Annotated in this window: 217 protein-coding genes, 8 pseudogenes and 1 riboswitch (1 of these 226 only partly in view); of the genes and pseudogenes, 105 read left to right on the top strand and 120 right to left on the bottom strand. The window is 71.0% G+C overall.

Features of this window, described 5'->3' with window-relative positions; translation table 11 throughout:
* From kdpA to AB0D18_RS20350, 3 genes are all read right to left on the bottom strand, one after another.
* On the bottom strand, window positions 1-470 hold the beginning of the coding sequence (gene kdpA, locus AB0D18_RS20360) for a potassium-transporting ATPase subunit KdpA (RefSeq protein ID WP_362420088.1). 1195 nt of this gene lie to the left of the window's left edge; the window shows 470 of its 1665 coding nt (coding positions 1-470); it begins with the start codon at window positions 468-470; the stop codon falls past the left edge of the window.
* Window positions 471-477: 7 nt separating this feature from the next.
* On the bottom strand, window positions 478-567 hold the full coding sequence (kdpF, locus tag AB0D18_RS20355; protein WP_037647273.1) for a K(+)-transporting ATPase subunit F: 90 nt from the start codon (window positions 565-567) through the stop codon (window positions 478-480).
* Window positions 568-979: 412 nt separating this feature from the next.
* On the bottom strand, window positions 980-1609 hold the full coding sequence (locus AB0D18_RS20350) for a class I SAM-dependent methyltransferase (protein ID WP_362420084.1): 630 nt from the start codon (window positions 1607-1609) through the stop codon (window positions 980-982).
* A 106-nt stretch (window positions 1610-1715) separates the two neighbouring features.
* On the opposite strand from AB0D18_RS20350, the gene AB0D18_RS20345 reads away from it, so the two are divergent.
* The 4 genes and pseudogenes from AB0D18_RS20345 to AB0D18_RS20330 all read left to right on the top strand — a co-directional run bounded on the left by AB0D18_RS20345 (window position 1716) and on the right by AB0D18_RS20330 (window position 4329).
* A complete protein-coding gene (locus AB0D18_RS20345; RefSeq protein WP_362420081.1) occupies window positions 1716-2720 on the top strand; it encodes a GNAT family N-acetyltransferase in 1005 nt (334 codons plus the stop codon).
* A 147-nt stretch (window positions 2721-2867) separates the two neighbouring features.
* A pseudogene (locus AB0D18_RS20340) lies at window positions 2868-3188 on the top strand (class I SAM-dependent methyltransferase); the annotation flags it as partial.
* A complete protein-coding gene (locus AB0D18_RS20335; RefSeq protein WP_362420078.1) occupies window positions 3185-3529 on the top strand; it encodes a hypothetical protein in 345 nt (114 codons plus the stop codon). The pseudogene AB0D18_RS20340 and the gene AB0D18_RS20335, both read left to right, overlap by 4 nt.
* A 113-nt stretch (window positions 3530-3642) precedes the next feature.
* The gene (locus AB0D18_RS20330) at window positions 3643-4329 is read left to right on the top strand and encodes a GNAT family N-acetyltransferase (protein ID WP_362420075.1); all 687 of its coding nucleotides are present in this window, start codon (window positions 3643-3645) and stop codon (window positions 4327-4329) included.
* Window positions 4330-4341: 12 nt separating this feature from the next.
* Here the strand turns inward: AB0D18_RS20330 and AB0D18_RS20325 are convergent, their stop codons facing one another.
* Together AB0D18_RS20325 and AB0D18_RS20320 are read right to left on the bottom strand one after the other, a co-directional pair.
* Window positions 4342-4746 carry a VOC family protein gene (locus tag AB0D18_RS20325; protein ID WP_362420139.1) on the bottom strand — a complete coding sequence of 135 codons (405 nt, stop codon included), beginning with the start codon at window positions 4744-4746 and terminating at the stop codon, window positions 4342-4344.
* Between the two features lie 85 nt (window positions 4747-4831).
* Window positions 4832-6292, bottom strand: coding sequence for a glycosyltransferase 87 family protein (locus AB0D18_RS20320; RefSeq protein ID WP_362420073.1), 1461 nt, complete (start codon window positions 6290-6292; stop codon window positions 4832-4834).
* Window positions 6293-6856: 564 nt separating this feature from the next.
* Between AB0D18_RS20320 and AB0D18_RS20315 the strand changes: the two genes are divergently transcribed.
* Both AB0D18_RS20315 and AB0D18_RS20310 read left to right on the top strand, forming a co-directional pair.
* On the top strand, window positions 6857-7921 hold the full coding sequence (locus tag AB0D18_RS20315) for a molybdopterin-dependent oxidoreductase (RefSeq protein ID WP_362420135.1): 1065 nt from the start codon (window positions 6857-6859) through the stop codon (window positions 7919-7921).
* Window positions 7921-8385: a hypothetical protein gene (locus AB0D18_RS20310; protein ID WP_362420070.1), complete on the top strand. Its 465-nt coding sequence runs from the start codon at window positions 7921-7923 to the stop codon at window positions 8383-8385. Before AB0D18_RS20315 ends, AB0D18_RS20310 begins: the two co-directional genes overlap by 1 nt.
* A gap of 77 nt (window positions 8386-8462) precedes the next feature.
* Here AB0D18_RS20310 and AB0D18_RS20305 read toward each other — a convergent pair whose 3' ends face one another.
* From AB0D18_RS20305 to AB0D18_RS20295, 3 genes and pseudogenes are all read right to left on the bottom strand, one after another.
* The gene (locus AB0D18_RS20305) at window positions 8463-9104 is read right to left on the bottom strand and encodes a methyltransferase domain-containing protein (RefSeq protein ID WP_362420067.1); all 642 of its coding nucleotides are present in this window, start codon (window positions 9102-9104) and stop codon (window positions 8463-8465) included.
* Window positions 9101-9793 (bottom strand): TIGR04282 family arsenosugar biosynthesis glycosyltransferase, encoded by a 693-nt coding sequence (locus AB0D18_RS20300; protein WP_362420065.1) that lies wholly within the window; start codon window positions 9791-9793, stop codon window positions 9101-9103. The genes AB0D18_RS20305 and AB0D18_RS20300 overlap by 4 nt, the downstream gene beginning before the upstream one ends.
* 365 nt (window positions 9794-10158) lie before the next feature.
* Window positions 10159-10806: pseudogene (locus AB0D18_RS20295) on the bottom strand (glycosyltransferase family 2 protein); the annotation flags it as partial.
* Between the two features lie 196 nt (window positions 10807-11002).
* Here AB0D18_RS20295 and AB0D18_RS20290 point away from each other — a divergent pair.
* Together AB0D18_RS20290 and AB0D18_RS20285 are read left to right on the top strand one after the other, a co-directional pair.
* Window positions 11003-11896 (top strand): response regulator, encoded by an 894-nt coding sequence (locus AB0D18_RS20290; protein WP_362420062.1) that lies wholly within the window; start codon window positions 11003-11005, stop codon window positions 11894-11896.
* Window positions 11897-11901: 5 nt separating this feature from the next.
* Complete coding sequence (locus tag AB0D18_RS20285) at window positions 11902-13014, top strand: HAMP domain-containing sensor histidine kinase (protein WP_362420059.1); 1113 nt, start codon at window positions 11902-11904, stop codon at window positions 13012-13014.
* Window positions 13015-13442: 428 nt separating this feature from the next.
* Here the strand turns inward: AB0D18_RS20285 and AB0D18_RS20280 are convergent, their stop codons facing one another.
* The 6 genes from AB0D18_RS20280 to arsM form a co-directional block, all read right to left on the bottom strand.
* Entirely contained in the window at window positions 13443-14507 is a 1065-nt protein-coding gene (locus AB0D18_RS20280) for an NAD-dependent epimerase/dehydratase family protein (RefSeq protein WP_362420056.1), read from the bottom strand.
* Between the two features lie 53 nt (window positions 14508-14560).
* Window positions 14561-15220, bottom strand: coding sequence for a hypothetical protein (locus tag AB0D18_RS20275; protein ID WP_362420053.1), 660 nt, complete (start codon window positions 15218-15220; stop codon window positions 14561-14563).
* Window positions 15221-15244: 24 nt separating this feature from the next.
* On the bottom strand, window positions 15245-15865 hold the full coding sequence (locus AB0D18_RS20270; protein ID WP_362420050.1) for a 4'-phosphopantetheinyl transferase superfamily protein: 621 nt from the start codon (window positions 15863-15865) through the stop codon (window positions 15245-15247).
* Between the two features lie 606 nt (window positions 15866-16471).
* Window positions 16472-16912 (bottom strand): hypothetical protein, encoded by a 441-nt coding sequence (locus tag AB0D18_RS20265; RefSeq protein ID WP_362420048.1) that lies wholly within the window; start codon window positions 16910-16912, stop codon window positions 16472-16474.
* 41 nt (window positions 16913-16953) lie between these two features.
* On the bottom strand, window positions 16954-18456 hold the full coding sequence (locus tag AB0D18_RS20260) for a CoA transferase (protein WP_362420045.1): 1503 nt from the start codon (window positions 18454-18456) through the stop codon (window positions 16954-16956).
* Window positions 18457-18691: 235 nt separating this feature from the next.
* Window positions 18692-19462: an arsenite methyltransferase gene (gene arsM / locus AB0D18_RS20255; RefSeq protein ID WP_362420042.1), complete on the bottom strand. Its 771-nt coding sequence runs from the start codon at window positions 19460-19462 to the stop codon at window positions 18692-18694.
* A gap of 107 nt (window positions 19463-19569) precedes the next feature.
* Between arsM and AB0D18_RS20250 the strand changes: the two genes are divergently transcribed.
* The 6 genes from AB0D18_RS20250 to AB0D18_RS20225 all read left to right on the top strand — a co-directional run bounded on the left by AB0D18_RS20250 (window position 19570) and on the right by AB0D18_RS20225 (window position 24633).
* Window positions 19570-20061, top strand: a complete 492-nt coding sequence (locus AB0D18_RS20250) for a metalloregulator ArsR/SmtB family transcription factor (RefSeq protein ID WP_362420039.1) — start codon at window positions 19570-19572, stop codon at window positions 20059-20061.
* Between the two features lie 101 nt (window positions 20062-20162).
* Window positions 20163-21239 (top strand): ACR3 family arsenite efflux transporter, encoded by a 1077-nt coding sequence (arsB, locus tag AB0D18_RS20245; protein ID WP_362420132.1) that lies wholly within the window; start codon window positions 20163-20165, stop codon window positions 21237-21239.
* A 94-nt stretch (window positions 21240-21333) separates the two neighbouring features.
* A complete protein-coding gene (locus AB0D18_RS20240; protein WP_362420129.1) occupies window positions 21334-21687 on the top strand; it encodes an arsenate reductase ArsC in 354 nt (117 codons plus the stop codon).
* Window positions 21688-21821: 134 nt separating this feature from the next.
* The gene (locus tag AB0D18_RS20235; RefSeq protein ID WP_362420036.1) at window positions 21822-22730 is read left to right on the top strand and encodes an aminoglycoside phosphotransferase family protein; all 909 of its coding nucleotides are present in this window, start codon (window positions 21822-21824) and stop codon (window positions 22728-22730) included.
* Window positions 22731-22809: 79 nt separating this feature from the next.
* Window positions 22810-23061, top strand: coding sequence for a hypothetical protein (locus tag AB0D18_RS20230; protein ID WP_362420033.1), 252 nt, complete (start codon window positions 22810-22812; stop codon window positions 23059-23061).
* Between the two features lie 1167 nt (window positions 23062-24228).
* The gene (locus AB0D18_RS20225; RefSeq protein ID WP_362420030.1) at window positions 24229-24633 is read left to right on the top strand and encodes an SSI family serine proteinase inhibitor; all 405 of its coding nucleotides are present in this window, start codon (window positions 24229-24231) and stop codon (window positions 24631-24633) included.
* 16 nt (window positions 24634-24649) lie between these two features.
* On the opposite strand, the gene AB0D18_RS20220 is transcribed toward AB0D18_RS20225, so the two are convergent.
* The gene (locus tag AB0D18_RS20220) at window positions 24650-25495 is read right to left on the bottom strand and encodes an alpha/beta hydrolase family protein (RefSeq protein WP_362420027.1); all 846 of its coding nucleotides are present in this window, start codon (window positions 25493-25495) and stop codon (window positions 24650-24652) included.
* A gap of 104 nt (window positions 25496-25599) precedes the next feature.
* Between AB0D18_RS20220 and AB0D18_RS20215 the strand changes: the two genes are divergently transcribed.
* The gene (locus AB0D18_RS20215) at window positions 25600-26214 is read left to right on the top strand and encodes a GrpB family protein (protein ID WP_362420024.1); all 615 of its coding nucleotides are present in this window, start codon (window positions 25600-25602) and stop codon (window positions 26212-26214) included.
* Here the strand turns inward: AB0D18_RS20215 and AB0D18_RS20210 are convergent.
* From AB0D18_RS20210 to AB0D18_RS20145, 14 genes and pseudogenes are all read right to left on the bottom strand, one after another.
* Window positions 26205-27182 (bottom strand): DUF4344 domain-containing metallopeptidase, encoded by a 978-nt coding sequence (locus AB0D18_RS20210; RefSeq protein ID WP_362420021.1) that lies wholly within the window; start codon window positions 27180-27182, stop codon window positions 26205-26207. The genes AB0D18_RS20215 and AB0D18_RS20210 overlap by 10 nt on opposite strands.
* A gap of 40 nt (window positions 27183-27222) precedes the next feature.
* Window positions 27223-29271 (bottom strand): ABC transporter permease, encoded by a 2049-nt coding sequence (locus tag AB0D18_RS20205; RefSeq protein WP_362420018.1) that lies wholly within the window; start codon window positions 29269-29271, stop codon window positions 27223-27225.
* 109 nt (window positions 29272-29380) lie between these two features.
* Window positions 29381-30193 carry a molybdate ABC transporter substrate-binding protein gene (modA, locus tag AB0D18_RS20200; RefSeq protein WP_362420015.1) on the bottom strand — a complete coding sequence of 271 codons (813 nt, stop codon included), beginning with the start codon at window positions 30191-30193 and terminating at the stop codon, window positions 29381-29383.
* A gap of 44 nt (window positions 30194-30237) precedes the next feature.
* On the bottom strand, window positions 30238-30633 hold the full coding sequence (locus AB0D18_RS20195) for a helix-turn-helix transcriptional regulator (RefSeq protein WP_362420012.1): 396 nt from the start codon (window positions 30631-30633) through the stop codon (window positions 30238-30240).
* 105 nt (window positions 30634-30738) lie between these two features.
* Window positions 30739-31929 carry a 4-hydroxybenzoate 3-monooxygenase gene (locus tag AB0D18_RS20190; protein WP_362420009.1) on the bottom strand — a complete coding sequence of 397 codons (1191 nt, stop codon included), beginning with the start codon at window positions 31927-31929 and terminating at the stop codon, window positions 30739-30741.
* On the bottom strand, window positions 31926-32480 hold the full coding sequence (locus AB0D18_RS20185; protein ID WP_362420006.1) for a hypothetical protein: 555 nt from the start codon (window positions 32478-32480) through the stop codon (window positions 31926-31928). Before AB0D18_RS20185 ends, AB0D18_RS20190 begins: the two co-directional genes overlap by 4 nt.
* Window positions 32481-32769: 289 nt before the next feature.
* Window positions 32770-34038: a phospholipase D-like domain-containing protein gene (locus AB0D18_RS20180; RefSeq protein ID WP_362420003.1), complete on the bottom strand. Its 1269-nt coding sequence runs from the start codon at window positions 34036-34038 to the stop codon at window positions 32770-32772.
* Window positions 34039-34264: 226 nt separating this feature from the next.
* Window positions 34265-34759: a carboxymuconolactone decarboxylase family protein gene (locus AB0D18_RS20175; RefSeq protein WP_362420000.1), complete on the bottom strand. Its 495-nt coding sequence runs from the start codon at window positions 34757-34759 to the stop codon at window positions 34265-34267.
* Window positions 34750-35835 carry a dihydrodipicolinate reductase gene (locus AB0D18_RS20170; RefSeq protein WP_362419997.1) on the bottom strand — a complete coding sequence of 362 codons (1086 nt, stop codon included), beginning with the start codon at window positions 35833-35835 and terminating at the stop codon, window positions 34750-34752. Before AB0D18_RS20170 ends, AB0D18_RS20175 begins: the two co-directional genes overlap by 10 nt.
* A 128-nt stretch (window positions 35836-35963) precedes the next feature.
* Window positions 35964-36236: pseudogene (locus AB0D18_RS20165) on the bottom strand (NUDIX domain-containing protein).
* Complete coding sequence (locus AB0D18_RS20160; protein ID WP_362419994.1) at window positions 36236-36928, bottom strand: MOSC domain-containing protein; 693 nt, start codon at window positions 36926-36928, stop codon at window positions 36236-36238. The pseudogene AB0D18_RS20165 and the gene AB0D18_RS20160 overlap by 1 nt, the downstream one beginning before the upstream one ends.
* Window positions 36929-36964: 36 nt before the next feature.
* The gene (locus AB0D18_RS20155; RefSeq protein WP_362420126.1) at window positions 36965-37777 is read right to left on the bottom strand and encodes a class I SAM-dependent methyltransferase; all 813 of its coding nucleotides are present in this window, start codon (window positions 37775-37777) and stop codon (window positions 36965-36967) included.
* A gap of 68 nt (window positions 37778-37845) precedes the next feature.
* Window positions 37846-38163, bottom strand: coding sequence for a hypothetical protein (locus AB0D18_RS20150; RefSeq protein ID WP_362419991.1), 318 nt, complete (start codon window positions 38161-38163; stop codon window positions 37846-37848).
* 649 nt (window positions 38164-38812) lie between these two features.
* Window positions 38813-39304, bottom strand: a complete 492-nt coding sequence (locus AB0D18_RS20145) for a MarR family winged helix-turn-helix transcriptional regulator (RefSeq protein ID WP_362419988.1) — start codon at window positions 39302-39304, stop codon at window positions 38813-38815.
* Between the two features lie 152 nt (window positions 39305-39456).
* Here AB0D18_RS20145 and AB0D18_RS20140 point away from each other — a divergent pair, with 152 nt between their 5' ends.
* From AB0D18_RS20140 to AB0D18_RS20130, 3 genes are all read left to right on the top strand, one after another.
* The gene (locus tag AB0D18_RS20140) at window positions 39457-40014 is read left to right on the top strand and encodes a quercetin 2,3-dioxygenase (protein WP_362419985.1); all 558 of its coding nucleotides are present in this window, start codon (window positions 39457-39459) and stop codon (window positions 40012-40014) included.
* A complete protein-coding gene (locus AB0D18_RS20135) occupies window positions 40011-40970 on the top strand; it encodes an alpha/beta hydrolase (RefSeq protein ID WP_362419982.1) in 960 nt (319 codons plus the stop codon). Before AB0D18_RS20140 ends, AB0D18_RS20135 begins: the two co-directional genes overlap by 4 nt.
* Window positions 40971-41064: 94 nt before the next feature.
* The gene (locus tag AB0D18_RS20130; protein ID WP_362419979.1) at window positions 41065-42285 is read left to right on the top strand and encodes a beta-ketoacyl-[acyl-carrier-protein] synthase family protein; all 1221 of its coding nucleotides are present in this window, start codon (window positions 41065-41067) and stop codon (window positions 42283-42285) included.
* On the opposite strand, the gene AB0D18_RS20125 is transcribed toward AB0D18_RS20130, so the two are convergent.
* Window positions 42275-42712: a hypothetical protein gene (locus AB0D18_RS20125; RefSeq protein ID WP_362419977.1), complete on the bottom strand. Its 438-nt coding sequence runs from the start codon at window positions 42710-42712 to the stop codon at window positions 42275-42277. The genes AB0D18_RS20130 and AB0D18_RS20125 overlap by 11 nt on opposite strands.
* A 422-nt stretch (window positions 42713-43134) precedes the next feature.
* Here AB0D18_RS20125 and AB0D18_RS20120 point away from each other — a divergent pair, with 422 nt between their 5' ends.
* Both AB0D18_RS20120 and AB0D18_RS20115 read left to right on the top strand, forming a co-directional pair.
* On the top strand, window positions 43135-43602 hold the full coding sequence (locus tag AB0D18_RS20120; RefSeq protein ID WP_362419975.1) for a pyridoxamine 5'-phosphate oxidase family protein: 468 nt from the start codon (window positions 43135-43137) through the stop codon (window positions 43600-43602).
* Window positions 43599-44225 carry a hypothetical protein gene (locus AB0D18_RS20115; RefSeq protein WP_362419973.1) on the top strand — a complete coding sequence of 209 codons (627 nt, stop codon included), beginning with the start codon at window positions 43599-43601 and terminating at the stop codon, window positions 44223-44225. The genes AB0D18_RS20120 and AB0D18_RS20115 overlap by 4 nt, the downstream gene beginning before the upstream one ends.
* Before the next feature lie 37 nt (window positions 44226-44262).
* Here the strand turns inward: AB0D18_RS20115 and AB0D18_RS20110 are convergent, their stop codons facing one another.
* Window positions 44263-44850, bottom strand: a complete 588-nt coding sequence (locus AB0D18_RS20110; RefSeq protein ID WP_362419970.1) for an ABATE domain-containing protein — start codon at window positions 44848-44850, stop codon at window positions 44263-44265.
* Window positions 44851-44935: 85 nt separating this feature from the next.
* On the opposite strand from AB0D18_RS20110, the gene AB0D18_RS20105 reads away from it, so the two are divergent.
* Window positions 44936-46465 carry an alpha/beta fold hydrolase gene (locus tag AB0D18_RS20105; RefSeq protein WP_362419967.1) on the top strand — a complete coding sequence of 510 codons (1530 nt, stop codon included), beginning with the start codon at window positions 44936-44938 and terminating at the stop codon, window positions 46463-46465.
* Here AB0D18_RS20105 and AB0D18_RS20100 read toward each other — a convergent pair.
* The 4 genes from AB0D18_RS20100 to AB0D18_RS20085 all read right to left on the bottom strand — a co-directional run bounded on the left by AB0D18_RS20100 (window position 46449) and on the right by AB0D18_RS20085 (window position 50085).
* The gene (locus tag AB0D18_RS20100) at window positions 46449-46697 is read right to left on the bottom strand and encodes a hypothetical protein (protein ID WP_362419964.1); all 249 of its coding nucleotides are present in this window, start codon (window positions 46695-46697) and stop codon (window positions 46449-46451) included. The two genes, AB0D18_RS20105 and AB0D18_RS20100, sit on opposite strands and share 17 nt — an antisense overlap.
* Before the next feature lie 43 nt (window positions 46698-46740).
* Entirely contained in the window at window positions 46741-47718 is a 978-nt protein-coding gene (locus tag AB0D18_RS20095) for a MerR family transcriptional regulator (protein ID WP_362419961.1), read from the bottom strand.
* 140 nt (window positions 47719-47858) lie between these two features.
* Window positions 47859-48521, bottom strand: coding sequence for an ABC transporter ATP-binding protein (locus tag AB0D18_RS20090; RefSeq protein ID WP_362420123.1), 663 nt, complete (start codon window positions 48519-48521; stop codon window positions 47859-47861).
* Between the two features lie 124 nt (window positions 48522-48645).
* The gene (locus tag AB0D18_RS20085) at window positions 48646-50085 is read right to left on the bottom strand and encodes an ABC transporter permease (RefSeq protein ID WP_362419958.1); all 1440 of its coding nucleotides are present in this window, start codon (window positions 50083-50085) and stop codon (window positions 48646-48648) included.
* Window positions 50086-50272: 187 nt separating this feature from the next.
* Here AB0D18_RS20085 and AB0D18_RS20080 point away from each other — a divergent pair, with 187 nt between their 5' ends.
* From AB0D18_RS20080 to AB0D18_RS20070, 3 genes are all read left to right on the top strand, one after another.
* Window positions 50273-50935, top strand: a complete 663-nt coding sequence (locus AB0D18_RS20080; protein WP_362419955.1) for a response regulator transcription factor — start codon at window positions 50273-50275, stop codon at window positions 50933-50935.
* On the top strand, window positions 50932-52206 hold the full coding sequence (locus AB0D18_RS20075) for a HAMP domain-containing sensor histidine kinase (protein ID WP_362419952.1): 1275 nt from the start codon (window positions 50932-50934) through the stop codon (window positions 52204-52206). Before AB0D18_RS20080 ends, AB0D18_RS20075 begins: the two co-directional genes overlap by 4 nt.
* Window positions 52207-52298: 92 nt before the next feature.
* A complete protein-coding gene (locus tag AB0D18_RS20070; protein ID WP_362419949.1) occupies window positions 52299-53189 on the top strand; it encodes a serine protease in 891 nt (296 codons plus the stop codon).
* 37 nt (window positions 53190-53226) lie between these two features.
* On the opposite strand, the gene AB0D18_RS20065 is transcribed toward AB0D18_RS20070, so the two are convergent.
* Entirely contained in the window at window positions 53227-54732 is a 1506-nt protein-coding gene (locus tag AB0D18_RS20065; protein WP_362419946.1) for a DUF2079 domain-containing protein, read from the bottom strand.
* Window positions 54733-55139: 407 nt separating this feature from the next.
* Between AB0D18_RS20065 and AB0D18_RS20060 the strand changes: the two genes are divergently transcribed.
* Together AB0D18_RS20060 and AB0D18_RS20055 are read left to right on the top strand one after the other, a co-directional pair.
* A complete protein-coding gene (locus AB0D18_RS20060; protein ID WP_362419943.1) occupies window positions 55140-56372 on the top strand; it encodes a serine hydrolase domain-containing protein in 1233 nt (410 codons plus the stop codon).
* Window positions 56373-56675: 303 nt separating this feature from the next.
* Window positions 56676-57221 carry a DUF1062 domain-containing protein gene (locus tag AB0D18_RS20055; protein ID WP_362419940.1) on the top strand — a complete coding sequence of 182 codons (546 nt, stop codon included), beginning with the start codon at window positions 56676-56678 and terminating at the stop codon, window positions 57219-57221.
* A 154-nt stretch (window positions 57222-57375) separates the two neighbouring features.
* Here the strand turns inward: AB0D18_RS20055 and AB0D18_RS20050 are convergent, their stop codons facing one another.
* The 3 genes from AB0D18_RS20050 to AB0D18_RS20040 form a co-directional block, all read right to left on the bottom strand.
* The gene (locus AB0D18_RS20050) at window positions 57376-58620 is read right to left on the bottom strand and encodes a GNAT family N-acetyltransferase (protein ID WP_362419937.1); all 1245 of its coding nucleotides are present in this window, start codon (window positions 58618-58620) and stop codon (window positions 57376-57378) included.
* 210 nt (window positions 58621-58830) lie between these two features.
* Entirely contained in the window at window positions 58831-59709 is an 879-nt protein-coding gene (locus AB0D18_RS20045; RefSeq protein WP_362419935.1) for a serine hydrolase, read from the bottom strand.
* Between the two features lie 172 nt (window positions 59710-59881).
* Window positions 59882-60820 (bottom strand): LysR substrate-binding domain-containing protein, encoded by a 939-nt coding sequence (locus AB0D18_RS20040; RefSeq protein ID WP_362419932.1) that lies wholly within the window; start codon window positions 60818-60820, stop codon window positions 59882-59884.
* Between the two features lie 115 nt (window positions 60821-60935).
* Between AB0D18_RS20040 and AB0D18_RS20035 the strand changes: the two genes are divergently transcribed.
* Both AB0D18_RS20035 and AB0D18_RS20030 read left to right on the top strand, forming a co-directional pair.
* A complete protein-coding gene (locus AB0D18_RS20035; protein ID WP_362419929.1) occupies window positions 60936-62024 on the top strand; it encodes a PHB depolymerase family esterase in 1089 nt (362 codons plus the stop codon).
* Window positions 62021-63493, top strand: a complete 1473-nt coding sequence (locus AB0D18_RS20030) for a penicillin-binding protein 2 (RefSeq protein WP_362419926.1) — start codon at window positions 62021-62023, stop codon at window positions 63491-63493. The genes AB0D18_RS20035 and AB0D18_RS20030 overlap by 4 nt, the downstream gene beginning before the upstream one ends.
* Window positions 63494-63574: 81 nt before the next feature.
* Here the strand turns inward: AB0D18_RS20030 and AB0D18_RS20025 are convergent.
* A pseudogene (locus AB0D18_RS20025) lies at window positions 63575-63697 on the bottom strand (AraC family transcriptional regulator); the annotation flags it as partial.
* 226 nt (window positions 63698-63923) lie between these two features.
* Between AB0D18_RS20025 and AB0D18_RS20020 the strand changes: the two are divergent.
* A complete protein-coding gene (locus tag AB0D18_RS20020; RefSeq protein ID WP_362419923.1) occupies window positions 63924-64499 on the top strand; it encodes a TIGR03086 family metal-binding protein in 576 nt (191 codons plus the stop codon).
* A 100-nt stretch (window positions 64500-64599) separates the two neighbouring features.
* Here AB0D18_RS20020 and AB0D18_RS20015 read toward each other — a convergent pair whose 3' ends face one another.
* Window positions 64600-64983, bottom strand: coding sequence for a DUF5997 family protein (locus tag AB0D18_RS20015; protein ID WP_362419920.1), 384 nt, complete (start codon window positions 64981-64983; stop codon window positions 64600-64602).
* A gap of 59 nt (window positions 64984-65042) precedes the next feature.
* Between AB0D18_RS20015 and AB0D18_RS20010 the strand changes: the two genes are divergently transcribed.
* A complete protein-coding gene (locus AB0D18_RS20010; RefSeq protein ID WP_362419917.1) occupies window positions 65043-65885 on the top strand; it encodes a LysR substrate-binding domain-containing protein in 843 nt (280 codons plus the stop codon).
* A 751-nt stretch (window positions 65886-66636) separates the two neighbouring features.
* Here the strand turns inward: AB0D18_RS20010 and AB0D18_RS20005 are convergent.
* The 4 genes from AB0D18_RS20005 to AB0D18_RS19990 all read right to left on the bottom strand — a co-directional run bounded on the left by AB0D18_RS20005 (window position 66637) and on the right by AB0D18_RS19990 (window position 70879).
* Window positions 66637-67947, bottom strand: a complete 1311-nt coding sequence (locus AB0D18_RS20005; protein WP_362419914.1) for a damage-control phosphatase ARMT1 family protein — start codon at window positions 67945-67947, stop codon at window positions 66637-66639.
* A 60-nt stretch (window positions 67948-68007) separates the two neighbouring features.
* On the bottom strand, window positions 68008-69009 hold the full coding sequence (locus AB0D18_RS20000; protein WP_362419911.1) for a M56 family metallopeptidase: 1002 nt from the start codon (window positions 69007-69009) through the stop codon (window positions 68008-68010).
* Between the two features lie 3 nt (window positions 69010-69012).
* A complete protein-coding gene (locus AB0D18_RS19995; protein ID WP_362419908.1) occupies window positions 69013-69543 on the bottom strand; it encodes a BlaI/MecI/CopY family transcriptional regulator in 531 nt (176 codons plus the stop codon).
* Window positions 69544-69607: 64 nt separating this feature from the next.
* Window positions 69608-70879 carry an alpha/beta hydrolase gene (locus AB0D18_RS19990; protein ID WP_362419905.1) on the bottom strand — a complete coding sequence of 424 codons (1272 nt, stop codon included), beginning with the start codon at window positions 70877-70879 and terminating at the stop codon, window positions 69608-69610.
* Window positions 70880-71048: 169 nt separating this feature from the next.
* On the opposite strand from AB0D18_RS19990, the gene AB0D18_RS19985 reads away from it, so the two are divergent.
* Window positions 71049-72032, top strand: a complete 984-nt coding sequence (locus AB0D18_RS19985; RefSeq protein ID WP_362419902.1) for a winged helix-turn-helix domain-containing protein — start codon at window positions 71049-71051, stop codon at window positions 72030-72032.
* A gap of 276 nt (window positions 72033-72308) precedes the next feature.
* Here AB0D18_RS19985 and AB0D18_RS19980 read toward each other — a convergent pair whose 3' ends face one another.
* On the bottom strand, window positions 72309-73265 hold the full coding sequence (locus AB0D18_RS19980) for a TIGR03620 family F420-dependent LLM class oxidoreductase (protein ID WP_362419899.1): 957 nt from the start codon (window positions 73263-73265) through the stop codon (window positions 72309-72311).
* Window positions 73266-73326: 61 nt separating this feature from the next.
* Here AB0D18_RS19980 and AB0D18_RS19975 point away from each other — a divergent pair, with 61 nt between their 5' ends.
* Window positions 73327-73896 (top strand): helix-turn-helix domain-containing protein, encoded by a 570-nt coding sequence (locus tag AB0D18_RS19975; RefSeq protein ID WP_362419896.1) that lies wholly within the window; start codon window positions 73327-73329, stop codon window positions 73894-73896.
* Window positions 73897-73912: 16 nt separating this feature from the next.
* Here AB0D18_RS19975 and AB0D18_RS19970 read toward each other — a convergent pair whose 3' ends face one another.
* Window positions 73913-74269: a hypothetical protein gene (locus AB0D18_RS19970; RefSeq protein WP_362419893.1), complete on the bottom strand. Its 357-nt coding sequence runs from the start codon at window positions 74267-74269 to the stop codon at window positions 73913-73915.
* Between AB0D18_RS19970 and AB0D18_RS19965 the strand changes: the two genes are divergently transcribed.
* From AB0D18_RS19965 to AB0D18_RS19955, 3 genes are all read left to right on the top strand, one after another.
* Entirely contained in the window at window positions 74247-75011 is a 765-nt protein-coding gene (locus tag AB0D18_RS19965; protein WP_362419890.1) for an alpha/beta hydrolase, read from the top strand. The genes AB0D18_RS19970 and AB0D18_RS19965 overlap by 23 nt on opposite strands.
* A gap of 190 nt (window positions 75012-75201) precedes the next feature.
* On the top strand, window positions 75202-76503 hold the full coding sequence (locus AB0D18_RS19960; RefSeq protein ID WP_362419887.1) for a cytochrome P450: 1302 nt from the start codon (window positions 75202-75204) through the stop codon (window positions 76501-76503).
* A gap of 52 nt (window positions 76504-76555) precedes the next feature.
* Entirely contained in the window at window positions 76556-76753 is a 198-nt protein-coding gene (locus AB0D18_RS19955; RefSeq protein WP_362420120.1) for a ferredoxin, read from the top strand.
* 54 nt (window positions 76754-76807) lie between these two features.
* Here the strand turns inward: AB0D18_RS19955 and AB0D18_RS19950 are convergent, their stop codons facing one another.
* The gene (locus AB0D18_RS19950) at window positions 76808-77839 is read right to left on the bottom strand and encodes an alpha/beta hydrolase (protein ID WP_362419884.1); all 1032 of its coding nucleotides are present in this window, start codon (window positions 77837-77839) and stop codon (window positions 76808-76810) included.
* Window positions 77840-78091: 252 nt separating this feature from the next.
* Here AB0D18_RS19950 and AB0D18_RS19945 point away from each other — a divergent pair, with 252 nt between their 5' ends.
* Entirely contained in the window at window positions 78092-79078 is a 987-nt protein-coding gene (locus AB0D18_RS19945) for an aldo/keto reductase (protein WP_362419881.1), read from the top strand.
* Window positions 79079-79169: 91 nt separating this feature from the next.
* Here the strand turns inward: AB0D18_RS19945 and AB0D18_RS19940 are convergent, their stop codons facing one another.
* Complete coding sequence (locus AB0D18_RS19940; protein ID WP_362419878.1) at window positions 79170-79724, bottom strand: GNAT family N-acetyltransferase; 555 nt, start codon at window positions 79722-79724, stop codon at window positions 79170-79172.
* Window positions 79725-79803: 79 nt separating this feature from the next.
* Here AB0D18_RS19940 and AB0D18_RS19935 point away from each other — a divergent pair, with 79 nt between their 5' ends.
* Window positions 79804-80559, top strand: coding sequence for a 2-phosphosulfolactate phosphatase (locus tag AB0D18_RS19935; protein ID WP_362419875.1), 756 nt, complete (start codon window positions 79804-79806; stop codon window positions 80557-80559).
* Between the two features lie 115 nt (window positions 80560-80674).
* Here the strand turns inward: AB0D18_RS19935 and AB0D18_RS19930 are convergent.
* From AB0D18_RS19930 to AB0D18_RS19920, 3 genes and pseudogenes are all read right to left on the bottom strand, one after another.
* Window positions 80675-81217, bottom strand: a pseudogene (locus tag AB0D18_RS19930) (HAD domain-containing protein); the annotation flags it as partial.
* Between the two features lie 123 nt (window positions 81218-81340).
* Window positions 81341-81952 (bottom strand): DinB family protein, encoded by a 612-nt coding sequence (locus AB0D18_RS19925; protein ID WP_362419872.1) that lies wholly within the window; start codon window positions 81950-81952, stop codon window positions 81341-81343.
* 212 nt (window positions 81953-82164) lie between these two features.
* Window positions 82165-82770 (bottom strand): dihydrofolate reductase family protein, encoded by a 606-nt coding sequence (locus AB0D18_RS19920; RefSeq protein WP_362419869.1) that lies wholly within the window; start codon window positions 82768-82770, stop codon window positions 82165-82167.
* Window positions 82771-83045: 275 nt separating this feature from the next.
* Here AB0D18_RS19920 and AB0D18_RS19915 point away from each other — a divergent pair, with 275 nt between their 5' ends.
* The 3 genes from AB0D18_RS19915 to AB0D18_RS19905 all read left to right on the top strand — a co-directional run bounded on the left by AB0D18_RS19915 (window position 83046) and on the right by AB0D18_RS19905 (window position 86913).
* Window positions 83046-84143, top strand: a complete 1098-nt coding sequence (locus AB0D18_RS19915) for a barstar family protein (protein WP_362419866.1) — start codon at window positions 83046-83048, stop codon at window positions 84141-84143.
* A 728-nt stretch (window positions 84144-84871) separates the two neighbouring features.
* Entirely contained in the window at window positions 84872-85513 is a 642-nt protein-coding gene (locus tag AB0D18_RS19910) for a TetR/AcrR family transcriptional regulator (RefSeq protein ID WP_362419863.1), read from the top strand.
* Window positions 85510-86913, top strand: coding sequence for a phenylacetate--CoA ligase family protein (locus AB0D18_RS19905; protein ID WP_362419860.1), 1404 nt, complete (start codon window positions 85510-85512; stop codon window positions 86911-86913). Before AB0D18_RS19910 ends, AB0D18_RS19905 begins: the two co-directional genes overlap by 4 nt.
* A gap of 296 nt (window positions 86914-87209) precedes the next feature.
* Here AB0D18_RS19905 and AB0D18_RS19900 read toward each other — a convergent pair whose 3' ends face one another.
* Window positions 87210-87932 (bottom strand): SDR family oxidoreductase, encoded by a 723-nt coding sequence (locus AB0D18_RS19900; protein ID WP_362419857.1) that lies wholly within the window; start codon window positions 87930-87932, stop codon window positions 87210-87212.
* A gap of 82 nt (window positions 87933-88014) precedes the next feature.
* Between AB0D18_RS19900 and AB0D18_RS19895 the strand changes: the two genes are divergently transcribed.
* Window positions 88015-88584, top strand: coding sequence for a MarR family transcriptional regulator (locus AB0D18_RS19895; RefSeq protein ID WP_362420117.1), 570 nt, complete (start codon window positions 88015-88017; stop codon window positions 88582-88584).
* A gap of 294 nt (window positions 88585-88878) precedes the next feature.
* Here the strand turns inward: AB0D18_RS19895 and AB0D18_RS19890 are convergent, their stop codons facing one another.
* Window positions 88879-89325: a MerR family transcriptional regulator gene (locus tag AB0D18_RS19890; protein WP_362419854.1), complete on the bottom strand. Its 447-nt coding sequence runs from the start codon at window positions 89323-89325 to the stop codon at window positions 88879-88881.
* Window positions 89326-89378: 53 nt separating this feature from the next.
* On the opposite strand from AB0D18_RS19890, the gene AB0D18_RS19885 reads away from it, so the two are divergent.
* Window positions 89379-90341, top strand: coding sequence for an SDR family NAD(P)-dependent oxidoreductase (locus AB0D18_RS19885; RefSeq protein WP_362419851.1), 963 nt, complete (start codon window positions 89379-89381; stop codon window positions 90339-90341).
* Between the two features lie 293 nt (window positions 90342-90634).
* On the opposite strand, the pseudogene AB0D18_RS19880 reads toward AB0D18_RS19885, so the two are convergent.
* The 5 genes and pseudogenes from AB0D18_RS19880 to AB0D18_RS19860 form a co-directional block, all read right to left on the bottom strand.
* A pseudogene (locus tag AB0D18_RS19880) lies at window positions 90635-91072 on the bottom strand (phosphotransferase); the annotation flags it as partial.
* Window positions 91069-91839, bottom strand: coding sequence for an ATP-grasp domain-containing protein (locus tag AB0D18_RS19875; protein ID WP_362419848.1), 771 nt, complete (start codon window positions 91837-91839; stop codon window positions 91069-91071). The pseudogene AB0D18_RS19880 and the gene AB0D18_RS19875, both read right to left, overlap by 4 nt.
* Before the next feature lie 246 nt (window positions 91840-92085).
* A complete protein-coding gene (locus AB0D18_RS19870) occupies window positions 92086-93399 on the bottom strand; it encodes a ParB/RepB/Spo0J family partition protein (protein ID WP_362419845.1) in 1314 nt (437 codons plus the stop codon).
* Window positions 93396-94550, bottom strand: a complete 1155-nt coding sequence (locus AB0D18_RS19865) for a ParA family protein (protein WP_362419842.1) — start codon at window positions 94548-94550, stop codon at window positions 93396-93398. Before AB0D18_RS19865 ends, AB0D18_RS19870 begins: the two co-directional genes overlap by 4 nt.
* Window positions 94551-94711: 161 nt before the next feature.
* Window positions 94712-95344 (bottom strand): LysE/ArgO family amino acid transporter, encoded by a 633-nt coding sequence (locus AB0D18_RS19860; RefSeq protein WP_362419839.1) that lies wholly within the window; start codon window positions 95342-95344, stop codon window positions 94712-94714.
* A 69-nt stretch (window positions 95345-95413) separates the two neighbouring features.
* Here AB0D18_RS19860 and AB0D18_RS19855 point away from each other — a divergent pair, with 69 nt between their 5' ends.
* The gene (locus tag AB0D18_RS19855) at window positions 95414-96337 is read left to right on the top strand and encodes a LysR family transcriptional regulator ArgP (RefSeq protein ID WP_362420114.1); all 924 of its coding nucleotides are present in this window, start codon (window positions 95414-95416) and stop codon (window positions 96335-96337) included.
* A 61-nt stretch (window positions 96338-96398) separates the two neighbouring features.
* Here the strand turns inward: AB0D18_RS19855 and AB0D18_RS19850 are convergent, their stop codons facing one another.
* Both AB0D18_RS19850 and AB0D18_RS19845 read right to left on the bottom strand, forming a co-directional pair.
* The gene (locus tag AB0D18_RS19850; RefSeq protein ID WP_362419836.1) at window positions 96399-96830 is read right to left on the bottom strand and encodes a protein-tyrosine phosphatase family protein; all 432 of its coding nucleotides are present in this window, start codon (window positions 96828-96830) and stop codon (window positions 96399-96401) included.
* A 123-nt stretch (window positions 96831-96953) separates the two neighbouring features.
* Entirely contained in the window at window positions 96954-97445 is a 492-nt protein-coding gene (locus AB0D18_RS19845) for an ATP-binding protein (RefSeq protein WP_362419833.1), read from the bottom strand.
* A 738-nt stretch (window positions 97446-98183) separates the two neighbouring features.
* Here AB0D18_RS19845 and AB0D18_RS19840 point away from each other — a divergent pair.
* The 6 genes from AB0D18_RS19840 (at window position 98184) to AB0D18_RS19815 (ending at window position 104043) form a co-directional block, all read left to right on the top strand.
* Window positions 98184-98552 (top strand): MerR family transcriptional regulator, encoded by a 369-nt coding sequence (locus tag AB0D18_RS19840; RefSeq protein ID WP_362419830.1) that lies wholly within the window; start codon window positions 98184-98186, stop codon window positions 98550-98552.
* Between the two features lie 354 nt (window positions 98553-98906).
* A complete protein-coding gene (locus AB0D18_RS19835) occupies window positions 98907-99554 on the top strand; it encodes an ATP-grasp domain-containing protein (RefSeq protein ID WP_362419827.1) in 648 nt (215 codons plus the stop codon).
* An 890-nt stretch (window positions 99555-100444) separates the two neighbouring features.
* A complete protein-coding gene (locus AB0D18_RS19830; RefSeq protein WP_362419824.1) occupies window positions 100445-101482 on the top strand; it encodes a bifunctional DNA primase/polymerase in 1038 nt (345 codons plus the stop codon).
* Window positions 101479-103122: a phage/plasmid primase, P4 family gene (locus tag AB0D18_RS19825; protein ID WP_362419821.1), complete on the top strand. Its 1644-nt coding sequence runs from the start codon at window positions 101479-101481 to the stop codon at window positions 103120-103122. Before AB0D18_RS19830 ends, AB0D18_RS19825 begins: the two co-directional genes overlap by 4 nt.
* Before the next feature lie 157 nt (window positions 103123-103279).
* Window positions 103280-103663: a DUF6009 family protein gene (locus AB0D18_RS19820; RefSeq protein ID WP_189823634.1), complete on the top strand. Its 384-nt coding sequence runs from the start codon at window positions 103280-103282 to the stop codon at window positions 103661-103663.
* A gap of 95 nt (window positions 103664-103758) precedes the next feature.
* The gene (locus AB0D18_RS19815) at window positions 103759-104043 is read left to right on the top strand and encodes a hypothetical protein (RefSeq protein ID WP_362419818.1); all 285 of its coding nucleotides are present in this window, start codon (window positions 103759-103761) and stop codon (window positions 104041-104043) included.
* Window positions 104044-104143: 100 nt separating this feature from the next.
* On the opposite strand, the gene AB0D18_RS19810 is transcribed toward AB0D18_RS19815, so the two are convergent.
* On the bottom strand, window positions 104144-104788 hold the full coding sequence (locus tag AB0D18_RS19810) for a TetR/AcrR family transcriptional regulator (protein ID WP_362419815.1): 645 nt from the start codon (window positions 104786-104788) through the stop codon (window positions 104144-104146).
* Window positions 104789-104859: 71 nt separating this feature from the next.
* Between AB0D18_RS19810 and AB0D18_RS19805 the strand changes: the two genes are divergently transcribed.
* Window positions 104860-105648, top strand: a complete 789-nt coding sequence (locus AB0D18_RS19805) for an alpha/beta hydrolase (protein WP_362419812.1) — start codon at window positions 104860-104862, stop codon at window positions 105646-105648.
* On the opposite strand, the gene AB0D18_RS19800 is transcribed toward AB0D18_RS19805, so the two are convergent.
* Complete coding sequence (locus AB0D18_RS19800; RefSeq protein WP_362419810.1) at window positions 105635-105835, bottom strand: hypothetical protein; 201 nt, start codon at window positions 105833-105835, stop codon at window positions 105635-105637. The two genes, AB0D18_RS19805 and AB0D18_RS19800, sit on opposite strands and share 14 nt — an antisense overlap.
* A 121-nt stretch (window positions 105836-105956) precedes the next feature.
* Between AB0D18_RS19800 and AB0D18_RS19795 the strand changes: the two genes are divergently transcribed.
* Window positions 105957-106361, top strand: a complete 405-nt coding sequence (locus AB0D18_RS19795) for a DUF4440 domain-containing protein (protein ID WP_362419807.1) — start codon at window positions 105957-105959, stop codon at window positions 106359-106361.
* A 59-nt stretch (window positions 106362-106420) separates the two neighbouring features.
* Here the strand turns inward: AB0D18_RS19795 and AB0D18_RS19790 are convergent, their stop codons facing one another.
* The gene (locus tag AB0D18_RS19790) at window positions 106421-107617 is read right to left on the bottom strand and encodes a DUF1266 domain-containing protein (RefSeq protein ID WP_362419804.1); all 1197 of its coding nucleotides are present in this window, start codon (window positions 107615-107617) and stop codon (window positions 106421-106423) included.
* Window positions 107614-108867: a DUF1266 domain-containing protein gene (locus AB0D18_RS19785; RefSeq protein ID WP_362419801.1), complete on the bottom strand. Its 1254-nt coding sequence runs from the start codon at window positions 108865-108867 to the stop codon at window positions 107614-107616. Before AB0D18_RS19785 ends, AB0D18_RS19790 begins: the two co-directional genes overlap by 4 nt.
* Before the next feature lie 122 nt (window positions 108868-108989).
* Between AB0D18_RS19785 and AB0D18_RS19780 the strand changes: the two genes are divergently transcribed.
* Window positions 108990-109793: an N-acetyltransferase gene (locus tag AB0D18_RS19780; RefSeq protein ID WP_362419798.1), complete on the top strand. Its 804-nt coding sequence runs from the start codon at window positions 108990-108992 to the stop codon at window positions 109791-109793.
* A 136-nt stretch (window positions 109794-109929) separates the two neighbouring features.
* Here the strand turns inward: AB0D18_RS19780 and AB0D18_RS19775 are convergent, their stop codons facing one another.
* Window positions 109930-110712: a LysR substrate-binding domain-containing protein gene (locus AB0D18_RS19775; protein ID WP_362419795.1), complete on the bottom strand. Its 783-nt coding sequence runs from the start codon at window positions 110710-110712 to the stop codon at window positions 109930-109932.
* Between AB0D18_RS19775 and AB0D18_RS19770 the strand changes: the two are divergent.
* Window positions 110648-110977 (top strand): annotated as a pseudogene (locus AB0D18_RS19770) (fumarylacetoacetate hydrolase family protein); the annotation flags it as partial. The gene AB0D18_RS19775 and the pseudogene AB0D18_RS19770 sit on opposite strands and share 65 nt — an antisense overlap.
* Before the next feature lie 46 nt (window positions 110978-111023).
* Here the strand turns inward: AB0D18_RS19770 and AB0D18_RS19765 are convergent.
* The gene (locus AB0D18_RS19765) at window positions 111024-111602 is read right to left on the bottom strand and encodes a helix-turn-helix transcriptional regulator (RefSeq protein ID WP_362419792.1); all 579 of its coding nucleotides are present in this window, start codon (window positions 111600-111602) and stop codon (window positions 111024-111026) included.
* A gap of 47 nt (window positions 111603-111649) precedes the next feature.
* On the opposite strand from AB0D18_RS19765, the gene AB0D18_RS19760 reads away from it, so the two are divergent.
* On the top strand, window positions 111650-112645 hold the full coding sequence (locus tag AB0D18_RS19760) for a methyltransferase domain-containing protein (RefSeq protein WP_362419789.1): 996 nt from the start codon (window positions 111650-111652) through the stop codon (window positions 112643-112645).
* Window positions 112646-112702: 57 nt separating this feature from the next.
* On the opposite strand, the gene leuE is transcribed toward AB0D18_RS19760, so the two are convergent.
* Together leuE and AB0D18_RS19750 are read right to left on the bottom strand one after the other, a co-directional pair.
* Window positions 112703-113431 carry a leucine efflux protein LeuE gene (gene leuE / locus AB0D18_RS19755; RefSeq protein WP_362419786.1) on the bottom strand — a complete coding sequence of 243 codons (729 nt, stop codon included), beginning with the start codon at window positions 113429-113431 and terminating at the stop codon, window positions 112703-112705.
* 117 nt (window positions 113432-113548) lie between these two features.
* Entirely contained in the window at window positions 113549-114034 is a 486-nt protein-coding gene (locus AB0D18_RS19750) for a GNAT family N-acetyltransferase (RefSeq protein WP_362419783.1), read from the bottom strand.
* A 199-nt stretch (window positions 114035-114233) separates the two neighbouring features.
* On the opposite strand from AB0D18_RS19750, the gene AB0D18_RS19745 reads away from it, so the two are divergent.
* The 4 genes from AB0D18_RS19745 to AB0D18_RS19730 all read left to right on the top strand — a co-directional run bounded on the left by AB0D18_RS19745 (window position 114234) and on the right by AB0D18_RS19730 (window position 116410).
* Window positions 114234-114830, top strand: coding sequence for a GrpB family protein (locus AB0D18_RS19745; protein ID WP_362419780.1), 597 nt, complete (start codon window positions 114234-114236; stop codon window positions 114828-114830).
* A 55-nt stretch (window positions 114831-114885) separates the two neighbouring features.
* Entirely contained in the window at window positions 114886-115302 is a 417-nt protein-coding gene (locus AB0D18_RS19740; protein ID WP_362419777.1) for a MerR family transcriptional regulator, read from the top strand.
* Between the two features lie 14 nt (window positions 115303-115316).
* Window positions 115317-115649: a thioredoxin gene (trxA, locus tag AB0D18_RS19735; RefSeq protein WP_362419775.1), complete on the top strand. Its 333-nt coding sequence runs from the start codon at window positions 115317-115319 to the stop codon at window positions 115647-115649.
* Window positions 115650-115837: 188 nt separating this feature from the next.
* On the top strand, window positions 115838-116410 hold the full coding sequence (locus tag AB0D18_RS19730; protein WP_362419772.1) for a transcriptional regulator: 573 nt from the start codon (window positions 115838-115840) through the stop codon (window positions 116408-116410).
* A 95-nt stretch (window positions 116411-116505) separates the two neighbouring features.
* On the opposite strand, the gene AB0D18_RS19725 is transcribed toward AB0D18_RS19730, so the two are convergent.
* Entirely contained in the window at window positions 116506-117114 is a 609-nt protein-coding gene (locus AB0D18_RS19725; protein WP_362419769.1) for a TetR family transcriptional regulator, read from the bottom strand.
* An 81-nt stretch (window positions 117115-117195) separates the two neighbouring features.
* Here AB0D18_RS19725 and AB0D18_RS19720 point away from each other — a divergent pair, with 81 nt between their 5' ends.
* Window positions 117196-118176, top strand: coding sequence for an oxidoreductase (locus AB0D18_RS19720; protein ID WP_362419766.1), 981 nt, complete (start codon window positions 117196-117198; stop codon window positions 118174-118176).
* On the opposite strand, the gene AB0D18_RS19715 is transcribed toward AB0D18_RS19720, so the two are convergent.
* Window positions 118145-118843 (bottom strand): TetR/AcrR family transcriptional regulator, encoded by a 699-nt coding sequence (locus AB0D18_RS19715; protein ID WP_362419763.1) that lies wholly within the window; start codon window positions 118841-118843, stop codon window positions 118145-118147. The two genes, AB0D18_RS19720 and AB0D18_RS19715, sit on opposite strands and share 32 nt — an antisense overlap.
* 91 nt (window positions 118844-118934) lie before the next feature.
* Between AB0D18_RS19715 and AB0D18_RS19710 the strand changes: the two genes are divergently transcribed.
* Together AB0D18_RS19710 and AB0D18_RS19705 are read left to right on the top strand one after the other, a co-directional pair.
* Window positions 118935-119870: an MBL fold metallo-hydrolase gene (locus AB0D18_RS19710; RefSeq protein WP_362419760.1), complete on the top strand. Its 936-nt coding sequence runs from the start codon at window positions 118935-118937 to the stop codon at window positions 119868-119870.
* 79 nt (window positions 119871-119949) lie between these two features.
* Entirely contained in the window at window positions 119950-120609 is a 660-nt protein-coding gene (locus AB0D18_RS19705; protein WP_362419758.1) for an isochorismatase family protein, read from the top strand.
* Here AB0D18_RS19705 and AB0D18_RS19700 read toward each other — a convergent pair.
* From AB0D18_RS19700 to AB0D18_RS19690, 3 genes are all read right to left on the bottom strand, one after another.
* Entirely contained in the window at window positions 120599-121390 is a 792-nt protein-coding gene (locus AB0D18_RS19700) for an alpha-L-glutamate ligase (protein WP_362419755.1), read from the bottom strand. The two genes, AB0D18_RS19705 and AB0D18_RS19700, sit on opposite strands and share 11 nt — an antisense overlap.
* Complete coding sequence (locus tag AB0D18_RS19695; RefSeq protein WP_362419752.1) at window positions 121387-122310, bottom strand: hypothetical protein; 924 nt, start codon at window positions 122308-122310, stop codon at window positions 121387-121389. Before AB0D18_RS19695 ends, AB0D18_RS19700 begins: the two co-directional genes overlap by 4 nt.
* 182 nt (window positions 122311-122492) lie before the next feature.
* Window positions 122493-123254 (bottom strand): DUF4232 domain-containing protein, encoded by a 762-nt coding sequence (locus AB0D18_RS19690; protein ID WP_362419749.1) that lies wholly within the window; start codon window positions 123252-123254, stop codon window positions 122493-122495.
* A gap of 538 nt (window positions 123255-123792) precedes the next feature.
* Here AB0D18_RS19690 and AB0D18_RS19685 point away from each other — a divergent pair.
* From AB0D18_RS19685 to AB0D18_RS19660, 6 genes are all read left to right on the top strand, one after another.
* The gene (locus AB0D18_RS19685; protein ID WP_362420111.1) at window positions 123793-124563 is read left to right on the top strand and encodes an ABC transporter ATP-binding protein; all 771 of its coding nucleotides are present in this window, start codon (window positions 123793-123795) and stop codon (window positions 124561-124563) included.
* The gene (locus AB0D18_RS19680) at window positions 124560-127148 is read left to right on the top strand and encodes an FtsX-like permease family protein (RefSeq protein WP_362419746.1); all 2589 of its coding nucleotides are present in this window, start codon (window positions 124560-124562) and stop codon (window positions 127146-127148) included. Before AB0D18_RS19685 ends, AB0D18_RS19680 begins: the two co-directional genes overlap by 4 nt.
* Before the next feature lie 236 nt (window positions 127149-127384).
* Window positions 127385-128803 carry a hypothetical protein gene (locus tag AB0D18_RS19675; RefSeq protein ID WP_362419743.1) on the top strand — a complete coding sequence of 473 codons (1419 nt, stop codon included), beginning with the start codon at window positions 127385-127387 and terminating at the stop codon, window positions 128801-128803.
* Window positions 128804-129029: 226 nt separating this feature from the next.
* Window positions 129030-130241 carry a MoxR family ATPase gene (locus tag AB0D18_RS19670; RefSeq protein ID WP_362420108.1) on the top strand — a complete coding sequence of 404 codons (1212 nt, stop codon included), beginning with the start codon at window positions 129030-129032 and terminating at the stop codon, window positions 130239-130241.
* Complete coding sequence (locus AB0D18_RS19665) at window positions 130238-131596, top strand: VWA-like domain-containing protein (protein WP_362419740.1); 1359 nt, start codon at window positions 130238-130240, stop codon at window positions 131594-131596. The genes AB0D18_RS19670 and AB0D18_RS19665 overlap by 4 nt, the downstream gene beginning before the upstream one ends.
* Before the next feature lie 189 nt (window positions 131597-131785).
* Window positions 131786-133060: an APC family permease gene (locus AB0D18_RS19660; protein WP_362419737.1), complete on the top strand. Its 1275-nt coding sequence runs from the start codon at window positions 131786-131788 to the stop codon at window positions 133058-133060.
* Window positions 133061-133139: 79 nt separating this feature from the next.
* Here the strand turns inward: AB0D18_RS19660 and AB0D18_RS19655 are convergent, their stop codons facing one another.
* Window positions 133140-133835 carry a response regulator transcription factor gene (locus tag AB0D18_RS19655; RefSeq protein WP_362419734.1) on the bottom strand — a complete coding sequence of 232 codons (696 nt, stop codon included), beginning with the start codon at window positions 133833-133835 and terminating at the stop codon, window positions 133140-133142.
* Window positions 133832-135034 carry a histidine kinase gene (locus AB0D18_RS19650; RefSeq protein WP_362419731.1) on the bottom strand — a complete coding sequence of 401 codons (1203 nt, stop codon included), beginning with the start codon at window positions 135032-135034 and terminating at the stop codon, window positions 133832-133834. Before AB0D18_RS19650 ends, AB0D18_RS19655 begins: the two co-directional genes overlap by 4 nt.
* Window positions 135035-135260: 226 nt before the next feature.
* Here AB0D18_RS19650 and AB0D18_RS19645 point away from each other — a divergent pair, with 226 nt between their 5' ends.
* Window positions 135261-135626, top strand: a complete 366-nt coding sequence (locus AB0D18_RS19645) for a DUF6223 family protein (RefSeq protein ID WP_362419728.1) — start codon at window positions 135261-135263, stop codon at window positions 135624-135626.
* An 85-nt stretch (window positions 135627-135711) separates the two neighbouring features.
* Here the strand turns inward: AB0D18_RS19645 and AB0D18_RS19640 are convergent, their stop codons facing one another.
* The gene (locus AB0D18_RS19640) at window positions 135712-136245 is read right to left on the bottom strand and encodes a PadR family transcriptional regulator (RefSeq protein ID WP_362419725.1); all 534 of its coding nucleotides are present in this window, start codon (window positions 136243-136245) and stop codon (window positions 135712-135714) included.
* 133 nt (window positions 136246-136378) lie between these two features.
* Here AB0D18_RS19640 and AB0D18_RS19635 point away from each other — a divergent pair, with 133 nt between their 5' ends.
* Entirely contained in the window at window positions 136379-137167 is a 789-nt protein-coding gene (locus AB0D18_RS19635) for an alpha/beta hydrolase (protein WP_362419723.1), read from the top strand.
* Here the strand turns inward: AB0D18_RS19635 and AB0D18_RS19630 are convergent.
* From AB0D18_RS19630 to AB0D18_RS19620, 3 genes are all read right to left on the bottom strand, one after another.
* Window positions 137056-137976, bottom strand: coding sequence for a DUF3626 domain-containing protein (locus AB0D18_RS19630; protein ID WP_362419720.1), 921 nt, complete (start codon window positions 137974-137976; stop codon window positions 137056-137058). The two genes, AB0D18_RS19635 and AB0D18_RS19630, sit on opposite strands and share 112 nt — an antisense overlap.
* Before the next feature lie 72 nt (window positions 137977-138048).
* Window positions 138049-138897: an inositol monophosphatase family protein gene (locus AB0D18_RS19625; RefSeq protein ID WP_362419717.1), complete on the bottom strand. Its 849-nt coding sequence runs from the start codon at window positions 138895-138897 to the stop codon at window positions 138049-138051.
* 153 nt (window positions 138898-139050) lie between these two features.
* Entirely contained in the window at window positions 139051-139656 is a 606-nt protein-coding gene (locus AB0D18_RS19620; protein ID WP_362419714.1) for a TetR/AcrR family transcriptional regulator, read from the bottom strand.
* A gap of 167 nt (window positions 139657-139823) precedes the next feature.
* On the opposite strand from AB0D18_RS19620, the gene AB0D18_RS19615 reads away from it, so the two are divergent.
* Both AB0D18_RS19615 and AB0D18_RS19610 read left to right on the top strand, forming a co-directional pair.
* Window positions 139824-141263: an MFS transporter gene (locus AB0D18_RS19615; protein ID WP_362419711.1), complete on the top strand. Its 1440-nt coding sequence runs from the start codon at window positions 139824-139826 to the stop codon at window positions 141261-141263.
* Window positions 141264-141301: 38 nt separating this feature from the next.
* The gene (locus AB0D18_RS19610) at window positions 141302-141988 is read left to right on the top strand and encodes a DNA alkylation repair protein (protein WP_362419708.1); all 687 of its coding nucleotides are present in this window, start codon (window positions 141302-141304) and stop codon (window positions 141986-141988) included.
* A gap of 82 nt (window positions 141989-142070) precedes the next feature.
* Here the strand turns inward: AB0D18_RS19610 and AB0D18_RS19605 are convergent, their stop codons facing one another.
* The 11 genes from AB0D18_RS19605 to AB0D18_RS19555 form a co-directional block, all read right to left on the bottom strand.
* On the bottom strand, window positions 142071-143336 hold the full coding sequence (locus tag AB0D18_RS19605) for a cytochrome P450 (RefSeq protein WP_362419705.1): 1266 nt from the start codon (window positions 143334-143336) through the stop codon (window positions 142071-142073).
* Between the two features lie 2 nt (window positions 143337-143338).
* Window positions 143339-145474: a condensation domain-containing protein gene (locus AB0D18_RS19600; protein ID WP_362419702.1), complete on the bottom strand. Its 2136-nt coding sequence runs from the start codon at window positions 145472-145474 to the stop codon at window positions 143339-143341.
* Complete coding sequence (locus AB0D18_RS19595; RefSeq protein ID WP_362419699.1) at window positions 145471-146178, bottom strand: 4'-phosphopantetheinyl transferase superfamily protein; 708 nt, start codon at window positions 146176-146178, stop codon at window positions 145471-145473. The genes AB0D18_RS19600 and AB0D18_RS19595 overlap by 4 nt, the downstream gene beginning before the upstream one ends.
* Entirely contained in the window at window positions 146172-147596 is a 1425-nt protein-coding gene (locus AB0D18_RS19590; RefSeq protein ID WP_362419696.1) for an MATE family efflux transporter, read from the bottom strand. The genes AB0D18_RS19595 and AB0D18_RS19590 overlap by 7 nt, the downstream gene beginning before the upstream one ends.
* Window positions 147589-148746: an acyl-CoA dehydrogenase family protein gene (locus tag AB0D18_RS19585; protein ID WP_362419694.1), complete on the bottom strand. Its 1158-nt coding sequence runs from the start codon at window positions 148744-148746 to the stop codon at window positions 147589-147591. The genes AB0D18_RS19590 and AB0D18_RS19585 overlap by 8 nt, the downstream gene beginning before the upstream one ends.
* Complete coding sequence (locus AB0D18_RS19580; protein ID WP_362419691.1) at window positions 148743-149411, bottom strand: acyl-CoA dehydrogenase family protein; 669 nt, start codon at window positions 149409-149411, stop codon at window positions 148743-148745. The genes AB0D18_RS19585 and AB0D18_RS19580 overlap by 4 nt, the downstream gene beginning before the upstream one ends.
* On the bottom strand, window positions 149408-150358 hold the full coding sequence (locus tag AB0D18_RS19575) for a hypothetical protein (RefSeq protein WP_362419688.1): 951 nt from the start codon (window positions 150356-150358) through the stop codon (window positions 149408-149410). The genes AB0D18_RS19580 and AB0D18_RS19575 overlap by 4 nt, the downstream gene beginning before the upstream one ends.
* Window positions 150355-150639: an acyl carrier protein gene (locus tag AB0D18_RS19570; protein ID WP_362419685.1), complete on the bottom strand. Its 285-nt coding sequence runs from the start codon at window positions 150637-150639 to the stop codon at window positions 150355-150357. Before AB0D18_RS19570 ends, AB0D18_RS19575 begins: the two co-directional genes overlap by 4 nt.
* A 64-nt stretch (window positions 150640-150703) precedes the next feature.
* A complete protein-coding gene (gene lysA, locus AB0D18_RS19565) occupies window positions 150704-152074 on the bottom strand; it encodes a diaminopimelate decarboxylase (RefSeq protein WP_362419682.1) in 1371 nt (456 codons plus the stop codon).
* Window positions 152064-153488, bottom strand: a complete 1425-nt coding sequence (locus tag AB0D18_RS19560; protein ID WP_362419679.1) for a hypothetical protein — start codon at window positions 153486-153488, stop codon at window positions 152064-152066. Before AB0D18_RS19560 ends, lysA begins: the two co-directional genes overlap by 11 nt.
* Before the next feature lie 57 nt (window positions 153489-153545).
* Window positions 153546-154430 (bottom strand): 3-oxoacyl-[acyl-carrier-protein] synthase III C-terminal domain-containing protein, encoded by an 885-nt coding sequence (locus AB0D18_RS19555; protein WP_362419676.1) that lies wholly within the window; start codon window positions 154428-154430, stop codon window positions 153546-153548.
* A gap of 123 nt (window positions 154431-154553) precedes the next feature.
* Here AB0D18_RS19555 and AB0D18_RS19550 point away from each other — a divergent pair, with 123 nt between their 5' ends.
* Window positions 154554-154847, top strand: a complete 294-nt coding sequence (locus AB0D18_RS19550) for a phosphopantetheine-binding protein (protein WP_362419673.1) — start codon at window positions 154554-154556, stop codon at window positions 154845-154847.
* 40 nt (window positions 154848-154887) lie between these two features.
* On the opposite strand, the gene AB0D18_RS19545 is transcribed toward AB0D18_RS19550, so the two are convergent.
* Window positions 154888-156513: a class I adenylate-forming enzyme family protein gene (locus tag AB0D18_RS19545; protein WP_362419670.1), complete on the bottom strand. Its 1626-nt coding sequence runs from the start codon at window positions 156511-156513 to the stop codon at window positions 154888-154890.
* Between the two features lie 83 nt (window positions 156514-156596).
* Window positions 156597-157334: pseudogene (locus tag AB0D18_RS19540) on the bottom strand (SDR family NAD(P)-dependent oxidoreductase); the annotation flags it as partial.
* Between the two features lie 542 nt (window positions 157335-157876).
* Between AB0D18_RS19540 and AB0D18_RS19535 the strand changes: the two are divergent.
* Genes AB0D18_RS19535 through AB0D18_RS19520 form a run of 4 tightly spaced genes read left to right on the top strand, consistent with a single transcriptional unit; the run spans window position 157877 to window position 162535 of the window.
* Window positions 157877-158860 carry a glycosyltransferase family 4 protein gene (locus AB0D18_RS19535; protein WP_362419667.1) on the top strand — a complete coding sequence of 328 codons (984 nt, stop codon included), beginning with the start codon at window positions 157877-157879 and terminating at the stop codon, window positions 158858-158860.
* A gap of 41 nt (window positions 158861-158901) precedes the next feature.
* Complete coding sequence (locus AB0D18_RS19530; protein WP_362419664.1) at window positions 158902-160419, top strand: nucleotide sugar dehydrogenase; 1518 nt, start codon at window positions 158902-158904, stop codon at window positions 160417-160419.
* Window positions 160420-160457: 38 nt separating this feature from the next.
* A complete protein-coding gene (locus tag AB0D18_RS19525) occupies window positions 160458-161498 on the top strand; it encodes an NAD-dependent epimerase/dehydratase family protein (protein ID WP_362419661.1) in 1041 nt (346 codons plus the stop codon).
* Entirely contained in the window at window positions 161495-162535 is a 1041-nt protein-coding gene (locus AB0D18_RS19520) for a glycosyltransferase family 4 protein (protein ID WP_362419658.1), read from the top strand. Before AB0D18_RS19525 ends, AB0D18_RS19520 begins: the two co-directional genes overlap by 4 nt.
* A 36-nt stretch (window positions 162536-162571) precedes the next feature.
* Here AB0D18_RS19520 and AB0D18_RS19515 read toward each other — a convergent pair whose 3' ends face one another.
* Window positions 162572-162832, bottom strand: coding sequence for a hypothetical protein (locus tag AB0D18_RS19515; RefSeq protein ID WP_362419655.1), 261 nt, complete (start codon window positions 162830-162832; stop codon window positions 162572-162574).
* On the opposite strand from AB0D18_RS19515, the gene AB0D18_RS19510 reads away from it, so the two are divergent.
* The 4 genes from AB0D18_RS19510 (at window position 162809) to AB0D18_RS19495 (ending at window position 166330) form a co-directional block, all read left to right on the top strand.
* Window positions 162809-163162: a hypothetical protein gene (locus tag AB0D18_RS19510; RefSeq protein ID WP_362419652.1), complete on the top strand. Its 354-nt coding sequence runs from the start codon at window positions 162809-162811 to the stop codon at window positions 163160-163162. The genes AB0D18_RS19515 and AB0D18_RS19510 overlap by 24 nt on opposite strands.
* Window positions 163135-163278: riboswitch (cobalamin riboswitch) on the top strand. (Overlaps the previous gene by 28 nt.)
* A gap of 213 nt (window positions 163279-163491) precedes the next feature.
* Window positions 163492-164514, top strand: coding sequence for an iron ABC transporter permease (locus AB0D18_RS19505; protein WP_362420105.1), 1023 nt, complete (start codon window positions 163492-163494; stop codon window positions 164512-164514).
* Window positions 164514-165293, top strand: coding sequence for an ABC transporter ATP-binding protein (locus AB0D18_RS19500; protein WP_362419649.1), 780 nt, complete (start codon window positions 164514-164516; stop codon window positions 165291-165293). Before AB0D18_RS19505 ends, AB0D18_RS19500 begins: the two co-directional genes overlap by 1 nt.
* A 14-nt stretch (window positions 165294-165307) precedes the next feature.
* Entirely contained in the window at window positions 165308-166330 is a 1023-nt protein-coding gene (locus AB0D18_RS19495) for an ABC transporter substrate-binding protein (RefSeq protein ID WP_362419646.1), read from the top strand.
* A gap of 26 nt (window positions 166331-166356) precedes the next feature.
* On the opposite strand, the gene AB0D18_RS19490 is transcribed toward AB0D18_RS19495, so the two are convergent.
* Together AB0D18_RS19490 and AB0D18_RS19485 are read right to left on the bottom strand one after the other, a co-directional pair.
* Complete coding sequence (locus AB0D18_RS19490; RefSeq protein WP_362419643.1) at window positions 166357-166917, bottom strand: HPP family protein; 561 nt, start codon at window positions 166915-166917, stop codon at window positions 166357-166359.
* A 231-nt stretch (window positions 166918-167148) separates the two neighbouring features.
* Entirely contained in the window at window positions 167149-168405 is a 1257-nt protein-coding gene (locus tag AB0D18_RS19485) for an LCP family protein (protein ID WP_362419640.1), read from the bottom strand.
* 269 nt (window positions 168406-168674) lie between these two features.
* On the opposite strand from AB0D18_RS19485, the gene thpR reads away from it, so the two are divergent.
* Complete coding sequence (gene thpR, locus AB0D18_RS19480) at window positions 168675-169253, top strand: RNA 2',3'-cyclic phosphodiesterase (protein ID WP_362419637.1); 579 nt, start codon at window positions 168675-168677, stop codon at window positions 169251-169253.
* 70 nt (window positions 169254-169323) lie between these two features.
* Here thpR and AB0D18_RS19475 read toward each other — a convergent pair whose 3' ends face one another.
* The 3 genes from AB0D18_RS19475 to AB0D18_RS19465 all read right to left on the bottom strand — a co-directional run bounded on the left by AB0D18_RS19475 (window position 169324) and on the right by AB0D18_RS19465 (window position 171494).
* The gene (locus AB0D18_RS19475; RefSeq protein ID WP_362419634.1) at window positions 169324-170217 is read right to left on the bottom strand and encodes an alpha/beta hydrolase; all 894 of its coding nucleotides are present in this window, start codon (window positions 170215-170217) and stop codon (window positions 169324-169326) included.
* A gap of 111 nt (window positions 170218-170328) precedes the next feature.
* The gene (locus tag AB0D18_RS19470) at window positions 170329-170790 is read right to left on the bottom strand and encodes a VOC family protein (protein ID WP_362419631.1); all 462 of its coding nucleotides are present in this window, start codon (window positions 170788-170790) and stop codon (window positions 170329-170331) included.
* Window positions 170787-171494: a DinB family protein gene (locus AB0D18_RS19465; protein ID WP_362419628.1), complete on the bottom strand. Its 708-nt coding sequence runs from the start codon at window positions 171492-171494 to the stop codon at window positions 170787-170789. Before AB0D18_RS19465 ends, AB0D18_RS19470 begins: the two co-directional genes overlap by 4 nt.
* 62 nt (window positions 171495-171556) lie before the next feature.
* Between AB0D18_RS19465 and AB0D18_RS19460 the strand changes: the two genes are divergently transcribed.
* The gene (locus tag AB0D18_RS19460; protein ID WP_362419625.1) at window positions 171557-172558 is read left to right on the top strand and encodes a YafY family protein; all 1002 of its coding nucleotides are present in this window, start codon (window positions 171557-171559) and stop codon (window positions 172556-172558) included.
* Window positions 172559-172585: 27 nt separating this feature from the next.
* Here AB0D18_RS19460 and AB0D18_RS19455 read toward each other — a convergent pair whose 3' ends face one another.
* The gene (locus AB0D18_RS19455) at window positions 172586-172888 is read right to left on the bottom strand and encodes an antibiotic biosynthesis monooxygenase (RefSeq protein ID WP_362419621.1); all 303 of its coding nucleotides are present in this window, start codon (window positions 172886-172888) and stop codon (window positions 172586-172588) included.
* A gap of 86 nt (window positions 172889-172974) precedes the next feature.
* Between AB0D18_RS19455 and AB0D18_RS19450 the strand changes: the two genes are divergently transcribed.
* From AB0D18_RS19450 to AB0D18_RS19405, 10 genes are all read left to right on the top strand, one after another.
* The gene (locus AB0D18_RS19450) at window positions 172975-173559 is read left to right on the top strand and encodes a TetR/AcrR family transcriptional regulator (protein ID WP_362419618.1); all 585 of its coding nucleotides are present in this window, start codon (window positions 172975-172977) and stop codon (window positions 173557-173559) included.
* 155 nt (window positions 173560-173714) lie between these two features.
* The gene (locus AB0D18_RS19445) at window positions 173715-175214 is read left to right on the top strand and encodes an AMP-binding protein (protein WP_362419615.1); all 1500 of its coding nucleotides are present in this window, start codon (window positions 173715-173717) and stop codon (window positions 175212-175214) included.
* An 89-nt stretch (window positions 175215-175303) separates the two neighbouring features.
* Complete coding sequence (locus AB0D18_RS19440) at window positions 175304-176275, top strand: ATP-binding cassette domain-containing protein (protein ID WP_362419612.1); 972 nt, start codon at window positions 175304-175306, stop codon at window positions 176273-176275.
* Window positions 176272-177069 (top strand): ABC transporter permease, encoded by a 798-nt coding sequence (locus AB0D18_RS19435; RefSeq protein WP_362419609.1) that lies wholly within the window; start codon window positions 176272-176274, stop codon window positions 177067-177069. Before AB0D18_RS19440 ends, AB0D18_RS19435 begins: the two co-directional genes overlap by 4 nt.
* Before the next feature lie 38 nt (window positions 177070-177107).
* Window positions 177108-177980 (top strand): MerR family transcriptional regulator, encoded by an 873-nt coding sequence (locus tag AB0D18_RS19430; RefSeq protein ID WP_362419606.1) that lies wholly within the window; start codon window positions 177108-177110, stop codon window positions 177978-177980.
* 46 nt (window positions 177981-178026) lie between these two features.
* Window positions 178027-178860: a hypothetical protein gene (locus tag AB0D18_RS19425; RefSeq protein WP_362419603.1), complete on the top strand. Its 834-nt coding sequence runs from the start codon at window positions 178027-178029 to the stop codon at window positions 178858-178860.
* 96 nt (window positions 178861-178956) lie between these two features.
* Window positions 178957-179748 (top strand): SDR family NAD(P)-dependent oxidoreductase, encoded by a 792-nt coding sequence (locus AB0D18_RS19420; RefSeq protein WP_362419600.1) that lies wholly within the window; start codon window positions 178957-178959, stop codon window positions 179746-179748.
* 70 nt (window positions 179749-179818) lie between these two features.
* On the top strand, window positions 179819-180121 hold the full coding sequence (locus tag AB0D18_RS19415) for a helix-turn-helix transcriptional regulator (protein ID WP_362419597.1): 303 nt from the start codon (window positions 179819-179821) through the stop codon (window positions 180119-180121).
* Window positions 180118-181761: a helix-turn-helix transcriptional regulator gene (locus tag AB0D18_RS19410; protein WP_362419594.1), complete on the top strand. Its 1644-nt coding sequence runs from the start codon at window positions 180118-180120 to the stop codon at window positions 181759-181761. The genes AB0D18_RS19415 and AB0D18_RS19410 overlap by 4 nt, the downstream gene beginning before the upstream one ends.
* A gap of 150 nt (window positions 181762-181911) precedes the next feature.
* Complete coding sequence (locus AB0D18_RS19405) at window positions 181912-183072, top strand: AI-2E family transporter (protein ID WP_362419591.1); 1161 nt, start codon at window positions 181912-181914, stop codon at window positions 183070-183072.
* Window positions 183073-183079: 7 nt separating this feature from the next.
* Here AB0D18_RS19405 and AB0D18_RS19400 read toward each other — a convergent pair whose 3' ends face one another.
* Window positions 183080-183616 carry a peptidylprolyl isomerase gene (locus AB0D18_RS19400; RefSeq protein WP_362420101.1) on the bottom strand — a complete coding sequence of 179 codons (537 nt, stop codon included), beginning with the start codon at window positions 183614-183616 and terminating at the stop codon, window positions 183080-183082.
* A 388-nt stretch (window positions 183617-184004) separates the two neighbouring features.
* On the opposite strand from AB0D18_RS19400, the gene AB0D18_RS19395 reads away from it, so the two are divergent.
* Window positions 184005-185231, top strand: a complete 1227-nt coding sequence (locus tag AB0D18_RS19395; protein WP_362419588.1) for an agmatine deiminase family protein — start codon at window positions 184005-184007, stop codon at window positions 185229-185231.
* A gap of 59 nt (window positions 185232-185290) precedes the next feature.
* Here AB0D18_RS19395 and AB0D18_RS19390 read toward each other — a convergent pair whose 3' ends face one another.
* Window positions 185291-185776 (bottom strand): DUF2000 domain-containing protein, encoded by a 486-nt coding sequence (locus tag AB0D18_RS19390; RefSeq protein WP_362419585.1) that lies wholly within the window; start codon window positions 185774-185776, stop codon window positions 185291-185293.
* On the opposite strand from AB0D18_RS19390, the gene AB0D18_RS19385 reads away from it, so the two are divergent.
* Entirely contained in the window at window positions 185775-186710 is a 936-nt protein-coding gene (locus tag AB0D18_RS19385; protein WP_362419582.1) for an AraC family transcriptional regulator, read from the top strand. The genes AB0D18_RS19390 and AB0D18_RS19385 overlap by 2 nt on opposite strands.
* Here the strand turns inward: AB0D18_RS19385 and AB0D18_RS19380 are convergent.
* Complete coding sequence (locus AB0D18_RS19380; protein ID WP_362419580.1) at window positions 186592-187251, bottom strand: TetR/AcrR family transcriptional regulator; 660 nt, start codon at window positions 187249-187251, stop codon at window positions 186592-186594. The genes AB0D18_RS19385 and AB0D18_RS19380 overlap by 119 nt on opposite strands.
* A gap of 135 nt (window positions 187252-187386) precedes the next feature.
* Between AB0D18_RS19380 and AB0D18_RS19375 the strand changes: the two genes are divergently transcribed.
* From AB0D18_RS19375 to AB0D18_RS19360, 4 genes are read left to right on the top strand one after another with little or no spacing between them, the layout of a single operon-like run.
* Entirely contained in the window at window positions 187387-188019 is a 633-nt protein-coding gene (locus AB0D18_RS19375) for a 2Fe-2S iron-sulfur cluster-binding protein (RefSeq protein WP_362419577.1), read from the top strand.
* A complete protein-coding gene (locus AB0D18_RS19370; protein WP_362419574.1) occupies window positions 188016-189008 on the top strand; it encodes a xanthine dehydrogenase family protein subunit M in 993 nt (330 codons plus the stop codon). The genes AB0D18_RS19375 and AB0D18_RS19370 overlap by 4 nt, the downstream gene beginning before the upstream one ends.
* Window positions 189005-191143, top strand: a complete 2139-nt coding sequence (locus tag AB0D18_RS19365; protein WP_362419571.1) for a xanthine dehydrogenase family protein molybdopterin-binding subunit — start codon at window positions 189005-189007, stop codon at window positions 191141-191143. Before AB0D18_RS19370 ends, AB0D18_RS19365 begins: the two co-directional genes overlap by 4 nt.
* Entirely contained in the window at window positions 191136-192338 is a 1203-nt protein-coding gene (locus AB0D18_RS19360; RefSeq protein WP_362419568.1) for an XdhC/CoxI family protein, read from the top strand. Before AB0D18_RS19365 ends, AB0D18_RS19360 begins: the two co-directional genes overlap by 8 nt.
* 141 nt (window positions 192339-192479) lie before the next feature.
* Here AB0D18_RS19360 and AB0D18_RS19355 read toward each other — a convergent pair whose 3' ends face one another.
* Window positions 192480-192902 (bottom strand): DUF4345 domain-containing protein, encoded by a 423-nt coding sequence (locus AB0D18_RS19355; RefSeq protein WP_362419564.1) that lies wholly within the window; start codon window positions 192900-192902, stop codon window positions 192480-192482.
* A 99-nt stretch (window positions 192903-193001) separates the two neighbouring features.
* Between AB0D18_RS19355 and AB0D18_RS19350 the strand changes: the two genes are divergently transcribed.
* Both AB0D18_RS19350 and AB0D18_RS19345 read left to right on the top strand, forming a co-directional pair.
* A complete protein-coding gene (locus AB0D18_RS19350; protein ID WP_362419561.1) occupies window positions 193002-193652 on the top strand; it encodes a TetR/AcrR family transcriptional regulator in 651 nt (216 codons plus the stop codon).
* A 119-nt stretch (window positions 193653-193771) separates the two neighbouring features.
* Window positions 193772-195802, top strand: a complete 2031-nt coding sequence (locus AB0D18_RS19345; protein ID WP_362419558.1) for a transglycosylase domain-containing protein — start codon at window positions 193772-193774, stop codon at window positions 195800-195802.
* An 18-nt stretch (window positions 195803-195820) separates the two neighbouring features.
* Here the strand turns inward: AB0D18_RS19345 and AB0D18_RS19340 are convergent, their stop codons facing one another.
* From AB0D18_RS19340 to AB0D18_RS19280, 13 genes are all read right to left on the bottom strand, one after another.
* Window positions 195821-197026 carry an MFS transporter gene (locus AB0D18_RS19340; RefSeq protein ID WP_362419555.1) on the bottom strand — a complete coding sequence of 402 codons (1206 nt, stop codon included), beginning with the start codon at window positions 197024-197026 and terminating at the stop codon, window positions 195821-195823.
* 99 nt (window positions 197027-197125) lie between these two features.
* On the bottom strand, window positions 197126-198886 hold the full coding sequence (locus AB0D18_RS19335) for an MFS transporter (RefSeq protein WP_362419552.1): 1761 nt from the start codon (window positions 198884-198886) through the stop codon (window positions 197126-197128).
* Window positions 198887-199012: 126 nt separating this feature from the next.
* Entirely contained in the window at window positions 199013-199813 is an 801-nt protein-coding gene (locus AB0D18_RS19330; RefSeq protein ID WP_362419549.1) for an LLM class F420-dependent oxidoreductase, read from the bottom strand.
* A 103-nt stretch (window positions 199814-199916) separates the two neighbouring features.
* The gene (locus AB0D18_RS19325) at window positions 199917-201146 is read right to left on the bottom strand and encodes a serine hydrolase domain-containing protein (protein ID WP_362419546.1); all 1230 of its coding nucleotides are present in this window, start codon (window positions 201144-201146) and stop codon (window positions 199917-199919) included.
* A gap of 88 nt (window positions 201147-201234) precedes the next feature.
* Entirely contained in the window at window positions 201235-201954 is a 720-nt protein-coding gene (locus AB0D18_RS19320) for an HAD-IA family hydrolase (RefSeq protein ID WP_362419543.1), read from the bottom strand.
* The gene (locus tag AB0D18_RS19315; protein ID WP_362419540.1) at window positions 201951-202892 is read right to left on the bottom strand and encodes a TIM barrel protein; all 942 of its coding nucleotides are present in this window, start codon (window positions 202890-202892) and stop codon (window positions 201951-201953) included. Before AB0D18_RS19315 ends, AB0D18_RS19320 begins: the two co-directional genes overlap by 4 nt.
* On the bottom strand, window positions 202889-203659 hold the full coding sequence (locus tag AB0D18_RS19310) for an SDR family NAD(P)-dependent oxidoreductase (RefSeq protein WP_362419537.1): 771 nt from the start codon (window positions 203657-203659) through the stop codon (window positions 202889-202891). Before AB0D18_RS19310 ends, AB0D18_RS19315 begins: the two co-directional genes overlap by 4 nt.
* On the bottom strand, window positions 203659-204921 hold the full coding sequence (locus AB0D18_RS19305) for a medium chain dehydrogenase/reductase family protein (RefSeq protein WP_362419535.1): 1263 nt from the start codon (window positions 204919-204921) through the stop codon (window positions 203659-203661). The genes AB0D18_RS19310 and AB0D18_RS19305 overlap by 1 nt, the downstream gene beginning before the upstream one ends.
* A 290-nt stretch (window positions 204922-205211) precedes the next feature.
* Window positions 205212-206354 (bottom strand): ROK family protein, encoded by a 1143-nt coding sequence (locus tag AB0D18_RS19300; protein WP_362419532.1) that lies wholly within the window; start codon window positions 206352-206354, stop codon window positions 205212-205214.
* A gap of 46 nt (window positions 206355-206400) precedes the next feature.
* Window positions 206401-207351 (bottom strand): aldo/keto reductase, encoded by a 951-nt coding sequence (locus AB0D18_RS19295; protein ID WP_362419529.1) that lies wholly within the window; start codon window positions 207349-207351, stop codon window positions 206401-206403.
* Window positions 207352-207478: 127 nt separating this feature from the next.
* Window positions 207479-209152, bottom strand: a complete 1674-nt coding sequence (locus AB0D18_RS19290; protein ID WP_362419526.1) for an FAD-binding protein — start codon at window positions 209150-209152, stop codon at window positions 207479-207481.
* Window positions 209149-210327, bottom strand: a complete 1179-nt coding sequence (locus AB0D18_RS19285; protein ID WP_362419524.1) for an acyltransferase — start codon at window positions 210325-210327, stop codon at window positions 209149-209151. Before AB0D18_RS19285 ends, AB0D18_RS19290 begins: the two co-directional genes overlap by 4 nt.
* Window positions 210328-210502: 175 nt before the next feature.
* Entirely contained in the window at window positions 210503-211711 is a 1209-nt protein-coding gene (locus tag AB0D18_RS19280) for a sedoheptulose 7-phosphate cyclase (RefSeq protein WP_362419521.1), read from the bottom strand.
* A 295-nt stretch (window positions 211712-212006) separates the two neighbouring features.
* Here AB0D18_RS19280 and AB0D18_RS19275 point away from each other — a divergent pair, with 295 nt between their 5' ends.
* Both AB0D18_RS19275 and AB0D18_RS19270 read left to right on the top strand, forming a co-directional pair.
* Window positions 212007-216044 carry an acyltransferase domain-containing protein gene (locus AB0D18_RS19275; protein WP_362419518.1) on the top strand — a complete coding sequence of 1346 codons (4038 nt, stop codon included), beginning with the start codon at window positions 212007-212009 and terminating at the stop codon, window positions 216042-216044.
* A gap of 85 nt (window positions 216045-216129) precedes the next feature.
* Entirely contained in the window at window positions 216130-216831 is a 702-nt protein-coding gene (locus AB0D18_RS19270) for a TetR/AcrR family transcriptional regulator (protein WP_362419515.1), read from the top strand.
* Here AB0D18_RS19270 and AB0D18_RS19265 read toward each other — a convergent pair.
* Window positions 216780-217457: a response regulator transcription factor gene (locus AB0D18_RS19265; RefSeq protein ID WP_362420098.1), complete on the bottom strand. Its 678-nt coding sequence runs from the start codon at window positions 217455-217457 to the stop codon at window positions 216780-216782. The genes AB0D18_RS19270 and AB0D18_RS19265 overlap by 52 nt on opposite strands.
* Before the next feature lie 83 nt (window positions 217458-217540).
* Complete coding sequence (locus tag AB0D18_RS19260) at window positions 217541-218956, bottom strand: sensor histidine kinase (RefSeq protein ID WP_362419512.1); 1416 nt, start codon at window positions 218954-218956, stop codon at window positions 217541-217543.
* A 444-nt stretch (window positions 218957-219400) separates the two neighbouring features.
* On the opposite strand from AB0D18_RS19260, the gene AB0D18_RS19255 reads away from it, so the two are divergent.
* Both AB0D18_RS19255 and AB0D18_RS19250 read left to right on the top strand, forming a co-directional pair.
* Entirely contained in the window at window positions 219401-221611 is a 2211-nt protein-coding gene (locus AB0D18_RS19255; RefSeq protein ID WP_362419510.1) for an MMPL family transporter, read from the top strand.
* A 348-nt stretch (window positions 221612-221959) separates the two neighbouring features.
* A complete protein-coding gene (locus AB0D18_RS19250; RefSeq protein WP_362419507.1) occupies window positions 221960-222406 on the top strand; it encodes a TIGR03618 family F420-dependent PPOX class oxidoreductase in 447 nt (148 codons plus the stop codon).
* Between the two features lie 61 nt (window positions 222407-222467).
* On the opposite strand, the gene AB0D18_RS19245 is transcribed toward AB0D18_RS19250, so the two are convergent.
* The gene (locus tag AB0D18_RS19245; RefSeq protein WP_362419504.1) at window positions 222468-223106 is read right to left on the bottom strand and encodes a helix-turn-helix domain-containing protein; all 639 of its coding nucleotides are present in this window, start codon (window positions 223104-223106) and stop codon (window positions 222468-222470) included.
* A gap of 68 nt (window positions 223107-223174) precedes the next feature.
* Between AB0D18_RS19245 and AB0D18_RS19240 the strand changes: the two genes are divergently transcribed.
* Complete coding sequence (locus tag AB0D18_RS19240) at window positions 223175-223939, top strand: SDR family oxidoreductase (protein WP_362419501.1); 765 nt, start codon at window positions 223175-223177, stop codon at window positions 223937-223939.
* The last annotated feature ends 86 nt before the right edge of the window (window positions 223940-224025 follow it).

Raw genomic sequence — 224025 nt, 5'->3', positions numbered from 1 at the left:
GAGCGCGCGAAGCCCCGTACCAGAGCGGCGGCAACGGCCATCCCGACCGCGGCCGAGACGAAGTTCTGGACGGCCAGGCCGCCGGTCTGAACGACGTGGCCCATGGCCTGTTCGCCCGAGTACGACTGCCAGTTGGTGTTCGCGACGAAGGACGCGGCGGTGTTGAACGCCTGGTCCGGGTCGATGGACGAGAAGCCGAGCGACCCGGGCAGGGAACCCTGCACCCGCTGCATCAGATACAGGAAGAGGACGCTCACCAGGGAGAAGCCGAGGACGCCGCGCAGGTACGCGGGCCACCGCATCTCCGTACTGGGATTGGCACCTATCGCCTTGTAGATCCACTTCTCGACCCGCAGATGCTTGGGCGAGGAGTAGACACCGGCCATGTAGTCGCCGAGTGGGCGGTACGCCAGCGCGAGGGCGGCGACGAGTGCGAGGAGCTGGAGCACTCCGGCGAGGACGGAAGACATGTCGGGCTCAGAACCTCTCCGGGTACACAAGGGCGAGGATCAGATATCCCAGCAGGGAGACGGCCACGATCAGGCCGACGATGTTCTCGGCAGTCACAGCTTCGTCACCCCCCTGGCGACGAGTGCCACCAGCGCGAAAACCGCGAGTGTGGTGACGACGAAGGCCAGATCGGCCATCGCGAGCTCCTGAATGCAGTGGGTGGGTGGAGGCGGGTCTCACGACCCGGGCCGTACGACCCGAGCCGTACGTCCCAAGAGAAGAGAAACCCCTCTCAGCCACCCTTTGACCTGCGTTAACGCCCCCCTGACGCGCGCAGTGCCGCTCTTGACGCGTCTCGTACGGGGACGACACCTGGCCGAGATCCGGCGCCGGACATCCGGGGCCGGGCACGCCGGGCCGGGCACGCCGGGCCGAGGGCACGCGGGGCCAGGCGTGCCGGGCCGAGGGCACGCGGGGCCAGGCGTGCCGGGCCGAGGGCACGCGGGGCCAGGCGTCCCGGGCCGAGGCTCTAGGGGAGGCGCGCCAGCAAGTGGGCGTCGAGGAAGCCGCGCTCGGAAGCCGGGTCGTGGAGCAGCCGGGCGAAGGGGACCAGCCCGGCCCCGGCCAGCAGCTCGGCGAACCGGTCCACCGGCCAGCTGTAGGCGGGCGTCACCTTGTGGTCGAAGCGGACCGGCTCCGATGCGTCGGTCGCGAAGAACGAGACCAGGAGCAGACCCCCTGGCGCCAGGACACGTACCTGCTCGGCAAGCAGCGCGGGCAGTTCCCCGGGCGGGGTGTGGATCATCGAGTAGTGGGCCAGCACTCCGCCGAGCGTGCCGTCCTCGACCGGCAGGGCCTCCATGCGCGCCTCGTCGAACCGCAGCGCCGGATGGGCCCGCCGGGCGTGGTCGACCATGGCGGGGGAAAGGTCGAGGCCGAAGGCGTCCAGCCCGAGGTCGTGCAGCATGGCCGTCAGATGTCCGGGTCCGCACCCGACGTCGGCCGCCCGCGTGTTCCCCGTACCGCGCACCAGCTCGGCGAAGGTGCCGATCATGTTCCGCGCGAACGGCTGCGTCTCCAGCCCGTCGGCGAACAACGACGCATACAGCTCGACGACCCCGTCGTAGGCCACCCTGGTCTCATCCTGGTGCTCCCTCACGGGAAAGGACGCTAGCATCCGCGCGCGGTCGCGGCCTCTCCGGCCCCGTGCCGCGCTGCAAGAAACTCGCGTGCCAGGCAAGGCCGTTCACGGTTACGTTCGGTCCATGGAGCCGATGGATTCTGTACGAGTAAGGCGCATGCGGGAGAGCGACCTCCCGTCTGCGGAGCGTGCGTCGGCGGTGACGTTCCTGGAGGGTGACCGGAGCAGCAGGAGGGTTAACGAGCCGGAGCCGAGGCCCCGTTCGGCGGCGGAGTCCGCGGGGTGGATCGACCGGATGAGCCACTTCCTCGCCACGGACCCGGAGGGCTGCTGGGTGGCGGTGGACGGTCCGGGGAACGACGGTGAGGTGGGCGACGGCGGCGCGGGCGAGGGTGCGGATGGTGCGGGCGAGGGTGCGGGTGGCGCGGACGGCCCGAGCGAGGACCGGGTTGTCGGCTTCGCGCTCTCGCAGAACCACGGCGGCCTGTGGATCCTCCTGACGTACGGCGTACTGCCCGGCCTGCAGGGCAGGGGCATCGGGAAGCGGCTGATGGACGCCGTCCGGGCCCATGCCGGCGACCGGCAGGGCATGTTCATCTCGACGGTGCACCCCGGGGCGACCCGCCGCTACTGGCGGGCGGGATTTTCCCTGCAGCCCCTGATGAACCTGTCCGGCACCGTCGACCGTTCGACGCTTCCCGCCGTCACCGGGCTGCGGGAGGGCGGGGCCGACGACATCGGGTGGATGGACCGCGTCGACCAGGAAGTACGCGGAGCAGGGCGCGGCCCCGACCACCTCCACATGCAGAAGACGCTGCGGTTGATCGTCTCCTGTGGGGAGGACGGCCGACGCGGATACGTCTATACGGACGACAGCGGCCGGGCCCACCTGCTGGCCGCCCAACACCCGGACACCGCACAGAAGTTGCTCTGGGAAACGCTGGCGCAGGCTCCGTCGGGCTCCGCCCCCCAGGACCGCATCTTCGTCACCTCCACCATCAGCGCCTCCAACCACTGGGCCGTGGACGTCGGGCTCGCCGCCCGCCTGGACCTCGGCCAGGATGGCTATCTGGCCCTGCGCGGCATGGAGGCGCCGGCCCCGTACCTGCCGAGCGGGCGGTTCCTCTGACGCAGGAGACGCGGGAGGCGCCGGAGACGCGGGACGCGGGACGCGGCGGCATCGCAGGCGGAATTCCGCCACCCCCTCCTCGTCCAGGTCTACGACGCCGAAAGCACCTGGGGCCGCGACGACGACCTCTTCCTCGCTCTCGTCGACGAGGCGGCCCCGGCCGAAGCCGCGGGCCGCGCACGCGTGCTCGACCTCGGCTGCGGTACAGGCAGACTCACCGTCGCCCTCGCGGCGGCCGGGCACACGGTCACGGGTGTCGACCCGGCCCATGCATCACTCGCCGCAGCGCGCGCCAAGTCGGGTGCGGAGAAGGCGAGTTGGGTGGAGGGCACGACCTCGGGCCTGCCGGGCCCCGGCGCCGCCTACGACGTGGCGGTCATGACGGCCCATGTCGCCCAGTTCTTCGTCGAGGACGACGAGTGGGCCCGGACCCTCGCCGACCTGTCTGGACCGAAGGGACTGAAGTGACCGAGTTTCGCAATGGCGGCTGCACGGTGACCTTCACCCACCACTACGTCTTCCCGGCCCCGGAAGAGCAGCGACAGGACCAGCAGTCGGCGTCGGCCCCACCCCCGGCCCCACTCCCCCGGGAAGAACTGCTGAGCAGCGCCACACTCCGCTTCCGCACCGAAACCGAAATCCGCGACTCCCTGCATGCGGCGGGCTTCACCGTCGAGCAGATGTACGGCGGCTGGCGGCGGGAAGGGGTGGGCGCGGGGGACGGAGAGTTCATCGTGGTGGCCACGGCCGCCGCCACCACCGCCACGCCTGAGTCCCCGCCGCCCGCCTTCGCCCCGGTGGGCGGCTGAGCCCGCAACAGCCCGCAGCTGCCCGCAGCTGCCCGCAGCTGCCCGCCATGAACAGGGCCTTCGCCGGAAAAGCACTGGCGCCGAGTTCCGAACTCCCGCTATGAAGGGGCCCCATGAGCACTTCCACGCCTGCCGCGTCCGCCGCGCCGTCGACCGCTGCCGACCCCCGCACCTTCGTCCCCGCCACACTCGGTCTCGGCGACGCCCGCCTGCACCCGTGGAGCCTCAAGGACCTCGACTGCCCGACCCTGCTCGACGGGCTGTTCGCCGCTGCGGCGGACCCGCAGATAGCCCTCTGGAACCCGGCCCCCACGGCCGACCTCGAAGCCGCCACCAAGTGGATCGAAATCCGCGCCAATGCCTGGTCCGCAGGCACCATCGCCGCCTTCGCCCTCCTCGACGGCGACACGGACAGCGTGGGCTCAGACGCCGACGACACCGCCCCCACCTTCCTCGGCGCCCTCACGGTCCGCTGGACCGACCGCTCGGACGGCCTGGGGATGATCGGTTACTGGCTGCTCCCCGCCTCCCGCGGCCGGGGCCTGGCCACCAGGGCGACTCTCGCCGCCACCGACTGGGCCTTCCGCACCGCCGGCGTCCGGCGCCTCGAACTCGCCCACGCCGTCGAGAACGAGGCCTCCTGCCGGGTCGCCCAGCGCTGCGGTTTCCCCGCCGAGGGCACCCTCCGCGCCTCGTACCGCTTCGGCGACGGCCAGTACCACGACGAACACCTCCACGCCCGCCTGGCCACGGACCCGTCCCTGGCTCCGGCCCAGGCCCCGGCCACCCCCACGGCCTGATCCCCGAGCCGGTCAGGCCACGGGCTGGCCACGGTCTGGACGTTCTTCCCCGGTGTCGATGACGCAGAACCGATTTCCCTCCGTATCGGCCAGTACGACGAAGTCCGCGTCGTCCGGGTACGCGTCCCACGCGACGCGCTCCGCACCCAGTGCAATCAGGCGCTCGACCTCGGCCGTCTGTGCGGCCGCGTCACCCGCATAGAGGTCGAGGTGGATGCGCGGATGTTCCTGTACCGGTGTCTCGCTGCGGGCCAGTGCCAGCTGCGGTCCGGTGGCCGGGCCGGTCTTCTCCGGTACGAGGACCACCCAGTCGTCCTGCATTTCCTCACGCGGTACGTACCCCAGCGCGGCCGTCCAGAAGGCGGCTGCGCGCGGTACGTCCGCGACGCCCATCACTACGGATCCGATGCTCAGCATGGGACGATCCTGCCCGATGCTGAGCAGCATGACGGGCGCGGAGGTGTGCAGGCGCTCGACCAGGTCCGGGTTGGACGGCACACGCTCACACCCCGCCCTTCCTGCGGCGCCCCGCCCAGCCCACAAGCACCGCCGCGGCCGCGCACGCGTAGGCGGTCGTGCTCACCGTTCCCGGGGAGGCGAATGCCCGGCCTGCGACGTAGGCGGCCGCTCCTGCCGCGGCGACCGTCAGCCACTCCCAGCGTCCGCTCAGGGCCACCAGCGCGACGAGCAGCAGCGCGTACCAGGAGTAGCCCGGGGTGAGCAGGAGGAAGGCGGTGCCGGTCACGTACAGGGCACCGTTCCACGGCCGGTCGGGGTCGCCGCGCCACAGCACGTGGGCGGTCACCAGCAGCATGCCCAGCACCAGGGCGGGCACCGCCCACGTGTCGGGCAGCAGCAGACGCAGCAGGGCATAGCGGTTCCGGGACGCCGCGTCGCCGTACCCCTCCTCCTCGACGTAGCCGCTCAGGTAACCGAGTACCGAGGCGTGGGAGGCCAGGGCGTAGGGGAGGTAGGCGAGGAGGGTGACGGCGGCCACCGGCACCAGCACCGCCGCCGCGTCCCGTACCCGGCGTACTCCCGACAGCGCGCCCGGCAGGACGATGGCGGGCATCAGCTTCGTGGCGACGGCCGCGCCGAGCAGTGCGGCTCCGCCGAGTCGGTGACGAGATGCCACCAGTCCGAGGCCCAGGACGGTGAACAGCGCTCCCAGGACGTCGACATGGGCGTTGTTCACCGCCTCGACGGGGACGGCCGGGCACCAGGCCCAGTAGACGGCGGTACGTGGATCTCCCCAGCCGGAGGAGGTACGGGTACGGGTACGGGTACGGGTCAGGATGCGCAGGGCGGCGGCGGTGACTGCGACGGAGAGTGCGGCGCCCGCGATCTGGAAGACCTTGAGGCGGGAGCCGGGCGGGGAGAGCTGCTCGATGCCGTAGAAGTACGCCTCGGCGACCGGAGGGTAAATCGTGTGCACGGCGGGGCGGTTGAGGCGCGTGCAGTGGGTCTGGCCGTCCGGCGCGGGGATGCGCGCGCGGTCGGGGCCCGCGCAGCCGCTGCCGGTGGGGAAGAGCCAGTCGTCGCGGAGGTGGGCGAGCGCCGGGTCGGCCGGGGTGTGGTCGTACGGGGAGATGCCCGCCGCCTGCACCCGGCCGTCCCAGGCGTAGCGGTACGCGTCGGTGCTGGTGCGGGGCTGCGCGACCAGCCCGGTGGCGGCCACCGCGGCCGAGCCCACGAGGACGAGGACGACGGCCTGACGGACCGGGACCTTTCGCAGTGCCCACGCGGCGGCGCCGAAGAGCAGCCAGGAGGCCGCGTACCACCAGGACAGGCTCGCGGGGTCGGCGTGATAGCCGTCGTGGCCGACGGTGAGGGCCAGGGTGGTGGTGAGGGCCGCCAGCAGGACGGTCGCGAGCACGGTACGGGAGCGCGTGCCGCTCGGGCGGCCGGGGCGGGCGGAGGGTGGTCCGGTGGTGGAACTGTTCGGGGTACGGGGGCTGATCACACGGTTCAGCCTGGCAGCGGGGACGGCGCCGGGGCGTGCCGCCGCCCCCGACGTCCGCGATTCGTAAGGAGTCGCAGAGCCTGTGCGGGGCGGGATGGCGGTGTCATGGGGAACATGAACGCACCGTCGCTTCCCGCACGCCCGGGTCACCGAACCGCAGACGGACCGGCTTCCCCCCGGCGGGCCTTTACGTGGCGGCCATTCGCCCGGCGCCCATTCGTCCGGCGGACCTCGACCGGACGCACCTCCGTGTGGCGCACCACCGCCCGGTGGGCCGCCACATGGTGGGCCGCCACCCGGATGGCCTCCGCCTGGCGGGCCTTCGCCCGGCGGACCTCCGCCGGGCGCGCCCCTACCCAACGCCCCTCCGCCCAGCGGGCCTCCACCTGGCGGACCTTCGCATGGCGGCCCTCCGACCGGTCCCGTTCCGCCCGGCTCTCCCACTTGCGACCCTCCGTCCGGCTTCTCTCCGTCCGGCTCCCCTCCGCCCTCGCCCGCCGGTTTCCGCCCCGTTTTTCGGGGCGGCTGCACGACGCACGTACGGCCGTTTCCGTGGGGCGGCTGATGGGCGTCGCGGTCGCCGTCTGTTTCGCGACCGGTCTGGTCAGCCACTACCTCCAGCACCCGCCCGGTTGGGCGGTGGACATCGCTCCGAGCCGGCCCGTCTGGGGGTACCGGTTCAGCCAGGGGCTGCATGTGGCGAGCGGCATCGCTGCGATTCCGCTGCTGCTGGTGAAGCTGTGGGCGGTCTATCCCCGGCTGTTCGTGTGGCCGCCGGTGCGCTCCGTGCGGCACGCGCTGGAGCGGGCCTCGGTGGCGGTGCTGGTCGGGGCGGCGACGTTCCAGCTGTTCAGCGGGCTGCTGAACACGGTGCAGTGGTATCCGTGGCCGTTCTCCTTCGTACCCGTGCACTTCGCCGTGGCCTGGCTGCTGGTGGGTGCACTGGTGCTGCACCTGGCGGTCAAGTGGCCTGATATCAGGGCGCATTGGCGGCGCGGCGCAGAGGCGACCGCCGCCCTGTCCGCCGAGGGTGCCGGGCCCGACCGGCGGTCGCTCCTGCTGGGGCTCGCGGCGGCGGTCGGAGCGGTCACCGTGACCACGGTCGGCCAGTCCTTCACCCCGCTCAAGAGTCTCGACCTGCTCGCACCGCGCCACCCCGACCACGGCCCGCAGGACCTGCCGGTGAACCGGACGGCCGCCGCGGCGGGAGTCCTGCCCGCGGTGCGCGCCGTGGCCGACTGGCGGCTGGAGGTCGCCGGCCCCCGGCCCTTCCGGCTGAGCCTGGACGAGCTGCGCGCCCTGCCACAGACCGAGGTCGAGCTGCCGATCGCCTGCGTCGAGGGCTGGAGCAAGAACGCACGCTGGACAGGCGTACGCATCAAGGACCTGCTGGAGCGGGCCGGCGCGCCGCCCGGCGCCCGCCTGCGGGTGGAGTCACTGGAAGTGCGGGGCACCTACCGGGTCATGGAGATGGGCAGCGAGTACGCCCACGACCCGCTGACCCTCCTCGCGCTGGCACTCAACGGCCAGGTCCTGTCCGCCGATCACGGCTACCCGGCACGCATCATCGCGCCGAACCGGCCGGGCGTACTGCAGACCAAGTGGGTCGCCCGGCTGGAGGTGCGGTGATGCGCGCCGGCACCGGGTACGGGCGTATGGCGGCCGGGGCCGTGGGGGTGGCCCTGATGGGGATCGGAGCGGTGCTGGCCGTCGGCACGGGTGACGTCGTGGGCGTCGCGCTGTGGCTGGCCGGGGCGATCGTGGCGCACGACGGACTGATCGCGCCGGTGGTGCTGGGCGTGGGACTGCTGCTGGGGCTGCTCCTGGGAGGGCCGCGGGGAGAGCCGCTGCGAGGGCCACTGGGAGGACCGCGGCTGCGCGCGTACGGGGCGGTGCGCGGCGCCCTGATCGTGGCGGGGTGCCTGACCCTGGTCGCTTTGCCGGTGCTGTTGCGCCCCGGAGCCCCGGCCAACTCCTCGGTGCTGCCGTTGAATTACGTACGGGGATGGCTGATCGCCCTCGCAGCGGTGGCGGTTGCGACGGGCGTACTCGTCGGCGTACGAGCGCTCCTGAGGCATCGGCGGGATGGCTGAGCGGTCGCCGCTCGTGGGGGTGGCTGAACTCTCGCCCGTCCAGGCCTCCCCAGCGGTCGCCGTCCGCGGACCGACCGTCAACCGCAGTGCAGTTGGCGGAATCGGCGGTCCGTCGTCCGCCAGCGGTCTCCGGGCGTCCAGCCCGTCGCCCCGGCGTACCGGAGCAGGGCCCGGTCGCCGATCCTGGCCCAGGGGAACGACTCCCCCAGCGCCCCTCTGCCGTCGCCGACCCGTACCTCGACACGTTCGTCGAGGTCCTGGTCGGCCACTTCGACGATCAACGTGCCGCCTGGGCCGGTGAGTTCGGCGATCCGGGCCAGCAGGGCGGCGGGGTCGCCGCCGATGCCGATGTTGCCGTCCATCAGCAGGACGGTCTCCCAGCGCCCGCCGCCCGGCAGCGGGTCGAAGACGGAACGGCACAGTGCGGCCCCGCCGTTCCGTTCGGTGCGTGCGACCGCCTCCCGGCTTACGTCAAGACCGAGAGCGACCCGGCCCAGCGCGGCGAGGGCCACCACCAGGCGCCCCGGGCCGCAGCCGACGTCGAGCACCGTTCCCCGGCAGCGTGCCAGCACGGTGGTGTCGGCGCTGTCGGGCGGTGCGCACCAGCGCTCCACCTCCAGCGGCAGCAGCCAGCCGTCGTCGCGCCGCAGGAAGAGCGGCCCCTGACCGGAGATCAGGGCGTCCCGGTACGGTTCGGCCCGCCATGCCGGCACGCTCACGGGGTGTCCGCCGGGGTGCTGGCGTCCGTGGCGGCGCTGGCCTCCCTCGCAGCGCCGGCGTCCGTCACGCCTGCGGCGAGCTCCGCGTACAGGCGGCCGAAGCGGCTGCCGGGAATCATGGCGGCCACCGCGCGTGCGTCGGCCGCGGTGTCCACGTCCCGGAGCACGGGCAGGTCGCGCACACCGAGCCCCGCCTCACTCAGCCGGCGCCGCTGGACCTCACCGGTGTGCGGCACGGACATGGGAACTCCGCGCAGCAGCTCCGGGTCGGGCTCGGCGAGTCCGAGCGCCCAGAAGCCACCGTCGTCCGCAGGCCCGAACCACGCATCCGTACGGGTGAACTCGCTCCCCTGGGACAGAAGTTGGGGCGTCACCTGAGGAGTGTCCATGCCGATCAGCAGCGCGGGTCCGGTACACCCGGCGAAGGCGTCGGCCAGCCGGGCGTCGAGGCCGCCCGCGCACTGCGCTCTCACCTCGAAGCCGGACGGCAGCCAGGGCCCCGGGTTTCCGTCGAGGACCAGCACGCGGCGGCCGGCCGGGGTGTCACGTACCGCCTGGAGCGTGTCGGCGAGGGAGGCCTCGGCCAGCCGGGCCGCGTCGGAGGCGGTGAAGGGTGGGGTGAGCCGGGTCTTCACGCGGCCCGGCAGAGGCTCTTTGGCGATGACGAGGAGGGTGAGCGGACCGTTCATCGTGTCCCCTCCTGCCGGGGCGCGGCATCGGCCTGGCGTACGGGCTCAGAATCGGCCTCCCGTACGGGATCTGACTTGGCCTCGTGTACGGGCTCGGACTTGGCCTTGTGCAGAGCCGCTGCACCGGCCTCGCGTACGGGCTCGGAACCGGCCTCGCGCACAGCCGCTGCATCGGCCTCACACCCGACCGCAGCGTCGACTTCGCGTGCCGCAGCCGCCTCGGCCTGCCGTACCGCCGGGGCTTCGGCCTGCCGCACCGCCGGCGCCTCCGCCTCCCGTACGGCAACCGCCTCCGCCTCCCGCACCGGCGGGGCTTCGACCTCCCGTACCGCAGCCGCCTCCGCCTGCGCCTCCCGCACCGTCGCCGGCGCTTCTGCGAGGGCCTTGCGCATGTCCCGTACCGCGTGCCACGTGCCCCGCCACGTGCCCGTGACCTTCGATTTCCCGGCCCTCGGCAGGTACGGCACGTCTCGCTCCCGTACCCGCCAGCCCGCGTCCGCCGCCCGCACCACCATCTGGAGCGGGTATCCGCTGCGCCGGTCGGTGAGGCCCAGGGCCAGCAGTTCCTCGCGCCGTGCGGCACGCATCGGTCCCAGGTCGTGCACACGCAGTCCGGTCCTGCGGCGCAGCATCCGGGCGAGGGCGAGGTTTCCCGCGCGAGCGTGCGGCGGCCAGGCTCCGCGGCCCTGCGGGCGTCGCCGGCCGAGTACCAAGTCAGCTTCTCCCGAGGCCACTTGGGCGGCAAAGGGGGCCAGCAGCCCCGGGTCCAGCGAGGCGTCGCAGTCGCAGAAGCAGACGATGTCGGCGGTCGACGCGAGCAGTCCGGCGTGACAGGCGGCGCCGAAGCCCCGCCGGGTTTCGGTCACCACCGTGGCGCCGAGCGAGCGGGCGAGTTCCGCCGAGCCGTCGGTGGAGCCGTTGTCGACGACGATCGCGCGCCAGAGCGGCGGAATGCGTTCCAGCACCCAGGGCAGGGCTTCCGCTTCGTCCAGGCAGGGCAGTACGACGTCCACGGAGTCGGCGGGGGCCGCCACGGGCTCCGTGGGGGCCGGCCGCTCCGCCGCTGGGGGGTTCAAGTCGGTCACGGCACCCACCGTATGAACCCTGGGCGGGCGATCGGGGCTCCGAGACCTTACGAAACGCGGACGTCAGCCCCCTGCCCGGCTGCTCGGGCGCCGCCGCGGCAGACCGGAGTGCGAGGCTGAGGACATGCAGGAGCACATGCAGCACGCGCGGAGGATCCTGGTCGTGGACGACGACCCGACGGTGGCCGAGGTGGTCACCGGCTACCTGGAACGTGCAGGTTTCACGGTGGACCGGGCCGACGACGGCCCGGGGGCCCTCGGGGCGGCCGAGCGGCACTGGCCGGACCTGGTCGTCCTCGACCTGATGCTGCCCGGCATGGACGGTCTCCAGGTCTGCCGGAGGCTGCGGGCCCGCGGGCCCGTTCCGGTGATCATGCTGACCGCGCGCAGCGGTGAGGAGGAACGGATCCTCGGTCTGGAGGTCGGCGCGGACGACTACGTCACCAAGCCGTTCAGCCCGCGGGAGCTGGTACTGCGGGTCGAGTCGGTGCTGCGCAGGGCCGCCCACGCGCCGACACCGGGACCGCCGTTGCGGATCTCGGGTCTGGAGGTGGACCCGGTGGCGCGCCGCGCCACCAAGGACGGCCGCGAACTCGCCCTCACCCTCAGGGAGTTCGATCTGCTCGCCCACTTCCTCCGGCATCCGGGGCAGGTGTGGGGCCGGGAGCGGTTGATGCAGGAGGTGTGGGGGTGGGAGTTCGGTGACCTCTCCACAGTCACCGTCCATGTGCGGCGGCTGCGGAGCAAGGTGGAGGACGATCCGGCCCGGCCACGGCTCATCCAGACGGTCTGGGGCGCGGGATACCGCTTCGACCCGCTGCCCGGCGCACAGGGCCCGGACCTGCAAAACCCGAATCCGCGGGGCCCTGATCCGCAGGCCCAGGATCCGCAGGGCCCCGATCCGCAGGCCCAGGACCCGCAGGCCCAGGACCCGCAGGCCCAGGATCCGCAGGCCCAGGATCCGCAGGGCTCCGGCCCGCACGGCCCCGGCCCCGACCCACAGAGCAAGGAGGACTGACACCCGTGCACGACATCCTGCTCATCGCCCTCTACGCCTTCCTCGGCGCGGCCGCGGCCGGGCTGCTCGGCTCCTTCGTCCTGCATCTGCTGCGGCGCCGCTCGATCGCCGTCTCCCTCACCGTCGTCACCGCAGTGGCAGTCACCGCGATGCTCGCCGGGACCCTCGCCGTCGCCCAGGCGATGTTCCTGTCCGCCCACGACCTCTCCGTGGTCACCCTGGTCGTCGCAATGACGGCGGTGGTGTCCCTCCCCACCGCACTCCTGCTCGGCCGCCGACTCGTCGTACACACCCGCCAACTAGCCCTTGCTGCACGGGCGTTCGGCAACGGTGGCAGCTTCGTCGCACCCCCGGGCCCGTCCCCCGCCGAACTGGCCGCGCTCAGCGCTGAACTGGCCGCCACCAGTGAGCGCCTGGCCGCGTCCCGTCAGCGCGAACGCGCCCTGGAGGCGTCCAGACGTGAGCTGGTCGCCTGGATCTCGCACGATCTGCGCACTCCGCTGGCCGGGCTGCGCGCCATGTCGGAAGCGCTGGAGGACGGGGTCGTACAGGACACGGCCCGCTACCACCGTCAGATCCGCACCGAGGTGGACCGGCTGAACACGATGGTCGGCGACCTCTTCGAACTCTCCCGCATCCACGCCGGGGCGCTCGCCCTGGTGCGGGCCCGGATCTCGGTGTACGACCTGGTCGGGGACGTACTCGAAGGTGCGGACCCGCTCGCCAGGGAGCACCGGGTGCATCTGGTCGGGGACCGGGTCGACGCCGTCCCCGTCGAGGTGGACGGCAAGGAGATGACCAGGGTGCTCGCCAACCTCCTGGTCAACGCGATCCGTCACACCCCGGCCGACGGCACCGTGGCCGTGGCCGCCGAACGCCTCGCCGACACCGTGGTCCTCTCCGTCACCGACGGCTGCGGCGGCATCCCGCAGGAGGACCTGCCCCGGGTCTTCGACATGGGCTGGCGCGGCACGGCGGCACGGACCCCTCCGGCCGGGGCGGGACTCGGCCTGGCCATCGTGCGGGGCATCGTCGAGGCCCACTCGGGCCGGGCAGAAGTCCGCAACGTGACCGGCGGCTGCCGCTTCGAAGTCACTCTCCCGGCGGCGAGCACGTAACAGAAGAACGGACGGGGGCGGGGCGGGGGTGAAGGTGGGCCCAGGCCCGGGGGCGGAAGCGGGAGGGCCAGGCACAGACCACGCCGAGGGCACGCGCGAACCGAGGTTGGGCCGGGACGGAAACGGGAGCACAGGGCAGGGCAGGCGCAGCCCCGGCCGAGGGCGGACACGGCCCAAGCCGATGGCGGACTCAGCTCCCCCCGATAGCAGACGCGCACCGAGCCCAGGACACGCGCAGCCCCGCCCGGCGGCGGGCGCGCGCCAAGCCAATGGCACGCGCAACCCCTCCCCACGGCCGACGCAGGCCGAGCGCAGGCCCGGTCCTGGCCCCCCGTTCACGACCGGCTCCCGCCCCACGCCCCCGTTCACGACCGGGCCCCGCCCCACACCCCCCGCTCACGACCGAGCCCCCGCCCACACCCCCTCACTCACTCCCCCCGCAGTCCACTCACCGCGAAGCCCGCCATTCCCGTCGCGAAGTCCGTCTGCGGCCGCCAGCCCAGTTCCGCCCGTAGCCGTGCCGAGTCCGCCGTGATGTGGCGTACGTCGCCGAGCCTGAACTCCCCCGTGACAACGGGACGTTGGCGTTGACCCCCGTACGCCGCCGCCAAAGCCGTGGCCATCTCGCCGACCGTGTGCGGGTCGCCGCTGCCCACGTTGTACGCCGTGAGCGCGGCCGGCGCACGCTCGTCGAGCGACTCCAGGGCCAGGGCGTTGGCCGCGGCCACGTCCCGCACGTGGACGAAGTCCCGCCGCTGGCCGCCGTCCTCGAAGACCCGGGGTGCCTCGCCCCGGGCCAGTGCGGAGCGGAAGAGCGAGGCCACGCCCGCGTAGGGGGTGTTCCGGGGCATTCCGGGGCCGTACACGTTGTGGTAGCGCAGGGAAACGGCCCGGCCTCCGGTCGTACGCGCCCAGGCCGCCGCCAGGTGTTCCTGGGCCAGTTTGGTGGTGGCGTACACGTTGCGCGGATCGGCCGGCGCGTCCTCCGCCACAAGCCCCGGAACCAACTCCGCGCCACAGTCCGGGCATTGCGGCTCGAACCGCCCGGCCTCCAGCCGGTCCGCCGCGCGCGGCCCGGGGCGTACCGTGCCGTGCCGGGGGCAGTCGTAGCGCCCCTCCCCGTACACGACCATCGACCCGGCCAGCACCAGCCGGCCCACTCCGGCCCCGGCCATCTCGGCGAACAGCACCGCCGTCCCCAGGTCGTTGCAGCCCACGTAGGCGGGCGCGTCTGCGAAGTCCTTGCCGAGTCCCACCATCGCCGCCTGGTGGCACACCGCGTCCACTCCGCGCAGCGCCCGCCGCACGGCTTCCGCGTCCCGCACGTCCGCGTGCACCCACTCGGCCCCCGCCCGCACGGGCGGCACAGGCGCGTTGGGGTGGGCGGCCGGAAGGAGTGCGTCCAGCACCACCGGCTCGTGCCCGTCGGAGATCAGTCGTTCGACGATGTGCGAGCCGATGAAGCCCGCCCCGCCAGTCACAAGTACACGCATGGCACCGACGCTAGAGCCCATGGCCCCTTCCACCCACCGGGCACGCGCCCACGTCACCGCACCGTAAGAAGTGCGGTGCGCGGTGGCGGTACGGGGAGCCAGACCTCGGTCACCGTGGCCGTGCCGACGACGGGCCGGCCCTCGTGCATGGTGATCACGTCACCGCGCGCGAGGTGCGTCCAGTGCGCGGGAGTGAGGGGCGCCAGCCGTACCTCGCCGGTTTCCCCGGGGCCGAGGGACTCCGCCGATTCCACCCACAGCCTGGCGATACTCGTGGACCGCTCGCCGCCGGCGGTACGGAGGCCGATGTCCCACACGGGGACGAGCCGGCCGTCCCCGGCGAAGGCGCTCCGGCGGGTTCCGCCCTCTTCGGGCGTCAGCAGCGTCAGCGTCGCGCGGAAGATGCCGTGCTCGGTCTCGCGCGCCCGCCACCGGCACCAACGGCTGCTGCGGTCGAGCATCATCTGACGCGCGGCCTCGGCGAGAATCTCCCAGAAGGCGACGGGTACGGGCACAGGTCCGGGTCCGGGCCCGGGCCCGGGCCCGGGTACCGCGGGGCTGTCCCCCAGTTCAATGAGGAGGTACAGCGCCAGCTCCCACTCCCGGCAGCCGATCTCCTCGTGCACGTCTCCGACCGTGACACCGCCCGCGGACACGGCCTCGTCCGGCAGGAGGTCGGCGGCCCGCCTGAGGAGGGTGAACGCGTCGGTCACGGGTTCCACGGGCGGGTGTACGGGCTACTCGCCGTGCGCGTACGCCACCGCGGCGGCGTACCCCTGCGACACGGTGACGTCCGTCAGCCGCCAGCCGGGGACGTCGCCCGGCCGGAGGCCGGTGCCGACGTACGTGCCGTCGATCGGTACGGCGAGCCCCGTCCCGGTCCCCTTGAAGTACGCCTCCTTCCGGCACCAGCAGCGGCCGAACGCGGCCTGCCGGGCAGCGCTGTCCGCCCCGAGCGCGGCCAGCTCGGCACGCTCGCGGGGATGCAGGGTGGTGGCGACGTCGTCCGTCTGGGCGATGTCGGGGAGGAGTTCGACGTCGATCCCGACCGGAGTCGGGCCGAAGGCGAAGAGGACCAGGTCACCGCTGTGCGAGAGCGAGAAGTGGAGGTCCGACCCGGGGACGCAGGGGCGCCCGTGGGGCTCGGGGCAGAGCGGACAGAGCTCGCGGCCGAGAACGACGGCGGCCGGGTCCTGGCCGAGGTACGCACCGAGGAGCCGACGGAGGCCGATGTGGGCGGCGGTGTAGCGCTCCCGGTCAACGTCCCTGCGGAAGGCCGCACGACGCTGGCGTTCGGCGGCGTCGAACATGTCGCATGCGGCGGCGCCGGCCTCCACGTAGTACTCGGGAGCCGTCAACTGCCAGATCTCCGGGGCCCCTTGGGGTCGCGGAAGCACACCATCCGTAAGAGCGCCGGGCAGCAACGTGCGCGGAACCCGGGCCACACCCGGCACCGGAGCGTCCTGCAGGGGGTACCCCTTGCCCGAAGCGCTTGGGGAAGAGTCGGACATGAGGGCCTCTCGCAAGGTGATCGGGACGGGGGGCTTGGGGCCGAGGATTCGGGGTTTGGGGTTTGAGGTTTGGAATGGGGCTCGGGGCCCGGACCCAGGACTCGGGCTCGGACCCAGGGCTCGGGCTCGGCTCGGGACTCAGGCTCGGGCTCGGGACTCAGGAACGGGACTCAGGAACGGGACTCAGGAACGGGACTCAGGATCGGGACTCAGGCTCGGACCCGGGGCTCGGACCCGGGCTCAGGCCCGGACCCAGGCTCAGGCCCGGACCCAGGACTCGGGCCCGGACCCAGGACTCCGGACTCAGACCCGGAGCTCGGGACTCGGGACTCAGACCCGGAGCTCGGGACTCAGGCTCAGGGGCAAGGATTCAAGGGCAAGGACTCAGGGCGTCAGGAGAAGCGTCGTACCGGCATTCCGCGGTGCGCAGCGCGTCGTGCCCAGTGCAGCATTTCACGCTTCAGCCCGCGGAGATCGTCCGGGCGGGGGCGCCGGCCTCCCTGTCGGCCTGCCCCGCCTGGGCCTGCCCCGCCTGGGGCGAGGCGGCGGGCCGTACAGCCTGATGAACGCGTTCCGGACGGCGATCCGTCCCGCCTCGTGGAACGAGCCGTCGCGTGAGTCCACCTCGTGGATGCGCAGGTCCCTGAGGACCACCGCGACGGCCACGGAGACAGCCGTATCCGTATTCGCATCCGTATCCGCTTCCGGCACTTCGAGCTCCTCCCGCAGCCCCGCCTCCAGCGCCGCGAGGTACCCGGGCACCTCCGGCAGGTCCGGTACGCGGGCCTGGGTGCCGACCTCGAAGGCGAAGCCTTCCTCCCAGGGCTCGAAGTCCACCGTCACCGCCGCGAAGTCCCCCGGACAGCCTGCCTGGCGGGCGTACGTCGCCCGCACGCCCGGGAGCGAGTGGGGCGGGAATCTCCGTCGGCTCCCGCTCACAGCCACTCCGGTCGGTCCGTACCCCAACTGCCCACCGTGCGCGTCCAGTTGTCCGGCGACCCCTCGTAACTCACCGGAGGCAGTGCGTGTTCGAGCCTGCCGTACGGCGATTCGGTGATGCCCATCCACCGCCGGGGATCGTACTGACCGTCGCCCACGACGGGCTCCTCCGCCGCCGCCCGCAGCTCTCCGTGCATCAGCCAGGACGCCGTACCGACGAGCGAGTACCTCAAGTGACTTCCGTGTCCGGACTTCTCACGCTCCGTCAGTGCACGCAGTACGCCCGCCGCGATGAGGTACCCGGTGCCGTGGTCCAGGGCCTGCGCGGGCAGGGCCCCGGGCCGGTCGCCCTCCGCCGGGCCCTCGGACCCCTCGGGCCCCTCGGACTCGATCGCCGCGATGCCGGTGCCCACCTGTACGAGGCTGTCGAAGCCGCGCCGCCCGGCCCACGGGCCGGTCCATCCCCAGGCGCAGAGCTGGGCGACGATCACACCCGGGTGCCGTTCCAGCAGCTTGTCGGGGGCCAGCCCGAGGGGGTCCAGGGCACCGGGCCGGTACCCGGACAGGACCACGTCGGCCGAGGCCAGGAGCATCTCGAAGGTGCGCCGGTCGGTCTCGTCGGCAAGGTCGAGCAGGGTCGAGCGCTTGCCCATGCCGGTGTCGGCGTACGTGTCGGCGTCCTCCGGCAGGTGCGGCGAGTCGACACGCAGTACGTCCGCGCCGAGCAGCCCGAGAGTCCGCGCGGCCACCGGCCCGGCGAGGACCCGGGTCAGGTCCAGGACCCGTACCCCCTCGGCCGGAAGCAGCGCCTCCGCCAACCGCCCGGCGCTGCCGGAATCAGCACGCCGCGTCTCCACCAGAGGTACGTCCGAAGGTACGTCGCCGGGCGCGGCCGGAGGTACGTCCGAAGGTACGCCGCCGGGCGCGGCCGGAGCCGGCGCCAACGCCACCGCGAGCCCTCCCGCCCCGTACACCGTCTCCTGCACCTGCCCCGCGGAACGCTTCGCCAACTCCCCCGCCAACACCCCGGCCAGCTCCCGGTCGTCACGGGACCCGTCATCCGCAATGCCCAGTGCGGCGAGCAGCCGGGCCCGGTGGTGCGGGTAGTTGGCATGCGTGCGCACCCACCCGTCGGCGGTGCGCCAGAAACCTGACAGCGGCGCGAAGTTGACCGGGGCACGCCCGTCCATCCGCAGCACCCGCTCGCTGTGGAACGCGGTGGCGACGGCCCCTTCGGACACCCGTACCGCGGGCACCTCCCCGCCGTTGCGCGCCGCCGCCAGTTCCGCGGCGGCCAGCGAGCAGACGCCGACCGATGCCCGCGCCAACTCCCGTACCGGCAACCGGGCGGGCAGCACGTCGCCCGCGTCACGCACGTACGAAACCTTCTCGACGAGGCCGGGCGGCCCGCCGAGCACCGACCAGGCGTGGGCGGTCGCACCGTCGGAGGTGGAACCGGGGTCTCGGTCGCGGTCACGGTCGCGGTCGGTGATCGTCATCCTGTCAGGATGCAACATACGGGCCCTGCCGGAGCCCGCATGTGATCCAGTTATCACGCGCCTTCAGCACGTGCCCTGCCCCAGGCGCCGGTACTCCGGATGCGTCCCGACCGGCTCGAACTCGGCGGTCCTGTTCACTTGGCAGGACTCCACAGGGCCGTCGAGCCGATTTCCGGGCCGGTTACGGCAGTTGGGCCGGTTCGACCAGTTGGACCAATGGGACCAATTGCGGGAGTTACGGCCGTCCGGCGGGCTTGGTGGCGCGGATGATCGCGGAGTGCATGCCGTCGGCGACGGGGTGGGTGGGGGTGATCTCGATGCCGGTGAACCCGGCGGTTTCGAGGCCCTTGCGGTATTCGGCGAAGGAGAGGGCGCCGGCGATGCAGCCGACGTAGTCGCCGCGCTCCGCCCGCTGTTCGGGGGTCAGGACGTCGTCGGCGACGACGTCGGAGATGCCGATCCGGCCGCCGGGGGTGAGGACGCGGTAGGTCTCGGCGAAGACGGCGGGCTTGTCGGTGGAGAGGTTCACGACGCAGTTGGAGATGACGACGTCGATGGTGTTCGCGGGCAGCGGGACGGCCTCGATGGTGCCCTTGAGGAACTCGACGTTGGTGGCGCCGTCCTTCTTCTGGTTGGCGAGGGCGAGGGCGAGCATCTCCTCGGTCATGTCGAGGCCGTACGCCTTGCCGGTGGGGCCGACCCGGCGGGCGGAGAGGAGGACGTCGATGCCGCCGCCGGAACCGAGGTCCAGGACCTTCTCGCCTTCGTTGAGGGCGGCGACCGCGGTGGGGTTGCCGCAGCCGAGGGAGGCGGCGACGGCCTCGGCGGGCAGTTCGTCGCGCTCGGCGGCGGTGTAGAGGGTTCCGCCGAAGTTCTCGTCGACCTCGATCGCGGCCGGGCCGCAGCAGCCGGTGCCGCCTTCGGTGACCTGGAGTGCGGCGGCGGCATAGCGGCGGCGGACGGTTTCACGCAGGTCGGTGGGGTGCGTGGTGGGCTGCTCGGTCATGGCTTTGACTCCTCGATGACAGCGCTGCGGCAGGCCCTGGAACGGCCTGCATTGATGTTTCTCGATGCAAGCTTGCGCGCTGGATCGAAAAACGTCAACATAGAAGCATGTCGAATCAAGAATTGCCGGTGCTCGGCCAGGAGAGTGCGAGTGTCGTAGGTGCCGGGGGTGCCGGGGGTGTCGTAGGTGCTGGGGGTGCCGGGGGTGCCGGGGGTGCCGGGGGATGCTGTCCGGCCCTGCTGACCGCCCCCATGGCCGAGGACCGGGCCGTCGAGCTGGCGAAGGTGTTCAAGGCCCTGGGCGATCCTGTGCGGCTGCGGCTCCTGTCAATGATCGCCTCGCGCGAGGGCGGGGAGATCTGCGTCTGCGACCTCACCCCGGCCTTCGACCTGTCCCAGCCGACGATCTCCCACCATCTCAAGCTGTTGAAGCAGGCCGGGCTGATCGCCTCCGAGCGCCGTGGGACGTGGGTGTACTACCGACTGCTGCCCGAGACGACGGACGGGCTCGCGGCGGTCCTCACCCGCCCGGGAACAGCGACTGCGCCTGCCGCCGCAACCACAACTGCTTCCACCGAGCCGATCGGGGCCACGTCGTGAACAAGACCCCGCCTTCGACCCCGACCCCGGCTTCGACCCCGACCCCACCCCCAACGCCGACCTCGACCCCGACCGCGCCGGTCGCGGCCCGCCTCTCGTTCCTGGACCGGTTCCTCGCGGTGTGGATCCTGATCGCGATGGCCGCCGGTCTCGGCCTGGGCCGTCTCGTACCCGGCCTCGGGGACGCGCTGGCGAAGGTCACCGTCACCGGCGTCTCCCTGCCGATCGCACTGGGCCTGCTGGTGATGATGTATCCGGTGCTGGCCAAGGTCCGCTACGACCGGCTCGACTCCGTCACCCGCGACCGCCGCCTGCTGATCCCCTCCCTCGTCCTGAACTGGATCCTGGGCCCGGCCCTGATGTTCGCGCTCGCCTGGATCTTCCTGCCGGACCTGCCGGAGTACCGGACCGGGCTGATCATCGTCGGGCTCGCCCGCTGCATCGCGATGGTCATCATCTGGAACGACCTGGCGTGCGGCGACCGTGAGGCCGCCGCCGTCCTGGTCGCCCTCAACTCCGTGTTCCAGGTTCTCGCGTTCAGCCTGCTGGGCTGGTTCTACCTCTCCGTACTGCCGGGCTGGCTGGGGCTGGAGACCACCGGGCTGAACGTGTCGGTGTGGGAGATCGCCCGCAGCGTCCTGATCTTCCTCGGCATCCCCCTCGCCGCCGGATTCCTGACCCGCAAGCTGGGCGAGAAGGTCAAGGGGCGGGACTGGTACGAGGCGGAACTGATCCCGCGGATCGGCCCGTTCGCGCTCTACGGGCTGCTGTTCACGATCGTCGTGCTGTTCGCCCTGCAGGGCGACGCGATCACCTCGCAGCCGGTCGACGTGGTGCGGATCGCGTTGCCGCTGCTGGTGTACTTCGGCATGATGTGGGCCGGATCCATGGCGCTGGCCAAGGCAGTCGGCCTCAACTATCCGAAGGCCACGACACTCGCGTTCACCGCCGCGGGCAACAACTTCGAGCTCGCCATCGCGGTCGCCATCGCCACCTTCGGCGCCACGTCCGGGCAGGCGCTGGCGGGGGTCGTCGGCCCGCTCATCGAAGTGCCCGTACTGATCGGCCTGGTGTACGTCGCGCTGGCCGCCCGCCGCTGGTTCCCCCACTCCGAGCCCCACTCCCAGCCCCTTCCGGCCTCTGCGGCCGGAGCAGAGGAAGGCCCCACCCGTGTCTGACCCCGTACCCACGTCTGAACCCGTACCCGTACCCACACCCGTCATCAAGCCCTCCGTCCTGTTCGTGTGCGTCCACAACGCGGGCCGCTCCCAGATGGCCGCCGCCTTCCTCGGCCACCTCTCCCAGGGCCGCGTCGAAGTCCGCTCGGCAGGCTCGGCCCCGGCGGACTCGGTGAACCCGGCCGTGGTCGAGGCGATGAACGAGATCGGCATCGACCTCTCCGCCGAGACCCCGAAGGTCCTCACCGTGGAGGCGGTGCAGGCCTCGGACGTGGTCATCACCATGGGCTGCGGAGACGTCTGCCCCGTCTTCCCCGGCAAGCGGTACCTCGACTGGCAACTCGACGACCCGGCCGGACAGGGCGTCGAAGCGGTCCGCCCGATCCGGAACGCGATCGAAGCCCAGGTCCGCACACTGCTGATCGACCTCCTGCCCCGGGAGGCCTGAAGCCCCTCCATTCGTAGGACGCCTGGTCGCGGCCCAGTTCCCTCAGTGGCCGGAGTCGCCGACCATCCACTCCACGCCCGGGGCTGTCGAAAAGTCGCTGGCTCCTCGTTCCGTCCAGAGGCGAGACTTCCGACGTGACGCTTCACGAGAATGAGATTCCCGTCGACGAGACGCTGGTCCGGTCGCTGCTGAAGGCACAGCGCCCGGAGTGGGCGGACCTACCGTTGTCGCCGGCCGGCGCGGGCACGGACAACACCATGTACCGGCTGGGCGACGGCCTGCTCGTACGACTTCCACGAACCGCTGGAAACGGGCAATCCGTACGGAAGGAGCAGGACTGGCTACCCCGCCTGGCGCCCCTCCTCCCCCGTCCGATTCCCGATCCCGTCCACGCAGGGACGCCCACCGACGCCTTCCCCGTGGGCTGGTCGGTCTACCGCTGGATCGAAGGCGACGAAGCCGGCCCGCACACCGTCCGGGACTGGGCCGCCTTCGGAGCCGACCTCGCGGCGTTCGTGGGGGAGCTCCACCGCGTCGACCTCATGGGAGCAACTCGCGCAGACGGCCTCAGCTGGTACCGCGGAGGCAGCCTTGCGCCGTGCGACGAGTGGGTCGGCAAGAGTCTCGACGACTGCCGAACCACCGTGGGCTCCGAGCTCGACGTCGACACCCTGGAGCAGTTGTGGCGAGGCGCGCTCACACTCCCCGAGCCCTCCGGTCCTCACGTATGGCTCCACGGCGACCTCAAGCCGACCAACCTCCTGGTCCGGGAAGGCAAGCTCCACGCGGTCATCGACTTCGGAGGACTCTCGGTCGGCCTTCCCGACGCCGAGCACTCCACGCTCTGGGACCTGCCGCCGCAAGCACGGCAGGCCTACTGGGACACCTTGAACCTCGACGATTCAACCTGGACCCGCGCCCGCGCCTGGGCCATCGCGGTGGGCGTCAGCGGAATCGCCTACTACTGGCACACGTTCCCCGCCTTCGTCGCCGAATGCCGTACACGGCTCCAGGCAATTCTCACGGACGCCGCTGCGCGCTGAGTATGCGCTGAGTACGGCCGGCATGCCGGGGGCGCACACGTTCACCCGGCGCGCGAACCCCGAGGGTCCAGCCCCCCCGGTGATCCGCACGACCAAAACCGGCAAGGTCGCCACGGTCGCCGAACTCCGGGACTCCACCCCGGTCAGGGAGTTCCCCGGATGCCCGTCCACGACTGCCGGCCCGCACCTGTCACAGGGCGGTCCTGCTCAGCCACGCCTCGGCTGCCCGGGACACCTCGGCCGCGCGTCGGCGGGCGCTGCGGCTCCCCTCAAGGGTCTGCTGATCGGCGTCGAACAGTTCCTCGCTCTTCTCCCGCTCGCTATGGCGTGACGTCTTCGCCCTGGTTTTGCTGATCCGTTCGCGACGCGCCATGCCACTTCCCTCGGTTCCTGGGTCAGGCCGTGCTCCAGGCTGATCAGCCTGAAAGGCCGTACGTCCTTGAGGAAGCACGTACGGCCGACCGGGGATCAGCAGGTCCGGCGCACTCAACTGCCCGCGCCAGAACGCCAAGGCGCCGTGGCAGACATCGCCGTTGCTCATGTTCTTCTCAATTTCGACGCCTTCGAACCCTCGCCTTCGAACCCTCCACTTCAACCGGCCTCTGCGGCGTACGCCGGCTTCCACGGTGGACGCGTGGGGAAGAGCCCTCTGGTTGATCTGCCCCGACGCTGTCTTCTCGCCGAATCCCTATGGAAGGTCCCGGCCTCGGCCATTCCGCCGGGGGCCGCAACGGACAGATATTCGGTCGCGACGGCCGTCCCCGACGCAGCTTCGCCATGGGAGCCGCAGCGGCGTTCATGATGGCGGACCGCTGCAACAACCTTTGGACCGCCTACGGGGATGAAGGGGGTCTACGGCGACCCCATCAGCTCGGCCGGCCTGACCCGGTGGGACAGCGGGGGCAACCAGCTGTGGGCGTACTGGCCGCCCCAGGGCGTCGCCCAACGGAGACCCACTCCGACGCTACGCCCGCCCCACGGGCCGAGGCCGGAACCCCTACCTGCACGGCCGGTCCACAAAGCAGTGGTACGTGCTGGGTCTGTAGCCGGGGAGGTGTCCAGCAGAGGGGCGTTGCCCGCACGGCCGGCCGTTACGGCGGTGCGCGTGTGGAGAGGCCTCCGGCTGCACGCGAGTCGCTGCCGGTGGGCAACGGGGTGCGGTCCAGGGCTTGTTCCAGTCCCCGCAGGTCTGCGTCGTGCACGCCGCACTTGTACGCGACGGGCAGACGACTGTGAAGATGCCGGTGGATATGCGGAAATCGTCGCGTGGCGCGTCTTCTCCTTGCCGACGTCACTTCTGGGGCCGGCCCATTTCCCGTTCCGCGAAGTCTCGGAAGCTGCGTGGCGAGCCGCGCAAAACGAAGTCGGCCCGAGGGGCGGCAGCAGCGCACTCCGGCCGCTCACAGTAGCGAACCGACATGCGGCACTCCACGACATGCATTGCGTAGTGAATCCCCTACGCTGCGTACACATTCGTCTTCTGTGAGGGGAACTCGCAATGCACCGCCGCCGTCTTGGACTTGTCGCCGCCTCCCTGCTCGCCTTCGGTATCGCCGGGCCCGCCGTGCCGGTGCACGCGGCAGGAGGGGATCACCTCGTCGTCACTCTCACCCGCACCGACGGCGACGACGGAACGTACAAGATCCGCTGCCACCCAGCCCGCAGCCACGGCTACGAGGACCCGCAAGCCGTGTGTGACCAGCTGGACGATGCCACCGTCTGGGGCCGAGACCCCTTCGCGCCCGTCCCGCCCGACGCCGCGTGCACGATGATCTACGGCGGGCCGCAGCGCGCCCACGTCACCGGGCGGTGGGCGGGCAGGCCCGTGGACGCCGAGTTCGACCGGACGAACGGCTGCGAGATCGCCCGCTGGGACAGGTTCTCCAGGCTGTTGCAGGGCTGAGCCGAGTTGCGTACGGCTACGGGCGCGCGTCCCCTGCCCCGAGCAGCGCGTCGAGGAAGTCGCCGCGCGAAGTCCCGTCACCCGCGAACCAGATGCTCATCCGGTGGTCGGCAGCCGGGAGTACGAGCCTGGTGTACTGCGCGTCCGACCCGGTGAGCGCCTCGTCGACGGCCTCGGTGACCGCCGGCGGAATCACCTCGTCCACCGCCGGCGTCGCGAGTACCGCGCGCACGGCGGCGGGCAGGCCCCGGAAGGTGTCCAGGGCAGGGGACGTCCGCCAGCTCTCCGGCGTACGGATGATCCCGGTGAAGCCCGCACCGAACGGAACCGGCCACGCCTCGGCCGCGTACACCGCCGGCGCACCGAGCCCGATGGCCGCGACCCGGGGCCCGTAGTGCGCGGCCAAGTCGGCGACGGTCTGGCCGCTCATGCTGAAGCCGATCAGCAACAGGCGCCGGTCGGTGGGGAGTTGGGAGTCGACGACTGTACGGGCCTGCTCGAAGCGGCGCTCCAGGCTGAGCTCGCTGAGCCTGCCGGTGCTGGCACCGTGACCGGAGAAGTCGAAGGCGAGTCCGTGGTGCCCACGGGCCGCGAGGTGCGTAGCGAGGACGGTGGGGCTCTGCTTGTCGCCGTTGCCTGCACCGTGCAGGACCACGGCGGCGAGGGGCTCCGAGGGCGAGAGCGAGGGCGAGGGAAGGTGCCGGGCTGGCGGGACCGCCTCCGCGCAAGTGAGGGTTTCGCCGTCGCAGTCGATGGTGAAGTGCCGTACTGACACAGCAAGTTCGGCATCCCGCCGGACATCTGCGCCGGCCTGGCCCGCCTCGCGAAGATCGGTGCTCGGGGCGGTGCGCATCTCGGTCATACGGTCTCGCCCTCCGAGGGAGTGATCACGCTGCCCGGCACGGGCCAGATCGCACGATACCGGCCGCACGGGCGACCGCCAGCACTCTCCCTACACTTGGCCGGATGACCGAAACCCACCAGTCCGCGGACCTGCCCGTCGCCCCCGTGCTCGTCGACCACTCCCCCGACTGGCAGGCGCGGGGCCGGTCCTTCACCGGCGAACTGCTCGCCGCGCTCGCGCCTTTCGCCTCGTACGTCGAACACATCGGCAGCACCTCGATCCCAGGCATGGCGGCCAAGCCCGTCTTCGACCTCCAGGTGAGCGTCGCAGACCTTGAGGAGGCGGAGAAGGCGTTCGCCGAGCCCCTCTCCGCGCGGGGTTTCCAGCTCTCCCGGCACCGGCACGACCACGTACCGGCAGGTCTCGACGACGATCCACAGGAGTGGACGAAGCGTCTGTGGTCGCGGCGTGCGCATCCGGCGGGCCCGGACGTCAACCTCCACGTACGCCGCCTGGGGTCGCCCAACGAACGCCTCGCGCTGCTCTTCCGCGACTGGTTCCGCGCACACCCGGAGGCGGTCCCCGCGTACGCCCGCTTCAAGCAGGTGCTCGCGGGCGCGGTCGACGACACCGGGGTGTACGCCGACGTGAAGGACCCGGTCGTCGACCTCGTCGGCACGGTCGCGGAGCCGTGGGCGGCAGCCACGGGCTGGACGCCGCACGGCCGTCAGGGCTGACCGACGCGGTTGCTTCCGGGGTTGTCCAAGGCCTGGCTGCCAGAGATCCGGCTGCCCAGGGCCTGGCTGCCAAAGGTCCGGCTGCCCAGGGCCTCTTGGAGCGCGTTCGTCCACTTCGTACGTACCGCGCCCCACTCCCTCTCGCACCCTGCGGCACGGGCAGCGGGAAGGCCTCCCGTGCCCGCCGGGTCCCGGTGGCCGGCGCGTGTGGCTCCGTAGACGTAACACAGCTGGTTGACGGCGCGCTCGCGGTCCGGAGCGTGTTCGTCCGCCGTCGTTTCCTCGTCCTCCACGTACACCTCGGCGGACATCCGCCACGCCTCGGCCGCAGTACGCAGCTGCCGTTCGCCTGACTCCCCCTCGCGCAGCAGCATCAGCGCCGCGAACTGGTCCGCCAGGTCCTCCTCGTTGCCCGGCAGCTTGAGTCCGAGGACGTCGAGGAGGGCGTGGGCGGACTCGTGGAAGAGCGTTTCGAGGAGTACGGAGCGGACGTCGTCGGCGGTGGCCTGCCGGGGGCCGCCCTCCCGGAAGAGTTCGCGCGTCTCGGTGACCTCCTCGTAGCAGATCTCGATGCGCCGGGCCTCCGGATCGTACGAAGGCCCTTCCCCCGCACAGGACTTGACGAGGAGCGGGACCGGCGCCCGGTCACCCCAGTCCAGGAACCCGGCCAGAGCAGAAGCGGCCTCCTCCGCCGTCTTCCGCTTGCGCAGGAACGCGGCGTCCTGCTGATCGGCCGGCGCCGGATCCTCGTACCGTACGGTGACGACTTGGCGCGGTACGGAGACGGCCGGAGGTGATCCCGGGGCCTGGCACGCGGAGCCTGCGGCTGTCAGCAGTGCTACGGCCAGTGCTGTGCGTGCCGTGCGTGCCGTGCGTGCCGTGCGTGCCGTGCGTGCCGTGCGTGCCCGCGTCCCTGTCCGTACCCGTGTCTGTGTCTGTACCCGTGTCTGTGTCCGTGTCCGTGCCATCCCATGATCCTTGCCGATCGCGTGCCGACCTCTTCCCGCGCTACAGAGGTACGACAGTCGCTTCCGTCGCCTTGATGCTGGTCCACACCGGGGACCCGTCGGCGAGGCCGAGTTCGGCGGCGGCCTGCGGGGTGATTTCGGCGACGAGGTCGGGGGCGTGCGGCGAGGTGATGAGGACTCGGAGGCGGCTGCCGCTGGTGGTGATCTCCCGGACGGTGCCCGCCCAGATGTTGCGCGGGCTGCCGCCGGGTTTGTCGCGGTGCACGGAGACCGCTTCGGGGGCGATCACGGCGAGTGCGGGCGTGCCGGTGGGCAGGGGGTCGGCGATGACGAGGCTTCCGCCGTCCTGGAGTTGGAGCCCGTCCGGGGTGGCGGTGCCGGGCCAGGCGTTGCGGCCGAGCATGCGGGCGACCCAGGGGGAACGCGGGTGGCGGGTGACTTCGGCCGGTGCCGCGTCCTGCAGGGCCCGCCCGTCCTCGAGTACGAGAACCCGGTCGGCGAGCGAGACCGCTTCGACCGGGTCGTGGGTGACGATCAGGCAGACGCCGCCGAAGTCGGCGAGGTGGGTGCGCAGGGTGTGGCGCACCTGCCCACGGGTGGTCTGGTCGAGGGCGGCGAGGGGCTCGTCGAGGAGGAGCAGCCGGGGGCGGGCGGCCAACGCCCGTGCCAGGGCGACGCGTTGGGCCTGGCCGCCGGAGAGCTGGGAGGGTTTGCGGGCGGCCAGGTGGCCGACACCGAGGCGGTCGAGCCACTCCTGGGCGCTGCGGCGGGCCTCGGCCCTCGGGACCTTGTGGGCGCGCAGCCCGTAGGCGGTGTTGGCCAGTGCGCTGAGGTGCGGGAACAGCGCGCCGTCCTGGGGCACCCAGGCGACACCGCGCCGGTGCGGGGGCAGCGCGCTGACGTCGATGCCGCCGAGGCGGAGCTCGGCGTGGGCGCGGGGGGTGAGGCCGAGGAGGGCGCGCAGGAGGGTGGTCTTGCCCGCACCGTTGGGGCCGACGACGGCGATGGTGGTGCCGGGTTCCGCGTCGAGGGTGAGTTGGTTGAAGCCGGTGACGTCGGCGTGCAGCGGCCAGCTCTCCCGTACGGGATCAGGACTGGGGCAGGCTGAAGGAGCGGGGTGGGCGGCCTGGAGAGGCGCGGGATCCGGCTCCTCCGGCGCGGGATCCGGCTCCTCCGGCCGGTCCTGTGCCACCTTCGCGGCCGTGCTCGGGCCGCCCGTCCAGCGTCCCCGCAGCGCGATGAGTACGGCCATGGCGACGGCGAGCAGGAGCAGCGAGACCGAGGTGGCGGCTTCCGGGCTCTCCTGGAGCAGCAGATAGACCTGGAGGGGCAGGGTCTGGGTGGTGCCGGGCAGGTTCCCCGCGAAGGTGATGGTCGCGCCGAACTCTCCCAGCGCCCGTGCCCAGGTGAGCGCGGCGCCCGCCACGAGTCCCGGGGTGACCATCGGCAGGGTGACGGTGAAGAACACCCGCAGCGGCGACGCTCCCAGGGAGGCCGCCGTCTCCTCGTACCGGGGCCGCAGCCCGCCCAGCGCCCCTTCGAGGCTGATAATCAGGAACGGCATCGCGACGAACGTCGCCGCGACAACGGCCCCTGCGGTACTGAAGGGCAGCGTGATGCCGAACGTGTCCTCCAGCCACCCTCCGAGCAGTCCCCTGCGGCCGAAGGCGAGGAGGAGTGCGACACCGCCGACGGTGGGCGGCAGCACCATCGGCAGGAGCACGAGGGAGCGGACGAACGCCTTGCCGGGGAAGTCGACACGGGCCAGCAGCCATGCCAGCGGGACGCCGAGTACGACGGAGAGGCCCAGCGCCCAGGCGGAGACGACCAGCGAGAGGGTGAGCGCCTCGGTGGTCCCGGGGCTGGTCAGATGCGTGCCCAGTTCACCCCATGAGGTACGGGTGAGGATCCCGATCAGCGGCAGCAGCAGGAAGGCGACGGCCACGAGCGCGGGAACGGCCAGGGCGATCGGGGCGCGGGTGCCGGTGCGGGCGCCGACGCGGGGGCCTGTGCCGATGCGCGGGCCTGTGCCGGTGCGGGGGCCGGTGCCCGTGCGGGGGCCGGTCGTGCGGCTGCGGAGGTGTTTCATCGAGGATCCCTGAAGCTGGGGTCTGGAAGTGCCGTGCGGGCGGCCTCGGCGCAGGCGCACGGTGTGTACCTGCGCCCGGACGGGGCCGCCCGCACGAGTGTCTACCGGGTTACGGCTTCTGGAAGCCCGCGCCCCGCAGGAGCTTCTGCGCCTCCGGGGTGGACAGCCACTTCACGAACTCGGCCGCCGCGGCCGCGTTCTTGGACGTCTTGAGCGTGGCGGCAGGATAGGAGGCGACCGCGTTCTGCGCGTCCGGGATGTCGATGGCTTCGACCTTGTCGGTGGCCGTGGCGGCATCGGTCTTGTAGACGAGCCCCGCGTCGGCCTCGCCCAGTTCGACCTTGCTGAGCACCGCGCGCACGCTGGGCTCCTGCGAGACCGGCTTCACGACGATCTTCTGGGCGTCCAGGATCTTCTTGCTGTACCGGCCGACCGGCACCTCGGGCGCCGCGAGGACGACCTTCAGCTTGGTGTCGGCGAGGTCCTTGAGGCTGCCGACCTTCTCCGGGTTGCCCTTGCCCGTCGCGATGACGAGGCGGTTCTTGGCGATGACGGTCGGGGCGCCGGTGTCGGACTTCAGCCCGTCCATCGTCTTCGTGTCGGCGGTGACCAGGGCGTCCGCGGGCGAGCCCTGCTTGACCTGGCTCGCCAGTTCCTGCGATCCGGCGAAGGAGAACTTCACCTTCGTACCCGGGTGCGCCTTCTCGTACACGGCACCCGCCGCCTTGAAGACGTCGGTGAGGGAGGCTGCGGCCAGCACCGTCAGCCCGGCCTTCGGGGCTCCGCCGGCCGCTGCCGAGTCCTGGTCGGCCTTCTTGTCACTGTCACTGCCGCCGCCACACGCGGCCAGCGGAACGAGGAGGACCGCCGTGACGATCGCGGCTGCGGTACGGCGTCCGGTGAAATGGGGCGCGAGGGACATGGGGAGGGGGCTCCTTGGGCTAAGGCTTGGGTTAAGGGTTGGGTTCAGGTGCGGTCGATGTGCACGCTGGTCGACTTCACACGGGCGGTGGCCTGCATGCCGACCTCAAGACCCAGCTCCTCGACGGCCTCCCGGGTCAGGAGCGACACGAGCCGGTGCGGCCCGGCCTGGATCTCCACCTGGGCCGCCACGTCGCCGAGCTTCACCGCGGTGACGATGCCGGGGAACGCGTTGCGGGCCGAGGTATACGAGACGTCCTCCTCGCCGGCGGCGCTCTGGGCGACCTCGACGGAGAACGCGGCGAGGTCGCGGCCGTCGATGAGCCGGCGCCCGCCCTCGTCGCGATGGGTGGCCACCCGCCCGGCGTCCGCCCAGCGGCGGGCCGTGTCGGGACTGACGCCGAGCAGACGCGCGGCCTGACCGATGGTGTAGGACTGCATGTGCCGCAGAATAGGCGCTCTGAGGTGGCATTTACAAAGGTCTGATGCGAACCTCCATGGCAAATGCGACACCTGTTGGAGAAAAGCACGGACCCACGACGGGCGTCAGGGCATGCCCACGTAGTTCTCGGCGAATGCGGCTGCACACGTGCGGGAGTCGCGCAGCTGTCGCAGCCGGGCCAGACGCAGCTGCTGCTCGAAGTCGGCCCCGGCGCCGGTGCCCAGGTCGGTGTGCAGCAGCTGGAGCAGCCAGTGCGAGAACTCCTGCGCGCGCCAGACGGAAGGAAGCCGCAGGGCGGAGTACCGGTCCAGGAGATCCGTGTTCTTGCGGTGTACGGAGTCGATGATTCCGGCCGCGAGGGCCGCCGCGTCCGCCATCGCCAGGTTCATGCCCTTGGCTCCCGCCGGACTGACGACGTGGGCCGCGTCGCCCACCAGGTAGAGCTTTCCGTACTGCATGGGCGAGGTGACGCAGCTGCGCAGGTCCAGCACGTGCTTGTCGAGAATGGGCCCGGTGTTGAGGTGCCAGTCGCTGTCACGCAGGGCGAGGCGGTGGTGCAGCTGTTCCCAGACGCGTTCGTCGGGCCAGTTGTGCGGATCGTCCCCGGCGGGGCATTGCAGGTAGAAGCGGCTGATCTGCGGGGTGCGGAGCATGTGGCCTGCGAAGCCGTCCCGGTGCAGTCCGTAGATGATCTCGGTGGTGGCGGGCGGGGCCTCCGCCAGGACGGCCAGCCAGCCGGCCGGGTGGCGCAGCCGGTACGTCCGTGCGCGGCCGGGAGGCAGTGCGGCCCCGGAGATGCCGTGCTGGCCGTCGCACCCCGCGAGGTAGTCGCACTGGATCCGGGCCGTCTCGGCGGAACCGGTCGTGCAGAGGATCGCGGGCCCCGGTCCGTACAGCCGGCGCAGTGCCGTACAGGCGGTGTCGAAGTGGAGGGTGCCGCCCGCGCGCAGGAATGCCGCGACAAGGTCCCGGACGAGGAACTGCTGCGGGTACACGTAGTGGGCCTGTCCGCCGGTGAGCTCGCTGTAGGGCACGGAGAAGTACTCGCCCTGGTGCCGGAACTCGCATGCGGTGTGCCGCATCCCTTCGGCGAGCAGCCGGTCGGCGAGCCCGTGGCGCGTCAGCAGTTCCACCGTGGGGTGCGCGATCAGCCCCGCCCGTGCCCGCCGCTCGATGTGGGCCCGGCTGTGCCGTTCGAAAATGGCGCAGTCGACACCCGCTCCGAGCAGGAGGTTTCCCAGCAGCAGCCCGGCCGGTCCGGCTCCGATGATGCCGACGGTGACGCGTTCGCTCATCGTGCACCGCCGGTTCGCCGGCGAGAAGTCAGGGCGACGAGCTGGAAGGTCTCGCTCACCCAGGCGACCGGTGTGGCGCACAGATCGACCCGGGCGGTCACCTCGAGTACGGCAGCCCGGTCCGTTCCGGCCGCGGGCAGGGCCTCCCAGTGCAGTGTGTGCCGTCGCGGCCGCAGCCCGGCGAGGACGGTCCCCAAGGAGGTGTCCGTCGTACGCAGACAGTGGCGGGCCTCCAGGGGGAGCCGGTTGGTCACCACCACCGCCTGAGCATCCATCACCACCTCGTCGTGGCAGGTGAGGAACTGGATGCGCCGGTCCTGGGCGCGTTCAGTGCCCTGGGCGTGCAGCAGGGCGCGCAGGGAGTGGGCGACCGGGCCTTCGGAGCGTTCCAGGAGGCGGAGGCGGGGGGCGTACCCCAGCCAGCGGCCCAGGGTCGCCGTCACCCCGTCGGTGTCCACCAGGTGGCGGACCAGCCGCCACAGGTCAGGATCTCGCGCGAGGTCCTCCAGCGTGACGGGGGGAATCGCCCTGGAGGACGGCCGTAATTCCATCGGAGGTGTGCGCCTCCCTCGGACACGCAGGACACGCGAAACATGCAGGACGCGCGGGACGCGCTCGGCTGCGCGCTGCGCCGAAACCCAACACCCTTTCATCGTAAGCCCGTTCGGGGCAGCGAGACCGTCCTCACACCCATGCGAATGCCCCACGGCCCGGGGGGGGTGGGGCCGTGGGGCATTCAGGATGCTCAGCGGGCTGGGGGGATGCGCCTGCCGAGCTCGGGTCGACGTTCTTCTGCCCCGTGTCAGGGCGGGCATTCACGTCGTGGTCGAAAATTCGCTGCTACTTGCAGGCCGCCACGTTGTCCGCCGTGCCGGGCCTCGCTGCCGCCCCGGTGTCGTTGAAGTTGGTCACGAAGGCGTTGTAGAGGGCGTCGTCGTTGATGCGGACCATCGACTCGTCGTTGTCGCGCAGGGCCGGGCCGCTCCAGTTGTGGCTGCCGGTGAAGACGAGCTTCTCGCGGGCGCCCGCGTACATGCCGTCGATCATCAGGTTCTTGGAGTGCACGATGCGGTTCGGGGTGGGGTCCGGGGTGCCGGCGTCCCCGTCGTCGTCGTGCTGGTAGCAGCGAGTGGCGAGGCGGGTCTGGCCGTGCAGGGCGTTCCAGGTGCCGCTGTCGGTCTCGCTGTAGACGAGGTCGACGGTGCAGCCGGCGGCGGCCAGCGAGCGGAGCTTGTCCGCGACGCCCTGGCGGGTGATCTTGAGCATGGCGGCGCGGATCGCGGTGCGGTGGGTGCCTGCCGAGTCGGTCCAGGTGCAGGCGACGTTGTCGAGGGCGTTCACGACGGTGTCGGTGTCGTTGTCCGAGCCCGCGCGCGGGAAGAAGTAGACCTTGTACGCGCCCGCGTTGGCGGACGTGTACGTCCAGTTGGCGCGGTCCTGCTTGCCGAGCTTCCCGAAGTAGGCGGTGTACGCGGCGTAGAGCTCCGCGTTGCCCGCGACGCCGACGGCGCTGTTCCAGTAGCGGGAGTAGTTGGAGGGTGTGAGGTTGGAGGTCATCTGGAGGACGACCTGCTTGGCCGTGCCGCCGCCCAGGCTGCTGAAGAGCAGGAACTTGTTGTGGTTGATGCCCGCGCCGGCGGTCGGGCCGAGGCAGGAGCGGCCCTTGGTGCAGAGCTTCACGTACGACGGCTTCGTCATGTCCGTGCCGAGGGCCGTCCTGAGGGTGTCGTACGAGACGTCATTGACGCCCTCGGTACTGACCGTCGTCTCGTCGAGGACGACCTGGACGTTGATGCCGCGCGCGGTGTGCGCGGCGGCGAGTTCCTGGGCGAAGGTCTTGTCCCAGAAGTGGTAGAGCGCCATCTGGATCGTCGAGCCGTTGTCGGCGGCGGCGATCATCGCGCGCGCCCGGTCGCGGATCGCGTTCTGCTGGGCGACGTCGCCTGTGGGCCGGTTGAAGACGGGCCCCATCGGCGGAACCGCCGCATCCGCCGCACCGACCTCACCCGCCGCCCCGGCCTGCGGCACGGGACCGAGGACGAGACCGGCGGCTGCGACCGCGAGCGCGGTGGCGAAGGTGGCGAGGCGTCGGTGGAAACGAGAGTGCACGGGTGGTTCCCCCTGGAGGCCGGTGACTTGACCGAAGCGGCAAGCATGAGCATGCCATTTTCGGTACGTGAGCATAGGGGGTGCCCGCCTCCGGGGGGCTCGAATCGGCCATGCCCGTACGGCAATTGATCCTCGTACCGTACGGCGATTGATCCTCGTACCGTACGGCAATTGATCCTCGTACCGTACGGGCGTGACCGCCTCGGCACACCTCTCAATACACCTCTCAATGCCCCGGCAGTACGCACCTCGTGTCCAGCCCCAGTACGCGGTTGAGCCGGCCGAAGGCCAGCCAGGAGCCGAGGCTCATGGTCAGTTCGACGATCTCGGCCTGGCTGTAGTGCGCGGACATCCGGGCCCAGAAGTCCTCGTCCCCTTCGAGGCCGTGGTGGTCCAGGGCGTACCGCTCGGCGTACTCGGCGGCCAGTCTCGTACGGTCGTCGAGTACGCCGGGGGCATCGCCGGTGCGCCAGTTGGTCACCGCGTCGGCGAACCCCTCCTCGACCTTTTCGCCGTCCCGGTCGGTCCGCCAGTCCAGGCAGAACAGACACCCGTTGAGCTGCGCGATCCGCAGCCGCGCCGCCTCGAACTCGCGCAGGCCGAGGGTGGTGTGGGCGTAGACGGCGAGGGAGAAGTTCGCGGCGGCGGGGCCGATGCCGGGGACCATGTCGCCCCAGACGTACTCGATGGGGTTCTTGCCGTCGGGGATCTCTAGGTGCACGACTGGCTCCTTCCGAGTCGGCCCGCTGCCGGGCGCAGGGGGACGTCGAGGGCGTCGTAGAGGCCGGGTTCCGCTTCCGTCAGCCAGTCGATGGCGTTGACGAGGCGGCCGACGGCGGTGGCGTTGCCGCCCGCCGAGCGGTTCTCGTCCTCGTCGCTCGCCTCGACGGTGACCTCGATACGGGGCCTGCCCTCGACGATCACGCGATGTGCGCCGGTGCCGTCGGGCGGCGTGGGCCAGTCCGGGGCGCAGGACGGGTGGATGCGGGTGATGTGCTCGATGACCAGGCGGGGTACGCCGCCGACGATGCCCTGGACCTCGAAGCGGACCGCGCCCTGGGTGCCCGCCTCGAACTTGCCCATGGTGCGGGTGGTGACCGTGTCGTCGAGCGGCCGGCGCTCCAACGTCTCGCGGATGTCGTCCAGTTGGACGTCGAGGGCCCGTGCCAGCAGCCGTATCTGACCGCCCCACACCATCGTCGGCACGGTCGCCGTCAGCATCGGCGGCTGGTACTCCATGGGGTGCCCCATGCCGATGAGGTCACGGACGGACTCCGGCTGGTCGTACGTCGAGTAGTCGAAGATCTCCTGGCAGCGGATGGTGTCGACGGTGGAACCGAGGCCGCTGACGAGAAGCGGCAGGACGTCGTTGCCCCAGCCGGGGTCGACGCCGGAGACGAAGAGGGAGCCGCCGCCGTCCGCGATGGCTTCCAGGAGGGGCTCGCGGAGTTCGGGCGGGGCGCTCGGCGGGTCGTAGAGCGCGTAGAGGGCGGGGGTGACGACGACGGCTCCGGTACGGAGGGCCCGCGCGACGTCCGCATGGGCCTCGTCGGGACGGAGGTCGCCGGAGGCGGCGTAGACGACGGCGCGGGGGCGGGCGGCCAGGACGGTGTCGACGTCGTCGGTGGCACACACCCCCAACTCACCCTCCAGCCCTGCCAGTTGACCCGCATCGCGGCCGACCTTCCGCGGGTCGTGGACGAGTACGGCGGTGAGCTTCAGCGCCGGATGGGCCGCCACGGCACGGATGGCCGCGCGGCCGACGTTCCCGGTTCCCCAGACGACCGTGGAAATCATGCGGCGGAGGGTAGCGCGGAGGGCGCACGGTTCCCATAGCCGTGCACATGGCGGTTGTGGCGCAGCCGTGCACATGGCGGTTCTGGCGCGTTGCGGTTCCGGGCTCATTGCGGTTCCGGGCGCCTGCCTCAGTGCTGGATCAGACCGCCGGTCGGTACCGGGGGGGACGTGGCCGGTCGCCGGGGCGGTCAGCGCCAGGGCGAGGCCGACGTCAACCAGGGAGGACCGGCCGAGGTGACGGGGACGGCCCTTGTGTCCACGCCCAGCAGGCGCTCGACCACGGCGTCCAGGCCGGTCTCCTCGGCGACCTCCCTGACCACCGCGTCGAAGGGGTCCTCGGCGTCCTCGACCCCGCCGCCCGGCAGCGTCCAGCCGCGAGTCGCAGTTCCGTCCGGGGAGATTACCCGCCGCCGGTGAGTCGTCCCGGCTCCCCCGGGCGATCGCTTGCCCCCGTACGCCTGCGGACCAGGTCCATGTCCTCCCCCGGCAGCGCGTCGGCGGCCAACAGCCTTGGCAGCAGCTCCGGTTCGCGGGTCAGCGCGCGGAAGGCGAGTGCGACGGTCACTCCGTGGCCGGGGCGGTGCACGATCTCGACCGGGTCGCCGGCCCGGATGTCCCCCGGCTCGACCACGCGGAGGTACGCGCCGGGGCGCGCGGCCCCGGTGAACAGCCCGAGCCAGCCGTCGCGCTCCAGCCGGCCCTGGAAGGTCGCGCACGGGATCCGCGGGCACGACACCTCCAGGACGACGTCCGGCCCGATGCGCCAACGCTCGCCGATCAGGGCCCCGTTGACGTCCAGGCCGACGGTCGTGAGGTTCTCCCCGAAGACGCCGTTCGGCAGTGGCCTGCCCAGCTCGGCCTCCCACCCGTCGAGGTCCTCCCGGGCATGGGCGTAGACGGCCTGGTCGGCGCCGCCGTGGTTCTTCACGTCGTAGACCCGGTCACCGGCGAGACCGACCTCACCGGTGCCTTTGGGCCCGGGGGCGGAGACGGCGACCGGGCCCTCGACGGGCCGCTTGTCGATGCCTGTCGCTCCGAGCCTCTTCCAGGGGTTCGGGCGGGGTCTGCCGATGTTGACGGAGAGCAGCATCATGGGGCGACCGTACGCCGTGAAGCAGAGCGCCCCACCTCATTTTTCGGCGAGCAGCGCGTACAGCAGCGGGATGCGGGGGGCGGTGTCGGGCAGCCGCCACCAGCCGCCCGGGGTGCGGACCATGTCCGGCCAGCGGGGCCAGGGGAGTTCGTCGCTCTCGCGGAGGCGGGTGAGTCGGAGGCCCGCACCGGTGAGTGCGTTGAGGACCTCGCCCAAGCCGTGCATCCACTCGTAGCAGTCGGTCGCGCCCTGTACGGGCGGGCCGTCGGTGTAGGTGTGCGTGGCGTCCCTCGCCACCGCGCCCCGGCCGGCCAAGTAGTCGTGGCGGAGCAGGAGTTCGGGGCCTTCGCCGGGGGCGGGGGACGGGCCGAGGGAGTTGAGGAGGGGGTGGAACTCGGCCAGGTAGAGGCGTCCGCCGGGGCGCAGCAGCGCAGCCACCGTGTGTGCCCAGCGGCCCAGGTCGGGGAGGTAGCAGAGGGCTCCCTTTCCGGTGTAGACGACGTCGAACCGGCGTTTGCCGAGGGCCTGTTGGGCGTCGTAGACGTTTGCCTGGACGTACGTCACCGGCAGCCCGGCATGGGCCGCCAGCCGCCTCGCCGCAGCCACCGACTCGCCGGAGAGGTCGAGGCCGACCGTGCGGGCGCCCTTGGAGGCGAACGCCATGGTCTCCGTACCGAGATGGCACTGCAGGTGCAGTACGTCGCGTCCGGCGAGGTCGCCGAGGTCCGCCCACTCGTAGTCGGCGAACCAGCGCTCGGGGCGGGCCTCGGGCGAGTTCACGTCGTAGAAGCGGCTGGCGAGGTGGACGGGGGTGCGGGCGTCCCAGTTGAACTGGTTGGCCCGCATCATGTCGCGCACGGCAGGATCGAATCCCGCGACCCCCTCCCCGGCCTCCCCAGCCGCCCCGGAACCCCGGTTCATTCGGTGTCGATTCCGGAGATGGCGGCGGGCCCGATCGGCGCCTCGTCCTCGCCCAGGCCCGCGGAACGCAGTGCCGCGACGGCGATCCGACGGGCCTCCGCCTCGGCCTCCTTGCTGGTGGCCGCGTGCACTTCGAGGCGGATGACGAAGGTCGAGTTCTCGTCGTCGAGGGTGAGACGGTTCAGCTCCTCGGCCTCGCCCAGGGCGGTGTGCCGGGGATCGGCGGGACTGAGCTCACGCAGGAGCTCCGCGTGCGCCGCGGGGTCAAGCGTGCCGAGAAGGGTGCCGGGGAGCGTCACGACATAGGTGGTCATCCTCGGACCGTACCCGCACGGGGCAGGGTAAATCGGCCCGCGAGGAGGTGGGCACCGGAGGCTGGGGGTGCCCAGGGGGCCATGGGCCGGGGCCGGGGCCCGTTGTGGGTCGGGGACGTGGACTCGACCCTGGACGTGGCCCGAGCCGGGGGCCGGGGAGCCCGTGGCCCGTGGCTCGGGGACGTAACCCGTGGACGAGACCCGGAGGCCGGAGGCCGGGAGACGGAGCCGGGAACTGGGGGCCGTGGGGGCCGGCCACAAGGCCCAGGGGGCCATGGGCCGGGGCCAGGGCTCGGGGACGGGGCCGGGGGCCCGTTGTGGGTCGGGGACGTGGACGCGACCCCGGACGTGGCCCGAGCCGGGGGCCGGGGGCCCGGCGCCGTGGACGCGTGCCCCGTGGCTGTGGCCCCGGGGGCCGGGGGCCAGAGGGCCCGTGGCCCGTGGCTCGGGGACGTGTCCCGTGGACGAGTCCCGGAGTCCCGGAGTCCCGGAGGCCGGGAGACGGGGCCGGGGCCGGGGCCGGAAAGCCGGGAACTGGGGGCCGTGGAGGCCGGGAGTTGGGCCCGGGGGCCCGCAAGGCCCGGGGGCCTTCTCCTGCTGTCCGCCGTCGAGTCCCTGCTGCTCGCCGTCAGGGCCCTGCCACTCGCCCTCAGGGCCCCTTCTTCTCACCGTCGGAGCCCTGCTGCTCACCGTCCCGGCTCGGCGGTCTCCCCCACGGCGTTTCCAGCGCGGCGCGCAGCGCGTCGACCGTGTCGCGGCCGATGCGTTCGGCGAGTCGGTCCTCCAGTCGGGCGAGGACGGTCTCGGCCCTGCGGTGTGTGCGCCCGCCCTCCTCCGTGCGCTTCACCAGTCGCTGCCGGGCGGAGGTGGGGTCGGGGAGCTGTTCGAGCAGGCCTGCGGCGATCAGGCCGTGTACCGCCTGGTGGGCGGTCTGCCGGGTGACTCCCATCCGGCGGGCCAGCTCCGAGACCGTCGTCCCGTTCTCGTCGAGTACGGCGAAGAGCTGGACCTGGGTCGGGGAAACGGGCGCGACACCCGCCTCCTCCAGCGCGGCCAGCAGCCCTTCCTCGAACCAGCGCCGCGCGTCGCCGAGCAGCTGGGGGAAGGGACGGGGGCGGGGACGTGGGGGGTGCGGGTGCATGGGGCCTCGGGGGAGCAGGGAGCGGCGGGGAGCGGACGGGAGCGGCAGGTCCGGAATCGTATCGGGCTCCGTGCTGCGGGTTGTCCGTCGGCCGTCTTGTATGTCAGGCTGCCTGACGTTTCCGATTCCATGAACATGAAGGGGATGCACCCATGACCATCGAGTACGCCACCCGCTACCGCACCACCTCGCACATACCCGCCGACCCCACGAAGCCGTACTTCATCGAGAAGGGCGAGGGTGACCGCGCCCACCTCTTCGGCGACCTGATCACCGTCTACGCGGGCGGCGAGCAGACCGAGAACACCTTCAACTTCTTCACGGTCGAGGGCCCCAAGGGCGACATCATCCCGGCGCACCTGCACGCCGACACCCACGAGGTCTTCTACGTCACGCAGGGCGCGGTACGGCTGTTCGTCGAGGACACGGCGGGCGAGCAGCAGGAGAAGCTGCTCACGCCGGGCGACTTCGGCTTCGTACCGAAGAACTGCAAGCACGCGTACCGCATGGAACGCGACCACAGCCAGGTCGTCGGCGTCGCGGCCGGGCCCGGCGGAACCTTCGAGCGGTTCTTCGAGAACCTCGGGGCACCGGCAGAGGAACTGGGCCTGCCGCGCGAGCCGGTGATCCCGGAGCCGCACAAGTTCGGGACCGTACCGGCACAGTTCGACGTGCGCTTCCTGCCCGACCACCAGTGGCGCACCCGGTGACGGCGGCCACATCTCAAGACGCCCGAGCCGTACCAGCCGTACGGGAGCTGATCGCCGCGCCGCATCCCGACCACGCCCCACTGCCCACCGACGGCGCCCCCGGCGTGCGCGAGTTGCGCGGCGTCCCGTACGCCGAGGTGCCGGGCAGCCGTCCGCCGGAACTGGACCTGTGGCTGCCGCAGGACAGGCCGGAGTCGGAAGGACCGCTTCCGCTGGTCCTGTTCGTCCACGGCGGCGCCTGGCGGCGCGGCCGGCGCGACGACATGGGCTTCCGTACCCGCCACTGGTCGCCCGGCCCCTTCGCACGTATCGCCGCCGAGGGCTTCGCGGTCGCCTGTGTCGACTACCGACTCAGCGGCGAGGCGCCCTTCCCCGCCCCGCTCGACGACCTGCAGGCAGCCCTGCGCTGGCTCACCCTGCGTGGCGCGGAACTGGGCATCGACACGGAGCGGACCGTCGTGTGGGGCGAGTCGGCGGGCGGCCACCTCGCCTCGCTCCTCGCCCTGACGCACACCGCTCCGCGACCGGTGGGCGCGGTGATCTGGTACGCCCCGAGCGACCTGACCGCCGTACGGGGCCACTTCACCCCCGAGAATCCCGCCACCCCCGAGGCCCTGCTGCTCGGCGCCGCTCCGGCCGCCGTCCCCGAACGCGCCCACGAGGCCAGCCCGCTCTCCCGGGTCCGTCCGGACGCACCGCCGTACCTCCTCGTCCACGGCGAGGCGGACACCATGGTCGACCCCTCGCACAGCACCGCCCTCGCGGCGGCCCTGGAGGAGTCCGGTTCCCCCGCCGAACTGTGGACGGTGCCGGACGCCGACCACGGCTGGCACGGGCTGCCGGACGCGACGGTGGAGGAGATCTTCACCCGTTCCCTGAACTTCGCCCGCTCCCTGGCCTTCCCCCACCTTTGTGTGGACCCAACAAATGAGCCGGAGGTGAATCGGTGGGCATGACCCGCGCCTCTCAGGCACATCATTGAAAGGATCATCGTGAACGCGCAGAGTCTCTTGTGCGGTTTCAACGATGCGATGGCCGAGGGAGCACGGTATGAACAGCCAGGTGTGCCAGGTGTGGGTGACCGGAATCGGGGCGTTGACACCACTGGGCGCGGACGCCGCGTCGACCTGGGCCGGCATGCTGGCCGGCCGGTCGGGGGTCCGGGCGCTGGAGGAGGAGTGGGCCGCGGACCTTCCCGTACGGACGGCGGCCCGGCTGACCGAGGACCCAGCCGCGCGATTGCCGCGCCCACAGGCCCGGAAGCTGGACCGGGGCGAGCAGTTGGCGCTGCTCGGTGCACGGGAGGCGTGGCAGGACGCGGGGGCTCCCGAGGTGGAGCCGGAGCGGCTGGCGGTGGTCATCGGTACGGGAACGGGCGGGGTGCTCACCACTCTCGGGCAGGACGACGTGTTCGAGGAGTCGGGGGCACGGCGGCTGTCCCCGTTCACGGTGCCGATGCTGATGCCGAACGGTCCGGCCGCCTGGGTCAGCATGGACCTGGGCGCGAAGGGCGGCGCCAGGACGCCCGTCAGCGCGTGCGCTTCGGGCGCGGAGGCGTTGGCGATGGGGCTCGACCTGATCCGGGCGGGCCGGGCGGACGTGGTGGTGGCAGGCGGCACGGAGGCGTGCGTCCACCCGTTCACGCTGGCCGCGTTCGCGCAGATGAAGGCACTGTCGACGCGTTCCGACGACCCCGAGTCGGTGTCCCGGCCGTTCGACGTGGACCGCAGCGGGTTCGTGATGGGCGAGGGGGCGGGGCTCGTGGTGCTGGAGCGCGCCGACTTCGCGCGGGCGCGCCGTAACCCCCGTACGTACGGAACACTCGCCGGCGGCGCCGTGACGTCCAGCGCGGGGCACATCACCGCGTCGGACGCGGAGGGTCAAGTCCAGGCGATCGAGGGGGCGCTGAGGGACGCGGGGGTGACGGCGCGGGACATCGGGCACGTCCACGCGCACGCCACGTCCACCGAGTCCGGCGACCTGGCGGAGGCGGAAGCGATCCGCCGGGCCGTCGGTACGCACGCGTCGGTCACCGCGACCAAGTCGATGACCGGCCACATGCTGGGCGCGTCCGGCGCGGTGGGCGCGATGGCCGCACTGCTCGCCCTGCGGGACGGGGTCGCACCGGCCGTACGCAACCTCGAACGGCTCGATCCCCGGGTGGAGTTGGACGTGGTGCAGGGCGACAACAGGAAGGGCCGCTGGGATGCCGTACTGGCCAATTCCTTCGGCTTCGGCGGGCACAACGTGAGCCTCGTCCTCACCCGGTGACGGGCGCGAGGCCTCCCGGCCGGCGCAGCTCCCGTACCGTCTTCCGCACCCGCTCGGTCAGGGGCGCCGGCAGCGTCCCGTACCCCCGTCCTGCCGCCGACTGCTGTCCAGGACCGCTCAGCGCGTGCTGGAGAAACGCCTTCAGTACGGGCAGGGCCGCGGCCTCGTTGTTCGGGGCGCACACCACCGCGTACGACATCTGGACCAGCGGGTACGCGCCCGGGGTGCGTGCCGCGGCCGCGTGGTCGAGGGCGACGGGGTCGCGGCCGATGCTGCCGGGCCGGCGGGCGACGGCCACGGCCTTGGCCGCGGGTCCGTTCGTCGGCGGTGACCGGGGCGTGGCCGGGACCGGGGCGTGGCCGGGACCGGACACCAGCCGGACGACGTTCGCCTTGCGCTCCTTCGCCTCCGCCAGCGGGTGGACCAACTCCCCATCGGCCCCTGGGAAGGCCTGGGCGTACTGGACCTCTGGGCCACCGGCGCACTCGCGGCCGGCGGCGCACTGCTGCGTTCGCGGGACGCCTGAGCGCGCCGAACTGCGCTGACACGCCTGCCGGATTCAGACGCTCCGGGTCCCGAACCGGTCGGAACGCGTGGATTCCGTAGCGCCGCACACGCCCGGACCCGACCATGTGATTCGTTCGCGTACCGGTGTCGTGGGAGGACGTATGGGCAAGCAGGTCAAGTGCAAGTCGACCAGGACCACCACAGGGAAGCCGTGCCAGAACCCCGCGATGATCGGGTTCTCCCGGTGTCAGCGGCACCGTGGCGAGTGGAATCGTCCGCAGCCGAAGAAGACCAAGAAGCGCTGACTGCACCCGAACCCCGGGCGTCGGTAGTGTCCATGACATGAAGATCGACGACTCGCCCAGGACCGCGGGGCAGCGCAAGCAGGACGTACTGGCACGGCTGGAGGAGGAGTCGGACATCTGGGTCGCCACGGCGGATGCGGACGGGATTCCGTACCTCGTGCCGCTGTGGTTCCGCTGGGACGGGGAGGCCATCTGGCTGGCGACCCGGATCACCAGTCCCACCGGCCGCAATCTGAGCCGACTCGGGCGGGGCAGGCTCTCGTTCGGGAACACCGACGACGTGGTGATCTTCGACGGGTCGGTGGAGACCTTCAGCGCCGACGAGGTGCCCGTCGCGGCTGCGGACGCCTGGGCGGCGAAGTGGGGGTGGGACCCGCGCCGCAGCGCCCGGAGCACCAAGCCGTACGCGTACTTCAGGGTGCTGCCCCTGACCGTGCAGGCCTGGCACGGGGAGCACGAACTGCGGGGGCGGAACGTGATGGGCGAAGGACGGTGGGCCGCATGACAGGGCAGCGGGATGTGCACCTCCCTTCCTCCTCCGCCGGTCCCGTCCGGCACCGTGAATCCGGTGTGTGGCTGGTGCGGTTCACGGAGCGGTTGTACGTGGTGTGTCCGGGATGCGGCGGGCGTGCGGTCGTCGTTCCCCGGCCGGGTCTGCCCGTACTGAAGTACTCCACCGAGCTGCTGTTCCGGCCACGGCGGCTGGCCTGCGCCGGGTGCGGAGCGGTCGCCGAGTGGGAGGCGGCGACGGAGGGCAGGGCGCTGCGCGGGGCGGACGCGGGCGGCACCGAGGATCCGTTCTTCCGGCGGCCGTTGTGGTTGCAGACCCGGTGTGCGGGGCAGGTGCTGTGGGCGTACAACGAGGAGCACGTGGCGGAACTGACCGCCTACGTGGGGGCGCAGTTGCGCGAGCGGGGCGGATTCGGGGGCTCGAAGAACGCGATGATTCCGCGTCTGGCGGCCTGGCTGAAGCGGGCCGAGAACCGGGCGGAGGTGCTGGCCGGTCTTGACCGGTTGCGGGGGCTGGCAGAGCGGTCGGCTCCGGCCGACCGCTCGGACGCGGCGTACGAGCAGGGGGAACGACCGCAGCCACAGCGGAACTTGTACTTCCGGGGCGGGGCGTACTAGGCCGGGCGTACGGGGTCGGTCGTACTGGGAAGACCAGTCACTCCGTGTCCTCCTTGTGGCGCTGGTAGTACCGTCCGACCCGCACCCGGTTTCCGCACAGCGCCGGTGAGCACCAGCGCCGTCTCGGGTTCACCGCGAGGAACAGGAGCCTGCAGCCGGGTCCCTCGCAGCAGCGCACCCTGGCGAGTGCGGCCGGGTCGATCAGCAGGTCGACGGTGGCGTCCGCCAGTTCGGCGAGCAGGACGTCGGTGGCGCTCCCCGTACGCACCCGGGTCGCGGTGACGGCGCCGCCGTCCCAGTCGAGTCTGCGGTGCAGGGGGGCTGCGAGCTGGGCCCGGGTGAGCGCGCGCAGCGCCTGGGCGGGCGGCTCCTCGCCGTCGCGGGCGCATGCGACCACCTTCTCGATCCGACTGCGCAGCGCCCGCACCGCGTCGAGGTCAACGCGGGGGCCAGTGCTGTCCGGACCTGGGGTCGCCCGGCTGAGCCGTCCCTCCTGGGCCTCCAGCCAGGGGCGGAACCGCTCGGCGGAATCCAGCAGGTCGATCTCGCCGCCAGGTCCGTTGGCGCGGGTGTTGACCAGGTCCAGCGGAAGGGGCTCGCCGACCGGGGGCATCCTCTTACTCATGGATCTAATGCTACTCCAACCCATTGACCCATTAGCAGCCCGCCCGCTATAACTAATGCATCAACGCCACGAGGGAGCATGTGACATGACGAGACACACCGCAGCATCCGGCATCGAGGTCGCCCGTACGGTCCACCGCTTCGTGGAGGTGGACCGGGTCCGTGTCTTCTACCGGGAGGCCGGCCCCGCCGACGCGCCCACACTGTTGCTGCTGCACGGCTTCCCGTCCGCCTCGCACCAGTTCCGGCGACTGATCGACACCCTCGGCACCCGCTACCACCTGGTCGCCCCCGACTACCCCGGCTTCGGCCACACCGAGGCCCCCGAGGACTTCGACTACTCCTTCGAAACCCTCGCCGATGTCATGGAGGGCTTCGTCGAAGCTCTGGGGCTCGGTGCGGACGGGTTCACGCTCTACACCTTCGACTTCGGAGGCCCGGTCGGCATGCGGCTGGCCGCCCGGCACCCCGAGTGGATCAACGGGCTGATCGTGCAGAACGCCAACGCCTACACCGAGGGCCTCTCCGACCTGGCCCTGGGCCTGACCGCGAACCGGCCGGGCGTACCGGGCGCCGAGGACCGGGTCCGCGAGATCCTGACCCTCCCGGTCACCCGGGGCCAGTACGAGGGAGGGACCGGCGACCCCGCCCTTGTCGCCCCCGACGGCTGGACCCTGGACCAGCACTTCCTCGACCTGCCCGGCCGCAAGGAGGCCCAGGTCGCACTGGCCCTCGACTACCACTCCAACATCGCCCGCTACCCGGCCTGGCAGCAGTGGCTGCGCGAGCACCGCCCGCCGACCCTGGTGCTGTGGGGCCGCGGTGACGCGTTCTTCCCGGAGGCCGGGGCGCACGCCTATCTGCGCGACCTGCCCGAGGCGCAGGTGCACGTCTTCGACACCGGCCACTTCGCGCTGGAGGAGAAGCTCCCCGAGATGGCCCCCTTGATCGCCGAATTCCTCGACGCATCCGCACACCCCACTGAGAACGCCAAGAAGGCGACACCCGTGAAGAGGTCACCCATGAAGATCGCGATTGTCGGAGCAAGCGGAAACATCGGCGGCGCCGTAGCCGCGGAGGCGGCCGCACGCGGTCACCAGGTCACACCGCTCGGCCGTGCCACCACCGATGTCAGCGACCCCGCCGCCCTGGCCGAGGCCGTCGCCGGACACGACGCCGTGGTGGTCGGCGTCAAGGGCCCTGACCACCTGGTGCCGAGAAGTGCGCAGGCACTGCTGAAGGCGCTGCCCGAGGCCGGAGTTCCCCGGCTGGTGTTCCTGGGCGGCGGCGGCAGCCTGGAGTACGCGCCGGGCGAACGGTTCGTCGACTCCCCCAACTTCCCCGCCGAATACCTGGAGACGGCACGCGACCAGACCGAGGCCCTCGACCTGCTGCGCGCCGCACAGACGCCGGTCGAGTGGACCTATGTCAGCCCGCCGCCGATGTACCTGGTCCCCGGCCCGAAGACCGGCTCCTTCCGCACCGAGGCCAGGGACACCCCGATCACCGACGCCGACGGCGAGAGCCGGATCTCGGTGGGCGACTTCGCAGCCGCGGTCGTGGACACGCTGGAGCAGGGAACCTTCGTCCAGAAGCGGATCACCGTCGGCTACTGACCGGCCCGCCGACCCCGGCTCCACGGTCCCATCCGATCAGGCCTGCCAGTACGGCGACCAGCGGCAGAAGGCTCAGGCTCAGCATCCCGGCGGGCAGCTTCGAGGCGAGGCCGAGGACAGCGATCCGCCGGAAGCCGGAAATCTTCATCAAGTCCCGGTAAGCGGCGGGGAGTTGGGGGGAGCGCATACGAGGGGGCGGGCGCTGGGGCTGGAGTGGTGGCTGGGCGGGCATGGACTCGGTTCCTCGGGTCTGGGCGGCGGGTGGTGACGGTCGGTCAGCCCTCGACCGGGCTGCCACCGCCGTCACCTCGTGCGCGCAGCGCGCGGACGGTCCAGTTGAGGGCCGGGGCGAGGGGTTGCGGGGCAAGCCAGCCGTTCACGATCGCGAGAAGGTGCAGATAGCGGTCCCTGCGCGGATCGTTCATGCCGTCCAGCCGGTCGGTCAGCCGGGCGCGCAGAGCCGCGTCGTCGGGGCGGGCGGCCGTGCGCGCATAGTGGGCGGCGAGGTCGTCGACGATCCGGGCGGCCTGTGGGGAGGCCGGGTCGACGCCGTCCGCGAGAGCCGGTTCGGCCAGGGAGCGCAGAGCTTCGGCAAGGATGCGGGGCAGGCCCATGGCATCGTCGGGCGCGCGGTCGACCGCCAGGTCCTGGGCCATGCCCTGGACGCTGGTGCGGAAATCGGCGTCCTGGAACAGTTCGGCGAGTTCCACCCACGCCTCGACCTGCTCCGTGGACGGGTCGTCGGGCAGTTCCGGGGTCATCGAACGGATGACGGCCGCGAAGGCGGGGTGGGCGTGCAGACCGTCGAAGACGGTGTCGAGGAACTCGCCGATCAGACGGCTGCGTTCGTCCTCGGACAGCTTGGCCAGCCGGTGCATGAGATCCAACTCCTCGGGTGACGACCCGCGCCTGGCCACGGCGGTGAGCACCGCCCGGCGCAGGCGCAGGGTACGGATCTGTACGTCGAGTGCCTCCACGTGCGCCGCGGCGACCTCGGGCAACGCGACTTCCCGGTCCACGACTTTGCGGACGGTCGGCAGATCGAGACCCAGTTCGCGCAGGGTCCGTACGAGGTCGAGACGGGCGACGGCGTCGACTCCGTAGAACCGGTAACCGCTCGGGCTGCGGCCCGTGGGCGTGACGATCCCCGAGTCGGAGTAGAAGCGGATGGTCTTGACCGAGAGCCCGGTGCGCCGGGCCAGTTCGCCGATCGGGTAGCGGGCACAACCAGTGGGAGGGGTGGTGCTGTTCATGCGGATCAGCTTGGCGTCTCCCCCTACTGGAGACTCAAGGGGCCTCACCCGTGCCGTCTGTCCCGCCCGGGTCCCGCCCGTGTCCCGCCCGGGTCCCGCCTGCGTCCCACCCGTATCGCCGTCTATGTCTTCTATGTTCTCTATATCGTCATGAGCTTGCCCCGCTTGAGGCGGACCACTTCGTCCGACGCGTCCGCGACCTCGCGCGAGTGGGTCACCAGGATCACGCACTTGCCCTCGTCGTGCGCCAGCTTGCGGAACACCTCGATGATTCCGTCGGCGGTGTCCTGGTCGAGGCTGCCGGTGGGCTCGTCGGCGAAGAGGATGTCGACCTCGCAGGCGAGGGCGCGGGCGATGGCGACGCGCTGCTGCTGGCCGCCGGAGAGTTCCAGTGTCTTGCGGTGCCGGTCCTCCTCGTCCACGCCGAGCAGGCCGAGGAGTTCGACGGCGCGTTGCTTCCTGTTGACGCCCTTCACTCCGGTGATTTCCATCGCGGAGGTGATGTTCTGGACGGCCGTCATGTAGGTGAGCAGGTTCAACGACTGGAAGACCGTGGCCACATGGCGGTTGCGGTACCGGCCGAGACCGATGTCGGCGACGTCGGTGCCACGGAAGCGGACGCTGCCCCTGGTCGGTGAGTCGAGCCCGCTGGCGAGCGAGAGGAGGGTGGTCTTGCCGCTGCCCGAGGGGCCGATGACGGAGTACATCCGGCCCTCTTCGAAGGAGTGGTTGACGTCCTTGAGTACGGTGCGGCGGCCGGTGCCCGACGGGTAGGTACGGCTCAGGCCGGTGAGCTGGAGGATCGGAGCCGTCGTTCCGGGAACGGTCGGAGTGGTCGGAGCGGGAACGGTCGGAGCCGTCGTTCCGGGAGCGGTCGGAGTGGTCGGAGCGGTCACGTCGTTCGCCCTTCGTATCGGAGTGCTCACGTCACTCGCCCTTCGTGAGGATGTCGCGCGGGTTGAGCCGGAGGATCCGGGTGCCGGGGACGATCGTCGCCAGGGCTGCGATGCCGAGGCCGGTGAGGCCGACCCTGGTGATGTCCGCCGCGCCCAGCCGGATGTCCATCTCGTCGATCGGGGCGACCTCCGGGGTGTCCTCCTTGTTGGCACCGCCGGTGGGGTCGGACGGGTCGGGCTTGTTGGCCTCGTTCGCCGCGGACTCGTTGGCGGAGGAAACCTCGCCGGCGAGCAGCTGGTCGCCGATGGCCTGGGAGAGCAGTTGGCTCCCCGCGGCGGCGAAACCGACCGCCAGGGCCGCGCAGGCGACCACCTCGACCAGGTGCTGACCGAGCAGTCTGGGCTTCTTCTCGCCGAGCGAGAGCAGAATGCCGAGCTCCTTGCGGCGTTCGCGCATGTTCGAGGCGATGATCAGTGCGAGGATGACGGTGCCGGCGACGGCGACCAGCCAGACCGTGACGGAGGCGAAGTCGGCCGTCTTGCTGATCGGACCGACCAGGGTCTGGTACTGCTTGTCGTTGACGCTCAGCGGGAAGATCTTGAGGTCGACCCCGGCCGCCTCGGCGTCCTTCTTGAGCCGGCCCAGGTCGGCGGGGTCGCGCAGCGTGAAGGTGGCCTCCTTGACGACCCCGCCGCCTGCCTTCAGCTCCTTGCCGTCGAGGCGGGTCGCGCCGTCCGGGGTGACGTAGATCTGGTTCGAGGGGGCCGCCATCGGCGGGACGTACGAGCCGGGATCGGCGCTGCTGCTCCGGTAGATGCCACCGACGGTGAAGTCGGTCTCCTTGGTGCCCAGCCTGCCGTCGGGCTTCTGGATGTTGGCGTTCAGCTTGACCTTGTCGCCGACCTTCAGGTGGTTGTCCCTGGCCACCCGCTCTTCGATGACGACCATGTCACTCTTGCTGTCGGGCTTGATCGCGGAGCCTGAGATCAGCTTCGATTCGCCGTTGCGGAATGCCGCGACGGCGTTCAGGTCGCGAATGCCGTCGGCCTTGAAGAAGTCCACGCCACCGGTGTCCTGGCCGGCCGGCGGCGGAACCGGCTGGTGGAGCTTGACCTGATCGGTGGGGGCCGCGCCACCGTCCTTCGTGTAATTGCACTTTTCCACGACGGACGATTCGCAGACCTTGTCCACCAGCCTGCGGGGCAGGTCGGCCTCGGCGCCGATCATGCCGGCCTGTCCCCCTTCCGGCTTCTTCATCCCGCCCGAGGCGATCAGCGCGTTCAGGTCCAGCTGCATCGTGGCCACGGCGCCCACGCTCCGCTTCGCCGACTCCGCGGCGCGGGCGGCCGCCGACTGGATCAGGAAGCCGGACAGGACCAGGGTGCAGATGACGAAGAACAGGCCGACCAGCATCACTGTTTTGCCGAGATGGCCGCGCAACCGCCACCAGGCTCGTTTGAAGAGATTCATGAACGCCACGCTAGAAGGGCGGAGTTTTGCGGGGCGTTTGCGAATGGCGCCCGCGCCTGGCGTCTCATACACGGTTCAAATGCGCCGTTTGATAAGACGGATCCGGTACGCGCCCGAACGCACCTGATTCGGGCGGCTGCGTACAGGAAATCCGCGGTGAATTAATGAAAAGAAAAGGTTGTCGGGCGTGCGCGTACTGGTGGTCGAGGACGAGCAGTACATGGCGCGGGTCCTGGAGATCGGGCTGCGCCGGGAGGCCATCGCGGTCGACGTGGTGCACGACGGGGCGACGGCTCTGGAGCGGGTCGGCGTCCACGACTACGACGCGGTGGTCCTCGACCGGGACCTGCCCGGTGTGCACGGTGACGAGGTGTGCCGCCGGATCGTCGCCATGGACCTCGGTTGCCGCATCCTCATGCTGACCGCCGCGGGGCGGCTCGGCGACAAGGTCGAGGGGCTCGGCCTCGGCGCCGACGACTACCTCCCCAAACCCTTCGACTTCCCCGAACTGGTCGCCCGGCTGCGGGCCCTGTACCGCCGCAGCCCCATGGCCCACTCCCCCGTCCTCACCTTCGCCGACGTCACGTTCGACACGCACCGCCGCCGGGTCGACCGTGCGGGGACCGAGATCCGGCTCACGCCCAAGGAACTCGCCGTCCTGGAGCTCCTGATGCGTGCGGACGGCGGGGTGCTGAGCGCCGAATACCTCCTGGACAAGGCGTGGGACGCACATACGGACCCGTTCACCAACGCGGTACGCCTGGTGGTGCACACCCTGCGCAAGAAGCTCGGCGATCCCCGGCTGGTGCGGACGGCGATCAGTGCGGGCTACTACCTGGGCACCGAATGAGGTGGCTGCTCGGGCACCGGGTGAAGTGGCTGCCCGGGTTCCGGCTTCGTGCGCCGCGGCGGCGGACGCTGAGCATCCACGGTCGGCTCTTCCTCGGGTTCGGTGCCGCGCTCGGAGTGTGTGCCGCGCTGATGGTCGCGATCATCTACGTCGGGATGCGCTTCCTGCCGACGTACGACTTCAGTACGACAGTGATCGCACCCGAGGGCTCCTTCCAGCCTGGATACCCCGTGCCGTCCGCGTCCCCGTCGGCCGGGCAGTTTCCCCCCGCCACCCCTCTGACGCGCGGCAACGAGGCCGAGCCCTCTGGCTCCATCTCCACCAAGGAGGACGTCTGGAGCACCGTCCTTACGGTGTCCGTCGGCGGTGTGCTCCTGGTGATGGTGGTCGGCCTCGGCGCCGGCTGGCTCCTCTCCAAACGGTTGCTCGCGCCCCTGCACACCATCAGCGCCGCCGCGGCGGAGGCCACCGAGGGCAATCTGGGGGAACGTATCGAAGCCGAAGGCCCCGAGGACGAGCTCAAGCAACTCGCCGACACCTTCGACACGATGCTGGCCAGGCTGGAGGAGTCCTTCGCCGCACACCAGCGGTTCGCCGCGAACGCCTCGCACGAGCTGCTCACCCCGCTGGCCACCACCCGGGCCGTCCTCCAGGTCGCCGCCGCCGACCCCACGGGTGAGGAGTTCGCGGAACTCGCCCCGATGCTGCGGGAGATCAACGAGCGCAACATCAGCGTCGTACGGGCCCTGCTCGACCTGGCGGGCGCGGAGCACACCCCCTTCGACCCCGACCCGGTGGACCTCGCCGAGCTCGCGGAGCTGGCCGTCGCCGAGCGGGCCGGGCAGGCGGAGACGTACGGCATCCGCCTCGACGTGGACACCGAACCCGACTGCGACATCGACCGCGACGTGGCCGGAAATGCGACCCTGCTGCGGCAGTTGGTCCTCAATCTCCTCGACAACGCCCTCGCCCACAACGTGCCCGGGGCGGGCTCGGTCCAGCTGGCCGTCTTCCGGGAGAAGACGGTGGTCCTGGAGATCGAGAACACCGGCCCGCACGTCGACGCCGCCATGGCGGACCGTCTCTTCGAGCCCTTCTACCGGGCGCAGCCCCGGGTCCGCAGCGATCTCTCCGGCCATGGTCTGGGCCTGGCCATCGTCCGGTCGATCGTCTCGGCCCACCACGGTACGGTCACGGCCACCGCGAACCCCGGCGGCGGCCTCACCGTACGGGTCGAACTGCCCGCGCTGCGCCCGGCCGCCGGAGGCTAGCCCCACCTTGCGCGGGCCTGCTGCCCGGATGGCCCGGCGGATCTTGAACGAGCAGGCTGAACACGTCCGGAATTCCGCGAAAGGAACTCTCTGTGTTCAGCTTGAATTCGGCGCGCTCGAAGCCGGTGCGCTCGAAGCCGGTGCGTTCGAAGCCGGTGCGTTCGAAGCCGGTGCACCTGAAGTCGGTACGCCGCCGCGCCGCACGCACCACCGCCGTCGGCGCCCTCGCCGTCGCGGCGTGCGCCGCCCTAATGACCGGCAGCGCCGGAGCGATCGTCAACGGGACCGATTCCACCGCGCACTACTCGTTCATGGCGACCATCCCCGAGTCGGCCCCGAGCCAGGAACTGTACGACGGTACCTGCGGGGCGTCGCTGATCGATCCGCAGTGGGTACTCACGGCGGCCCACTGCGTGCGCGGCGACGGCCTTGTGCTGGAGGGGACCGTCCGGATCGGCAGCAACCACCGGAAGTCCGGAGGCACCGTCCGTAACATCGAGCGGTTCTTCGTCCACCCCGGTTACGTGAACGGCGAGGGCAAGGCCGCCAACAAGGACGACGTCGCCCTGGTCCGCCTCGACCGCCCGGTCTCCGAAAAGCCCATCCGCATCGCGGAGCGGGCCGGACGGCCCGGTACCCCCACCCGGATCCTGGGATTCGGCACCACCCTCGACACCGAGCTGAAGTTCGCTGAGCGGTTGCAGGAGCTCGACACGCGCAGGGGTGCCGTCACCGAGTGCGCCCCGGGCTTCGCGGACCGGACGCGGCTCTGCACGATCAGCCGCGTCCCTGGGGCCATGGCGTGCTTCGGTGACTCCGGCGGACCGCAGCTCCAGAAGGGCAGGCACGGGCGGTGGGAACTCGTCGGAGCCACTTCGGGCCCCGGCGCCCCGAAGGTCGCGTGCTCGGCCGGACCCGGCCTCTACAGCGATGTGCCCGCTTACGCGGACTGGATCCGAAAGACCCTCAAGCGCAACTCCTGACCCGCCCCACTCCTGACCCACTCGGCCCCTGCCCCGCTCAGCCGAAGAGCCTGCGACTGATGCCCTTCGGTACGTCGTCATTGACCGGAACGCTGTCCGGGCCCGGTATTCGGCTGCCGGGGACCCTCGTGTGCGGCGAGATCCGCTGCATCAGGTGCACGCCCTGCTCCTCGTACACCAACTGGTAACCGGAGGACCCCAACAGTGTGACGCGGTCGCGCTGTTGCTGGACGTCGGTGAACGGGAACACGCGCTTCCCGGTGCTGATGAGCACCCATTCCGCATTGCGCGGCACCCGGTCCAGGAGCATGACGTGCGTACGTCCGGTGAGGCGGGGGGCCGCGTAGTTGTCCGCCTCGACCGTGGAGCGGTCGGGTATTCTCCCGGCGGCCCTGACGAGTGCCCGGGACGGTTCGTCCGGCGTCCATTTCCGTACGCCGACGAGATCGCCGGTCCCGGCGACGAGAATTCCGGCCAGGACCGTTCCGGCCACTCCGATGAGAGAACAGCGATTCCAGCTCTCTCTCCACCTCCCGCTCCGAACCGACCGGCGCAGGAGGGAACCGGCCGTTTCGAGGGAGGCCGCGACGAGTACGGGCCACAGGAATGCGCCGTAGTGGTTCAACGCCTGCCAGTGGTTCTCGTTGTCCGAGAAGAGGCGTTCGGCGAGGAGCGGGAGAGCACACAGGACGAGCGGTGAACCCAGCGGCAGGAACAGCAGACTGCCGAATGTCCACAGGAGGAGAGAGGACTTCGTTACGGGAGTGAGCGCGACGCCAAGGGTGTCGAGGGGATGGAGGACGACGAAACGGAACGCTTCCGCGGGGCCGGCCCCGAGCCGGCTGTACTGCCAATAGAATCCGGGACTTCCGCCCATCGCGGGGACTGCCACCGATACGGCCAGCAGCGAGGCCAGGAATCCGGCGAGGAAGAGTACGAGGCCCGCGCGAAAGCCCGTACCGTCGCCGGATTTCCGCGCGCGGGCGGCCACGATCGCCCCGAAGATTCCCGCGACGATCCCCAGGTCCTCCTTGGTGAGGCAGAGCAGGGCTCCCGCCCAGAGCATGTGGTGGTACGCACGTGCCCTTGCGCGCTCGAAGAGCAGCAGGAACAGCGGTACGGCAAAGGCCACTTCGTGGAATCCGGCTCGGGCGGCGAAAAGCAGTGGCGCGCCGAGGGCGTAGACGAGGCAGGCCGCCCAGGTGAACCGGTGGGCGAGGCGCGGGGAGAGCAGCGGGGCCGCTTCCGCCCTGGCCAGCCGGGCGACCAGCGGAACGCCCAGGGCGAAGAGCACCGCCTGTACGAGGAGAAGGACTCTCGGGTCGTCCCACAGCCAGTAGAAGGGGGCGGCGAGCGCGATGAGCGGGGAGAAATGGTCGCCCAGGAGGGAGAATTCCGGCGGGTATTCATGGTGCACGTTCTTGATCGGGGAGCGTGGCAATTCGAATCGTGCGTAGGCGCGCATCGCCTGGTCGAAGAGGCCGAAGTCGAATCCGCCGAGCGTCAGCCGCTCGTACTGCTGGAGCGACAGGGCCAGTCCCACGGCGAGACAGAGGAGGGTGAGGGCGAGGGACGTCCCTCTTCTGCCCGTTCCGCGCCGCTGCTTCGTACGCTCCGAACGGCCCGCCCCTTCGAAACCGTCGACGCTTCCGACACCTTCAATGCCGCCAATGCCGGGCCTCGCACCCAACTCCCCCGTACGCAAATGCCGTTCTACGGATATTTCCCCCACGCTGTTTCCCGCCCCCAGCTTTCCGCGCTGCCCGAAAGGCGGAGAATACCTGCCGTCGCCACGAACGAGTGAGGGTGTAGTTGGCCACCCCCCGGATCGGGGGGCTGGCCCCACACCCCATGCGCCTGCTGACCGGATGGGCCGGTGGATCTTGAACACGCAGGCTGGAGGCGTCCGGTTGTCCGGTGCAATCGGCACGTTGCCCAAGGAGGGCCTTCATGACCGTCTCCTCGTCGTTCAAGCCGAAGCGGGGTCTCATCGCGGTGGCCACCCTGGCCGCCGCCCTGGCCGTGGGCAGCACACTGCCCGCGTCGGCCACGCCCACTCCGGCTTCCGACGCAGAAGTCGCCGCCCACTCGTCCACACCCACGTCCACGCCGCAGAAGGCCTCCGACGCGCGTGAGAACGCCGCCCTGCGCAAGGGCCTGAACCGTCTCGTGACGGACGACAGGTTCCCCGCCGCCCTGGCCGCCACCACCGACCGCGACGGCCGTACCCGTAACTACGCGGCCGGAGTCGCCGACTTGAAGACCGGGGCGAAGGTCCCGGTCGACGGACAGGTGCGGGCGGGGAGCAACACCAAGACGTTCACGGCCGCCGTCGTCCTGCAACTGGTCGGCGAGGGCAAGGTCGACCTCGACGCCCCCATCGAGAAGTACCTGCCGAAGCTGGTGCGCGGCGAGGGCATCGACGGCCGCAAGATATCGGTCCGTCAGCTCCTCAACCACACCAGCGGGCTGCCCAACTACACCGAGTTCATGCTGAAGGACCTGCTCGGCTCCCCCCACACCTACTACCAGCCGCGCGCCCTCCTCGACGTCGCCCTGGAGCACAAGGCGCAGTTCGCTCCCGGCACCAGCTGGGCGTACAGCAACACCAACTACGTACTCGCGGGCCTGCTCATCGAGAAGGTCACCGGCCGCCCGCTGGACGAGCAGATCACCCGCCGCGTCATCGAGCCCCTCGGACTGAAGAAGACCTACTTCCCGGCCGCGGGCGAGGAGCGCATCCGCGGCGTGCACCCCAAGGCGTACTTCTCGCCGAAGCCCGGGGCGCCGCTGGAGGACATCACCGAGCTGGACCCCTCCTGGGGCTGGGCCGCCGGACAAATCGTCTCCACGCCGAGCGACCTGAACCGCTTCTTCAGGGCCCTGTTCGACGGCAAGCTCCTCAAGCCCGCGCAGGTGGCCCAGCTGCGCACCACCGTCAAGGTGCCCGACGAGTGGGGCACGCCCGGGAGCCGGTACGGGCTCGGCGTGACGAGTGTCCCGCTGAGCTGCGGCGGCCGGATGTGGGGCCACGGTGGTGACATCCCCGGCCACGCCACCCGTACCGGCGTCACCGACGACGGCCGCGCGGTCGCGATCGCCGCCACCGCGAACCAGCCGCTCACCGCGCAGGGCCTGGAGAACACACAGACACTGCTGGACACCGCCTTCTGCAAGAAGTAGGCACTGCTCTCCCCACCGCGCTCCCCACAGCCAGGGCCCTCGGGAAGTTTCCCGGGGGCCCTGGCGCGGTGCTGTCCCGGTGCTGGCGCGGTGCTGTCCCGGTGCTGGCGCGGTACAGCGTTCGAAAATCAGTGGCACAGCGCCGCTGCGTGCCCCTACCGTGCTGCCGAACCAATTCGGCCAGGCAAGGACGCCCCGTTGTACACCGTGTGAAACCACCCAAGCGCTGAACCGTCGCGCGTCGCACCCTGTGCGCCGCGCTCCTTCGTGCTGCGTAGTTCTCACTGAAACCGGTGTACTTCTGTGCTCAACAACTGGGTCGTCATGCCCACTTGCCTGCCACTCGTTCTCCGCCGTTGCCACACGTGCGCGTCCGAGAGCTTCCGGGCGAACGGCAAATTTCGCGTCAACGCCCACCACAAGCTCCTCGACGCCTGGCTCCTCGTGCTCTGCACCACTTGCGGGGACACGGCGAAGCTCTCGGTCCTGGAGCGGGTGCACGTCCGTTCCGTACGGCCTGAGCTGCTGGACCGGATGCACGACAACGACCCCGGTCTGGCAGCCGAGTTGCTCCAGGATCCGGTCGTACGGCGCCGCAACCGCATCGCCCTCGACTGGGACAACGCCTGGCGCCTCGACACCGGCGGATCGGATCAGAGCTCGGGGAAGACCGACGTCTCGGTCCGCTTCGCGGCGCGGATTCCGGTCCGGCCGGTGCGGCTGATCGCTGAAGGCTTCGGTCTTTCACGGGCCGAGGTCGAGAGGCTGATCACGGAGGGGAAGCTCGTTTCGGCAGTCCGGCTGAGCGGCAAACTCTCCGGCGACTTCACGTTCCTGCTCAAGCGCTGAGCCCTCCCGGGGCCAGGGCCTGCCCGGCAAGACCCGCCGGGCAGGCCCTGGGCGGAGGCGTCGTCCGTGTCCGTACCGTCCGTGTCCGTACCGTCCGTGTCCGTACCGGGCCTGGGGAGACGAACCGCGCGCCGTCGGCGGCGAGCGCGCGCGGTCAGAACCAGTGCAGGCAGTGCGGGGAGCGCTCGGCACGGAAGAGGGCGTCGGCGAGGGCGGCCGCGTCCGGGCGGTGTGCCCTGATGTGTCCGGCACGCACGAGCGTGCTGGGGGCGGTGCCACCGAGGTAGACCGAGCCCAGGTCGCGCACGTCCAGGGACAGGTCGGGCGCCCGGTCCGTCGGTACGCATTCGGCCTTGCCGTCCCGGACGGTCAGCAGGTAGCGGCCGCGCTCGCCGAGGAACGGGTCGTCCACGTCGAGGACGAGCTCACCGTCCATGAACCAGCCGCGCGAGGTCAGCGCACGCGGGACGTCCAGCAGCCGCACCCAGAGCCAGTCCGTGTCACCGCTCACCTCGCCGGCGCGGAAGTCCGCGAACTGCCAGCGCAGCGGGTGCTCGGGCGGGACGTGCTTGAACACGACCTGAGAGACCAGGTCGTGTCCGAGTACGAACCGGGCCAGGGCCGTGAAGACGGCGTCGTCGACGGCAATGGTCTCGTCGACCGTCAAGGTCTGGGGGTCGCCGACCGAGTAGCTGGCGTACCCGTCCGGGACGCCGTCGGCGTCACGGTGGACGGCGACGTAGCGCGGCGCCGGAGAGACCGGGGGCTGCCCCGCGCCCAGGGCCCACCAGCGGTGCGGCCGGGACAGCGCGCCGGGCTGTGCGCGGCGGTACCGGTCGTAGACCTCTTCCAGGATCTCGCCGCACTCGGCACGCCGAAGCACCTCGACCGAGCCGTTGTCCAGCCCGTTGTCCGGGCCGTTCGCGGGTACGTCGGCCACGCCGCGTGCCCGGGGAGCGGCGAGGGCGGCCTCGTGGCGCGGCACCGTCAGCCGCGCCGTATAGGTCGCGGGTCCGTAGCCGAATCTGCCGTAGATCGGGGCCTCGGAGGCCAGCAGCACGGAGAGGAACTCCCCGCGGGCCCGCAGCTCGGCGAGCTGATGCCGCATCATCGCGCTGAGCACACCCTGGCGCCGGTACGAGGGCAGGACGCCGACGGCAGTCACCCCGGCGGCAGGGACGAGGGTCTCACCGGGCAGGGTGAGCTCGAAGGAGTGCACGGCGGCGGTGCCGACGGGCCTCCCGTCCGCCGTCATGGCGAGCAGACCGCGGTCCATTTCGAGCGCCGACCACCAGAGCCCGCCGCCCTCGATGGGGGTTTCCGGGAAACGCCCGAACGCGGCATGGACGGTGTCGACGAAGACGTCAAGGTCCTCATCGGCCGTGGAACGAATCTCCATCACTACTGCCGCCTCCTCGAAATACCGACACCACGCCTCGTAGTGACTGGCCACAGTGCAGCGCTGACCCGTGGCCAGAGCAAGCGAATTTCGGCCCGCAGGCAGGCCACCACCCTCAGATCCCGCAGGCAGGCCACCACCCTCAGATGTCGAAAGGTTCGGGTTCTGCAGCGGTGAGGGGGTCGCCCCGACCGGCCTCGGTCGCGTCGCTCAGCCCGCCCGCAGCGCGTCCACCGCGAACCGCGCCGCCGTTCCGATCACCGCGTCCGCCGGGGGCAGCGTCGCTGCCGTACTGGCGGCGCGGGTGAAGACGGCGACGGCGTAGCGGCCCCCGTCCGGGTACTCGATGACGCCGACCTCGTTGCGCACGGTCGGGAGGCTGCCCGTCTTGCCTGCCACGTGTACGTCGTCGAAGGGGAAGCCGGATGCCATCCGGTGCGGCCACACCTGAAGGCCGAGGAGGCGGCGCATCGCGGCCCCGTGTTCCGGAGTGCTCGCCTCGTCGCGCCAGAGCGCGGCCAGGAGACGGGTCATGTCGCGGGGTGTGCTGCGGTTGGTACGGGCCGGGTCGAGGGCGCGCAGCCGCTGGGTGACGTACGGGTCGGCCAGCGCCTGCACCCCGTCCGGGCCCGCGTCCTCCCGTACGGTGGCGAGGAGTTGGCCGAAGGTGTGCACGGCGTGGGTGTGCCGGAGGCCGAGGCGGTCGGTGGTCCGGTTGACGGCGTCCAGACCCACGCGCCGCAGGAGTGCGTCGGCGGAGGTGTTGTCGCTCACCGACATCATCAGATACGCGAGGTCGCGCACCGACATGCGGACGGGGTCGAGCATCGCGGCGAGCCCGGTGGGGCCCGGCACCCGGTCGGCCGGGGCGCACTCGATCGGCTCGGTGAGCGCCAGCTCCCCCGCCGCGGCGAGGTCGTGGAGGGCGACGAGGAGGCAGAGTTTGTGCACGCTGGCGGTGACGACGGGGTGGTCGGCGCCCGCGTCGACCTCCGTACCGGAGTCGATGTCGAGGGCGTGCAGCCAGCCGGTGACACCCGCCTCGGCGAAGGCGGCCTCGATGCGGCGCCGATGAGGAGTGGTGCTCACAGGGAAGTCTCCGTAGTCGTCGTCACGGCGGCCGTGGTCACGTCATGCCTCGTTACGGCAGTCCTCGTTACGGCAGTCCTCGTCACGGCGGCCGTGGTTGCGGCGGTCGCCGTCCCAGGGGCTGTGGTTGCAGCGGGCGCCGTCACAGGGGCCACCTTCACACCGGTCACCTTCATAGCCAGTACTCCGCCGCCGGTCGCAGATGCAGCGGACGCGCCGGCAGGTCCGCACTCACGGTCTCGCTGCGGCGCAGCGCCCGCGTCGCCACGTCGGCGAACGTCGCGACCGCCTTGTCGCTGCGCCCCCGCGGCCAGGCGACCGAGTGCCGCCAGGCGAGCGGAGAACCGGCCAGCGGGCGCCACACCAACGCCCCCTCCCCGTCCGGACCTTGAGCAGGGGCGACGTCCTTCGGGCTGAAGGCGACGGCCTTCGCCGCCATGATCAGGCCGTGCACGAAGGTGACGCCCTGCCCGTGCCGCACGGTGGGCGGGGTGTAGCCGTTGCGCGCGCAGGTCGTCAGCAGGTCGTCGAAGAGGGCCGGTGCGTCGGCCCGGTGGAACATGACCAGGTCGTAGCCGCCGAGCGCCGACAGTGGGACCTCATCCAGCGCCGCCGCCGGTGCGTCGCGGGGCAGCAGCACGCCAAGTTCGCGGCGGAGGACCGGGCCCAGCTCAAGGCCGGAGACGTCGCAAGGGTGATGGATGAGCCCGACGTCCAGATCGTGCGTGCCGAACTGGGCGAGTTGCTGGGTGGTGGACACCTCGTGGAGTTCGAGTTCGACGTCCGCGTGGCTCTCGCGGAAGCCCGCGAGGATCGCGGCCAAGGTCTCACCCGCGATGTCGGGCGGCAGCGCCGCCCGCAACAGTCCACTCTCGCCGTCCCTGACCCGGCGGGCGGTGGCCCTCAGCGCCTCGGAGCGGGCGAGCAGTTCGCGGGCATCGTCGAGGAGCAGCGTCCCCGCCCGGGTGATCGTCACCTGCCTGCTGGTGCGCTCGAAGAGCCGGACCCCCAGCTCGCGCTCCAGCCGCTGGACGCGCTGCGAGAGGGGCGGCTGGGCCATGCCCAGGCGGATGGCCGCCCGCCCGAAGTGTGACTCTTCTGCAACAGCCACGAAGCACTCCAGGTGCCGGATCAGGTCCACAGCCAGCAATGATATCGCAGTTGCATCAATCCCTGATCAATATCCATCTTGGACATGCGGGGCAAGGTGCTGGTCTCCTCCCCTCATGGCCTCCCTCTCTCGCTCACGAAGCAGGCACACCTCAAGCAGGTCCACGGCAAGCGGGCACACGGCAACCAGGCACGCGGCGTCGGCCACTCTGACCGCACTGCTCGCCCTGTCCCTCGCGGGCTGCGGCAGTACGCCACCGGAGCGGCCCGCCCCCGGCGGCGCCGCCCCGAGCCACTCCGCCGCTCCCGCCTCCGACACCCACGAGCGCCTCCGCGTCGGCGCCGCCACCCGTTCGTACCTCCTGCACCGCCCCGGTGGGGACAGGCAGGACCGCCCCCGCCCCCTCCTCCTCGCGTTCCACGGCCGCGGCGAGACCGCCGAGGACATGCGGGAGCGGGGCCGCCTCGACAAGGCGGCGGGCGCGCGCGGAATGCTCGTCGCGCACCTCGAAGCCGTACGCAAGATGTGGAGCGCCGACACCACCCCCACTCCGCAACGGCCCGACCCGAACGTGGACATCCACTTCGCCGAGAAGCTGATCTCCACGCTCGTACGAGGCGGCGAGGCCGATCCGAAGCGGGTGTACGCGGTCGGCTTCTCCAACGGCGGCTCAATGGCGCTGCGGCTCGCGGCGCAGCGACCCGGAACGGTCGCCGGGGCGGCCTCCGTCTCCGGCCAACTGGCGGCCGGACCCGCGAGGACGGGACCGTCGGGCCCCGTCTCCGTGATGATCGTTTACGGAGCGGACGACCGGGTCCGCCCCATGGCGGGCGTACCGAACCCGCCCCCGCCCGCGGCGGGCCAGGAGCCCATGACCGCGACCGTGTCGACGCGGGCCGGCGCCGAGGCGTTCGCGCGGGCGGCCGGGACGAAGCCGCCCGTCACGGAGAAGCGGCCGGGTTACGACCGCATCCGGTGGGCTCCCGGAGCACCGGGCAAGGCCCCCGTGGAACTCCTCGTCATGCACGACGCCGGCCACACCTGGCCCGGCTCGACCGTCCCCCCGCCGCCCCGCTTCGGCCGTACCAGCACCTCTCTGAACGCGACGAACACCGTCCTCGACTTCCTCACCGGAATCGGAACCAAAGCCGGCGCCGGCACCAAAGCCAAAACCAGCCCCGAGTCCGAAACCGGAACCCCATGAACAAGCCCCTCCGCCACATAGCCGTCTTCTGCGGAGTGCTGGTGACGGCTCTCCTCGCCCGGGTGACCTGGATCCAGTTCCACCAGGGGGAGAGCCTCGCCGAGCACCCCGACAACCGCCGCGTGGCCCTCAAGAACTTCGCGCAGCCGCGCGGCGACATCATCGTCGGCGGCAAGCCGATCACCGGCTCCGTCGCGACGTCCGGCTCGGACCTCAAGTACAAGCGGGTCTTCCAGGACGGTCCGATGTACGCCCCCGTCACCGGCTACTTCTCCCAGGCCCAGGGGTCGACCTTCCTGGAGGGCGTGCACAACGACGTGCTCTCCGGCAAGGACAGCCGCCTCCTTTCCGGCCCGCTCGCCCCGCTGACCGGCAAGAGCCCGGACGGCGGTGATGTGCTCACGACCATCAACCCCGCCGCGCAGAAGGCCGCGTACAAGGGGCTGACCGATCTGAAGGCCACAGGTGCGGTGGTCGCGCTCGACCCCCGCACCGGCAGGATCCTCGCGATGGCGAGCACGCCCTCGTACGATCCGTCCCTCTTCGCGGGGATCTCCCACGAGGAGGGCCGGGAGTTCCGGAAGCTGGCCGAGGACAAGCGCAAGCCGCTCAGCAACAGGGCGATCCGGGAGACCTATCCGCCCGGCTCCACCTTCAAGATCCTCACGGCGGCAGCGGCCATCGAACACGGCACGGTGACGGACATCGACGCCACCTCCCACGCCCCCGCTCCCTACCGCCTCCCCCTCAGCACCACCGAGATCGGCAACGTCGTCCCCGACTCCCAGTGCGACAAGGTCTCGATGCGGACCGGCATGCAGTGGTCCTGCAACAACGTCTTCCTGGACGCGGCGCTGCGCACCGGGAAAGACAGGATGCGGGAGACGGCGGAGAAATTCGGCTTCAACAAGGAGCAGTTCACGCCGGTACGCACCGCCGCGAGCGGCTACCCGAGCGCACTGGACCAGCCGCAGACCGCACTGACCGGCATGGGCCAGGGCAGCGTGGCGACGACGCCGCTCCAGATGGCGATGGTGACGGCGGGCCTCGCCAACGACGGCAAGGTGATGAAGCCGTACCTGGTCGACGAGTTGCGCGGCGCCGACCAGTCGACGCTGGAGAAGAACGAGCCCGAGGTCCTCCACCAGGCGGTCTCCGCCGCCACCGCGAAGAAGGTGCAGGAAATGATGGAGTACACGGTCACCGACGGCACCGGCAGCAAGGTCGCCGTCGACGGAGTCACGGTGGGCGGCAAGCCGGGCACGGCACAGCACGGCGCGAATGTGCGCGACGAGCGCCCGTACGCATGGTTCGTGTCGTACGCGAAGCAGCCGGACGGCACATCTCCGGTGGCGGTCGCGGTGCTGGTCGACCCGGAGGACATGGACATCTCCCGGGCGGACATCGCGGGCGGCCGGCTGGGCGCGCCGATCGCGAAGGCGGTGATGGAGGCGGTGCTGGAGAGGTAGACGGGGAGACCCGTACCAGCACCTTCTACCGCCCACCGCCTACCGCCTACCGCCTACCGCCTACCGCCTACCGCCTACCGCCTACGGTGACGGCCGCGCCTGTACGTACGCCGTGGGCGGCACCCCGATCCGGGTGGTGAAGTCGCGGACGAGGTGAGCCTGGTCGCTGTGGCCGAGTTCGGCGGCCAGGCCCACCTCGTCGACGCGGCCTCCGGCGGCCCGAGAACCGCCGAAGGTGTGGCGGAAAAGCCGGGGTACACCTCGGGGAGAGGCACCCGCCGGCCGGTCAGCTCCGACACCGGCCGGCCCGGCAGGAACGGCCGGAAGCCCCCCGGCCGGGTGTCGCGGCGTGGCTGGCCCTGGCATGGGGCCGGTCCTATGCCGCGTTTCTTCAAGCCGCCGGGGGCCTGGCGCCTCTACCGTCAGACGCATGACCGCCAAAATCAGTGATCTGCTCGCAGTGGCCGCCGCACATGCGGAACCCGTGGTGCGTGGCGTGGACGACGGACAGCTCGGCGCGCGCACACCGTGCGCCGACTACGCCGTACGGGACCTGCTCAACCACCTGTTCCATGTCGTGGTCGGCTTCCAGTCGCTCGCAGCCGGAAAGGAGGCGGACTTCTCCACCACACCGGACTACCTGAAAGGGAACTGGCGCGACCGCTTCACCGCGGAGACCGCACTGCTCGTCACGGCATGGGCGGCGCCCGGCGCCGACGAGGGCACCAAGGGAAGCATGAACCTGCCCGCCCGTACGGTCGGCTCGATGGCGCTCCTCGACCTGACCGTGCACGCCTGGGACCTCGCCCGCGCGACCGGCCAGGACTTCACGCCGGACGAGGAGGGCGTCCGTGCGCTCGGCGAGCTGGTGACGCAGATGGGCCCGACGGCCAGGCAGATGAACGTGTTCGCCGATCCGTACCCGGCGGCGGAGGGGGCGACGCCGTTCGAGGAGCTGCTGGCGTCGACCGGTCGGCGTCCGAGCTGGGGACCAGCTCATCTCTGACCAGGCCCTCGTGAGCCGGAGCTCTCGTTAGTGCCGCGCGCCCATGCACGCCAAAGCCCTCGTGCGCCGCGCGCCGAGGGCTTCGTACAGCGAAATGTACTTACTTGTCCTTCTCGGTCTTCATCTCCTTGATCCGCACCGTCTCCTTGCGGACCTCGGCCTGCGTGGCGCGCTCCTTCTGGAGCCACTCGGGGTTCTCGTCCTTGAGCGCGTCGATCTGCTCGGTGGTGAGCGCCTCGGTGACTCCGCCGCGGGCGAGGCCGGAGATGGAGATGCCGAGCTTGTTCGCGACGACCGGGCGGGGGTGCGGGCCGTTGGCGCGCAGGTCCTGGAGCCACTGGGGCGGCTCGGTCTGCAGCACGTTCAGCTCGGTGCGCGAGACGACACCCTCCTGGAACTCGGCGGGGGTGGCCTCAAGGTAGACACCCAGCTTCTTCGCCGCGGTGGCGGGCTTCATGGTCTGGGTGCTCTGGTGCGACGTCATGGACTCAAGGGTATCGAGCATGTGCGCTACCGCTGACCACGGCCGGTAACCTGGCCCCCGTGACAGGCTCGGAAGCACCCTCCTCCCCCACCTCCGCGACGGCCCCCGCGCCGTCGTTCAAGCTCGCGTACGTCCCGGGCGTGACGCCCACCAAGTGGGTGCGGATCTGGCACGAGCGGCTGCCGTACATTCCGCTGACGCTGGTGGCGGCGGGCCCGGCCGAGGTGTTCGACGTGCTGCGCGGCAAAACGGCTGACGCCGGTTTCGTACGGCTGCCCGTGGACCGTACGGACCTCAGCGCGATCCCCCTCTACACCGAGACCACGGTCGTCGTGATCCCCAAGGATCACGTGATCGCGGCGGTCGAGGAGATCACAGTGGAGGACCTCGCGGACGAGCTGGTTCTGCACCCCCTCGACGACACCCTCGACTGGGAGCAGCTCCCGGGCCGGGCCGCGAACGAGCGTCCCGCGACCACCGAGGACGCGATCGAACTGGTCGCGGCGGGCGTCGGCGTGCTCGTCGTGCCGCAGTCCCTCGCCCGCCTGCACCACCGCAAGGACCTGACGTACCGGACGGTCACGGGCACCCCCGAGTCGCGTGTCGCACTGTCGTGGCCGCAGACCGACTCGGGCGAGCCGCCCGAACTGGTCGAGCACTTCATCGGGATCGTACGAGGCCGGACGGTCAACAGCACCCGCGGCCCGGCCCTCCCCCCAACCGGCCAGGTCAAGGACAAGCGCACCGCAGGCAAGGGTTCCGCAGGCAAGGGTTCCGCGAAGGGCGGGGCGAAGGGCGGGGCACGGAAGCCCGCGCCCAAGCCGGCCCGGGGCGGTGGCAAGCCCACTGCCAAGGGCGGCAAGGGAAGCAAGGGCGGCACCGCCAAGCGCGGCCGCAGGTAGCCACGGCGGTCAGCCTCAGCGAGACGACGGTGGTGCGGTGGGCTGTCCAGGAGACGAACGAGCGCGTCGCCTGCTTCCCGGGTGAGGGGCCCCGTCCGCTCCAGGCCCACGTGCTGGGCGAGCGTGCCGATGTGGACCCGTACCGCCGCTTCCAAAAGGGTGGCGTACGTATCGGCGGCGGCCGATCGCGGCCAGGGTCACGGCGAGCGGTGCGGGGGGCCACCACCAGACGGCGAGCGGAAGGTAGAGCAGCGCCCACGCGCCGAGCGTCCAGACGTGCGGACGCCGCGTGCAGGCGGTCGCCGCTCCAGGTGGGGCGGGCCGGGTACGCGACGGCCACGCGGTGCATCGCGCGCAGGGCCGCCCTGCGCGGGCGGGGCCGGATCGGGGCGCGTACCGCGCAGCCGCAGCGTTTCCGCGTCGCGGTGGCGCATCTCCTGGTAGCGGTCCGACCTCACCGTCCACCGGCGTCGACGGCGCGCGGTGAGCCCCGCGGCGGCCTGCCGCAGCGGTACGGGCCAGGCGTCCCACGCGGCGGCGAGGTGCAATCGTTCGACGAGCGAGGACAGCAGGCTGACCTCGACACCGACCTCAGCACCGACCTTTTGCGGCCCACGCCCTCCACCACGCGGTACGCACCCTGCGCGACGGCGACGACCTGCCCGGCACCTTCGACCGGACCGGAGCCCCGACGTGGTGGGCGGCCTACCTGCACGCGGGGGCATAACTGCACGCGGGATCGCAAGAGGGCTCACATCCCGCAATCACGCCCCGGAATCACGCCCCCCACCTGAATCAGTGCATGGGTCCCGCTCGTCCGCCACCCCTCCCCGCCCCTCGCCGCCAACCGCTCCTCGGCACCCTCCGCCAGCCCCACCAGTACGTCCGACTTCAGTGTGCGCAGCGCGGCCACCGGGCCGGGGAAGTACGCGGTGCGGTCCGCGAACGGGGTCGTCGCGGGCCACATCCGGTCGCCGACCAGGCGCCGGTAGTTCAGGTCGCCCTTCATGAGCGTCACGGTGGCTTCGGCGAAGTCCTGCCGCAGGTCGTCGGGCATGTCCTGGTACGGCAGCGGCGCACAGGAGAAGGGGTGCGCCCGCACGTCGATCCGGCCGCTCGCCATGTCGTCCCACAGCCGCCGACCGGCCTCGCCCGCCGCCCCGCCGGCTCCCTTCAGGTGCCGCAGGCAGTCCACGACGTCGGCGGTCGTCGCGTCGGAGACGAAGTAGGGGTACGACTTGACGTGCAGGACGATGCGTTCGGCGTGGCCGTACCGCAGGAAGTGGTCGACGAGGAGGAGGTCGGGGAGCAGTTCGCGGCCTGCGTTGTCGGCGACGAGACAGACCGTACGGGCGGGCGGCGCCCCGGTCCCGGCGGGCAGTGCGGGCAGCACAGGCGCCACGGGCAGGGCGGGCAGCAGCGCCCAGAGTGCTGCGGAGTCGTCCGCCACGAGCGCTTCGTCGGTACGTTGCCCGGCCGCGCCCGCACCCATCAGGAAGCCCAGGTCCGCCCGGTTTCCCCAGAGCGAGCCGAGCAGCAGCGCCCTCGCCCGTTCCGCCTGCGGCTTCGACTCAAGCTGCTCCACTGCGGCCAACTCCCCTTCCGTCTCCGGGGTGCCGAGTTCCGCGCGCTTGAAAGGGCCGAACGGGTCGACACCCTGCCAGGGCCCCGCCCCGAAGTATCCGACAGCCCCCAGCAGCCGCCGGTAGAAGTAGCTCTCCGTCCACAGGAACGGCGCATCGAACCACAACCGTCCCAGATGCCCCTTCCCCCACACCTCCCACTGCTCCCGGTCCCGGTCGTCCCCGGGCGGGGGCGGCGCGATCACGCCGTGAGCCGTCTCCTCAAGGAGCGCGTCGAGCGCCCGATGCTGGGCAGGCCCGTACGGAAACGCCTTGCGCACCCGCTCGATGAGCGCGGGGTGCCGCTCGGCGAGCACGCTCCTGGCGAAGGATCCGGGCTCGTCGCACCGGATGACGGGTGCCTCGGCAGGACCCTCGGCAGGATCGGAACCGGAACCGGAAGCACCGGAAGCACCGGCAAGACCTGGGGAATCGACCATGCCTCGATTCTGCCTGCTACGAGAACCGCTGCCCGTCCTCACCGGCACCTCACCGGCACCTCACCCGAAGGTCGCAGCCTCCAGCACCACGAACAGCCCGATGGCCGCGTTGAGCGCCGACAGGGTGGACGCCGCCGCCCCCGCCGCCGCGACGATCGCCGCCATTCCGGCCGAAGTGAGCGCGGACGGCCAGCCGTTGGCGGGCGGGACCGGGCCGAGCAGGGCCGCCACCCGCCGGGGCACCGGGCCCGCTTCGGCGAAGGCCGCGAGGCCGGGAAAGGCGGTGCTCCTGGAGGCGGGGCTCCTGGAGGCGGGGCGTGCGGCGAGGAGCGCGGCCTTGCCCACCGCGCGGGCCGTCGTACGACGGTCCCCGGTCGCCTGCGCGGCCTCCTCGTCGGCCCACCGCTCGGTGCAGTAGCCGACGGCCTTGCGGAGCGGGCGCAGCAGGGGGTTCGCGCAGCCGGCCAACTGGACGGCGAGCAGCAGCCGGTGGTGGCGTCCGGTGAGGTGGGCGCGTTCGTGGGCGAGAAGGGCGTGGCGCTCGGTGTCGGTGAGGGCCGCCATCATGCCGGTGGAGACGAGGATGCGGCCCCGCCGCCTGCCGGACGTACCGGACGTGCGGGATCCACCGGGCCTGCCGGGAAGCGCGTACGCGTACGGCTGGTCGTCGGTGAGGACCGCGACCTCGGAGGAGGTACGAAGCCCGGTCAGTACGCGATGGGCCCCGGCCCGGTAGCGGTAGTGCCGGTGGACGGTGAACGCGCAGGCCAGCAGGACCAGCGCGAGTGCGCCGATGGACACCTTCCCGGCGATCTCGTCGTACGGAACCGCCTCGCGCACCTCGGGGTCCGACCAGCTGTCGGGCAGCGGGTTGCCGGGGAGCTGTGCGGTGCCGACAACGACGAGGAGGGCGAGGCAGACGGTGTTGCAGACAGCGAGGACCGCGGCCACGGCGGTGAGGAGTCGGGCGGTGGTGCGCGGGTGGAGGTGCTGTTCGGCGAGGCGGGCCATGGGGAGAGCGGTGAGCGGAAGGATCAGCGGCAGGAAGACGAAGACACCCATCGGTCAGCGCTCCGGGCCGTCGGACGCACCGGACTCGCCGAACCCGCCCGGCTCGCTGTCACCGGACTCACCGAATCCGCTCTCACCGAGCAGATTGCGCAACAGCCGCTCGTCGTCCGGCGAAAGCGCCGACACGAAGCTGGAGAGCACGGCGTCACGGTCGTCCTCCTTGTCGAGCAGCTTGCGCATCCGCAGCGCGACCAGCCCGGCTCCGTCGGCCACCGGCGTCCACTCGAAGGACCGCCCGGAACGGGTGCGCGTCACGGCGCCCTTGTCGTACAGCCTGGTCAGGATGGTGATGACGGTGGTGTACGCCAGGCCGCCGCCGAGCCGTTCCTGCACCCACGCGGCCGTCACCGGGCCCGGCGCGGACCCGAGCACGGACAACACCTGCGTCTCCAGCTGACCCTGCCCGCGCCGCCGGTCACGCGAACGCGCGCCCTCTGCCCCGACACCATCACCCGCACCACCACCAGCACCACCAGCAGCAGCACCAGCACCAGCACCAGCGCCTCCGCCCGAACTGTCTGTCATGTCCGGCTCCCTTCCCTCCCGCCTCCCGCTGACCTTTTGTCCGGCGGGCATCGGGGCATCGTAGCTACTCGCAGCTCACAGGCATGTGCCGGGCGAAGAACGCCCGCAGCCGGCCCCGCACTGCCGGAACCGACCGCTCCGGCCGGATCGCGCCGACCATCGCGCGCCGTTCCTCCCCCGTCATCAGCCCTGCGGACTGCAGCTGCGGTACGAGGGAGGCGTAGTCGGTGAACACCCAGTGGTTCGCACCGTCGAGCCGGTGCACGGCCGTCCGGCCCTGCGGGTGGCCGTGCACCGCGGACCAGGAGCGGTCGAAGCGCGCATTGCGGAATCCGTCCGTCCCGAACAGCAGCAGGGGACGGTCCACCCCGTGCAGGGTGACCGGAAGCAGCTCCCCCGCCTCGCCGGGCCGCTCCGCAGGCCAGTCCAGACAGCCCTCCAGATTGACCGCGGCACCGATCCGCCGGTCCTCGTACAGCGCCTCGGACGCTGCGGTTCCGCCCGCCGAGTGCCCGTAGACACCCACCCGCCGCAGGTCGAGGGCCTGCCCCAGTCCGGCGGGCAGCCGCCGGCCCCCAGCATCCGAGTTCCGCCCGGTGTCCACCAGCGCCGTCAACTCGTCGAGTACGAAACGGAGATCGGCAAGCCGGGCAGCAATCATCGCCCGGAACACCTGCGGAAGTTCGGGGGTCCCCGGCAGCGAGTACTCCCGTATCGACCCGTCCGGGAACTCGACGCCGCCCGGCTCCCCGGGGTGGTCGACGGTCACCACCACGTACCCGTGGCTCGCCAGGTCCTCGGCCAGTAAGGTGCCGACGGTACGGGGATCCGCACCGCCCGGTGTGTACAGCAACACCGGACGCCGCCCCGGCAGCGCGGGCGCACCCGTGCGGGAGTGGGTCGCGGTGGCGGCCCAGTCCACCCCGCTGCCCGGCAGCCCCTTGTGCCACACCACGGGGTCGAAGGCCTCGAACGCCGCCGCCGTGCCGGGCGTCATCTGCGGCGCCACCGGATATCCGTGCACGGCACGGGCCGGGTAGAAGACCGTGACCATCAACTCCCGTACGGATCGGGCCTCGTCCCACGGGTCACGCCGCTGCCGGTCGACCAGGTGCAGATCGACGACGCCTGTCCGGTACGGCCCGGTCGGCGCGGGCAGCCGTACGGTCATGCCGCCCGCGGCCCGTGCGTGCGCGGCGCCTGCGCCGATGCCTGCACCTGCACCTGCACCTGCGCCGACCAGCAGTGTCGAGGCAGCCAGCACGGCCGAGGTGATGACGGTCCGCCGGTTCAACCCGGCGGTCTCCTCGCCGGTACCTGCCTTCTTGTGGGACATGAGCATCTCCCTCTTCCTCCACAACGTCCTGTGACGTCGCTCCTTGCGCCTTTCGACGCCGCCCCTGAATGCTGGCGCGCGACGGAGGATCGGACGAAGGTTGAGGCCCTGCCCGAAACGATGGCGCGAATCGGCGGGGCGCGCTCAGAGATCTCAGGGAGGGGAGCCGGTGACCCGGATCCATTTCACGGCCGCCGACTTCACCCAAGTCCGTTTCGCACCCCGCCCGGCCCCGATGCAGGAGCTGAACGCGGCGCTGATGACGATGTGCCGCCCCGACCAGGAGCTGCTCTTCGGCCGCTGGCGGCGACGGGTGCTCCGGTCCTTGCCGGTCACCGCCGAACCGCTGGGCGATCTGGTCCCCGCCGCCGAGGCTCCCCTCTTCCTCGACGTCTTCAGCGACACTCTGGAAAAGGGGCTGGAGACCGTACGGGCTTCGCGGCCGGAGCTGGTCCGCTCCGAGATCGAGCGGGTGTACGCGAGGAGCGCGGCCCCGGCACCGCTGTGGCTGCGGAACCTCCACCGCGGTGACGCCGACGCCTGGCAGGTCCTGCGCCGTGCCCAGCACGCGGCCTTCGACACGGTCGTACGCCCCGTGTGGGGTCTGGTGCAGGACCTGCATCACGCGGAGTTCACCCGCCATGCCGTGACCGTCGCCGAACACGGCATCGGCGCCGCGCTGGCCTCGCTCGTCCCCGGCGCCCGGTTGTGCGACGACGTCTGGGAGTTCGAAGGACCGGCGGGGGACTTCGTACTGCACGGGCGCGGTGTGCTGCTCCTGCCCACCTTCCACTGGACCGGCCGCCCCGCCGTTGCCGACCTGCCGGGCCACCCGCTGGCCGTGACCTACCCGGCGGGCCCCGGCCTGCCGCTCGCGCCGGACGGGGCGGGCCGTACGGACGACGCGTTGGCCGCGGTGCTCGGCCGGACCCGCCTCGACATCCTGTTCCGGCTCGCGGAGGAACACACCACCAGCGGCCTCGCCCGGCGGCTGGGCGTCAGCAACGCCACTGCTTCGGCCCACGCGACGGCACTGCGCGGCGCCGGGCTGATCACCTCGGTCCGCGCCGGACGGGCGGTCCTGCACCGGCGCACGCCGCTGGGAAGCCTGCTGGTTCAGCGCCGTACAGGAACTCGGGCGGCGTCCGGGTAGCCGTGGTCCCGTGTGCCCCTCTCACACCGCCTCTCGTACGGCCGGCACGTACCGCCCACGCGCATCGTGAGGAGCACATCAGGGACTCACGGACTGAGGTACTCAACATGCAGTGCACATCGCGCCGGGGCCACCGTCGTCGGAGTGGACGGCCGCCGGCCGCCGCCACCACGGGCCTCACCCCTCTCCTCAGCCGCTTCCCCCTCACGCAGGCCACCGATGCACAGGTCAGCCGCTTCCCCCTCACGCAGGCCGCCGATACACAGGGCGGCGTGATCACCCTTGTGGCAGCAGGACCGGTGCCAGTTCACGCCATTCGCGGTCCGGCAAGGCGTCCGGGTCCGCCGTGAGCACCTGGAGGCACACGTGGTCGGCGCCCGCGTCAAGGTGTTCCCGCACCCGGCGGCGGATCGTCTCCTCGTCGCCGTACGCCACGATCGCGTCCACCAGACGGCGGCTCGGCCCACCGTTCGGGCCGCCGGTGAGGTCCGCGTCACCGAAACCAAGCCGGCGCAGGCTGGCCTGCTGGTGCGGGGCCGCGTCGACGTAGAAGCCGACGTGCGCGGCGGCGACTTCGCGGGCGCGCGCGAGGTCGGTGTCCAGAACTACGGCCTGTTCGACGCCGAGGAAGGCGTCCGGGCCCGTGATCTCGCGGGCCCGCACGGTGTGCTCGACGGGTACGAAGTAGGGATGCGCGCCCCCGGCACGGGTCGCGGCGAGCTCCAGCATGCGGGGGCCGAGCGCGGCCAGCAACCGACGCGGGGCCGGGTCTCCAGCCGGACTGCCGACGGGCGCCGCATCCATGGCGTCGAGGTAGGCGCGCATCGCGGCCGCCGGTCCGCCGCGCCGAAGGCCCTTTCCTTCCCTCCCGCTTCCCTGGCCTTCGTCCGCCAACTGCACGGTGGTGTCGACCCGGTGGCCGCCCAGCCCGAGGACGTACCGCCCGGGAAAGGCCTCGCCGAGGGTACAGGCCGCGCTCGCCGTCGCGACCGGGTCGCGGCGTTCGATGCTGGCGATGCCGGAGGCGACGGTGAGGCGCCGGGTCGCGGACAGCAGCAGCCAGGCCTGGCCGACGGTGTCGCGGCCGAACGCCTCCCCGTACCAGATCGCCCCGTACCCCAACTCCTCGATCTCGGCGGCTGCTTCACGTACGAGTCCGGCGGGCCGGCCGTCGAAAGCGAAGGTCCAGATCCCGACCCGGCCCAGCTCGCTGCGTGCACCGGCGTGCGTCATCCATGTCTCCTTGACAGCCCACCCGCGACGCACGGACGCACGCCTCAACCGGGAGCGACTGGTGACAGCCGCGCAGGAAGTGTTCGCCGAGGCGGGACCCGAGGCATCGCTCAACGAGATCGCCCGGCGGGCGGGGGTCGGCCCCGGGACCCTCTACCGCAATTTCCCTCACCGCCAGGCCCTGTTGACGGCGGTCCTGCAGGAGCGGATCGAGAGGCTCTGCACGCTCGCGGACGACCTTCTCGGCGCGGAATCGGCCGACGAGGCACTGGAGGAGTGGCTGTACGCCTTCATGGAGCACGCCCGCCTCAACCAGGGAATGGGCAGCGCTCTTCTCCTCAAGGAGGACGCGGCACCCCTCGAAGAGTCGGTCCCTGCCGAAGGAAGGGCTCCTGAATCAACAGGCGTCGACTGCCACCGCATGATCCAGAACGCGGCCCACGCACTCCTCACGCGCGCCCAGCAGCGGGGCACGGCGCGCGCGGACCTCTCTTGCGACGACCTGATCCCGCTCGTCGTCGGTATCGCCCTGTCCACGACCCACACCGGTGTCCGGCAGGACGAGGAGCAGCCCCGACGCCTGCTGGGGCTCGTCCTGGACGCCGTACACGGGAGCAGCCGACGCGGGTGACACCTGCCGCCTCCCGCTATGCGCCCCGCCCGCCCTCCGCCTGCCCGGCCCCCGCCTCCCCCATCGGGAACATGATCGGGCTGAGCAGGTGTTGCGTACGCTCCGGACTCGGACCGTTCCGCATGCGCGGCGCGATCGCAGCCTGCAGGTCCCCCACCAGCTCAACGAGTTCGTCACGGCTGAGCCAGAGCGCATGCTGCCGGAATCCCACCAGGTCGGCGGCCGGGTCCGCGTCGCCCCGGTCGAGGTAGGCACCGAACTCGGCGAGCAGAACGGCCGTCGCCGCGGCGAATCCCCGGCGGTAGTCCTCCGTCGCGAGCCGCACGGCGGGGTCGGCCGAATCGTCGGCGATGACAGCCCGCTCCCTGCCCACAGCTGCCACCTTTCCCAACCGGTCCGGCTCCGGTGGGCCCGCCGTAGTGCTGCTTCCGGGAGCAGGACTGGTCGGCCCGGACTTCCTCAACATCCAGGCGGGAGCGGCGGAGTTCACGACGAGCGTGCTGTACGACCGGGCAGGAACGGGCTGGAGCGAACCGGCCACCCTGCCCCGCACCCCCACCGAGGTGACGGTCGAGCTACGCGATCTACTGCTCCTACTGGACCCCGGCCACGAGGACATCCTCGCGTACATGTCGGAGGAGGTCGCCGGGGTCAGCGGGCAGCTGAAGCCCGATCCGGAGCAGCTGCCCGACCACCTCACGGAAGAGCAGGTCCGTGGGGCGCGCAAGCAGTGGGCGCAGCTGTACGCGCACTGGCCGACTTCGGTGCGCGAGCGCCTCATCGAGCACAACTTGGCATCCTGGCGCACCAGCGTGATGGAGTCGCTGAACTTCGAGACCGAGGTGTACGAGGAGCTACGGGGCGGCGGCGCCCTGCCCGACGTACCACTGATGGTGCTCACGGCGGGCGGGACCAACCCGTACTGGGCGCAGATGATGCCGGAGAGGCTGCTGCGGGAGGCGCACGACGGCCTGCGAGCCCTGCATGCAGCCATGACCGCAGTCGTCCCCCGGGGCGAGCACCGCGAGATCGCGGGCGCTTCGCACCAGTACCTCCACATCGAGCACCCCGACGCGGTCCTCGACGCACTGCGGAAGCTGCACGCCAAGGCGTGAACCCTCTGCAGGTACGCCACCGCCGTCAGCGGCCTCATCTGGCACCATTCGGCGCCAGATGAGGCCAACCGAAGCCATTTTGACGCCAGTTGCCCCCTAGAGGTGTTGAAGTGGCGTCATTCTGATGCCAGACTGGCACCACGGAGGAGGTCACGCCTAGCCGTGACCCCTTACCTGCCTTGGAGGACACATGCAGCACGAAACGTCGGCCTGCCCGGCCGGGCACGGCTCCCGACAGACCGAAGGACCTGAAAGGACTCAAGGGGCTCAAGGGACCGAAGGGACTGAAGCAGCGGATCTCCGCGAGCGCGAGCCCATCGCCTTCCCCACCGCACGCCCCACCGGCTGCCCCTTCAACCCACCCGCCGAACTGGGCGAGTTGCGCGAGCAGGACCCGCTGGTGCCGCTGCAGTTCCCCGACGGGCACGTCGGCTGGCTGGCCACGGGGTACGACATGGTCCGGTCACTGTTCGCCGACCCCCGCTTCAGCTCGAAGTACGAGCTCATGCACTACCCCTTCGCGGACATCGGCGAGCTGCCGTCCGCGCCGGTCGGCGACATGACCGGGATGGACGCCCCCGAGCACACCCGGTTCCGCAAGCTGCTCATGGGCAGGTTCACGGTCCGCCGGATGCGCGAACTCACCTCGCGCGCCGAACAGATCACCGCCGAGCACCTGGACGCGATGGAGCGCCGCGGCGGACCGGTGGACCTGGTGAAGGAGTTCGCGCAGCCCATACCCGCACTGATGATCTGCGAGCTGCTGGGGGTGCCCACCGTCGACCGGGAGAAGTTCCAAAAGTGGACGTTGCAGCTGACCACCCACGTCACCGACCAGCAGGCGCAGGGCGAGGCGATGAATGCCCTCGGCGAGTACATGCACAAACTGGTGCTCGTCAAACGCGCCAACCCCACCGACGACATGCTCAGCGATCTGACCAAGAACGACCTCACCGACGAGGAACTCACCGGTGTGAGCAGCTTCCTGCTCGCCGCAGGCCTCGACACCACCGCGAACATGATCGCCTTCGGTACGTTCGCCCTGCTCCGCAACCCGGCCCAGTTCGCCGCCCTGCGCGAGGAACCGTCCCTCGCCCCGCAGGCCGTCGAGGAGCTGATGCGCTATCTGACCATCGCCACGACCACCGTGAAGTCCGCACTGGAGGACGTCGAACTGGACGGCAGGCTCATCAAGGCGGGACAGAGCGTCGCGATGTCCATCGAGGCCGCCAACCGCGACCCGCTACGCTTCCCCGACCCGGACACCCTCGACCTGCGCCGCAAGGCCACCGGCCACCTGGGCTTCGGCCACGGCATCCACCAGTGCCTGGGCCAGCAACTGGCCCGGGTGGAAATGCAGGTGGCGATCCCCGCACTGGTCAGCCGCTTCCCCGACCTGCGGCTGGCAGTTCCGTCGGAAGACGTACCGCTCCGTACGGGCATGAGCATCTTCGGGGTGCACAGCCTCCCGGTGACCTGGGGCGAGGCGTAGGGCGATGACGGAACCCGAACACGACGAGCGCCACGACCACGACAACCACGACGTGGAAGTCAGGGCCGACCGAGAACGCTGCCTCGGCGCCGGGATGTGCGTGCTGACCGCCCCGGAGGTGTTCGACCAGGACGCCGAGGACGGCCTCGTCCTCCTGCTCCGCACCCGGCTGCCGCACGCGGACAGGGACCTGGAGGACGCCCGGGAAGCGGCCGGCCTCTGCCCTGCGGAAGCCATCACGCTGGTGTGAAGGACATGCCGGTGTGACGGACATGGTGGTGTGAGGGGCCGGGGCCCGGTGCGCCTACGGAGCCGCGGGCAGCGACGCAAGCCACTCGGTCAGGATCCGGTTGAGCTCCTCGGGGCGCTCCTGCTGGATCCAGTGGCCGCAGCCCTTGAGGAGGTACGTCCCAAAGAGCCTGGGCAGAGTGACGGGATACGCCTCGATCGCGTCGGCCAGCCAGACGGTGGAGGCGTCCTTGTCGCCCCCGACGAACAGGGAGTGCTGGGTGATCGGGGCGCTGTCGAAAGCGGCGAGATCCTCCCAGTCCCGGTCCATGTTCCGGTAACGGTTGAGCGCTCCGGTCAAACCGGTCCGCTCGAACTCCCCGGCGCAGACGTCGAGTTCTTCCTCGCTGAGCCAGCCGGGCAGGCGCCCCGTGGGGAACCTGTCCCGCAAGGTGCCGTCGGCGGCAGTGAAATGCGGGTCCGGCTCGTCCGCCCCGGGCATCGTGTCGGCGGACAGTGCGGCGTAGAAGCCCGCGAGCCACCCCCGTACATCGGGCTCAATCTCCGCCTCGGCCCGTCCGGGCTGCTGGAAGTAGGAGACGTAGAACTCCTCCCCACTCCCCCCTGCACTCATCTGTGCGAAGACCTCGCTGGGCCGTGGGCCGCCGCGCGGGGTGTACGGCACGCTCAGCAGCCCGACGGCACGGAAGACGTCCGGCCTGACCAGGGCGGAGTTCGCTGCGATGGTCGCGCCCCAGTCGTGCCCGACGACGACCGCGCTCCGTTCCCCGAGCGCGTGCACCACGGCGACGTTGTCCTCGACGAGGTCGAGCATCCCGTACGCCGCTGCATCGGCGGGGCGGGAGGAACGGCCGTAGCCGCGCACGTCGACGGCGACCGCCCGGTATCCGGCCGCCGCCAGCACCGGCAACTGGCGGCGCCAGGAGTACCAGGACTCCGGAAATCCGTGTACCAGCAGCACCAGCGGCCCACTGCCCTGCTCCACCACATGGATCCGTCCCGCGGGCGAGGGAACCAGACGGTGGGTGGGGCCAGGGGCAGGGGCAGGGGCAGGGGCAGGGGCATTGCTCCGGGCGGGCTGCGGCATGGGGCACCTCCGGGTCCAAAACGGCGTACGGCTCTGTCAACGATCATCCGGCGGGCGGAAAGGACCCGCCAATCCTGTTGCCGTTCCAGCAAGTTGAGGTGCGGATCCACACCTACTCACGACCGGTTGACTTGAAGCGCGCTCCAACACCTAGCGTCCGGGTCAGAAGATCCAGCCCCGTCAGACCCCATCAAGCCGCCGTCAGACCCCATCGGTCCCCGTCGGACCCCACCAGCCCCAGGAGGCAGCACCATGACCAACGTCCCCACCCGATACTTGGGCGAACTCGCGGTCTCCGCGCAGGGCCTCGGTTGCATGGGCATGAGCCACGGCTACGGCGCCACGGACGACACACAGTCCATCGCCACACTGCACCACGCCCTCGACCTCGGAGTGGCTCTCCTCGACACCTCCGACTTCTACGGTGCCGGGCACAACGAGGAACTGATCGGCCGGGCCGTCGCCGGGCGCCGCGACGAGGTGGTACTGGCCACGAAGTTCGGCTTCGCCAACCGCCTGGGCGAGCCCACCCGGCTCCGCGGCGATGCCGCCTACGTGCGGCAGGCCTGCGAGGCATCGCTGCGTCGGCTCGGCGTCGACCACATCGACCTCTACTACCAGCACCGGGTCGACCCGGTGGTACCGATCGAGGAGACCGTCGGGGCGATGGCCGAGCTGGTGCAGGCCGGAAAGGTCCGCCACCTGGGGCTGTCCGAAGCCGGCGCAGACACTGTGCGGCGGGCGCACGCGGTGCACCCGATCGCCGCGCTGCAGAGCGAATGGTCACTGTGGACGCGCGACCTGGAGGCTGAGATCGCACCGGTCTGCCGCGAACTCGGCATCGGACTGGTCCCGTTCTCCCCGCTCGGACGCGGCTTCCTGACCGGCCGCTACCACTCGGTCGAGGGGCTCGCCGAGACCGACGTACGCCGCAGCCAGCCTCGCTTCGCCGACGGCAACCTCGAACGGAACCTGGCGATCGTCGCCAAGCTGAACGCACTGGCTGCGGCAAGGAAGGTCACCGCCGGCGAACTCGCCCTGGCCTGGCTGCAGCACCAGGGCGACGACGTGGTGCCGATCCCCGGCACCCGTCGCCAGCAGTACCTGGAGGCGAACCTCGCGTCCCTCACCGTCGACCTGTCCCCCGACGACCTCGCCGCCATCGAGGCCGCAGCCCCACCCGAGCAGGTCGCAGGCACCCGCTACGACGCCACCAGCCTCACCTTCGTCAACGGCTGAACCCCATCAGCTCGGTACGCACTCGACCACGGCCCGGTGGTCGGAGGCAGGGGTTCGGCGCAATTCCATCATCCCTGCCCGGCCCATCGGATCAGAGCGGATCGAGCAGCATCAGAACCTCGTCCCGGTAGTCCTCCGGCGCAAACCGCAACGCCCCTGCCCAGCGGCCGACTTCCTTCCAGCCGTGGCGTGCGTAGAAGCCTTCGAGACCAGCACCGCCGCGTGCGGCGAGATGGAGCTGTTCCAGCCCCATCTCGTCCCGGGCGATGCGTCGTACCTCCTCCAGGAGGGCGGCGCCGTGGCCGGCGCCCCGTACTCCCGGCCGGGTCTGGAGGTGGTGGAGCGTGCCCCAATGGGCAACCAGGTCGAACGGGTCCCGGCGCAGGCACAGCCAGCCGGCCAATGCGCCGTCGCCAGTCGTCGCAGTGAGAAGGCGGCAGCTGTCCGACGCGAGGCCGGCGACGAGCGCGTCGACCGCTCGGGCCGCTTCGGGCAGGTCGATCGGAGGAAAGGGAAACCCGGCCGCCCCGCCGGAGTTGGTGACCTCGACCCAGCACTCGGCAAGCAGCCGGCTCAGCTCCGGGGTGACCTGTCCGGGCGCGACGAACTCCTGCAGCAGGGCAGGCCCTTGGGGTTCGTCAGCCATCCATGCATCCTGACACGTAACGGGGGTCCTGGCACAGACGAGTACGTGTTGCCGCTCTCGGGTGGCATGATCCTCACTCATGGGCGAATGGTCTTTGCAGTCGGGGCACGGTGTCCGCTTCGAGTGGGGGCCTGCGGGCGCGGCCCGTCTCGCCGCGGACGTCGCGTGCCTGGTCGTCGTCGATGTACTTTCCTTCACCACGTCCGTGAGCATCGCGGTGGAAGCCGGAACCCGCGTCTTCCCGTACCGCTGGCGCGACGAGAGCGCCTTCGCCTACGCAGCCGAGCACGACGCCAAGCTGGCCGTGGGCCGCCGCATGGCCTCCGCCGCAACGCCCTGGACCCTCTCCCCCGCCGCCCTGCGAGGTGCCCCCTTCACGCCCCGGCTTGTCCTCCCCTCCCCCAACGGGTCCGCCATCGCCGCCTCCGCGAACGGTTCCACAGTGGTCGCGGCCTCCCTGCGGAACGCAACCGCCGTGGGCCGATGGCTCACCGCCCGGGGCTACGGCCGCGAGGACCGCCCCGTCGGAGTGATCGCCGCGGGCGAACGCTGGCCCGACGGCAGCCTCCGCCCCGCGCTGGAGGACCTCCTCGGTGCCGGAGCAGTCATCGCCGCCCTGCGGGAGTCCGCCGACCCCGGCCTCTCCCCCGAAGCCACCGCGGCCGCGGCCGCCTATACCGCGGTTGCCGACGTGAACGCCACCGTCACTGACTGCTCCTCAGGACGCGAACTCACCGAGGGCGGCTTCGCCGAAGACGTCGCCCTCGCAAGGGAGTTGGACGTCTCCACCACCGTCCCGACCCTCACCGACGGCGCCTTCACCGCAACTGACTGAAGCCCCTACCGCCCCACCCGTCAGCCGAACTCATCACAACCCGCTGAGCCACCCGCCCCCACACAGAGTCCGTCGTACCGCCGCCCTCACCCGCCTCGCCCGCCTCGCCCGCCTCTCGCAACCAGCTCAACGCCTCACCGAGCACCCTGAAATCACCCTCCACCAGCCCCTTCCGGGGGTCGACACGGTGGAGCAGGGCACACCCCGGGTGATGGTCGGAAACCCAGTCGAGATCGGCTTCGCCGATCTCGTCGTCGACCCAGGCGAACGGGCGGCCTGCTGCCAGATCAACCAGGGCCCGGGTCTTCCAGTGCCTCCCAGCACGGGCATCCAGCTCCTCCAGTGCCGCGCGTCCACCGGACTCGTCCGGCTCGGGCTGGTCCACCACCGGCAACCGCGGCAGACCGAGCAGCGGGGCCACGCACTCGTTCGCATCCTCCCCCCAGGTGGTCGCCCACACCAGCTCGCACGGCAAGGCCATCAGCCGAGGGCCGTTCCCGGGGTTGACCCTGGCCAGGAGAGAGGCTGCGGTGTGCTCCGCCGCACCGATGGCCGTCCGGTACGTCGAATACTCCTGCGGCGGTGCACCGAAGGGGATGAGCGGCCCGTCAACGTCGAGGAAGAGAAGCGGCTCCCGATACTGCGAAGCAGAGCCAATGCCGAGGTAAGAGTCAGAGCCGGTCACGGGCGCACCTTACTGGCTGCCCCGCGCTGATTGCCCCCTTGGTCGTTGTACCAACGCTCCGACAAGTCGGCGACGAGACTTGTCCTGCCGGCCGCGCTAGGCCTTCTTCCCCGCGGACTCTTCTGCCTCCCGTGCCACCTCCTCCAACCGCTCCCGGTACTCCTCCCAGGAGAGGCCCTCCGTCGGCGGCATGTTCTCGTTGCCGTCCTGCAGTCCGGCGGCCCCGTCGACGAGTTCACGGATGATGTCCGCATGGCCGCCGTGCCGGTTGGTCTCGGCGAGCATGTGGACCAGGACCCGGTGCAGGGACACCTCGCTCCGGCCCTCCGGCCAGTGCGGGACGCGCCCCGTGGAGTCCCAGGACAGGGCTTCGATCGTGGCGTCCGAGTGGGCGCACGCCTTCCGGTACAGGCCGACGATGTACTCACGGGGCTCGTCGGCGGCGGCCCACATGTCCACCGTCGGGTCGTCGTCGAACTCCTGCAGCCAAGGCATCGGCTCCCCGGTGAACGGGCGCCCGAAGGTGTCGCCGAAATACCCCACCTCACAGCCGGCCAGGTGTTTGAGCAGCCCCAGCAGATTGGTACCGGTCGGGGTCATCGGGCGGCGGGCGTCGTACTCCGACAACCCCTCGACCTTCCAGACCAGCGCTTCGCGGGCGGACTTGAGGTAGTGATGCAGTTCCTGCTTCGGATCCAATGAAGTCATGCCCCCACCATCGCATCCAGCACTGACAATCGCTTGTTGTGCGGGCAGCACCTCAATCCCTCACCCGGGCAGGCAAATTGACGGCCTCGCCACGCTCGGAGCCAGGTGGGCCGGGCGTCTGACGTTGGCCGTTCGCCCCCTACTTACGGTCTTGCTCCGCGCCCGTCGGCGCCGGCCTGGCAGCCCTCCAGACCGGCACCGACGGGGCCACGTCACGCAGGGGCGCCGAGCGGCGGGTGCTCGAGCACGCGGGGCTTGTACTCGACCAACTGGATGCGGCCGTCGAAGGTGCGGTGCTCGATCATGTCGAGGGCAACGTCCGGATAGCCGTCGTAGATGCGTTCCTCGCCCGTGGCCCCGGTGATCACCGGGAACATCACGACCCGGAAGCGGTCGACGAGTCCGGCTCGTAGCAGGGACCGGCACAGGTTGAGGCTGCCGATCGTGCTGAGGAGCCCCGAGCCACTCGACTTCATGGCGCGGACCGCCTCGACAGCGTCGTCGCGGACGAGCGTGGAGTTGGACCACGTCAGTGGCTCCTCGAGTGAGGAGGAGAACACCACCTTCGACGCCTGCGTGAGCTCGTCGACGGACTCCTCTTCTTCGGGCCTGAACTCGTCTTGGCCCTTCGGGACCTCGCCGGCGGCGAAGCCCGACATCAGGCGGTAGGTGTTCGCTCCCATCAGGTAAGTGACCTCGGGCTGCTCTCCGAGCCAAGCGAGGTACTCCGGGCCCTCCAGGCCCCAGAAACCAGGCCAACCCTCTCCCGATGCATGGCCGTCGAGGGAGGTGATGAAATCGACAAGAAGCTCCGACATGGCGGTGTCCTTTCCTGGGGTGTCACGAGCTTGGACCGACCGCGAGCAACAAACTCATCGGTCACACCGTGGAGTAACGAGGAAACGGTCTGGCCAACCATCACGCTCAGCCGGGCCAAGGACAACACTCAGGGGCCAACTGAAAAGCTGCGACTGCATGCTTCAGATGGCGCCATCCGCCAGATCAAACACTCAACCTCCACCTCCATCCGACCCGGAACGATTCACCGTGACTGATCTCGAAAAGAGCTTCACGGACTACCCCTGGTCTGGGCATGATTCCCACCGTGCATGTGGACAGGAGCCATCGCGGGCAGGGACGGTACGCGCTGACGGACACAGGAAGCGGCCACGTCTGGGGCGTCTGCGCCGAGGTGGAGGGATTGTTCCGGGAACCCCTGCGCGGGACGTACGAGCTGTTCGGCTGGGTTTCGGATGGAGCTGAGGTCCCCCGCGGCTGGGTCGGTAGCAGGGTGTGGCTGGTGCCGGAGGACAGGACGCTCGATGCCTGGCTGCTGGAGGACGCGGAGAGTCTCGGGCAGTACCCGGGGGCGGACGGTCTTGTGCTCACCGGTCTGGACGACTACGTGGGCCCGCCCGAGGGGCACCGGGGGCGTGTCCGGCTGCACGACGGGTACCGGTGGCTGGGTTCCTGCCGGGAGTTCGCCCGCGTCCTGCCGCCCGAGCAAGTGGAACCTCCTCTCGTCCTGCGGGGGCTTGCCCCGAGTGATCGGCTACGGCGGGCACTGGCTACGGGCACCCGGCACACGCTGGACCTGGAAGAGGTCTGGCTTGAGATACGGGACGACCGGGGCGAACCGCTCACCGATCGACTGCTGCGACCCAAAGTCCGTACGTGGCAGCCGTCCTCCCGCGGAACGGAGCTGATTGATCTGGAACTCGACGGACACCTCGCACCCGTACCGGGATACGCCCGTCCAGTATGGGAGCGCTGGCTTGCCGGCCCGCCGGACACCTCTGGTGCTTGGGCCGGGCTCGAGACCCGCCGGATTGGGGCCTGGCTCGATCTCGTCCGGGAGCGGGGCTGTCGGCTCAAGCACCAGGACCGGCAGGCCGAACACTCGTACGAGCTGGATGGCCGGCACATCACGAACGAACCAGGCCTCTACCTGGCACTCGGCGAGGCCGTCAACGGGCCGGGCGGCTACTTCGGCGGCTGCTTGGACGCCCTCGTGGACTGTCTGCGCGGCAACTTCGGCTATACCGCTCCCGCGACCTTGGTCTGGCGGGACGCTGCGACTGCACGCAAGCACCTGTCCCGCGTCCTGGCGCCAGAGGGTGAGCAATATGACCTAGTCGCCCTGGTAATCGAAGTTCTGGCCGAGGGCGGGATGCACGTGACCCTCACGTGAACTTGCCGAACTGCCGCGGTAGTGAATTCAACGCTGCTGCCGGTCCGTTGGACTACAGGGCGGAAGCCAAAGTGGTTCCGGATGCCGAAGAGGCAGGCGAGGGCGTCGTAGGCGTTGCCGTTGTTGAGTAGGAAGAGGTCGATGGTGGCGTGCCACACGGAGTCCTCGTCGTCGGGGCCTCAGAGGCGGGCATCTGGCCGGCACTCGATCATCCCGCTGACTTCGGTAGACATGAACGCATGTTGCCCGTACGGCCTGTGAGTCAGCACCTGCTTTTCCTACGACCCGCTTCGCCAAGTGGGCAGGTGCCGCTATCCGCCATGCCCCCAGCACCGGCCTCCCGTACGGCTTTCCGTGAAGACCCCGCAGGTATGAAGCCGGCCCGCTACTCTGCCCGGCAACTCAAGCGCACAGCCCCGCCAAGTCAACGGCGCACTCGCCAAGTGAAGGAAGCGCTCAGTCACAAACGCTCAGTTTCGATCCCCACTGCTCCACCGGGCCCCTCCCCAGGGGTCAAAAACCCACAGGAACCCCACTGGAGGCCTCTCGCCACCCTCTTGACCCCATCACACCGGCAGGTGCGAGATCGGGGGCGTGAGGCCCCATTCTGTGGGTCGATTTTCGCCCCAGTTTGCGAAATTTGAAGCCTTCAGCCGAGTTGTCCGATCGATCTGGCTTCGCTTCACCCTCTGGATTAAATACGGTGCAGTACCGTATCGTTTCGATCCATGATGATCGATCACGGTTCTCCCTCTCCCAGGCCACCCGGCCGCCCGCGCAGCCGAGAGGCCGACGAAGCGATTCTCGCCGCAGCCCTCGACCTACTCATCGAGCGAGGCATCGGCTGGACCAGCATCGAGCAGATCGCACGCCGAGCCGGAGTCACCCGCGCGACCGTGTATCGCCGGTTCCCGAACCTGACCGAACTGCTGGTGCGAGCGGTCGAGTGGGAGTTCCGCGGCGCCGACACCGACACCGACGATCTGCCGGGCTGGCCCGACATCGACGCCATGGTCACCGACTGGGCCGGCCAGCTCAGCGACCCTCGCGCCCGGCGCCTGATCCGGCGCCTGTACGGCACGCTGGACGACCTCCCGGAGCTGCTCCGCGCGTACGACACCGCCCACGGCAGCCGCCAGGGCCGAGCCGTCCGCACCACCCTCGAACAGGCCCGCAGCGCCGGTCTGCTCCCACCGAGCAGTGACCCCGAAGTCCTCCAACAAGTCCTCAGCGGTGCGGCGTTGCAGCACCTGGCCGCCCATCCCGACAGCACCGGCGCGGAAGAGATCAAGGCCTACTTCCTCGCCGTCCTCCAGCAGACCGGCCTAGCAGCAACGGCCCTCACCCAACGAAGGAGCACAGACCGATGACCACAACGAAGCAGGACAACCCTGCCTCCCCGGGCAGCATGTCGTGGTTGGGAACGGACATCCGCCGTGCCCGCAAGCAGGGCCCCTGCGGCCTGACCCGCCGTCAGCAGGCCCGGTTAGCCGACGCCGTGGCCCGCGCCCGCAGCTTCTCGCCGTACTACCGCGATCTCTACCAGGGCCTCCCCCCGCGGGTGGACGACCCGACGCTTCTGCCGGTCACCGACAAGCAGCAGTTGATGACCCACTTCGACGACTGGGCGACCGACCGCGCAGTCACGTACGAGACCGTGCGGGCATTCACCGACGACCCAGAACTCATCGGGCAGCGGTTCCTCGGGCAGTACATGGTGGCCACCACGTCGGGGACCAGCGGTCGACGCGGCCTGTTCGTACTCGACGACCGCTACATGGCCGTGGGCGCCGCGCTCACCTCTCAAGCGCTCGCCACCTGGCTGGGCCCCCGTGGCATCCTCCGGGCTGCGGCCCACGGTGGGCGATTTGCCCAACTGGTCGCCGCCGACGGGCACTACGCGGGCTTCGCCGGTTACCGCCGCGCATTGCTCGAAGGCGGCTGGCGGAGCAGAATCCTCCGTTCTTTTTCCGTCCACACACCCATGCCCGAACTGGTGGCACAGCTCAATGCCTACCGACCCGCCGTCGTCATTGGATACGCCAGCACGATCATGCTGCTCACCGCAGAGCAGGAGGCGGGCCGCCTGCACATCGACCCGGTACTGATGCAGCCCGCAGGCGAAACGATGACCACGGCCGACACCGACCGCATCGCCGGTGCCTTCGGCACCACAACCCGCACGGTGTACGCGGCGACCGAGTGCACCTACCTCAGCTACAGCTGCGCGGAGGGTTGGTACCACGTCAACAGCGACTGGGTGGTGGTGGAACCGGTCGACGCGGATCACCGGCCGACTCCGCCCGGCGAGCACTCGCACACCGTACTGATCACCAATCTCGCCAACCGGGTGCAGCCGTTCCTGCGGTACGACCTCGGCGACAGTGTCCTCCAGCGTCCCGATCGCTGTCCTTGCGGAAGCCCGCTGCCGGCGATCCGAGTACAGGGCCGTGCGGGTGACATCCTGACCTTTCCGGCCGACGGCTCCGGCGACCCCGTCCGGCTCAGCCCGCTGGCGTTCAGCACGCTGTTCGACCGCACTCCCGGAGTGGAACTGTTCCAGATCGAGCAGTCCGCGCCGACCGTACTGCGGGTACGGCTCCGAGTCGCTGACGGTGCGGACCCGGACTCCACATGGCAGGCCGTACATCGGGAACTGACCCTGTTGTCCGCGGACAACAAACTCGGCCACCTGACCATTGAGCGGGCAAACGAACCTCCGCAGCAGTCACCCGGCGGCAAGTTCAGGGCTGTTGTCCCGCTCGCCTGATCCTTGAGATTGCGGGTTCCCGCAGCGGGATGTGTTGTCCGCGGACAACACATCCCGAGCTCAACAGCCACCCCGCTGCCGCTGCCCGGCCACCCCCGGTGTTGTCCGCGGACAACAAAACCCGGATTCAACAGCCACCCCACTGCCGCGGGCCAGCCGCTCCTGGTGTTGTCCGCGGACAACAGAACCTGGGCTCCGCAGCCACCCCACTGCCGCGGTCCAGCCGCCCCTGGCGTTGTCCGCGGACAACAATCCTGTGCTCTCCGGGCCGGCCCGCCCGCCCCACGGGGCTGGCCTCATCGGGTCATGTGCGCGCCACCGTTCACGTTCAGGACCTGCCCGGTGAGGTGACGGGCCGCCGGAGAAGCGAGGAAGGCGACGGCGCCCACGATGTCCTCGGGCGTACCAGCCCGACCGGTCGCGGTGGCAGAGATCAATGTGCTGCGGCGTTCTTCGGACAGGTGGTCACGGAAGAACTCCGTATCGGCGATGTATCCCGCGGAGACGACATTGGCGGTGATGCCACGGGCTCCGAGTTCCACAGCGAGGCTGAGGTTCCAGGAGGCGAGTCCCGCCTTCGCAGCTCCGTACGAGCCCGAGCCCTGGTCGGCGGCGATGGACCCGATCTGCACCACGGTGCCGTCGGCGGACAGCCGGTCCTTCAATGCCCGCGTCGTCAGCGCGGCGCCCACCAGATTCGCATCGAGATTGGCTCGGAAGCCACGGGCGTAGGAAGCCAGGTCGGTGGCAGCGTCGGCGTCAAAGTCGGTGTTGCCACCCGCATTGTTGACCAGCACATCGATACTCCCGGGCAGTTCAGCCAGAAGCCTGGTGAGCGCGGCAGGGTCCGTGTGGTCACAGACCACGGCTCGCACCTTGTCGTTCTGCGCGGCCATCTCTTGGAGCGGCTCGGCTCGCCGACCCGTCACGACGACGGCATCACCCTGTGCCGCGAAGTGCTCGGCGATGGCTCGGCCGATACCCGTACCGCCACCGGTGACGAGGATGTTGCGTGTCATACGATGCCTCCAAGCATTCTCATTCAGACCTAAATTTAGATCTAAACGTAAACAGGGGAGTGGCACCTTGGCAAGCGAACCCGTGATCCCGGACGAGGGCGGGCCGTACCCAACCGACGGCGCGTCCAGATATCCCGTCCAAGACATCGCCGCCGCCTGGGAACGCGAGCGCCCGGGCACCCCCGTTTCCTCGATCGGCATCGTCACCCCGATCTGGCGCCTCGCCAAGCTGCTGGGCGACGACCGCCGACGCGTGCTCGCGCAAGCCGGAGTGGACGCCGCCACGCTCGACCTGCTCAGCGTGCTACGCCGAAGCGGCACCCCGTACACCCTCAGCACACGCGAACTCAGTCGTCGTTCCCTGGTCACCGCCGGCGCCATCTCACAACGCGTTGCCCGCGCGGAACGCGAGGGCCTCGTCACCCGCCGCCCCGGCGAAGGCCGCCCCCGCAGCGTCCAGATCACCCTGACCCAGCTCGGCCACGATCTGGTGGAGACGACGGTGGATCAGGTGCTGAGCCGTGAGGCCCAATTGATCGACGGCCTGACCACGGTCCAACAGACCCACCTCACGGAACTGCTCCAGGCCCTACTCCAGGATGTTCAGCACCGGCTCGGCGACGACCGGATCGCCCACGTGGGAGAAGACTGACGCAGCCGAACGGACAGGGCCGACCGCAGGCCTGACGGCAACCGGTGTTGTCCGCGGACAACAGAACTCCGGGGCCACTCCCCCAACACCTGCCCACAGCTCGAGTCCAGATCACCCTCCACTCGTGCTTTGCGAGTGCTGTGAGAGCGACGACATGTTGTCCGCGGACAACACATCCAGCCTCCGCCGAAGACAGCCGATGCTGCTTCCGGAGTGCCTGCGGCTCCCCCGCCGATCCCGTTTGTTGTCCGCGGACAACAAACGGGTGTTGTCCGCGGACAACAGATGGAGTCATCAGGATGGGTTCTGCCCCGGTGTCGGTGACCAGACTCCGGCCGCTGTCCCGTCCCTTACATGCTGTTCGTAGACAGTGACTTTCCCGTGGATCACATCGAGGCTCGCGGTCAGGCCGGCGATCTTTGTGCGCACACTCCGCTCGTGCTCCTGAAGCATCGCAAGGCGCTCCGGTTCGTTTCCCGGACCTGAGCGGACGAGTTCGGCAAAGCGTCTGAGGGTGGCGATCGGCATGTCCGAGTCACGGAGTCGGCAGCACAGGACGAGCCAGTCCACATCCGCCTGCTCGTAGATCCGTTGCCCGCCACTCGTACGCGGGATGTCACGCAGGAGAAGTCCCTCGCGCTCGAAGAACCGAAGCGCATGGACGCCCAGTCCGGTCATCTCGGAAACCTTGCCGATGGGCAGCCCGCCGCCCGCCTTCTCCGACTTCGACTCGTGGATCATGGCCCTGAAGATACCTTGACCTCGCTTGCACTCTAGGTTTTAGCGTCACCCGTATGACCACGAAGCAGCAGAAGATCGGAACGGGCTTCGGTGCCCACAGCACGGCTGACGACGTACTTGCGGGCATCGACCTGACCGGCACCACAGCTCTCATCACGGGTGGCTATTCAGGCATCGGGCTGGAGACCACGCGCGCCCTCGCGCATGCGGGCGCCCAAGTAGTCGTGCCCGCCCGTCGCCCCTCGCTTGCCGCAACTGTCCTACGCGGCATCCCCGGCGCAGAGACCCATGCACTCGACCTGGCAGATCTGGAGAGCATCCGCTCCTTCTCCGAACGCTTCCTTGAGACCGGCCGCACTCTCGATCTCCTCATCAACAACGCGGGCGTGATGGCCTGGCCGGAGACCCGGGTGGGACCCGACGGCTGGGAAGCACACTTCGCCCTCAACCACCTCGGTCACTTCGCGCTCACCCACCGGCTCCGTCCCGCCCTCAGCCCCAACGGATCCCGAGTGGTGACGGTGGCTTCCTCCGGGCACTTCCTCTCCGAGATCCGCTGGGACGATCTCCACTTCCGCACCGGCTACGACAGGTGGCTGGCCTACGCCCAGTCCAAAACCGCCAACGCACTGTTCGCCCTGCACCTCGACAGCCTCGGCCCAGACAACGGCATACGGTCCTTCGCCGTTCACCCGGGCAGCATCCTCACCCCGCTGCAACGCCACATCCCTCGCGAGGACTGGCACGCCCAGGGGTGGACCACTGAGGATGGCAGTCCCGCCGCCGGCTTCAAGACCCCTCAGCAAGGCGCTGCCACGACCGTATGGGCAGCGACCTCGCCCCTGTTGGACAACGCCCGCCGGGGAGGCGCCTACTGCCAGGACTGCGATCTTGCCGAGCCTGCCACGAGCGATGACATGCTCGTCGGTGGCACCAAGCCCTGGGCAACCAACCCCGCTGCAGCGGCCCGCCTCTGGGAACTCTCCAGCGAACTGACCGGCCTGAACACCTTCTGATCGCCTCTACAGCTACCGACGCGAGGCTCCCGTGTTGTCCGCGGACAACAAAATCCTCCTCGCCGAGACAGTCTGCGCGTGCGGCACCCGAGAAGCCTGCACCAGGGGAGTGGGGGAGGGGAGAGCCGTAGTTGTTGTCCGCGGACAACACATGCCCGCGGACAGCACCGGCCTACCGCGCTTCGGCCCGCGACGCTCCGGTACGGGTCGTGGGGTTCGGGCAGGTGGAGACCGAGTTCACCAGCGTGTGCACCAAGGTCACTGACCTCGGCAAGAATCAGTGCGGACATTGCCCAGTCCAGTCCCTCCGGTCCCTCCGCCGTCGTGTGCCAGTCGATCACCACTGGGCCCCGAGCAGTCAGCATCACGTTGTTCGGATGCAGATCGAGATGGAGAATCCGGTCCCCGGGAAGCGCGGCGACCCGGGCCGGTACCGCGTGCAGGCGGTGCAGGAGTTGGGCGAGTGTCGCCGCTGCATCTTGTTCGGTGATCTCGCCCGCCAGCCATGCCTGAAGCATCGTCTTCCCATGCAGCCGTTCCATCACCATCTCCGACGGGACGTCAGTGATGCGGACGGTCGGCACCGGGAATCCGCTCGCCGCGAGATGCATCATCACGGCTACCTCGTTTCCGGTGTCCTCCCCGTGCCGATACCGGCGAAGCACCCACTCCGCGTCGAGCGCGAACACCTCTGCGCTGCGCCCGGATCCCAGCAACCGGCCTATTTTCATGAGCCGCCCGCAGCCGGGGGAGTGGGGTTGCGGAGGAACGGTCGGTCCCGGGGCGTGACTGCGTCAGCCGGTCCGGCGGCCCGGAGGACGACATCCAGAGCTCGTTGCGGCTCCGTGGTGTACATGCCGCTCGCCCAGGCAGCATTCGCCTCGATCACCGCCCAGCCCCCGCCGACCTTGCCCACGTCGACGACGATGGCGGAGGGAAGCGTCCCAGAGCATGCCGACAACAGCTCTGCCCCGAACGCTGCCGCGTCCTCGCTCAGCGGCCCAAGGCTGAGCCGTCCGTTCTCCGAGTACCGGCTGCCGGCGTGGACCGCCCCGTCGAGCAGATACAGCCGGTACTCGGCGGCGAACTCCACCACCTCACTCACCAGTACCGGGGTCTCCGGGGCCACCTCGTCCGGGCCGGGCAACCGCGATCCATCGGTGTAGACCAGGGCCCGGATCAGCTTGTCGTTGGGGGACTTGATGAACACCGGCCGCCGCAGGTCGTACGCCTGACGGATGGTCATGAGGTGGATTTCGCGCCCCGTGTAGGTACGGGGCAGCAGGGCAAGCCAGTCCTCGGGTGCCTGCAGCAGGCCGATGCCCAGTACGGGCGCCACGACGTCCGCAAAGCTGGGCCCAGCATGAAGGTGCTCGGCGTGCAACTCGGCAGGTACGTCGAGGGTCGGCAGCTGCACCGTGGGCAGGCCTCGTTCGTGCGCGGCGTCACGCATCGCCTGTGCGGAGGCAGTGAGCCGGGGCGGCAGTACGAGCGTCACGCCTCACACCCCGCAACGCGCTGCCCCGCGACTCTCGACCCCGCAAGCATCGTCAGCGCCTCACAGCGCAGCCCCGTGATGTTGTCCATCGGGCCAGTATCGCCCCGGGATTCGCGGGGGAGGAGAGAGGAGGGAGGGGAGAGGAGGGAGGGGAGAGCGGGGGAAGCGAACACCAGGAACACCGAAGGGGCGCGCCCCGGCAGCCGACAGCCGGAAGCGCCCCCCTTCGGACGGCCAGGTTGCGAATCACATGTGTTCGTGCAATTCCTCGACGAGCGCAGCGAGTTCTTCACGGCTGAGGCCGGCCGCCAAGGTGCGGGCCTGTTCCGCCGGGGTCGCACCGAGCTGCTGTACGAGACGGCGGGCGGCATCGGACTGGGATGTTCCGGCGGCGGCGGGACGGCTCTCGGCAGCAAGGTCGGCGGAGTTGTTGTCCGCGGACAACAACTCCGGTTCGTCCTTCGCCTGTTGCTCAGACGCCTGTGCGGGTACCGCGATCGGCGCGGGTGCCGCAGCAGAAGCAGGAGCAGGAGCTGCGGCAGAAGCAACTGTGGGTACGGGTACAGGTGCTGCTACCGGCTCGGGAACCGGGTCAACCGCACCAGGAGCCGAGGACGTCTCCTGCACAGGGGCGGGCTGCGCAGTGTTGTCCGCGGACAACACCCGCTCCGCCTCGGCCCGTTCGGCTTCGGCCCGCTCCGCTTCGGCTCGTTCGGCTGCCGCCTCCGCGGTCCTCTGCGCCAGCGCCTCTTCGGTCGGAGTCCGTCCCTGCTGCTTGATCTGTTCGGCGAGCGCCTTCGCTTCCTCTCGTGCCCGGGTCTCCTGCTCCCGCTGCTCCCTGAGGTAACGAAGCAGGCCCGGTACGTCCAGCCCTGGCTCGTCCTTCAGCCGCCGTGCCAGCAGCCGGCCGTCACGCTCGGGCAGCGAGCCCGTGCTGAGCATCCCCTGGAGTTCCTCGGGAAGTTCGAGAAGGGCCAGCTGATTGGTGACCCAGGAGCGGTCGCGCCCGAGCCGCTTCGCCGCCCGTGCACGGGCGCCCGTCGCGGACTCCTCACTGCACACCAGCACCAACTGCTGGACACCCCTGGCACGCTCGACGACGTCGAAGTCCTCGCGCTCCAGGTTCTCCTTCAGTAGATGGTCTATGAACGCCTCGCGGGAGGACGCCAGATCGTCGCGTACGACGAAGTCCAGTGCTTCCAGGCCCACGTGATAGGCACTGCGGTAACGCCGCTCGCCGTTGATCAGGACGTACTGGGCCTCCCCGATCGTCGCCTCGTGCTGCGGCCACACCTTGAGGTAGGCGGCGCGCGAGATGGCTACGCATGCGGCGAGCTGCGTGTTGCGGAGCTCCTCGCCGAAGCGGGTCATCTCCTCGGCCGAGCCGAAGTTCCGACGCGGGTTGAGGGGGGTCGGGGCGACCTCTTCGAGGCGGATGCGGGAGAGCTCGTACGACGGTACGTCCCCCTGGACCAGTGCCTTGGCCCGGCCACGGGCGCTACGGCCACGCGGGACGCCACCGAAGGAGGAACCGGTGCCGAGCCGGTCGGCGACGCTCATGAGGTGATCCTCCGTGCGATGGTGCGCATGATCTCGGACTGCTCGCATTCCGGGGCGTAGGTGAGCAGCGGTTGCTTGAGGCGGACCGCCTCACGCTGTTCCTTGCGCTCCGGCATGATGCCGATGACCGGCGGATCCCCGATCGCCTTCCAGCTGTCCAGTGAGGACGTGGCGATGTAGCCCTTGCGGCTGTCGTACATGTTGACGATGAAGCCGAGCATGGTGATCTCGACCTCCATGTCCGCGGTCAGATCCTGGATCTGGTCGAAGAGCATGTCGTACGCGTCGGCGGAGGAGTCCTCGGCGAGGACGGGCACGAAGACGCCGCAGGTCTCGGGCTCCTCGTCCTCACGGGTCCGGCAGTAGTAGAGCGCGGTGTCCATGGAGTAGCCGAGGCTCGGCGGGCAGTCGACGACGATGTAGTCGAAGTCCCGTTCCAGCGGCTCCATGGCCTTCTCCAGAGCCGTCTCCTTCACCCGTACGAAGCGACTGGTGGCCAGCTTCGCGTCGAGCAGGAACGCGTCCTTGCACGCGGGCAGCAGGAACAGCCTGCCCGCGAAGCCGCTTTCCTCTATCGGGACGAGCAGCTCGCGCAGTTCGCCCTTGGCCTCGCCGAGCATGTGCTTGGCCAGGCTGGGCTCCTCGATACCGAAGAGCTGGTAGCCGAGCTGCTTGGTGAGGTGGCCCTGCGGGTCGAAGTCGATGAGCAGGACGCGGTTTCCGGCCTCGGCGAGGGCCTGGGCAACCCCGGAGGAGGTGGCGGTCTTACCGACGCCACCCTTCTGGTTGCCGAAGATGATGCGGCGTGCGCCGTTGGGGCGGGCGGGGCGGCGGGGGGAGGGGTGGGCGCCGAGCCACAGGCGGATCGCCTGCGCGATGCCCTGGTTGAAAGGGAGGCCGCGTTCCTTGCAGTCGTCCTTGAAGTCCCCGTACAGACCGGTGGGGAGGTAAGTCGAGAAGGAGCTGCCGCCGGTGGTGTCCACGATGGGGTGCTCGGACTTGTCCGAACGCCATCCCTGAACGCCCTCGGTGACGGCATCCTTGATGTCGACGCCCAACTCGGCTGCTCTGACTTTGAGTTCCTGGCGCAGGGAGGCCGGAAGCTTCGCTACTACCTTTTCCCGGTCGTCCGGGGAATATGGGACGGTCATGCGGTTACCTTACTCACCTCGCCGGGGGTTTTGGTGACATTGGGACCAGGAAGGCACTGCGTGTCGGTTGGTTGCAGGGGCTGCTGACGGGGTGTCGGCGGAACAGGAGCCTGCCGTGGGCGCCTGATTCCGGCGGGTTTCTCCCTGGCCGGACGGCGATTTCACACCCCTGCCAGCAACATCCCTCCCATGGTCACCATCGTCGCCGCCACGACCCCGTCCAGCACCCGCCAGGCTCCTGGCTTCGCCAGCAGTCCGCTCAGCAGGCGCGCCCCGTACCCCAGCGTCGTGAACCAGGTCAGGCTCGCCAGGATCGCGCCGCCGCCGAAGGCCCAGCGCAGCGAGCCGTGGTCGGTGGCGACCGAACCGAGGAGGAGGACGGTGTCGAGGTAGACGTGGGGGTTGAGCCAGGTCATGGCCAGGCAGGTCAGGACAGCGGCGCGGACCGAACCGGTCGCCTTTCCGGCCGCGCTGAGAGCGGCATCGGGGGCGGGGCGCAGTACACGGCGGGCGGCCAGGATTCCGTAGCAGATCAGGAAGGCACCGCCTGCGAGACCGACCGCCGTGAGGGCTGCGGGCCATGCCGTGACGAATGCCCCGACGCCCGTCACTCCGAGCGCGATGAGGACGGCGTCGGACACTGCGCAGATCGCGACTACCGCGAGGACCGCATGACGGTGCGCCCCTTGGCGGAGGACGAAGGCGTTCTGCGCGCCGATCGCGACGATGAGGGCGAGTCCGGTGCCGAAGCCGGCAAGCACGGCCGCGACGATTCCTGAGGTGCTGTGGGTCATGCCTTCGACGATATGAACCAGCCACTCTTCAGTCCAGCTAAAGATTCTTAAGTACCATTAGCTCTCGTGATGGACGAACTTCCGCTGGACCAGGTGTACACACTGCTCGCCGTCGTGGACGAGGGCACTTTCGACGCCGCAGCCGCTTCCCTGCACGTCACCCCGTCCGCTGTCAGCCAGCGCATCAAGGCTCTGGAGCAGCGCACCGGGAGGGTGCTGCTGATGCGGTCGAAGCCGGTACGGCCGACGGAGTCCGGGGAGGTCGTGGTCCGGTTCGCGCGCCAACTCACCCTGCTGGAGCGGGACGCCAGGGCCGAACTGGGGCTCGCCGAAAAGGACCAGCGCCGGCCCACCACACGGCTGGCCATCGCCGTGAACGCCGACTCCCTCGCGACGTGGTTCCTGCCCGCTCTGCAACGGGTTCCGCAGGACCCGCCCGTCTGTTTCGAGCTGCGCCGCGAGGACGAGGCGCACACCACGGCACTGCTGCGCGAGGGGCAGGTGATGGCTGCGGTGACGTCGTCGCCCGACCCTGTGGCTGGGTGCACGGTACGGGCACTCGGGCTGGCACGGTATCTGCCGGTGGCGAACCCTGAGTTCGAGGAGCGGCATCTCGGGTCGGGACGGCTGGTGGACCGGCTGCGCGAGGCGCCAGTGATGGTCTTCGACCGTCGGGACGATCTTCAAGACGGTCTCGTACGGTCGATGGCGGGCGACGGCAAGAACGCACGGGGCGCGAGCCCACTGCGGCACTACATCCCCACCTCCGAGGGCTTCTGCGACGCGATCGTCGCCGGGCTGGGCTGGGGCCTCGTACCTGAGCCGCAGGCGCTGCCGCTGCTGCGCTCCGGGGCGCTCACCCTCCTCGCGACCGATCGCACCGTGGACGTACCGCTGTTCTGGCAGCAGTGGAAGCTGGACTCGCCCGCGCTGGTCGCCGTCGCGAGCGCGGTGGCTGAAACAGCTGCCGAGAAACTGCTCCCGCCACGCTGAAAGCGGCTGGGGGCTCGGGACGGCTGCCGGGCGCCCATCGCTCCAGGCAGCGTTAGGCCCGTCAGTCGGCGAAGCGCAGGACGTACCGCTTCTGCCAAGGAGTTTCGACCGCGTGGCTGTCGTAGTTCTCGCGAACGAAGTCCACGGCTTTCGCGGGTGGCACGCCGTCGAGCACCGCGAGACAAGCGAGGGCTGTGCCCGTCCTTCCGCGCCCGCCTGCGCAGGCGAACTCGACGCGCTCGGTGTCGGTGCGGGCCCAGGCATCGGCCAGGATCCTCCGGGCCTGGTCGCGGTCGGCGGGCAGCCGGAAGTCCGGCCAGCGCAGCCACTGGGCCGCCCAGGGAACCTCGGGCGGCTGCTTGCCGAGCAGATGGACGGCGTACGTGGGCGGAGGTCCGGCCGGGAGCGGTCGGCGCAGCCCACGGCCGCGGACCAGGCGTCCGGAGGGCAGGCGCAGGACGCCTGTGGCGGTGGGCTCCCAGGGCTCGGTCATACGCCGACGGTAGTCGTTGCCGTACCTGGGACGTGTCGGAAAGGATCAATTCCGGGGAGGGATCAAGGGCGGGGCACGGAGGCTCAGTTGTTCGCACGCTGCCTATCGGTTGTTCACACGCCGCTATCGAGGGAGTACCGCCCGGATCGTCTTGCCGCGGCTGCGCGCCCTGCGGCTGCGGTCGGCACGCGGCCCGGGAAACACCGTCACCTCACGGGCCAGCAGCCGCACCATGTGCCACCCGAAGCCCCCTCCTCCACCGTCCAAGTCGGGGGCGCGCTCGTGAGGGCCCTCCGAACTGGAGTCACCGACCGCGACGACCAGGGCGTCGTGGGATGCCGAGAGCGCGAGGGTGTAACGGCCGCCTCCGTGACGTACCGCGTTGGTGACGAGCTCGGACACGACAAGCACCAGGGACTCCGCCGCGTCCGCGGCCGGCACGGGGGAGAGGCCTGCCGCGAAGGACCGGGCCACCTCGCGGGCGTACAGGACTCCGGCAGAGCCCTCGCCCCGGACCGGCACGCCCCACTGCTCTCCCGACTGCCGGTCTGTCTGCTGCTCTGTCCCCAGGGCTGCCTGTCGGCCTGTCTGCTGGATCAACTGCCTGCTGTTCATGCGCGTACGCCCCAATCCGTGATCGGTTGTACCGCCTTGAGGCAGGCGTATGCCCGATCCATCGGCACTCAGACGCCCACAGAGCGTTGCGGATGCGAAATACAGCTCGTACGAGTGACGACGTGGGCCCGGTTACCTCCCGATTCCAGCTTGCAGAAAATCTATAGCGATGAAGGTAGACATGAGGCCCTACCAGGTCTAGATTCCTTCTCGTAACCACGAAGTCGAGTGAGGCGCGGCAGATCCGAATTGCCGCGCATGCCGGTTCGAAGCAGGTTGTGGAACGGCAGTGGAACGGCGGGGCCGGGCAGTAAAAAGGGTCCCGTGGTTGGTTGCCGGGCCGGGCGGTCCCAGGGACCGCGAGCAGTTCGCAGAACGACCGGCATGACGAGAAGTACGCAGTACTCGCAGTACAAGAGGTTGCACACGAACACACGAGAGAAAAGGAGGAAGACGCCATCAGGATCGCCCGGGCGCGGGAGTGTCCGCCCGGGTACCGCAGGCCCCGGAACGGAAAGGTGGTCCCACGGTCACGCATCCGCGATCCCCGCACCCCGGTCTCCACAGACCGGACTGCGGAAAACTCAAGGCCGGCGCAGCACGAAGCCGGTAGATGGTGTTGATTCCCTTGGGGCCCCGGTGTCGGACGGCACTGGGGCCCCTCTACGTTTTGAACTCAACAGCGACGACAGTTGCGACAGCGATCAGAGTGACGACAGCGAAGGCAGTGAGGTGCCGGTGACAGTAGACAACCAGCAGATCCCGTCCACACCCACGTCCCCTCCCCAGGACCGCTTCGACGACGACGACTATCCGGCGTACACGATGGGCCGCGCCGCCGAGATGATCGGTGCGACGCCCGCCTTCCTGCGCGCCATAGGCGTTGCGCGGCTGATCACCCCGCTGCGTTCGGAGGGCGGCCACCGGCGCTACTCGCGCTATCAGCTGCGCATCGCCGCACGCGCCCGCGAACTGGTCGACCAGGGCACTCCGGTCGGCGCCGCCTGCCGCATCGTCATCCTTGAGGACCAGCTCGAAGAAGCCCTGCGCCTGAACGGGAAACTGCGCGGCCCCACCCCTGAAGTCGGCACGACTTCCGTCAACTGAGCGCGGCTGGGACAGTCCTGCCTGTACAGCCTGCAGGGGGACTGTCCCAGCCGCCGCTTGTTCGGTTTCCCGGTCCTTCAGTCCCTTGGTCCCTCTCCGGTCCCTCGGGGCTGTGCTCGGTGCGCCCATAAGCCGTGGACCGTATTGCGGGACCGCTGGCATCGTCGCTGTCCATGACCGAACAAAGGTTCCTGGCACTGACGCCCCAGTACAGCCCGACCCGCTCTCTCCTCGCAGCTGCTGCCCGACGGCGCGGGATCGACGTGGAGGTGCCTCGCCACCGGGGGAGGAGCAGCTGATCTGCAGGGCCGGCCCGGTGGTCACTACTACGGCGGCCCGAAGTACGCCGCCGGGGTGAAGGGGGACCTCGGGGTGGCTCTGCTGGCTCCGGGTGACGGGTGGCTGTGTGCGCTTCCGGAGGAGTTCACCCGGCGGGGGATCGCCCTTTCGACACTGGCAGGGGTTCGGGAACTGCCCGGCCCTCTGTTCGTGAAGCCACCGAGCGACAAGAGCTTTCCAGCCGCTGTGTACGTGGACGGGCGCAGTCTTCCAGCAGGGCCTGGACTGCCTCCCGGACTGCCGGTACAGGTCAGCGAGGTGGTGGTCTGGTCCGCGGAGTTCCGGTTGTACGTCCTGGACGGGGAGGTCCGTACCGGGTCGCAGTACGCCACACACGGACTGCTCGACGCGGTCCCTCTGGATACCGCCCACCGTCGCCACGACGCTGCTCTGGCCTTCGCACGCCGCCTTCTCGCCTCCTGCGCGGACAGCCTCCCGAGTGCGGTGGTCCTGGACATCGGGCTGCTGTCTCCCAGCGGGGAGTGGGCCGTCGTCGAAGCGAACATGGCCTGGTTCAGCAGTTGCTACGCGGCCGACCCCGACCGGGCGCTGGACGTCGTCCTGCGCTCCGCAGGACCCGCCGAAGACCTACAGGGGCGGGACAAGGCGTACCTGCACCAGGACACCGGCCATCTGGTCGACCCGACCACCGGGAACGGCTGACCCGCAGGGCACGGCACCCAGCAGGCGGGTTGAAAGGTACACGTCCTGCACGTTTGTGCGAGTCCCGGCGTTGCGTACCTTTTTCCCGGCCGGGGCGGGGTGTGCAGGGACCGTCCCGTTCAGTCCCTGCGTTTCAGTCCCTCCGTTCAGTCCCTCGGCAAAAGGCCAGGTCAGAAGCGTGAAGCTGTTTTTGATGGAGGGACTGAGGGACTGAAGGGACTCAACTTTGCAGTATCCATCCCAATTGTGTGCGCGTGTGTATGCGGACGCGTGTAGTAGACAGGTATAAGCCTGAAGCGTTCATAACTAGGATTTTCAGTCCCTTCAGTCCCTTTCAGTCCCTCCAGTGGCCGGGCACAAGCCGCTGACCTGCAGGTTTACGGAGGGACTAAAGGGCAGGGACTGAACGGGACGGTCCCTGACTCTTCAGTCCCTGGCCCCTGGAAAACGGAGAAGCGACCGGACGTCGGTCACGAGTACGACAAGCCGCGGTCGGAACCCCCCTGCCCTGCAGGCCCCCGAAGGGCCCGGCCCGCGCCCGCGAGTGCGCCGGCGGAAAGACCGCTCGCCCGCCTACGGCCCAAAGGGACTCAAGGGACTGAAGAACTGATACAACGGCAGTTCCCCGCGGAGATTGCCCACCCTTGCGCTAGGCTCAGGACCTCATAGGAAAGTTCAGTCCCTTCAGTCCCTCATGCAGGCATCGACAAGGCGCTGACCAGCGCTTTTAATGTCAGGTACGAAGAGGGACCGAACGCACCACCGCTGACCCCGACAAGGACGACCGCGTGCCGCGCCACGGTGAAACCAGTACCCCAGTCCCTTCAGGGACTGTGCGGGCGCACGACGTTGCCCGCTGGTGCGCGGGCAACGGCTGGCCGGTTCACCCATTGGCCCCCGGCCGGAAGACTCCCGCCGCCAACTGCCCGACATGCAGGGACAACGGGCACCACAACACGCAGGACTGCCCCTGTCTCCCCGAGGGACGCTGGTGCCACGGCTTCCGGGCCGCGACCACCGACGCGGCCCGCATCGACGACTGGTGGGGCGCGCACCCGGCGATGGGTGTGGGCGTCGCCTGCGGGCCTGCCGGGCTCGTCGTCCTCGACGTGGACGCGCACAGCGCCGAAGTCCCCGACCGCAGCCGCCTCCTGCCGGGCATCCCCATCCACGACCGCGTCGACCTGACGGGCCTCGGTTCCGGGTTCGACACACTTGCCCTGCTGGCCGCCTTCCGCAAGCAGCCGGATCCGGCAAAGGACGAAACGACCCTCCGCGTACGCACTCCCTCGGGAGGTCTCCACATCTGGTACCGGAATACCCGCCCCGACACGCGCTTCCGCTCCTCCACCGGCTCCAGCCCCAAGGTCGCCCTCGCCTGGCAGGTCGACATCCGGGCCGACAACGGGTACATCGTCGCGCCCACGAACCGCACCCCTCAGGGCAGTTACGTCCCGGTCGGCGACACAAGGCTGCCGGCACCCCTCCCCGACTGGCTCGCCGATGAGCTCACGCGAACCGGACACGCCACCGTGCAGGGCTCCGACGGAGCGGACCCCGCAGCCCCCACAGCCACGCCCGAGGCGCTCACGGCCCTTTTGGAGCCCCGGGCGGTCCCGCACCCCCGCCCACGCACCTGGCGCACTCCCAGGACGGCACAGCGCCTTCTGGACCCTCTCCTGGCCGAGGTCGCGGCTTGCGCGGCGACGCCGCAGGGGGCCAGCTTCACCGAGAAGCTCAACCGGGCCGCGTACACCGCGGGAGGTCTGGTGGCCGGTGGCCACCTCTCCGAGCCGCAGGTACGCGACCTCCTGGCGGAAGCAGCCAGGACGGCCCGCCCGCACCAGCCGCAGCGCAACACCACGATCATCGATTCCGCCCTTGCCGCAGGTGCCACCCGACCGCTTCACCCCCAAGGACGCCCATGAGCAGCGCCGAGAGCACGAGCTTCGACGCCACTGCCGCCGCTCAGCAGATGCTCGAATTCCCGGTCCCCGAACCGGACCAGGACCCCACGGCGGCAGCCACGGCGCTGCCCGCGCAGCAGGCTGCAGGACACCCCGCAGCGCCGGGGGCCCTCGCCGTGCACGAACCGTTCGACCCACTCGGACTGCTGCCCGGAATGCTCACCGACCGGGGCAACGCCAAGCTGTTCGCCCAGCTGTACGGGGATCAGTTCCGCCACGTCGAGGGCCTGGGCTGGTACTCCTGGGACCAGTACCGCTGGAAGCGCACCGGCGGCGAGAAGGCCGCCCTGTGGGCCGCCGGGGACATGGCCGAGCAGATGCCCGCCCAGGACCCGCGCGGCTTCTTCAGCGACCGCGAGCTGTATGCCCACCGCAAGCGCACCATGTCGACACCAGGCATGAAGGCGCTGCTCACGCAGGCCAAGGCGTCCCCGGCGCTCACCCTCGACCCGGACGTCCTGGACGGCGACGCGTACGCGCTCTGCACCCCCGAAGGGGTCGTCGACCTCCAGACGGGTGACATGCGCAAGCCCAATCCGGTGACCGACCGGCACTCGCGGGCGACCAGCGTCGCCCCGGAGAACATGCCGACGCCCCGCTGGCACAAGTTCCTCCACGACACCTTCGGTGCCGACGACAAGGGTGTGGAGACCATCCGGTTCCTGCACCTGCTGCTCGGTTACTCGATCACCGGGGACGTCGGCGCGCAGGTCCTGCCGTTCCTCTTCGGCGCGGGCGCCAACGGCAAGTCCGTCCTGCTCGACGTGATGATCCAGATCCTCGGCGACTACGCGGACGCCGCGCCGCCCGGCTTCCTCATGGAGAAGGGCAAGTTCTCCGAGCACTCCACCGAGCTCACCGAACTGCACGGCCGCCGCATCATGGTCTGCTCCGAACTCAAGCCGAACGACAAGTTCGACGAGTCCCGGGTCAAGCTCCTCACCGGCGGCGACCGCATCAAGGCCCGCCGGATGCGCCAGGACTACTTCTCCTTCGCCCCCACCCACAAGCTGTGGCTGCTCGGCAACCACCGCCCCGAGGTCGGCACCGGCGGGCACGCCTTCTGGCGGCGCATCCGCCTCATCCCGTTCGAGCGCGTGGTCCCCAACAAGCACAAGATCGACAACCTGGCGTTCGAGCTCGTACGGGACGAGGGCCCCGGCATCCTCCACTGGCTCATCGAGGGCGCGATGAATTATCTGGAGACCCGGGATCCGCTCACCGGTCCTGATTCCGTACGCATGGCCACCGAGGCGTACGAGTCGACCGAGGATCACATCGGCCGCTTCCTGAAGGAGTGCTGCATCAAGAGTCCGCCCACCGCCAACGGGCACGACCGCGCCTCCGACCTCCGCGTCGAGCAGGGCGTGCTGTACGCCGAGTACGGCACCTGGTGCAACGCCAGTGAGGGAATCAGGCCTGCGACCTCGCGTTCCTTCGCCAGCCGCATCCGTCAGGAGCTCGGTCTCGCCTCGCCGAACGACATGATGAAGTCCAGCGGAAAGAAGTACTACCCGGGTCTGGGCCTGCTCTCCGACGAGGACGACCCCGCCGTTTCCGGACTCGTTTCCGGTTCTTCGAACGGTGCGGCAACCACATGACGCCCATTCGTGCACTGTGCCGCGACACCGGGCAGCCTTACGATGGGTACCGAGCCTCCGGGCAGACGCACAGACGGGGCCCGAAGAGTGGACCCGGCCCGGGGCGAGAAAACCGAGGCCGGTGCGTGGCCGGACACAACGAGGAGGGGCTTCAGCCATGAGCTCGCTACTGAACGAGAGCGATCTCGCCCACGAGAATGCGGTGGTGTGGCTGGAAAGCCCCGACGACCTCGACTACGTCCGCCAGGCGCTCGACAAGACCCCACGCCGCCGCGGTAAGCCGCGCTACGCCCGTGACGGCCGCCTCGTCGGCTACACGGAGCTAGACGAGCACGCCGAGGCCGACCCGGACAGCGGCCTGCACAAGCGCCGCGTCTTCTTCCTGCTCCCGCACGACCGGGACACCGCACCCGGCGGGTACTACGCGGAGGGCGCCCCCGGCGAGGCCGTCGACCCGCGGACGATCGACCCGCAGAAGGTCGGCGAGAAGACCCCGCGTTCGCAGCAGGGGGCTTCGGCAGCGGCCATAGCGATGCCGTGAGGTTCTGAGGGCACGGCTGCCGGGTTCTTCGCCGCGGCGCACATCAAGGTGGCGGCGGACCGCGTGCGGCCGGGCGAGCGGGGGAAACTGGGGCGGTGACCACCGCTCCGGCCCAGCCGCCGTACCGTGACCGCGACCGTCCAGCTCTTGGGCGCGGCGTTTCCACTCTCATCCCGTCCGGGCCCGGTGGCCCCGCCCCGGATTCCGCTGCGGACCGGGCGCGGGCGGCGCTGGCAGGAGTGCGGACGGTTCCCGTACATGCAGGGGTGCTGGAGGCCGCGATCGTACTGCTGGACGAACGAGCCCGGGTCAGCGACGACGAGACCGAGCGTGCGGCGGCGGGTGCGACGGTGGCGATGCTGCGGGCGGCCTTGGGGTGAGGTGCAGCAGTTTTTCGCGGTGTTCTTCCTGGTGTTTGACGTGGTGCTTGTCGTGCTGCTTGTCGTGGTGCTTTTCCCGGTGCTGCGAACGCGTGGGCCGTCAGAGGGCGGAGCTCTGCGTGGCGGCGCCGTGCAGAGCGGTGTGGACAGTGCGGGTGATGAAGTCGGCTTCCAGAGGGAGCTGGCGGAAGACGATCTGTACCCAGGCGGCTCCGGCGAGCATGTCCATCAGGAGGGCCGGGTCGGTGTCGGGGGCGAGTTCTCCGCGAGCGACGGCGCGGGTGAAGACCGGTTGTTCCTGGGCGAGCCGGTCGGCGAAGAAGTTCCGTGCGTGGGAGGCCAGCTCGGGGCTGTGGGTGGCTGCGCCGAGTGCCGCGATCGCGATGTCGGAGGTGGGCGGGACGGTGAGCAGTTGGACGAGGGAACCCAGGAGGGCCTCCAGGTCGCCCTGGAGGGTGCCCGTGTCGGGGAGCGGGAAGCCGAGCTGGGTGCCGTTGACGAGTGCTGCGCCGAGCAGAGCGCCTTTGGAGGGCCACCAGCGGTAGAGGGTGGTCTTGTTGACTCCGGCGCGGTCGGCCACGCCCTCGACGGTCAGGCCCTCGTACCCCTTCTCGCGGAGGAGGTCGAGCGTGGCGTCGAAGATCTCCTGGGATTTGCGGGGGGTGTTGATGCGCTTGCGTGGGGGCTGCTGCCCCCGCTGGGCCGGGGCCGGCTCGCTTGAAGGGTCCCGATTTTCGTCGCTCATGGTGGTCGACAGTAGCAAGGCAGGGAACTAGAAAACAACGCAACGTTGCATTTGGTGTTAGCGTGCCCGCCATGGAACTCCAAGCCTCGGCGCTGCCCCTTGTCTTCGTGCATGGCACCCGTGTCAGCGGCACGATGTGGCATCCGGTCATGGCGGCCGTCGACGACCGTGCCGATTCCTGCATCGCCACCCCTACCGAATCCCGTCGCCGGATGGCGGCACCCGACCTGCCGGGTCACGGGCGGCGGCGCGGTGAATCCTTCACCATGGACGCCGCCGTCGAGGCGGTGGCCGACGCCGTCGACGAACTCGGTGGGAAGGCCATGCTCGTGGGCCTCTCCCTCGGTGGATACGTCGCCATCGCCACCGCCGCCCGACACCCTGACCGGGTGGCGGGCCTGCTCGCCATCGGCTGTACGGCCGCGCCCCGCGGAGCGTACGCAACCTTCCTCCGGCGGCAGTTCCGGCTGGCGACCAGGCACGCTGGGACTGCCGAGCGCCTCAGCGTCCGCGGCTTCCGCCGGATGCTTCCCCCGCCCGCGGCGGAGGCCATGAGCGCGGGAGGCCTGTCCTGCGAGGTCATGGCCGACGTGGCGGACGCCGTCACCGGCATGGACCCGATCGCCGCACTCGGCGCCTATCCCGGTCCGGTCTGGCTGGCCAACGGCGCCCGCGACCCCTTCCGCAGCGACGAACGCGCCTTCCTCGCCGCCTGCCGCGACGGCCGCCTCACTGTCTGGCCGGGCCTCGGCCACCTCACACCCCTGGCCGACCCGCAGGCGCTTGCCCGTACGGTGCTCGACGCGGCGACGGTCGCGGGGCACCTGAACCGAACGGCTTCGGGCCTCAGGTCAGGATGAGAAGTGTGGCGAGAGCAGGGCCGAGTGCTCCGCCGAGCTGGTAGCAGAGGACGAAGAGGCCGAGCGCGGCCGGTCGTTGGGCGGCCGGGGCCTGCCGGCCCGCGTGTACGGACAGGACGGCGTTGCTGCCGGTGGGCGAGGACCTGGCACGAAAACTGCGCCGCCTGCTGATCTTCCTCGGCGACACCACCATCAAGTAGACCCGCCCTCGTCGGGGCGGGTCTGGGGGTTGTCGGTGCGTGGGGGGCGGGGGAGGATCGGCAGGCTGGTCAATGGGTTGGCCAGTTCCGGGTGCGGAGGGGGTAGTTGTGTCGGAGGCCAAGGACGAGCTCGACCGGTTGATGCGGGTCTTTCTCGGGGCGTTTGCCAATACGGGTGGCTCCCGGGCCGATGTCGGTGCCGTTCGGGAGGTGTTCATTCCGCAGGCGATGATCATCAAGAACGTCGGTGGCGAGCTTGTGGTGTACGACCTTGAGGGGTTCATCGAGCCCCGGGAGAAGCTCCTCGCCGGGGGGACGCTGACGGAGTTCTCCGAGTGGGAGGTCGCCGAGCGGACCGAGATCTTCGGGTCGATCGCGCACCGGTTCAGCGAGTACGGCAAGTCGGGGTTTCTCGACGGTGAGTGGTTCGAGGGTGCGGGGCGGAAGACCACTCAGTTCGTGCGGACGCCGGAGGGTTGGCGGATGAGTTCCATGGCGTGGGACGACGTGTAGGGGGAGTCGGCCGACCGCGTCGCGGACGAGGCGGGGTTCGCCGTGCTGCACGCCCCGGTTCACCGCCAGGGGATGTTCCGCCAGGGGCTTCCCTCGTGCTCCGTCAGAAGGCGGTGGGCCGTGACGTTCTGCTCGTAGAACGTGCCGTACTCCTCCTCGTCGAAGCGCAGCACCCTGCCCAGTGCGTAGCCTGCCGAGAAGGATTCCCAGGAGTGGTACGCGGACTTGCTCAGGGCGCCCGCGTACACGATGGCCTGTTCCGCTTCGGGCGGGGCGCAGTAGCGGGCCGACAGCCCCCAGCGGGCCAGGTTCACCGCGCGGCCGTAGTCGTAGGCGACCGTCGTCGACACCCGGCCGTCCGGGGGCAGCAGGCCGTCGGCGCGGAAGCGGGCCTCGTAGCGCAGGATACGGCGGACCAGTTCCTCCATGGACTTGATCGCGTCGTGCCCCTGGCCGTTGTCGTGCAGGTGTCCGGCGGCGGTTTCGCGCCACAGATCGGGGGAGGGGAGCTCGCCGCCGAGTCTCATGCGCAGGACTTCGCGGACGCGCAGGGCGAAGTCGGGTTCGTACGGGCTGTTGCGGGCTTTCAGGAGGAAGTCCAACTGATGCCGCCAGGTGGGATGGTCGGTGACGCCCCAGGTATCACGGAGCAGGGCGCGCTCCTTGAGGTAGTCGCGGCAGACCGAGCCCACCTCGTTCCACGGCACTCCGTTGCCCACCGCCAAGTGCACGCCGCAGGCCAGGCCGTACGCGAGAGGGCCGTGCAGTGCGCCGTGCCGGATGGCGAGGAGACGGTTGCGGGAGGGGGTGTCGTGCTCGGCGAAACAGCGCAGCCAGTGCGCGCGGTGTGGGGGTGTGGAGGGGAGCAGGAGCTGGGCCGGGGTGCCGATGTTGACGGCGAGGAGCTGGTGCGGGTCGGTCCAGTCGAACTCGGCGATCCACTTGAGGGACACCCCGTGGAACACCATGTCCGGGTGCCACGGCGGCAGCATCCCGCGCGTGAGTACGGGTTTGCAGTTGCGGCCCGCCGGATCCGGGTGCGGGCGCCAGTACACCCAGTCGGGGTCCGCGTCGATCTCGGCCCGTGAGGTGGGGATGTACAGCTCGGCGCCCGCGAGGACGCGTATCTGGGCGTCGACGTCGCCGCGCAGTCCCGCTTCGTGGAGCAGGAGTTCGGTCTCGGAGGGAGGGATCCAGGCCGTGGGAGCCATGGGGGTCGGGGGAGTTGTGGGCTGGTGGGGGGAGTGGGGGTTCATGACCACGGGATGTTCCGGTAGGGGCCGGTGGGGTCCTGGGTGAGGATGCGGTGCTGGATGAGGGACTCCTGGTAGGTGCGGCCCGCGATTTCGGTCCCGTCCCCGTCGAAGTGCAGCAGCCGGGTCAGGGCGTAGCCCAGGGAGAAGGCGGCCCAGGAGGTGTACGCCCGACGGGCCGCCTCGTCGATGGTCAGCACGGCCTGTTCGGCTTCCGGCGGTGAGATGTAGCGGGCGCCCAGGGCCAGTCGTACGACATTGACCGCGCGCCCGAAGTCGAAGGCGGCGAGGGTGTCGATCCGTTCGTCGGGCGCGAGGGCGCCGTCCGCCCGGAACCGCTCCTCGTACCGCAGGACGGTCCGCACCGTCATCACCGCCTCGGCCAGGTCGGCCGTAGACGCGTCGTGCCTGCTCAGCGTGGCGGTGACGGTGGCCGACCACTCCTCGTACGAAGGGACACGCTCCAGCCGTCGTACGAGCGTCCGCCTGGTATGCAGTACGAACTCCTGGACGCGGCCCACGAGCCGGGTGGCCAGCAGCTCGTCGAGCTTCTCCCGGTAGTCGGCACGGTTGTGGACGCGCCAGGGGCTGCGGAGGCGGTCGATGTCGGTGGCGTAGTCCTCGTAGGCGGCGCCGAGCTGGTTCCAGACGAGGCCGTTGTGGACGGCCAGTTGGGCGCCGAGAGCGAGGCCGCGGGCGAGGGGGCCGTGCAGGGGACCGCCGCTGTGCGTGAGGAGCCGGCCGCCCTGCTGCCCGCCGGTGCGGGCGCAGGCGTCCTCCCAGGCCTTGCGGTGCTTGGGGCGGGCGTCGAGCGTCATGGCGAACGGGGAGCCGTGGTTGACCGCGAGCAGCCACTTGTTGTCCGGCCAGATGCGGCCGAGTTCGGCGAGCGTGATCTGCCGGAACACCCATTCCGGATGCCAGGGCGGCAGCATGCCGGGGGTCAGAACGGGGATGTATGTACGGCCGGTGGCGGGGTCGCGGTGGGTGGGGAGGGGCGGGGTGTAACCGGGGGTGTCGGCGTGGAGGCGGGGGACGAGGAGGTAGAGCCGGGTGCAGGAGAGGATGTCCAGGACCTCGTCCGGGCGGGGGCTTTCGCTTCCGGTTCTGTTTCTGCTTCCGGTGCCGCTTCTGGTCCCGTGGCCGGGCTCGTACGCCGCGTGCAGTCTGCGCTCGATTTCGGTCGGCGGTGTCGCCCCGCGGGCGCCTGCCGCTGGTTCCGCTTCCGGTCCTGTACCCGTCCCCGTGATCACTCGCCGATCCTACGAAACCTGTGCGGAGCCGGTGCGCGTGGCACTGGCCGTGCCCGTGCGCAGCGCACGGTGGGCCGGAAACTTCGTGGTCACAGCGGTGGCGTTGTGACAGGCTCCCCGCTGTGACCAGCAACGACAGTAACGACGGCACCGGCGGCACCGCCGGCACCGGCGGCATCCGCATCACCCCGTTCGCCGAGCGGCCGGCGCTGATCGGCCGGGCCTACGAAATCGCCGACACCTGGCCGGAGTTCACCTCCCACGAACCGGTCGTCAGGGCGCTTCTCGGCTGGGTGGTCGAGGAGTTCCCGGAGTACTGCGTGGTGGCCACCGATGGTGACCGCGTCGTCGCGCGCGGGTTCAGCGTGCCCTTCAACGCGGTGCTCGAAGGCCGTGAGGAGATGCCGGACCGGGGCTGGGACCAAGTGCTGCTGTGGGCGTTCGCGGACCGCAGGCAAGGGAACTCGCCCACGGTCGCCAGCGCGCTGGAGATCACCGTGGACGCCGACTACCTCGGCCGCGGTCTGTCGTACCGCATGCTCGCCGCGATGCGCGAAGCCGTCGGCAGCCAGGGCCACGACACACTCCTCGCCCCGGTACGCCCCAACGCCAAGCACCTTTGGCCCCGCGTTCCCATGGCCGCGTACCTCGAAGGCCTCCGTGCGGACGGGCTTCCGGCCGACCCGTGGGTACGTGTCCACGTCAAGGTGGGCGGCACCGTCGAGAAGATCGCGCCCGCGTCGATGACGGTCAGCGGCTCCCTCGCCGAGTGGCGGCGGTGGACCGGCCTGCCCTTCGACCGGGACGGGGAGATCGAGGTTCCCGCCGCGCTCGTCCCGGTGCAGTGCTCGCTCGTCCACGACCGTGCCGTGTACGTCGAACCGAATGTGTGGGTACGTCACCGGGTGTCGCACCGCGCCGAATAGGCGCTGGGTACGCGCCCGGTGGCCGTCCGACGACCGTCCGGTGGCTGTCCGGTCGCCGTCCGGGTGACCTCCCGGCGAGTGCGTCCGGGGGTGCCGGTCAGCCGGGCATCCGCCGGGCCGCCCGCGCACCCGCCGGTCAGCCGCGCACCCGCCGGGCCGCCCGCGCCGCCGTCTCCCGCAGCCAGATGTGGGCCGGGTCGTGGGTGTGGACCGGGTGCCACCACATCGCCTCGCGCACCGGCACCGCTTCGAAGGGGCAGGGGAGGATGCGTACTGCCGCCGGGCCCGCCACCCGTCGTGCCAGCCGTTCCTGGATCATCGCGACCCGGCGCGTTCCCTCCACCAGGTACGGCAGCAACTGGAAGGTCTGGACCGAGACCTCCACCCGCGGGCTGACCCCGATCATGCTCAACTGCCGCGCGGCCGGTGCGTCGTACGGGCGCTGGTAGACCGCCCACGGCAGCCGGGCCAGGTCGTCCAGGGTGAGCTCCGTGCCGATCTCCGGGTGGTCGTCGGCGACCAGGCACACCCACCGGTCGGTCAGCAGGTCCACGGAGGGGAAGCCGTCGATGATGGCGTGCGGCATCAGCAGGCCGTCCACGGAGGTCAGTTCGGCCGCGGTGTTCTCGACCACGGCCGGAGTGCTCTGCCGGAAGGTGAGGCGGACATTCGGGGCTTCGTCGTGCACGAGACGGCTCAGCGCGGCGCCGAAGACCGCCGCCCCGTAGTCCGAACCGAGCAAGGTGAACTCCCGAGTCTCGGTCGCCGGGTCGAACTCCGCCTGGCTGCTGAAGACCCTGTCGAGGAGGTCGCAGGCGGTGGCACTGCGGTCGTGCAGGACGACGCCGAGCGGGCTGAACCTCGCGCTCACCGCGGAGATCAACGGCGAGAGAGTGGGCACCGACAGCCTTGCCCACATGAGCTGGACCTTCGAGGAAATGACGGCCTATGCCTCACGCGGTACGCGCGTCGTGCCCGGCGACGTCCTCGGCTCCGGCACCTGCGGCAACGGCGGCTGCCTCGCCGAACTCTGGGGCGTACGGGGCGAACAGGTTCCGCCGCCCCTGAAGCCGGGCGACACGGTCACCCTCACGGTCGAAGGCCTCGGCACGGTCTCCAACACCATCGTTCCGGGCCCGTCCCCGGTCCCGCTTCCCAAGGCCCGCCGCCGCAACCGGACTTGACCGCTCCGGGCTGACGGGCGAGCCGCCCCGGCTGTCCGTCGCCTCGTTATGACTTCGGCCGCAGGTGGTTGCGCTGTCCGTCGTGGTCGAGGATGCAGAGGATCTCGGCCGGGCCGCCGTGGGCTCCGAAGGCGTGCGGAATCATCGTGGAGAACTCCGCCGCCTCGCCCGCCTCGACCAGGATCGTCCGGTCTCCCAGAACCAGTTCGACCGTGCCGGACAAGACGGTGAACCAGTCCTTGCCCGGGTGTACGCCCAGAGTCTCCGGAGGGCGCCTGGCCGCCGGCTGGGTGACACGGATCTTGGCCACGGTCGCGCCCTGCGGTCCCGCGTCTCTGCTCAGCAGCCAACTGGTCACGCCGTGCACCTCGTCGCGCTGCGGCCGGATCACCACGTCCTCGTCGGCAACCGTCTCCACCAGCTGGTCGAGTGAGGTGCCGAGCGCGCGGGCGATCGGGGTCAGCTGGTCGAGGGCGATCCGGCGGTGGCCCGTCTCGATGCGGCTGAGGGTGGAGGGGCTCAGATAGCAGCGGGCGGCGAGGTCGTCGAGCGACCAGCCCTTGGCCACGCGGAGCCCTCTGATCCGCTTGCGTACGAGGTTGTCGAGATCGCCGTCTTGCGTCATACGCAAGAGTGTATGCCGTTCACGCAAGTGCGACGTATGGTCGATTCATGGGAAATCACCACGAGAAGCAGAATCAGCACGGTCACAGCCATGGGAGCGGGCAGGGGCAGGGGAATGGGCACGGGAGCGGGCAGGGCCATGAGCACGGGAGCCATGCCCACTCCGCTCACGCCGATCACTCCGCCGGGACCGACCAGTCCGCCGAGACCGACCAGTCTGGCCTGGCCGAGGTCCTGGACCTTGACGCCGAGGTCCTCCACTCGTACCTCTCCGAGGTGACCGACCTGCTCGGCGAGCTGACAGCCGACGCGCCCCCGCGCCGCATCCTCGATCTGGGGAGCGGTACCGGAACCGGCACTCTCGCCCTGCTCCGCCGCTTCGGCGGGGCCGACGCCGTTGCCGTGGACGTTTCTGAGGAGATGCTGCAGCGTGTCACCGCCAAGGTGCGTGACGCGGGAATCGGCGAGAGCCGGATCCGTACCGTACGGGCGGACCTGGACGGCGACTGGCCGGACGGCCTCGGCCCCGTCGACCTCATGTGGGCCGCCGCCTCGCTCCACCACATGGCGGACCCGGACCGGGCCCTCGCCGACGTCTTCGCGACGCTGCGGCCCGGCGGGCTGCTGGCCGTCGCTGAGATGGAGGCGTCGCCGTTCCCGCGTTTCCTGTCCGAGGAGCTCGAAGCGGAACTCGGCCGGCCGGGGCTCGAAGAGCGCTGCCATGCCGCGCTCGCCGACCAGCACACCGAGGCCGTGCCGCACCTGGGTGACGACTGGGGCACCCGCCTGGCAGCCGCCGGATTCACGGTCGAGGCGGACCGCCGCTTCGACATCCGGCTGACCGCCCCGCTGCCCGCCGCCACCGGCCGCTACGCTCGGGCGACCCTGAGCCGTCTGCGCTACCACCTCGAAGACCGCCTGAGCGCCGACGACCTCGCCGCGCTCACCGTCCTCCTCGACGGAGAGGGACCCGAGAGCATCCTGCGCCGCGACGACCTCACGGTCCGTACGACGAGGCTGCTGTGGGTGGCCAGGCGCCCTTGACCGGGAACGCCCGGGAACGCCCGGGAATGCCCGGGGCCGCCGCCGGGGGCACGGGCGTTACGCGCTCGCCAGCGTGAGCTTGGCAGCGAACCCCAGGAACAGCACTCCGGCCGCCGAAGTTGCCCCCGCCGAAAGCCTCTTGCGGCGGCGGAAGGCGGCGGCGAGCCGGGTGCCGCTGAAGATCAGCGCGGTGAGGTAGAGGAAGCTCGCCAGCTGGGCGAGAGCGCCGAGCAGGACGAAGGAGAGGGCGGGGTACGCGTAGGCCGGATCGACGAACTGCACGAAGAAGGAGATGAAGAAGAGAATCGCCTTGGGGTTGAGGAGGCTGATCACCAGGGCGCGGCGGTACGGGCGTTCCCGCTTGGCCGGCGCGGTGGATTCCGCAGTCCGGGCGGCTTGGGCAGCGCCGACAGTGCTGGTGGTCCCGACAGTCCCGGCGGTTCCGGCAGGCCCGGCGGCCAGGTCCGGCTCTGCCTCGCGCCGTGTACGCCACATCGACCGCGCGGCCCGCATCATGCCGATCGCGAGCCAGGTCAGATAGCCCGCGCCCGCGTACTTCACGATGCCGAACAGCAACGCGTTCGCCTGGAGCAGGGAGGCGACCCCCGCAGCCGACAGCACCATCAGCACGGCGTCGCCGCACCAGACGCCGGCCGCCGCCGTATAACCGGAGCGGACGCCCCGGCGGGCCGCGACGGACAGTACGTACAACGAATTCGGTCCCGGCAGCAGCACTATCAGGACGAGACCTATGAGATAGGTCGGAAGATCGGTTACACCCAACATGCGCGGAGTCTCGCACGCGCGAACGATGCGCTGCCTCCGCATTTCGAATACCGGAACACCACTATCGGAATTCGACCACCCGCTTGTGGCTCGGAGCGGTGACCTTACGTGGTGACCTTACGGCGCTTCGGCCGGGGCGCAGGAGAGGTCGCGTTCGTAGCAGAGGGAGGTGGGCAGGCCCTCGTACGAACCGAAGTTGGGGATGCGGCGGTAGCCGGAGCGTGTGTAGAAGCGGACGGCGTCGGGCTGGGCGAGGCCCGTTTCCAGCCGCAGCCGGGTCCAGCCCTGCTCCCGTGCCCACTCCTCCAGCGCGTTCAGGATGTGTGGCGCGGCACCCGCTCCCCGGTGGGCTGGGGCCACGTACATCCGCTTGAGTTCGCCGATGCCGGAGCCCAGGTCACGGAGCCCTCCGCAGCCGACGGCGGTTCCGTCGTCGGCGCGCGCCACGACGAACACCGCGATGTCCGTCGCGGACGGCGGCGTTCCGGGCTCGCTGTCCGGGGTCCCGTACCGTACGGCGATCTCGGCCCGCTGCTGTGCGCGGAGCGCGGCCGCTTCGGGGTCCTGCCATGCGACTTCTTCGATCCGTATGCCGTTCTTCATGGGGCGGGATTCTGCCCGGCGGGTGTTTCGGGGAGGTGAACCGGGGCGGGCGTCGGCCCTCGTAGCGTGGGCGGTGTCCTGCAGGCCGTCGAGTCAGTCCGTCGAGTGGGAGAAGCTCATGCCAGAGAAGCCAGAGAAGCCAGAGCAGCCAGAGCAGCCAGAGCAGCAAGGTCAGTCCGGTGATGCGGCTGCCATGCCCATGTCCGAGGAAGCCATCCGCGCCGCCAACGTCGGTACCCCCGAGATCCTCGACGCCCGGATCCGGATCGATCCTTACGACCCCGCCTGGCCTCTCGTGTACGAGGCGGAGGCCGGTCGCATTCGGAGCGAACTGCCCGACGCCCTCGGACTCTTCCACGCGGGGTCGACCTCCGTGCCGGGGCTGCCCGCCAAGCCCGTCCTCGACCTGGTGCTCGTCGTCCCCGACCCGGCCGACGAAGACTCCTACGTGCCGCGCCTCCAGGGGCTCGGTTACGTCCTCGCCATCCGGGAGCCCGACTGGTACGAGCACCGGGTCCTGAAGAAGTCCGGGCTCAGCGCCGCCCTTCCCCACGCCAACCTGCACGTCTTTCCGCCCGACTGCGCCGAGACCGACCGGATGCTCCGCTTCCGCGACCACCTGCGCGGCCACGCCGCCGACCGTGACCTCTACGGCCGTACGAAGCTCCGGCTCGCCGCACAGGAATGGCGGTTCATGCAGAACTACGCCGACGCGAAGACCGAGGTCGTCGCGGAGATCATGGCGAGGGCCGAGCGCGGGACGGCCCGATTCCCGATTTCTGGTTCCTCGACCTGACTCCTTGCCTTGACTCCTTGCCTTGACGTCGGTGTCAACGTCTAGCGTCGTACCCATGCGCATCGGCGAACTGGCGGAACAGGCGGGGGTCAGCACCCGGACCCTGCGGTACTACGAGTCCCGCGGGCTGCTGCCCGCCAGGCGCGCGGTCAACGGATACCGCGTGTACGGCGACGACGACCTGCGGCTCGTGGAACAGATCCGCACGCTCCAGGACGTCGGGTTCGGCCTGGAGGAGACCCGGCCGTTCGTGGAGTGCCTGCAGGCCGGGCATCCGGCCGGGGACTCCTGCCCTGCCTCGCTCGATGTCTACCGGCGCAAGCTCGCCGAGCTCGACGTACTGATCGAGGAGCTGCGGACGGTTCGCGAGCGGGTGGGGGCCCAGCTGGTACGTGCGGAGGCCGAGCTTCCGGACGGGCCCGAGCCGCGATGCGAACTGACTCACGGATTGATTCACGGTCCGACCGACTGAGGGGATGGATGAAGATGATCAAGGCAGCAGGGGTGGACGAGGTCACCGACGCGAACTTCGCGGACGAGGTGCTGCGGGCCGAACTCCCGGTACTGGTGGAGTTCACCGCCGACTGGTGCGGCCCGTGCCGGCAGCTGGCCCCGGTGCTCAGCGCGATCGCCGAGGAGGAGCGCGACCGGCTCAGGGTCGTACAGCTGGACGTGGACACCAACCCGGGGACGGCAGCGGCGTACGGAGTGCTGTCGATGCCGACGCTCATGGTCTTCCGAGGCGGTGAGCCGGTGAAGTCGATGGTGGGCGCCAGGCCCAAGCGGCGGCTGCTGCAGGAGCTCGCCGACGTACGGTGACGCCCCGGCGACGCCCCGGCGGCGACCCGGCGACGACCCGGCGACGACCCGGCGGCGCCCGCGGTCATGCGGCTTCCGCACGGCCGCGGGCGCGTCGCGGTTGCCGTCGGCTTCGCGAGCGCCACGCGTAGGGGCGCGTGCGGCGCGAGTAGGGTGGGCCGACATGGCCAGGGAGGAAGAGGTAGCGCATGCCTGAACGGAATATCGAGTTCGGGAAGTTCGGCGCCAGTGGCATCAAGGGCACCGACGCCGTGGCGCGCCAACTCGACGCGCTCGCGGGCGGCATCGTTACCCCGGTCACCGCCAAGCGCGGTCTGATGGCCCGTCTGCACTACCTCACCAGGACCCCGCACGCCCGCCGCTCCGCCCGGGACGCCGGCCTCACCGTCACCGACCGCACCCTCAAGGCCTGGCTCGACGGCAAACGCACCCCCACCCGCGCCAACCTCGAACGCATCGATGCCGCCTACCGAGTGGTGCGCCGCCAGAACGTCGCCCAGCACCTCCTCAAGCGCCTGAACCGCGAAGGCCGCGGCACCCGCGTCGAGATCCACCCCCTCAACCAGTCCCGCGTCGAGCAGCGCCTCAGCCGTGTCATCGAACACCGCACAATGAACGTCCGCCGCTGGGAGCGCATCGTCGAATCGTGGTCGGCCGGCGACCGGCAGGGCCTGGACGACGCCTGGACGGACACGATCGTCGACCTCGGCAGCCAGTGGGGTCAGTACGAGTACGTCACGAATGTGGGCTTCGCGGCATAACCACCCCGAGAGCTCACCGGCTCCCCCGGCCCTCCCCGCGTTGAGCGGCGGAGGGTTCGTGTCCCCCGCTGGGCGGCCAGGCCGACGGCCCGGCCCTACGAGGCGTCCAGCGCCGGGGCGACGACCGTGAAGGCCCGGCCGATCAGTTCCAGTGCGTCGTCGGTGCCGTTGCTCTCGCTCCACCGCTGGAGCACCGTGTTGAAGGCGGTCAGGGCCGTCCCGGCGGCCAGTTGCGGGTACAGGTCGCTGCCCGTGTCGAGTCCCTGACGGGTTGCCAGCTCCGTCGCCAGGTCCTCGCGCCACTGTGCCTGGCGTTCCAGGAACCGGGCGTGCAGAGCGGGCGTGCGGAGAATCAGCTGGACCACGCGCAGTGCCCGGGCCGAGTGGTCCGCGCCGCAGGCGGCGAGCGGAACCGAAACCGCGTGCCGCAGTGCCACCGAAGGGCGCTCCCCGGCGGGACGGGCCGCCAGTTCCGTGCGGATTCCGATGCCCATGTCGGCGAGGAACTGGACCACCACGTCCTCCTTGGACGCGAAGTAGCGGAAGAACGTCCGCTTGGACACCCCGGCCGTCGCCACGATCTCGTCGACGGTGACCGCGTCGAACCCCTTCTGCGCCAGCAATTGCAGCGCTGCTTCTGCCAGTTCGTCGGAGACGAGCTGACGCTTGCGCTGGGCGAGGGTGCTTTCGGGGCGGGTGCTCATCCGGCCATGCTACACAGCATGCCCTTCATGGCACTCAGTATCTTCTTGACACCAAGTGCCACTAACGGCAGTCTCTGCCGCATGACTCCACGCAACGACAAGTCAGCGCAGCAGCAGTGGACCGCGGCCCGGATTCCCGACCAGCGCGGCCGGGTGTGTGTCGTCACGGGGGCCAGCAGCGGGCTGGGTCTGGCCACTACCCGGGCGCTCGCCCGCCGCGGCGCCCACGTGATCCTTGCCGTACGGGACGAGGAGAAGGGGCGGCGGGTGGCCGCCGGGATCACCGCCGAACAGCCGGACGCGCGGCTGGAGGTGTGCCGGCTCGACCTGGCCGACCTCGACTCGGTACGCGCCTTCTCCGACCGGCTGCACGCCGACCGCCCGCACCTTGACGTCCTCGTCAACAACGCAGGTGTGATGGCACCGCCCCGCACTCTCAGCGCCCAGGGGTATGAGCTGCAGTTCGCCTGCAACCACCTCGGCCACTTCGCCCTCACCGGCCTGCTGCTCGATCTGCTGACCGCGTCCGGCGCCGACTCCCGTGTGGTGACGGTCAGTTCCGTCAATCACCGGAACCGGAAGGCGCGCATAGACTTCGACGACCTGCACGGCGCGCGCACGTACTCGGCGATGGGTGCCTACAACCAGTCCAAACTCGCCAACGCTGTCTTCGGCCACAGCCTCCACCAGCGCCTCACCCGTACCGGCAGCGCCGTGCGCAGCGTGCTCGCCCACCCCGGCTACGCCGCCACCAACCTCCAGCTCAACGGCCCCGTCGGCCTGTGGCGGGTGGTCTTCGGCCGCATCGGCAACCCTTTGCTCGCGCAGTCCCCGGAGCGGGGCGCGCTGCCCCAGCTGTACGCGGCCACCGCCCCGGACGTGTCGGGCGGCGACTTCATCGGCCCCGACGGCATGGCGGAACTGCGTGGCGGTCCGACCCGAGTGGAGCTCGCCCCTGCCGCGTCCGACGCCGAAACCGGTCGGCGGCTGTGGGAGATCTCCGAGCGACTGACCGATGTGCGCTTCCCGTTCACACCTTCTCGGGCGGTCCCGACGGCCTGAGTGCGCGGGTCAGGTCGTCCAGGGCGGCGCCGTCCACCGGCGCCGTTCCCGTGAGGGTGCCGACCAGGGCCTGGGCGAGGACGGTCGCGGCGGCGATCCGGGTGTCCTCGCCCTCGTCGCCGGTGACCTTGCCGAGGACGGCGTCGCGTACGGATCGGGAGATGTCGGGGCTGCCGAAGAGCTCCGGGAAGGACAGAGCCATCAGGCACACGCCCACGTTGGCGGAGAGGATCGCCTGGCCTGCGAGTTCGGGTGTCGTACGGAGTCGGCCGACCGCGCGGCAGCGTTCCACCGCCGACAGGAGCAGCGCCTGGGCCTCCTTGATCGCCTGCGGTTTGGCGTCCTCCGCTTCGCCGGTCGGCGTGAACATCAGCCGGTAGAGATGCGGGTTGCCGAGGGCGAAGGAGACGTGACTGTCCCAGGCGGTACGGAGGTCGGCCACCGGGTCGTCGCTGAGCGGGTTGCGCCTCTTGTTGGCGAGGAAGCGCTCGAAGCCGAGGTCGGCGACCGCCGTGAGCAGCCCCTGCTTGTCGCCGAACTGGCGGTAGATCTCCGGCATGCCGACCTTGGCGCGGTCGCAGATGGACCGGGTGGAGATCGCCAGCGCGTCCTTGGTGGCGAGCAGTTCCGCGGTGGCTTCCAGGATGCGCTCTCGTGCGGTCGACATGGTTCCCACGATAACAGTGGCGGATATCAACGCTAACGGCTCCGACCAGGGATTGTTATCGTCGATAACGATGTGTGTTAGCGTTGCTTCCATGAATCGTTCGACATTCCTCCGTGTTGCCTCGGCCACCGCGGGCGTGGCCCTTCTCGCCGGTTGCGGCACCCATGCCGTCGCCAAGGACAAGAGCCCTGTCAGCCAGGACAAGAGCCCTGTCACTCAGGACAAGAGCAAGGACAAGCACTCCAGCGCCGCGTTCACCGTGACGCACGTGGGCGGACCGACCGCGGTCCTGGAGATCGCCGGGGCGCGCATCCTGCTCGACCCCACCTTTGACGCGCCCAAGAAGTACCCGAGCGGCCTGGAGAAGAAGCAGGCCCCCGCGTTCGGCGTCGACAGGCTCGGGAAGATCGACGCGGTGTTGCTCTCGCACGACCAGCACGACGACAACCTCGACGACTCGGGCCGCGCACTGCTCAAGGACATACCCGTCGTGCTCTCCACTCCCGGCGCGCACCAGCGTCTCGGCAAGCACGTCACGGGTCTGAAGAGCTGGGACTCCAAGAAGCTGAAGACCTCGCGCGGCACCGTCAAGGTCACCGCGGTGCCCGCCCTGCACGGCCCCGACGGTGTGGACCGCGGCGCGGACGGCGAGGTCACCGGCTTCGTACTCAGCGGCAAGGGCGTCCCGACGACCTACATCTCAGGCGACAACGCCTCGGTCAAGGTCGCCAAGAAGGTCGGCGACCGCATCGAGAAGGAGGTCGGGCGCATCGACACGGTCGTCCTCTTCGCCGGCGCCGCCCGCACCCCCGCGATCCTCGACAACGCCCCGCTGACCCTGACCTCCAAGGACGCGGCCCTGGTCGCGAAGGACCTCAACCCCCGCAAGGTGGTTGCCGTGCACACCGACAGCTGGAACATCTACTCCGAGGACATGGCGTCCCTCGTGAAGGCGTTCAAGGACAAGGGCATCGCCCCAAAGCTCGTCGACCTGGAGCCGGCCGGCGCCAAGAAGAGCCTGCGCTAAGAGCCGGGCGGTAAGAGCCTGGCGGTAAGAGCTCTGCCCGACCGATGCAACACTTCCACCGAACCCCGAAGGAATTCCCATGTCAGCCTCCATCACCCTGCGCGCACTGAACGGCTTCTCCCAGGAGCTGCCGCGGCTGTCAGCCTCCATCACCCTGCGCGCACTGAACGGCTTCTCCCAGGAGCTGCCGCGGCTGAGCGAGTCGACCCTGCTCCTGATCGACTTCCAGAACACCTACCGCACCGGCGTCATGCAGCTCGACGGCGCCGAAGAGGCCGTGGCCGCCGGTGCCCGGCTGCTCGCCGCGGCCCGCGCCGCCGGCGCCCCCGTCGTCCACGTCGTCAACGACGGCGGAGAGGGCACCCCGTACGACATCCGGGCCGAGATCGGCGCGATCAGCGGTGAAGTCGCCCCGGTCGAGGGGGAGAAGGTCGTCGTCAAGCAGTTCCCCAACGCCTTCCACCAGACGGACCTCCAGGAGATTTTGGAAGGGCTGGGTGGCGGCGGCAGCCTCGTCATCGCCGGGTTCATGACACATATGTGCGTTCTCTTCACCGCGCAGGGCGCCTTCAACCTCGGCCACCGCCCGACCGTCGTCGCCGAGGCCACCGCGACACGCTCGCTCCTGGCGCCGGACGGTTCCACGCTTCCGTCGGAGGTGTTGCAGGCCGCGAGCCTGACCACGGTCTCCGACCTGTTCGGCACGGTCGCCCGTACCGTCGACGAACTCAGGGCCTGACCAGCGCCAGTGCTGCCAGGGCCTCCGGGGCGCCCGGCTGATTCCGGATGCCGGGGAAGGCGTTGATGTCCACAATCAGCGGAACACGCGCATCCGCATCCCCGCCTGTGCCGATGACATCGACCCCGTACACGTCGAGCGCGAAGACCTCGCCCACCCGGCGTACCAGGTCGGCCCAGCCGGACGGCAGGTCGGCCGGTGCCAGAGGGCGGGTCTCGCCCTGCTCGCCGGGCGCGAGTTCGGAGCGGCGCAGGGCGGCGAAGACCTGGTCGCCGACGGCCCACAGCTTGTGGTCCCAGCCGCTGTTCGGGGCGAACTCCTGCACCACGACCGGCTCCTGGGGGTGCCGCTCAGCCAGTTCCCGCAGCTGTACGTGGCTGTCGACGCGGGCCACGAGATCGCCCTTGTAGCTGTGCCGGCTCTTGACCACGACCGGGTCGGCGAGGCCTGCGAGCTCCGAAAGCGCGGCGAAAGTGCGGGTGGGGGCGAACGGGAGTCCGGCCTGCCGTGCCATGTCCGCCATTTCTGTACGGTCCTGTACGCGCGCCGTCGCCGCGGCCGAGTTCACCATGCGCGCACCGCGTCGCTCCAGTTCGCGAGCCAGAGCGAGAGCGTGCGGCGTTCTGGACTTGAGCAGGTAGACGTCGGCGTGCGGCCGGTCGGAGACGGACCGTACGGTATCCGGATTCAACACCTCCACCGCGTGGTCCGGGGCGAGCAGCGCAGTGGTCGCGGCAAGCAAGGGGTGGTCGGGAGCGGGCGTGATCAGGCCGATCCTCATGCGTTCTCACCGGCCGTGACCGGAATCTGTCCGAGGTGCTCCGGGGGCACGAGGGGTTCGGGGTGCGGTCGGGGCGACGGTACGGAGAACGCACCGGCAGCGGTGACGGGCCCCCTCCGTGCCAGCTCCAGCACCGCACGCGCCACCTGCCCCGCCGCGTCCGGCACCCGCCGGAAGCTCGGGAAGTCGTTCACGTCCACGACGACCGGCCCGTCCGGGCCGAGCAGCACGTCCACCCCGTACAGGTCGAGCCCGTACACGGCCCCCACCCGGGCGACGGTCTCCGCGACCTCGGCCGGCAGCGGCACCCGGCGCTCGCGCACGGTGTGCTCAGGGTGGAGCGGGGAGCTGCGCTCGGTGGCGTACAGCCTGCCCCCGACGCAGTACACCTTCAGGTCGACGCCCGAGTTGGCCACGTACGGCTGGGCGATCAGCATGCCCTCGCCTGCCAGTTCGGGGAGCAGTGCCGTGAGCCGCTCCGGCGTAGGCACCAGGTGGACGGAGCGGCCCGCGCTGCCGTCGGCGGGCTTGACGACCAGCGGGTACTGCGACTCCGGTATCTCCAGGAGGAGTGGGGGGCTGGCGGCCGCGTAGGTCGGCGGGACGGGGAGGCCGTGGTTGCGGCCGATCGCCGCCGCCAGGGCCTTGTCGCGTACGCGGCGTATGGCCCGGGCGTCGTTGACGGTCGTCAGACCGGCCTCGGCCGCCGCTTCGAGGAGGGTGAGACCGGGGCCGCCGGACACCGTCTTGAGCACCCAGGCGTCGTGCGAGCCCGCCCGTACCGCCTCGGTCATGTCCAGCAGGGAACCGCCGGGCCGCACCACGTCCACCCGGTGTCCCCACGACGTCAGCGTGCGGATCACCTCGATGGGCATGCCGTCGTGACGGTAGTGCTCTTCCACCAGGAAGCAGAGCCTCATCGATGTTCCCCAAAACCCGCGGCCGTCCGCCGATCCCGTCCGGCGCGCTGTGACACATCAGGATGTCATGGTCCGTCAGGCGGTGACCTGCCGCCCGGCGGTGAGGGGAGGGGCACGGCGGAAGGCCGTCCCTACGGATGGGGGAATCCGTAGGGACGGCCGGTCTGTGGGGTGCGTTCCGCTTAGAAGTCGTCGGCGCCGTTGCGCAGCTCGTACGTCCAGTAGCCGGTCTTCGCGAACTTGTCGGTGACCTGGATGCCGTCCTTCACGCTGACCTGCTTGCTGCCCTCGGTCGGGGCGCCGCCGGTGAAGAGGTTCACATTGAAGGAGCTGACGGCGTGGCCGTCCTCCTTCTGACCGCCGTTGTTGACGCGCACCGCGGCGTAGGCGGGCGCACCCGGCTCCAGGACGACGGCGACCGGGGGCTTGCTCTTGGCGACGGCCGGGACGTCCTTGGCGGTCTGGATCTCGCCGAACGCGATCAGCGGGTACTTCTCCATGGTGCAGGAGTGGCCCGAGGTGTTCTTCGCGGTCAGCGTGATGTGGGTGTAGGGCGGGCCGTCCTGCTTCTCCGCGGAGATCTGCACGTCGTTGTACCCGCAGGCAGGGGCCTTGCCGCCGCTCTTGCTCTTGGAACCGGTCTGGGTGGCCCCGCCGGAGGCGGAACCCGGCTTACCGGAACCCGCGGTCGCGGAACCCGACGTGCCGGAACCGGAGGTGTCGGAACCGCCGGTGCCCTTGTCCGCCTCGCCCGAAGCGCCGCCGGTGCCCGCGGCCGTGTCCTTCTTCCCGGCGGAGTCGGACGCCGAGCTCCCGACCGGGGCGGTGGCGCCGGCTCCGGCGTCCTTCGTGCCGTTGCCCCCGCCACAGGCGGTGAGCGACAGGGAGAGGGCGGCGAAGGCGGTCGCGGCGAGGATGGCAGGGCGGCGGGCGGAAATACGCATGTGGAGCTCCCCGTAGGTCGAGAGGGTGTGCGGCCGATGCCTTGTGCACGGGCTCGGTCTGCTGTTGCAGGAGCTCGTTCTGCGGTGCGGGCATCTGTTCTGCTTTCAGCTTGGGGCCCTGCCCTGTCGTTCCGCTGTTGTTCCGCTAACGCTTTGCTATCTCCCTCTGACCTGCGGTTTTTTGGTTTCACGACTCCTTCACGCGGCTCCGTTTTTTTCTCCTCGGCAACCCGTCAACCGACCCCTTCGCTACGGCGTCCGGAGCCTGCCGACGCCTCTGCCCGGCCTCCTGCTGCGGTTGACCGCACCCCCGGCTGCGGTTGACCGCAGCCCGTGGTGCGGTTGACCACCATTCGCCTCGGGGGGCTAGCACCACCCAGAGAGCGCGGTTGGCCCCATGGTCGTCTGACCTCGGACTTTCTACCGTTGGAGGCATCACCGCACCGCACTTCCACCAGCGGCTCACCCCTTGTCGAGCCGTGCAGAAAGGGACGTCATGGCCTTGCGTCGAGACCGCACGCACACCGAGACGCGCACGATGCGCCCCAGGAGCGAGGCCCCGGCGATCGAGCTGCGCGCCATAACCCGCAGTTACGGGCGCGGCGCCGCCACTGTGCACGCCCTGCGCGGCATGGACCTCGTCCTGCCGCGCGGCGGCTTCACCGCCGTGATGGGCCCCTCCGGCTCCGGCAAGAGCACCTTCCTCCAGTGCGCGGCCGGGCTCGACCGGCCCACCTCCGGCGAGGTGCTCCTCGGCGGCGAGGCCATCTCGCACCTCCGCGAGGACCGCCTCACCGAACTGCGGCGCTCCCGCATCGGCTTCGTCTTCCAGTCCTTCAACCTCCTCCCCTCCCTGACCGTCGCGCAGAACGTGCTGCTTCCGCAGCGCCTCGCGGGCGGCAGGCAGGACCGCCGCCTCGCCCAGGAACTTCTCACCCAGGTCGGCCTGCCCGAGCACGGCGACCGCCGCCCCGGCCAGCTCTCCGGCGGCCAGCAGCAGCGCGTCGCCATCGCCCGCGCACTGATCACCCGCCCCGAAGTGGTGTTCGCGGACGAGCCGACCGGCGCCCTGGACACCCGTACCGCACAGGAGGTACTCGGACTGCTGCGCCGGGCCGTTGACTCCATGGGCGCCACCGTCGTCATGGTCACCCACGACCCGGTGGCCGCCTCGCACGCCGACCGGGTGCTGTTCCTGGCCGACGGCGTCCTTGCGGGCGAGCTCCGCCACCCCGACCCGCAGTCGGTGGCCGCCCACATGGCCGCACTCGCCGCCCCCGCCCGCCACTTCGCAGGGGCCGCAGCATGAGAAACGGCCTCGCGCGGGCATCCATCCGCTTCCGTCCCGCCTCCTTCGTGGGCAGCTTCGTCGCCCTGCTCCTCGGCGCGGCCGTCATCGCCGCCTGCGGCGCGCTCCTCCAGACCGGCATCACCGCGAAGGCCGACCCGGTGCGGTACGCGCACGCCCCGGTGGTCGTCGCCGCCGACCCGTACACCTCGAAGGTCATGAACCGGGGCAGCGAGAACGAGACGACTGTGTCCGCGCCGCTGCCCGAACGGGGCCGTGTGGACACCGCGCTGGCGGCCCGGATCGCCGCAGGCCCGGGGGTCGCTTCGGCGGTGCCCGACGTGTCCTTCCTCGTGGTGCAGCAGCACGGGAAGTCGTCCCCCGTGACGCAGCAGCACGGGAAGTCGTCCCCCGTGACGCAGCAGGACAAGAAGCCGCCGCTCACCGGCGGCAGCATCGCCGCGGCCGGCCCCCTCGCCGAAGGCCGCGCCCCGTCAGCCCGGGAGGTCGTCCTCGACCAACAGGCCGCCCGCAAGGCCAAGTTGAAGATCGGCGACCGCATCGCCCTCACCTCCGCCGGCGGCACCGGAACGTACCGGATCTCGGGCCTCGCCGCCCCCTCGCCGCTCGGTACGAACGCCTGGTTCGCCCCCGGCACCGCCGACCGCCTCTCCGGCCACCCCGGAAAGGCCGACGCGATCCTCGTCATGCCCAAGGGCGGGACCAGTACGGACGCGCTCGCAGCCCAGGTCGTGCGGGCGGTCGGCGGCAAGGCGAAGGTCCTCACCGGGACCGACCGCGGCATGGCGGAACTGCCCGCGCTGGCGGCCGGCGAGACGTACCTCATCGGTCTCGGTGCCTCCTTCGGCGGAGTCGCCGCGATGACGGCCGTCTTCGTCATCTCGGGCACCATCGCCCTCGCCACCTCCCAGCGCGCCCGCGAGTTCGCCCTGCTCAGGGCGATCGGCGCGACCCCCAGGCAGATCCGCCGCACGATCGCCACCGAAGCGATGATGCTTGCCCCCGCCGCCGGTCTCCTCGGGGCGGTCCCCGGCTACGCACTCGCCCGCTGGTGGTTCGGCGAACTCGTCTCCAGGGGAGCCGTTCCGCCCCAGATCACCCTGGACTCCGGGGTGCTGCCGGTCGTCGCAGCCATACTCCTGAGCGTCCTGTCGGCCCTCGCCGCAGGCTACTTCGCCGCGCGGCGCCCCGCGAACCTCCGCCCCGGCCTCGCCCTCGGCGAAGCCGCCGTCGCGACCTCCACGCTCGGCACCGTCCGTACCGTCTTCGGCATCGTCTTCTGTGCGGGCGGCGCGATCATGGCAGCCGTCGCCTCCCAGCTCAGCGGGGACAAGGCGGCGACGACCGCCCTCGGCGTCGTCATGTGCTTCCTCGCCGGTGTCGCCCTGCTCGGCCCGGTGATCGCCCGTCTCAGCACCGGCATGCTCTCCTTCCCCCTCCGGGCGGGCGCGGCGGGCGCGCCGGGCTCCCTGGCAGCCGACAACACCCGGGTCAACGCACGTCGGCTGGCCTCCGCGATCACCCCCATCGTCATGGTGATCGCCTTCTGCGGAACGCTCGTCTTCATGCAGAGCACCGTCCGCGACGCCTCCGCACGCAACGTCGCCACGTCAGTCGTCGCCGACCGGGTCCTCGCACCGGGAAATCTGGCAGGCCCGGGGCTCCCCGCCGCCACCGCCGGGTACGCAGCGGCCCTCCCCGGTGTCGAGAGCGCCACCGGAATCCTCCGTACCGGAGTCGTCTACGACGCCACGCAGGACCTGAACTCCGCGACGGCCCTCGGTATATCGGGCAACCCGGCGCACCTGCCCAAGGTCCTCGACCTGGGCATACGCACCGGCTCCTTCACCGCACTCGGCAGCTCCCGGGACACCGTCGCCCTCGACGCGAACCTCGCCGAAACCCTCGACGTACGCCTCGGAGATCCTGTCCCGCTGCGCCTCGGCGACGGCACCAAGGTCAAGCCCAAGCTGGTCGCCACGTACAGCCGGGGTCTGGGCGTCGGCCAGGTGCTGATGCCGCGCGAGGCCCTCGCCGCCCACGTCACGGCCCCGTACGACTCCCAGGTCCTGATCGCCGCCAAGCCGGGCGCCGAACAGGCATCCTTGGCCGGCGAGTTGAAGAACCTCGCCCCGACCGCGACCGTCACCGACGCGGCAGGGTACGGCGTCCAGGCCGACCTCAACCAGGAGCTCGGCGCCTGGGCCAACACCGTGATGGCAGCGGTCCTCGGCGGCTTCGCCGCCATCGCCGCCGCCAACACCCTCGTGATGACGGTCCTGGACCGCCGCCGCGAAGTCGGCCTGCTGCGTCTGTCCGGCACCACCCGCCGCCAGGTCAAGGGAATGATGCACTGGGAAGCCCTGCTGGTCGCGGGCACCGGCCTGCTCCTCGGCGGCGCGATCGCCTGGGCGACCCTGCTCCCCATCGCCCGGGGCATCACCGGCTCGGGCCCGTCCGTCCCCCTGACGGTCGCCGTCCCGCTGGCCGCGGGCGCGGTCCTCCTGACCCTCGCCGCCACGGCCTTCCCGACCAGGGCCCTGCTGCGGATCCGCCCGCTGGAGGCGAGTGCGGGCAAGCAGTGACCCAGTAGCAGGTGGCAGCAGTACGTATCGGGGCCCGGACCGCAGTGGCGGACCGGGCCCCGCAGTCTTCGCCCGGTACGGCGCCCGGTACGGCACCCCGTGTTGCGTCCGGTACGGCGCCCCGTGTTGCGTCCGGAAAATCCTGGTGGACTCGTGGCCGGGCGGGCTATGCTCCCCGCGATGACGACTTCAGTGATGAACAGATTGGGGGACCCGTCCGCGCAAGGTGAGTGCTGATGCTCACTGAGACCGCGAACAGGGCTTCCCCGCAACCTTCCTTCTGGCGGCGCGTGCGCGAGTTCGCCGTGCCGCCGTCCATGATCGAGACTGCGACCGCCCGCCGTCGTGACGGCGACTGGGCGGGGGCGTGTGCCGCCGCAGGCATCGACGTAGACCTTCAACTGCGCACTGTGGCGCATGCGTTCGGCCAGGAGCTTGCCGCCCGGGTGCGGGACGATCTCCGCGCGTTCGCACCCGATCTGCTGCGCTGGCACATGCCGAGGATTGCTCCCGACGGGTTGCTTCGGCCAGGGCTGACCATTTCCCTCGCCCGGTACGGTGCCTTCGGCGCGGGGGAGCTCCATCTCGTCGTGCGGACCCCGCCGGCCTGGGCGGATGCCGGACAGCGGATGAGCCTGGCACTGTGGGACGGATCCCACGGTAAGGACGACCGCTGGCGCCACCCCCACCCGCACCCCCACCCCAGCCGACGGTTCCGGCTCGATCTGCACCGACATCTGTGGGACGCGCGCAGGGCCGACGAGCTGCGGTTCCGGGCAGGGTCGGGGGCGGACCCCGAGCAGACGGAGGTACTGCCGCCCGGGCACCACTGTGCCGTCGACCGGTGGTCGGCGGAGGCGCGGATTCTGCTCCAGGCCGAGGGGCTGACCAGCACGGATGCTGTTCGGGTACGGGTCGGGGGCCGGCAGTTGCTCCTGGAGCCGGACCGGGAGGGGGAGGCAGCCGCAGCCCGGCTCTCGGAGCTGACCGCCGAGCGCTCCACACTCGTGCCTGCGCGACTGCCTCTCCTTCCGGACGCTGCGACGTGGGTGCTGCCCGATCTCGAACTGCTGCGTACCGGTACGTTCGAGGCCGGCCGCCTGCATCCGCTGGTCGCCTCGGCGCTGGCGCCGTCGGACCGTTCGCCGCGGAGGCCGGACGGGGCTCCGGAGCGGCGGACCGGGGATCCGCACCTGGTGGACTGCCGGGGAGCACGGCACCGGATCGGCCTGGTCGACGGCGTACTGGCCGCGCTCGACCACGACCCCGCCGAGATTCGTCGCGAGGAACTGCTGGCCGCGCTCACGGGCACTCCACTGCCCTGCTTCCAGGCCATCGACGAGGCGCACCGCAACCCACACTGCCTCACCGGAGTTCGCGAACGGCTGGACCACGGTGACACCGCCGGGGCACTGGCCGTCGTCGAGGGCCTGATCGGCCCGGACGCGCTGCTGCGCAACGGCCCGCTGCGGGACGAGCTGGAAGCGGCCGCCCGCCGCCGGATCTCGTACGGACTGTTCAGGGCCGGCCTGGCCGGAAGCGGCTCGGGTTCCGGCTCCGGCGCCGCAAGCGGCCGGATCAGCCCGCCCCGAACGAGGCCTGGCCGCTACCCCCTTCCGGACCGCGTTCCTCGCCCCCGCCACGCCCGCCGCTGACCCACGCCACGGGCACCCCGCCGACCTGCGCGATGCGCATTACCGCGTGACCCGCGTGACCTCCGTGACTTGCGTGACCCGTGCGCGAGTACATCCACCCGCCCCACCTCACACCCAAAGGTGATCAAGCTTGACCGCATACGCTCCGTTCGCTGTTGTCGACACCGCTGCCGAAGCCCCCACCCCCTCAGCCCCAGCCCCCTCAGCCGCCACCCCCCAACTCGACGTGGCCGCCCACCTGTTGACCCTCCTGCGGGACACCACCACCGAGCCCCGTCCCGACACCCAGCTCGAAGCGCTGACCCTTGCCGTCGCCGCCGATCTGCCCGTTCTTCTCTGGGGGGAGCCCGGGATCGGTAAGACCGCCGCGCTGACCCAGCTCGCCGCCTCCCTGGACCTTCCTCTCACCACGGTCATCGCCAGCGTGCACGAGCCGTCCGACTTCTCCGGGTTGCCCGTAGTCGGCGACGATCCTGCGGAGCAGGGGGTTCCGATGGCTCCGCCGGACTGGGCCGTGCGACTCGTGCGGGCCGGCCGGGGGCTGTTGTTCCTGGACGAGCTGTCCACCGCCCCGCCCGCCGTGCAGGCCGCCCTCCTCCGCCTCGTACTGGAACGGCGCATCGGTTCTCTTCAACTGCCGCCCGACGTACGGATCGTGGCCGCCGCCAACCCGCGTTCCTCGGCGGCCGACGGCTGGGAGCTCAGCCCGCCGCTCGCCAACCGGTTCGTACACCTCCAGTGGACGCACGACCACGACGTCGTCGTACGGGGCCTCGGCGGTACGTGGCCCCGGGCCGGCCTCCCTCAACTGGACCCGCAGCGGCTCGTGGAGGCCGTGGCGTTCGCCCGGCGCGCGGTGTGCGGGCTGCTCGCCGCACGCCCCACGCTCGTCCACCGGCTGCCCAGCAGCGAGACCCGCAGGGGCGGGCCGTGGCCTTCGCCGCGCAGCTGGGAGATGACCCTGCACCTCATTGCGTTCGCGACCGCGGCGGGATCGGACCGGGACGTACTGTCGCAGCTGGTCAGGGGGACGGTGGGGGACGGGCCAGGGCTGGAACTGCTGGCCAGTATCGACCGGATGGACCTTCCGGACCCGGAAGAGCTCCTCGCCGACCCGGCCGCCGCCGAATTTCCCGAGCGCGGCGACCTGCGGCAGGCGGTGCTCGACGGCGTGGTGGCCGCCGTACGCAACCGCCCCGACCGGGCCCGGTGGGACGCGGCGTGGTCACTTCTCGTACGGGCGATGGAGACCGGCGCCCCGGATCTGGTGGTCGTCCCGGCGACCACTCTCGCCTCGCTGCGGCAGCAGGACTGGGACGTACCGGCATCGATCGAGCGGCTCGCGGGCGCGGTCGACCTGTCGCGGCGGGCGGACCGGGCCGCGGGCCGGGTCGCGGCCGGCGCGCAGGCGCAGGCGGGGGCGGGGGCGGGCCGATGAGTACGTACGTACAAGAAGGGACGCCGGGCACGGGAGCCCTTGATACCGGCCGCCCTGGCTACGCCCCCGACCCCGCCCTCGACCCCGCCCCCGCCCCCGACCCCGACCCCGCCCCTGCCCCCGCCCTCGACCTCGACCTCGACCTCGGCAAACTCTTCGCCGCCCGGCTCCAGGCCGCCCGCGCCCGCCCCTACCTGGCGACCGCCCTCTTCGCCCTGCACACCGTGGCCTCCCGCTCCGTACCCACGATGGCCGTCGACCGGCACTGGCGCTGCTACGTGTCGCCGGGGTTCGTGGACCGCACGCCCGTCGAGGACCTCGCAGGGGTATGGGTGCACGAGGTGTCCCACCTGCTGCGCGACCACCACGGACGCAGCGACCGGGTCGCCCGGCAACGTGGCCTGACCGGCCCGGGGGACCGGCTGCGGATGAACATCGCCGCGGACTGCGAGATCAACGACGACGCGTTCGGCGACGGACTGGCCAAGCCCGAAGGCGCCGTCGACCCGCAGTCGATCGGCCTCTCCGACGGCGAGCTGATGGAGGACTACCTGTACCAGTTCCGCCTCGGCCCGCGCACCCACCACCTGTCCTGGCTGGACTGCGGCAGTGGCGCCGACGGCCTCGAACGCGAGTGGGACCTGGGTCCGGACGGCGCGCACGGCCTCAGCGCACAGGAACAGGACGCGGTCCGCTTCCGCGTCGCCCAGGGCATGAAGGCCCGTCCCGGCGACACCCCGGAGGGCTGGCGCCGCTGGGCGGAGCAGGCCTTCCATCCGCCGCAGCCCTGGCGGGAGTTGCTGGGCGCGGCACTCCGCGCCGCCACCTCCGGGTCGGGCGCGGGCGAGGACTACTCCTACGGCCGCCCCTCCCGCCGCTCGGCCGGCCTGCCCGGCATCGTCCTGCCGAGCCTGCGCCGCCGCCCGCCCCACGTCTGCGTCGTCATCGACACGTCAGGGTCGGTCAGCGACACCGAACTGGGCAGCGCCCTCCTCGAAGTCGCCGCGATCTCCCGCGCGGTCGGCGGCCGGCGCGACCTGATCAGGGTGCTGTCGTGCGACGCGGCGGCCCGCGTCGCCCACCCGCTGTGCCGCGCCGAGGGAATCGAGCTGGTGGGCGGCGGCGGCACGGACCTCCGCACCGGCTTCGCCGCGGCACTGCGCACCCACCCCCGGCCGGACGTCATCGTGGCCCTGACCGATGGGCAGACTCCCTGGCCGGGCAGCCGGCCCCCGTGCCGGACGGTGGTCGGCCTCTTCGACCGCCAGTACGGTTCCGCCTCGTGGGACGAGAACGACCCGGATTACGTACCGGACACACCACCGGACTGGGCCCGGGTCGTGACCATCGGCTGACCGTGGATTGAACATTTGCCGTACCAGCGGTACTTCGCCGTGCCGGCCGCGCATCCTCCGATATCGTCGGCCGACACATCGAAGCCTGTCAGAGGCTTCGGACTGGGTTGAAGCCCGTAAGAGGCGGACGCAAGAGGCGAGCGCAAGAGGCGAAGAGGTGCGTCGCGTACGCACCGGAGGAGCGAGCTCATGTCCCACCCGCCAACTCCCGCGGGGCTACCGGACGAGCTGCGGCGGCGCCTCGGGGTGTCCGACGCCGTGGTGATCGGCCTCGGATCGATGATCGGTGCGGGGATCTTCGTCGCGCTCGCGCCTGCGGCCCGCGCCGCAGGCTCGGGGCTGTTGACCGGGCTGGCTCTGGCGGCCGTCGTGGCCTACTGCAACGCGACGTCATCGGCCCGGCTGGCCGCCCTCTACCCGGCGTCCGGCGGTACCTATGTCTACGGCCGCGAGCGGCTGGGCGAGTTCTGGGGGTACCTGGCCGGGTGGTCGTTCGTGGTGGGCAAGACCGCCTCGTGCGCGGCGATGGCACTCACCGTCGGTTCGTACGTCTGGCCGGGGCAGGCACACGCCGTGGCGGTCGCCGCGGTGGTGGCACTGACCGCGGTGAACTACACGGGGGTGCAGAAGTCCGCGCTGCTGACCCGGGTCGTCGTGGCCGTGGTCCTGGCGATGCTCGCCGTGGTGGTGGTCACGTCCCTGACCTCCGGTGCCGCGGACGCGGGCCGGCTGGGCGCCGGTGCGGACGCCACCTTCGGCGGGGTGCTGCAGGCGGCCGGCCTGCTGTTCTTCGCGTTCGCCGGCTACGCCCGCATCGCGACCCTCGGCGAGGAGGTCCGCGATCCCGCCCGCACCATTCCACGAGCCGTCCCGATCGCGCTGGGAATCACCCTCGTCGTCTACGCGCTCGTGGCCGTCGCGGTCCTGTCGGTGCTGGGGCCGCAGCAACTCGGCGCGGCCGTCGCGCCGTTGTCGGACGCGGCCAAGGCCGCTGGGGCCGACTGGCTGGTACCGGTGGTGCGCGTCGGCGCGGCGGTGGCCGCGGTCGGTTCGCTGCTCGCGCTGATCCTCGGTGTTTCCCGCACCACGCTGGCCATGGCCCGCGACCGGCACCTTCCGCACGCCCTGGCCGCCGTCCACCCCAAGTTCCGGGTCCCGCACCGGGCCGAGCTGGTGGTGGGCGCCGTGGTCGCCACGGTGGCGGCGACGACGGACGTGCGCGGAGCGATCGGCTTCTCCTCGTTCGGCGTGCTGGCCTACTACGCCGTCGCCAACGCGTCCGCCCTGACCTTGACTTCGGCCGAAGGACGCCCGGCCCGGATCATTCCGCTCGCCGGTCTGGCGGGCTGCCTGCTCCTGGCCTTCGCCCTGCCGCCGGCCTCGGTCGTCACGGGGGCCGCGGTACTCGCTGCGGGTGTGGCTGTGTACGGGGTACGGCGTGCTCTGGCGAGCCGCGGGGCGTAGCGGCCGGTTTCAGTGCTACAGCCCGTTTCAGTGCTACGGCCGGTTTCAGTGCCACGGCTGGTTTCAGCGCCGGCTGGTTTCAGTGCCACGGAGTCTCGTCTCTACGTCGCTCTCCGTGGCTCCCCGGGGTGACCAGACCGGATTCGTAGGCGATGACCACGAGTTGGGCCCGGTCACGGGCGTGGAGCTTGGTCATGGCACGGTTGATGTGGGTCTTCGCGGTCAGTGGGCTGATCACCATGCGGGCGGCGATCTGGTCGTTGGAGAGGCCCTGCGCGACCAGGGCTACTGCCTCGCGTTCGCGGCCGGTCAGTCCTGCCAGTTCCGTGGCGGCGCCGGTGTGGCGGGGCTGGGTGACGTACCGGTGGATCAGTTTGCGGGTGATCGACGGTGCGAGCAGGGCGTCGCCGCGCGCGGCGACCCGTACGGCGTGCAGGAAGTCCTCCGGCACGATGTCCTTGACGAGGAATCCCGCGGCGCCGGCCCGCAGCGCGTCGAAGACGTACTCGTCCAGGCCGTAGTTGGTCAGGATGACGACATGCACCTGGGCCAGGGCCGGATCCGCGGCGATGAGCCGGGTCGCCTCGATGCCGTCGACGACCGGCATCTGGATGTCGACGAGCGCGACGTCGGGCAGGTGCTGTCTGGCGAGCTCCAGGCCCTCCTTGCCGTCACAGGCCTCGGCCACCACCTCGATGTCGTCCTCGACGTCGAGGAGCGCACGGAATCCGCTGCGCAGAAGCGGCTGGTCGTCGACCAGCAGGACACGGATCATGACGTGCGGTCCAGGGGGAGCCGGTCGGCGGGGAGCCGGTCCACGGGGGGCCGGTCCACGGGGGGTCGGTTCGTCGAAAGTCGGGCCACGGGGAGTTCGGCCTGGACGGTGAAGCCGCCCTCACCGCGCGGTTCCGCGCGCAGGCGGCCCCCGAGGGCCGTGACGCGTTCGCGCATGCCGAGCAGTCCGACACCGGATGTCGGGGCGGTGGCAGGCGCGGCGGCCCTGCCGTCGTCGTCGACTCGTACGGTGAGGGCGTCCTGGCGGTAGTCGATCCGGACCGACGCCGTAGTGGCAGCGGCGTGGCGGGCGATGTTGGTGAGCGATTCCTGGACGATCCGGTAGACGGTCCGCTCTACCGCGGCCGGCACGTCCTGGCGTTGCCCCTCGATCGTCAGCGTCGCGTCCAGGCCGGTGCTCCGGGCCCGTTCCACCAGGTCCGCGACGTGGTCGAGGCCGTGCGGCGGGCTGCTGTCGTCGTCGCGCAGCGCCTCCAGGGTCGCGCGCAGTTCCCGGGACGCCTCACGGCCGGCCTCCAGGATCGCCAGGAGAGCCGCCGGAACCGGTTCGCCCCGCTTGCGGGCCACGTGGACGGCGGCCTCGGCCTGCACCTTGATGACGGAGATCTGGTGCGTGAGCGAATCGTGCAACTCCCGCGCGATGTGCAGCCGTTCCTCGTCGGCGCGGCGCCGCGCGGTCTCCTCCCGGGTGCGCTCGGCCTCGTCCGCCCGCCGCTCGGCCTGCCGCAGGGCTTCCCCCGCGGCGCCGGCCGCGATCAGCCAGGCGATCTCCAGGGCGCCCCGGGCCTGTGCGAACGCCGCGCCCGTGTCGTGCAGCGAGGCCAGGGCCGCGAGCGGCAGTGCGGCCAGCAGGAGCACGCTCGCCACGAGGGTGAGCGTGCGGTGTCCCGCCCGTACGGCGGCGTACACCGCGAACAGGTAGGCGACGGCCGGTACGTCGAAACCGGCGGCCTGGTAACCCAGCGCGCACAGGCCGGTGACGGCCAGCACCGGAACCGGAGCCCGGCTGCGGGCGGCGAGAGCCAGACCGCCGGCCACCAGGAGCGCGTGGCCGAGCAGGCCGACACCCGTGGCGGAGTGCTGCCCGGACAGCCCGGTCAGCAGGAGCGCCACCGCTACGCCGACGGCGATCGCCCAGTCCCTGACATCGGCTCGCACACCGAACCGTCCTGTGGTCATACGCGGACCCTAGCCGGAGGGGGCCGCGGGTGAATCCCGCTCGTGGACGAGCAGTTGGCTACCACGTACGCAGTACGTCTGCTGCCGCGGCGGTATCGGCAGCGGCAGGATGCGCCGGCTGCGGCAGCACGAACTGACTGCTCCTGCAGGACGACCGGAGAGGTGTCCGGCAGACAAGCTCGGTCGACATACGAAACGTACGAAACATACGGAAGAGGAGAAGGACATGGACTCAGCAGGGGCCCTCGCCGCCAGCATCTACACCATGAGCGCCGGTCGCCTCGGGGCCACCACGGCCGCCGTGCTGGGGCTGATCGGAGCGGTCGTCGCCGGGCTGGCCCTGACCCGCCCGACCGGCCGGTTCGGCATCGAGAAGGGACGGTGGGGAGCGATCGTGGCCCTGTCGGCCGGACCGGTCGCCATGGCGCTCGGCGGGCTGGTGACAGCGACCTCCGAGGGCGGCCTCGGTACCGGCAATGGGCTGGGCGGAGCCATCGTGGCGCTGGTGGTGGGGTTGATCGCCACGGCGCTGGGCGGGCTGGCCCTGACCCGCTCCCGCCGTACCGCGCCGGCCCACGGCGGTCCGCGGTAGACCGATGCGGTGTACGTCCGTGGCCGTCGGCGGCGTGCGTCAGTGGTCGTCCGCGGCGTGCGTCCGTGGCCGTCGGCCGCGTGCGTCAGTGGTCTTCCGTGCCGAGGGAGGCCAGCGTGTCGCGCAGCCAGGTCAGTTCGGCCCGGCTGGTGGCACGGGCGATGGTGAGGATGCCGCGGCGGAACGGATCCTCCAACTCCTCGGCGCGGAGCGGGCGTTCACCCTCGTAGAAGAAACTGGCCGGCTCCTCCAGGAACTCGAGCCTGCGCCGCAGTACGTCCGCCTGCTCCTGGGGTGAGTCCAAGTGGCGCAGGAACGCCAGCACGGTGAACCAGCGGTTTTCGTCGGTGATGTCGGACCTGGCGGGTTCCCGCAGTCTGCGCCGCAGTTCGTCGCGGCCCTCCTCGGTGAGGTCGAGGACGTGCCGTGGTGCGGCCGCGGATCCGGGTTGCGTCTCACGGGCGAGCAGTCCGGCCTTCTCCAGTCGTTTGATGGCCGGATACAGGGTGCTCTCCGCGACCGGGCGGACGTGTCCGGTCAGCGCCGTGATGCGTTTGCGCAGCTCGTAGCCGTGCAGGGGGGCGTCGTAGAGAAAACCGAGGATGGCGAGCTCCAGCATGCCCTCATTCTGGCGCACGCCGCCGACTGCGTAATACATCGGTCACGTAGTACTACGTGACCGATGTATAGTCTCGATGGTCGGTGGGACGACGAGCCGACGGGAACCGAACGGGAAAATGGAGGGCAGGGCCATGAGGCAGGCGTTGTTCACGGCGCACAGCTGTATCCGCTGGACCGAGGTCGACGGGGCGGGGCCCGCGCGGGTGTACCTGCACGGGCTCGGCTCGGCCTCGACCGTGTATCACGCACACATCGCGGCCAGGGCCGAACTGGCCGGGCGGCGCTCGCTGTTCGTCGATCTGCCCGGACACGGCATCAGCGACAGGCCTGCCGACTTCGGTTACACGCTGGAGGAGCACGCGGACGCGCTCGCTGCGGCCCTCGACGCGGCAGGGGTCGCCGGGGCCGAGATCGTCGGGCACAGCATGGGAGGCGCCGTCGCGATCGTCCTCGCCCACCGGCGCGGCGACCTCGTCTCGCGGCTCGTCGTCACGGAGGGCAATCTCGACCCGAACCCGCCGGCCGGAGCGGGCAGCAGCGGTATCGCGAGCTACACCGAGGACGAGTTCGTGACGGGCGGCGGCCACGCGCGCGTACTGGCGAGGATCGCCCCCCTGTGGGCGGCCACCATGCGCCTCGCCGACCCCCTCGCCCTGCACCGTTGCGCCATGGGACTCGTCCGCGGGACCCGGCCCACCATGCGTCGCATGCTGGAGGACCTGAAGATCGACCGGATGTACGTCCAGGGCTCACGCAGCGGCGAACTCCCGGGCGCGGACGGCCTGCTCGCCGCAGGGGTGCAGATCGTTTACGCGCCGGAAGCGGGCCACAACGTCATGTTCGACAACCCGGCCGCGTTCGCGGCGGCCGTCGCGGAAACCGGCTGCGCGGAAACCGGGGAGCCGAAGCGGGCCAGGTAGTGCCAGACCTTCTTCAGGGCCTGCGGGTCGTACCGGCCGGTGCGGGCGGCGTCTCCGACGATGCGGGGGTCGAGGTGGCCGGCCTCGGCGATCTCGGCGCCCAGGTCCACGTACTCCTGGCCCCGGTAGTCCGGGTGGCGGCGCAGTTGCGCGACGGTGAGGCGCAGGCCGGGGTGCCACTCGACGGGGAACGGGAGGCGGCGTGCGGCGGCCTCCACCGCCGTGTCGCGGAAACTCGGATCCAGGACCAGGGCCTCGACGTCGCGGTCGAGCCTCACGGGGCCGTGTACCTGGGCCTCGATGTAGTCGTCGAGCGCGTCCTGGTCGTCGGCCTCGGCGAGTTCGATGAGCGACATCCGCGAGGCGACACCGAAGGCGGAGGGCTCGGTGAAGCTGTCCGGGTAGCAGAACGTGGTCCGGAAAAGGCTTCGCGCGGTCAGCCTGAGGTGGGCCGAACCGAAGCGCGGCGCTGCTCCGACGGCCTGGTGCCGGAAGTTCAACGCGCCGTAAACGGGGCGTTCGTGGGCGGGGGCGCGGTCGTACGCGCCGCCGAAGATCCGGCTCTCCCAGCGCCACCGATCGCCGCCCGGACGGGCCGTCAGCCCTCCGTTGCTGGTCCCCGTGACGAATTGGGAGAGGTACGTTCCGTCGTCCGCCAGCTTCTCCAGGATCGGCCGTCCGCCGGCCGGGCGGTCCGGGTGGAAGTTGAGCGTGAGGCGCAGCCGGGTGTCGAGCGGCCCGCCCGAAGACAGGGCTTCTACGTGGCGGAGCGCGTGCTGCTGCGAGGGCCGGGGTGTGTCCAGGTGCATGCGGGGAATTGTGCCGTGGGGGGCGGTGGTGGCGCATGTGAATACCTCGGGCGCCGACGGCCGAGCGGTGGGTCAGGATCCGTCGTGCCGACCCCGGCGCCTTCCCCCCACCCCACCCCTGGTCAGTTCCAGCAAGGTGGTGTGCGTCTGCCGGTCGGCCGCCGCGATCAGGCCACCCGTACCGGAGCCCAGCGGTTGGCCGTCGATGCCGGTCACCACGCAGCCGGCGGCTTCGCACAGGGCGATCCCGGCCGCGAAGTGCACGCTGTCGCGCAGATCGCCGCCGTCCGTGACGTACGCGGCCCGCCGGCCGGCGGCGACCCAGGCCAGGGCCAGGGTGGTGGAGACGACCCGCGGCCTGAAGTGTTCGGCGAAGTCCGGGGAGTTGAGGAGGTGAACGGCCCGGAAGCCCGGGGCGTGGGGGAACGGCGGGTCGAGGTTGAGGTCCACCAGGCGGGAGGCGGCCGAGGGAGCCGGCGCCTCGTCCGTGCCGTTCCGGCGGACTTGGACGCGTACGCCGTCGGTCCAGAAGACCTCGTCCGAGAACGGGTCGGCGGCCGCGGCCGCCGTGGTGCGGGATGCGGCGCCGGAATCCACCCGCAGAGCGACGTTGACCGCGACCAGCATGCTGCGCACGGCGTAGTTGAGTGTGCCGCACAACGGGTCGACCAGCCATCGGCGCCGCGCGCCGTACGCGCCGGTACGGCCGCTCTCCTCGCCCGTCACGGCATCGTCGGGCCGCGCGGTGCGCAGGACGTCGAGGATGGTCTGCTCCGCCGCGAGGTCCGCGGCAGTCGCGAAATCACCGGCGGACTTCTCGACCCGCGCCAGCGGCGTCCCGAACATTTCGCGCACCACGGAAGCGCCCGACTGGGCTGCGGACAGGGCGAGTTGAGCGTCGGAGACCGCGCTGGTGCTCATGGATTGCCCTCGACGCGCCGGCGTACGATCACCGATTCGACAGTCATGGCCGTGATCCTTTCATCTCCCCGTGTGCGGCGCCGAGTTGGCGGGTCTGCGTCGAGAGGGCGCCTCGGGGACACTCTGTGGTACGTACGACCCGCTGCCGGCGTATCACCTCATCGCCCCCGCGCGCGCCGCTGCTAGCGCCGCCGTCGCCGCGCGGCCCGCCGCGGCCTCGTCCAGGGGTTCGCCCGTGTTGAGGAACGCGTAGTAGAGCGGTGCGGAGACCGCGGCGACCACCCGGTGCGGGTCGGAGCCGGCGGGGAGTTCGCCGTGTTCGACCGCGTCGGTGACGCAGCCCGCCCACTCGGCGATGCGTACGGCGTAGAAGCGGTGCAGGGCCTGGGCGGCCTGCTCGTTGCAGAGGGAGGCGGCGATCAGGGACTTGAAGAGGCGGCCCTGGCGGGGGTCGGTGAGGGTCTTGACGACGAGGCGGGCGTTCTCCCGGAGGTCCTCCTCCGCGCTGCCGGTCCTGGCGCGGGGGAGGGACTGTTCGGCCATGTCGTCGAGCAGGTCGGCGGCCAGGGCGCCCGGGGTTCCCCAGCGGCGGTAGACGGTCGTCTTGCCGACACCCGCGATACGGGAGACCTCGGCCAGGTCGAGGGCGGTGAAGCCGTGCTCCGCGAGGAGGTCGCCCGCCGCGCTGAGGACCGCCTCGCGCACGCGGGCGGTGCGACCGCCGGGACGGACGGTGCCGGGTGCGGTGGATTCCGTCATTGCTGGCTCCTTCGGCAGGGGTGGGCGTACGGGATGTGCGTACGGGATGTGCGTACAGGAGAACTCTAATCGGAACTGAGGTTCCCTTACGAAAGGCGAGGGTGCTAGGTTTCTGTTCGTAACGGGACTCCAGGCCCGTTTAACTCTCCCGGAGGGAACCTCCCACCATGTCCAGCACCACAACTGCGCCCACCCCGCCCGGTGTTGCCGCCCCGCCACCAAAGCTCACCGGCAACCTCAAGCTGATCCTCGCCGTCCTCCTCGTCGCCCAGTTCATGCTCGCCGTCGACTTCTCGATCCTGAACGTGGCGCTGCCCGCCATCGGCGACGGCCTCGGCTTCTCCCTCTCCCACCTCCAGTGGATCGCCACCTCCTTCGCCCTCAGCGCCGCCGGCTTCACTCTCTTCCTCGGCCGCGTCGGCGACCTGGTCGGCCGCAAGCGGATCTTCCTCGCCAGCATCGGACTGCTCGGCCTGTCCTCCCTGGTCGGCGGCCTTGCCACCAGCCCCGAAGTACTCCTCGTCGCCCGCGTCGCCCAGGGCCTGGCCACCGCGGCCGCCACCCCGGCCGGCCTCGCCCTGCTCACCACGGCCTTCCCCGAAGGGCCGCTGCGGCAGAAGGCACTCGGGCTCAACGGGGCGCTGATGTCCGCCGGGTTCACCACCGGCGCCGTCCTCGGGGGCGTACTCACCGATCTGCTCTCCTGGCGCTGGGCGTTCTTCGTCAACGTGCCCGTCGCCGTCGGCGTCCTGCTCGTCGCACCCGCCGTCATCAAAGAGTCCCGCCCCGCCGACCGCCCCAGGATGGACCTCCCCGGCGCGCTCTCGGTCACCCTCGGCCTGCTGAGCATCGTGTACGGACTCACCCAGGCCGGCGAACACGGCTGGACCCACCCCGTCGCCCTCGCGGGCCTGCTCGTGGGCGCCGTACTCCTCTACGTCTTCTACCTCGTCGAGCGCAGGGCCGCCCAGCCGCTGGTCCCGCTGCACGTCCTGAAGAAGCCGACCGTGGCGTGGGGCAACGTGCTCGGCCTGCTCGCCTTCGTCACCGAGACCTCCCTCGTCTACCTGCTCACGCTCTACATGCAGAAGACCCTCGGCTTCTCCGCCCTCACCGCAGGGATCTCCTTCGGCGTCCTGGGCCTGGGCACCGTCGTCGGCGGCGTCTTCGCGTCGAAGGTCATCTCCCGCACCTCCACCCTGACCGCGCTGGTCGCCGGCGGACTGCTCCAGGCAGTCTTCACCGCGATCCTGCTCCTCCTCGGACCGACCTCCGCGTCCATGGGCCTGCTGCTGCCCGCCACGTTCCTCGGCGGCGTCGGCAACATGCTGGTCATCGTCGGCTTCATGGTCACCGCCACCACCGGCCTCCCCGACCGCGAACAGAGCCTCGCCACCGGCCTGGCCAGCATGTCCCAGCAGGTCGGCATCACCATGGGCACCCCGATCATGTCCGCGATCGTCGCCGCCACGACGGCGGGATCCGTCACCGCGGGAGCGATCCTCGACGGCGTGAGCGTCGCCATCGCCGTGAACGCGGCACTGGTGCTCGTCGGGGTCCTCGTCGCGGCACTGTTCCTGCGCCGTACGGCACCCACCCCGTCGTAGGCTGAAATTCCGCAGGTGGTGAGGGACAGGAGACCGGGATGGCCGAGAAGACGGTGGCCGAGGCGACGGCCGAAGTGATGGCCGAGCTGGCCGGTCTTGAGGACCCGAAGGTGCGCGCGGTGAACGAGAAGCACGGTGACGATCACGGTGTGAACCTCGGCAAGCTGCGCGCGCTCGCGAAGCGCCTGAAGACGCAGCAGGAGCTCGCGGGCCGGCTCTGGGAGACGGACGACACCGCGGCGAAACTGCTGGCGATCCTGATCTGCCGTCCGAAGGCGTTCGAGCGCGACGAGCTGGACGCCATGCTGCGCCAGGCGCGTACGCCCAAGGTGCACGACTGGCTCGTGGGCAACGTGGTGAAGAAGAGCCCGCACGCCGAGGAACTGCGCCTGGCCTGGCTCGCCGATCTGGATCCGGTGGTCGCGAGCGCGGGCTGGGCGCTGACCACCGAACGCGTGGCGAAGCGGCCCGAAGGCCTCGACCTGGCCGGACTGCTCGATGTCGTCGAGGCGGAGATGAAGGACGCCCCGGACCGGTTGCAGTGGGCGATGAACCACTGCCTGGCCCAGATCGGGATCGAGCACGCCGAGCACCGCACCCGCGCGATCGGCATCGGCGAGCGCCTGGGGGTGCTCAGGGACTATCCGACCTCCCCGGGCTGCACGTCTCCGTTCGCGCCCGTCTGGATCGACGAGATGGTGCGTCGGCAGGGCGACGCCGGGTAGCAGCGAGAGCGGTTGTTGCTCGACGTACTCACCACGCTCACCACGCTCACCGCACTCGACGCACTCGACGCACTCGACGCACTCACCGCTCGACGGGGAGTGCGCCGATGCTGAAGACCAGGCCCTGGCGCACCGGTACTTCGTCGATCGGGACGGCGAGACGCAGCTTCGGGAAGCGGTCGAAGAGCTTGCGCAGTGCGACCTCGACGTCGAGGCGCGCGAGGTTCTGCCCGACGCACTGGTGGACGCCGAAGCCGAAGGCGAGATGGTTGCGCACGCCCCGCCGGAGGTCGAGCGCGTGGGGGTTCTCGAAGACGTCGGGGTCACGGTTGGCCGCCGGGTTGAGCAGTACGACTCCGTCTCCGGGGCGGATGACCTCGCCCGACGTCTCGATGTCGGCGGTGGCGACCCGTACCAGGCCCCCGGTCAGGGACAGGAAGCGCAACAGCTCTTCCACCGCGTTCGACCACGGCGCCTCACCGGTGCGCAGGAGGGCGAGTTCGTCCTCGTGGCTGAGCAGGGTCAGGACGGCGAGCGCGATGGTGCTGACGGTGACGTCCTGACCGGCGACGATGAGGACGGTGCCGTAGTGCGCGAACTGTTCGGCCGTCAGCGTCCCCGCCCGGACCCGGCCTGCCAGGTCGTCGAGGAGTCCGGTGCCGAGCCCGGCCTCCCCCGCGTCGGACCGGCGCTGCTTGGCCTCGCAGAGGGCCAGCAGGTACTCCCCGAGCGGCGGTACGGCGTCGAAGTGCCGGTGGAGCAGGTCGTGGAAGCGCTCGCGGTCGTCCTCGGGTATGCCGAGCATCGTGTGCATGCTCGCCGTGACCAAGGGCCGGACGTACGTCGCCAGCAGATCGACGGATTCGCCCGGCGGCCGGGCCGCCCACGCGTCGAGTCGCGCGTCCGCGACGGCTTCGACGGTCGCCCGCCAGCCCTGCACCCGCTTGAGCGAGAGGCTCGGCAGCAGTGCGCGGCGCTGCTCGGTGTGCAGCGGCGGATCGGTGCGCAGCAGTGCCCGCATCGCGGGGTGGCGGTCCGGGCGGCCGAGCGCCAACATCCTTGCCAGCTTGGGGAATTCGGCCTTGTCGCGGTCGACGGTGAGCCTGTTGTCGGCGAGCAGGGCGCGGGTGGCGGCGTGGCCGGTCACCGCCCAGATCTGGCGCCCGTCGTAGAGCCGGATCCTCGTCACGGGGCCGCGGGCGCGCAGGTCCTCGTACTCCTTCGGCGGGTGGTAGGGGCACTGCCGGGTCAGGGGGAGACCGGGCAGGTCGGAGGGGGCTTCGGGGAGGGTTGCGGGGCGGGCTTCGAAGCGGTTCTCGGGGAACGCTTCGCGGTCGGTGTGAGGCATCTTCAGTCCCTGGGACGAGCGGTCGGGGAGAGTTTCGCGGCGACGGCCCGCAGCGGCAGCGGCCCCAGCAGGTCGGCCGGGATGATCCCGGCGAACCCGGCCGCGGACAGGTGGTCGACCACCAGCGGGGCGAGGGACGTCCTGCCGCCCGCCGGGAGGTAGGGGGTCGCCATGTCGGCCACGAGGCAGGGGCACCGGGCGGCGAGCGCATCGGCGAGGGCCCGCTCCTGCGGGGTGCGCGGCGGCTCGGGGCGGGAGGGGAAGCCGTCGCCCTCCGCCGTCACAGGGGCCGCGGCCCAGGCTTGCGGAGTGGTTCCCTCCGGCGCGTCGCGGCGCACCACGAACCAGTGCGGCAGGACCAGGGACGGGTGGTCGGCCAGGGCGGACGCGAGCTGGGTACGGAGCGTCTGCGGTGTGGTCTCTCCCGAGACGTGGGCGATCAGGCGCTTCGCCGGAGGTGACGTGGGGGGTTGTTGCTCTTCTGCGGCCAAGTCGTGGCCGGTCCTCCGGCTCCCCGCGCCCCTGTCCCTGTCCCTGTGGGGCGCTGCGAAGACCTCGGCCGCCGTGACGCCCGGCAGGCCTGCGATGAGTGCGGCGCAGGCCCGGGTGTCCACCCAGGCGTGGTCCACCTGGACCCACCCTTCGCCGAACCGGCGCCGGAGAAGGCCGAGTTGCTCCAGCAGTTGGTGCACGGGGGTGTCCAGGGCGATGGTGCCGTCGGCCCAGCCGGTGACGAGCGCGCCGATGCCGTGCAGGGCGCGCGCGATGCGTTCGCCGTCCGTCACGGAGGTGTGTCCGTGCATCGACAGCGTGACCCCGTCCTCACCGGTCTCCACCGCGAGATACAGGTCGGCGCTGTTGTCCTGCCAGTCGATGGGGGCCTTCTCGACGACGAAGTCCTCCGTGCCGGTGCCAGTACGGAGGTCTTCGTCGGCGTCGGCGTGTTCCGGCCGTGCTCTGGCGAAGTAGTTGTACGTGACGCCGATCCTCAGGTTCATGCCGCGCTCGTGGCCCGCCCCGGCGCGCTCCTCCGTCATCTCCAGCGAGGAGTACCGCGCGAACCGCTGCGCCGTGAGGACGGCTCGGAACACCTTGGTCAGCAGGGTCGCCGACGAGTCCCCGGCCGCCACGTCGAAGACGACGAGGGCGGGCTGGAAGAAGCAGCCCACCGCGGCGGACAGCATCGGGTCCGCCCGGTTGGCCGTGTCCATGGACACCACGCAGCGGTCGTTGCCGGACAGCGCCGACAGGGCGGCGCCGTAGGCCGCGAGGTAGACGACACCGGGGGCCACCTTGTGCGCCGCGGCCACGCGCTCGGCGGCGAACGCGAGCCGCCGGGACCTCAGGGTCACCCGTTCGTACGGGCTCGGCGGTGCGAAGCCGTCGAAGTGCCCCACGGGTGCGGGCCGGTAGTCGGGGAACATGCCCTGCGGGATCGACCGGTAGCGGTCCTGCCAGTACGTGCGGACGCGCTCGCGGTACCGGGAGCGCGCCGCGGAATGGTCCAACTCGGCCTGCTCGCGCGGCTGTCGGGCCTCCGGCTGCGGCACGTCGTCGGGTCGGGCCCCGACCAGGCCGAGGAACGCACGCTCCAGCGCCATCCAGCTCTGTCCGTCGATGGCGCTGTGGATGGCTGTCACCACCACCCAGGCGCTCCCGTCCTCCTCCCTGACCAGGGCGAACCTCACCGGTCTGTCCCGGGCGGGGTCGAAGGGGCGCGCGGCGAGGCGTTCCGCCACCGCAGGGACGTCCGAGGCGCCGCCCACGGTGCTGAGCTCGAAGGCGGCCGTCCACGGCGGATCCACTTCCTGTACGGGCCTGCCCGTGTCGTCGTGGAGGAAGCGGGTCCGCAGGGACTCGTACCGGCGCACCAGAGTGCTGAGCGATGCGAGGACGGCGTCGTCAGGAACGGGCGCGTCCAGGCGCCAGGAGCGGGTGATCTTCACGCAGTCCCGGGTGGCGCCGTAGGAGGGCACGTCGAAGTACAGGAACCAGTAGTGCTCCTGGCCCCAGAGCATCGGTGCTCTTCGCGTCCCGGTCGGTGTTTCGATGGATGCCTCGACGGGTGCCTCGGTCGATGTCTCGGTCGGCATCTCGACAGGTGCCTCGGAAGGCGTCCCGGTCGGTGTTTCGTTCACTGCGGCTCCCACTGTCGGATCGTCAAGTACGCCGGTGCTGTACCTGCCAGGGCGACCGCGGCCCGGTGGCCCGGTGGCGCGGGTACGTCCCGTACCGACCAGCACCCCGGCAGGCGCCCGGCCGGGTCGTGCACGCGCAGCGGGCCGCGCGAGTGGGGCGGTCCCGCGACCGGGAGCCGCAGGCCGTGCCCCAGCAGGCGCGTCCCCGCCGCCTTGGTGCAGGCCTCCTTGCGGGTCCACAGCGCGAGGAACACTCCGTCGCGGTCGGTCTCGGCGGCCCCGGCCACGAGCGCGCTCTCGTCGGCGGTGAAGTACCTGCGGCTCAGCGCCAGGACGTTCCGGCCGGGGACCGGCCGCTCCAGGTCCACCCCGACGTCCCGCGAACCCGTCACCGCCAGCAGTGCGAGCGGGCCGCAGTGGGACAGGCTGAACCGCAGGGCGTCCTCGTGGCCCGCGAGGTGCGGCTTGCCCCAGCGGCCCGTCCGCCAGCCGATCAGGTCGGGCGGCCGGGACAGGTACCGGCCCAGGATGCGGCGCGCCGCACCGCGCGCGGCCTCGAACCTGGCGCGCAGGACCGGGTCGTCGATACCGGCAGCCCGGTCCCGCTCCGGCTCGCTCAGCGCCGTGCGCAGCAGGGCGCCCGCCGCCGCGGTGGCCGTGTCGAGGTCGATCCGCCAGATGTGGACGGTGTCGGTCCTCAACACGCCTTCTCTCCGGCGGGTTTGGAGTCGGCGGCGGGTTCGGGGCCGTCGGCCGGTGCGGGGCCCGTGGCCGGTTGAGAGCCCGCGGCCGGTTCGGATTCCGCGACCAGTTTCCGTACGAACATGGCTGCCGCCACCAGGGCGATGGTGCTGACCAGGTTGGAGATGGCGACGGTCCAGTAGAGCCCGTCGGGGCTGTCGGTCACCGCGACCGCCCAGCGGCCGACGGCGACGTTCCCGCCGAAGTAGACGAGGTTCAGGACGACCGCGCGCCGCCCGCCACCGATGTGTTCGAGCAGGGTGAGAGCGACCAGGACCGGCCCCTCGACCACATAGGTCAGGCCGACGATGCCCAGGTATCTGGCGGCCCCCGCGGCCGTCTCGCTCTCGCCGGTCATCAGCTGCGCGATGAGGTCCCGGCCGAAGAACGTCACGACGGCGATGACGGCAAAGACGACGAAGGACAGCAGGATGCCGCTGCGGTAGGTCGGCGCCAGATTCGCGTGCGAGCCCGCGCCGCGCTCCTGGTTGATGATGATCGCGGTGGCCGCGCCCAGTACGAGCGCGGGCATGATGATCAGGCTCTGCACGGAGGACGCGGTCGAGAACCCCGCCACCACGGCCGCCCCGAACGGCCCGAGCACCCACACCAGGGCGAGGTTGTAGAGGGAGATGATGCCGAGGGTGGCGCCCACGGGCAGGCCCACGGACTTGACGTGGCGGAGCACGGCGGACTGCCACGGGGCGCGCTGACCCCGCCACCAGAGCCCCGCGCGGCGCAGCAGCCACAGACCCGCGGCGGTGCCCGCGACGGCGCAGAAGGCGGCCGCGATCGGCAGGCTGTGCATCCCGAGTCCCGTGCCGAGACCGAGCCAGGCCACCAGCGCGATCTCGACGAAGGAACTGACCAGGGTGAGGACCAGGCCCTGCCGGGCGAAGCCGAAACCCCGCAGTGCGGAAGCACACAGCGCGGGCCCGAAGCCCAGCAGGCTGACCACGGACATCCAGCGCAGGAACCAGACGAACTCCTCCCGTGCCGCGTCGGGCACGTCGAACAGTGAGGCGAAGAGGGGCGCGCCCACGGAGAGCAGGAGCGTCAGCGAGGTCCCGACGACCACCCAGACCTTCATCATGTTCACGGTCAGCGGGAAGACGTCCTCGCGGGCTTCCCTGCCCTTGCTCAGGGAGCAGGCGACCTGCGTGCTCACCGCGAGAGCCGCGTTGACCGCGCTGAACACCATGCCCAGCGGCAGGAAGAGCGAGCGCACGTACAGGGCGTTGCTCCCCATCCGCCCGACCATCGCCACCAGGATCAGCATGGTGAGGTAGCCGACGATCTCGCCCACGACCATGGGACCGGCGAGGCGTGCGATGCGCAGCGTGCCCCGGGCCTGCCGCGGGTCCTTCTGGTTCTCAGCCACGGAACCCGCCCCGGACGAGACCGCGGAAGACGCTGAGCCGCTGGACGTTCTCCGTGCCTTCCATGTACTCGACGCCGCGTGCGTCGCGCGCCAGCTTCTCCAGGAAGGGGTGCTCGAAGCGGGCACCGGGCCCGAAGAACTCCAGGGCCTGCAAGGCCGTTTCCTCCGCGAGCCTGGCCGCGCGCAGCTTGGCCATCGACGCCAGCTGTCCGGCGGACACGTCCGCGTCGACGGCGACCGCGGCCCGCCGGGTCAGCCGGCGCACCGCCTCGATCCGGCGCTCCATGCCGTCCAGTTGGTCGTGCTCCGCACGCGTGAGGCCGCTGCGAGAGGTGCGTACATACTCGTGGGCGGCCCGGGCCAGGCCGACGCCCATGCTGGCGACGACGGGCCGCAGCAGGTTGAAGGTGCGCAGCCAGCCCGCCATGCCGCGCCGGGTGGGCGACAGGTGCCTGCCCAGGACCCGCTCGGGCGCGACTTCCACGGATTCCAGTACGAGGGAGCCGAGTTGGGCCCCCCGTAGGCCGAGCGTGCCGATGGGCTCGGCCTTGACGCCGGGCGCGTCAGCCTCCACCAGCACCGCGTTGACACCGAGCGGTCCGTTGCCGGTGCGCGCGAACACCACGCCCAGCCGGCCGCGTACCGCATTGCCCACGTACCGTTTGGTGCCGTCCAGCCGCCACGGTCCCTCGCCCGCCTTCCTGGTGAGCGAGGTCGTCAGGGAGGCCGCGTCCGAACCGCGCTCGGGCTCGGTCAGGGCGAAGAAGGTCCAGGTGGGTTCGGAGAGCACCCGGCCGTAGAACCACTCCTTCTGCTCCTCGTCCCCGAGGGCGTCCACCAGGGCGCCCGCCATGGGAGCTCCCGGGGCGGCCAGCGCGGTGGCGAGGTCGCCGCAGGCGGCCTCCTCGTAGTACACGACGCGTTCCAGGGCGGTCGTCAGGAAGAAGCGGTGCCCGGAGACGGTGAGCGGATCCGGGTTGTACGCGGGCGGGATCTGCAGGGTGCCGAGGCGGCCGAGCCCCGGGTGGTGCAGCAGCCGGGTGGGCAGGGTCGGGTCGCGGTCCACGTCGAGCGCGTGCGGCCGCAACGCGGCCCACCATTCGCGTGCCTGGGCCCGAAGCAGTTCGTGACGCCGGTCGAGTTCGATCACAAGGTGGCCCCTGGTTCAGCTGGTTCAGCGTGGTGGTGGCAGGCGTACGCGTCGGCGATCAGCTCGGAGAGCAGGGCGGCGCGGCCCGGCCCCTCGGCGGTGAAACCGAACGCGCCCAGCAGCCGCAGCAGCGTCCGGTCGGCGCCGGTGAGCTGGCGGTGCAGGTCGCACAGGGTCGCCCCGTCGAGTACGGGAGCGAGCAGCACGGTCTCGATCGCCGTGTGCTCCGTGGCCGCGTCGGCCAGCGCCCCCTTGATCAACTGCTGCTGCAGCAAAGGCGCGTGGTGCACGGTGCGTCGGCCGAGGTGGTCGACACAGGCGTCGAACAGCCCCCGGGACAGCCCGAGGCGCAGCCACGCGAGGGCCGTGGTGAGCACGTCCCCCGTGGCGGGCGGTACTTCTCCCGTGGCGCAAGCATCAGTGCGTACGACCGCCAGGCCGCTGCCCTCCAGCGCTACGGGAAGTACCGGCGGGACCCCGGAGAGCCGGGCGGCGGGGACCAGCGCGTGGCCCGCCGGGCCGCTGAGCAGCGCGCCCGCGGGGACGGCCCGGTACAGCTCCTCGACGGCGCTCAGCGCGCCCGACGCCCGCGCCGCCGCGCCGAGCGACTGCCGGAACTCCGGATCCGCGAGGTCCGCCGGTGTCGTGTCGTGCCGACGCGTCATGGGTGTGCCTCTCCTTCTCGAGCCGTGGTGTCCAGCTCTTGAGCGGTGGCGTTCGCCTCTTGAGCGGTGGCATCCACCCGGCACAGCCCCAGGTAGCCGAACCGCGCGTCGTACTCGGCGAGCAGCACGGTCCGCGCGGCCCGCCGAGGGTCGGCGAGTTCGTCGGCGAGCACCGCCCAGATCCCGGCGCAGGGCATCCCCGGCGGAGTGGTGCGCAGGTCGACGCCCTCGGGCACGCCGTCCCAGCTCCCGGTCAGACCCGCACCGGCGATCAGCACGGGCCGCTCGGTGCCGCCCGCGCTCTGCGCCAGGTGCGCCAAGTGCCCGGTGAGCGCGCGGGAGACGTCGCCGGGTTCGACCCCGGTCCGCTGCTCGGCGGCGAGGCCGCCCAGCGGGCCCGATGCGTCGAGCACCAGCGCGACCGCCGTGTCGTGCCGGGCCCGCAGCGGCTCGGGCACCGGCCCCCGGTGGCCCACGGCACTCTGTTCGGCGATTAGGACCAGCGCGCGGCGGGCGCCGTCGACGGGTATCCCTTCCACCGCCATGCGCAGCGCGGCGAACGGCGACGTGACGCCCTGCTCGGAGACCGCGAACGCGAGCCCGGTCCTGGCGGTGGACCGTACGAGCCGGCTCATCGACCAGCCGGGGGTCGAGTCGGGGGTGGCGTGTGCGAGCAGGGCGAGGTCGAAGTCGTCGTCGTACGGGGCGAGTTCGGGCAGCAGCGCCGAGACCATCGCCGCGTAGGTCGTACGTCCCGTACCGAAGCAGGTCTCGTCCACCGGGAGCCGGGCGGAAGCGGCGAGGTCCGAGAAGTACTCCCGGTCCTGCGCGTGGAAGGCTTCGCCCGGCTCGAAGTCCCGCCGCCGTACGTGCGCGAGGCGCAACGGTGGCGGCGGGGCCGCGCTCCCCGCAGCGGCCACCCGCGGGGGCACCGAGGTGTGGATCACTGCTCGGGCTCGTCGAGCTGCCTGGCGGCCTGGGCCGCGAGCGAGCCGACCGTCTCGAAGTCGTCGGGCTCCAGCGTCTCCGGGTCGAACTCGAAGCCCAGGTCGTCCTCCAGGCGCATCAGCAGTTCGAGGACGCTGGTGGAGTCGAAGCCCAGGTCGTCGAAGAGCCTGGTGTCGGCGCTGAGGGAGGAGGCCTCCCGGCCGCGCATCTCGGCGAGCGCGGTGATCATGGTCTGGGTGATGCGGGCCAGGTCGGCGGAGGGCCCGGTGTGGGTGGTCATGGCGGTGTGTGCTCCTTGCGGCCGATGCCTTGATGAGGTGGGTGTCGTGGGTCTGCGGGTGTGGTCAGTCGGTGGGGGCGGGCGTCGCGCCAAAGGCTCCTGCGGCCGTTCCGCCGGACGTCTCCGTGGCTGCTCTGTCGGGCGCCCCTGCGGACGCTCCGGTGAAGTCGTACGTCCGCTGCCGTGCGAGGAGGTCCTGGGGCCGGTCCCGCTCCCGCACCAGCAGCGGTCGCCCCTGGTGCACCAGGACTTCGGCGGGATGGCCGTGGCTGAGGAAGTTGACGGGGGACGCGCTCGGCCCGTACGCACCGGACTGGAGCACTCCGATCAGGTCGCCGGTCCTGAGGGGCGGCAGCAGGACCTTCTTGCCCAGCGTGTCGTTGGGCGTGCACAGCGGTCCTGCGATGTTCCACACCTCGTCGGCTGCCGCCCCGGTGCGGTTCAGCAACCGGATGGGGAAGTTGCGCTTGACGTAGGACCCGATGCCGACGGCCGCCATGTGGTGGTGGGTGCCGCCGTCGACGATGGCGAACCGTTCGCCCCGGGACTCCTTCAGGTACCGGACCCGGGTGACGTACGTACCGGCGGGCGCGGTCAGGTAGCGGCCCAGCTCCATGATGAGGCGCGTGCCGGGGCGGCCGGCGGTGAACTTCTCGATCACCGGGTTCAGCAGCGAGGTGAGGACCGCGGGGTCCAGCTCGCGTTCGCCGTCGAAGTACGGCACGCCCAACCCGCCGCCGATGTCGACGAGTTCGAGGGGGAAGCCGAGGGTGTCGGCGATCTGCTCGGCGGCCTCCAGGATGCGTTCGGTGTGCTCGGCGACGACGCCCTCGTCGAGCACCCGGGTGCCCATGTAGATGTGGATGCCGACCAGCCGCACCGAGGGGAAGCGCTCCGCCAGGCCGCTCTGCGCGAGCAGCGTCTCCTGGTCGATGCCGAACTGCCTGCTGGTGCCGCTCATCACGAGCTTGGCGCCCTTGACGGAGAAGCTGGGGTTGACGCGGAGCGCCACGCGCGCGGTGACCCCGCGTTCCGATGCGAGCCGGTCGAGCAGCGCCAGTTCGTCCAGGGACTCGCAGACGACGGCCGCGATCCCCGCGTCCAGGCAGGCGACGAGCTCCTCCGCGCTCTTGCCCGGGCCGGGGAACACGATGTCGTCGGCCGCGACGCCGGCCCGCCCGGCCGTGGCCAGTTCGGTCAGCGAGGAGACCTCGGCCCGTGCGCCCAGGGAGTGCAGCAGTGCGCAGACCGCGACGTTGGGGTTGGCCTTGAGGGAGTAGAAGATCTCGACCGCGGGGTGCAGCAGCTCCCGCAGGCCCTGGTACTGGCGGGTCATCGCGTCGGCGTCGTAGAGGTAGAGCGGAGTGCCGAACTCCGCCGCCAGGGCGGACACGGGCAGGCCCTGGACGTGGAGTTCGGTGGGGTCAGCGGCCATGGCGGTTCTCCTCCGTGAAGGCCGCGAGGCGTGCGGCGATCTGCTGGTCGAGGGCGGCGAGGCGGTCGTCGCTCCCGGCGACGGCGATGCCGTAGAGACGGCCGTCGAAGGTGTGTCGTCCTTCGTCGGGCCGCAGCCGGTGCGCGGCCGCGTTGACGGTGGCGTAGTTGTTGACGAGGAGCCCCTCGGGGGCGCCGGGGGACAGCAGCAGGCCTTCGAGGAGGTCCGAGAGCCGGGCGAACGGCAGCGGGCCGCGCAGGGTGACGGGGTACTGGGTGGCGAATGCGACCTTGCCCTCGGGAATGCAGCGGTCGCGGACGCGCTCCTGGTACGTCGACATGTTGTTGCGGGCGTTGATCTCGACGAGGGGGTAGAGGCCGCCCTCGGGATCGACCATCGCGTCGACTCCGACCGGGCCGAAGTACCCGTCCACGTAGAGGCGTTCGCCGATCAGCCGGGCAGCCGCTTCGAGCTCGGCGTGCTGGGCTCCATCGAGGCGGGCCGGAATGCGATGGCCCTTGTGCACTCCGGATTCGGTGACGGCCTCGCGGACGAAGTCGAAGGTGAAGGAGCCGTCCCTGCCGACGGTGAACTGGTAGTTCAAGTCGGTCTGCTTGGCGACCCAGGTCTCGACGACCATGCTCAGCCCGTCGTCGCCGGTGCGCTCCGCACGCCGGGCTATCTTCCTGGCGATGCGTTCCAGGGAAGCGCGTTCGGAGACGACGAGGAGACCCTTGCCCGAGACGCCGTAGGAGTCCTTCGCGACGGCCCTCCCGCCTCCGTCGAGGAGCGCACCGGCCTCCTCCACCGCGTGTGCGAGGTCGCCGACCGTCCGGCAGACCCAGCCGTGCGGCTGGCGCAGCCCCAGCGCGGTGGCGACCTCGCGGCTGTACGTCTTGCCGTTCACGGCCTTGCAGATGTGCGCGGACGGCAGTGCGAGCCGCAGACCGGCGAGTTCGGCGAGCTTCTCCTCGCGTACGGAGACCCCGTGCGGCCACAGGGCCGGGTGCCCCGTGAGCGCGCCGAGCTCCTTGCACAGGGCGGGGTCCGCGAGGACGTCCTCGGTCACCGTGAGCTGCGGATCCTGGGCGGCCGGCGTGAGGATGCGCGGCAGCTCCAGGCCCAGGGCTTCGAGATGCGCCAAGTGGTCCGGGTCCGGGGCCGACTTGAGTACGACGTGGTCCTGCGGCCCGGCGAGCAGCAGGCAGAACTCGTCCATGCGGTTGGCCATTTCGCGGGTCGCGCTCGCCGCGACCCGGGGCAGCCCCGGCTCGTCCTCGGCCCACTGGTTCTCCACCTCGAAGTTCCCGAGGAGGACCATGGGCGCGTCCGGCGCACCGGTGAGGACGGAGCGTATGCGGTCGGACCAGAGCTGTGGGGGAGTGCGGCGCACCGGGCCCCTTTCAGAACTCATTTTCCGTACACCTTCCTTTTACGCACCTTCCTTTTACGCACCCTTCTCCACTCGCTTTCAGTGCTCGAACACCATCGCCGAGAAAGTCGCGCCGAGTCCGACAGAGGTCATCACGTACCGCTGGCCCAGGCGCAGCCTGCCCTTTTCCCGGGCCGTCAGGTAGTTGAGGAAGGCATCGGCTCCGAAGCAGTGCCCGATCTCGGGGAGGTTGTCCGTGAAGAGCTTTTTGGTCCCTCGAATTCCCAGGTTGCGGAACACCGGCAGCCAGGACATTCGATTGACATTGTGCGGCAGTACCAGATCGATGTCGTCCATGGTCAGGCCGGCGCTCTCCACGGCGGCGCGCACGACCTCGGCCAGCGCTTCCGGATAGACCTTGCGGAATTCCTCGGCCGCATCGGCGGTCATGGACATTCCGCCCTCGAATTCCCCCCTGATCTGCGTGGCGTAGCCGAGGAGACGGTCGCGGGGGCCGTCGGCGCCGACCAGGACGGCTGCCGTGCACTCGCCCATCACCCCGGTGTCGGGGATCACCCGGGCACTGGCGGTGAACACCTTCTCGCCCGTGAGGACCAGCGCGAGCGCCTCCCGATCGCCGTCCGCAGCCAGCAGCCGACCTGCGAGTTCCACGGCCAGCAGGGCCGATGCGCAGGCGTGCTGGGTGACGCAGAAGGCCTGGGCCCCGCGCAGCCCGAGAGCGTCCCGCACCTCGTGCACGGTACTCGCCGGATAGGGGTCGGCCACCGGCATGGTGCGGGCCTGGAGCACGTATCGGACGCGGTGTTCCTGGCCCGCGAGTCCGTCCAGCCGTTCGGCCGCGCGCAGGAGCTGGCGGGCCGGACCGGGTTCCTCGTCGATACGGACCTCGGAGAAGCCGAAATACCTTTCATAAACCGCGATGTGCGCATCGGGAACCTGGTCCTTCTGGAGGAACTCCCGCACGGGAACCCGCCTTTCGGGACAGTAACCCGCGACCTCCAGGAGTGCCGTCAACGGAGCCTCCCCGGAAACTCCGCACGGCGGTACGGGTGTTTCTCCCGGTGCGGTGTGCATACCATTGCGGACATGGTCAACGGAGCAGCCCACGGGGCAGTCAGTAATTTCGGTCGCATATCCGTAATCGTCGGTGAGGAGATGGGGGAGATTCTCGGCTGTGCGCCGCTTTCCGCGGACGAGGACTTCTTCGCCCGCGGTGGCGACTCACTGCGCGCCGTCGCACTGGTCAGCAGGCTCGTCGCCCGCTGGCAGCCCACCGAGGGGCCGGCCGCCGACCGGCTGCAGGCGGCCCTGGTGACGGCCGCCTTCGACGGCCCGAGCCCGGAACGTCTCGCGGCGGTGATCGAGGGGGAGACCGGCTGAGCCGCCACCCGAGCCGACTCCCGTCGGGGTCGGGGGCCGGTCACGGCCGGTCCCCGACCGGGGTGCGGGCAGCTCCCGCGGGCAGGAGCGCGCAGGCACGTTTCACCGCGGTGAGGTCCGGCTTTCCCAGTGTGGTGCGCGGCAGTGCGGACAGGACGTGGACCCGGTGCGGCACCTCGTAGGCCGCCAGCCTGCCGCGCAGATGCGTCAACAGGTCCTCGACGCCGCCCTGTCGGCCGCGCAGCACGACGGCCGCGTGCACCGACTCCTCGCCGTCCTCCTCGTGTCCGAAGACATGCGCCTCCAGTACGTCGGCGTGCGTGCCGAGGGCGTCGCCGACCCGGCCGGGGTCGACCTTTCGGCCGCCGACGTTGATGAAGGTGCTCTTGCGCGCCAGTACGGTGAGGACCCCGGAGGCGTCGATCGTGACCAGGTCGCCCGTGTCGTACAGGCCGTCCTCGTCGAACACGTCCCTCGCGGGTGCGTCCCCTGCGGATGCGTGGTCCCCTTCGGACGCGTCCACATCTGTGTCCACGTCGTCGAGGTAGCCGGTGAACAGCATCGTGGTGCGGACGAGGAGCCGTCCGGTGACGGCTCCCGCGCCGGTCCCGGTAGGTGCTGCCGTGGACTCCGGCTCCCCTTCGGCCCCCGTGGGTGCGATCCGCCATGCCGCCGAGGGGTGGATCCGGCCCGCGACCCTTTCCGGCCACGGCTCCTCGCGGTCGTACTGACACGCGATCACCCCGGCTTCCGTACTGCCGTAGATCTGGTGCACGGGCAGGCCGAAGACGTGCTCCGCCCGCTCTCGGGTCCCGGGCGGCAGCGGGCCGCCCGAGGACAGCAGGGCGCGCAGCGCCGTTCCGCTTCCCGTGGGCGGGGAGGCCATCGCGAGGATGCGGTAGATCAGGGGAGTGCCGAGCAGTACCGTGGCGCCCTCGGCGATCGCGGTGTGCACCGCGCTGACGCTGAAGCGGGGCACGGTGACGATCTGGGCCCCGGCCGTCAGTGCGCCGGCGAGCAGGCCCATCATGCCGAAGGAGTGCGCCATGGGGATCGGGCCGAGCAGACGGTCGGCGGGCGTGTAGCCGTAGGTCTCGCCGTACAGGCGACCGCCGCGCTCGATGTTGGCGAGGTGCTGGCGGACGATCCGGGGCGCGCCCGTGGAGCCCGAAGTCACGCCCAGGATCTCGGGGTTGCGGTCCGGGGCGCGCAACGGGCCGCCCGGGTTTCCGAGCAACTCCGCATAAGGCGTCAGCTCCGCATACGGCGTCGGCTCCGTGTGCGACGTCAGCTCCGCATACGGCGTCAGCTCCGTGTGCGGCGTCATGCCGCTGTCGCCGTCGGGCCCGATGACGTGCCGCGCGCCCACCCGCCGGGCGACGGACCGTTCGGCGTTCAGGTGCGAGCTGTTCGCCTCCAGGCAGAGCAGGTCCACCGAAGCGGCCGTGAGGCCCAGGAACACCGCGAGGCTCTCGGCGGAGTTGTCGAGCACCAGGACGACGGGCGAGTCGAGCCCGGCCGTGCGGCCTGCCCACCGGGCCGCCCCGGCGGCGAGGTCCCGTAACTCGCGCCAGCTCGTACTGTGCCACCGGCCGTCCTCGGTGAGCACCCGTACGGCCGGGGTGTCCGGGCGTAAGGCCGCGTGCTCTTCCACCTGCTGATGCATCAGTGACCCCCCTCAAGTGCCGTGATGTGTCCGGAAGTCGACGGACCCGCCGGTGGAGGTCCGCCGGTCGTGAGCCCGCCCAGGGACAGTCCGCCGTCGACGTGGATCGTCTGGCCCGTGATGTACGAGGCGCCGTCTCCGGCGAGGAAGGCGAGGACCGCCGCGACGTCGTCCGGGAGCCCTGCCCTGCGGACCGGGGTGATCCCGGCGACCGCCGCCGCCCGCGGACCGCCGCCGGGTGCGGTGGTCCGTGCGGTCATCGGGGTCGCGATGAACCCCGGGGCCACGGCGTTGACCGTGATGCCGAGCGGGCCGAACTCGACGGCCAGCGCACGGGTCAGCCCTTCCAGACCCGCTTTGGCGGCCGCGTAGTTGGCCTGGCCGTGGCCGCCGAGTGCGGAGACGCTCGACAGGTTGAGGATCCGTCCCCAGCGTGCTCGCGCCATGTGCTTCTGGACGGCGCGGGCGCAGAGGAAGGCCCCGCGCAGATTCACCGAGTGCACCCCGTCCCAGTCCGTCTCGGACATCGTGTGGACGGTGGCGTCCCTGAGGACGCCCGCGTTGTTGACGAGTATCTGCAGCCCGCCGAGCTCAGCGGTCGTGGTCCGCACCATGGCCCTGACCTGACGCGGGTCGGAGACGTCGCACGCCACGGGCAGCGCACGGCCCCCTTCGGCGGTGATCTCCGACGCCAGCCGCTCGATGCCGGTGACATCGATGTCGGCGAGGGCGACCGCGACGCCTTGCCGAGCCAGCCGACGGGCCGTGGCCGACCCGATTCCGCCGGCGGCGCCCGTCACCACGGCTGTTCGACCGTTCACGGGTGTTCCACCGGTCCCCCCTGGCAGCTCTGAATTCGACACGCCTTTCGGATGGGCTGCGGCAACCGGGCATGGGTGACTGAAAAGAATCGAAACATAGGAGCTGTTTCCTTGACTTCGATTTTGCCTAGATGTGCGTGCCGAGTGAAACGACCGTCACGTTAGAGCGTCCTCGTGCGTAACGTCAAGGATCAATTCCCACAAGAGGCATAGCGGAGCAAACCAGCACATAATCCCGCCCTCTTGGATTGCTTGACTAAAGCGAATTAGTTACTTAGCTTCCAAAGACCTCGCTTGAGTACCGGCGCTGGCCGAACCGTCCTGGGCACGCTCGCGCCGTTCAACCCTCGCGTACCGACGCGTACTTCGACCTCCCCTTCTACCCGTGAGTAGTGGGCGGTCGCGGCGGCGCGCCAGGTACTCACCAGTGGAAGCAGGCCGGTCGCATCGTGAATCAGAACGTCCCTGTGCCCGTTAATTTAGTGGCGCACTTTCTCGTAGCGGATGGTTACGGAAGTCTGGCCGAGTACGCGGCGCTAGGAATGAGCAAAGAAGGCGCCCGGGTAAACATCATCCCCATCAAGGTATTTCCCGAAGGGCTGTCCCCGGGGATGCTCGACCTGCTGGCGCATTCCACCCCGTACCGGGAAGGCCCGGTGCTCTTCTCCGCGGCGCTCGAACCCGAACTCGAGCTCTATGCGCACACCGAGCATTTCGTCCATACGATGTGGGAGTCGAGTCGACTGCCCGCCGACTGGCCGCGCAAGCTCAACCGCGCCAGGGCCGTCGTCGTACCGACCCGCTTCGTGGCCGACGTCTGCCGGTCCAGCGGTGTGACCGTCCCCGTCGAGGTGATTCCCGAGGGCGTCGACCCGGAGCTGTACCCGTGGATCGAGCGCCAGGAGCGCGAGGGCGTGACGACCTTGGTCGTGGGCACGGTCCTGCCGCGCAAGCACGTCGCCCAGGCGATCGAGGCGTGGCAGCTGGCCTTCGAAGGCGATCCGACCGCCCGCCTGATCATCAAGTCCCGGTTCCAGACGGCCAGGGCGCACGGTCTCAGCGTCGACGACCCGCGGATCAGACTGATCGACGACCAGGAGATGGTGCGCGGCATCCTGCACTGGTACGAGCGGGCCGACGTGCTGCTCGCGCTGGGCAGCGAGGGCTTCGGGCTGCCCCTGGTCGAGGGCATGGCGACCGGTCTGCCCGTGGTCGCGCTGTCGTCCGAGGGGCAGGGCGACGTCTGCCGGGACGCGGGCGACCTCGTACTGGCCGTGCCGCCCGGCAGTTGGGAGGTCGCGGACGAACCGGGCTACGGGCGGTGCGGGGTGCGCGGCGTGCCGGACGTACAGGAGGTCGCCAAGCAACTGCGGTGGGTGGCAGACCACCGTGAGGAGGCGGCCCAGCGGGGCGTCGCCGCATCGCAGTGGGTGCACAAGAACCGCAATCTGTGGCACAAGGGCCCGGCCCTGCTCGACGTCATGGAGACCCACATGCGGCCCTCGCGCCCGCTGCGGGCACGGTGACCGGCGGCACGGGCCCGACCGGAAGGGACGGAGCCGCGGCAATGGGCGCCGCCACCGGTCCGAAGGGCGCCGACACCGGCCCGAGGAGCGCCGAAACCGGTCCGAAGGGCACCGTCACCGACCCGAAGAGCACCGTCACCGACCCGAAGAGCACCGTCACCGACCCGAAGGGCACAGAAGCCGACCCGAAGGGCACCGAAACCGACCTGAAGGGGACCGACATCAACCACAGCAGGGAACAGCGACCGGGCGCAGTCTGTGTGATCGGCCTCGGATACGTCGGACTCACCCTCGCCGTCACCCTCGCCGCACAGGGCCTCAGGGTCATCGGCGTCGAGCGCGACCCGGCGGTCCGCGAGCAACTGGCCCGTAAACAGCCCCATGTCCACGAAGCCGGCCTGGAGCTCGACCGGGCGGTCGACAGCGGACTGTTCACGGTGACCGGCTCCGTACCGTCGGGCCTGGCGGCGGACACGTACATCGTGTGCGTCGGTACCCCGGTGGACGAGAGCGGCGTCCCCGACCTGACCCAAGTGGAGGGCGCGGTCCGCTCGGTGGCCGAGCACGCCGTGGACGGGAACCTGGTGATACTCCGCTCCACCGTGCCGGTCGGCACCTCCAGGGCACTGCTCGCCGGACTCCGTACGCACCGGGACGTCGAGCTGGCCTTCTGCCCCGAGCGGACCGTCCAGGGCGTCGCCGTGCACGAACTGCGCAGCCTGCCGCAGATCGTGGCCGCCAGCACACCCAGCGCGGCCGGGCGGGCCGCCGCCCTGTTCCGCACCCTGACCCCCGACATCGTCGAGGTCTCCACCCTGGAGACGGCGGAGATCGCCAAGCTCGCCTGCAACGCGTACCGCTACTCGCTTTTCGCCTTCGCCAACGAACTCGCGCGGCTCTGCGAAAGCGTGGGCGTCAGCTCCCGAGAGGTCCGGGCCGCCGCCGCGACCGGATACGCCCGCGGGGTGATGCCGACCGCGGGGCCGGTCGGCGGTTCCTGCCTGCCCAAGGACACGGCGATACTCGCCCGGGCCTTCCAGGACCACGGATCACCGGGGTCCGCCCTGCTCGACGGCGTCACCGGCGCCCATCGGGCCACCCCGGACCAGGTCGCCGACCGGGTGGCGGACCGGATGGCGCGGCTGGCCGTGCCGGGACCGCTGACCGTCGCCCTGCTCGGTGTCGCCTTCAAGGGCCACCCCGAGACGGACGACGAACGCTCCTCTCCCGCCGTGCAGATCATGGCGCGACTGCGCGAGAGGTTCGGCGGGGCGACCGTACGCGCGCACGACCCGCTGGTGCCGCACGCCAGGCAACGGGCCCTGGGGTACGAGCCGTACACCGAGGTCAAAGAGGCCGTCGACGGCGCGCACCTGGTCGTCATCGGCACCAACCACAAGTCGTACGCCGAACTCTCGCTGCACTGGCTCTCCGAACGGATGGCGAGCCCGGGCATCGTGTACGACGCCTGGGCGGTGCACGCCCACGACCGTGCGGCGCTCAGCGGCGAAGTGGAGTACCTCGCCTTCGGCGAGGGCCGGTTGGCGCGGTCGTCGTGACGCGGCCGGCCGGACGGGACCGAGAGACAGTGAACGCGGTGCACGAGAAGGGAAACAACGTGAAGGTCCTGGTGACGGGAGCGGCCGGCTTCCTCGGCGGGTACGTCGTCGAAGAACTGCTGGCACGCGGCTGTACGGTCGTCGGCCTCGACAACCTCTCCAAGTACGGACAGCCCGCCCGCACGCCCCCCGTGCACGAGCGCTTCACCAGCGTGGTCGGCGACGCGGCGGACAAGGACCTGCTGTACGAACTGTCCGAGGACTGCGACCACTTCATCGCCAACGCGGCCCTGATCGGCGGCGTGAGGTACATGAAGGACCTCGCCTACGACATCCTGGCCACCAACAACCAGCTGGTCGGCGCGGCGGCCGAGGTCGGCATGAGGCGGCACGGCGAAAAGCTCCGCAAGGTCACCTACGTCAGCTCCTCCATGGTGTACGAGGGCCACGCGGGCAGCGGATTCCGGGAGGGCGACGAGCGGGTCGTGGCGCCGCCCGCCACCGCCTACGGATTCCAGAAGCTGGCCGTCGAGTACTACGCCAGGGCGGCCTGGTCCCAGTACGGCCTGCCGTACACCATCGTCCGCCCGTTCAACTGCGTCGGCGCGGGCGAGCGGCACGCCACGCACGGCAGCACCTCTTCCGGCGAGCAGCAGCACATGGTGCGCGGGCACGTCATCCCCGACTTCGTCGAGCGGGCGCTGCGACGGGAGAACCCGTTCCGCATCCTCGGCGACGGACGCCAGTTCCGCACCTTCACCCACGCCAAGGACATGGCCCGCGGCATCGTCCTGGCCATGGAGTCTCAGGCCGCGCACAACGAGGACTTCAACCTCTCCGGACAGCACGGGTGCACCATCGCCGAACTCGCCGAGTTCGTCTGGAACCGGGTCAACCCCGGAGAGCCGCTGGTGCTCCGGCACGAGGAGGCCTTCCCCGACGACGTGCGCGTCCGCAAGCCCGACACCCGGAAGGCCGCGGAGGTGCTGGGCTTCACCGCCGACACCCCGCTCGGCGTCATGGTGGACGAGGTCCTCGCATGGGTGCGCGAGAGCGAACTCACGGTGGTCGACCGGTGAGCAGATCGGTCAACCTGGCGGGGGAGTTCTACGTGCACGACGGCTACGCGGGCATCTCCGAATACATCGTCGTCGGCCTCAGCAGGCTCGGGGTCCGGGTCAACCTGGTCCCGTTCAAACTGGAGAAGGCCGGGCTGTCCCCGGAAATGCTCGACGTCGTGGCGGCGTCCAGGGGGCTCGAACCGGGCCCGCTGCTCTTCAACTCGTGGGTGCGGCCGGAGCTCGAACGCTTCGCTTCGCGCCCGCACCTGATCCATACGATGTGGGAGTCGAGCCGGCTGCCCGCGAGCTGGGTCGGACCGCTCAACCGCGCACGGGCCCTGATGGTGCCGACCAGGTTCGTCGCCGACATGTTCCGCGCCAGCGGGATCACCGTGCCCATCGAGGTCACCCCGGACGGCGTCGACGCCGACGTGTACCCCTGGGTGGCGCGCCCCGAGCGCGCGGGCATCACCACGCTGGTCGTCGGCACGGTCGTACCGCGCAAGCACGTCGCCCAGGCGGTGGACGCCTGGCGACTGGCCTTCGACGGCGATCCGACCGCCCGCCTGGTGATCAAGGCGCGCTTCGGCGCCGAGGGGCGCGGCGGCCTGACCTCACAGGACCCCCGCGTCACGATCGTGGACGAGAACGAGCCGACCCGCGGCATCCTGCACTGGTACGAGCGGGCCGACGTGCTGCTCGCGCTGGGCAGCGAGGGCTTCGGGCTGCCCCTGATCGAGGGCATGGCGACCGGTCTGCCCGTGGTCGCGCTGTCGTCCGAGGGGCAGGGCGACGTCTGCCGGGACGCGGGCGACCTCGTACTGGCCGTACCGCCGTCGCACTGGGAGGACGTGTACGAACCGCACTTGGGGCACTGCGGAGTACGCGGTGTCCCCGACGTCGCGGCGACGGCCCGGCGCCTGCGCTGGGTGGCGGCCCACCGCGACGAGGCCCGCGCACTCGGCCGGGCCGCGTCCGACTGGGCCCACAAGGAACGCGACATCTGGCAGAAGCCGAAGGCGATGCTCGACGTGCTGGAGCGCTACGGGGACTGAGCGGGCCGCCTGGACCGCCCGCTCCCGCGCGGCGGGTCAGATGGCTTTCGCTTGCTGCGCGAGTGCGGCGACTCCCTCGGTGAGGAGGGTGAGCGAGAACTCGAACCGGGCGTCGGGGGAAGGGAACTTGAGCCCGCCGAGACGGCTCGGATACGGCAGCTCCACGTCCGTCTCCGCGCCCGTTCCCGCCGTGTCCGTTTCGGCCGCCGGGTGCAGCCAGGACGGTCGCAGGTGTTCCAGGTCCGCGGGGCCCAGGTGGGCGGGCGGGCGGTCGTGCAGGACGTCCTGCAGCTCCACGCTGCCTCCCGCCGCCACCGCCGTACGGGCAAGGGGGTCAGCCAGTCGTTCGCGGCCGTGGCGGACGGCGTGCGGTACGTGCGGGGGCACCGGCTCCTCGTCGGCCTGCTCCTCATCGACGCCGCCTCGGTCTCCCCTGCGCTCGGCAACGCGGGCCTCGGCTTCCTCGCCGAACTCACCACCGCCCGCACCGCCGTGATCACCGGCGGCCTGGTCTGCGTCGCCGCGACGCTCGCCGTTGCCGCGGCCCTCCCCGCCCTCCGCCGTGCCACCCTCGCCGAGCCGTCCCGGGAGACCGCGGCTGCGGATACCGCCAGGTCGACGCGTTAAGCTGCAGACGCCCCGCGGGGGAAGTCCGGTGAGAGTCCGGCGCTGACCCGCAACGGTAGACGGAGTGGACTCAACGCTCCGTGAGCCCGATTACCCGCGGCGGTGAAGGCTCCTGTCAATTCGCCGTGGACTGCGAGAGGTGCTGCACAGGGCGCCCCGCGTCCCGGGCCGCTGCTTCCGGCGCGCAGCGCACGGCCCGAGGCGAAAGCGAACCGCCCGTGGCCACGTCCGTCGAACATCAGCCGACCGCAGAACACCAGCCGACCGCGTCCTCGCATGCGACCCCTGCCGGCGCCGGCGCCGGCCCCGCGCCGCCACGGCGCGCGTCCGTGCCGCTGCTCGTCGTCGTCCTGGGGGCCGCCCTCCTGCTCTCCCTGGTCTGCGGGGCGGGCATCGGGGCTTCCGGGCTCACCTGGGGCGAGGTGCTGCGGTACCTGTGGGCCGGGTTGAGCGGCGGGACCATATCCGCCGAGCAGGTTCCGGCGTACACCATCGTCTGGGAACTGCGCTTCCCGCGCGCCGTACTGGCCGCCGTCGTGGGGGCGGGTCTTTCCGGCATCGGCGTCGCCGTGCAGGCCATGGTGCGCAACGCACTGGCCGACCCGTTCGTCCTCGGCATCTCGTCGGGCGCGGCCGTCGGCGCCAACGCGGTGCTGCTCTTCGGGGCGCTCGGCGCGCTCGGCGTCTGGGCGCTGTCCGCCGCCGCCTTCGGCTCCGCGCTCCTCGCGATGACGCTGGTGTACGCGATCGCCCGCACGCCACGCGGGCTGACACCGCTGCGGCTCGTGCTGACGGGCACCGCGATGTACTACGGCTTCTCGGCGATCACCACCTTCATGGTCTTCGCCGCCGAACGCGGCGAGGCCGCCCGCTCCGCGATGATGTGGCTGCTCGGCAGCCTCGGCGGCGCCAACTGGGCCTCCGTACCGATCGCCGCCACCGCCGTACTGGCGGGCCTCACCCACCTCATGTGGTCGGCGCGCCGCCTCAACGCCCTCGCCATGGGCGACGAGACCGCCGCCTCGCTCGGCGTGGACGCGGGACGGCTGCGCAAGGAGCTGTTCCTGGTGACCGCGGCCGTCACGGGCGCCGTGGTCGCGGTCAGCGGGGCGATCGGCTTCGTCGGCCTGATGGTCCCGCACGCCGTACGCATGCTGGTCGGCGCCGACCACCGGCGGCTGCTCGCCGTCGCCCCGCTCATGGGCGCGGTCCTGCTGGTCTGGGTGGACATCCTGTCCCGCGCGGTGCTCGCCCCCGTCGAACTCCCGGTCGGCGTCCTCACCGCGGCCATCGGCGTGCCGTGCTTCGTGCTGCTGATGCGCCGCAACTCGTACAGCTTCGGAGGCGTGTGATGCGTATCGACATCGACGAACTGACCGTCGAGATCGCCGGGGCACGCCTCGTCGAGGACGTCACGCTGCACGCCGACGACGGGCAGCTCGTCGGGCTCGTCGGCCCCAACGGCAGCGGGAAGTCGACCCTGTTGCGCTGCGTCTACCGGGCGCTGCGTCCCGTCGGCGGAACCGTCCTCGTCGACGGCGACGACCTGCACGCGATGACCGCGCGCGAAGGCGCCAGGCGGCTGGCCGCGCTGCCCCAGGAAGCGGTCGCCGAGTTCGACTTCACTGTCTCCGAGGTCGTGGCGATGGGACGGCTGCCGCACCAGCGGTCGGTGGCCCGCACCACCGACGAGGACCGGCAGGTGTGCGAGACCGCGCTGGCCAGGGTCGGCGCCGCCCACCTCGCGGGACGCGGCTTCGTCACCCTCTCCGGCGGCGAGAAGCAGCGCGTCCTGATCGCCCGCGCGCTTGCCCAGCAGCCACGGGTGCTCGTCCTCGACGAGCCCACCAATCACCTCGACATCGCCCAGCAGCTCGACGTACTGGCCCTGGTGCGCGGCAGCGGCCTGACCGTGCTCACCGCACTGCACGACCTCAACCTCGCCGCCCTCCACTGCGATCTGCTGTACGTCATCGACGCGGGCCGGATCGTCGCCCACGGCGTCCCGCACGACGTGCTCACGCCCGAGCTGCTGGCCGAGGTCTTCGGCGTACGGGCGCACCGCGTGCCGCACCCCGAGTCCGGCGCCGTACAGCTGCTGTTCGACCGCCTCCTGCCCGCCACCCCGTAAGGAACCACGGCCCCATGCGCATACGACCCGCCGTCACCGTCGCCGCTTCCCTCGCCACCGTCGCTCTTACCGGCTGCGGCGCACAGGTCACGCCGGCCGCCGACGACAAGGCCGCCGGAAGCCACTACCCCGTCACCGTCGACAACTGCGGCGAGAAGAAGACCTACGCCAAGGCCCCGCAGCGCGTGGTCACCAACGACGTCGGCATCACCGAGATCATGTTCGCGCTCGGCCTCGAAAAGAACATGGCGGGCTTCGTGATGCCCGACGACAAGGGCGACCTCGACTCCGTGCCCTGGAAGGCCGGCTACAGCAAGGTCACATGGCTCTCGAAGAAGCAGATCAACAAGGAGATGGCCCTCGACGCCCGCGCCGACCTCGTCTTCGCGGGCTGGAACTACGGCTTCAACGAGGGCGAGGGCTTCACCCCCGCCGACCTGAAGAAGGTCGGCATCGACTCGTACCTCCTGAGCGAGTCCTGCCGCAACGGGCGGGGCGGCACGGCCCGCGGCGTGATGCCGCCGCTCGACGCGCTCTACACAGACCTGCGGAACCTGGGCCGGATCTTCGACGTGGAGGACCGCGCGGAGGCCCTCGTCACGAAGTTCCGGGGACAGGTGGCCGGCGCGCAGGCCGGAGCGCTCAAGGGAGCCGACCGGCCGCGGGTCTTCCTCTACGACGGCGGGCAGGACAAGCCGTTCACCTCCGGTCTGTACGCCGCGCCGCACGACATCATCACCAGGGCGGGCGGCGACCACGTGATGAAGGACCTCAAGGACAGCTGGGCGACGGTGGGCTGGGAGACCGTCGTCGAACGCGACCCCGAGGTGATCGTCATCAACAACTACGGGGACACCACCGCCGAGCAGAAGCGGAAGTTCCTGAAGTCCTACCCGCCGCTGGCGAACGTCTCGGCGATCAAGAACGACCGGATCGTCGTCCTCGACTACGCGGAACTGGTGGAGAGCCCGCGCAACCCCGCCGCGATCGCGTCGCTCGCGGCGGACCTGAAGAAGTTCCGGGCCGCGGGCTCCTGAGAGCCACCCTCAGCAGGCCCTGGGAACTACCACCAGTAGGCGGGGTACTTCGGTGCGTTGCGCCGCAGCCGGGAGGCGACGTACTCCGTCAGTACCACCAGCACAGCGGCCCCGATCAGCAGCGGTACGAACCTGACCGGGGCCGGCGTCTGGAGCACGATGACCACGGTGGTGGCGCACGCGGGGGAGTGCGGGGTGCGCGCGAGCGTCATCAGCGCCAGGGTGAGCCCGGCCGCCACGGCGGCGGCCCAGGCGCTGCTGCCCACCGCCGCCAGCACGCCGTAGCCGACCCCGGCCGCCAGCAGGTGGCCGACGATCACGCTGCGGGGCTGGGCCAGCGGCATGGTCGGCGCACTGTGCACGAGCGCGGCGCTCGCGGCGAGGGAGGGTATGAGTACGGGCTCGTGGATCGCCGCACCGATGGCGACGAGCCCCAGCAGGACGGCGGTGGCGACGCCGACACTGTGCAGAGCGGCAGCCGGCGCCGGCCGCGCCGGAGCCCGGCCCACGATCCTCCACCGGCGCACCTCGGGCTCCGGTGGAGCAGGGCGGTCGGATGCGGGACGCTGGGCGGCGTCGAGACTCATGGGAAGCGCATTTCCTAGGCGGCAGGCGGCAGGCGGCAGGCGGTGGACGGCGGGCGGCAGGTGTACGGAGGATCAGCCCGAAAATCTACCCGCCGCCCGGATTTGGGCCGAAGCCGGGGCCAGGGCCGGGGCCGGTACGGCCGGGGGCGGAAGGACGGACACATGAGCATCGCCCCACGCCCGTGGCCTGCTTCGACGAGGGTGGCGGGGCCGCCTGCCTGCTGAGGCTGCTCAGTTCCCCACGACGACCTTGCCCGCGTCGACCTTGTTGCCCGCCGAGTCGTCGGTGACCCCTGGGGGGATCGGCTTGTCCGCCCGGAGCGCCAGCCAGAGCAGGTCGGACTGTTCCTTCAGCGGGACGACGCGGTCGCTGTCCTTTATGTCGTAGTCGATGGGCAGCGTGATCATGTTCATGTTCTTCGGATCGATGCCGGTCAGACTGTTGGCGAATGCGATCAGGGAGGTCACCGAGCTGAGCTCCGAGTCGGTGGTGAGTGTCTGAGTGGCGGTGTCGGCGAGGTCGTAGAGCTTCTTCGGGTTGCTGAAGACGCCGATGTCCTTGAGCTGGTCCATCAGGGCCTTGACGAACGCCTGCTGGAGCTGGATGCGGCCGAGGTCGCTGCCGTCGCCGACGCTCTTTCGCGTACGTACGAGACCGAGGGACTGCTCACCGTTCAGCTGGTTGGTGCCGGCCGGGAGATCGAGGTGGCTCTTGGGGTCCTTGATCGCCTTGTTGGTGGTGAGGGAGACGCCGCCGAGGGTGTCGACGAGCTTCTTGAAGCCGCTGAAGTCGACTTCGAGGTAGTGGTCCATGCGGATGCCGGACAGCTGCTCGGCGGTCTTCACCGCACAGACGGGCCCGCCGATCTCGAACGCGGTGTTGAACATCTGCCGCTCGGCGGCCGGCCGGAGCTTGGTGCGGCCCTGGCACTCGGGGCGGGAGACCAGGGTGTCGCGGGGGATCGAGACGACGCTGGCCTTCTCGTTCCCCTTGTGGATGTGCACGATCATCGCGGTGTCGGAGCGGGCGTTGCCGACGTCCTTGCCGTACTTGTTGTTCTCGTCGCCCTGCCGCGAGTCGGAGCCGAGGACCAGGATGTCGAGGGAGCCGTTGTCGGTCTCCGGCGGTCTGCTGCTGCCGAGGGCACCGTCGATGTCGACGCTCTTGAGGTTCCCGTCGAGCGTGAAGTACGCCCAGCCGAGGCCGACACCGCCCACGAGGACCACACCGGCGAGAGCCCAGAGCAGGAGCGCGAATCTGCTGCGGGGCCTGCGCTTCCCGCGACGGTTCGCCGCACGTCCCCTGCCCCCGGACTGGGCGCGACGGGCGGCGGCACGACCGCCGTACTCGGGGGTGGGGTCTTCGCCGTGCAGGCTGTCCTGCCCGCCGGGGGCGCTCTGCTGGGCGCGCCGCCCGCCGGTCTGTTTCCGGCGGCTGCCGGTGGACCGTATTCGGTCACTCCGGTCGTTCCTGCCACGGTTGCCCATGTGTTTCTCAACTCCTCGTGATGCCCGCGTGCCCCCTGCCGCCATGGAACGGGGAATGGGAATGTCGACTTCGTGCACGTCCGGCGCCGGACGTTGCAAGGTCAGACATTCGAACACGCAGAAGGGTTGCACACGAAAAGCCCACATTGGCTTCCCGTTGTGTCCATGTAAGGGGAAGCAAAATTTGCCCTCGTACGCAAGGCCCACGACAAGGCGCGCAAAGGGGGCCGGACGCGGCCGCACCACCCGCATACGGTACGAATTCCCCTGTGAACGCAGACTCCCGGCCCGCGACCGTACGCGTCTTCATCGCTCTCGCCCCGCCCGACGAGGCGAAGGAGGAACTCGAACAGGCGCTGCGCCCCGCCTACGACGCGCACCCGCGCATGCGGTGGAACCGCATCGAGGACTGGCACATCACCCTGGCGTTCCTCGGCGAGGTCCCGGTCGCCGCCGCCGCGCTCCTGCGCCCGCCGCTCGCGGACCTCGCGGCGTCCCGGCGACCGCTCTCCCTGGCGCTGTGCGGTGGCGGGCACTTCGACGACCGGGTGCTGTGGAGCGGCATCGAAGGCGACCTCGACGGGCTGCGGCAGCTCGCCGCCGAGGTGCGGGCCGTGGTCACGGACTGCGGCATTCCGTTCGAGGGCCGGCCGCTGCGCCCCCATCTGACCCTGGCTCGTGCCCGCCGCACCGACCGGACCGCCGCAGCCGAGGCCGCCGCCGGACTCACCGGCTTCACCGGCCGCCGCTGGCAGGCCGAACGCCTGCACCTCGTGGGCAGCAACATCGGCCGCGGCCCGGGGCCGATCCACTACCGGGACATCGAGGCGTGGACCTTCGGGGGGTGAGGGTGGCCCGCGCGGGCCCGCAGGCTCATAGCCCGCAGGCCCATAGCCCGCAGGCCCGCAGCGGGTTTTCTCAGCGGCTGTTCCCGGCGGCCTCCTCCAGTACGTGCCGCAGCGTCTTCGCGAACTCCTCCGGCGCCCCCTGCTGGCCGAACTCCCCGCCCAGGAAGCCTCCGTGGTGGCTGGGGAACACGGTCGGTTCGGTGCCGAGTCCCGCTGCCACACCCGCGGCGGCACGGGCGGCGAACTGGCCCTCGGACTCCCGGCCCGCCGCGATCACGATGCGGGTCGAGGCGGCCCGCAGGGCGGCGAAGTCGGGTGAGAAGCCGGTGCAGCCGCGGATGTTCTGACCGAGCAGCGGGTCGTCGCGGGAGCCGTCGTCCTCGGTCGGCAGACCGAAGGCGGCGGGGGAGGGGGCCGGCTCGTCCGCCCAGCCGGCTGTGAACGGCCCCTTCCGCCCGATCACCGCGAGGAACTTCGCCATCGCAGGACCGAACCCCTCACGCAGGTACGTGGTGTGGATGTCCGTGCAGACCTCCAGCGCGGCCTCGTGGTCCGGCAGTACCCGGGCGGTCGGCGGCTCGTGCGCGACGAGGGTGCGCACCAGACCGGGATGGCGCGCGACCAGGGCGAGCGCGTTGACCGCCCCGCCGCTGCTGGCGAACATGTCCACCGCCCCGGCCCCGGCCGCCTCGATGACACGCCGCAGGTCCTCGGCGTGCTCCTGCGGCGTCAACTCCGCCGCACCGTCCTCGCGCGTACTGCGGCCCACGCCCCTCGGGTCGTACGTGAGGACCGTACGGTCGGTGAAATGGGAGGCCAGCGTGGCGAACCCGCTCGCATCCATCGGCGAACCGACCAGGAAGAGGACGGCGCCACTGTCCGCGCCGCTTCCTGTGCCGCCCCGGATGTCGTAGGCCAGCGTGGCACCGCTCACGGACAGCGTGCGGGTCTCTGCTTCGGTCATTGCCGGCTCCTCGGTGCGATGGTGTGACGTTCTTCCGTTGTCATGGGTAGACCTCGGGACGTGCCGGAACTCATCGGTTCACCCGTCAGGGCTCACCGTCAGGGCTCACCGTCAGTCCAGACAGAACTCGTTGCCCTCCGGATCGGCCATCACGAGGAAGCCGGCGCCCAGCGGGGGAGCGGGCTCGTCGCGGCGCACCCGCTTCGCCCCCAGCGCGACGAGCCGGTCGCACTCGGCCTCCAGGGCCGCCATCCGCTCGTCCCCCTGCAGCCCGGGAGCCGCGCGGACGTCGAGGTGGACGCGGTTCTTGGCGACCTTGTCCTCCGGCACCTGCTGGAAGAACACCCGGGGGCCGTGCCCGTCCGGGTCCTCGATGGCGGACCTCGAATTGCGCTGATCCTCCGGTACGCCGATACGAGCGAGGAAGTCGTCCCAGGCCGCCAACGGGTCGGCACCCGTGGGCAGTTCCACCCCGGGCGGGCCGGGGTGGACATAGCCCAGTGCGTCGCGCCAGAAGGAGGACAGGGCCCGCGGGTCGTGGGCGTCGAAGGTGACCTGGACGTGGCGGCTCATCGGGTTGCTCCCTTTCCAGTTCCAGTTCCAGTTCCAGTGCCTGTGCCAGTGCCTGTTCCTGTGGTATGCGTGTGCAGGTAAAGGTCGCGCAGCAGACAGACCTCGGACAGGTGGTGGATCAGCTCGCGGTGGATGTGAAGTACGAGATCGGCCATGGCCAGTTCGGGGAAGGCGGGCTCCTTCTCTCCGACCGGCTTGCGGAGCGCGGCCTCGTCGAGGCCGCGCAACCCGGCCAGCCAGGTGTCGAGCTGGATCTTGAGCTGGTCGAGTGCGGTGGCCGCGCTGCCGGCGTACTCCCAGCTCTCGTACGACGCCGCAGGCGCGCCGAAGTGCGCCGCGTTGCGTGCGGCGAGCACGCCGACGACGACATGGCCGAGCTGCCAGGCGATCGTGGTGAACGGTGCCGGGTCGGGCTGCGGGAAGGCGAAGTCGATCGTGAAGTCCCCGGTACCGGCCTGCACGGGTGCCGACGAGTCACCGCGCGGCCACACGCTCCAGGCGTCCGGCACCGGCGACCAGAAGTACTCGTCGTCGGTGAGGCCGTCGAGCCGGGCCCGGATCTGATGGTTCCAGTGGAACTCCCACTGCTCGCGCAGCGACCGGCTCCAGTCGAAATCGGCTGCGTCCTTCTCGACTGCGTCCGTCCCGACTGCTTCCTTCTCGACTACGTCCTTCTCGGCTGCGTTCGTCTCGATTGCGTTCATGGAGCCACCGTGACATCCATGGCGGACAGAATCGGTCCGCCACCTCTGAAAGGGTGAGCCATATGGATGCGGCAAGCGGTGACGAGCGCGGAACGACGGAGCGGGTGCTCACCCTGCTCGGGCTGCTGCAGCAGCGCCAGGTCTGGTCGGGCCCCGAACTCGCCGCCCGGCTCGGGGTCACGTCGCGCACGGTACGGCGCGACGTGGAGCGGCTGCGCACGCTCGGCTATCCGGTGTACGCAGGCCAGGGCGTCGGCGGCGGTTACCGGCTCGGCCCGGGGAAGGAACTGCCGCCGCTGCTCCTCGACGACGAGGAGGCGATCGCCACCGCGGTCTCTCTGCTCGCCGGCGCGGGCGGCGCGGTCGCGGGCGCCGGCGATGCCGCGCTCAGGGCGCTGAGCAAGCTCGACCAGGTGCTGCCCACCCGGCTGCGGCACGAAGTGCGGGCGCTCGTCGGCTCGGTGGAGTCCTTCGGCGGAGGCCGTACGCAGGTCGGCCCGGAGGTGCTCATGACGCTGGCCCGAGCCTGCCGCGACGAGGTCGAGGCCGGCTTCGACTACCCGTCGGGCAAGGAGCTACGACGGCGGCGGGTCGAGCCGTACCGGCTGGTCGCCTCCGACCGGCGCTGGTACCTCCTCGCCTACGACCTCGACCGCGACGACTGGCGGAGCTTCCGCGTCGACCGGATGACCGAGGTGGCCGCACGGGCCTGGCGCTTTCGCCCGCGCGCGGCGCCCGACGCGGCGACGTACGTGCAGGAGGGCGTGGCGAGCCGGGTCTACCCGCACCGGGCGCGCTTCCTCGTGCACGCGCCGGCCGACACGGTGCGCGCCCAGATTCCGGCCTCGGCGGCCGTCGTACGACCGTGCGGGGGCGGGCTCTGCGAGGTGCTCAGCGGCGGCGCCGACCTCGACGACGTACTCCTGCACGTACTCCGGCTGGGACACGCCTTCGAGGTACTCGACCCTCCCGAGCTGGCAGAACGCTGCCGCGTACTGGCGGAGCGACTGCTGGCGGCCGGGGCGCAGGACGCACCGCCGCCGCCGGACACGGAGGAGCCATGAACCGTCGCCGTCGCCGGCGGCCCCGGGCTACCTCGGCAGGAGGGTGAAGATCTGGCGGGGCTTGAGTTCGCGCTCGTCGAAGGCGACGGTCTCGCCCAGGCCGCGTGCCGCGGCGAACGCCGCCCGGAAGGCTTCCTCGGACTCGAACCGGCCGGTGGTGACGACGGCGTCGCCGTCGGGAGTGGCCCAGACCTCGGCGGACAGGCATCCCGGAGCGGCTCGCAACGAGTCGCCCACCTGGTGTGCGCGGCCGACGAAGTCCTCGAAGTGCTCGGGGTGCGGGTAGTGGAAGGCGACGAACCCGACGGTCTTGGCTGCCTCGACTGTCATCCTGCTGTCTCCGATCGCGTATACGGTGGCGTATGGATCGAGGCTAGCTTTTCTGTACGGTGCCGTATATGCGGCGGAGTTGTGAGGTGGGACACACTGTGGGAGCGACGCGCACGCCACGTGGCAGCTGGATCGAGGAGGGTCTGCGGGCGCTGGCCACCGCCGGCCCGGACGCCGTCCGCATCGAGGTGCTGGCGAAGAGGCTCGGCGTCACCAAAGGCGGCTTCTACGGACACTTCGCCGACCGGGACGCGCTGCTCGAAGCGATGCTGGACACCTGGGAGCGGGAGAGCACCGACGAGGTGATCGAGCACGTCGAACGGGAAGGCGGAGATCCGAAGACCCGGATCCACCGTGCGGGCGTGCTGACGTTCTCCAACGACCGGCTGCTTCCCATCGACCTCGCGATCCGTACCTGGGCCCGGCGCGACGAGGAGGTCGCCGAGCGCCTGCGACGGGTCGACGACCGGCGGATGGACCTGCTGCGCGAGATGATCGGCACCTTCTGCGCCGACGCCGACGAGGTCGAGGCCCGCAGCCTGCTCGCCTTCTGTGTGGCGATCGGCAGCCATTTCCTCGCGGCGGGCCACGGCGACCGCACCCGTGCCCAAGTCCTCGCCCGCGCCGCCGACCTGCTGCTCGATCGCAGCCACGAGGGCAATGGCCCCTGACGGGTTCCCCCCGGGGGTGAGTGACGCGGCCCGTGGTGCATGTGTGCATGCGGCAACTACCATGACCGCCCGGGAACGGCGCGCAACGGCTCACCACTGCTCACCACTGCTCGCAACCGCTCGCAACTGCTCGACGACGGACGAGAGGACCCCTGATGACCGCCACCGTCAGCTTCGAGGGCAACGAGATACCGCCGCACCAACTGGAGGACCGGGCGAGGAAGTTGGCGGGCGGGCTGTACGGGCTGGGGCTGCGCGCCGGTGACGTGGTCGCGGTGCTGCTGCGCAACGACCCCGCGTACGTCGACGTCATGCTCGCCTGTCGGCTCGGCGGGTTCCACTTCTCTCCGCTCAACTGGCACTTCACCCCGGCCGAGCTCGCGTACATCGTCGAGGACTGCGGCGCGCAGGCGGTCATCGGCCACGCGGACCTGCTGGAAGCGGCACGGCCGGCACTCCCCGAGGGTCTCACCGTCCTCGCTGCAGGAGGCGGACAGCCCACCTCGTGGGCCCTCCCGTACGAACCCTGGCTTGCCCAACAGGTCGACTACAGCGGCCCGTTGGTGTCCCCCGGCGGGCACATGGCCTATACGTCCGGGACCACAGGACGTCCCAAGGGAGTGGTCCGCGCGTCCGTACCGGTGGAGGAGATCGACGACTTCCGCAGCCGTACCCTCGCCGTCGTCGAGCAGGTGTACGGCCTGCGGGCGGGCTGCCGCGCCCTGATGACGGCCCCGCTCTACCACAGCGCACCGAGCATGTACGCCCAGTACGCCGCGGTGGCCGCGGGCCTGTTCGTCATCGCGCCGCGCTTCGACGCCGAACAGACCCTGGCGCTCGTCGAACGCCACCGCATCGAGTCCCTCTACTGCGTACCGACCATGTACGTACGCCTGCTGAAGCTCCCGCGCGAGGTCCGCGACCGCTACGACCTGTCCTCGCTCCGCTTCGTCGGCTCGACCGGGGCTCCGTGCGCGCCGGAGGTGAAGAAGGCGCTGATCGACTGGCTCGGGCCGATCGTGCACGAGACGTACGCCTCCAGCGAGACCGGCTACATCACCGTCATCGACTCGGTCGAGGCCCTCGCCCGGCCGGGCAGCGTCGGGCGTCCGCTCGGCGACGCGCAGATCCGGGTCGTCGACGAGAACGGGAAGGACTGCGCAACCGGCGAGGTCGGCGTCCTGTACGTACGACAGCCCGCGCACACGGACTTCACCTACCAGGGCCGGGCGCAGGCCCGCGAGGAGATCGGCCTCGGCGAACTCGTCTCGGTGGGCGACATGGGATACCTCGACGAGGACGGCTACCTCTACATCTGCGACCGGGCCGTCGACATGGTCATCTCCGGCGGAGTCAACATCTACCCCGCCGAGATCGAGGCCGCGCTGCTCGGCCGCCCCGGGGTCCTCGACTGCGCCGTCTTCGGAGTCCCCGACCCCGAATTCGGCGAACGCCTGCACGCGCTCGTACAGCCGGAGCCGGACACCACCCTCGACCCCGCCCAACTGCGGGAGACCCTGCGCGCCACCCTCGCGGGATTCAAGGTCCCCCGCACCCTCGACCTCGTCGCCGAACTGCCCCGCGACCCCAACGGCAAACTCGCCAAACACCGCATCCGCGCCGACTACCTGGAGTCGACGAAGCACCCTGCCTGAGCGCCCCCGCTCCCGGCCCGCACCTACGTGCCCGGTCGGGAGCGGCCCGGTTTGACCCTGACGCAGGGGCAATCTCCCAGCATGACGGCATGACTACGAGAAGCAGTGCGATCGAGGCCGCCGGCCTGCGGAAGTCGTACGGCGGCCATGAGGTGGTCGCCGGAGTCGACCTGACCGTCCCCGCAGGCACCGTCTACGCCCTGCTCGGGCCCAACGGAGCCGGTAAGACCACCACGGTCCGGATCCTGTCCACGCTGCTCGCCGCGGACGCGGGCGAGGCCCGGGTCGCCGGGTACGACATCCGCCACGAGGCCGACCGGGTGCGCGAATCGATCGGAGTGACCGGACAGTTCTCCGCCGTGGACGAGCTGCTGACGGGACGGGAGAACCTGCGGCTGATGTCCGACCTCGGCCACCGCGACCGGCGCGGGAGGAACGGGGACAGCAGGGTCGGGCAACTGCTGGAGCGGTTTCGCCTCACGGACGCCGCCGACCGGCGCGCGGCGACGTACTCCGGCGGCATGAAGCGGCGGCTGGACCTGGCGATGACCCTGGTGACCGGCCCTCGGCTGATCTTCCTCGACGAGCCGACCACCGGCCTCGATCCGCGCAGCCGCCGTGAACTGTGGGAAATCGTACGGGAGTTGGTGGCAGACGGGGTCACCGTCCTCCTCACCACCCAGTACCTGGAGGAGGCGGACCGGCTCGCCGACCGGATCGGCGTGCTCGACGGGGGCCGACTGGTCGCCGAAGGCACCGCGTCCGAGCTGAAGCGGCTGGTCCCCGGAGGTCGCATCGAGCTCCGGGCCGCCGACAGCGCGCGGGTGGCCGAGCTGGCGCGCAGGTTCCCCGGAGCGAGCCCGAACACCGGGGCACTGACCGTGACCCTGCCGTACGACGGCAGCCTCAACGCGCTGCGCCGCCTGCTGGACGACCTGACCGGGACCGACGGCGACGCAGCCACCGAGCTCACCGTGCACACCCCGGACCTGGACGACGTGTTCCATGCCCTCACCGGCCACCCCACCACCGCCGGGACCCCCGAGGAGATGCCGACATGAGTGCCGCGCCGTACGCCGTACGCGACTCGGTGACCATGCTGCGCCGCAACGTGAAGCACATGGTCCGCTACCCGTCGCAGACACTGATGCTGATCGGTCTGCCGCTGCTGTTCCTGCTGCTGTTCGTCTACGTCTTCGGCGGAACCATGGGCGCCGGGCTGCACTCCGGAGACGCGACGGGGGACCGCGGCGGCTACCTGACGTTCCTCACGCCCGGGATTCTGGCGATGACGGTGGCGAGCGTGTCCATCAGTACCGCGGTCTCGGTCGCCACCGACATGACCAGCGGGATCATCGACCGGTTCCGGACCATGGCCATCGCCCGGTCCTCGGTGCTCACCGGCCACGTGCTCGGCGCCATGATCCAGACCGCGCTGGCACTCGCCACGGTCTTCGGCGTGGCGTTCCTGCTCGGTCTGGAGGCCGCCGCCTCGGCGATCCAGTGGGCGGGCCTGCTGGGTCTGCTCGCGCTGCTGTCGTTCGCGCTGACCTGGTTCACCGTGGCGCTGGGACTGGCCAGTCCGAACCCGGAGACGGCGAGCAACTGGCCGATGATCTTCATGCTGCTGCCGTTCGTGGGCAGCGGGTTCGTGCCGGTCGAGTCGATGCCGACCGGGCTGCGGTGGTTCGCCGAGTACCAGCCGTTCACACCGGTCATGGAAGCCCTCCGGGGCCTGCTGGCCGGATCACCGGGCGGTACGGACGCGCTGTGGGCCGTCGGCTGGTGCGCGGCAATCGGACTGGTCGGCCACCTCTGGTCACGGCGCCTCTACCGGACCCGCGCCGCGAACTAGGCGAGAAGACGACGGAGAGAGATAGGGAGAGTGGACGGATGCTGACCATCGGCGAGCTGGCGTCGTACGCCGGAGTGACGGTGCGCGCGGTGCGGCACTACCACGCCAAGGGGCTGCTGCCGGAGCCGGAGCGGGACCACTCCGGCTACCGCAGATACGGCGCGGGCGCCGTGGTCGAGCTGATCCGGATCAGGACCCTCGCCGGGGCCGGGGTCCCGCTGGCGCGCGTACGGGAGCTGCTCCAGGCCGACGCGGAGGAGTTCGCCGCGGCGGTCGCCGACATCGACGAACGGCTGCGGGCGGAGATCCGGGAACGGCAGCGGCACCGGGAGCGGATCGCCCGCCTCTCCGCGGGCGACCACCTGGTGCTGCCCCGCGAGGTGGTCGAGTTCCTCGACCGGCTGCGGGTGCTCGGGGTCGACGAACGGATCGTCCAGGTCGAGCGCGACGGCTGGATCCCGCTGGTCGCCCGGTCGCCCGAGCGGGTGCCGGAGTGGATGGCGCGCAAGCGGGAGCAGATCGCGGATCCGCGGTTCGTCGACTTCTACCTCACCCTGGGCCGGGCGCTTGCCCGGACCGACGACGGCCCACGGTCCGCGGGGTCGGCGGAACCGGTCGAGTTGGCGGTGCTGGCCGACGAACTGGCCGGTTACCTCACGCAGTTGGCCGACGAGCAGGGTGAGGACTACGTCGACGACGTCGACATCGAGCCACCGTTCGTGAGGCTGATGGACACGCTGGCGTGCGACACCGCGCCGCCGGCCCGGCGGCTGATGGAGCTGCTGAAGGAACGGGGCTGGGCCGGCTGGACCAGACTGAAGCGCGTCGCCCCCGCCCGTACCAGCGGAAGTACGCCCGCACGAGGCTGGCGCCCCGGGTCCGGCCGTGGGTCCATGGTGTCGGAACGCTGATGTCGACAGGCTGGTGTCGACTTGCGGGCGCGCGCGGGAGGTTGCCATGGGCGGCTGGAGCAACTGGTGGGAGATTCCGGGCCGGGTGACGGGCTATGCCTCGGCGTGTGCCCGTAAATACGGCCGCATCGACCTCTTCTCCCTCGGTGAGGACTTCCTCCCCGTCCACAAGACCGATCCCTTCGACCCCGGTTCCCCCTGGCGGTCGCTGGGACAGCCCGGCTCCCTCGGGGTCCCGCCCGCGGTCGTCTCCATGGGGCAGGAGTACCTCGACGCCTTCTTCCACTTCGGCTACCACAACAGCTACAACGGCCTCAAAGCCACCCCCTGGACCGGCTTCCAGCGCTTCGACTGCCAGTCCCAGCACCCGATCGCGATCTGCTCCTGGGGCCCGCAGCGCATGGACCTGTTCGCCTGCGACAGGGACGGCACGCTGGCGATGAAGCACAAGTGGTACGACCACGGGGTCTGGTCGGGCTGGGAGGACCTGGGCGGTGAGTTCTTCGGCGGGGTCGCGGCCGTGTGCTGGGCCCCCGGCCGGATCGACCTGTTCGGCGTCGGCTTCGACAACCGGGCGATCTGGCACAAGTGGTTCGACGCGGGCCACGGCTGGTCGGGCTGGGAGAACATGGGTGGAATCACCAACGACCCGCCTTCGGCGGCCAGTTGGGGCCCGGGGCGGCTCGACCTCTTCCACACGGGACGCGACCACGCCGTCTACCACAAGTGGTTCGACGCCGGCATTGGATGGTCGGGCTGGGAGTCTCTCGGCGGCTATGCCTTGAACGGCACGGCGGCGGCCTCTCCGGGCCCTGGGCAACTGGCGGTGTTCCACCGGGGCCGCGAGAACACCATCTGGGCGCGGAGGTTCGGCTTCTGAAGTGGGGCCGGGGCCGGGGGCGGGGCCTGGATTCGGCCGGTGAGAATGGCGCAGGCCGGCCTGGCCCGGTGGGGGTGGCGCTGGGATCATCCTGGAATGGAGCTGCGAGGCGCGAGAGTACTGGTGACGGGTGCTACCGGTGGGATCGGGCAGGCGCTGGCGGTGGCGCTGGCCGCCCGGGGCAGCGAGGTGGTGCTCACCGGGCGCCGTACGGATCTGCTGGAGCCGCTGGCCGAACGGCTGGGCGGCCGGGCCATCGCCGCCGACCTCGCCGACCGGGACGCGATCGAGGAGCTGCTGGAGGCGGCGGGCGACATCGACGTACTCGTGGCCAACGCCGCACTTCCCGCGACGGGCCTGCTGGACGACTACTCCGTCGGCGAGATCGACCGTGCGCTCGACGTCAACCTCCGTGCTCCCATCGTGATGGCCAAGCTGGCCGGGCAGCGGATGGCAGCCCGCCGCCGCGGCCACCTGGTCTTCATCTCCTCGCTCTCCGGCAAGACCGCGTCCGGGCAGGCCTCCCTGTACAACGCCACCAAATTCGGAATGCGCGGCTTCGCCCTCGCGCTCCGCGAGGACATGCGGCCCCACCACGTCGGCGTCTCGACCGTCTTCCCCGGCTACATCAGCGACGCGGGCATGTTCGCCGACTCCGGCGCGACCCTGCCCCGCGGCGTCGGCACCCGTTCGCCGAAGGACGTGGCACGCGCGACCGCGAGGGCCGTCGAGCAGAACCTCGCCGAAGTGGACGTGGCCCCGCTGGGCCTGCGGCTGGTCGCCCTGCTCGGCGGCGCCGCACCTGGCCTGACCGCCGCCGTCCAGCGCCGCCTCGGCAGCGACAAGGTCACCGAACAGCTCGCCAGGGGGCAACGCCACAAGCGCTGATCCCGCAAGCATCACGCGTCACGACCAGGATCCATGCGTAAGACGCATCAACCTTGATAGGTTGCGCGGCATGGGAATGAGCTTGGAGGAGTCGCTGCGGCTCACCGTGGCCGCGCTGATGCAGGCGACGGGCGACTCGCAGCGGGGGATCGCCGAGGCACTCGGCCTGACGCAGACGCAGGTCTCGCGCCGCCAGTCCGGTGCCGCCTCGTGGCAGCTGGACGACGTGGACGCACTCGCCGCCCACTACGACGTCCACCCGCTGGACCTGCTGGACGGCCCGACCAGGGCGTGCGACGCCCTGCCCGCGGCTAGGCTCCGTACCGCGAAGGAGAAGGAGAAGGAGAAGGAGAAGAAGGGGGCGGTTCGATGAACGGCTCCGGCTCCGGCTCCAGCTCCGGTTTCGACGCGATCGACTCGCTGCTCTCCGCCGTCGCCCCGCCCGCCGCCCTGCCCGATCCGGAGGTACGGCAGGACCTGCGCGAACGCGCCCACCTCTCCAAGGCCCAGATCGCCAGGGCCCTCGGCGTCAGCCCCAGCACCGTCAGCGGCTGGGAGTCGGGGCGCGACCCGGTCGGCGAGATCCGTACGAAATACGCCTACCTGCTCGACGGACTGCGGGACAGGCTCGGGACCGCGCCCGCGACGGCCACCGCAGAAGCCGAGGAGCAGGACGGCGCACCGGATTTCGTACCGGATTTCGTACCGGATTCCGTACGGGACTCCGAGGACGCCGCTCCGGCAGCGCCCGAGCAGGAGGCCGACGGGGACGTCGAGGTCCTGGCCGCCCCCGAGCCGTGCGTACTGTGCGGGCGTCCCGCCCTGCACCGGATGGACGGCTTCGCACAGCACCTGGACCCCGCCGACTGCCAGGCCGACCCCACAACTGCCCCTGCCCCGGCCCCCGTTCGGGCAGAACCCGCCGCGACGGCCGCCCCCGCTCCCGTACGTACGGAACCCGCCGCGAAGCCGGCGGGGGCGACGCGTACGAGCCGCCCGGCCTCGCGGTCGGCGGAGCGGAAGCCTCCGCGCGGGCGCGCCTTCCAGGACGAGTCCGGTCCCGGCGACCTCATCACCCAAGCCGTACAGACGGCCCTCGCCGAGCACCGGGGCGACGTCGACGACGCCACCGCCGCGCTGCTGAAGCGCGCGATCCCCGACGCCATGCGGCTCCTCGACGAGACCCGCAAGGGCGGCCGGTACGACGTCGTCGCCCACCCGTGGATCCCGGACGTGCTGCGCAAGCAGACCGCCAAGGGCGCGGACCAGATCTGGGAAGCACGCCCGAAGTGGACCCGGCACGAACTCCCCGCCGGCGCCCACGAGGTGACCGCCCTCGACATGAACGGCGCGTACCTCTCCGCCCTGAAGACCCACCTCCCGCTCGGCCAGCTGGAACACTCCACCGGCTTCGACTTCGACCGCCGCCGCGCCGGGGTCCACCTGATCACCCCGCCGGAGTGGGAGCACGGGGACGTCCTGCCGAACCCCATCGGCAACCGCGACGAGCCGGGCCCGCTCTGGGTCACCGAGCCGACCCTCCGCCTCCTCATCCGCCTCTCGGGGCCCAAGCATCAGCTCTGCGCGCCGCCCGAGATCCACGAGTCGTACACCTCGGGGGCGACGGAGGGCCTGCTGGAGAAGTTCCGCGTCGCGCTCAGGGAAGCCCGTGACACGGCACTCGCCGAGGACGACGAGGTGACGCTGGAGTACGTGAAGGCGATGTACTCGAAGTTCGTCTCGACGATGGGCGAGTCGAACTACAACCGGGAGCTCTACCGCCCGGACTGGATGCACCTCATCCGCTCCCAGGCCTTCTCCAACCTCTGGATGAAGGCCCTCAAGGCCCACGACGAGGGCCTGCACGTCGTACGGGCCATGGGTACCGACGAACTCCACGTGATCGGCGACTGGCGCAAGGTCTTCCCCGAGGGCCGGGGGGTCACGGAGGTGAAGGTGAAGGACACGTACGCCGTCGGGGACACGGCTGGAGACACCGCCGGGACTCCGTAGCCACCCGTCAGGCGGCACCGGCCGAGCGACCGGCCGAGCGACCGACCTGGCCGGGGCGTCAACACCCGGTTGACCCACGGGAGTTGTGGGTGGAGGAGCGGCGACCGGCCGGGGGAGTGGTGACCGGCCGGGGCAGTGGTGGCTGGCAGAATGTCCGGCATGTTGAGTTCTGCGAAATCTGCCTCCGCGCTCCGGCGGTCGGCGCGTATATCCGTCGACGGACTGCTGGTCCTTGCGATGGCCACGGTGACCCTGTGGCTGCTGGGCCAGATGTGGTCGGTGGTCTGGCCGGTCGTGGTGGCCCTGCTGCTCACCACGCTGACCTGGCCGCCGGTCCGCTTCCTGCGCGCGCACGGGTGGCGGCCCGCGCCGGCCGCCTCGCTGGTGACCGTGGTCTTCCTCCTGCTCCTCGTGGGCATCCTGGCGCTGATCGCGGTGCCGGTCGCGTCCGAGTCCGGCAAGCTGACCGACGGAGTGATCGCGGGTCTCCAGCAGTTGCGCGAGTGGGCCTCAGGGCCGCCGCTGAACATCGGCGACGACCAGCTCACCGGCGTCCTCGACTCGGCGGTCGAGCGCCTCCAGCACAGTGTCGGCAGCGTGGTCACCGTCTTCGGCACGGGTGTGAGCACCGTGGTGAACAGCCTGGTCACCGCGGTGCTGGCGCTCTTCCTGATGTTCTTCTTCCTCAAGGACGGCCCGCGCTTCCTGCCGTGGCTCACCCGTCAGCTCCCCGGCCGGTTCGCCACCCACGTTCCCGTCGTGGCTGCGCGCTGCTGGGCCACGCTGGGCACGTTCGTCCGTTCCCAGGCGATCGTCGGTCTGCTCGACGCCGTCCTCATCGGCATCGGCCTGTGGATCCTGGACGTGTCCCTGGTGCTGCCGCTGGCGGTATTGACCTTCGTGGCCGCGTTCGTACCGATCGTGGGTGCCTTCTTCGCCGGCTTCGTCGCGGTGCTCATCGCGTGGGTGTCGAACGGTCCGACGGACGCGCTGATCGTGCTCGCGATCATCGTCGTGGTGCAGCAGCTGGAGGGCAATGTGTTCCAGCCCATGATCCAGAGCCGCGGTCTCGGCCTGCACGCGGCGGTGGTCCTGCTGGTGGTGGTGCTGGGCGGAAGCCTGGCCGGGGTGGTCGGCAGCCTGCTCGCCGTACCGGCGGCCGCGCTGACCGCGGTGATCTGGAATTACGTACGAGCACAGCTCGGCGAGCCGGCGCAACAGGGCCCGCAACAGGCAGCCACGCGACCGGATGCGGAGGCGGAGCAGGACCGCGACGAGTCGTCCACCGGCACCACCCCCGCTTCGGCGTAGCGGAAGCTCAGAGCACCCCGGAATCCGCGATGGAGATCGAGGCGCGGGGCGTGCCGTCCGGGGTGCCCTGGGCCTCGACCTTGCGGACCACGTCCATCCCCTTGACGACCTTCCCGAAGACGACGTGCTTGCCGTCCAGCCAGGAGGCCGCGGCCGTCGTGATGAAGAACTGCGAACTGTTGGTGTCGGGGCCCCTGTTGGCCATCGACAGCACGCCGGGCCCCGTGTGCTTCAGGGTGAACTGCTCGTCCTTGAACTTGGCGCCGTAGATGCTCCGGCCGCCGGAGCCGTTGTGGTGGGTGAAGTCGCCGCCCTGGAGCATGAAATGGGGGATCACCCGGTGGAAGCCGGAGCCCTTGTAGCCGAAGCCCTTCTCGCCGGTGGCCAGGGCGCGGAAGTTGGCTGCCGTACGGGGTGCGACGTCGTCGCGGAGGGCGAGGACGATGCGCCCGGCGGGACGGCCGCCGATGGCGACGTCGAAGAAGACGTTCTTGCCGACGGCGGAGGCGGCCCGGGAGCCGGCCGGTTCCCCGGCGGAGGTGATGCCGGACAGGAGCGGGATCGCCAGAGCGGCGGCGGAGACGGCGGAGACAGTGAGGACAACCGAGCGACGGCGCACGAGTGAAGGGCCTTCCGGGGGAGAAAACGAACGGACGAGTCGGAGGCCCAGTGTTCCCCCGGGCGTCGCACCCGCCCGGGGGAACACCGCGGCTGTCACCCGTACGGACGTGCAAACCCGGCCCCGGACGGCCCCGGGGCCAGGAGCTGCGGAAACGTACGAGACCAACCGGACAGAGGTCTGTCCGTGCTGCGGTCTGTCGGTGCTGCGGTCTGTCCGTGCTGCCCCGTCGCGCGGGTCGCCACGATCTGCTCACCCCGCGGGGCACATCCTCTGTTCGGATACCCTCGCCAGCCACGATCGGAGTGCCGCCATGTCCCACCCTCGTACCTCCCGCCGCACCGCCCTGCGCGCTGTCGCCGGAAGCGGTGGTGCCCTCGTCATCGGCACCACCTCCTGCGCGCCGGAAGGCTCCGCGCAGGGCACCCGCCCCGAGAAGTCCGCGCCGGGCGGTCGTACCAGCACCGGCTCGAACACCCCGGCCGTGAACGCCGAGCGCCGCTTCTGCGCCGAGTGGGAGAGCCACGCCCGTACGTTCATGTCCTGGCCCGCCCGCGCCTCCGTGTGGGAGGACGACCTTCCCTCCGTACGGGAGGACATCGCCCGGATCGCGCGGGCGGTCGCGGAGTACGAGCCGGTGGTGATGCTGGCCCGGCCGGAGCAACAGACGGCGGCCCGGCGGGCGTGCGGGGCGCAGGTCGAGGTGATCCCGCTCGCCGTCGACGACCTGTGGGCCCGGGACACCGTCCCCGTCTTCGTGGAGGAGGGGGCGGAAGGGGAGGAGAGGGAGGAAGGGGAGGGCGGCGGCAAGGTCGTCGGGGTCGACTTCCACTTCAACGGGTGGGGCGACAAGCAGCAGCACACCGACGACGCCCGCGTCGGCCGCACCCTGCTCGGCACGTACGGCATCCCCCGCGTCCAGGCGCCCCTCGTCGCCGAGGGCGGTTCCTTCGAGACCGACGGCGAGGGCACCCTCCTCGTCACCGAGAGCTCGCTCGTCAACGACAACCGCAACCCGGGCAGGACCCGGGACCGGATCGAGAAGGAGCTCGTCGAGACCCTCGGCGTGACGAAGGTGGTCTGGCTGGCCGGTGTACGCGGCGAGGACATCACCGACGCGCACGTGGACAGTCTCGTACGGTTCACCGCGCCGGGTGTCGTCCTCCTGGACCGGGCGTTCCCTTCCGCGCCCGCCGACTCCTGGTCCCGCTCGGCCGACCAGGCCCGCTCGGTGCTCGGCAGTGCCACGGACGCGCGCGGGCGGAGCTTCGAGATCGTCGACCTGCCGCAGCCCGACCTCGACCGGATCAGGGGCGGGGGCGACGACTTCGTGGCGGCCTACGCCAACTTCTACGTCGCCAACGGCTCGGTCTTCCTCCCCGAGTTCGGCGACCGGAAGGCCGACGACCGCGCGCGGGGCATCCTCCAGGAACACTTCCCGAAGCGCGAGGTCGTGCAGGTGAGGATTGACACCCTCGCGTCCGGCGGCGGTGGCATCCACTGCGCGACGCACGACCAGCCAGGGAAGCCCGCCGCCTGACGGCAGCCACCCGCCGAGGACCCGGCCCGGTCGCGCGCACAGTCGCAAGGGTGGCGGAGTTACGGGTGCATGCGGGCGCCCTTGACGGCCTTGTCGACCGCGCCCCGCGCGCCGTGCACCGCGATGCCGACCAGGTCGAGGCCGTCCTTGCCGACGGCCCGTACCGCCGCCCGGTTGTCCCGGTCGTTGCCCGTCGCGAACAGGTCCGAGGTGAAGACGCCCACCGACAGGCCCCGCGACAGCGCCTTGGCGTGCGCGGCCGTCAGGTTCTCCTTCGTACCCTCGAAGACCATCACGGGCTGGCGGAACATCGGCAGGTACGCGGTGTCGTCGGCGTCCGCGTACGGTTCGCCGATCACCTCGGGCACGGTCGTGCCCAGACCGCTGACCAGGAAGGCGGTCACGTTCAGCCGCTGCCAGGTCTCCAGGTCCTCGCGCAGCAGCACGGCGATCTTGGTGTCGAAGCGGACAGGGGCGGGGCCGGGGGCCGGGGCGGTGTCGACGTCAGGGGTGGTGGCGGCAGCGGGGTTCTCGTCGTTTCTCATGCTTCGAGACTCGCTCGTCGGCGTCTGCCCGGTCTTGTACGTTCCTAGCGTGAGCCCCGCAGCATCCCGGCCCCGTCCGCCGCAGGAAGTCACCGCCTGGCAGCCGCCGGTCGCCGGTGTCGTCGAGGTGTTCCACGCCCACTTCACCGAGCACGCCTACCCCATGCACGTGCACGACGCCTGGACCCTGCTGATCGTCGACGACGGGGCGGTCCGCTACGACCTGGACCGCTTTGAGCGCGGCACCCCCGGCGACACCGTGAGCCTGCTCCCGCCGCACGTCCCGCACAACGGCTCACCCGCCACCGCGCAGGGGTTCCGCAAGCGCGTTCTCTATCTGGACTCGACGCATCTCGACGACAGCCTGATCGGCGCGGCAGTGGACGGGCCCGACCTGGCCGATCCTCAACTCCGCACCCGCGTTGGCCAGTTGCACACCGCCCTCAGCCACCCCGGCGACGCCTTCGAGGCCGAGAGCCGGCTCGCCCTCATCGGCGAACGGCTCCGCACCCATCTGCGCCCCCGCCTCCTCCTCCCGCGGTCCGAGCCCGACCACCGGGTCGCCCAGGACCTCCGTGAGCTCCTCGACGCCCGCCTGCACGAGGGCATCACCCTGGACGAGGCCGCCCGCCTGGTGCACGCTCATCCCACCCATCTCGTACGGGCGTTCAGTGGCGCGTACGGGATCGCCCCGCACCAGTACCTGATGTCCCGCCGCATCGACCACGCCCGCCGGCTGCTCCTCGACGGGCGGCCGGCGGGTGAAGTGGCGACGGCCGTCGGTTTCTACGACCAGTCGCACCTGACCCGGCACTTCAAGAAGGTGGTGGGCACGACTCCGGGGCGGTACGCGACTGCGGGGCGGTACGCGACTCCGGGGCGATACGCGACTGCGGGGCGGTACGCGACGCGCCCGCGCGCAGTCCGTCCATGACGAGGTCCAGGAGCCGGGCGGCGCGCGGCTGCCAGTCGCCGCAGGGGTCGATCTGCCAGAGGCCCGCGACGGCGAGGAGGAGGTCGTCGGCGCTCACGCCGGGGCGGATGGTCCCCACCTGTTCGCTGGCGCGCAGCAGCAGGTCGGCGGCGTCGGTGATTTGAGTGTGCGCCGGTTTCGCCGGGCCGCCGGGCGCGCTGGTCACCTGGCGGATCGCCTCGGCGAGGCCCGCCTTGGTCATCGCGAACAGTGCGAGCCGGTCCATCCACTCCCGCAGTGCCTCGTCCGGCCGGCGGGTGGCGAGCAACTGGCTCGCGCAGTCCGCGACTTGGCGCATCTCGTGGCGGAAGACCTCCAGTACCAGTGCTTCCCGGTTGGGGAAGTTGCGGTAGAAGGTGCCCTGGCCCACGCCCGCCTTCCGGGCGATGGCGCTCAGCGGTGCGTCGGCGGCGCGGGTCAGTTCGGTCAGCGCCACTTCCAGGATGCGCTCGCGGTTGCGCTGCGCGTCGACCCGAACGGGCACGGCCCTCTTCTCGTCCACTCGCCCTCCTCGTGGGGTCGCCGACGCACCCGGCCTTGTTAAGCGGACAATTGTCCGGTACGTTTCCCGTACTTCAGTAACGGACAGCTGTCCGGTTGAGTCCACTCTAACTGCCGGCGCGAAGGAAGACCGACCATGGCCTTATCCGCATCCGCATCCATATCAGCACCCACCTCCAGTGTCATCGTTCTGAACGTCAACGGCGAGAAGCATTCGCTCACCGTCGACCACCGCACCACCCTGCTCGACGCCCTGCGCGAGCGGCTCGACCTCACCGGCACCAAGAAGGGCTGCGACCAGGGGCAGTGCGGCTCCTGCACCGTCCTGATCGACGGTCAACGCTCCCTGACCTGCCTGCAGTTGGCCGTGGCCGCCGAGGGGCGTGAGATCCGCACCGTCGAGGGACTGGCCGAGGGCGGGCAGCTGCATCCGGTGCAGCAGGCCTTCCTCGATCTGGACGGCCTCCAGTGCGGCTACTGCACCCCGGGGCAGATCTGTTCCGCCGTCGCCGTCATCGAGGAGCACGCGGCCGGCTGGCCCAGCGCGGCCACCGAGGACGTGCGGCCCCAGGACGTACCACCGCCGCTCACCGGTGACGAGATCCGCGAACGGATGAGCGGCAACCTGTGCCGCTGCGGGGCGTACGCGGCGATCGTCCAGGCGGTCGCGCGAGCGGCCGATGCCCGGGGGCACACGGCCGAGGCCCGGGGACACACGGCCGATGCCCGGGAAGGCGCGGCCGGCAACTCCAAGGAGGCTGCGGCATGAGGGAGTTCGGATATCAGCGCGCGTACGACGTGCCAGGAGCGCTCGCGCTCCTCGACGCCGATCCCGAGGCCCGCTTCCTCGGCGGCGGCACCAATCTCGTCGACCTGATGAAGTCCGGTGTGGAGCGGCCCGCCCGCCTGGTGGACCTGCGCGACCTTCCACTGGACCGCATCGAGACCGCGGCGGACGGCACTCTGCACATCGGCGCCACCGTCACCAACAGTGACCTCGCGGCCCACCCCGAAGTCCGCCTCCGCTACCCGGCGTTGACGCAGGCCGTACTGGCCGGGGCCTCCGGGCAGCTGCGCAACATGGCCACGGTCGGCGGGAACCTCCTCCAGCGCACCCGCTGCGGTTACTTCACCGATGTCGCGCGGCCCTGCAACAAACGCTCACCCGGCACCGGCTGCCCCGCCCTGACCGGCGAGCACCACAACGCCGCGATCCTCGGAGCCTCCGGCCACTGCGTCGCCGTGCACCCCTCCGACCTGGCCGTCGCGCTCGCCGCCTTCGACGCGGTGGTTTCGTACGAAACCACCGACGGCCTGGGCGAGTTGACGCTGGCAGACTTCTATCTGCCGGTGGGCGACACCCCGCACCGGGAGACAGCTCTGCCGCCCGGCGCGCTGATCACCTCCATCGCCCTGCCGCCCGCACCGGTGGCCGCCGCCTCCCGCTACCGGAAGGTGCGCGAGCGCGCCTCGTACGCCTTCGCGATCGGTTCGGTCGCCGCCGCGCTCGACGTCGAGGCGGGTGTCGTACGGGACGTGCGCCTCGCTCTCGGCGCGGTCGCCTCGCGGCCGTGGCGGGCCCTCGCGGCGGAGCAGGTGCTCAGGGGTGCACCGGCGGACGCCGACACCTTCGCAGCCGCCGCGGACGCCGAACTCGCCGCCGCTTCGCCGCTTGAGCACAACGGGTACAAGGTGACCCTCGTCCGCAATCTCGTGGTCGCCGTGCTCACCGAACTCGCCGAGGAGGCCGCCCGATGACCAGTACCACCACCTCCCTGAAGGGCTCCGTCGGCACCCCGCACTCACGGGTGGAGGGGTACGACAAGGTCACCGGGGCCGCCCGCTACTCCGCGGAGATCCCCTTCGATCAACTCGCCCACGGCTGGCTGGCGTTGTCCACGGTGACGCGCGGCCGCATCCTCGCGGTGGAGGACGGGCCCGTCCTCGCCATGCCCGGTGTGCTCGCGGTGCTGCACCACGGGAACGCCCCGCGGCTGGACACCAGCCACTCGGCGTTCATGGGACTGACGCCCGATCCCGCGGTCGCACTCTTCCAGAACGACCGGGTGCCGTACGCGGGCTGGCCGGTGGCGCTGGTCGTGGCCGAGACGTCCGAGCAGGCGCGGGAGGCCGCCGAGTCGCTCGTGGTCCGCTACGCCGAGGAACCGCACGACGTGGCGTTCTCCGCAGGCCGCGCGGGGGCGGTCACGGCGACGGGCGTCCCGCACGCCGCGGCGGTGACCGAGAAGGGTGACCTGACGGCCGAACTCGCCGCGTCCGCCGTGGTCGTGGACGCCGAGTACACCACGCCCGAGGAGCACCACAACTCGATGGAGCCGCACGCGGCGACGGCGCGCTGGGAGGACGGGCGGCTCGAAGTCGTCGACTCCAACCAGGGCGCCGGGTGGGTGAGGGGCGACCTCGCGAACCTCTTCTCGCTCGATCCGGCCTCGGTGCACGTGCGCTCCGAGCACATCGGCGGCGGCTTCGGCTCCAAGGGCCCGCGGGCCAACCAGGTGGCCGCGGTGATGGCCGCGACGCTCCTCCAGCGCCCGGTACGCGTGGTGCTGACCCGGCGTCAGATGTTCACGCTGGCCGGCTACCGCAGCCCCACCGCCCAGCGGGTCAGGCTCGGTGCGGAACCCGACGGGCGGCTGCGCGCACTGGAGCACACCGCGCTGAACGTCACTTCCACGGTGTCGGAGTTCCTGGAGCCGAGCGCCACGCCGGGACGGGTGCTGTACGACGCCCCGGCGCACCGCACCGCCCATCAGGTCGTACCGCTCGACGTGCCCAGCCCGACGTTCATGCGCGCCCCGGGCGAGGCGCCCGGGTCGTTCGCGCTGGAGAGCGCGTTCGACGAGCTGGCGGAGAAGTGCGGCGTCGACCCGATCGACCTGCGCGCCCGCAATGACACCGACCGGGGGCCCGTGTCGGGCCTGCCGTTCGCGGGGCGTCGACTGCTCGACTGCTTCCGGGAGGGCTCGGCCAGGTTCGGCTGGGCGGACCGCGACCCCCGCCCGGGGCGGCGTCGCGACGGGAGGTGGCTGCTGGGCACGGGCACGGCGGCGGCCTCCTTCGCCGCCGGGGCCATGCCGTCGACGGCGGCGATCACGGCCGAGCCCGACGGCCGCTTCACTGTTCGGATCACCGCGGCGGACATCGGGACGGGCGCGCGGACCGCGCTCACCCTGATCGCCGCCGACGCCCTGGAGACCCGGCCGGAGCGGGTCCGCGTCCTGATCGGGGACAGCGACTTCGGTCCCGCGATGGTCGCGGGCGGCTCGGCGGGCACCCGCTCCTGGGCCTGGGCGATCACCGCCGCCGCCCAGGAGCTGCGCACCCTGCTCGCGCCCGGCGCCGACATCCCGCCGGAGGGCGTCACCGTGCGCTCGGACACGACGCAGGCGATCATGGCGCTGCCGCAGCGTGAACGGCACTCCTTCGGCGCGCAGTTCGCGGAGGTGGCAGTCGACGTCGCCACCGGCGAGGTGCGGGTGCGCCGGATGCTCGGCGTCTTCGCCGCGGGCCGGATCGTCAACCCGCTGACCGCCCGCAACCAGCTGACCGGCGGAATGGTCTGGGGCATCTCCATGGCCCTGCACGAAGAGGCGGTACGGGACCGGGCCTCGGGCGCCCTCGTCGGCGCCGACCTGGCCGGCTACCACGTCGCGTCCCACGCGGACGTCCCGCACGTCGAGGCCCACTGGCTCCCCGACGACCAGGACGAGGACGACCCGGTGGGGATCAAGGGCATCGGCGAGATCGGCATCGTCGGCGCGGCGGCGGCGATCGCCAACGCGGTCTGGCACGCGACCGGCGTACGCCACCGCCATCTGCCGATCCGGCCCGACCGCGTGCTGTCGGCCGAACCGAGGGCCGAACGTGCTTGACATTGCAGGGCAGTTGGCGCACTGGATCGAAGAGGGGCGCGACTTCGCGGTCGCCACCGTGGTCGAAGTGAGCGGCAGCGCGCCGCGCGAACCCGGTGCGGCTCTCGCCGTCGACGCGGCAGGCCAGGCGATCGGCTCGGTCTCCGGCGGGTGCGTGGAAGGCGCGGTGTACGCACTGTGCCAACAGGCCCTCGCCGACGGCGGCCCGGCCGTCGAACGGTTCGGCTACAGCGACGACGACGGCTTCGCCGTTGGCCTGACCTGCGGCGGAACCGTGGAGGTGCTGGTCACGCCGGTCGGTGTCGGCGCGCCCGCCAGGCCCGTGATCGCCTCCGCCCTGACGGCGTTCGCCGAAGGCGGGTCGGCGGCGCTCGTACGGGTGGTGCGCGGACCGCGGGAACTCCTGGGCGCGGCGCTGCTGGTGCGCTCCGACGGCTCGTACGAGGGAACTCTCGGCGGCGCCGCGCAGTTGGACCGCATCGCGCGGGACGAGGCCGGAGCGCTGCTGGGTCTCGGCCGTACGGGCACCGTCGACGTTTCCGCCGACGGGTCCCACTGCCCCGGCGGGGTGACTCTGTTCGTGGAGTGCCGGGTGGAGCCGCCCCGGATGATCGTCTTCGGTGCGGTCGACTTCGCGGCGGCACTCGTGCGCACGGGCAGTTTCCTGGGCTTCCACGTGACGGTGTGCGACGCCCGGCCGGTGTTCGCCACCCGGGCCCGCTTCCCCGAGGCGGACGAGGTCGTCGTCGACTGGCCCCACCGCTATCTGAGCCGCACGGCCACCGACGCGCGCACCGTGCTGTGCGTGCTCACGCACGACGCCAAGTTCGACGTGCCCCTCCTGGAGGCGGCCCTGCGGATGCCGGTGGCGTACGTCGGCGCGATGGGATCGCGCCGCACCCATGAGGACCGTCTGCACAGGCTGCGCGAAGCCGGCCTGACCGAACGCGAGTTGGCCCGCCTCCGCTCACCGATCGGCCTCGACCTCGGCGCCCGTACGCCGGAGGAGACCGCGCTGTCGATCGCGGCGGAGATCGTCGCGACCCGGTACGGCGGCACGGGCCTGCCACTGACCGGCACCAGGACGCCGCTGCACGGTACCGGCCGGTCGACGGGCACGGCCGCGCCCCGTGGTCGTGCGCCAACGGCCGCCGCCTTCCCGGGAGTTACCGGCTCCGCAGCGTCCGTTCCCTGACGGGCCCCGACAGGCAGCTCGCGCACCCTGCACCGGTGGCTGAGGGCGGCCACCGGCACCACCCCGCTCCAGACTTCCTCAAGCAGTTCGGAGTGCCCCCGGGCGACTACCGCCGGGCCTTTCCGCGCGGGCGGTGACGGCTCACGCGGGTACCGAATCGGCCTTCGCTCCGCTCGCCGCCGCTGCATGCTGCTTCTCGTCGGCCGTTGCCAGCCAGAAGTACACGGGCGGCAGGGCGAGTTCGATCACCAGGAGGACGATCTGGAACGAGTGCGGCTGTCCTGCGGTGGCGAGCGACAGCAGTCGGCCCGCCGCGCCCAGGAGGAAGATCGCGGCCAGGGCGCGTACGGCGGCCGCCGGTACGGGGCTCTGCCGGGCCGCCCACAGCCAGGCGAGGCCGTATCCGGCGAAGATCGCGCCGAAGAAGCGGCCCAGGCTGTCGATCGTCGGGCCTGCGGATTCCCCGCCGGGGATCGCGGCGTTGCCAGCGACGATGTGCAGGACGCCGATCGCCACGCAGGAGAAGCCCATGATGCGTGCGAGCACTTTGAGAGCGGTGGACATGATGCAACCCCCGTTGTCCGGCGCCCTGTTGGCGCTTGGTTGACGTGTGTCCACTAAGGTAGCGGGGGTAAGTAGACGTGTGTCAAGTAAGGTGGTGCCGTGCCTTCCCGAACCCCTGGTGCTTCCCGAGGCCCCGGTGCTGCGGGCGCCGCGCGCGTACCTCGCAAACGGCTCTCCCCCGACGACCGCCGGGCCCAGCTGCTCTCCGTCGGCGCGCGGCTCTTCGCCGCGCACGCCTACGACGACGTCCTGATGGAGAACGTCGCGGAGGCGGCCGGGGTGTCGCGTGCGCTGCTCTACCGCCACTTCGCCAGCAAGCGCGATCTGTTCGTGGCGATCTACCAGCAGGTGGCGGACAGCCTGCTCGCGCAGTCGCGGTTCGATCCGGCCGACACCCTGCAGGAGCAGCTCGTCGAGGGGCTGGACGCCCACATCGCGTACTTCGCGGACCACCGCAACACCGTGATCGCGGCGAACCGCGTCCTGGCCGGCGACCGGCTCGTCCAGACCGTCATCGCGAACGAACTCGACGCGCTGCGCGAGCGGTTGCTCGACGCCTCCCACGTCACGGACCCGGGGCTCAGAGCGGCGATGTCGGCGGTCGTGAAGGCGTGGCTGGTCTTCGTACAGGTGCTGTGCGTGGACTGGCTGGAGCACGAGACGTGCACGCGGACGGAGTTGCGCGACGTGGCCATCGGGGCGCTGACGGGCTCGCTTGAGCCACTGCTCAAGGCGTACGGGAAGGAGTGAACGCCGACTGAATGGCGACTGAACACCGGCTGGCCGAGACAACCTGATCGCTATCCGGAACATCTCCTCTCACAAGGCCCGCCGATGCCGGAGCGGGTCTGTGAACGAGGAGCTGACGCATGGCCCGACACTCCAGCCGTACGAAACGCAGCCGAGGGCGCCGTGGGCGCCGCCTGCTGCGCGATGTCCGTGGGCTTCGCGGGCTGCGCGGGCTGCGCGGCCTCCGTCGGTTCCGTGTCGACTACCCCCGCCGGGGGAAGAGCAACTGGCGCCGCTGGGTCCCCTCGCGCCTTCAGGTGTTGAGCGGGTTCCTGGTCGGTTTCGGTGCGCTGGTCGGGCTGTTCGCCTTCGTGTACGCGTCCGTCGACATCCCGGAGGAGAACGCCGAGGCACGCCGGCAGGGCACCGTCTACTACTGGGCCGACGGCACCCAGATGGTGAGCGTGGGCTCGGTCAACCGGCAGAACGTCACCCTCGCCGACATACCCGATTCGATGGAGCACGCGGTCATCGCCGCCGAGAACGAGACCTTCTACTCCGACCCGGGAGTATCGGCGAAGGGGATCGCCCGCGCCGTCGTCAGCATCGTCAAGGGCGGTGACACCCAGGGCGGGTCCACCATCACCCAGCAGTACGCGAAGAACACCTACCTCAGCCAGGAGCAGTCGGCCACCCGGAAGTTCCGGGAGTTCTTCATCGCGCTGAAGCTGAACAACACGAAGAGCAAGGAGGAGATCCTCCAGGGATATCTGAACACCAGCTGGTTCGGCCGCGGCGCGAACGGCATCCAGGCGGCGGCGCACGCGTACTACGGAATCCCCGCGAAGGACCTCGATCCCAGCCAGACGGCGCTGCTCGCGGCCCTGCTCAAGGGGGCCGAGGAGTACGACCCGGCAGGCGGCGGCGGCAACCACGCACGCGCCGTCGAGCGCTGGAAGTGGATCCTCGACCGGCAGGTGGAGACCGGCTCGATGACGAAGACCGAGCGGGCCAGGTACCAGGAGTTCCCCGAGCCGAAGAAGGCCGTCAAGCCGACCAGCCTCGGCGGCCAGACCGGCTATCTCGTCGACATCGCCAACAAGTACATCAAGAAGCGCTCGGGCCTCACCGACAAGGAACTCGCCCAGGGCGGCTACCGGGTGCGCACCACCTTCGAAAAGTCCAGGGTGCAGCAGCTGGAGCGGGCCGTACGGAGCGTGCGGGAGCGCGACCTCGACCCCAAGAAGCGCGAGGCGGACAAGTACGTGGAGGTGGGCGCCGCCTCCGTGCGGGCCGACGGGGCCGTGGTCGCGGTGTACGGCGGAGCCGACGCGGTCACCCACTTCGTCAACAACGCCGACACCGCGGGCGTCCCCGTCGGCTCGGCCTTCAAGCCCTTCGTGCTGGCCGCGGGCCTTCAGCACGGCGAAGGGGTCACCCTGGAGAGCGGCTTCGACACCGCGGGGCGCCTGGTGAAGGTCTCCGTGGGCGGGATACCCGTCGCCGAGCCCGGCGTCGGTGGCGGCCAGGTGGTGGCGGGCGCGAAGCCGACGACCTTCTACGACGCACTGCGCACCCAGGCGAACGCCCCCATCGCACAGCTCGGCAAGCACATCGGGATGCAGAAGGTGAAGGACTTCGCTGTCGAGGCCGGGCTGCACGAGAAGAGCCTGGCCCGCCCGGACAAGTCCTTCCCCCTCGGTACGTCCACCCCGAGCGCGGTCAGGATGGCGGACGCGTACACCGCCTTCACCAACCGGGGGATGCGGGCCGAGCCCTACTCGGTGACCCGGATGACCCGGGACGGCGAGTCGGTCGAAGGATTCGACAAGCCCGAGCCGCAGCGCGCGATGGACGCCTCGGTGGCGGACAGCGTGGACTCCGCGCTGAGCGCGGTGGCCTGGGAGGCGATGAGGGAGGACCGGAGGGCCGACGCGTTCGCCAGGCCGGTGGGCAGCCGCATCTCCGCGGGTACCACCGGCAAGGACGACCGGATGAAGTCGGCCTGGTTCATCGGCACCACCGAGGGGCTGACCACGGCCGTCACGATGTTCCGCAGCAAGCCGGGCACCCCTCAACTGCTGGGAATGCAGGACGTGGGCGGAACCGGTGCGGGGCGCGGCAATGTCTTCCCGCTGCGGATCTGGAGCACGTACGCCACCGGGAAGTAGACCGCTTCCCCCGTACGGTCACGGGCCCTGGCGCAGCGTGCGCATACGGACGTACGCGTACACGCACCCGGCCAGCGCGAGGTCGGACAGCAGCATGAAGCCGATCGAGTACGAGTCCTTGGCGCTGTAGATGGCACCCATGAGCAGCGGCGGTACGAATCCGCCGAGGCCGCCCATCGCGCCGACGATGCCGGTGACGCTGCCCACCTGGGACTGCGGTGTGACCTGCGAGACGAGGGCGAAGACGCTGCCGCCCGCGGCGCCGAGTCCGGCCGCCATCGCGAGCAGGGCGATCGTCCCGACCGGGCCCAGCGCGGGGTCGAAGGCCTGGACGACGGCGAAGACGGCCACGACGGCCAGCGCGCCGGCGGTGACGACGGCCGGGTGGAGACGGTCCGACAGCCGGCCGCCGAGGGGCCGGAACAGGACGGTGACCAGGGCGAACCCGGCGGCCTTGGTGCCCGCGTCGGTCGGCGACAGCTCGTACCAGGTCTTGAGGTACGTCGGCAGGTAGACGCCGAACGCGACGACGCCGCCGAACCCGATCGCGTACAGCGCGGACAGCTCCCACGTCACGCGCAGAGCGCCCGCCTGCCGCAGCCGGGAGGAGAGCGACGCGACGGGCACGGCCCGGCCGGGCCGGTCCTTGATCAGGACGGTCGCCAGCGCCGCGTACGCGGCGAGCGCGACCGCGACGACGACGAAGGGGAGGTTCTCGCCGTGCGCGGCGATGCGCGGCGTGAAGTACCCGGACAGCGCGACACCGCCCGTCCCCATGCCGAACACACCGAGAGCGAAGCCCCGCCTGGCGGGCGGGAACCAGGAGTTGACCAGCGGCACACCGATCGCGAACGTCGTGCCGCCGAGCCCGAGCAGGAAGCCGACCAGCAGCATCAGGGCGTAACTGTCCCTGGCGGGAATCAGCAGCAGCACCGGGACGATGGTGAGCGCGGAGACCAGCGGCAGCATCAGCTTCGCCCCGTACCGGTCGGTGAGCGCACCCGCGGGAATCCGCCCCACCGACCCCACCAGCACCGGAGTCGCGACAAGCAGCGACTGCTGGAACGAGCTGAGGCCGAGCCGCTCCTTGTACCCGATGGCCAGCGGCGCGATCAGGTCCCAGGCCCAGAACGTGAGCGTGAACCCGACCGTCGCCACGAGCAGATTGCGGTACGCGGCGGCCGGCGGCTTCTGACCGGTGTCCTCGGTGTCCTCGGTGTGCATACCGCCAGTCAAGACACCGAACGGGACCGGGGCGCGGGGGACTGGGCCGTACGCAGTACCGCACCCCGGCCGCCGCTGTCCCTGCCGCTGTCCCCGCCGCTATCCCTGCGGCTGTCCCTGTGCGACGTGCTCGCCGGCCGACTCCAGTGCCAGGTCCAGGCGCACCGGACGGTCCTCGCCGTGGTGGGTGGCGGCCGAGGCGCGCGGGGCGTGGCCCGCCGCCGTCGCCGCGAGGACGTACGGGCCGCCGGACGGCACCGCGAGCGAGTAGTGGCCGTCGGCGTCCGTCCGGGCGGCGCCCGCCTGGCGGCCGCGCCGGTCGATCAGCGTCACCTTGGCGTGGGCGACGGGTGCGCCCGCCGGGTCCAGGACCCGGCCGCGGAACGCCGCCAGTGACTCCTCGGCACGCGCCAGGAGCGCGTCCTCCTCGCTGCTCGCCCGCAGCTGTACGTGCTGCTGCACGACGGTCACGCGCCGCTTGGGCAGGCACAGGGCGAGCGCCAGGCCCACCACGACCGCGGCCGTGGCGATCAGGAAGGAGATGCGGAAGCCGTGCATCGTCGGGATCGCGACGCCGCCCACGTGGTGCGCCGTGTTGGCCAGCACCATGCCGATGACCGCCGACGACACGGAGGTGCCGATCGAGCGCATCAGGGTGTTGAGGCCGTTGGCCGCGCCCGTCTCGGACGGGTCGACCGCACCGATGATGAGCGCGGGCAGCGAGGAGTAGGCGAGGCCGATGCCCGCGCCGACGACCACCGAGATCACGATGGTCTGCCAGGCGGCGCTCATCAGTCCGAGCCCGCCGCCGTAACCGATCGCGATGATCAGCATGCCCAGGATCAGCGTGACCTTCGGGCCGAACCGCGCCGACAGCCGCGCGTACACGGGCGCGGTGAACATCATCGTCAGACCGAGCGGCGCGACGCACAGCCCGGCGACGACCATCGACTGGCCGAGGCCGTAGCCGGTGGCGGACGGCAGCTGGAGCAGCTGGGGGAGCACCAGGGAGATCGCGTAGAAGGCGACACCGACCATGATCGAGGCGAGGTTGGTGAGCAGCACCTCGCGGCGGACGGTGGTGCGCAGGTCGACCAGCGGAGCCTTCTTGCGCAGCTCCATCACGCCCCAGGCGATGAACACCACGACCGCCGCACCGAACAGACCCAGGGTGGTGGAGCTGCCCCAGCCCCAGTCACTGCCCTTGGTGACCGGCAGCAGGAGCAGCACAAGGCCGAGCGCGAGCCCGAGCGCGCCCGCGACGTCGAAGCTGCCCCTGGCGCGCAGCGGGCTCTCCGGTACGACGACGAGCGTCAGGACGATCGACAGGACCCCGAGGCCGGCCGCGCCGAAGAACAGCATGTGCCAGTCGGCGTGCTGGGCGACGAGCGCGGCGAGCGGCAGGGCGAGACCGCCGCCCACGCCGATGGAGGAGGACATCAGCGCCATGGCCGAGCCGAGCTTCTCGGCCGGCAGCATGTCGCGCATCAGACCGATGCCGAGCGGAATGGCACCCATCGCGAAGCCCTGCAGCACACGGCCCGCGATCATCACGAGGAGTTGGTCGGTGAACCCGCATATCAGCGAGCCCACCACCATGATCGCGAGGCTGGTGATCAGCATCCGGCGCTTGCCCGCGAGGTCACCGAGACGACCCATGATCGGAGTGGACACCGCACCGGCGAGCAGGGTCGCGGTCATCACCCAGGTGGCGTTCGAGGGTGAGGTGCTCAGCAGCTCGGGCAGGTCCTTGATCACCGGCACGAGCAGCGTCTGCATGACCGCGACGACGATGCCGGCGAAGGCAAGTACGGGGACGACGCCGCCTGTTCGGCGAGTGCTGGTCGTCGGCTGAGACATTACGGAGGGCCTCCGGAAGGCGGCATAAGGGTGCGGGCAAGTTACGTGTAACCCGAACCTGTTTCCCGGGGCGACTATTCCGATGATCGCCGTACGAGCCGAATCCTTGACCTACTCATTGCACGGCTACTCGCCCAGCCACCGTGCGATGCTGCGCCCGTAGCTGTCCAGGGAGCGTTCGACGGTGCCTCGGTCCTTCGAGGGCAACAGCGTGAGGGCCCGGGTGACCCCCGCCTCCGCGCACTGTTCGAGCGCCTTCGGGTCGTGCGGCAGCCCGGCCAGCACCACCGGGAGCGGGCCGCGCCCCGCCTCCTCGGCGCGGGAACGCAGTTCGGCCACCCGGCGCAGGGTGCGCAGGAAGGTCTCGTGGTTCCCGTAGTCCGGCAGCCAGCCGTCCCCGTAGGTGAGCACCCGGTCGAGGACGGTCGGGCCCATGCCGCCGATCAGGACGGGCGGGTGGGGCCGCTGCACGGGTTTGGGCCACGACCACATCCGCTCGAAGGAGACGTGCTTGCCGTGGAAGGCGGCCTCGTCCTGCTGCCAGATCGTCCTGATCGCTTCGACGTGCTCCTTCATCCGGGCGAACCGGCGCGCCGGGTCCACCCCGTGATGGATCATCTCCTGCTCGACCCAGCCCGCCCCCACCCCGAAGTCGACCCGTCCCGAGGAGAGTTGGTCGACCGTGGCGACCGTCTTCGCCAGCACGACGGGGTCGTGCTGGGCGACCAGACAGATCGCGCTGCCCACCCGCAGGCGCTGCGTCGAGGCCGCGGCGGCGGTCGCGGCGACGAAGGGGTCGTACGTGTTGCTGAACTCCGGGGGGAGCTGTGCGGTCTGGGGCGTCACGGGCAGATGGGTGTGCTCGGCGAAGTACAGGGCGCTGTGGCCGCGCTCCTCCACCGTGCGCGCGAGACAGCCGGGCGGCACGGTCGATGCCGTGGCGAAGATGGTGACTCCGGTTTCGATGGGATGACCTCTTCTCGGTTCCGTACGGGGGGGCTGGGACGGGGACGGTGGGGGTGCTGACGATTCAGCGGGCGTCCGGCAGCCCGGCCGTCGTCTCGTTGAGCTTCGCGGCGAGGGCCTTCAGGAGGGAGCCTGCCCGCTTGTCGTCGGGGCCGACCGCGATCAGCCGGTTGGTGACGTACGAGACGCCGACACCGGCACCGGGCCAGGCAAGGTGGGCCGAGCCGCCGCCGCCGTCGTGGCCGAAGGAGTCGCCGTCCGCGCCGGGGCGCGGGGTGGTGCGCAGCCGGAAACCGGCGCCGCCGTACACCATCGGGATGTTGATCAGCTGGTCCACCTTGCGCACGTACTCGCGCCTGGCGTCGTCCGCCACCGCGCGCGAGACCAGCACGTACGGCTCACCGGGCGTGCGCACGGCGTCGGCCGCGAGGATCCCGTACAGGGCGGAGAGCGACCTGGCCGTCCCGAAGACGTTGGCGGCGGGCACCAGACTGGTGCGGCGGCTGCTGCGGTTCCAGATCATCTCCTCGTGCGGGAAGGGGACGGGGTTCTGCCAGATGCGCTGCGTCAGCGCGTCGCCGCTGGTGAAGAAGCCGGTGTACTGGTCGAGGAAGTTCTGGCCGTACTCCAGGCGCGCGACCCGGTGTTCGTGCTCGGCGGGGATGCCGAAGTGGATGTCGAGGCCGTGGGGTCCCGCTATCTCTTCGGCGAAGAACCGGTCGATGCTGCGGCCGTCCACCCGGCGGACGACCTCGGCGACGATCCACCCCATCGTGAACGGGCCGTAGAGGATGCCCTCCGCCCGGCTGTCGCTCTCGGGCGCCTGGCCGGCGAGCAGCTCCGCCATGGCGCGCGGGTCCTGGATGTCGTCCTGGCTGACGGAGGCGCGGATGCCGGGCAGTTGGGCCGTGTACGTGATGACCTGGCGGAGTGTGATGGCGCTCTTGCCCGCGGCGCCGAACTCCGGCCAGTAGTGGGCCACCGGGGCGTCGAGGTCGAGCCGGCCCCGGTCCACCAGGACCAGCAGGGTGATGGCCACGATCCCCTTGCTCGCGGAGAAGATCATCTCCAGGGTGTCGCTCTCCCAGGGCCGTCCGGTCCCGGCATCGGCCGTGCCGCCCCAGATGTCGACGACGGGCGTGCCGTTCACCTGGGCGCAGAACGCGCCGCCGAGCTCGTCCCGCTCCCGGAGGTTGCGGACGAACTCCTCGCGGACGGACTCGAATCCCTCGGCGACGTAACCGTGCACGAGGGAGGCCGGGGTCGCGGTCTGTGCCGGCGGGGAAATGGACATGCGGATGCGCTCCAGGAGAGAAGGAAGAACAGAGAAGGAAGAACGAGAAGGAAGAACAAGGAAGAACAGAGAGGAAGACGCTCGCGCTCTACGGGGCCGGAAGAGGTGTGGTCCGTACCGTCAGACCCACGCGCAGCAGGCCGGGACCGGGGGCGGTGACGGACACGTCGCGCAGATCGGTGACGCGGATCAGGCCCTTCGTCACCGCACCGCTGTACGGGCCGACGACCACCGGCGTGGTGCCCGCGGCGACGGCGGCTTCGAGTCCGGCGGCGGCGTCCTCGAAGACGATGGCCGACACCGGGGCCGTCCCCAGCGTGCGGGCGGCTGCCAGGTAGCCCATGGGGTGCGGCTTTCCCTCGGTGACGTCCTCGGCGCCGACGAGGCAGGCGGGGAGGGGCAGTCCGGCCGCCGTCATGCGGCGTACGGCCAGCTCCCGGCCGGCCGAGGTGACGATCGCCCAGCTCTCGGCGGGCAGGCCGGCAAGCAGTTCCGCCGCGCCGGGGACGGGCACGATGCCGTCCACGTCGTCGATTTCCGCTGCCTCCAGCCGCGCCGTTTCGGCTGCCGCGTCCACACCGGCGGGTGCGTACCGGGCGACGGTTTCCCCGGTGCGCCGGCCGTGCGCCGTCGCCAGGATCTCGTCGGCGTCCAGGCCGTGCCGGTGGGCGAAGTTCCGCCAGGTCCGCTCGACGACGACGGTCGAGTCGACGAGGGTGCCGTCCATGTCGAACAGCAGGGCTTCGGCGGTCAGTTTCACGCGGTGTGCCGGAGCTGTGGTGGGGAGTGTGTCGGTGGTGATGCTCATGATGTTCCTTCGGTGGGGTGGCGGAGAATTCCTGCGTGGCGCCGGCTCCATGCGATGTCGGCGGCCAAGGGGTCTGTGGCCAAGGGGTCTGTGGCCACGAGGTCTGTGGCCATGAGGTCTGTGCTCCCGGGACCGGCGGGCGGCCGGCCCGCCGGGCTCCCCCGGTGGTCCGTTTCCACGACCAGCGTTCCCACGGGCACCGCATACGAGGCGAGCGCGGTCAGGGTTTCGGTCAGCCGGCCGTCGCCCCCGCCCAACGGCACGCCGCCGCCCTCTCCCCGCAGCCCGTCCTTCAGATGGACCTGGCCGCAGATCCAGGGGGCGTTGACGCGGATCAGCTCGGGCACGTCCACCCCGGCGGCGCGCGGGTTGTAGGTGTCGAGCAGCAGCCGGAAGGCGGGCGACGCGACCGCTTCGACGAGGTCGCGGGAGTCCGTGGGGGAGAGGGCGTTCTCGCTCGCCAGGAGCAGGTTCCGGTCCGCCGCCTCCCGCGCGGCCCAGGCCAGCACGGTCGCGGTCCGGCGCAGGTCGGATGCGCTGTCGATGGCACTGCGGCGGAAGCTCGGCACGAAGACCAGCGGCACGCCGAGCGCGGTGGCCGTGTCCAGGAGCCGGAGCAGCGTCGTACGGACGAGGTCCGCCGGGGCGCTGCCTTCCGGCGCGGTCAGGCCGATGTCGTTGAGCAGGTTCCCGGAGAGCGCTGCGAGCTCCACGCCGGTGGCCTCGGCGGTCTCCCGCAGGGCCGCGACCGAACCGGGTGCGTCGAGCCAGTCGGCCCGGCCGGGGCCGCCCAGGTCGAGCTGGACGGCGTCCGCGCCGGTACGGGCTGCCAGCTCGACGGCGGCCTTCCCGGCCACGGGCAGCCGCCAGTCCGCGAGGGCGATGCGCGGAGCGGGAGGGGCGTCGGCGGTGGTGGCGGACGGCTCCGGCAGGATCACGACGCGGTCCGGCGGCTCTGGGAGACCGGTGCCTCGTCGCCGACCGGCCGCCACTTTCCCCCACCGTCGACGACCAGGCTGGCGCCGTGCTGTTCTGTGCTCGCGTTGAGCGCCAACTCGGTTGCCACCGCGCCGAATTGGGCGGGCTGCATGTAGTCGCTGTAGTCGAAGCCGCCCGGCCTGCGCCGCCGGATCCCGGGGCTGTCGACCATGCCCGCCGGAAGCACCTGCACGATGCGGACGTCGTCCGGGTCCTGCTCCTGGGCCACGGAGTTCAGCAACGCGGCTCCCGCCGCCTTGGTGGCGGCGTAACCGGACCGTCCTGGCCCGGCGTTGAAGACCACCTCGGAGGACACGCCCAGGAACAGCCCGGCCTCCGAGGTACGGCGGAGCGCCGGAAGGGCGGCGGCGAGCGTCAGCCAGAGCCCGTGCAGATTGACGTCCACCTGTCGGCGCCACTCGTCCTCGGGTGCGTCACCGAAGAGCGCGCGGCGGTCGCCGTAGTGGACCGCCGAGAAACAGGCCAGCCGCAGGTCGCCCTCGGTGGCCGCCGCCAACTGCCGCTGGGCGGCGGCCCGGTCGGTGAGGTCGAGCGGAGCCCAGCGCAGCGCCTCGGCGCCGGGGCCCGTGGGCTCGGAGCGGCTGAGCACCAGGACGTCGGCCCCGGCGTGCGCCCAGGCGTCGGCGATGCCGCGGCCGATGCCGGTGGAACCGCCGACCACTACGGCCGGACGGCCCGAGAGCGGAAGGGGGAGGGGGGTCGGCATCAGTTCTCCGTGGTGGTGTGCGAAGGGGTGGTGTGCGAAGGGGCGGTGTGCGAAGGGAGGGCGTGGGCGCGAGCGGTGTGGGAGGGAACGGTGGGAGTGGGCCGGGGGTCCGGTGCGAGGCGCACCGCGAGTTTGACGAGGCGTCTGCCGTCGAACACGCGGTTTCGGTCCTGCGCCAGGCGGCTCAGCAGCGGGGCCGCCTCCTCGATGCCGACGCAGTGGGTGACCAGGTCCCGGTAACGGTCGGGCGCGCGGCACAATTCGGCTGCCGCGTCCCGCAGATGGGAGTTCCCGACGCCCCGGTGACCGATCAGCCGCACCTGGCCGCCGGTCCCGGTACGGGCGTGCACCCAGCGGGCGGGATCGGGCAGTCCGGCGCAGTTGGCCGCGCGGACGGCGTTCAGGTCGATGCCCGGCAGCAGCGGGGTCGTGGCGAGCGGCGGCAGCCCGCCGAGCACGTCGACGGTGGTGTCCTCGCCGGCGAAGGTCACCGCCTCCTCCAGACAGGCCCGCGTCGCGTCGCGAGGCGTGGCGAGGAGGACCGCCGTCGGACCTTCCGCCGAGACCGCGCGCAGGGTACGGGTGCGGTCGGGCCCCTGTGCGAGGAGGAGGTCCGCCCGCGCGGAGCGGGCGGCGCTCCACTCCAGGCCCTGCCCGGTGTGGTGCACCAGTACGGTGCGCACTTCGGCCCCGAGCCAGTGGCGGGCCGCCCGGACCGCGAGGTGCCCGACCGTGCCGTCCCCGTACACGAGCAGCGTGCGCGGCCGGAAGGCGGCCAGGGTGGCGAGCGCGTAGCGCACCACCGCGAGCGGTTCGAGGAGCGCGGCCAGTTCGGATTCCGGTGCTTGCGGCAGCGGGATGACCTGGCCGTCGCGTACCGCGTGCGCCGGGATGAGCGTCTGCTCCTGCCAGAGGCCGTCGACGTTGTGGCCCAGCAGGAAGGACGGGTCGGTGGGGTGGGTGGGGTTGACGACGACAGGGGTCCCCGGGGCGAACTCGTCGCCGACACCCATGCCCACGGCCGACACCAGGGCGACGCCCTCGTGACCGAGGACGGGAGAGGGGTCGTCCCGCAGCCCGCGCAGCATCTGCAGATCGGTGCCGCACACTCCGGCGATCTGCGTGGCGATACGGATCTCACCCGGTGCGGGCCGCGGCGTGGGACGGCGACGGACGAGGACCCGCTGCCCCTGCCGGACGAGGGCCCGGTGCCCGGACCCGGACCCCGACCAGGACCCCGACCAGGACCCGGACCCGGGCACCGGCCAGGACCCGGACCCGGGCGCCGACCCGGACCTGGACCAGGACCCGGACCCGGGCACCGGCCCGGACCCGGACACCGACCTGGGCCTGGACCCGGACCCGGACGCCGGCCCGGACCCGGACCTGGGCCAGGACCCGGACTCGGGCACCGGCCCGGACTCGGGCACCGGCCCGGACCCGGACGTCGACCCGGACCAGAGCCCCGACCTCGGCCCCGACCCCGACCCGGACCCGGCGGGGGCCGGGCCCTGCTCTCTCCGCTTTTCCGCCGCGGATTTTGCCGACGCTCTCATACGTACACCTCTCCGATCTCGTGGCTGCGCCCCTGACGGACGGGCGCCTGATCACCGAGCACCCCGCCGCCGGGGGCCTCGGGAGCGGGGGTACCCTTCCCGCGGGCCGTTGCCGCTGCGCCCGTGGTGGCGGCGATTCCCGCCCCCACCAGCCCGTCCGCCTCTCCGCTCGCGCAGACGGTGATGCGGTCCGCGACCCACTGCGGGCTGCGGTCGCTGGTCAGATAGAGCCCCCGGCGCTCCAGATGGGCCAGGATCGCGTTGCGGTAGTGGGCGCCGAGGCCGACGGCCACACCCCCGGTGAGCGCGATCTCGTCGATCTCCGGGTCGAGGCAGAGTGCGGTGCGCAGGACGTCCGCGACGGGCGACGTCACCGAGGAGAGGAGCTCCCTCGCGAGCGGATCGGCCGAGTCCAGCGCCGTACGGAACGCGGACTCGAAGGGCTGCCCGGCCCGCAGGCCGGCCTGCACGGCACCGTTCTGCCACTCCCGGGGAGCGCGCTGCCGCAGCACCTCGGTCATGCGGGCGATGCCGGGCCCGGAGGAGTACGCCGCCACGTGCCCGAGCACCCCGCAGTCGCAGCCCAGCTCCACGGACCGGCCCAACAGGGCGGCCGTGGCCGGGAGATGGCCGATCTCGCCCTGCAAACCGCACCCGTCCACCGGCACGGCGCCGGTGCGCCGGTCCATGACGCGGCAGGCGATGCCGGTGCTGACGGTCGCGAGCAGCACCTTGCGGTGGTGCTCACGACCGGGCGCGGAAGCGAAGTGGAACAGCGCGGCGGTGACGTCGTTGACGAGGTGCCAGTCGACGTCGGGCCGCACCTCGCGCACCGCCCCGAGCAGGTCGAAGGGGCTCCCTGCCGGACCCCACAACGGCGCCGACCCGTACACGACACCGGTGCGGTGGTCCAGCGCGGCTCCGAACGACACCCCGGCGACCACGCCCGGCTCGGCCGGAACGGCGTCGCTGAGCGCCCGGACCATGAGCGCCCGCAACTGGGTGACGGTCGCCTGCGGATGCTGTCGGCGGCCGGGCGCCGGGCGTACGGACCGCTCGGTCAGCCCCTCCTCGGGGGACCAGCGGGCCCACCGCAGATGGGTGCCGCCCACGTCGATGACCACGGTCGGTGGATTCATGGCTGAACTGCCCTTACTCCTCGGAACAACCCCTTACCGCTCGGAACTACTCGGACGCGCCGAGGGGCTCGGGGAGCGCGTCGAGCTCTGCGATGTCCTCGGCGGTGAGCCGTACTTCGGCGGCGGAGGCGTTGTCCTGGAGGTACTTCGTCCGCTTGGTGCCGGGGATCGGGATCACGTACCGGCCCTGTTCGAGCAGCCAGGCCAGGGCGACCTGGGAGAGCGTCACGCCGTGCCGGTCCGCGACGGTGCGCACGACGTCCACGATCGCGTTGTTGTGCGCCATGGCCTCCTCGGTGAACCGGGGCATGAACTTGCGCCAGTCGCCGTCCGGCAGGTCGGCGGGCTTGCTGAAGGCACCCGCGAGTACTCCCCGGCCGAGCGGCGAGTACGGCATGAAGGAGATGCCGCGCTCCTCGCAGTACGGCAGGACCTCGCTCAGGGAGCGCCGGGTGAACAGTGACGCCTCGGACTGCACCGCCGACACCGGGTGCACGGCCTCGGCGCGCCGGATCTCCTCAAGGGAGACCTCCGACAGGCCCAGGGCCCGGAGCTTTCCTGCCGAGACGAGCTCCGCGAGGGCGCCCCAGCTCTCTTCGAGGGGGACGGTCGGGTCGATGCGGTGGATGAAGTACAGGTCGATGAAGTCGGTGCCGAGCCGCTTGAGGCTGGCGTCGACGGCGTCGCGGAGCTGCTCGGGGCGTCCGGCGTTGGGGTGGATGCCGTGGTCGTCGACGGTCTGGCCGCCCTTGGTGGACAGCACGACCTCGTCGCGGCGGCCGGCGACGGCCCGGCCGACGAGCTCCTCGTTGGTGAAGGGCCCGTACACGTCGGCGGTGTCGAGGAGGGTGACCCCGAGCTCGATCGCCCGGTGGATGACCTGCACGGACGTGTCGTCGTCCCGGCCGTTCGGGTCGTAGCCGAAGGACATGCCCATCGTGCCGAGTCCGATGCGGCCGACTTCCGGGCCGTTCGGGCCGAGGGTGGTGGTGCGCATGGTGTGCTTCCTCATCTGTGGGGTGTGGGTGTGGGTGTGGATGTGGATGTGGGGTGGTTGTGGTGCGGTGGCTGTGGTGCGGTCGAGCGGCTGTGTGCCGGCTGCGGTGACCGTGGTGCGGCTCCGTTCACGGGCGGATCGACTGGCGGTGGCGGAAGACGTTCCGGGGGTCCCAGGTCCGCTTGGTCCGCTGCAGCCGCTGGTAGTTGCCCTTGTAATAGAGCTCGGTCCAGGGAACCTTCGAGGTGTTGAACTCCGGGTCGCTGAGGTCGGCGTCCGGGTAGTTGATGTAGCAGCCGTCGGTGTGTTCGTTCGGCACGGGGACGCCGCCGGTGGCCGCGTAGACGGCCCGGTAGATGTTCCGCACCCAGTCGACGTTCGGCGCGTCGTCGGTGCGGTCGTTCCAGTACGTCTCGTACGTGATCTTCATGATGGAGTCGCGCTGGGCGACCGCGGTGTCGGAGGAGGACCTGCTGCTGATCGCTCCGCCGGAGGCGGGCAGCACCAGGCCGGCGAACCGGGCCCGGTGCTCGGTGGTCGTCAGCTGGTCGTGGATCGTCTCGATGGCCGCGGCGGCGAGCCCCTTGCGGTGGAAGGCCGACTTGTGCTTGCCGCGCATCGTCGGATCGGTCTGCTGGGCCGCGCTGGTGCCGACGAACTTGGTGGCGCGCAGCCAGGGCAGCCGGTACGTCGTGAAGTACTCCGAGATGCCCCGGTCGCCGCTCTGCTGCGGCACCTTGGGGGTGTCGCTCAGCCCGAGGGCGCGGGTGAACCCGTTCAGGAAGTCCGTCAGGAGCTTGGCCGCGTTCGGCACGGTGGCGTCGATCTGCACCAGCATGCCCAGGGAGCCCAGGGACTTGTGGTTCAGGAAGAGCCACGAGCAGAGGTCGGCGTACGGCGAGTTTGGGGCGCTGTTCGCCTCGAGCCACTTGCCGTAGAAGTCGACGAGCTTGACGAAACCCTCCTTGGTGACCTTCTCCCACGGCCAGGAGGCGCTGGTGACGAGGACTTCCGCCGGGGGCGCGGGCAGCACCTTGCGGGGGTCGGAGCCCGTCGCGCCGGGGGACCGGAACCAGTACTTCGTGATCACACCGAAGTTGCCGCCCCCGCCGCCGGTGTGCGCCCAGAACAGCTCGTGGTTCGGGTCGCTCTTGTCGCGGCCCGCCACCACGCTGCGCGCCCTGCCCTGGGCGTCCACGACGACGACCTCGACGGCTTCGAGGTGGTCGACGGTCAGCCCGTACCGGCGCGACAGCATCCCGTACCCGCCGCCGCTGACGTGCCCGCCGACGCCGACCGAGAAGCACGCGCCGCCGGGGAGGGTGACCCCCCAGCTCTTGTAGAGCTCCTCGTAGACCCTCAGCAGGGTGGCGCCGCCCTCGACGGCGAAGGCGCCCCGCTGCTCGTCGAAGTACACGTCGTCCATCAGGTTCATGTCGATGACGACCTGGACCTCGGCGTTGTGCACGAAGTCCTCGAAGCAGTGTCCGCCGCCCCGCACGCTGATCCGCTTGCCGCGGCTGACGGCCCCCTGGACCTGTTCCACGACCTGCGCCGTCGTCCTGGGCAGCACGATCTGCTCGGGGGCGGACGTCCAGCGCTGGTTCAGGCCGGAGGTGAGATCGGGGTAACGGGCGTCCTGCGGCGTCACCGTGAGCACACCGGCCCCGCCGGTCCCGCCGGCAGCGCCCGGGGCCGGGGCCGCCTGGGCGGTCCCCTCGGCGAGGGTGGTGCCGGTGACGCCGAGGGTGGCTGCCGAGCCCGCCACCAGGAATCGGCGGCGGTTGAGATGGGTCGTCATTTGCTTGAATTCCCTGTGGATATGGGGTCGTTGACGGCACGGTCCGTGGCGGAGGAGGTGGCCAAATCGGAGGCGGATTCGGAGGCGGATTCGGAGGCGGAGGCTGCTGCACGGTCGGCCCTCGACCGGGACCAGCGGCGCATGGCGGGCTGCTCGACGAGTACGTGCAGCAGCCAGCCGAAGAAGAGGCTCAGGGCGAGACTCAGTGCCATCAGGCCGAGCGCCTGCGCGGTGTCCCAGTGGCGTCCGGTCGGCGGCGCGGTCGCGAGCCGCATAGGCCCGTAGTACAGGACCAGGAAGTGCACCATGTAGAAGGCGAAGGAGACTTCGCCCAGCCACACCGGGAACCGCCGGGCCGGCACGGACGGCTTGTTCCGTACGTCCGCCACCGCCGTGGCGGCGATCACCAGGGCGATGGGCAGGGCGGTCGGTGCCACCAGCCCGTACGCGTCCGGCAGGAACACCATCAGCGTGTAACCCACGGCCAGGCAGCACAGCGCGGGAAGCCGCCGCAGCCCGATCCAGCGGCCCGCCAGTACGATCCGCGCCATCAGGATGCCCAGGACGAAGTCCAGCAGCCGGGTGGCCGGGCAGAAGTAGACGAACCAGTACTTCCACCAGGACACCGGCTGGTCCGGGGCCGGCGGGCCGTCCGGGAGCAGCTGCGCGATCAGTGGCACCACCCAGAACGCGGCGACGACGACACCGAAGGCGAGCCACAGCCGCTCCGGCCTGATCCGTCTGATCGGCTTGATCAGGAAGGGGAAGGCCAGATAGAAGAGCAGCTCGCACACGAGCGACCAACTGGGGCCGTTCGGACCGGCCATGATCTTCAGGTCGGGTACCCAGCTCTGGAGGAGCAGCAGACTCGGGACCGTGTTCCCGAGCCAGACGTTCGCACCCGCCCGGAGCATGAGCAGCAGTCCGGCGAGCCAGGTGACGAGGTGGTTGGGGTAGATCTTCGCGAGCCGTCGCCTGATGAACCGGCCGGGGGTGTCCCCGGTCCTGGAGGACCAGGCCAGCACGAACCCGCTGAGGACGAAGAAGAACCCGACGCCCAAGTACCCCGCCCGGCTCAGGTACTTCCAGAACGCGTGGTTGAGCGGCCCGTCGGTGAAGGGCGCGACGACCGCCACGTGCGTTACGAAGACGGCGACGGCGGCGAAGAACCGCATCCCCGTCAGCGAGGGGAGCCGCGAGGAGCGCGCGGACGGGGGTACGGCCGCGGATGTGGACGGGGGTACGGACGCGGATGACGGGGATACGGCCGCGGATGTGGACGGGGATACGGCCGCGGGTGCGGGCCGTATCGGTACGGAGGCTTCCTGCGTGTGCATCGACGTGTCCCGGTCAGCTAGTCGCAGCGGGAACGCGGGAGTCCGCCCGGCGCAACTCGTCGACAGCGGCGGCGAGTTCCTCGGCGGACACGTCGTTGACGAAGACCGCGTCGCCGATTCCCACCGGCAGCGGGAGCCGCTGCTGCCCGTCGCGGTGGCGCACCGTCTCCTCCAGTGCGGAAGCCAGCAGTGAGGCCTCCAGCAGCGGGTTCCAGCGCGGGAGTTCCAGCAGTCGCATCACGTCGAGGACGCGCTCGCGCTGCTCCGCCGTGACCAGTCCGCGCCGTTCGGCGACGACCGTGGTCAGCGCCATGTCCAGGCAGACGGCCTCGCCGTGCAGCAGGGCCGGAAGGGCCCGCATCTCGATGGTCGGGCTGAAGGTGTGGCCGTAGTCGACCACCCGCTCCAGCTCGGTCTCCCAGAGGTTGGGCTGGAGCTCCTCCAGCATGCCGTGCACCGCCCGCTGCACCACCTGGGCGGCGACCCGCCCCTGGGAGACGGCGTCGCCCTGGAACTTCGTCTCCAGCAGCCGGTCGCCGTGCTGCTCCAGGAGTGCGAAGAGGTTCCGGTCCTTGATCAGGGCGATCTTCAGGATCTCCGCGAGGCCGTTGGCGATGTGCCGGCGGTCGACCGTGGCGAGGAAGGAGCGGTCGAGGAGGGTCAGGGAGGTGGCGAAGTACGTCCCGAGCCGGTTCTTGTGTCCGTTGAAGTTCACCCCGGTCTTCACTCCGACCCCCGCGTCGACCAGGCCGATCAGCGTGGTGGGGACCCGCAGGACCGGGGTGCCGCGCCGGTAGAGGTTGGCGACGAGGCCGACGATGTCCATCAGGACGCCGCCGCCGATCACGATGATCGGCTCCTGTCGGCGGTTGATGCCGAAGGCGTCGAGTGCCTGGACGATCTTTCCTGCGGTGTCGAAGTTCTTGACCGTCTCGTCGGCCTTGACGTGGTGCAGGCGGAAGTCGACGCCGTGGTGCGTGAAGTACTTCTCGATCCGCTCACCGTGCAGCGCGGCCACTTCCTCGTCGATCACCACGAAGCGCCGGAGGGGACCGGTGGCAGTCACCGTGCCCGCGCCTTCGAGCAGTGCGGTGCTCCCGAGGTCGAACGCGTCCTCGCAGATGCGGACCTCGTAGGACAGCGGCTTCGCCGAGCGCACGGTCCAGGAGTCGATGTGGTCGCTGTGGGTGTAGAGCCCGGCTGAATGGAACGGCTCGGTCATGGAAAAAATCCCCCCGGAGTATGTGGACAGGACCCGATGAGGGCCTCGAAGCGGTGCGTTGCGCCGACCGCCGACGTAAATCTATGCAGCAATCTAACTTTGTACGCAAGTCCATGTGCTGCACGCAACATCCACTCGCCCTTGAGTCGGTGCGCTCTGAGGCGCCCGCCGCCCTCTACCGGTTAGTTGCAGGTCAGGGCGGTGTAGGAGGGTTAACAAGGTGTTCACGCGGGGCGGCGGGACAATCTTGAGTCCGCGTGTATTTTTGTGCTGAAACATGATTCAGGGGGTTGGGATGAGGCTGGCTGCTGCGCCGGAGATCGCGATCGTGGGGATGGGCTGCAGATTTCCGCAGGCCAGGGGGATCGAGGCGTACTGGCGCCTGCTCGAAGGGAACGTCGATGCCGTCTCGCTGATACCGGGGGACCGGTTCGACATCGCCGAGCACTGCGTCTCCGACGCCTCCGGCATTCTGGAACCGGGCAAATCGGTCTCCCGGTACGGCGGCTTCCTCGACGACCTGTACCGCTTCGACGCCGGATTCTTCGGCATCTCGGCGCGCGAGGCCGCGACGATGGACCCCCAGCAGCGGCTACTCCTGCAGGTCGCCTGGGAAGCACTCGAAGACGCCGGGATCCGGCCGTCCGGCCTGGCCGGCACCCGTACCGGCGTCTTCGTCGGACAGGCGACGGCCGAGTACGCGGACGTCTCCCCGGCAGCTGCCGCGAAGGACGTACGCGCCATGGTCGGCAGCCGCCTCCGTGCGGCCACCGCGGGCCGGCTCTCCTTCGCCCTCGACCTCCACGGACCGAGCCTGGTCCTGGACACCGCCTGCTCGTCGTCCCTGGTCGCCGTGCACACCGCCCGCCAGAGTCTGCTCACGTCGGAGAGCGACCTGGCCATCGCGGCCGGGGTCAACGTCGTGCTCTCACCGGACGACGCCATCGCCTACTCGCAGGGCGGCATGCTCGCCCCGGACGGACGGTGCAAGTTCGGTGACAGCTCCGCCGACGGATTCGTCCGCAGCGAGGGCATCGGCGTCGTACTGCTCAAGCGGCTGCCCGACGCGCTGCGCGACGGCGACAGGGTGCTGGGCCTCCTGCTGGGCAGCGCAGTCAACAACGACGGCCGCGGCAGCGGCCTGCTGCTGCAACCGGCGGTGTCAGGACAGGTCGAGATGGTGCGCGAGGCGTGCCGTACCGCTGGAATCTCCCCCTCCCAACTCGACTACGTGGAGGCCCACGGCACCGGCACCACCGTCGGCGACGGCGTGGAACTCCGGGCACTCGCCGAAGCGATCGCAGGAGAGCGGAGCGCCGAGAACCCACTGCCTGTCGGCTCCGTCAAGTCCAACATCGGGCACGCCGAGGCGGCGGCCGGCATGGCCGGACTCATCAAGGCCGTACTGACCGCCCGGCGCCGGCTGATCCCCGCGTCCCTGCACCTCGGACAGCCGCACCCGCTGCTGGAGGAAGGCGGTCTGCCGCTGCGGGTCGTGAACCGCAACACCGTGCTGGAACCGGCCGCGGACACCGCCCTGCTGGGCGTCAGCTCGTTCGGCATCTCGGGCACCAACGCCCACGTCGTCGTGGGCGAGTACCGGGAGCCCGCCGCAGAGGCCCCCGCCCCGCCCGCGCGCCTCACCGGCAGACCCGAACTGCTGGTGCTCAGTGCCCGTACCCCCGCCGCGCTGCGCCTGCTGGCACTCGACTACGCCGACTACCTCGGACCCTCCGGCGCAGGACGGAAGTTCGGCCTGCCGGACATCTGCCACACGGCCGCCCTCGGACGCGACGCCCACCCCTACCGCATGTGGGCGGCCGGAGCGGACCACGACGCACTCGCCGCCACCCTGCGCGCCCTGGGCCACGGCGAGGACGACCCGCACGGCGGCATCGCCGACACGGGCTTCGGCGGCGACCGCAAGACCGCCTTCGTCTTCCCAGGCCAGGGCTCGCAGTGGCTGGGCATGGGCCGGGAACTCCTCGAATCCTCCGCCGTGTTCCAGGAGAGCATGACGGAGTGCGACGCGGCCGTACGGGAGGAACTGGGGTGGTCCGTCCTCGACGTGCTCACCGCGGACACCGGCGAATTCCCCGACAGCGTCGCGGTCGTGCAGCCGGTGCTCTGGGCGATGGAGGTCTCCCTGGCCGCACTGCTGCGGGAGAGCGGACTGGAACCGGACCTGTGCCTGGGGCACAGCATGGGCGAGAGCGCCGCCGCGTACGTCGCCGGGGCGCTCTCGCTCCGCGACGCGGCCGCGGTGATCTGCCGCCGGAGCACCCTGATGCAGCGGCAGGCCGGCCGCGGCGCGATGCTGGCCGTCGAACTGCCCGCCGACGAGGCGGGACGGGTGGCGGCCCGCTTCGGCGACGAGGTGTGCGTCGCCGCGGAGAACGCCCCGGAGGCGACCGTGCTCGCGGGCGACCCCGGCACGCTGGACGAGATCGCGGCGTTCCTCAAAGAGCGCGAGGTGTTCTGCCGGCGCGTGAAGGTGAATATCGCCTCCCACTCCCCGCACATGGACGAACTCCGGGACGCCCTCACAGCCTCGCTCGCCGGCCTCACCCCGACGACACCGCGGACCGGCATGTTCTCCACGACCCGGTGCGCACCCGTGACGGCGGACACCCCGCTCGACGCGGACTACTGGACGGACAACCTCCGCAAGCCGGTGCGGTTCGTGGAGAGCGTCCGGACGGTGCTCAAGGAGGACGACCTCGTCTTCGTGGAGGTGAGCCCGCACCCGCTGCTCGTACAGGCACTCCTGGACACCCAGCAGCACGTCGGCAAGGAGCCGGCGGCCACCGCGACGCTGGTACGGCGGCAGAGCGAACTCACCGCTCTGGCACGTGTCACCGGAAACGTGTTCGCCCATGGCGGCACGGTCGACTGGAGCCGCTGGTTCGCCCGGACGGGCCGGCGCGGCGAGTTCGTGGACCTGCCGACGTACCACTGGGACGAGGAGGAATTCCTCCCCGACCGCTCACCCGACCGCTCACCGGGCCGCTCCCCGGGCAACTCCCCGGCCCGTACACGGGAGACCGGTTATGAACGCCGGCTCCACCCGCACAGGCTGGGGCTCGACGAGCTGGGCGGGGGAGTGCGGGTGCGCGGGCTCTCCATGGTTCCCCCGGCGGTCCACTTCGGAGCCGTCGCGGAGACCGCCCGGGACCTCGGCGACAGCGGGAACGTCCTCCTTGAGGACATCACCTTCACCGGCCCGCCCCTGGAGCTGGCCACGCTGCGCGAGACGTCCGGCGCACTGCGCGTCCGGCTCGATCCCCTCGATCCCCTCTTTCCCGCCGATCCCACCGATCCCGTCGATCCCCTTGATCCCGCCGGCCCTCTCGCTCGCCTCGGCAGCGCACCGGGGAGCTTCCGGTTCCGTACCGACACCAGCGTGCCGGGACGGGCGCAGGCGCCGGGGATCGCGGGCACGGTCCGGGTCGGCCGGGAGGCGGTGCGGGACGCGCGCGACGCCTCGTACGGACAGGAGCTGCTCGACTCCGCGCTGACCCGCTGTACGGAGTACGTACCCGCCGCGGAGTTCCAGCGCAGGGCACAGGCGCGCGGCTTCGACGTCGACCCGGCCCTGCGTACGGTCGCCCAGGTGTGGCGCAGGGACGGTGAAGCGGTGGCCCGGCTTTCGGCTGCCCGCCTCCGGGGGCCCGGCGCCCTGGAGGCGGGACTGCTGCCGATGCTCGCCGCGTGGCCGCACTCGACGACGGGCTCCGGTGCGACCGGTGCGTACCTGCCGGTCTCCTTCGACAGCGTGCGGTTCACGGGCGAACTCGCGGACGGCCGCTGGAGCGTGGCCCGCTTCGCGGCGGCGGGCGAGGGCGGGGACGCGCGCTGCGACGTCGTCGTGCTGGCTGCCGACGGGCGGGTCCTGCTGGAGGTCACCGGCATGGCGCTGCGCGGCCTGTCCTCCCACGAAGACCGGCTGCCGGCCTCCGCCCCCACTGCCGCTTCCGCTTCCGCATCCTCACCCGCTTCCGTATCCACACCTGCTTCGCCTTCCGCTTCCGCTTCCGCGTTCGTACCCCACCCCGGCGTGCCGACGCCGGTGCCGGACCGTCCGGAATTGCCCGCCGAGTCCGACGCGCCGCGCCGGACTCCCATGGAGCTGGTGGCCGGCGTGCTCGGGACCTCGGCGGAGCGGCTCGACCCCCGGCGGCCGCTGCGCGATCTGGGCCTCGACTCCCTGATGGCCGGCCAGCTCCGGCTCCGGCTGCGGAACTCCTACGGAGTGGACATCCCCGTAGGACGTCTGCTGGGCGCGGAAGGGGTGGCGAACGTGCTGGGTCCGCTCTTCGACCAGCGCCGTTGAGACAGGACTGCCGCTCACTCTTGTACTGTGGTATACGTATTTCGAAGGTGGGGGCCAGCCAGTACAAGCAAGGAAGCGGCGACCTGTGTCCGAGAATCCGCTGCGGCCCATGGGCCGCAGAGAACGCAGTAAACAACGTGTCAGGGAGAACATCTACGCGGCCGCCCTGACCCTCTTCGCGGAACAGGGTTACGACAGCACCACCGTCGACCAGATCAGCGAACGCGCCGACGTGGCCAGGGGCACCTTCTTCAACTACTTCCCCCGCAAGGAGGACCTCGTCACCGCCTGGGCGACCGAGCGGCAGCGGAAGCTCGAAGAGCGCATGGAGAAGACGATGCGGGACGCTCCGGACGACGTCACCGTCCACCTGGAGCTCTGTATGGCGGCCCTCGCCGACTTCAACGAGGCGGAACGGGACGTCACCCCCGCCATGCTGACCGCCTGGGTCAAGGCCGGGCGGCCGCTGATGGAGGAGCCGTACGCGGGCCGGGTCTTCGCCGACATCATCGCCGCAGGTCAGCGCAGCGGGCAGATCGCTCCCGGGATCGACCCGCTACGGGTCGGGAACGTGGTGCGGGACGCCTATCTCGGTATCCTCTACCGCTGGTCCCAGAACCCCGGGGGCCAGGCGCCCCTGCGCATGGAGCTGCGCGAACTCCTGCGCGTCATCCTCACCGGCGTCCTCTCCTACGCCCAGCGGGGCTGGACCTCCGCTCCCGCCCTTCCCTCCCCTCAGGATCCCGTGCCCGCCGCCGGACGGGCGGTGACCAGGCCCGATTCGTAGGCCGCGATGACCGCCTGGGCACGGTCGCGGACGGCGAGCTTGTCGAAGATGCTGGTGATGTAGTTCTTCACCGTGGAGAGGCTGATGTCCAGGGCGGCGGAGATTCCGGCGTTGTCGAGGCCGGTGGCCATCAGGCGCCACACCTCGACCTCGCGGGGGGTGAGTTCGCTGCCGGGTCCACCCGGGCGGGCAGGGGTCGGCCGCTCGCCGTGGGGTGTTCGTACGTACGTGGAGATCAGCCGGGTGAGCAGGCGCGGCGCGACGACGGCCTCGCCGGTGTGGACGGTGCGGATCGCCGCGGCCAGGTCCTCCGGGGAGCTGTCCTTGGGCAGGAACCCGTAGGCTCCGGCGCGCAGGGCGCCCACCACGTACTCGTCGAGGTCGAAGGTACTGAGGGCCAGGACTCGGCAGTCGGGCACCGTGGCAGCGAGCTCCCGGGTCGCGCCGACCCCGTCGAGAACGGGCATCCGGATGTCCATCACCACGACGTCGGGGCGCAGTTCGCGGGCGAGGGCGACGGCCTGTGCACCGTCCCCGGCCTCGCCCACCACCTCGAAGGACGGATCGGGGGAGAGGATCAGCGACAGACCGCGCCTGACCAGCGGCTGGTCGTCCACGATCAGCACCCTGATCCGCGGTGTCGCTGTCGCTGTCGCTGCCGGTGTCGGTGTTGCTGGCGTCGGCGTCGGCGTCGTCGGTTCCGTCCCGGTCATCGGTGTGCTCCCTCGTGCTGGACGGCCGCCTCGGCCGCCTCGTCCATGGTCAGCGGCAGTTCGGCCAGCACGGCGAATCCGCCGTCGGGCCGCGGGCCGACGGTGAGGGTGCCGCCGTGCAGGGCGACGCGCTCACGCATGCCGATGAGGCCGTATCCGCCCGAGCCCGCCACCGGGGCCCCCTCCTGCGGCGGCCGGCCTCCGCCGTCGTCCCGTACCTCGATGACGACCTGATCCTGACGGTACGTCAGCTGTACGTTCGCGTGTGCGTCGCCCGCGTACTTGCGGGTGTTGGTGAGGGCCTCCTGAACGATTCTGAACACCGTCAGGCCGACCGTCGGCGGCAGCGGTCGCCGCGCCCCGCGGACGCCGAACCCGGTCGGCAGCCCGGCGAGCCGGGACTCCGCCACCAGTCGGTCGAGGTCGTCGACGCCGGGCTGGGGCAGCGCGGGCGAGTCCTCCGGTTCGTCGTCGGCCCGCAGTACGTCGAGGAGCTGGCGCATCTCGCGCAGCGCGAGCCGGCCGGAGGACTCCAGGGTGACCAGGGCGTCCCGGACCACCTCCGGCTGGGCGAGGTTGGCTCGGGCTCCTCCGGCCATCAGCTGCATGGTGGTGATGTGGTGGGCGACGATGTCGTGCAACTCCCGTGCGATACGGCGACGTTCGTCGGCCACTGCGCGGTCGGCGAGGAGTCTGCGGTTGGCCGCCACCTCCCGCTGCCAGCGGTTCACCGCCAGCGCGGTGCCGACGACGATCAGGGCGGTGAGGGGCGGGTAGAGGGCGTCCCGCAAGGGCGGAATCCGGCCGGTGCTCTGGCTCAGCAGGGTCAGCGAAATCGTCGTGACGGCCGCGACCGCCGTCACCAGGCCCGAGCAGGCCCTGGCGACCGAGTACAGGGCGACCACCAGGACCGCACCGAAGTGGCTGGGCAGAGGCACGGTCAGGGCGGCCGTCACATCGAGAGCCAGTACGGCGGCGAGCGCGGCCACCGGATGACGACGCCGGGCGAGCAGGGGCAGGGCCGCCAGCGCGACGAGGAGGAACCCGGCCACGCTCACGTCGTGCCGGCCGGCGGGGTCGTTGAAGAACACGTAACTGAGCAAATTCATCGCACATGCCCCGCCGGTCACGAGCGCGTCGTTACGGGTCCACGGCGGCTCGCCCTCGCCGCCGACACGCAACCGCTCCAGGGCAGCGCGGGGACGTATACGCAGGCGCCCTCGGCCGGAGGCGGGGCTGGTGGGCTGCGCCGCTCGGGAGGCGGCGGGGTCGGCGTGCAGCGCCGCTCGGGAGGCGGAGGGCTCGGTGTGCAGCGGTGCCTGGGCATCGTTGGGCTCGGCGTGCTGCGGGTCTCGGGTCTCGGCGGGCTCGGTGTGCTGCGTTCCCCGGGTCTCGTCGGGGCCCGTGTGCACCGGTCCGTGGGTATCGGCGGGGCCCGTGTGCCGGGGCCCTGCGGCAGCTCCTCGGGCGGCGTCGGGACTCGTGCCCTGCGGCCCTTCCGCGCCATCGGGCCCGGTGTGTCGGCTGCTGGGCATGTGTGGTCTCCCTGTGTCCGGCTTCCTGGTCTGCCCTCTTGGTCTGCCGGCGTCCCGGTACCCGGAACAGGGTTGCACAGCAGCCGTGGTGAGAGCACCGGCGGAGGCGGTTCTTACCCTTCTGACCTGGGCGGGGAGCAGGGCCACGACCAGGGCCGGGACCAGGACCAGGGTCCTGGTCGTGGGGCGGGGAGGGACCCAGGGCCCCGGTGCGGATCATCCGTTGCCACGACGTCCGGCGGGCCTGCCGGTGATGGTCTGGAGGCAGGCCGGAAACCCCCGGCAGACGTCCGTGTGCAAGACCGTCCGCCGGAGGACACCGTGATCCGCGCCCTGACCCGTTACTCCACCGCACATCCGTGGAAAATCATCGCCCTGTGGGCGGTGCTGGGTGTGGTGTTCAGCGCGCTGGCGCCGACCCTGCTCGCCCGCGTCACCCAGCACAGGACCGCGGATTTCCTGCCCCGCAGCTACGACTCGGCCGCCGCGCTGCAGATCGCCCAGGAGCAGTTCGGGGGGAACCCCGACGCCCTCACGGTGACGGTGCTGGTCGCCCGGTCCGACGGCAAGGCCCTCGGGCCGGCCGATCGGAAGCGGATCGGGGCCGAGGCGGCGAAGTGGGGGCAGCGTCGGGTGGTCATGCCCAGGGAGGACGACGTTCCGCAGTTCCTGGTCCCGGACCGGTCCCAGACGCCGAAGGTCGCCCCGGCGATGACGGCCCCCGACCGGAGCTTCGAACTGCTCTCCGTACAACTGGCCGGGATCCCTTCGGACAAGGGGGTTCAGGGCGTTTACCGGGCCTTCCGGGACGCGGCCAGGACGCAGTTCGAGGAGGTGGGGATGCGTACCGGATTCACCGGGGAACTCGCCGACCGGGTCGACACCACCGATGCGCACAAGACCGCCGCGAAGGTCGGGGGCGCGCTGGTGATGGTGTTCATCATCCTGCTCAACGTGCTCGCTTTCCGCAGCGCGCTGGCGGCCCTGCTGCCGCTGATCGCGGTCGCGGTGATCGGCGCGGTGGCCGCGGGAGCCGTCGCGAGTGCCGCGATGCTCACCGGGCGCAAGCTCGACGCGAGCACCCCGGAACTGATCAATGTCGTCCTGCTCGGCATCGGCATCGACTACCTGCTGTTCCTGCTGTTCCGCTTCCGCGAGCAACTGCGCAACCGGCCCGAACAGCCCGCCCGCGAGGCGGCTGAACAGGTCTCGGGACGAGTGGGCACCGCCATCACCTCGGCGGCGCTGACCATCGTGGCCGCGTTCGCCACGCTGGGACTTGCGACCTTCGGACAGTTCCGCTCGCTGGGCCCCGCGATCGCCGTAGCGGTCCTGGTGATGCTGCTCGGCAGCCTCACCCTGCTGCCCGCGCTGCTCGCGGCTGCCGGGCGCAAGATGTTCTGGCCCTCCAAGAGCCTTCTCCGCAAGCCGGGCGAAGGCCGTGCCGCCCGCTTCGGTGACCTGGTCGCACGACGGCCGCTGATGATGCTGACGGCCTCTGTCGCCCTGCTCGCCGCGCTGGCCGCCGGGCTGACCGGCATCCGGATGGACTACGGCCGGGGTGACTCGGGCGACCGGACCCCCGCAGCCGCTACCGCCGCCGAGATCTCCCGCACGCTGCCGGCCGGAGTGTCGGACCCGACGAGCGTCTTCGTCACCGCCAAGGACGGCCGAGCCCTCAACACCGCCGGATTCGACGGGCTTTCCCGCAGGCTCTCCCAGGTCGAAGGAGTGGGCAAGGTCGCTCGTACCGTACTGAACGAGGACCGCCGGGCCGCCCGTATCGACCTCTACCCGACCGCCGACCCGCAGAGCCAGCGGGCTCGCGACCTGGTCGCGGGGCCGATCAGGGACACCGTCGCCCGGCACACCCCCGCCGGGACGACGGCCCACGTGGGCGGAACGGCGGCGATCTTCGCTGACGTCTCCGTCGCCGTCGACCACGACCTGAGGATCGTGTTCCCGGTCGCGGCGGCACTGATCGCGCTGATTCTGCTGCTGCTCCTGCGCAGCCTGCTCGCACCTCTGGTCCTGATGCTCTCCGTGGGGCTCGGCTTCGCCGCCACTCTCGGTGCTTCCACGCTGCTGTTCCAGCACACGCTCGGCGGGCCGGGCGTCAACTTCACGCTCCCCCTGCTGCTGTTCCTGTTCGTCGTGGCACTGGGCACCGACTACAACATCCTGATCGCCGACCGGATCCGGGAGGAGATGCAGCGGCCGGGCCCGGCCCGCGCCGCCGTCGCCCGTGCGGTACGGCACACGACACCGTCCATCGCGACGGCCGGACTGGTGCTGGCCGGTTCCTTCGCCACGCTCGCCGCGAACCCGGGAAGCGAACAGGACGCCTTCGCGCTGACGCTCGGCATCATGCTCTCCGCGCTCGTACTTTCCCTGGTACTGGTCCCGGCCCTCGCCGCTCTCCTCGGCCGGGCCATCTGGTGGCCGTTCCGCCCGAGGCCCGCCGCGGGCGGCCACCCGCGGCACCGGGCGACCGCGCCTGCGCCGGAACCCGAGAAGGTCACCGCGTACTGAGACGGGGGCGGCCGACGCCCCCTGCCCACACGGCCCGATGGACATCTGGACATCTCCCGGCTTCCCGCGGACGTACGGCAGCGGCGACGCCGCGCCGAGATACGTGAGTGCCTGCGCTCGCGACGGGCGCGGCTGTCGCCCCAGGACCTGGGCAGGCCGGCCGGCGGCGGGCGGCCAGCAGCCAGCGGCGGTCGACGGGCGGCGGGCGGCGGACGCCGGGGCTCCGCCGGGTGATCGACGGCCGGCTGCCTCGCCCCGCCTGCGTCATCGAGCGCGCGGACGCCGCCCGCTGTCCGGACGACAGTCCCCCCAAGCGGCCGTACAGGCTCCGGTTGGTAGCCTCCCCTGATGACTTTCACCTTCGACGAAGCCGTCCGCGCCCGCCTGAAAGCCCCTCATATCTGGTACGTCGGAACCGTGTTCCCCGACGGAGCGCCGCAGGTCAGCCCGATGTGGGTGGATCTGGAGGGCGAGGGCGAGCTGACCTTCAACACGTCGGTGGGCCGGGTGAAGGAACAGAACCTGCGCCATGACCCCCGCGTCTACCTCTCGCACGCGGACGCCGTCGACCCCTTCGACCGGGTGCAGATCAGCGGCGAGGTGGTCCGCTTCATCGAGGGCGAGGAGGCGCACGACCGGATGGACCGGCTGGCCCAGAAGTACCTGGGCAGCGAGCGGTTCGAGTGGATCATGCCGGGGGAGCAGCGGGTCGCGGTGGTCGTACGTCCGACCAAGGTGCGGCACATCGTCGGGGTGGAGCGGTTCCGGCCGGGCGGCCCCGTTCCCGCTCCCTGACAGGGCGTCTTCCTCCGCAGTGGTGTCTCCCCCTGACAGGGCGTCCCCCTGACAGACACCTTCAGTAGGCGAACCCCTCGCCGAAGGCGGCGGCGAGCGCCTGCGCGATCAGGTCCGGCAGTTCGGACCTCCCGTCGTCCTCGGCCCAGCGCATCAGTGCCGTGTTCATGACGGCGAGACAGGCACTGGCCGCCGCTCGGGCGCGGAATGCCCTATCAGGATCGGCGGTTTCGGCGCCCTCGGCGGCGTCGCTCCCGAGAGCGCCGACGATCGCCTCCTGAAGTGCGTAGTGGCTGTCCAGGTGCTTGGCCCGCAGGGCCGGTGTCGAGATCATGAGCCGGAGGCGGGCCAGCAGGAACTCCTTGTTCGCCGTCGGGTCGCCTCCGGGGCCGCCGCTGGTCAACGTCGTGGCCGCGTCGACGAGTGCCGTCCCGATGCGGCGGACCAGGGGCTGCTCGGCGGACGACGCGGCGATCCGCTCGGCGACGAGTCGGCCGTTCTGGTCGACGAGCACCAGGTCTTCCTTCGTGGGGAAGTGCCGGTACACGGTCATGGGCGACACGCCTGCCGCCTTGGCGACGCCGGCCACGGTCGTGGCGTCGTACCCGTGCTCCGTGAACAGCCGTACCGCGTGTGCCTGAATCGCGCGCTGTGTCTCGGATCTCCGTTGTGCCCGCAGGGTTGGGTGCTGATCTGTCATGTGGTAGACACTACCTCAGTGGTAGTCACTACCATGTTGGTGGTGACCAACGGATCGGGGTGGCGGGCATGAACGATCTGACCGGCAGGACGGCTCTCGTCACGGGAGCATCACGAGGCATCGGACAGGCGATCGCGGTCCGGCTCGCCGCCCGGGGAGCTGTGGTCGCCGTGCACTTCGGTACGGACGAGCCCGGTGCGGCGGCGACGGTCGACGCGATCGAACGTATCGGTGGAACCGCGTTCGCCGTCGGGGCAGAACTGGGCCTGGACGACGACGTCGAGACGCTCTTCGCGGGAGTCGAGGCCGGCCTGGCAGGACGGCCCCTCGACATCCTGGTGAACAACGCGGCGGCCGGGCCCGCCGGCCCGCTCGGAGCCACCACGAGGAAGGAGTTCGACCACCTCTTCGCGGTGAACGTCCGCGCGCCCTACTTCATCATCCAGCGTGCGCTGTCCCTGCTCCGCGACGGTGGCCGCATCGTCACGATCTCGTCGGTGGCGACCCGGATGGCCAACCCCGGCCAGACGTCCTTCGCCATGACGAAGGGCGCGGTCGAGACGATGAGCATGACGCTGGCCAACGAGCTCGGGGTCCGGGGAATCACGGTGAACGCGGTCGCCCCCGGCGCGACCCGGACCGCGACCAACGGCTCCTTCTTCGAAGCGCCGGGCCTGGCCGAACACATCGCCGCAACGACGGCGCTCGACCGGCTCGGCGGCCCCGACGACGTCGCCGAGGTCGTCGCGTTCCTCGCCTCCGACGCGGCGCGCTGGATCACCGGGCAGGTCATCGACGCGAGCGGGGGGCTGTTCCTGGGGCCGCGCGCCTGAGCAGACAGCGGGGGGGGGGGCTCTCGGGGACGTCCGTGCTCGTCGGGTTCGGCTCGCTTGCCGGGCTCCTGATGATCGTGGCTGCC

Source organism: Streptomyces sp. NPDC048442, assembly GCF_040651475.1.
Lineage (GTDB): Bacteria > Actinomycetota > Actinomycetes > Streptomycetales > Streptomycetaceae > Streptomyces.
This window is presented reverse-complemented; position numbering and strand designations above follow the sequence as displayed.

Coding starts and splice junctions, on each gene's coding strand:
- AB0D18_RS19240 (WP_362419501.1), top strand. CDS start 223,175: ATGAACGATCTGACCGGCAGGACGGCTCTCGTCACGGGAGCATCACGA.
- AB0D18_RS20005 (WP_362419914.1), bottom strand. CDS start 67,947: ATGGTCGATTCCCCAGGTCTTGCCGGTGCTTCCGGTGCTTCCGGTTCC.
- AB0D18_RS20195 (WP_362420012.1), bottom strand. CDS start 30,633: ATGCAGTCCTACACCATCGGTCAGGCCGCGCGTCTGCTCGGCGTCAGT.
- AB0D18_RS20140 (WP_362419985.1), top strand. CDS start 39,457: ATGACCATCGAGTACGCCACCCGCTACCGCACCACCTCGCACATACCC.
- AB0D18_RS20330 (WP_362420075.1), top strand. CDS start 3,643: ATGAGCACTTCCACGCCTGCCGCGTCCGCCGCGCCGTCGACCGCTGCC.
- trxA (WP_362419775.1), top strand. CDS start 115,317: ATGATCAAGGCAGCAGGGGTGGACGAGGTCACCGACGCGAACTTCGCG.
- AB0D18_RS19680 (WP_362419746.1), top strand. CDS start 124,560: ATGAGAAACGGCCTCGCGCGGGCATCCATCCGCTTCCGTCCCGCCTCC.
- AB0D18_RS20020 (WP_362419923.1), top strand. CDS start 63,924: ATGACCGCCAAAATCAGTGATCTGCTCGCAGTGGCCGCCGCACATGCG.
- AB0D18_RS19370 (WP_362419574.1), top strand. CDS start 188,016: ATGAGGGAGTTCGGATATCAGCGCGCGTACGACGTGCCAGGAGCGCTC.
- AB0D18_RS19300 (WP_362419532.1), bottom strand. CDS start 206,354: ATGAATCCACCGACCGTGGTCATCGACGTGGGCGGCACCCATCTGCGG.
- AB0D18_RS19845 (WP_362419833.1), bottom strand. CDS start 97,445: ATGAACAGCAGGCAGTTGATCCAGCAGACAGGCCGACAGGCAGCCCTG.
- AB0D18_RS20300 (WP_362420065.1), bottom strand. CDS start 9,793: ATGAACGGTCCGCTCACCCTCCTCGTCATCGCCAAAGAGCCTCTGCCG.
- AB0D18_RS19375 (WP_362419577.1), top strand. CDS start 187,387: ATGGCCTTATCCGCATCCGCATCCATATCAGCACCCACCTCCAGTGTC.
- AB0D18_RS19455 (WP_362419621.1), bottom strand. CDS start 172,888: ATGACAGTCGAGGCAGCCAAGACCGTCGGGTTCGTCGCCTTCCACTAC.
- AB0D18_RS19355 (WP_362419564.1), bottom strand. CDS start 192,902: ATGTCCACCGCTCTCAAAGTGCTCGCACGCATCATGGGCTTCTCCTGC.
- AB0D18_RS19885 (WP_362419851.1), top strand. CDS start 89,379: ATGACCACGAAGCAGCAGAAGATCGGAACGGGCTTCGGTGCCCACAGC.
- AB0D18_RS20290 (WP_362420062.1), top strand. CDS start 11,003: ATGCAGGAGCACATGCAGCACGCGCGGAGGATCCTGGTCGTGGACGAC.
- AB0D18_RS19965 (WP_362419890.1), top strand. CDS start 74,247: ATGACAGCCCGCTCCCTGCCCACAGCTGCCACCTTTCCCAACCGGTCC.
- AB0D18_RS19645 (WP_362419728.1), top strand. CDS start 135,261: ATGGACTCAGCAGGGGCCCTCGCCGCCAGCATCTACACCATGAGCGCC.
- AB0D18_RS19695 (WP_362419752.1), bottom strand. CDS start 122,310: ATGAGGCTCTGCTTCCTGGTGGAAGAGCACTACCGTCACGACGGCATG.
- AB0D18_RS19820 (WP_189823634.1), top strand. CDS start 103,280: ATGAGCTCGCTACTGAACGAGAGCGATCTCGCCCACGAGAATGCGGTG.
- AB0D18_RS19245 (WP_362419504.1), bottom strand. CDS start 223,106: ATGACAGATCAGCACCCAACCCTGCGGGCACAACGGAGATCCGAGACA.
- AB0D18_RS20160 (WP_362419994.1), bottom strand. CDS start 36,928: ATGATGCTGCTCTCCGTCAACATCGGCAGACCCCGCCCGAACCCCTGG.
- AB0D18_RS20220 (WP_362420027.1), bottom strand. CDS start 25,495: ATGACCGAGATGCGCACCGCCCCGAGCACCGATCTTCGCGAGGCGGGC.
- AB0D18_RS19995 (WP_362419908.1), bottom strand. CDS start 69,543: ATGACAGACAGTTCGGGCGGAGGCGCTGGTGCTGGTGCTGGTGCTGCT.
- AB0D18_RS19905 (WP_362419860.1), top strand. CDS start 85,510: ATGACCACAACGAAGCAGGACAACCCTGCCTCCCCGGGCAGCATGTCG.
- AB0D18_RS20050 (WP_362419937.1), bottom strand. CDS start 58,620: ATGGAGATTCGTTCCACGGCCGATGAGGACCTTGACGTCTTCGTCGAC.
- AB0D18_RS20030 (WP_362419926.1), top strand. CDS start 62,021: ATGAACAAGCCCCTCCGCCACATAGCCGTCTTCTGCGGAGTGCTGGTG.
- AB0D18_RS19900 (WP_362419857.1), bottom strand. CDS start 87,932: ATGACACGCAACATCCTCGTCACCGGTGGCGGTACGGGTATCGGCCGA.
- AB0D18_RS20310 (WP_362420070.1), top strand. CDS start 7,921: ATGCGCGCCGGCACCGGGTACGGGCGTATGGCGGCCGGGGCCGTGGGG.
- AB0D18_RS20150 (WP_362419991.1), bottom strand. CDS start 38,163: ATGACCACCTATGTCGTGACGCTCCCCGGCACCCTTCTCGGCACGCTT.
- AB0D18_RS19430 (WP_362419606.1), top strand. CDS start 177,108: ATGCTGACCATCGGCGAGCTGGCGTCGTACGCCGGAGTGACGGTGCGC.
- AB0D18_RS19560 (WP_362419679.1), bottom strand. CDS start 153,488: ATGAGTTCTGAAAGGGGCCCGGTGCGCCGCACTCCCCCACAGCTCTGG.
- AB0D18_RS19335 (WP_362419552.1), bottom strand. CDS start 198,886: ATGTCTCAGCCGACGACCAGCACTCGCCGAACAGGCGGCGTCGTCCCC.
- AB0D18_RS19390 (WP_362419585.1), bottom strand. CDS start 185,776: ATGAGAAACGACGAGAACCCCGCTGCCGCCACCACCCCTGACGTCGAC.
- AB0D18_RS19630 (WP_362419720.1), bottom strand. CDS start 137,976: ATGCACCTGGACACACCCCGGCCCTCGCAGCAGCACGCGCTCCGCCAC.
- AB0D18_RS19750 (WP_362419783.1), bottom strand. CDS start 114,034: ATGAAGAACGGCATACGGATCGAAGAAGTCGCATGGCAGGACCCCGAA.
- AB0D18_RS19620 (WP_362419714.1), bottom strand. CDS start 139,656: ATGACGGAATCCACCGCACCCGGCACCGTCCGTCCCGGCGGTCGCACC.
- AB0D18_RS20095 (WP_362419961.1), bottom strand. CDS start 47,718: ATGAACAGCACCACCCCTCCCACTGGTTGTGCCCGCTACCCGATCGGC.
- AB0D18_RS19550 (WP_362419673.1), top strand. CDS start 154,554: ATGGTCAACGGAGCAGCCCACGGGGCAGTCAGTAATTTCGGTCGCATA.
- AB0D18_RS19440 (WP_362419612.1), top strand. CDS start 175,304: ATGACTACGAGAAGCAGTGCGATCGAGGCCGCCGGCCTGCGGAAGTCG.
- AB0D18_RS19320 (WP_362419543.1), bottom strand. CDS start 201,954: ATGAGCATCACCACCGACACACTCCCCACCACAGCTCCGGCACACCGC.
- AB0D18_RS19850 (WP_362419836.1), bottom strand. CDS start 96,830: ATGACCGAGCCCTGGGAGCCCACCGCCACAGGCGTCCTGCGCCTGCCC.
- AB0D18_RS19280 (WP_362419521.1), bottom strand. CDS start 211,711: ATGACCGAGCCGTTCCATTCAGCCGGGCTCTACACCCACAGCGACCAC.
- AB0D18_RS19405 (WP_362419591.1), top strand. CDS start 181,912: ATGTCCGGCATGTTGAGTTCTGCGAAATCTGCCTCCGCGCTCCGGCGG.
- AB0D18_RS20075 (WP_362419952.1), top strand. CDS start 50,932: ATGAGGTGGCTGCTCGGGCACCGGGTGAAGTGGCTGCCCGGGTTCCGG.
- AB0D18_RS19915 (WP_362419866.1), top strand. CDS start 83,046: ATGATTCCCACCGTGCATGTGGACAGGAGCCATCGCGGGCAGGGACGG.
- lysA (WP_362419682.1), bottom strand. CDS start 152,074: ATGGCCGCTGACCCCACCGAACTCCACGTCCAGGGCCTGCCCGTGTCC.
- AB0D18_RS19250 (WP_362419507.1), top strand. CDS start 221,960: ATGACTTTCACCTTCGACGAAGCCGTCCGCGCCCGCCTGAAAGCCCCT.
- AB0D18_RS19625 (WP_362419717.1), bottom strand. CDS start 138,897: ATGAGCACCAGCGCGGTCTCCGACGCTCAACTCGCCCTGTCCGCAGCC.
- AB0D18_RS20185 (WP_362420006.1), bottom strand. CDS start 32,480: ATGGAATTACGGCCGTCCTCCAGGGCGATTCCCCCCGTCACGCTGGAG.
- AB0D18_RS19710 (WP_362419760.1), top strand. CDS start 118,935: ATGAATCGTTCGACATTCCTCCGTGTTGCCTCGGCCACCGCGGGCGTG.
- AB0D18_RS20345 (WP_362420081.1), top strand. CDS start 1,716: ATGGAGCCGATGGATTCTGTACGAGTAAGGCGCATGCGGGAGAGCGAC.
- AB0D18_RS19860 (WP_362419839.1), bottom strand. CDS start 95,344: ATGACCCACAGCACCTCAGGAATCGTCGCGGCCGTGCTTGCCGGCTTC.
- AB0D18_RS19340 (WP_362419555.1), bottom strand. CDS start 197,026: ATGCACACCGAGGACACCGAGGACACCGGTCAGAAGCCGCCGGCCGCC.
- AB0D18_RS19725 (WP_362419769.1), bottom strand. CDS start 117,114: ATGAGCACCCGCCCCGAAAGCACCCTCGCCCAGCGCAAGCGTCAGCTC.
- AB0D18_RS19660 (WP_362419737.1), top strand. CDS start 131,786: ATGTCCCACCCGCCAACTCCCGCGGGGCTACCGGACGAGCTGCGGCGG.
- AB0D18_RS20215 (WP_362420024.1), top strand. CDS start 25,600: ATGACCGAAACCCACCAGTCCGCGGACCTGCCCGTCGCCCCCGTGCTC.
- AB0D18_RS20170 (WP_362419997.1), bottom strand. CDS start 35,835: ATGATTTCCACGGTCGTCTGGGGAACCGGGAACGTCGGCCGCGCGGCC.
- AB0D18_RS19775 (WP_362419795.1), bottom strand. CDS start 110,712: ATGTGGGCAAGGCTGTCGGTGCCCACTCTCTCGCCGTTGATCTCCGCG.
- AB0D18_RS19945 (WP_362419881.1), top strand. CDS start 78,092: ATGACCAACGTCCCCACCCGATACTTGGGCGAACTCGCGGTCTCCGCG.
- AB0D18_RS19610 (WP_362419708.1), top strand. CDS start 141,302: ATGGCCGAGAAGACGGTGGCCGAGGCGACGGCCGAAGTGATGGCCGAG.
- AB0D18_RS19745 (WP_362419780.1), top strand. CDS start 114,234: ATGTCCGAGGAAGCCATCCGCGCCGCCAACGTCGGTACCCCCGAGATC.
- AB0D18_RS19345 (WP_362419558.1), top strand. CDS start 193,772: ATGGCCCGACACTCCAGCCGTACGAAACGCAGCCGAGGGCGCCGTGGG.
- AB0D18_RS19410 (WP_362419594.1), top strand. CDS start 180,118: ATGAACGGCTCCGGCTCCGGCTCCAGCTCCGGTTTCGACGCGATCGAC.
- AB0D18_RS19580 (WP_362419691.1), bottom strand. CDS start 149,411: ATGACGCGTCGGCACGACACGACACCGGCGGACCTCGCGGATCCGGAG.
- AB0D18_RS20325 (WP_362420139.1), bottom strand. CDS start 4,746: ATGCTGAGCATCGGATCCGTAGTGATGGGCGTCGCGGACGTACCGCGC.
- AB0D18_RS19700 (WP_362419755.1), bottom strand. CDS start 121,390: ATGAGGATCGGCCTGATCACGCCCGCTCCCGACCACCCCTTGCTTGCC.
- AB0D18_RS20260 (WP_362420045.1), bottom strand. CDS start 18,456: ATGACGATCACCGACCGCGACCGTGACCGCGACCGAGACCCCGGTTCC.
- AB0D18_RS19530 (WP_362419664.1), top strand. CDS start 158,902: ATGGGCGCCGCCACCGGTCCGAAGGGCGCCGACACCGGCCCGAGGAGC.
- AB0D18_RS20205 (WP_362420018.1), bottom strand. CDS start 29,271: ATGAAACACCTCCGCAGCCGCACGACCGGCCCCCGCACGGGCACCGGC.
- AB0D18_RS20120 (WP_362419975.1), top strand. CDS start 43,135: ATGAAGATCGACGACTCGCCCAGGACCGCGGGGCAGCGCAAGCAGGAC.
- AB0D18_RS19805 (WP_362419812.1), top strand. CDS start 104,860: ATGGAACTCCAAGCCTCGGCGCTGCCCCTTGTCTTCGTGCATGGCACC.
- AB0D18_RS19705 (WP_362419758.1), top strand. CDS start 119,950: ATGTCAGCCTCCATCACCCTGCGCGCACTGAACGGCTTCTCCCAGGAG.
- AB0D18_RS19870 (WP_362419845.1), bottom strand. CDS start 93,399: ATGAGCGTCGCCGACCGGCTCGGCACCGGTTCCTCCTTCGGTGGCGTC.
- AB0D18_RS20250 (WP_362420039.1), top strand. CDS start 19,570: ATGTCGAATCAAGAATTGCCGGTGCTCGGCCAGGAGAGTGCGAGTGTC.
- AB0D18_RS19310 (WP_362419537.1), bottom strand. CDS start 203,659: ATGCCGACCCCCCTCCCCCTTCCGCTCTCGGGCCGTCCGGCCGTAGTG.
- AB0D18_RS19790 (WP_362419804.1), bottom strand. CDS start 107,617: ATGAACCCCCACTCCCCCCACCAGCCCACAACTCCCCCGACCCCCATG.
- AB0D18_RS19325 (WP_362419546.1), bottom strand. CDS start 201,146: ATGTCCATTTCCCCGCCGGCACAGACCGCGACCCCGGCCTCCCTCGTG.
- AB0D18_RS19290 (WP_362419526.1), bottom strand. CDS start 209,152: ATGACGACCCATCTCAACCGCCGCCGATTCCTGGTGGCGGGCTCGGCA.
- AB0D18_RS20115 (WP_362419973.1), top strand. CDS start 43,599: ATGACAGGGCAGCGGGATGTGCACCTCCCTTCCTCCTCCGCCGGTCCC.
- AB0D18_RS20035 (WP_362419929.1), top strand. CDS start 60,936: ATGGCCTCCCTCTCTCGCTCACGAAGCAGGCACACCTCAAGCAGGTCC.
- AB0D18_RS19545 (WP_362419670.1), bottom strand. CDS start 156,513: ATGCATCAGCAGGTGGAAGAGCACGCGGCCTTACGCCCGGACACCCCG.
- AB0D18_RS20315 (WP_362420135.1), top strand. CDS start 6,857: ATGGGCGTCGCGGTCGCCGTCTGTTTCGCGACCGGTCTGGTCAGCCAC.
- AB0D18_RS19295 (WP_362419529.1), bottom strand. CDS start 207,351: ATGCGCACCACCACCCTCGGCCCGAACGGCCCGGAAGTCGGCCGCATC.
- AB0D18_RS20100 (WP_362419964.1), bottom strand. CDS start 46,697: ATGCCCGCCCAGCCACCACTCCAGCCCCAGCGCCCGCCCCCTCGTATG.
- AB0D18_RS20130 (WP_362419979.1), top strand. CDS start 41,065: ATGAACAGCCAGGTGTGCCAGGTGTGGGTGACCGGAATCGGGGCGTTG.
- AB0D18_RS19415 (WP_362419597.1), top strand. CDS start 179,819: ATGGGAATGAGCTTGGAGGAGTCGCTGCGGCTCACCGTGGCCGCGCTG.
- AB0D18_RS19855 (WP_362420114.1), top strand. CDS start 95,414: ATGGACGAACTTCCGCTGGACCAGGTGTACACACTGCTCGCCGTCGTG.
- modA (WP_362420015.1), bottom strand. CDS start 30,193: ATGTCCCTCGCGCCCCATTTCACCGGACGCCGTACCGCAGCCGCGATC.
- AB0D18_RS20085 (WP_362419958.1), bottom strand. CDS start 50,085: ATGAATCTCTTCAAACGAGCCTGGTGGCGGTTGCGCGGCCATCTCGGC.
- AB0D18_RS19500 (WP_362419649.1), top strand. CDS start 164,514: ATGCGTATCGACATCGACGAACTGACCGTCGAGATCGCCGGGGCACGC.
- AB0D18_RS19640 (WP_362419725.1), bottom strand. CDS start 136,245: ATGCTGGAGCTCGCCATCCTCGGTTTTCTCTACGACGCCCCCCTGCAC.
- AB0D18_RS19420 (WP_362419600.1), top strand. CDS start 178,957: ATGGAGCTGCGAGGCGCGAGAGTACTGGTGACGGGTGCTACCGGTGGG.
- AB0D18_RS19435 (WP_362419609.1), top strand. CDS start 176,272: ATGAGTGCCGCGCCGTACGCCGTACGCGACTCGGTGACCATGCTGCGC.
- AB0D18_RS20210 (WP_362420021.1), bottom strand. CDS start 27,182: ATGGCACGGACACGGACACAGACACGGGTACAGACACAGACACGGGTA.
- AB0D18_RS19925 (WP_362419872.1), bottom strand. CDS start 81,952: ATGACTTCATTGGATCCGAAGCAGGAACTGCATCACTACCTCAAGTCC.
- AB0D18_RS20015 (WP_362419920.1), bottom strand. CDS start 64,983: ATGACGTCGCACCAGAGCACCCAGACCATGAAGCCCGCCACCGCGGCG.
- AB0D18_RS19465 (WP_362419628.1), bottom strand. CDS start 171,494: ATGAACGCAATCGAGACGAACGCAGCCGAGAAGGACGTAGTCGAGAAG.
- AB0D18_RS19490 (WP_362419643.1), bottom strand. CDS start 166,917: ATGAGTCTCGACGCCGCCCAGCGTCCCGCATCCGACCGCCCTGCTCCA.
- AB0D18_RS19720 (WP_362419766.1), top strand. CDS start 117,196: ATGACTCCACGCAACGACAAGTCAGCGCAGCAGCAGTGGACCGCGGCC.
- AB0D18_RS19485 (WP_362419640.1), bottom strand. CDS start 168,405: ATGGGCAACCGTGGCAGGAACGACCGGAGTGACCGAATACGGTCCACC.
- AB0D18_RS19365 (WP_362419571.1), top strand. CDS start 189,005: ATGACCAGTACCACCACCTCCCTGAAGGGCTCCGTCGGCACCCCGCAC.
- AB0D18_RS19535 (WP_362419667.1), top strand. CDS start 157,877: ATGAGCAAAGAAGGCGCCCGGGTAAACATCATCCCCATCAAGGTATTT.
- AB0D18_RS19740 (WP_362419777.1), top strand. CDS start 114,886: ATGCGCATCGGCGAACTGGCGGAACAGGCGGGGGTCAGCACCCGGACC.
- AB0D18_RS19765 (WP_362419792.1), bottom strand. CDS start 111,602: ATGACGCAAGACGGCGATCTCGACAACCTCGTACGCAAGCGGATCAGA.
- AB0D18_RS19650 (WP_362419731.1), bottom strand. CDS start 135,034: ATGACCACAGGACGGTTCGGTGTGCGAGCCGATGTCAGGGACTGGGCG.
- AB0D18_RS19675 (WP_362419743.1), top strand. CDS start 127,385: ATGCTCACTGAGACCGCGAACAGGGCTTCCCCGCAACCTTCCTTCTGG.
- AB0D18_RS19935 (WP_362419875.1), top strand. CDS start 79,804: ATGGGCGAATGGTCTTTGCAGTCGGGGCACGGTGTCCGCTTCGAGTGG.
- leuE (WP_362419786.1), bottom strand. CDS start 113,431: ATGTTGGGTGTAACCGATCTTCCGACCTATCTCATAGGTCTCGTCCTG.
- AB0D18_RS19890 (WP_362419854.1), bottom strand. CDS start 89,325: ATGATCCACGAGTCGAAGTCGGAGAAGGCGGGCGGCGGGCTGCCCATC.
- AB0D18_RS20225 (WP_362420030.1), top strand. CDS start 24,229: ATGCACCGCCGCCGTCTTGGACTTGTCGCCGCCTCCCTGCTCGCCTTC.
- AB0D18_RS20280 (WP_362420056.1), bottom strand. CDS start 14,507: ATGCGTGTACTTGTGACTGGCGGGGCGGGCTTCATCGGCTCGCACATC.
- AB0D18_RS19475 (WP_362419634.1), bottom strand. CDS start 170,217: ATGACCGAAGCAGAGACCCGCACGCTGTCCGTGAGCGGTGCCACGCTG.
- arsM (WP_362420042.1), bottom strand. CDS start 19,462: ATGACCGAGCAGCCCACCACGCACCCCACCGACCTGCGTGAAACCGTC.
- AB0D18_RS20110 (WP_362419970.1), bottom strand. CDS start 44,850: ATGAGTAAGAGGATGCCCCCGGTCGGCGAGCCCCTTCCGCTGGACCTG.
- AB0D18_RS19570 (WP_362419685.1), bottom strand. CDS start 150,639: ATGACCACCCACACCGGGCCCTCCGCCGACCTGGCCCGCATCACCCAG.
- AB0D18_RS19950 (WP_362419884.1), bottom strand. CDS start 77,839: ATGCCGCAGCCCGCCCGGAGCAATGCCCCTGCCCCTGCCCCTGCCCCT.
- AB0D18_RS19275 (WP_362419518.1), top strand. CDS start 212,007: ATGAGGCTGGCTGCTGCGCCGGAGATCGCGATCGTGGGGATGGGCTGC.
- AB0D18_RS19715 (WP_362419763.1), bottom strand. CDS start 118,843: ATGTCGACCGCACGAGAGCGCATCCTGGAAGCCACCGCGGAACTGCTC.
- AB0D18_RS19635 (WP_362419723.1), top strand. CDS start 136,379: ATGAGGCAGGCGTTGTTCACGGCGCACAGCTGTATCCGCTGGACCGAG.
- AB0D18_RS19980 (WP_362419899.1), bottom strand. CDS start 73,265: ATGACGCACGCCGGTGCACGCAGCGAGCTGGGCCGGGTCGGGATCTGG.
- AB0D18_RS20060 (WP_362419943.1), top strand. CDS start 55,140: ATGACCGTCTCCTCGTCGTTCAAGCCGAAGCGGGGTCTCATCGCGGTG.
- AB0D18_RS19655 (WP_362419734.1), bottom strand. CDS start 133,835: ATGATCCGTGTCCTGCTGGTCGACGACCAGCCGCTTCTGCGCAGCGGA.
- AB0D18_RS19825 (WP_362419821.1), top strand. CDS start 101,479: ATGAGCAGCGCCGAGAGCACGAGCTTCGACGCCACTGCCGCCGCTCAG.
- AB0D18_RS19685 (WP_362420111.1), top strand. CDS start 123,793: ATGCGCCCCAGGAGCGAGGCCCCGGCGATCGAGCTGCGCGCCATAACC.
- AB0D18_RS19690 (WP_362419749.1), bottom strand. CDS start 123,254: ATGCGTATTTCCGCCCGCCGCCCTGCCATCCTCGCCGCGACCGCCTTC.
- AB0D18_RS19730 (WP_362419772.1), top strand. CDS start 115,838: ATGCCTGAACGGAATATCGAGTTCGGGAAGTTCGGCGCCAGTGGCATC.
- AB0D18_RS19285 (WP_362419524.1), bottom strand. CDS start 210,327: ATGCGGTTCTTCGCCGCCGTCGCCGTCTTCGTAACGCACGTGGCGGTC.
- AB0D18_RS20145 (WP_362419988.1), bottom strand. CDS start 39,304: ATGCACCCGCACCCCCCACGTCCCCGCCCCCGTCCCTTCCCCCAGCTG.
- AB0D18_RS19395 (WP_362419588.1), top strand. CDS start 184,005: ATGTCCCACCCTCGTACCTCCCGCCGCACCGCCCTGCGCGCTGTCGCC.
- AB0D18_RS19445 (WP_362419615.1), top strand. CDS start 173,715: ATGACCGCCACCGTCAGCTTCGAGGGCAACGAGATACCGCCGCACCAA.
- AB0D18_RS20190 (WP_362420009.1), bottom strand. CDS start 31,929: ATGAGCGAACGCGTCACCGTCGGCATCATCGGAGCCGGACCGGCCGGG.
- AB0D18_RS19760 (WP_362419789.1), top strand. CDS start 111,650: ATGGGAAATCACCACGAGAAGCAGAATCAGCACGGTCACAGCCATGGG.
- AB0D18_RS19960 (WP_362419887.1), top strand. CDS start 75,202: ATGCAGCACGAAACGTCGGCCTGCCCGGCCGGGCACGGCTCCCGACAG.
- AB0D18_RS20105 (WP_362419967.1), top strand. CDS start 44,936: ATGACGAGACACACCGCAGCATCCGGCATCGAGGTCGCCCGTACGGTC.
- AB0D18_RS19865 (WP_362419842.1), bottom strand. CDS start 94,550: ATGACCGTCCCATATTCCCCGGACGACCGGGAAAAGGTAGTAGCGAAG.
- AB0D18_RS19385 (WP_362419582.1), top strand. CDS start 185,775: ATGCTTCGAGACTCGCTCGTCGGCGTCTGCCCGGTCTTGTACGTTCCT.
- AB0D18_RS19615 (WP_362419711.1), top strand. CDS start 139,824: ATGTCCAGCACCACAACTGCGCCCACCCCGCCCGGTGTTGCCGCCCCG.
- AB0D18_RS19495 (WP_362419646.1), top strand. CDS start 165,308: ATGCGCATACGACCCGCCGTCACCGTCGCCGCTTCCCTCGCCACCGTC.
- AB0D18_RS19460 (WP_362419625.1), top strand. CDS start 171,557: ATGGATGCGGCAAGCGGTGACGAGCGCGGAACGACGGAGCGGGTGCTC.
- AB0D18_RS19920 (WP_362419869.1), bottom strand. CDS start 82,770: ATGTCGGAGCTTCTTGTCGATTTCATCACCTCCCTCGACGGCCATGCA.
- AB0D18_RS19810 (WP_362419815.1), bottom strand. CDS start 104,788: ATGAGCGACGAAAATCGGGACCCTTCAAGCGAGCCGGCCCCGGCCCAG.
- AB0D18_RS20155 (WP_362420126.1), bottom strand. CDS start 37,777: ATGATGCGGGCCAACCAGTTCAACTGGGACGCCCGCACCCCCGTCCAC.
- AB0D18_RS20240 (WP_362420129.1), top strand. CDS start 21,334: ATGGCCGCCGCCTTCCTCGGCCACCTCTCCCAGGGCCGCGTCGAAGTC.
- AB0D18_RS19470 (WP_362419631.1), bottom strand. CDS start 170,790: ATGAGCCGCCACGTCCAGGTCACCTTCGACGCCCACGACCCGCGGGCC.
- AB0D18_RS19665 (WP_362419740.1), top strand. CDS start 130,238: ATGAGTACGTACGTACAAGAAGGGACGCCGGGCACGGGAGCCCTTGAT.
- AB0D18_RS19425 (WP_362419603.1), top strand. CDS start 178,027: ATGGGCGGCTGGAGCAACTGGTGGGAGATTCCGGGCCGGGTGACGGGC.
- AB0D18_RS19605 (WP_362419705.1), bottom strand. CDS start 143,336: ATGCCTCACACCGACCGCGAAGCGTTCCCCGAGAACCGCTTCGAAGCC.
- AB0D18_RS19940 (WP_362419878.1), bottom strand. CDS start 79,724: ATGGCTGACGAACCCCAAGGGCCTGCCCTGCTGCAGGAGTTCGTCGCG.
- AB0D18_RS19990 (WP_362419905.1), bottom strand. CDS start 70,879: ATGTCCCACAAGAAGGCAGGTACCGGCGAGGAGACCGCCGGGTTGAAC.
- AB0D18_RS19910 (WP_362419863.1), top strand. CDS start 84,872: ATGATGATCGATCACGGTTCTCCCTCTCCCAGGCCACCCGGCCGCCCG.
- AB0D18_RS20000 (WP_362419911.1), bottom strand. CDS start 69,009: ATGGGTGTCTTCGTCTTCCTGCCGCTGATCCTTCCGCTCACCGCTCTC.